General features: G+C 36.6%; 220 protein-coding genes, 22 tRNA genes, 3 rRNA genes and 1 riboswitch (2 of these 246 cut by a window edge). Of the genes, 221 read left to right on the plus strand and 24 right to left on the minus strand.

What is annotated here, in order from left to right; genetic code table 11:
* From ACSVI6_RS03065 to ACSVI6_RS03130, 14 genes are all read left to right on the plus strand, one after another.
* On the plus strand, positions 1 to 431 hold the 3' portion of the coding sequence (locus ACSVI6_RS03065) for an adenylate kinase (protein ID WP_491717285.1). The gene continues 226 nt to the left of window position 1, outside the view; 431 of the gene's 657 nt are visible here — the last part of the coding sequence; its start codon lies off the left edge, out of view; its stop codon occupies positions 429 to 431.
* 144 nt (positions 432 to 575) lie between these two features.
* Positions 576 to 794, plus strand: coding sequence for a translation initiation factor IF-1 (gene infA / locus ACSVI6_RS03070; protein ID WP_219054219.1), 219 nt, complete (start codon positions 576 to 578; stop codon positions 792 to 794).
* Positions 795 to 819: 25 nt separating this feature from the next.
* Positions 820 to 936, plus strand: coding sequence for a 50S ribosomal protein L36 (gene rpmJ, locus ACSVI6_RS03075; RefSeq protein ID WP_219054220.1), 117 nt, complete (start codon positions 820 to 822; stop codon positions 934 to 936).
* Positions 937 to 966: 30 nt separating this feature from the next.
* Positions 967 to 1317 (plus strand): 30S ribosomal protein S13, encoded by a 351-nt coding sequence (gene rpsM / locus ACSVI6_RS03080; RefSeq protein WP_491717240.1) that lies wholly within the window; start codon positions 967 to 969, stop codon positions 1315 to 1317.
* Between the two features lie 31 nt (positions 1318 to 1348).
* Positions 1349 to 1741 carry a 30S ribosomal protein S11 gene (gene rpsK, locus ACSVI6_RS03085; RefSeq protein ID WP_219054222.1) on the plus strand — a complete coding sequence of 131 codons (393 nt, stop codon included), beginning with the start codon at positions 1349 to 1351 and terminating at the stop codon, positions 1739 to 1741.
* 78 nt (positions 1742 to 1819) lie between these two features.
* Positions 1820 to 2770: a DNA-directed RNA polymerase subunit alpha gene (locus ACSVI6_RS03090; RefSeq protein WP_491720053.1), complete on the plus strand. Its 951-nt coding sequence runs from the start codon at positions 1820 to 1822 to the stop codon at positions 2768 to 2770.
* A 17-nt stretch (positions 2771 to 2787) separates the two neighbouring features.
* Positions 2788 to 3171: a 50S ribosomal protein L17 gene (gene rplQ, locus ACSVI6_RS03095; RefSeq protein WP_491717242.1), complete on the plus strand. Its 384-nt coding sequence runs from the start codon at positions 2788 to 2790 to the stop codon at positions 3169 to 3171.
* A gap of 173 nt (positions 3172 to 3344) precedes the next feature.
* Positions 3345 to 4184: an energy-coupling factor transporter ATPase gene (locus tag ACSVI6_RS03100; RefSeq protein ID WP_491720945.1), complete on the plus strand. Its 840-nt coding sequence runs from the start codon at positions 3345 to 3347 to the stop codon at positions 4182 to 4184.
* Positions 4154 to 5035 carry an energy-coupling factor transporter ATPase gene (locus ACSVI6_RS03105; protein ID WP_491717243.1) on the plus strand — a complete coding sequence of 294 codons (882 nt, stop codon included), beginning with the start codon at positions 4154 to 4156 and terminating at the stop codon, positions 5033 to 5035. The genes ACSVI6_RS03100 and ACSVI6_RS03105 overlap by 31 nt, the downstream gene beginning before the upstream one ends.
* On the plus strand, positions 5028 to 5822 hold the full coding sequence (locus ACSVI6_RS03110; RefSeq protein WP_491720929.1) for an energy-coupling factor transporter transmembrane component T family protein: 795 nt from the start codon (positions 5028 to 5030) through the stop codon (positions 5820 to 5822). Before ACSVI6_RS03105 ends, ACSVI6_RS03110 begins: the two co-directional genes overlap by 8 nt.
* Before the next feature lie 4 nt (positions 5823 to 5826).
* The gene (gene truA / locus ACSVI6_RS03115; RefSeq protein WP_491720930.1) at positions 5827 to 6624 is read left to right on the plus strand and encodes a tRNA pseudouridine(38-40) synthase TruA; all 798 of its coding nucleotides are present in this window, start codon (positions 5827 to 5829) and stop codon (positions 6622 to 6624) included.
* Between the two features lie 122 nt (positions 6625 to 6746).
* On the plus strand, positions 6747 to 7190 hold the full coding sequence (gene rplM, locus ACSVI6_RS03120) for a 50S ribosomal protein L13 (protein ID WP_491717246.1): 444 nt from the start codon (positions 6747 to 6749) through the stop codon (positions 7188 to 7190).
* Positions 7191 to 7203: 13 nt separating this feature from the next.
* Positions 7204 to 7596: a 30S ribosomal protein S9 gene (gene rpsI, locus ACSVI6_RS03125; RefSeq protein WP_491717247.1), complete on the plus strand. Its 393-nt coding sequence runs from the start codon at positions 7204 to 7206 to the stop codon at positions 7594 to 7596.
* 77 nt (positions 7597 to 7673) lie between these two features.
* Complete coding sequence (locus ACSVI6_RS03130) at positions 7674 to 8261, plus strand: ECF transporter S component (protein WP_491720931.1); 588 nt, start codon at positions 7674 to 7676, stop codon at positions 8259 to 8261.
* Between the two features lie 170 nt (positions 8262 to 8431).
* On the opposite strand, the gene ACSVI6_RS03135 is transcribed toward ACSVI6_RS03130, so the two are convergent.
* Positions 8432 to 8686: a DUF2187 domain-containing protein gene (locus ACSVI6_RS03135; protein WP_491717249.1), complete on the minus strand. Its 255-nt coding sequence runs from the start codon at positions 8684 to 8686 to the stop codon at positions 8432 to 8434.
* 168 nt (positions 8687 to 8854) lie between these two features.
* On the opposite strand from ACSVI6_RS03135, the gene ACSVI6_RS03140 reads away from it, so the two are divergent.
* The 13 genes from ACSVI6_RS03140 (at position 8855) to ACSVI6_RS03200 (ending at position 24867) form a co-directional block, all read left to right on the plus strand.
* Positions 8855 to 9427, plus strand: coding sequence for a xanthine phosphoribosyltransferase (locus tag ACSVI6_RS03140; protein WP_491717250.1), 573 nt, complete (start codon positions 8855 to 8857; stop codon positions 9425 to 9427).
* A gap of 23 nt (positions 9428 to 9450) precedes the next feature.
* The gene (locus ACSVI6_RS03145; RefSeq protein ID WP_491720932.1) at positions 9451 to 10569 is read left to right on the plus strand and encodes an ATP-grasp domain-containing protein; all 1119 of its coding nucleotides are present in this window, start codon (positions 9451 to 9453) and stop codon (positions 10567 to 10569) included.
* A gap of 106 nt (positions 10570 to 10675) precedes the next feature.
* A complete protein-coding gene (gene pcrA, locus ACSVI6_RS03150) occupies positions 10676 to 12937 on the plus strand; it encodes a DNA helicase PcrA (RefSeq protein ID WP_491720933.1) in 2262 nt (753 codons plus the stop codon).
* A gap of 21 nt (positions 12938 to 12958) precedes the next feature.
* On the plus strand, positions 12959 to 14971 hold the full coding sequence (gene ligA, locus ACSVI6_RS03155) for an NAD-dependent DNA ligase LigA (protein WP_491720934.1): 2013 nt from the start codon (positions 12959 to 12961) through the stop codon (positions 14969 to 14971).
* Positions 14972 to 14991: 20 nt separating this feature from the next.
* Positions 14992 to 16107, plus strand: a complete 1116-nt coding sequence (locus ACSVI6_RS03160; protein WP_491720935.1) for a CamS family sex pheromone protein — start codon at positions 14992 to 14994, stop codon at positions 16105 to 16107.
* Between the two features lie 61 nt (positions 16108 to 16168).
* Entirely contained in the window at positions 16169 to 16474 is a 306-nt protein-coding gene (gatC, locus tag ACSVI6_RS03165) for an Asp-tRNA(Asn)/Glu-tRNA(Gln) amidotransferase subunit GatC (protein WP_219054236.1), read from the plus strand.
* Positions 16475 to 16476: 2 nt separating this feature from the next.
* Positions 16477 to 17940 carry an Asp-tRNA(Asn)/Glu-tRNA(Gln) amidotransferase subunit GatA gene (gene gatA / locus ACSVI6_RS03170; RefSeq protein WP_491720936.1) on the plus strand — a complete coding sequence of 488 codons (1464 nt, stop codon included), beginning with the start codon at positions 16477 to 16479 and terminating at the stop codon, positions 17938 to 17940.
* Positions 17940 to 19361, plus strand: a complete 1422-nt coding sequence (gene gatB / locus ACSVI6_RS03175; protein ID WP_491717256.1) for an Asp-tRNA(Asn)/Glu-tRNA(Gln) amidotransferase subunit GatB — start codon at positions 17940 to 17942, stop codon at positions 19359 to 19361. Before gatA ends, gatB begins: the two co-directional genes overlap by 1 nt.
* A gap of 15 nt (positions 19362 to 19376) precedes the next feature.
* Positions 19377 to 20360: a diacylglycerol kinase gene (locus ACSVI6_RS03180; protein ID WP_491717257.1), complete on the plus strand. Its 984-nt coding sequence runs from the start codon at positions 19377 to 19379 to the stop codon at positions 20358 to 20360.
* 81 nt (positions 20361 to 20441) lie between these two features.
* Positions 20442 to 21803, plus strand: coding sequence for a 23S rRNA (uracil(1939)-C(5))-methyltransferase RlmD (rlmD, locus tag ACSVI6_RS03185; protein WP_491717258.1), 1362 nt, complete (start codon positions 20442 to 20444; stop codon positions 21801 to 21803).
* Between the two features lie 41 nt (positions 21804 to 21844).
* Positions 21845 to 22282: a TetR/AcrR family transcriptional regulator gene (locus tag ACSVI6_RS03190; RefSeq protein ID WP_491720937.1), complete on the plus strand. Its 438-nt coding sequence runs from the start codon at positions 21845 to 21847 to the stop codon at positions 22280 to 22282.
* Positions 22266 to 22628 (plus strand): hypothetical protein, encoded by a 363-nt coding sequence (locus tag ACSVI6_RS03195; RefSeq protein WP_491717260.1) that lies wholly within the window; start codon positions 22266 to 22268, stop codon positions 22626 to 22628. The genes ACSVI6_RS03190 and ACSVI6_RS03195 overlap by 17 nt, the downstream gene beginning before the upstream one ends.
* Positions 22629 to 22896: 268 nt before the next feature.
* On the plus strand, positions 22897 to 24867 hold the full coding sequence (locus tag ACSVI6_RS03200) for a DUF262 domain-containing protein (protein WP_491717261.1): 1971 nt from the start codon (positions 22897 to 22899) through the stop codon (positions 24865 to 24867).
* Between the two features lie 62 nt (positions 24868 to 24929).
* Here the strand turns inward: ACSVI6_RS03200 and ACSVI6_RS03205 are convergent, their stop codons facing one another.
* Complete coding sequence (locus ACSVI6_RS03205; protein WP_491720457.1) at positions 24930 to 26264, minus strand: APC family permease; 1335 nt, start codon at positions 26262 to 26264, stop codon at positions 24930 to 24932.
* A 99-nt stretch (positions 26265 to 26363) separates the two neighbouring features.
* Complete coding sequence (gene gntK / locus ACSVI6_RS03210) at positions 26364 to 27911, minus strand: gluconokinase (protein ID WP_491716059.1); 1548 nt, start codon at positions 27909 to 27911, stop codon at positions 26364 to 26366.
* A gap of 253 nt (positions 27912 to 28164) precedes the next feature.
* On the opposite strand from gntK, the gene ACSVI6_RS03215 reads away from it, so the two are divergent.
* From ACSVI6_RS03215 to ACSVI6_RS03260, 10 genes are all read left to right on the plus strand, one after another.
* Positions 28165 to 28857 (plus strand): GH25 family lysozyme, encoded by a 693-nt coding sequence (locus ACSVI6_RS03215; RefSeq protein ID WP_491720458.1) that lies wholly within the window; start codon positions 28165 to 28167, stop codon positions 28855 to 28857.
* Positions 28847 to 30199, plus strand: a complete 1353-nt coding sequence (locus ACSVI6_RS03220; protein ID WP_491720459.1) for a DEAD/DEAH box helicase — start codon at positions 28847 to 28849, stop codon at positions 30197 to 30199. The genes ACSVI6_RS03215 and ACSVI6_RS03220 overlap by 11 nt, the downstream gene beginning before the upstream one ends.
* 46 nt (positions 30200 to 30245) lie before the next feature.
* Positions 30246 to 30318, plus strand: a tRNA-Arg gene (locus ACSVI6_RS03225).
* A 129-nt stretch (positions 30319 to 30447) separates the two neighbouring features.
* A complete protein-coding gene (locus tag ACSVI6_RS03230; RefSeq protein WP_491717287.1) occupies positions 30448 to 31332 on the plus strand; it encodes a phosphate ABC transporter substrate-binding protein PstS family protein in 885 nt (294 codons plus the stop codon).
* A gap of 87 nt (positions 31333 to 31419) precedes the next feature.
* Complete coding sequence (gene pstC / locus ACSVI6_RS03235) at positions 31420 to 32343, plus strand: phosphate ABC transporter permease subunit PstC (RefSeq protein ID WP_491716062.1); 924 nt, start codon at positions 31420 to 31422, stop codon at positions 32341 to 32343.
* A complete protein-coding gene (gene pstA / locus ACSVI6_RS03240; protein WP_491716063.1) occupies positions 32343 to 33230 on the plus strand; it encodes a phosphate ABC transporter permease PstA in 888 nt (295 codons plus the stop codon). The genes pstC and pstA overlap by 1 nt, the downstream gene beginning before the upstream one ends.
* 20 nt (positions 33231 to 33250) lie before the next feature.
* Positions 33251 to 34051, plus strand: coding sequence for a phosphate ABC transporter ATP-binding protein PstB (gene pstB / locus ACSVI6_RS03245; RefSeq protein WP_491716064.1), 801 nt, complete (start codon positions 33251 to 33253; stop codon positions 34049 to 34051).
* A gap of 15 nt (positions 34052 to 34066) precedes the next feature.
* The gene (gene pstB, locus ACSVI6_RS03250; RefSeq protein ID WP_491716065.1) at positions 34067 to 34831 is read left to right on the plus strand and encodes a phosphate ABC transporter ATP-binding protein PstB; all 765 of its coding nucleotides are present in this window, start codon (positions 34067 to 34069) and stop codon (positions 34829 to 34831) included.
* Positions 34832 to 34843: 12 nt separating this feature from the next.
* Entirely contained in the window at positions 34844 to 35608 is a 765-nt protein-coding gene (gene phoU / locus ACSVI6_RS03255) for a phosphate signaling complex protein PhoU (protein WP_491716066.1), read from the plus strand.
* A 55-nt stretch (positions 35609 to 35663) separates the two neighbouring features.
* Positions 35664 to 36383 (plus strand): winged helix-turn-helix transcriptional regulator, encoded by a 720-nt coding sequence (locus tag ACSVI6_RS03260; protein ID WP_491719443.1) that lies wholly within the window; start codon positions 35664 to 35666, stop codon positions 36381 to 36383.
* A 220-nt stretch (positions 36384 to 36603) separates the two neighbouring features.
* On the opposite strand, the gene rbsU is transcribed toward ACSVI6_RS03260, so the two are convergent.
* The 3 genes from rbsU to ACSVI6_RS03275 form a co-directional block, all read right to left on the minus strand.
* Complete coding sequence (gene rbsU, locus ACSVI6_RS03265; RefSeq protein ID WP_491720460.1) at positions 36604 to 37482, minus strand: ribose/proton symporter RbsU; 879 nt, start codon at positions 37480 to 37482, stop codon at positions 36604 to 36606.
* A 64-nt stretch (positions 37483 to 37546) separates the two neighbouring features.
* Positions 37547 to 37981 (minus strand): GtrA family protein, encoded by a 435-nt coding sequence (locus ACSVI6_RS03270; RefSeq protein WP_491720461.1) that lies wholly within the window; start codon positions 37979 to 37981, stop codon positions 37547 to 37549.
* Between the two features lie 2 nt (positions 37982 to 37983).
* On the minus strand, positions 37984 to 38922 hold the full coding sequence (locus tag ACSVI6_RS03275; RefSeq protein WP_491716070.1) for a glycosyltransferase family 2 protein: 939 nt from the start codon (positions 38920 to 38922) through the stop codon (positions 37984 to 37986).
* A gap of 156 nt (positions 38923 to 39078) precedes the next feature.
* Here ACSVI6_RS03275 and wecB point away from each other — a divergent pair, with 156 nt between their 5' ends.
* Together wecB and ACSVI6_RS03285 are read left to right on the plus strand one after the other, a co-directional pair.
* Positions 39079 to 40212 (plus strand): non-hydrolyzing UDP-N-acetylglucosamine 2-epimerase, encoded by a 1134-nt coding sequence (gene wecB / locus ACSVI6_RS03280; protein WP_491716071.1) that lies wholly within the window; start codon positions 39079 to 39081, stop codon positions 40210 to 40212.
* Complete coding sequence (locus ACSVI6_RS03285; protein ID WP_491716072.1) at positions 40205 to 41077, plus strand: YihY/virulence factor BrkB family protein; 873 nt, start codon at positions 40205 to 40207, stop codon at positions 41075 to 41077. Before wecB ends, ACSVI6_RS03285 begins: the two co-directional genes overlap by 8 nt.
* A gap of 18 nt (positions 41078 to 41095) precedes the next feature.
* Here ACSVI6_RS03285 and ACSVI6_RS03290 read toward each other — a convergent pair whose 3' ends face one another.
* Positions 41096 to 41545, minus strand: coding sequence for a flavodoxin (locus tag ACSVI6_RS03290; RefSeq protein WP_491720946.1), 450 nt, complete (start codon positions 41543 to 41545; stop codon positions 41096 to 41098).
* A 77-nt stretch (positions 41546 to 41622) separates the two neighbouring features.
* Between ACSVI6_RS03290 and recX the strand changes: the two genes are divergently transcribed.
* The 4 genes from recX to ACSVI6_RS03310 all read left to right on the plus strand — a co-directional run bounded on the left by recX (position 41623) and on the right by ACSVI6_RS03310 (position 45733).
* On the plus strand, positions 41623 to 42420 hold the full coding sequence (gene recX, locus ACSVI6_RS03295) for a recombination regulator RecX (RefSeq protein ID WP_491720462.1): 798 nt from the start codon (positions 41623 to 41625) through the stop codon (positions 42418 to 42420).
* Between the two features lie 16 nt (positions 42421 to 42436).
* Positions 42437 to 43564 carry an AI-2E family transporter gene (locus ACSVI6_RS03300; protein WP_491716074.1) on the plus strand — a complete coding sequence of 376 codons (1128 nt, stop codon included), beginning with the start codon at positions 42437 to 42439 and terminating at the stop codon, positions 43562 to 43564.
* Between the two features lie 60 nt (positions 43565 to 43624).
* Entirely contained in the window at positions 43625 to 44035 is a 411-nt protein-coding gene (tagD, locus tag ACSVI6_RS03305; RefSeq protein ID WP_491716075.1) for a glycerol-3-phosphate cytidylyltransferase, read from the plus strand.
* A gap of 120 nt (positions 44036 to 44155) precedes the next feature.
* Positions 44156 to 45733, plus strand: coding sequence for a peptide chain release factor 3 (locus tag ACSVI6_RS03310; RefSeq protein ID WP_491720463.1), 1578 nt, complete (start codon positions 44156 to 44158; stop codon positions 45731 to 45733).
* A gap of 42 nt (positions 45734 to 45775) precedes the next feature.
* Here the strand turns inward: ACSVI6_RS03310 and ACSVI6_RS03315 are convergent, their stop codons facing one another.
* Positions 45776 to 47956, minus strand: a complete 2181-nt coding sequence (locus ACSVI6_RS03315; RefSeq protein ID WP_491720464.1) for an ATP-dependent Clp protease ATP-binding subunit — start codon at positions 47954 to 47956, stop codon at positions 45776 to 45778.
* Between the two features lie 184 nt (positions 47957 to 48140).
* Here ACSVI6_RS03315 and ykzS point away from each other — a divergent pair, with 184 nt between their 5' ends.
* From ykzS to ACSVI6_RS03465, 30 genes are all read left to right on the plus strand, one after another.
* Positions 48141 to 48326: a protein YkzS gene (gene ykzS / locus ACSVI6_RS03320; protein ID WP_491720465.1), complete on the plus strand. Its 186-nt coding sequence runs from the start codon at positions 48141 to 48143 to the stop codon at positions 48324 to 48326.
* Between the two features lie 114 nt (positions 48327 to 48440).
* The gene (locus ACSVI6_RS03325; protein ID WP_491716080.1) at positions 48441 to 48707 is read left to right on the plus strand and encodes a phosphocarrier protein HPr; all 267 of its coding nucleotides are present in this window, start codon (positions 48441 to 48443) and stop codon (positions 48705 to 48707) included.
* Positions 48708 to 48709: 2 nt separating this feature from the next.
* Entirely contained in the window at positions 48710 to 50443 is a 1734-nt protein-coding gene (gene ptsP, locus ACSVI6_RS03330) for a phosphoenolpyruvate--protein phosphotransferase (RefSeq protein WP_491716081.1), read from the plus strand.
* Between the two features lie 160 nt (positions 50444 to 50603).
* Positions 50604 to 51788, plus strand: a complete 1185-nt coding sequence (locus tag ACSVI6_RS03335; RefSeq protein WP_491720947.1) for a glycosyltransferase family 4 protein — start codon at positions 50604 to 50606, stop codon at positions 51786 to 51788.
* A gap of 12 nt (positions 51789 to 51800) precedes the next feature.
* On the plus strand, positions 51801 to 52823 hold the full coding sequence (locus ACSVI6_RS03340) for a glycosyltransferase family 4 protein (protein ID WP_491716082.1): 1023 nt from the start codon (positions 51801 to 51803) through the stop codon (positions 52821 to 52823).
* Between the two features lie 3 nt (positions 52824 to 52826).
* Positions 52827 to 53864 carry a lysylphosphatidylglycerol synthase transmembrane domain-containing protein gene (locus ACSVI6_RS03345; protein ID WP_491716083.1) on the plus strand — a complete coding sequence of 346 codons (1038 nt, stop codon included), beginning with the start codon at positions 52827 to 52829 and terminating at the stop codon, positions 53862 to 53864.
* A 34-nt stretch (positions 53865 to 53898) separates the two neighbouring features.
* Entirely contained in the window at positions 53899 to 55962 is a 2064-nt protein-coding gene (locus tag ACSVI6_RS03350; protein WP_491716084.1) for an LTA synthase family protein, read from the plus strand.
* Positions 55963 to 56395: 433 nt separating this feature from the next.
* Positions 56396 to 57971 (plus strand): 16S ribosomal RNA (locus ACSVI6_RS03355).
* Positions 57972 to 58057: 86 nt separating this feature from the next.
* Positions 58058 to 58131: transfer RNA gene (locus ACSVI6_RS03360), tRNA-Ile, on the plus strand.
* A 39-nt stretch (positions 58132 to 58170) separates the two neighbouring features.
* Positions 58171 to 58243, plus strand: a tRNA-Ala gene (locus tag ACSVI6_RS03365).
* Between the two features lie 177 nt (positions 58244 to 58420).
* Positions 58421 to 61336 (plus strand): 23S ribosomal RNA (locus ACSVI6_RS03370).
* Between the two features lie 71 nt (positions 61337 to 61407).
* Positions 61408 to 61524 (plus strand): 5S ribosomal RNA (rrf, locus tag ACSVI6_RS03375).
* Together the 16S, 23S and 5S rRNA genes with 20 tRNA genes alongside form the textbook arrangement of a ribosomal RNA operon.
* Positions 61525 to 61529: 5 nt before the next feature.
* Positions 61530 to 61602 (plus strand) — tRNA-Val (locus ACSVI6_RS03380).
* A 52-nt stretch (positions 61603 to 61654) separates the two neighbouring features.
* Positions 61655 to 61727: transfer RNA gene (locus ACSVI6_RS03385), tRNA-Thr, on the plus strand.
* A gap of 5 nt (positions 61728 to 61732) precedes the next feature.
* Positions 61733 to 61804 (plus strand) — tRNA-Gly (locus ACSVI6_RS03390).
* An 18-nt stretch (positions 61805 to 61822) separates the two neighbouring features.
* Positions 61823 to 61908, plus strand: a tRNA-Leu gene (locus ACSVI6_RS03395).
* Between the two features lie 5 nt (positions 61909 to 61913).
* A tRNA-Arg gene (locus ACSVI6_RS03400) sits at positions 61914 to 61987 on the plus strand.
* A 6-nt stretch (positions 61988 to 61993) separates the two neighbouring features.
* Positions 61994 to 62067, plus strand: a tRNA-Pro gene (locus ACSVI6_RS03405).
* 33 nt (positions 62068 to 62100) lie between these two features.
* Positions 62101 to 62174, plus strand: a tRNA-Met gene (locus ACSVI6_RS03410).
* Positions 62175 to 62183: 9 nt separating this feature from the next.
* Positions 62184 to 62257, plus strand: a tRNA-Ile gene (locus tag ACSVI6_RS03415).
* Positions 62258 to 62285: 28 nt separating this feature from the next.
* A tRNA-Ser gene (locus tag ACSVI6_RS03420) sits at positions 62286 to 62373 on the plus strand.
* Positions 62374 to 62383: 10 nt separating this feature from the next.
* Positions 62384 to 62457, plus strand: a tRNA-Met gene (locus ACSVI6_RS03425).
* A gap of 4 nt (positions 62458 to 62461) precedes the next feature.
* A tRNA-Asp gene (locus tag ACSVI6_RS03430) sits at positions 62462 to 62535 on the plus strand.
* Positions 62536 to 62543: 8 nt separating this feature from the next.
* A tRNA-Phe gene (locus tag ACSVI6_RS03435) sits at positions 62544 to 62616 on the plus strand.
* Between the two features lie 23 nt (positions 62617 to 62639).
* Positions 62640 to 62710, plus strand: a tRNA-Gly gene (locus tag ACSVI6_RS03440).
* 6 nt (positions 62711 to 62716) lie between these two features.
* Positions 62717 to 62790 (plus strand) — tRNA-Ile (locus ACSVI6_RS03445).
* Between the two features lie 3 nt (positions 62791 to 62793).
* A tRNA-Ser gene (locus tag ACSVI6_RS03450) sits at positions 62794 to 62881 on the plus strand.
* A gap of 8 nt (positions 62882 to 62889) precedes the next feature.
* A tRNA-Glu gene (locus tag ACSVI6_RS03455) sits at positions 62890 to 62961 on the plus strand.
* Positions 62962 to 62995: 34 nt separating this feature from the next.
* Positions 62996 to 63069, plus strand: a tRNA-Met gene (locus tag ACSVI6_RS03460).
* Positions 63070 to 63073: 4 nt separating this feature from the next.
* A tRNA-Asp gene (locus ACSVI6_RS03465) sits at positions 63074 to 63147 on the plus strand.
* Positions 63148 to 63185: 38 nt separating this feature from the next.
* Here ACSVI6_RS03465 and ACSVI6_RS03470 read toward each other — a convergent pair.
* Positions 63186 to 63677, minus strand: a complete 492-nt coding sequence (locus ACSVI6_RS03470; RefSeq protein ID WP_491716085.1) for a hypothetical protein — start codon at positions 63675 to 63677, stop codon at positions 63186 to 63188.
* Between the two features lie 67 nt (positions 63678 to 63744).
* On the opposite strand from ACSVI6_RS03470, the gene ACSVI6_RS03475 reads away from it, so the two are divergent.
* From ACSVI6_RS03475 to ACSVI6_RS03485, 3 genes are all read left to right on the plus strand, one after another.
* On the plus strand, positions 63745 to 64482 hold the full coding sequence (locus ACSVI6_RS03475; protein ID WP_491720466.1) for an MBL fold metallo-hydrolase: 738 nt from the start codon (positions 63745 to 63747) through the stop codon (positions 64480 to 64482).
* An 82-nt stretch (positions 64483 to 64564) separates the two neighbouring features.
* Positions 64565 to 65266, plus strand: a complete 702-nt coding sequence (locus tag ACSVI6_RS03480; RefSeq protein ID WP_491720467.1) for an adaptor protein MecA — start codon at positions 64565 to 64567, stop codon at positions 65264 to 65266.
* A 191-nt stretch (positions 65267 to 65457) separates the two neighbouring features.
* Entirely contained in the window at positions 65458 to 66558 is a 1101-nt protein-coding gene (locus ACSVI6_RS03485; RefSeq protein WP_491720468.1) for a competence protein CoiA, read from the plus strand.
* A 16-nt stretch (positions 66559 to 66574) separates the two neighbouring features.
* On the opposite strand, the gene ACSVI6_RS03490 is transcribed toward ACSVI6_RS03485, so the two are convergent.
* Positions 66575 to 67186 (minus strand): DsbA family protein, encoded by a 612-nt coding sequence (locus tag ACSVI6_RS03490; protein ID WP_491720469.1) that lies wholly within the window; start codon positions 67184 to 67186, stop codon positions 66575 to 66577.
* A 197-nt stretch (positions 67187 to 67383) separates the two neighbouring features.
* On the opposite strand from ACSVI6_RS03490, the gene ACSVI6_RS03495 reads away from it, so the two are divergent.
* From ACSVI6_RS03495 to ACSVI6_RS03510, 4 genes are read left to right on the plus strand one after another with little or no spacing between them, the layout of a single operon-like run.
* A complete protein-coding gene (locus tag ACSVI6_RS03495) occupies positions 67384 to 67992 on the plus strand; it encodes a GTP pyrophosphokinase (protein WP_491716089.1) in 609 nt (202 codons plus the stop codon).
* Position 67993: 1 nt separating this feature from the next.
* Positions 67994 to 68809 (plus strand): NAD kinase, encoded by an 816-nt coding sequence (locus tag ACSVI6_RS03500; protein WP_491716090.1) that lies wholly within the window; start codon positions 67994 to 67996, stop codon positions 68807 to 68809.
* The gene (locus ACSVI6_RS03505) at positions 68796 to 69686 is read left to right on the plus strand and encodes an RluA family pseudouridine synthase (RefSeq protein ID WP_491716091.1); all 891 of its coding nucleotides are present in this window, start codon (positions 68796 to 68798) and stop codon (positions 69684 to 69686) included. Before ACSVI6_RS03500 ends, ACSVI6_RS03505 begins: the two co-directional genes overlap by 14 nt.
* A gap of 32 nt (positions 69687 to 69718) precedes the next feature.
* Positions 69719 to 70234: a tRNA (cytidine(34)-2'-O)-methyltransferase gene (locus ACSVI6_RS03510; protein WP_491716092.1), complete on the plus strand. Its 516-nt coding sequence runs from the start codon at positions 69719 to 69721 to the stop codon at positions 70232 to 70234.
* Positions 70235 to 70283: 49 nt separating this feature from the next.
* Here ACSVI6_RS03510 and ACSVI6_RS03515 read toward each other — a convergent pair whose 3' ends face one another.
* Positions 70284 to 70403 (minus strand): DUF4044 domain-containing protein, encoded by a 120-nt coding sequence (locus tag ACSVI6_RS03515; protein WP_491716093.1) that lies wholly within the window; start codon positions 70401 to 70403, stop codon positions 70284 to 70286.
* A gap of 86 nt (positions 70404 to 70489) precedes the next feature.
* Between ACSVI6_RS03515 and ACSVI6_RS03520 the strand changes: the two genes are divergently transcribed.
* The 29 genes from ACSVI6_RS03520 to ACSVI6_RS03660 all read left to right on the plus strand — a co-directional run bounded on the left by ACSVI6_RS03520 (position 70490) and on the right by ACSVI6_RS03660 (position 99066).
* On the plus strand, positions 70490 to 70849 hold the full coding sequence (locus tag ACSVI6_RS03520; protein ID WP_491720470.1) for a DUF3397 family protein: 360 nt from the start codon (positions 70490 to 70492) through the stop codon (positions 70847 to 70849).
* Between the two features lie 174 nt (positions 70850 to 71023).
* Positions 71024 to 71968: a 16S rRNA (cytosine(1402)-N(4))-methyltransferase RsmH gene (rsmH, locus tag ACSVI6_RS03525; RefSeq protein WP_491716095.1), complete on the plus strand. Its 945-nt coding sequence runs from the start codon at positions 71024 to 71026 to the stop codon at positions 71966 to 71968.
* Positions 71969 to 71995: 27 nt separating this feature from the next.
* The gene (gene ftsL / locus ACSVI6_RS03530) at positions 71996 to 72379 is read left to right on the plus strand and encodes a cell division protein FtsL (protein ID WP_491716096.1); all 384 of its coding nucleotides are present in this window, start codon (positions 71996 to 71998) and stop codon (positions 72377 to 72379) included.
* A complete protein-coding gene (locus ACSVI6_RS03535; protein ID WP_491716097.1) occupies positions 72376 to 74541 on the plus strand; it encodes a penicillin-binding transpeptidase domain-containing protein in 2166 nt (721 codons plus the stop codon). Before ftsL ends, ACSVI6_RS03535 begins: the two co-directional genes overlap by 4 nt.
* 17 nt (positions 74542 to 74558) lie before the next feature.
* On the plus strand, positions 74559 to 75512 hold the full coding sequence (gene mraY / locus ACSVI6_RS03540) for a phospho-N-acetylmuramoyl-pentapeptide-transferase (RefSeq protein WP_491720471.1): 954 nt from the start codon (positions 74559 to 74561) through the stop codon (positions 75510 to 75512).
* A 29-nt stretch (positions 75513 to 75541) separates the two neighbouring features.
* Positions 75542 to 76918 carry a UDP-N-acetylmuramoyl-L-alanine--D-glutamate ligase gene (gene murD / locus ACSVI6_RS03545; RefSeq protein ID WP_491720472.1) on the plus strand — a complete coding sequence of 459 codons (1377 nt, stop codon included), beginning with the start codon at positions 75542 to 75544 and terminating at the stop codon, positions 76916 to 76918.
* Positions 76918 to 78012, plus strand: a complete 1095-nt coding sequence (gene murG / locus ACSVI6_RS03550; RefSeq protein WP_491716100.1) for an undecaprenyldiphospho-muramoylpentapeptide beta-N-acetylglucosaminyltransferase — start codon at positions 76918 to 76920, stop codon at positions 78010 to 78012. The genes murD and murG overlap by 1 nt, the downstream gene beginning before the upstream one ends.
* Positions 78013 to 78032: 20 nt before the next feature.
* Positions 78033 to 78860, plus strand: coding sequence for a cell division protein FtsQ/DivIB (locus ACSVI6_RS03555; protein WP_491716101.1), 828 nt, complete (start codon positions 78033 to 78035; stop codon positions 78858 to 78860).
* A 160-nt stretch (positions 78861 to 79020) separates the two neighbouring features.
* Positions 79021 to 80364 carry a cell division protein FtsA gene (gene ftsA / locus ACSVI6_RS03560; RefSeq protein WP_491716102.1) on the plus strand — a complete coding sequence of 448 codons (1344 nt, stop codon included), beginning with the start codon at positions 79021 to 79023 and terminating at the stop codon, positions 80362 to 80364.
* A gap of 19 nt (positions 80365 to 80383) precedes the next feature.
* Entirely contained in the window at positions 80384 to 81643 is a 1260-nt protein-coding gene (gene ftsZ, locus ACSVI6_RS03565) for a cell division protein FtsZ (RefSeq protein WP_491716103.1), read from the plus strand.
* A 26-nt stretch (positions 81644 to 81669) separates the two neighbouring features.
* A complete protein-coding gene (locus tag ACSVI6_RS03570) occupies positions 81670 to 82125 on the plus strand; it encodes a cell division protein SepF (protein ID WP_491720473.1) in 456 nt (151 codons plus the stop codon).
* 19 nt (positions 82126 to 82144) lie between these two features.
* A complete protein-coding gene (locus ACSVI6_RS03575; protein WP_491720474.1) occupies positions 82145 to 82426 on the plus strand; it encodes a YggT family protein in 282 nt (93 codons plus the stop codon).
* Entirely contained in the window at positions 82423 to 83205 is a 783-nt protein-coding gene (locus ACSVI6_RS03580; RefSeq protein ID WP_491716106.1) for a YlmH family RNA-binding protein, read from the plus strand. The genes ACSVI6_RS03575 and ACSVI6_RS03580 overlap by 4 nt, the downstream gene beginning before the upstream one ends.
* A gap of 15 nt (positions 83206 to 83220) precedes the next feature.
* Complete coding sequence (locus ACSVI6_RS03585) at positions 83221 to 83868, plus strand: DivIVA domain-containing protein (protein WP_491720075.1); 648 nt, start codon at positions 83221 to 83223, stop codon at positions 83866 to 83868.
* A 240-nt stretch (positions 83869 to 84108) separates the two neighbouring features.
* The gene (ileS, locus tag ACSVI6_RS03590; RefSeq protein WP_491716108.1) at positions 84109 to 86907 is read left to right on the plus strand and encodes an isoleucine--tRNA ligase; all 2799 of its coding nucleotides are present in this window, start codon (positions 84109 to 84111) and stop codon (positions 86905 to 86907) included.
* 52 nt (positions 86908 to 86959) lie between these two features.
* Positions 86960 to 87169 carry a cold-shock protein gene (locus ACSVI6_RS03595; protein ID WP_491716109.1) on the plus strand — a complete coding sequence of 70 codons (210 nt, stop codon included), beginning with the start codon at positions 86960 to 86962 and terminating at the stop codon, positions 87167 to 87169.
* A gap of 60 nt (positions 87170 to 87229) precedes the next feature.
* A complete protein-coding gene (locus ACSVI6_RS03600; RefSeq protein ID WP_491720475.1) occupies positions 87230 to 87775 on the plus strand; it encodes an NUDIX hydrolase in 546 nt (181 codons plus the stop codon).
* Positions 87776 to 88090 (plus strand): hypothetical protein, encoded by a 315-nt coding sequence (locus ACSVI6_RS03605; protein ID WP_491716111.1) that lies wholly within the window; start codon positions 87776 to 87778, stop codon positions 88088 to 88090.
* Positions 88091 to 88102: 12 nt separating this feature from the next.
* On the plus strand, positions 88103 to 88795 hold the full coding sequence (locus ACSVI6_RS03610; RefSeq protein ID WP_491716112.1) for a 5'-methylthioadenosine/adenosylhomocysteine nucleosidase: 693 nt from the start codon (positions 88103 to 88105) through the stop codon (positions 88793 to 88795).
* A 21-nt stretch (positions 88796 to 88816) separates the two neighbouring features.
* Entirely contained in the window at positions 88817 to 89971 is a 1155-nt protein-coding gene (locus ACSVI6_RS03615; protein WP_491720476.1) for a cysteine desulfurase family protein, read from the plus strand.
* Between the two features lie 12 nt (positions 89972 to 89983).
* Positions 89984 to 90325 (plus strand): hypothetical protein, encoded by a 342-nt coding sequence (locus ACSVI6_RS03620; protein WP_491716114.1) that lies wholly within the window; start codon positions 89984 to 89986, stop codon positions 90323 to 90325.
* 102 nt (positions 90326 to 90427) lie between these two features.
* Positions 90428 to 91555 (plus strand): tRNA 2-thiouridine(34) synthase MnmA, encoded by a 1128-nt coding sequence (gene mnmA / locus ACSVI6_RS03625; RefSeq protein ID WP_491716115.1) that lies wholly within the window; start codon positions 90428 to 90430, stop codon positions 91553 to 91555.
* A 113-nt stretch (positions 91556 to 91668) separates the two neighbouring features.
* On the plus strand, positions 91669 to 92328 hold the full coding sequence (locus ACSVI6_RS03630) for a histidine phosphatase family protein (RefSeq protein WP_491720477.1): 660 nt from the start codon (positions 91669 to 91671) through the stop codon (positions 92326 to 92328).
* 16 nt (positions 92329 to 92344) lie between these two features.
* Positions 92345 to 93067, plus strand: coding sequence for a tetratricopeptide repeat protein (locus ACSVI6_RS03635; RefSeq protein WP_491720478.1), 723 nt, complete (start codon positions 92345 to 92347; stop codon positions 93065 to 93067).
* Positions 93068 to 93076: 9 nt separating this feature from the next.
* A complete protein-coding gene (gene recD2 / locus ACSVI6_RS03640) occupies positions 93077 to 95488 on the plus strand; it encodes an SF1B family DNA helicase RecD2 (RefSeq protein WP_491720479.1) in 2412 nt (803 codons plus the stop codon).
* 195 nt (positions 95489 to 95683) lie between these two features.
* Positions 95684 to 96670 (plus strand): aldo/keto reductase, encoded by a 987-nt coding sequence (locus ACSVI6_RS03645; protein WP_491716119.1) that lies wholly within the window; start codon positions 95684 to 95686, stop codon positions 96668 to 96670.
* 157 nt (positions 96671 to 96827) lie between these two features.
* A complete protein-coding gene (gene arcD / locus ACSVI6_RS03650; protein WP_491716120.1) occupies positions 96828 to 98261 on the plus strand; it encodes an arginine-ornithine antiporter in 1434 nt (477 codons plus the stop codon).
* Between the two features lie 12 nt (positions 98262 to 98273).
* Complete coding sequence (locus ACSVI6_RS03655; RefSeq protein ID WP_491716121.1) at positions 98274 to 98732, plus strand: arginine repressor; 459 nt, start codon at positions 98274 to 98276, stop codon at positions 98730 to 98732.
* 118 nt (positions 98733 to 98850) lie between these two features.
* Positions 98851 to 99066, plus strand: a complete 216-nt coding sequence (locus ACSVI6_RS03660; RefSeq protein ID WP_491716122.1) for a hypothetical protein — start codon at positions 98851 to 98853, stop codon at positions 99064 to 99066.
* 77 nt (positions 99067 to 99143) lie between these two features.
* On the opposite strand, the gene ACSVI6_RS03665 is transcribed toward ACSVI6_RS03660, so the two are convergent.
* The 3 genes from ACSVI6_RS03665 to ACSVI6_RS03675 all read right to left on the minus strand — a co-directional run bounded on the left by ACSVI6_RS03665 (position 99144) and on the right by ACSVI6_RS03675 (position 102069).
* A complete protein-coding gene (locus ACSVI6_RS03665) occupies positions 99144 to 100097 on the minus strand; it encodes a diacylglycerol/lipid kinase family protein (protein WP_491716123.1) in 954 nt (317 codons plus the stop codon).
* Between the two features lie 71 nt (positions 100098 to 100168).
* Positions 100169 to 101851 (minus strand): ribonuclease J1, encoded by a 1683-nt coding sequence (gene rnjA / locus ACSVI6_RS03670; RefSeq protein ID WP_491716124.1) that lies wholly within the window; start codon positions 101849 to 101851, stop codon positions 100169 to 100171.
* Positions 101852 to 101853: 2 nt separating this feature from the next.
* Complete coding sequence (locus ACSVI6_RS03675) at positions 101854 to 102069, minus strand: DNA-directed RNA polymerase subunit epsilon (protein WP_491716125.1); 216 nt, start codon at positions 102067 to 102069, stop codon at positions 101854 to 101856.
* A gap of 173 nt (positions 102070 to 102242) precedes the next feature.
* Between ACSVI6_RS03675 and ACSVI6_RS03680 the strand changes: the two genes are divergently transcribed.
* Positions 102243 to 102701, plus strand: a complete 459-nt coding sequence (locus ACSVI6_RS03680) for a hypothetical protein (RefSeq protein ID WP_491720079.1) — start codon at positions 102243 to 102245, stop codon at positions 102699 to 102701.
* Positions 102702 to 102733: 32 nt separating this feature from the next.
* Here the strand turns inward: ACSVI6_RS03680 and def are convergent, their stop codons facing one another.
* Positions 102734 to 103294 (minus strand): peptide deformylase, encoded by a 561-nt coding sequence (gene def, locus ACSVI6_RS03685; protein ID WP_491716127.1) that lies wholly within the window; start codon positions 103292 to 103294, stop codon positions 102734 to 102736.
* An 80-nt stretch (positions 103295 to 103374) separates the two neighbouring features.
* Between def and ACSVI6_RS03690 the strand changes: the two genes are divergently transcribed.
* The 11 genes from ACSVI6_RS03690 (at position 103375) to holA (ending at position 113915) form a co-directional block, all read left to right on the plus strand.
* Positions 103375 to 103653 (plus strand): UPF0223 family protein, encoded by a 279-nt coding sequence (locus ACSVI6_RS03690; protein ID WP_491716128.1) that lies wholly within the window; start codon positions 103375 to 103377, stop codon positions 103651 to 103653.
* A 210-nt stretch (positions 103654 to 103863) separates the two neighbouring features.
* Positions 103864 to 105699, plus strand: a complete 1836-nt coding sequence (gene typA / locus ACSVI6_RS03695) for a translational GTPase TypA (protein ID WP_491716129.1) — start codon at positions 103864 to 103866, stop codon at positions 105697 to 105699.
* Between the two features lie 128 nt (positions 105700 to 105827).
* Entirely contained in the window at positions 105828 to 107018 is a 1191-nt protein-coding gene (locus tag ACSVI6_RS03700) for an FtsW/RodA/SpoVE family cell cycle protein (RefSeq protein WP_491716130.1), read from the plus strand.
* Between the two features lie 9 nt (positions 107019 to 107027).
* Positions 107028 to 107288: a YlbG family protein gene (locus tag ACSVI6_RS03705; RefSeq protein WP_491716131.1), complete on the plus strand. Its 261-nt coding sequence runs from the start codon at positions 107028 to 107030 to the stop codon at positions 107286 to 107288.
* A gap of 12 nt (positions 107289 to 107300) precedes the next feature.
* A complete protein-coding gene (gene rsmD, locus ACSVI6_RS03710; RefSeq protein WP_491716132.1) occupies positions 107301 to 107861 on the plus strand; it encodes a 16S rRNA (guanine(966)-N(2))-methyltransferase RsmD in 561 nt (186 codons plus the stop codon).
* Positions 107862 to 107863: 2 nt separating this feature from the next.
* On the plus strand, positions 107864 to 108352 hold the full coding sequence (coaD, locus tag ACSVI6_RS03715; protein WP_491720480.1) for a pantetheine-phosphate adenylyltransferase: 489 nt from the start codon (positions 107864 to 107866) through the stop codon (positions 108350 to 108352).
* Positions 108342 to 109379, plus strand: coding sequence for a SepM family pheromone-processing serine protease (locus ACSVI6_RS03720; protein ID WP_491720481.1), 1038 nt, complete (start codon positions 108342 to 108344; stop codon positions 109377 to 109379). The genes coaD and ACSVI6_RS03720 overlap by 11 nt, the downstream gene beginning before the upstream one ends.
* Before the next feature lie 71 nt (positions 109380 to 109450).
* On the plus strand, positions 109451 to 110155 hold the full coding sequence (locus ACSVI6_RS03725) for a helix-hairpin-helix domain-containing protein (protein ID WP_491716135.1): 705 nt from the start codon (positions 109451 to 109453) through the stop codon (positions 110153 to 110155).
* Between the two features lie 27 nt (positions 110156 to 110182).
* On the plus strand, positions 110183 to 110665 hold the full coding sequence (locus ACSVI6_RS03730; protein WP_491716136.1) for a ComE operon protein 2: 483 nt from the start codon (positions 110183 to 110185) through the stop codon (positions 110663 to 110665).
* Positions 110666 to 110683: 18 nt separating this feature from the next.
* Positions 110684 to 112897: a DNA internalization-related competence protein ComEC/Rec2 gene (locus ACSVI6_RS03735; protein WP_491720081.1), complete on the plus strand. Its 2214-nt coding sequence runs from the start codon at positions 110684 to 110686 to the stop codon at positions 112895 to 112897.
* 4 nt (positions 112898 to 112901) lie between these two features.
* On the plus strand, positions 112902 to 113915 hold the full coding sequence (gene holA / locus ACSVI6_RS03740; RefSeq protein WP_491720082.1) for a DNA polymerase III subunit delta: 1014 nt from the start codon (positions 112902 to 112904) through the stop codon (positions 113913 to 113915).
* 77 nt (positions 113916 to 113992) lie between these two features.
* Here holA and rpsT read toward each other — a convergent pair whose 3' ends face one another.
* Entirely contained in the window at positions 113993 to 114247 is a 255-nt protein-coding gene (gene rpsT, locus ACSVI6_RS03745; RefSeq protein WP_491716139.1) for a 30S ribosomal protein S20, read from the minus strand.
* A 255-nt stretch (positions 114248 to 114502) separates the two neighbouring features.
* Between rpsT and rpsO the strand changes: the two genes are divergently transcribed.
* The 7 genes from rpsO (at position 114503) to yihA (ending at position 122547) form a co-directional block, all read left to right on the plus strand.
* Positions 114503 to 114772, plus strand: a complete 270-nt coding sequence (gene rpsO, locus ACSVI6_RS03750; protein WP_491716140.1) for a 30S ribosomal protein S15 — start codon at positions 114503 to 114505, stop codon at positions 114770 to 114772.
* Positions 114773 to 114911: 139 nt separating this feature from the next.
* Positions 114912 to 116642: a ribonuclease J gene (locus tag ACSVI6_RS03755; protein WP_491716141.1), complete on the plus strand. Its 1731-nt coding sequence runs from the start codon at positions 114912 to 114914 to the stop codon at positions 116640 to 116642.
* A gap of 15 nt (positions 116643 to 116657) precedes the next feature.
* Positions 116658 to 117572: a hypothetical protein gene (locus ACSVI6_RS03760; protein WP_491716142.1), complete on the plus strand. Its 915-nt coding sequence runs from the start codon at positions 116658 to 116660 to the stop codon at positions 117570 to 117572.
* A gap of 217 nt (positions 117573 to 117789) precedes the next feature.
* On the plus strand, positions 117790 to 118977 hold the full coding sequence (tuf, locus tag ACSVI6_RS03765; RefSeq protein WP_491716143.1) for an elongation factor Tu: 1188 nt from the start codon (positions 117790 to 117792) through the stop codon (positions 118975 to 118977).
* Between the two features lie 246 nt (positions 118978 to 119223).
* Complete coding sequence (tig, locus tag ACSVI6_RS03770) at positions 119224 to 120540, plus strand: trigger factor (protein WP_491716144.1); 1317 nt, start codon at positions 119224 to 119226, stop codon at positions 120538 to 120540.
* A 136-nt stretch (positions 120541 to 120676) separates the two neighbouring features.
* Positions 120677 to 121921: an ATP-dependent Clp protease ATP-binding subunit ClpX gene (clpX, locus tag ACSVI6_RS03775; RefSeq protein ID WP_491716145.1), complete on the plus strand. Its 1245-nt coding sequence runs from the start codon at positions 120677 to 120679 to the stop codon at positions 121919 to 121921.
* A gap of 44 nt (positions 121922 to 121965) precedes the next feature.
* Positions 121966 to 122547, plus strand: coding sequence for a ribosome biogenesis GTP-binding protein YihA/YsxC (yihA, locus tag ACSVI6_RS03780; protein ID WP_491716146.1), 582 nt, complete (start codon positions 121966 to 121968; stop codon positions 122545 to 122547).
* 35 nt (positions 122548 to 122582) lie between these two features.
* Here yihA and ACSVI6_RS03785 read toward each other — a convergent pair whose 3' ends face one another.
* Positions 122583 to 122756 (minus strand): SPJ_0845 family protein, encoded by a 174-nt coding sequence (locus tag ACSVI6_RS03785; RefSeq protein WP_491716147.1) that lies wholly within the window; start codon positions 122754 to 122756, stop codon positions 122583 to 122585.
* A gap of 74 nt (positions 122757 to 122830) precedes the next feature.
* Between ACSVI6_RS03785 and uvrC the strand changes: the two genes are divergently transcribed.
* From uvrC to ACSVI6_RS03835, 10 genes are all read left to right on the plus strand, one after another.
* Positions 122831 to 124633 (plus strand): excinuclease ABC subunit UvrC, encoded by a 1803-nt coding sequence (gene uvrC, locus ACSVI6_RS03790; RefSeq protein WP_491720482.1) that lies wholly within the window; start codon positions 122831 to 122833, stop codon positions 124631 to 124633.
* Positions 124634 to 124694: 61 nt separating this feature from the next.
* Entirely contained in the window at positions 124695 to 125978 is a 1284-nt protein-coding gene (gene obgE / locus ACSVI6_RS03795; protein WP_491716149.1) for a GTPase ObgE, read from the plus strand.
* Between the two features lie 12 nt (positions 125979 to 125990).
* Positions 125991 to 127886 (plus strand): acyltransferase family protein, encoded by a 1896-nt coding sequence (locus tag ACSVI6_RS03800; RefSeq protein ID WP_491716150.1) that lies wholly within the window; start codon positions 125991 to 125993, stop codon positions 127884 to 127886.
* A gap of 109 nt (positions 127887 to 127995) precedes the next feature.
* Positions 127996 to 128937 carry a ribonuclease Z gene (rnz, locus tag ACSVI6_RS03805; protein WP_491716151.1) on the plus strand — a complete coding sequence of 314 codons (942 nt, stop codon included), beginning with the start codon at positions 127996 to 127998 and terminating at the stop codon, positions 128935 to 128937.
* Between the two features lie 14 nt (positions 128938 to 128951).
* The gene (locus tag ACSVI6_RS03810) at positions 128952 to 129287 is read left to right on the plus strand and encodes a LapA family protein (protein WP_491716152.1); all 336 of its coding nucleotides are present in this window, start codon (positions 128952 to 128954) and stop codon (positions 129285 to 129287) included.
* A gap of 18 nt (positions 129288 to 129305) precedes the next feature.
* Positions 129306 to 131627, plus strand: a complete 2322-nt coding sequence (gene recJ, locus ACSVI6_RS03815) for a single-stranded-DNA-specific exonuclease RecJ (RefSeq protein WP_491720483.1) — start codon at positions 129306 to 129308, stop codon at positions 131625 to 131627.
* Between the two features lie 24 nt (positions 131628 to 131651).
* A complete protein-coding gene (locus ACSVI6_RS03820; protein WP_491716154.1) occupies positions 131652 to 132170 on the plus strand; it encodes an adenine phosphoribosyltransferase in 519 nt (172 codons plus the stop codon).
* A 64-nt stretch (positions 132171 to 132234) separates the two neighbouring features.
* Positions 132235 to 132322, plus strand: a tRNA-Ser gene (locus tag ACSVI6_RS03825).
* Positions 132323 to 132401: 79 nt separating this feature from the next.
* Positions 132402 to 133571, plus strand: coding sequence for a hydroxymethylglutaryl-CoA synthase (locus tag ACSVI6_RS03830; protein ID WP_491720484.1), 1170 nt, complete (start codon positions 132402 to 132404; stop codon positions 133569 to 133571).
* A 10-nt stretch (positions 133572 to 133581) separates the two neighbouring features.
* Positions 133582 to 134022 carry a nucleoside 2-deoxyribosyltransferase gene (locus ACSVI6_RS03835; RefSeq protein ID WP_491716156.1) on the plus strand — a complete coding sequence of 147 codons (441 nt, stop codon included), beginning with the start codon at positions 133582 to 133584 and terminating at the stop codon, positions 134020 to 134022.
* Here the strand turns inward: ACSVI6_RS03835 and lexA are convergent.
* Positions 134019 to 134645, minus strand: coding sequence for a transcriptional repressor LexA (gene lexA, locus ACSVI6_RS03840; protein ID WP_491717291.1), 627 nt, complete (start codon positions 134643 to 134645; stop codon positions 134019 to 134021). The genes ACSVI6_RS03835 and lexA overlap by 4 nt on opposite strands.
* A 146-nt stretch (positions 134646 to 134791) precedes the next feature.
* Here lexA and ACSVI6_RS03845 point away from each other — a divergent pair, with 146 nt between their 5' ends.
* Both ACSVI6_RS03845 and ACSVI6_RS03850 read left to right on the plus strand, forming a co-directional pair.
* Entirely contained in the window at positions 134792 to 135043 is a 252-nt protein-coding gene (locus ACSVI6_RS03845; RefSeq protein ID WP_491716157.1) for a DUF896 domain-containing protein, read from the plus strand.
* Positions 135044 to 135118: 75 nt separating this feature from the next.
* Positions 135119 to 135334, plus strand: a complete 216-nt coding sequence (locus tag ACSVI6_RS03850; RefSeq protein WP_491716158.1) for a YneF family protein — start codon at positions 135119 to 135121, stop codon at positions 135332 to 135334.
* A gap of 42 nt (positions 135335 to 135376) precedes the next feature.
* Here the strand turns inward: ACSVI6_RS03850 and ACSVI6_RS03855 are convergent, their stop codons facing one another.
* Positions 135377 to 135997: a lysophospholipid acyltransferase family protein gene (locus tag ACSVI6_RS03855; RefSeq protein ID WP_491720485.1), complete on the minus strand. Its 621-nt coding sequence runs from the start codon at positions 135995 to 135997 to the stop codon at positions 135377 to 135379.
* A 91-nt stretch (positions 135998 to 136088) separates the two neighbouring features.
* On the opposite strand from ACSVI6_RS03855, the gene ACSVI6_RS03860 reads away from it, so the two are divergent.
* The 30 genes from ACSVI6_RS03860 (at position 136089) to ACSVI6_RS04005 (ending at position 170653) form a co-directional block, all read left to right on the plus strand.
* Positions 136089 to 136841, plus strand: coding sequence for a tRNA1(Val) (adenine(37)-N6)-methyltransferase (locus tag ACSVI6_RS03860; protein WP_491720486.1), 753 nt, complete (start codon positions 136089 to 136091; stop codon positions 136839 to 136841).
* On the plus strand, positions 136831 to 137106 hold the full coding sequence (locus tag ACSVI6_RS03865; RefSeq protein ID WP_491720487.1) for a GIY-YIG nuclease family protein: 276 nt from the start codon (positions 136831 to 136833) through the stop codon (positions 137104 to 137106). Before ACSVI6_RS03860 ends, ACSVI6_RS03865 begins: the two co-directional genes overlap by 11 nt.
* A gap of 64 nt (positions 137107 to 137170) precedes the next feature.
* Positions 137171 to 138169, plus strand: a complete 999-nt coding sequence (locus tag ACSVI6_RS03870) for a D-2-hydroxyacid dehydrogenase (protein ID WP_491720488.1) — start codon at positions 137171 to 137173, stop codon at positions 138167 to 138169.
* Between the two features lie 156 nt (positions 138170 to 138325).
* Entirely contained in the window at positions 138326 to 139084 is a 759-nt protein-coding gene (gene rpsB / locus ACSVI6_RS03875) for a 30S ribosomal protein S2 (RefSeq protein ID WP_491716163.1), read from the plus strand.
* Between the two features lie 88 nt (positions 139085 to 139172).
* Complete coding sequence (gene tsf / locus ACSVI6_RS03880) at positions 139173 to 140051, plus strand: translation elongation factor Ts (protein ID WP_491716164.1); 879 nt, start codon at positions 139173 to 139175, stop codon at positions 140049 to 140051.
* Between the two features lie 158 nt (positions 140052 to 140209).
* Positions 140210 to 140932 carry a UMP kinase gene (pyrH, locus tag ACSVI6_RS03885; protein ID WP_491716165.1) on the plus strand — a complete coding sequence of 241 codons (723 nt, stop codon included), beginning with the start codon at positions 140210 to 140212 and terminating at the stop codon, positions 140930 to 140932.
* 3 nt (positions 140933 to 140935) lie between these two features.
* The gene (gene frr, locus ACSVI6_RS03890) at positions 140936 to 141499 is read left to right on the plus strand and encodes a ribosome recycling factor (RefSeq protein ID WP_491716166.1); all 564 of its coding nucleotides are present in this window, start codon (positions 140936 to 140938) and stop codon (positions 141497 to 141499) included.
* A gap of 32 nt (positions 141500 to 141531) precedes the next feature.
* Positions 141532 to 141951, plus strand: coding sequence for a hypothetical protein (locus ACSVI6_RS03895; protein ID WP_491716167.1), 420 nt, complete (start codon positions 141532 to 141534; stop codon positions 141949 to 141951).
* Between the two features lie 108 nt (positions 141952 to 142059).
* The gene (gene uppS / locus ACSVI6_RS03900; protein ID WP_491716168.1) at positions 142060 to 142821 is read left to right on the plus strand and encodes an undecaprenyl pyrophosphate synthase; all 762 of its coding nucleotides are present in this window, start codon (positions 142060 to 142062) and stop codon (positions 142819 to 142821) included.
* 10 nt (positions 142822 to 142831) lie between these two features.
* On the plus strand, positions 142832 to 143620 hold the full coding sequence (locus ACSVI6_RS03905; RefSeq protein WP_491716169.1) for a phosphatidate cytidylyltransferase: 789 nt from the start codon (positions 142832 to 142834) through the stop codon (positions 143618 to 143620).
* An 18-nt stretch (positions 143621 to 143638) separates the two neighbouring features.
* A complete protein-coding gene (gene rseP / locus ACSVI6_RS03910; protein WP_491720094.1) occupies positions 143639 to 144913 on the plus strand; it encodes an RIP metalloprotease RseP in 1275 nt (424 codons plus the stop codon).
* Between the two features lie 22 nt (positions 144914 to 144935).
* Positions 144936 to 146645: a proline--tRNA ligase gene (locus ACSVI6_RS03915; protein WP_491716171.1), complete on the plus strand. Its 1710-nt coding sequence runs from the start codon at positions 144936 to 144938 to the stop codon at positions 146643 to 146645.
* A gap of 62 nt (positions 146646 to 146707) precedes the next feature.
* Entirely contained in the window at positions 146708 to 151033 is a 4326-nt protein-coding gene (locus tag ACSVI6_RS03920; protein ID WP_491720489.1) for a PolC-type DNA polymerase III, read from the plus strand.
* Between the two features lie 115 nt (positions 151034 to 151148).
* Positions 151149 to 151625 (plus strand): ribosome maturation factor RimP, encoded by a 477-nt coding sequence (gene rimP / locus ACSVI6_RS03925; RefSeq protein ID WP_491716173.1) that lies wholly within the window; start codon positions 151149 to 151151, stop codon positions 151623 to 151625.
* Between the two features lie 17 nt (positions 151626 to 151642).
* Complete coding sequence (gene nusA, locus ACSVI6_RS03930; RefSeq protein WP_491716174.1) at positions 151643 to 152740, plus strand: transcription termination factor NusA; 1098 nt, start codon at positions 151643 to 151645, stop codon at positions 152738 to 152740.
* A gap of 20 nt (positions 152741 to 152760) precedes the next feature.
* Positions 152761 to 153057 (plus strand): RNase P modulator RnpM, encoded by a 297-nt coding sequence (rnpM, locus tag ACSVI6_RS03935; RefSeq protein ID WP_491716175.1) that lies wholly within the window; start codon positions 152761 to 152763, stop codon positions 153055 to 153057.
* On the plus strand, positions 153050 to 153352 hold the full coding sequence (locus tag ACSVI6_RS03940) for a L7Ae/L30e/S12e/Gadd45 family ribosomal protein (protein ID WP_491716176.1): 303 nt from the start codon (positions 153050 to 153052) through the stop codon (positions 153350 to 153352). The genes rnpM and ACSVI6_RS03940 overlap by 8 nt, the downstream gene beginning before the upstream one ends.
* Positions 153353 to 153366: 14 nt before the next feature.
* Positions 153367 to 155673 (plus strand): translation initiation factor IF-2, encoded by a 2307-nt coding sequence (gene infB, locus ACSVI6_RS03945; RefSeq protein WP_491720490.1) that lies wholly within the window; start codon positions 153367 to 153369, stop codon positions 155671 to 155673.
* 19 nt (positions 155674 to 155692) lie between these two features.
* Positions 155693 to 156049 carry a 30S ribosome-binding factor RbfA gene (rbfA, locus tag ACSVI6_RS03950; protein WP_491716178.1) on the plus strand — a complete coding sequence of 119 codons (357 nt, stop codon included), beginning with the start codon at positions 155693 to 155695 and terminating at the stop codon, positions 156047 to 156049.
* A 90-nt stretch (positions 156050 to 156139) separates the two neighbouring features.
* A complete protein-coding gene (truB, locus tag ACSVI6_RS03955) occupies positions 156140 to 157051 on the plus strand; it encodes a tRNA pseudouridine(55) synthase TruB (protein ID WP_491720491.1) in 912 nt (303 codons plus the stop codon).
* Between the two features lie 9 nt (positions 157052 to 157060).
* The gene (ribF, locus tag ACSVI6_RS03960; RefSeq protein ID WP_491720492.1) at positions 157061 to 157996 is read left to right on the plus strand and encodes a riboflavin biosynthesis protein RibF; all 936 of its coding nucleotides are present in this window, start codon (positions 157061 to 157063) and stop codon (positions 157994 to 157996) included.
* Between the two features lie 93 nt (positions 157997 to 158089).
* A complete protein-coding gene (gene hrcA, locus ACSVI6_RS03965) occupies positions 158090 to 159127 on the plus strand; it encodes a heat-inducible transcriptional repressor HrcA (RefSeq protein WP_491720099.1) in 1038 nt (345 codons plus the stop codon).
* 19 nt (positions 159128 to 159146) lie between these two features.
* Positions 159147 to 159710 carry a nucleotide exchange factor GrpE gene (grpE, locus tag ACSVI6_RS03970; RefSeq protein WP_491716182.1) on the plus strand — a complete coding sequence of 188 codons (564 nt, stop codon included), beginning with the start codon at positions 159147 to 159149 and terminating at the stop codon, positions 159708 to 159710.
* Between the two features lie 46 nt (positions 159711 to 159756).
* Entirely contained in the window at positions 159757 to 161622 is a 1866-nt protein-coding gene (gene dnaK, locus ACSVI6_RS03975; RefSeq protein ID WP_491716183.1) for a molecular chaperone DnaK, read from the plus strand.
* Positions 161623 to 161743: 121 nt separating this feature from the next.
* Positions 161744 to 162931, plus strand: a complete 1188-nt coding sequence (gene dnaJ, locus ACSVI6_RS03980) for a molecular chaperone DnaJ (RefSeq protein WP_491716184.1) — start codon at positions 161744 to 161746, stop codon at positions 162929 to 162931.
* Positions 162932 to 163049: 118 nt separating this feature from the next.
* Positions 163050 to 164891, plus strand: coding sequence for a translation elongation factor 4 (gene lepA / locus ACSVI6_RS03985; protein ID WP_491720493.1), 1842 nt, complete (start codon positions 163050 to 163052; stop codon positions 164889 to 164891).
* Between the two features lie 153 nt (positions 164892 to 165044).
* Entirely contained in the window at positions 165045 to 166307 is a 1263-nt protein-coding gene (locus ACSVI6_RS03990; RefSeq protein ID WP_491716186.1) for a uracil-xanthine permease family protein, read from the plus strand.
* Between the two features lie 122 nt (positions 166308 to 166429).
* Positions 166430 to 167398 carry a hypothetical protein gene (locus tag ACSVI6_RS03995; protein WP_491720494.1) on the plus strand — a complete coding sequence of 323 codons (969 nt, stop codon included), beginning with the start codon at positions 166430 to 166432 and terminating at the stop codon, positions 167396 to 167398.
* 15 nt (positions 167399 to 167413) lie between these two features.
* A complete protein-coding gene (locus ACSVI6_RS04000) occupies positions 167414 to 169702 on the plus strand; it encodes a bifunctional glycosyltransferase/CDP-glycerol:glycerophosphate glycerophosphotransferase (protein WP_491720495.1) in 2289 nt (762 codons plus the stop codon).
* 192 nt (positions 169703 to 169894) lie between these two features.
* Positions 169895 to 170653, plus strand: a complete 759-nt coding sequence (locus tag ACSVI6_RS04005) for a DUF6198 family protein (protein WP_491716189.1) — start codon at positions 169895 to 169897, stop codon at positions 170651 to 170653.
* A 40-nt stretch (positions 170654 to 170693) separates the two neighbouring features.
* On the opposite strand, the gene ACSVI6_RS04010 is transcribed toward ACSVI6_RS04005, so the two are convergent.
* Entirely contained in the window at positions 170694 to 171677 is a 984-nt protein-coding gene (locus ACSVI6_RS04010) for a LacI family DNA-binding transcriptional regulator (RefSeq protein WP_491720496.1), read from the minus strand.
* Between the two features lie 212 nt (positions 171678 to 171889).
* On the opposite strand from ACSVI6_RS04010, the gene prmA reads away from it, so the two are divergent.
* The 5 genes from prmA to ACSVI6_RS04035 are packed head-to-tail and all read left to right on the plus strand — an operon-like array spanning position 171890 to position 176878.
* A complete protein-coding gene (gene prmA, locus ACSVI6_RS04015; protein ID WP_491716191.1) occupies positions 171890 to 172771 on the plus strand; it encodes a 50S ribosomal protein L11 methyltransferase in 882 nt (293 codons plus the stop codon).
* Between the two features lie 4 nt (positions 172772 to 172775).
* Positions 172776 to 173516 (plus strand): RsmE family RNA methyltransferase, encoded by a 741-nt coding sequence (locus ACSVI6_RS04020; protein WP_491720497.1) that lies wholly within the window; start codon positions 172776 to 172778, stop codon positions 173514 to 173516.
* Positions 173517 to 173530: 14 nt separating this feature from the next.
* Entirely contained in the window at positions 173531 to 175759 is a 2229-nt protein-coding gene (locus tag ACSVI6_RS04025) for a RelA/SpoT family protein (protein WP_491716193.1), read from the plus strand.
* Positions 175760 to 175780: 21 nt separating this feature from the next.
* Complete coding sequence (gene dtd / locus ACSVI6_RS04030; protein ID WP_491720498.1) at positions 175781 to 176227, plus strand: D-aminoacyl-tRNA deacylase; 447 nt, start codon at positions 175781 to 175783, stop codon at positions 176225 to 176227.
* 12 nt (positions 176228 to 176239) lie between these two features.
* Complete coding sequence (locus tag ACSVI6_RS04035) at positions 176240 to 176878, plus strand: HAD-IA family hydrolase (RefSeq protein WP_491716195.1); 639 nt, start codon at positions 176240 to 176242, stop codon at positions 176876 to 176878.
* Here ACSVI6_RS04035 and ACSVI6_RS04040 read toward each other — a convergent pair.
* Entirely contained in the window at positions 176864 to 177706 is an 843-nt protein-coding gene (locus tag ACSVI6_RS04040) for a fructosamine kinase family protein (protein WP_491720499.1), read from the minus strand. The two genes, ACSVI6_RS04035 and ACSVI6_RS04040, sit on opposite strands and share 15 nt — an antisense overlap.
* Positions 177707 to 178053: 347 nt before the next feature.
* Here ACSVI6_RS04040 and hisS point away from each other — a divergent pair, with 347 nt between their 5' ends.
* The 7 genes from hisS to ACSVI6_RS04075 all read left to right on the plus strand — a co-directional run bounded on the left by hisS (position 178054) and on the right by ACSVI6_RS04075 (position 186418).
* Positions 178054 to 179355: a histidine--tRNA ligase gene (hisS, locus tag ACSVI6_RS04045; RefSeq protein ID WP_491716197.1), complete on the plus strand. Its 1302-nt coding sequence runs from the start codon at positions 178054 to 178056 to the stop codon at positions 179353 to 179355.
* Positions 179356 to 179368: 13 nt separating this feature from the next.
* Complete coding sequence (aspS, locus tag ACSVI6_RS04050; protein WP_491720500.1) at positions 179369 to 181165, plus strand: aspartate--tRNA ligase; 1797 nt, start codon at positions 179369 to 179371, stop codon at positions 181163 to 181165.
* 111 nt (positions 181166 to 181276) lie between these two features.
* Positions 181277 to 182164, plus strand: a complete 888-nt coding sequence (locus ACSVI6_RS04055; RefSeq protein WP_491716199.1) for a YitT family protein — start codon at positions 181277 to 181279, stop codon at positions 182162 to 182164.
* Between the two features lie 127 nt (positions 182165 to 182291).
* Positions 182292 to 183446: a CDP-glycerol glycerophosphotransferase family protein gene (locus ACSVI6_RS04060; protein ID WP_491716200.1), complete on the plus strand. Its 1155-nt coding sequence runs from the start codon at positions 182292 to 182294 to the stop codon at positions 183444 to 183446.
* A 15-nt stretch (positions 183447 to 183461) separates the two neighbouring features.
* Positions 183462 to 184271, plus strand: coding sequence for an ABC transporter permease (locus tag ACSVI6_RS04065; protein ID WP_491716201.1), 810 nt, complete (start codon positions 183462 to 183464; stop codon positions 184269 to 184271).
* Between the two features lie 16 nt (positions 184272 to 184287).
* Positions 184288 to 185511 carry a CDP-glycerol glycerophosphotransferase family protein gene (locus tag ACSVI6_RS04070; RefSeq protein ID WP_491720501.1) on the plus strand — a complete coding sequence of 408 codons (1224 nt, stop codon included), beginning with the start codon at positions 184288 to 184290 and terminating at the stop codon, positions 185509 to 185511.
* On the plus strand, positions 185504 to 186418 hold the full coding sequence (locus tag ACSVI6_RS04075; RefSeq protein WP_491720502.1) for a deoxyribonuclease IV: 915 nt from the start codon (positions 185504 to 185506) through the stop codon (positions 186416 to 186418). The genes ACSVI6_RS04070 and ACSVI6_RS04075 overlap by 8 nt, the downstream gene beginning before the upstream one ends.
* 55 nt (positions 186419 to 186473) lie before the next feature.
* On the opposite strand, the gene ACSVI6_RS04080 is transcribed toward ACSVI6_RS04075, so the two are convergent.
* Positions 186474 to 187292, minus strand: a complete 819-nt coding sequence (locus ACSVI6_RS04080) for a pyruvate, water dikinase regulatory protein (RefSeq protein ID WP_491716204.1) — start codon at positions 187290 to 187292, stop codon at positions 186474 to 186476.
* A gap of 167 nt (positions 187293 to 187459) precedes the next feature.
* Between ACSVI6_RS04080 and rpsU the strand changes: the two genes are divergently transcribed.
* From rpsU to clpB, 16 genes are all read left to right on the plus strand, one after another.
* Positions 187460 to 187651: a 30S ribosomal protein S21 gene (gene rpsU / locus ACSVI6_RS04085; RefSeq protein ID WP_219054387.1), complete on the plus strand. Its 192-nt coding sequence runs from the start codon at positions 187460 to 187462 to the stop codon at positions 187649 to 187651.
* Positions 187652 to 187724: 73 nt separating this feature from the next.
* Positions 187725 to 188168 carry a GatB/YqeY domain-containing protein gene (locus tag ACSVI6_RS04090; RefSeq protein ID WP_491716205.1) on the plus strand — a complete coding sequence of 148 codons (444 nt, stop codon included), beginning with the start codon at positions 187725 to 187727 and terminating at the stop codon, positions 188166 to 188168.
* A 126-nt stretch (positions 188169 to 188294) separates the two neighbouring features.
* A complete protein-coding gene (locus tag ACSVI6_RS04095; RefSeq protein ID WP_491716206.1) occupies positions 188295 to 189272 on the plus strand; it encodes a PhoH family protein in 978 nt (325 codons plus the stop codon).
* Between the two features lie 12 nt (positions 189273 to 189284).
* The gene (gene ybeY / locus ACSVI6_RS04100; RefSeq protein WP_491716207.1) at positions 189285 to 189758 is read left to right on the plus strand and encodes an rRNA maturation RNase YbeY; all 474 of its coding nucleotides are present in this window, start codon (positions 189285 to 189287) and stop codon (positions 189756 to 189758) included.
* A complete protein-coding gene (locus ACSVI6_RS04105) occupies positions 189742 to 190143 on the plus strand; it encodes a diacylglycerol kinase family protein (protein WP_491716208.1) in 402 nt (133 codons plus the stop codon). Before ybeY ends, ACSVI6_RS04105 begins: the two co-directional genes overlap by 17 nt.
* Before the next feature lie 6 nt (positions 190144 to 190149).
* Complete coding sequence (gene era / locus ACSVI6_RS04110) at positions 190150 to 191055, plus strand: GTPase Era (protein WP_491716209.1); 906 nt, start codon at positions 190150 to 190152, stop codon at positions 191053 to 191055.
* Positions 191056 to 191073: 18 nt separating this feature from the next.
* Positions 191074 to 191835: a DNA repair protein RecO gene (gene recO, locus ACSVI6_RS04115; protein WP_491720503.1), complete on the plus strand. Its 762-nt coding sequence runs from the start codon at positions 191074 to 191076 to the stop codon at positions 191833 to 191835.
* Positions 191836 to 192123: 288 nt separating this feature from the next.
* Positions 192124 to 193050 (plus strand): glycine--tRNA ligase subunit alpha, encoded by a 927-nt coding sequence (glyQ, locus tag ACSVI6_RS04120; RefSeq protein ID WP_491716211.1) that lies wholly within the window; start codon positions 192124 to 192126, stop codon positions 193048 to 193050.
* Position 193051: 1 nt separating this feature from the next.
* Positions 193052 to 195130: a glycine--tRNA ligase subunit beta gene (glyS, locus tag ACSVI6_RS04125; protein ID WP_491720504.1), complete on the plus strand. Its 2079-nt coding sequence runs from the start codon at positions 193052 to 193054 to the stop codon at positions 195128 to 195130.
* Between the two features lie 139 nt (positions 195131 to 195269).
* A complete protein-coding gene (gene dnaG, locus ACSVI6_RS04130; RefSeq protein ID WP_491716213.1) occupies positions 195270 to 197123 on the plus strand; it encodes a DNA primase in 1854 nt (617 codons plus the stop codon).
* 17 nt (positions 197124 to 197140) lie between these two features.
* Complete coding sequence (gene rpoD, locus ACSVI6_RS04135) at positions 197141 to 198247, plus strand: RNA polymerase sigma factor RpoD (protein ID WP_491716214.1); 1107 nt, start codon at positions 197141 to 197143, stop codon at positions 198245 to 198247.
* Between the two features lie 63 nt (positions 198248 to 198310).
* Positions 198311 to 199636, plus strand: coding sequence for an IS3 family transposase (locus ACSVI6_RS04140; protein WP_491720505.1), 1326 nt, complete (start codon positions 198311 to 198313; stop codon positions 199634 to 199636).
* Between the two features lie 130 nt (positions 199637 to 199766).
* On the plus strand, positions 199767 to 200474 hold the full coding sequence (locus ACSVI6_RS04145) for a tRNA (adenine(22)-N(1))-methyltransferase (RefSeq protein WP_491716215.1): 708 nt from the start codon (positions 199767 to 199769) through the stop codon (positions 200472 to 200474).
* A complete protein-coding gene (locus ACSVI6_RS04150; protein ID WP_491716216.1) occupies positions 200461 to 201261 on the plus strand; it encodes a Nif3-like dinuclear metal center hexameric protein in 801 nt (266 codons plus the stop codon). Before ACSVI6_RS04145 ends, ACSVI6_RS04150 begins: the two co-directional genes overlap by 14 nt.
* 15 nt (positions 201262 to 201276) lie before the next feature.
* Entirely contained in the window at positions 201277 to 202521 is a 1245-nt protein-coding gene (gene pepT, locus ACSVI6_RS04155) for a peptidase T (RefSeq protein WP_491716217.1), read from the plus strand.
* A 107-nt stretch (positions 202522 to 202628) separates the two neighbouring features.
* Entirely contained in the window at positions 202629 to 205220 is a 2592-nt protein-coding gene (clpB, locus tag ACSVI6_RS04160) for an ATP-dependent chaperone ClpB (protein WP_491717292.1), read from the plus strand.
* 41 nt (positions 205221 to 205261) lie between these two features.
* Here the strand turns inward: clpB and ACSVI6_RS04165 are convergent, their stop codons facing one another.
* Positions 205262 to 205447 (minus strand): DUF2929 family protein, encoded by a 186-nt coding sequence (locus tag ACSVI6_RS04165; RefSeq protein WP_491716218.1) that lies wholly within the window; start codon positions 205445 to 205447, stop codon positions 205262 to 205264.
* A 125-nt stretch (positions 205448 to 205572) separates the two neighbouring features.
* Between ACSVI6_RS04165 and dnaE the strand changes: the two genes are divergently transcribed.
* The 17 genes from dnaE to ACSVI6_RS04250 all read left to right on the plus strand — a co-directional run bounded on the left by dnaE (position 205573) and on the right by ACSVI6_RS04250 (position 224381).
* On the plus strand, positions 205573 to 208953 hold the full coding sequence (dnaE, locus tag ACSVI6_RS04170) for a DNA polymerase III subunit alpha (RefSeq protein ID WP_491716219.1): 3381 nt from the start codon (positions 205573 to 205575) through the stop codon (positions 208951 to 208953).
* Between the two features lie 153 nt (positions 208954 to 209106).
* Positions 209107 to 210864 carry a pyruvate kinase gene (gene pyk / locus ACSVI6_RS04175; protein WP_491716220.1) on the plus strand — a complete coding sequence of 586 codons (1758 nt, stop codon included), beginning with the start codon at positions 209107 to 209109 and terminating at the stop codon, positions 210862 to 210864.
* 164 nt (positions 210865 to 211028) lie between these two features.
* Positions 211029 to 211913, plus strand: coding sequence for a CvfB family protein (locus ACSVI6_RS04180; protein ID WP_491716221.1), 885 nt, complete (start codon positions 211029 to 211031; stop codon positions 211911 to 211913).
* A gap of 4 nt (positions 211914 to 211917) precedes the next feature.
* The gene (gene xerD, locus ACSVI6_RS04185) at positions 211918 to 212805 is read left to right on the plus strand and encodes a site-specific tyrosine recombinase XerD (RefSeq protein WP_491716222.1); all 888 of its coding nucleotides are present in this window, start codon (positions 211918 to 211920) and stop codon (positions 212803 to 212805) included.
* A 24-nt stretch (positions 212806 to 212829) separates the two neighbouring features.
* Positions 212830 to 213192, plus strand: coding sequence for a hypothetical protein (locus tag ACSVI6_RS04190; RefSeq protein WP_491716223.1), 363 nt, complete (start codon positions 212830 to 212832; stop codon positions 213190 to 213192).
* Positions 213182 to 213898: a segregation and condensation protein A gene (locus tag ACSVI6_RS04195; RefSeq protein WP_491720506.1), complete on the plus strand. Its 717-nt coding sequence runs from the start codon at positions 213182 to 213184 to the stop codon at positions 213896 to 213898. The genes ACSVI6_RS04190 and ACSVI6_RS04195 overlap by 11 nt, the downstream gene beginning before the upstream one ends.
* 10 nt (positions 213899 to 213908) lie before the next feature.
* Positions 213909 to 214439 carry an SMC-Scp complex subunit ScpB gene (scpB, locus tag ACSVI6_RS04200; RefSeq protein WP_491720507.1) on the plus strand — a complete coding sequence of 177 codons (531 nt, stop codon included), beginning with the start codon at positions 213909 to 213911 and terminating at the stop codon, positions 214437 to 214439.
* Between the two features lie 2 nt (positions 214440 to 214441).
* Positions 214442 to 215170: a pseudouridine synthase gene (locus ACSVI6_RS04205; protein WP_491716226.1), complete on the plus strand. Its 729-nt coding sequence runs from the start codon at positions 214442 to 214444 to the stop codon at positions 215168 to 215170.
* Positions 215171 to 215226: 56 nt separating this feature from the next.
* Positions 215227 to 215346: riboswitch (FMN riboswitch) on the plus strand.
* Positions 215347 to 215423: 77 nt separating this feature from the next.
* Positions 215424 to 215999 (plus strand): ECF transporter S component, encoded by a 576-nt coding sequence (locus ACSVI6_RS04210; RefSeq protein WP_491720508.1) that lies wholly within the window; start codon positions 215424 to 215426, stop codon positions 215997 to 215999.
* A 21-nt stretch (positions 216000 to 216020) separates the two neighbouring features.
* Positions 216021 to 217064, plus strand: coding sequence for a helix-turn-helix domain-containing protein (locus tag ACSVI6_RS04215; RefSeq protein ID WP_491720509.1), 1044 nt, complete (start codon positions 216021 to 216023; stop codon positions 217062 to 217064).
* Positions 217057 to 218508: a RecQ family ATP-dependent DNA helicase gene (locus tag ACSVI6_RS04220; protein WP_491720510.1), complete on the plus strand. Its 1452-nt coding sequence runs from the start codon at positions 217057 to 217059 to the stop codon at positions 218506 to 218508. The genes ACSVI6_RS04215 and ACSVI6_RS04220 overlap by 8 nt, the downstream gene beginning before the upstream one ends.
* 52 nt (positions 218509 to 218560) lie before the next feature.
* Positions 218561 to 219139, plus strand: a complete 579-nt coding sequence (locus ACSVI6_RS04225; RefSeq protein WP_491716230.1) for a LysM peptidoglycan-binding domain-containing protein — start codon at positions 218561 to 218563, stop codon at positions 219137 to 219139.
* 24 nt (positions 219140 to 219163) lie between these two features.
* Positions 219164 to 219847, plus strand: a complete 684-nt coding sequence (gene cmk / locus ACSVI6_RS04230) for a (d)CMP kinase (RefSeq protein WP_491719488.1) — start codon at positions 219164 to 219166, stop codon at positions 219845 to 219847.
* A gap of 68 nt (positions 219848 to 219915) precedes the next feature.
* On the plus strand, positions 219916 to 221157 hold the full coding sequence (gene rpsA / locus ACSVI6_RS04235; protein ID WP_491716232.1) for a 30S ribosomal protein S1: 1242 nt from the start codon (positions 219916 to 219918) through the stop codon (positions 221155 to 221157).
* Positions 221158 to 221262: 105 nt separating this feature from the next.
* Complete coding sequence (der, locus tag ACSVI6_RS04240) at positions 221263 to 222573, plus strand: ribosome biogenesis GTPase Der (RefSeq protein ID WP_491716233.1); 1311 nt, start codon at positions 221263 to 221265, stop codon at positions 222571 to 222573.
* A gap of 196 nt (positions 222574 to 222769) precedes the next feature.
* A complete protein-coding gene (locus tag ACSVI6_RS04245; protein WP_491716234.1) occupies positions 222770 to 223045 on the plus strand; it encodes an HU family DNA-binding protein in 276 nt (91 codons plus the stop codon).
* Between the two features lie 76 nt (positions 223046 to 223121).
* Positions 223122 to 224381 carry a tetratricopeptide repeat protein gene (locus tag ACSVI6_RS04250; protein WP_491720511.1) on the plus strand — a complete coding sequence of 420 codons (1260 nt, stop codon included), beginning with the start codon at positions 223122 to 223124 and terminating at the stop codon, positions 224379 to 224381.
* Here the strand turns inward: ACSVI6_RS04250 and ACSVI6_RS04255 are convergent.
* Positions 224378 to 225205 (minus strand): phage integrase N-terminal SAM-like domain-containing protein, encoded by an 828-nt coding sequence (locus ACSVI6_RS04255; RefSeq protein WP_491716236.1) that lies wholly within the window; start codon positions 225203 to 225205, stop codon positions 224378 to 224380. The genes ACSVI6_RS04250 and ACSVI6_RS04255 overlap by 4 nt on opposite strands.
* A gap of 147 nt (positions 225206 to 225352) precedes the next feature.
* Here ACSVI6_RS04255 and ACSVI6_RS04260 point away from each other — a divergent pair, with 147 nt between their 5' ends.
* The 6 genes in view from ACSVI6_RS04260 to ylqF are tightly spaced (at most 18 nt apart) and all read left to right on the plus strand, a layout consistent with a single transcriptional unit that may run on beyond the window.
* Positions 225353 to 226561, plus strand: a complete 1209-nt coding sequence (locus ACSVI6_RS04260) for a CCA tRNA nucleotidyltransferase (RefSeq protein WP_491720512.1) — start codon at positions 225353 to 225355, stop codon at positions 226559 to 226561.
* Positions 226562 to 226579: 18 nt separating this feature from the next.
* Positions 226580 to 228475, plus strand: coding sequence for an ABC-F family ATP-binding cassette domain-containing protein (locus ACSVI6_RS04265; protein ID WP_491720513.1), 1896 nt, complete (start codon positions 226580 to 226582; stop codon positions 228473 to 228475).
* A gap of 10 nt (positions 228476 to 228485) precedes the next feature.
* Positions 228486 to 229436 carry a thymidylate synthase gene (locus ACSVI6_RS04270; protein WP_491720514.1) on the plus strand — a complete coding sequence of 317 codons (951 nt, stop codon included), beginning with the start codon at positions 228486 to 228488 and terminating at the stop codon, positions 229434 to 229436.
* Between the two features lie 14 nt (positions 229437 to 229450).
* Positions 229451 to 229942 (plus strand): dihydrofolate reductase, encoded by a 492-nt coding sequence (locus tag ACSVI6_RS04275; RefSeq protein ID WP_491720515.1) that lies wholly within the window; start codon positions 229451 to 229453, stop codon positions 229940 to 229942.
* A gap of 17 nt (positions 229943 to 229959) precedes the next feature.
* Complete coding sequence (locus ACSVI6_RS04280; RefSeq protein ID WP_491716240.1) at positions 229960 to 230181, plus strand: YozE family protein; 222 nt, start codon at positions 229960 to 229962, stop codon at positions 230179 to 230181.
* Positions 230182 to 230197: 16 nt separating this feature from the next.
* Positions 230198 to 230686 carry the 5' portion of a ribosome biogenesis GTPase YlqF gene (ylqF, locus tag ACSVI6_RS04285; protein ID WP_491716241.1) on the plus strand. Its footprint extends 375 nt past the window's final position, so only the first 489 of its 864 coding nucleotides appear in the window; its start codon is at positions 230198 to 230200; its stop codon lies beyond the right edge, outside the window.

The raw sequence follows: 230686 nt of genomic DNA on the forward strand, positions 1-230686 counted from the left end.
ACACTAATAAGGGTTATATGTTAGATGGTTTTCCTAGAACTTTACAACAATCAAATGATTTAGAAAAAATCACAAGTGAACTTAATAAACCAATTGATGCAGTGATTAATATTGATGTTGATCCTAATACATTAGTTGAAAGATTATCCGGCCGATTTATTTGTAAGAATTGTGGTGCTACTTATCACAAACTTTACAAAATGCCTAAGGTTAAGGATACTTGTGATGTTTGTGGCGGACATGAATTTTATCAACGAAGTGATGATAAGCCAGAAACAGTTAAGAATCGTTTAGATGTAAACATTAAGATGAATACACCTTTAATTGATTTTTACAAGAATAAAAATGTTTTATTCACTGTTGATGGTAATCAATCCATCGAAGATGTTACTAAGGCAATTACAAAAATTCTTGATCAATTTAAAGCATAATTTCTCTTAAATATCAATTTATTGTTGATATAATTGTTCAGCTGCGTTTTGTGTGCTAAACTATCCTATGTATGTAGGATTTTGAGAGATAAGTGGGCTTTTTGCTCATTAATAAAATCTATAAATTTTTAGGAGGATTTTTCTTTGTCTAAAGATAATGTCATTGAAGTTGAGGGTAAAGTTTTAGAAACTTTACCTAATGCAATGTTTCGTGTTGAATTAGAAAACGGACATGATATTTTGGCTCACGTGTCAGGTAAGATTCGGATGCACTACATTCGCATTTTGCCTGGTGATAAAGTTACTGTGGAACTATCTCCATATGACTTAACTAAGGGTCGCATCACATACCGTTTTAAGTAAAACTTTTGTTTAGGAGGCAATTAGAATGAAAGTACGTCCATCAGTAAAACCAATGTGTGAAAATTGTAAAGTTATTAGACGTAAGGGTCGGGTTATGGTTATTTGTACTAACCCTAAGCACAAACAACGTCAAGGTAAGTAATTAATTTATTAATATAGGAGGTGTAATTTAATGGCTCGTATCGCTGGAATTGATTTACCACGTGATAAGCGTATCGTAATCGGTTTAACTTACATTTTTGGTATCGGTAAGTCAAGATCACAAGAAATTCTTTCAAAAGCAAACGTTTCTGAAGATGTTCGTGTTCGTGACTTAACTCCTGACCAAGAAGATAAAATTCGTGAAGTTGTTGACAGTTACAAAATTGAAGGTGACTTACGTCGTGAAGTAAGTATGAACATCAAGTTACTACAAGAAATTGGTTCATACCGTGGAATGCGTCATCGTCGTGGTTTACCTGTTAGAGGTCAACACACTAAGAACAATGCTCGTACTCGTAAGGGTAAAAAGGGTAGTAAGTAAAAAATATTTATGAAGGAGGTAAATAATTCTCATGGCAACTAAAAAAAGAAATACACGTAAGCGTCGTGTAAAGAAAAATATTGAATCTGGTGTTGCTCATATTCACTCCACTTTCAATAATACTTTAGTAATGATCACTGATGTTCAAGGAAATGCTATTGCCTGGTCTTCTGCTGGTGCTTTAGGTTTCCGTGGTAGTCGTAAGTCAACTCCTTTTGCTGCTCAAATGGCTGCAGAAGCTGCTGCTAAGACTTCAATGGAACATGGTATGAAGACTGTTGAAGTAGCTGTTAAGGGTCCTGGTTCAGGTCGTGAATCTGCTATTCGTGCACTTCAATCTACTGGTTTAGAAGTTTCCGCTATTCGCGATGTAACTCCAGTTCCTCATAACGGATCTCGTCCTCCAAAGCGTCGTCGGGTTTAAGGTTATTTATCCGTTATTTGCTTAACGGTGATAAACTTTTATTGACTCGTAACGTTTTGAAAGGGGTAGAAGATAAGAATGATTGAATTTGAAAAGCCTGATATTCATAAAATTGATGAAACCGATAACTATGGTGAAGTTGTTGTAGAACCATTAGAACGTGGTTATGGAACAACCCTTGGTAATTCTTTAAGAAGAATTTTACTTTCATCTTTACCTGGTGCTGCGATTACTAGTGTTCAAATTGATGACGTCTTACATGAATTCTCTACTATTAAGGGTGTTGTGGAAGATGTTACTCAAATTATTCTTAATGTTAAGAAAATTGATTTGAAGATTGAAGGATCAGATGACGCTGAAAAATCTTTCGAGATTAATGTGACTGGTCCAGCTAATGTTACTGCTGGTGATATCGAAGCCGATGCAGATGTTACAATCTTGAATAAAGATTTACACATTGCAACGGTTGCAGAAGGGACTACTTTCCATATGCGCTTAACTGCAAATAAGGGTCGTGGTTACGTTTCTGCTGATGAAAATAAAGAACGTAATGAAGGAATGCCAATCGGTGTTTTACCAGTTGATTCCGTTTATACCCCAATCGAACGTGTAAATTACCAAGTTGAAAATGCACGGGTTGGTCATAAAGCTGATTATGATAAGCTTACGCTAGATGTTTGGACTAATGGTTCTATGACACCTAGTGAAGCTGTTAGTTTGGCTGCTAAGATTCTAACTGATCACCTTAATATGTTTGTTAACCTTACCGATGAAGCTAAGAACACAAAGGTAATGGTCGAAAAAGAAGAAACACATAAGGAAAAAATGTTAGAAATGACAATTGAGGAATTAGACCTTTCTGTTCGTTCTTACAATTGTTTAAAACGTGCTGGGATTAATACTGTTCAAGAACTTACTGATAAGAGTGAACCTGATATGATGAAGGTTCGTAATCTAGGTCGTAAGTCCCTTGATGAAGTAAAAATTAAGTTAAATAACTTAGGCTTGTCCCTACGTAAAGAAGATTAAAAGGAGGATATCCAGATATGAGTTACCGTAAATTACAACGCACTAGTGCTCATCGTCGTTCATTACTTCGTAATTTAACCACTGAATTATTAATCAATGGTCAAATTAAGACTACTGAAGCACGTGCTAAAGAAGTTCGCTCAACAACTGATAAGATGATTACGCTTGGTAAGCGTGGTGATCTTAGTGCTCGCCGTAAAGCAGCTGCATTCTTACAAAACGTAATTGCTGATGCTAAAGAAGATGGCGATACTGTAACCGTTCAAACTGCTTTACAAAAGCTTTTTGATGATGTTGCACCTAAGTATTCCGATCGTAACGGTGGATACACTCGTATGTACAAGACCATGCCTCGTCGTGGTGATGGTGCATCAATGGTTATTTTACAATTAGTTGACTAATTAATTGTTTATAATTTCATATTAAATGAAATCACTAGGGTTAGTAATATAGAACGTTATGATGATGGGAATCCCGAGTCTAGTTCGAATATAGATTTTTATCTATGCATTACTAACCTGTTAGTGATTTTTTTATACATAAATTTATATTAAAATAGAACCGAGGGATTATTATCAACGATTACATTATTAAAGTAAGCCATCTAAAATATAAATACGCAGATTCTGATCAATATTCAATAAATGATGTGTCTTTTAACGTTAAGCGGGGTGAATGGCTGTCTATTATTGGGCATAATGGTAGTGGAAAAAGCACTTTGATTAGTGCTTTAGATGGTTTAATTGAAATTGATAGTGGATCGATTGAGGTAGAATCAGTCCCATTAAGTCCTGATTCCGTTTGGGATATTAGAACTAAAATTGGATTAGTATTTCAAAATCCAGATGATCAATTTGTTGGAGCAACCGTTGAAGATGATATTGCATTTGGGTTACAGAATCGACAAATTGAATATAATAAAATGCATCAAATTGTTGATGATTCATTAAGGGCTGTTGATATGCTGGACTTTAAGCAAAAAGCACCTTCAGATTTATCTGGTGGGCAAAAACAAAGAATTGCATTAGCTGGCATCATAGCTTTAAAACCTAAGATAATTATTTTGGATGAAGCTACTAATATGTTAGACCCTGCTGGTAAATCAAATATTTTATCTGTAATTAATAAGTTGAAACAAGATTATGGATTAACAATTATTTCGATTACTCATGATGTAAATGAATTAAAGCTTGCAGATCGTATTCTAGTCTTAAATAATGGAACAGTAGTCGCTGAAAATCAACCTGACGAAATATTTAGCAATCCTGAAAAACTAGTTAACATGGGTTTAGAATTACCATATGCAGCTCAAATAAAGGAAAATTTAAAGCAGCACGGAGTCAGTGTCCCCAATTATTATTTAAATGAAGGAGCATTTATAGAATGGATCAAGCAGTTTCCTTTAAAGAAGTAAGTTACTTGTATCAGCCTAATACACCATTTGAATCTAAAGCTTTAAATAACATCAGTTTTAATATAAATAAGGGTGATTTTTGGGCCCTTGTTGGTCATACTGGAAGCGGAAAATCAACATTGATTCAACAAATTAATGGGTTATTGTTACCAACCTCTGGATCTGTTACTGTCAAAGATGCAATTTTAAATTCAAAAACGGCCATAAAGGAAATTTATCGAATTCGAAAAAAAGTTGGAATTGTTTTTCAACAACCGGAGAATCAACTATTTGAGGAGACCGTTGAAAAGGACATTTCGTTTGGACCGAAGAATTTTGGAATTGCAGAAGATAGGCTACACCAGTTAGCCTTAGACAGCGTTAAGCGAGTTGGACTCCCTAGTTCATTATTACAACGTTCACCATTTGAACTATCAGGAGGTCAGATGAGAAGGGTTGCAATTGCTGGAGTTTTAGCAACTAATCCAGATATATTAGTTTTAGATGAGCCAACAGCGGGATTAGATCCAAAGGGGCAATTTGATATTATGAATTTGGTATCAGATTTGAGAAATAAACATGGCATTACTGTAATCTTAGTTACTCATCAAATGGAAATGGTTGCTAAATATGCTGACTACGTAGCTGTTCTAAATCATGGAGCTCTTTGTTTTAAAGGAACGCCAAGAGAACTATTTCAGGATCAATCATTACTTTCTAAAATGAATCTAGCAGTGCCAGAAACCGTTAGATTTGCCAATGAGCTTAGTAAAATTGGAATTAAAATGTCATCTTTTCCTTTGACCCCTGATGAATTGACATCAGAACTGCTTGCCAAAATAAATTTTAAAATGAGTGATCAAAATGAATAAGTTATTATTAGGCCGTTACATTCCTGGCAATTCAATTATCCATAAAATGGATCCAGCATCTAAAATATTGTTATCGATATTTTTTGTTTTTATTATTTTTTTTGCAAATAACATCATTACCTATGGTCTAATGACTATTTTATCTTTAACGGCTGTTTTGGCTTCTAAAACGCCATTAAAATTCTTTTTACGTGGAATCAGGCCCTTAGTCTGGGTAATTATTTTTACTGTAATTATTCAAGTTTTGTTTGATAATACTGGACAGGTGTTATTTAAATTTAGTTTTATAACGATTACTGATGATGGATTAAAAACTGCTGGATTCATTTTTATCCGTTTCTTGTTAATTATTTTTTTCTCGACGGTGTTGACGCTCACTACTGATCCGCTTGCGATTGCTTCTGGAATTGAAAAAATTTTGATGCCATTGAAAAAAATTAAATTTCCTGTTTATACAATGTCTTTGATGATATCGATCTCATTACGATTTGTTCCAACATTGATGGATGAAACTGAAACAATTGTGAAGGCTCAGAGTTCACGTGGGGTTAATTTTAAAGAGGGAAATATATTGAATCGCGCCAAAAAAATGGTGCCAATTCTAATTCCATTATTTATAAGTTCCTTTAAGCATGCTGAGGGATTAGGCCGAGCAATGGAAGCTCGTGGTTATAAGGATGGCGATAATCGGAGTCGTTATCATATTTATAAAATGTCTAGAATTGATTTTTACACCTGGATGATTTTTATTCTAATTGCGATTTTAGTGATTTTATTTAGGAGGTGAGGAATTGGCACGCTTTAAAATCATATTAGCTTACGATGGCACTAATTTTGCGGGATTTCAAAAACAACCCCATCAACGAACGATTGAGGGAGTTTTAACTAGTGTTGTTAATAAAATGGCTAAAAACCCAGATCCTAAAATTCCTGTATTTGGATCGGGGCGCACTGATGCAGGTGTTCATGCTTTGGGCCAAGTAGTTCATTTTGATTTTCCGTATCAAATTAGTGAAGTTGGAATGTTAAAGGGGATTAACAGTATGCTGCCCCTTGATATGGAAGTTACAAACGTTCAAATAGTTGCTGATGATTTTCATGCTCGATATGATGTTTCTGGAAAACGTTATATGTATCGATTTGATTTAAGTGAATTTATTAATCCTTTTAAAAGATTCTATACGGGACATTGGCGTTTCCCAGTAGATATTGATAAAATAAAAAAAGCAATTATCGACTTGGTTGGTGAACATGACTTTTCGAGTTTTGTTGCTTCCGGATCGACGGCTAAGACAAATGTAAGAACAATTTACGAAGCCACTTGTTACCTTGATAAACAACAAAATGAAGTTGTTTTAGAATTTTATGGAAACGGGTTCTTATATAACATGGTAAGAATTATGGCTGGGGTTCTAATCGAAATCGGTGCTGGCAGAAGAGATGTTAACGATATTAAACGGCTCTTTAAAGTTAAAAATCGAAATCAGGCGCGCTTGACAGCGCCAGCTAGCGGACTATATTTAAAGCGGGTTTATTATGAGGGCGATGATCCTAAGCATCCAACTAAATTACCAGTCAAACAACGTTAATTTATTATTGACTTTATTGATAAATGTTTGTATTATGGTAGTTGGTATTGTTTGCCCCACAATAAAGCCCCGGAAACTTTTAGTTGGTGTCGAACAAACACAGAAACATGGAGGAATTCAAATTGCGTACAACATATATGGCAAAACCAGGTGAAGTAGAACGCAAATGGTACGTTATCGATGCAGATGGCATCGAATTAGGACGTTTATCAACTGTTGTTGCTTCAATCTTAAGAGGAAAAAATAAACCAACATTTACACCAAACGTTGATACTGGTGATAATGTTATTGTTATTAATGCATCAAAGATTGCATTATCAGGTCGTAAGGCTGCTAACAAGGTTTACTACCACCACTCCAGTTATATTGGTGGTTTGAAATCAAAGACTGCAGGCCAAATGCGTGAAAATACACCTGAAAAGCTTATCGAAACTTCAGTTAAGGGTATGTTACCTCATGGCACTTTGGGTCACCAAGTATTTTTGAAGTTACATGTATACGCTGGCGAAGATCATAAGCATGAAGCTCAAAACCCAGAAAAGTTAGACATTAGTAAATTAATTTAAGGAGGGGACTAATTTGGCTCAAGTACAATATCGCGGCACTGGTCGCCGTAAAGATTCAACTGCACGAGTACGCTTAGTACCCGGAACTGGTAAGGTTGTTATTAACGACAAGCCAGTTGAAGATTACATTCCATTTGCAAACTTACGAGAAGTAATTATGCAACCATTTAATGTTACTGAAACTCTTGGTAACTATGACGTTTTTGCTAACGTTAATGGTGGTGGTTACTCTGGTCAATCTGGAGCAACTCGTCATGGAATTGCACGTGCATTATTAGATGTAGACCCAGATTTCCGTGGTCCATTAAAGCGCGCTGGTTTATTAACTCGTGATCCTCGGATGAAGGAACGTAAGAAACCAGGTTTGAAGAAGGCTCGTAAGGCTGGTCAATTCTCAAAACGTTAAAATTTATTTTTATACATTTTGGCTCTGCTCCCGTTTGGAAGCAGAGTTTTTTTGTTCGATTTAAAAGGAGTTTAGTCATGAATAATACATCAAAATTAGTGATAAGGGCCATTTTTATTGCTTTGATAATCATTCAAACTACAGTACCAGGATTGGGATATATTCCAATTGGCCCGTTAAGTTTAACCATTATTCCAATCACAGTGGTTATTGCTACGGTTACATTAGGGACTAGTGATGGGGTATTAATTGGAACGATTTGGGGATTAATTACGTTTGTAAGAGCGTTCTTTTGGCCGACTAGCCCATTAGCTCAATATGTTTTTATTAATCCGCTTGTGTCTGTTTTACCGAGAATTTTAATCGGATTAGTAGCTGGAATAATCTATAACCGTATTTTTCATGCCAAAAATTCTAAATTAATTTTGGCACTTACTGGTATAATTGGATCTTTGACAAATACAGTTTTGTTATTGAGCATGATTTACGTTTTTTATCATGGATATGCTCAGCAACTATACAACATTAATGTGAAAGCACTTTTGCCTTATTTGTTAACTGTATTTACCACAAATGGAGTTTTGGAGGCGATAATAGCTGCTGTTATAACACCACTAGTCTCTATCCCATTAACTAAATTCATTAATAAGCAAAGAAGACTGTGACATACGTCTTCAAATATAAAAATGACGGACCCTATATTCATTAGGGGTTGGTCAAATAATTATGGATTCGTATTAACGATGATGAATAAAAAATGGTTCTTGGTATAAGAAATTTTTATTTCCTATATCAAGAACCATTTTATGGTCTTACGATCTATTCTCCGTTTTAACTAATCTTCTTTTTTAGGTTCTTCCTTTTTACGAGGAGCTGCTTTGATCATCTTTAACTTCTTATTATTGATAACGACCTTATTATGGTACTTATCAACGATTGCAGGATCATCAGAATTGAAGGAAATGAGAAATGAATTTGTATATCCCTTTTCGATAATTCCAGTAAATTTCTGTTTTTCTAATGTAAATGATACTTGGTCTCCAACGTTGTACTTTGCTTGTTCTGGACTAACCTCAGTATTTTTAGCCAAAATGCTCATCTCCTAAAACGTTTTATCCTTTGCAATATAACTAAAAAAAACTACAATGTCAATTTATTTTCTTAAAAATCTCTACATATCATCTAAATTAGATTGTTTTTAATTTTAAATCTCGTTAAAATGAATTATAAATATAGTTCACGGAATAGGAGAATATAAATGAAATTACTTGAAGAACGGATCAAAAAAGAGGGAACGGTACTACCAGGTAACATTCTAAAAGTTGATCGTTTTTTAAATCACCAAGTTGACCCACAGCTAATGGATGAGTTAGGGCAAGAATTTGCTAGACTGTTTAAAAATGATCATATCACTAGAATCTTAACTGTTGAATCTTCCGGTATTGCTCCTGCTGTTTTTGCAGGACTTCATTTAAACGTTCCAGTCGTTTTTGCACGTAAGAACAAGAGTTTGACGCATAATTCTAATATCTATTTTGCAGATGTTTATTCATATACTAAGCAAGTTACTAATCAAATTAGTATTGATAAGCGTTTTATTAATTCAAATGATAATGTTTTGATCATTGATGATTTTTTGGCTAATGGACAAGCTGTTTCTGGTTTATTAGATATTATTAAAGATGCTGGAGCTAAGATCGCAGGGGTTGGAATCGTGATCGAAAAGAGTTTCCAAGATGGTCATAAGTTAATCAATGAAAAGGGAATCAAACTAGAATCACTTGCTAGGGTGAAGTCCCTTGATGATAATCAAGTGACATTTGTAGAATAAAATAGTTGAAAGTAGTGATTTAATTGACTAATAATTTTATTTATCCCGGTGATACTATCGGAATTATTAATAATGATGTCAATTCATTTAATTTAATCACAGCAGCAAAAAGAAACGGACTAAAAGTGGGAATGTACACTGATAATGCTGATAATCAGTTTGATTCAATTGCTGACTTTGTGATCAATGCCTCTTTAAAGGATACCGATAAGCTAAAGGATTTCGCACAACGTTGCGATGTTATTACCTATAATTCAATTCGTACGAATTCAGACTTAATTAACTATCTGACTCAGTTTACGAGGGTCCCACAGGGAACTGATATTTTAGAAATTATGAATGATCGTCTGATTGAACAGGCATTTTTAAATGATTTGAATGTTAATACGTTGCCTTATGTTACGATCGTAGAATTAAATGATCTTTATAATTCAATTGATTCAATTGGCTATCCAGCAATTTTGAAGCCGATTCAAAAATCATTTTTCAATGATCAACAGTTAATTATTCATAATCAAGTTGATATTGCCAGGGCAGCGATTATGCTAGATCGGGGTACCTACATTTTAGAGCCATATATTGAACATGAATTTGAATATTCATTGAATATTATTAATGGGATGAAAGATGAACCCAAGTTGATTCCATTAGTTCAGTGTAGATATAAGGGAAAGCAGTTAATTAGCGCATCTAATATTACCGCCTTGAGTTCGGATGTTAAAACGGAAATGAATCGGATTGGAAATCTAGTTTCTGATAATTTAAAATATTTTGGAGCCTTTAAAATAAAATTCTTGGTTACTAATAATGATACGATCTACATTAAATCGATTGAACCAAGGCTAGATATAGAATCAATGATCTTCGACCGTTGTGTTGAAAGTATCACCGACGGTCATTTAAGATCGATTTGCGGATTACCTACTTATCCAAAGGTAGATGATGATACTTTTTACCTTAGAACGTTTACTCAAGATCAACTTGAAGATATAAAACGTCAATGGGCCCTAAAACCGAATTGGCAATTTGTATTTTATACCAAGGGTGAGAACGAACATGGTGCAATTGGTCATGTAATCGTTCCGACTAGTGATTTAGATAAAACTTTAGAGCAAGTGAATAACTCTGGAATTTGGGATTAATAAGTGTCGGTATATTAACTATATCGGCGCTTTTGTGTTATTAGTTATTAAAAAATTGCTATGCTATAATAATAATGATAAGAGATTGAGAGAGGATTGAATAACGTTGTCCAATAATGAACTTTTGGCAGGGATGAACGATAAGCAAAGTGAAGCCGTTTTACAAACTGAGGGCCCGCTATTAATTATGGCAGGTGCAGGTAGTGGTAAAACGCGTGTTTTAACTCATCGAATTGCACATCTAATTCAGGATAATAATGTTTTGCCCTGGAATATTTTGGCGATTACTTTTACTAATAAAGCTGCACGAGAAATGAAAGAACGGGTCATTAAACTATTGGGGCCTAGTGGAAATGAAGTTTGGGTTTCTACCTTCCATGCTCTTTGCGTTAGAATTTTAAGACGTTATATTGATATTTTAGGTTATGATAAATCATTTACGATTGCTGGGACTAGTGAACAACAAACTTTAATTAAGAATATTTTAAAGGATTTAGATTATGATCCAAAGATTTACAGCCCCCGTTCAATTTTATCGATGATTTCGAACGCCAAAAACGATTTACAAACGCCAAATGAGTTTGTATCGAATAATAATAATGCTGAAAATCCCTTTATTAAGGTGACTGGTGAAGTTTATAAACAATATCAAAAAGAACTTCATCGCAATCAATCGGTTGATTTTGATGACTTGATCATGATGACAATTCAATTGTTTGAAAAAGCCCCTGATGTTTTACATTATTACCAAGATAAGTTTAAGTATATCCACGTTGATGAATACCAAGATACGAACGAGGCACAATATAGACTCGTTCACATGCTAGGTGAAAAGTACGAAAACGTTTGTGTAGTTGGGGATGCTGACCAAAGTATCTATGGTTGGCGTGGCGCAAATATGAATAATATCTTAGACTTTCAAGATGATTATCCTAAGGCGCATGTGACATTATTGGAACAAAACTATCGTTCGACTAAAACAATTTTGAACGCTGCAAATGCAGTTATTCAAAATAACGAAGAACGTAAGGATAAAAATTTATGGACTGAAAATGCAGTCGGAGAAAAAATTACTTATTATCGTGCGCAGAGTGAATTTGATGAATCACGCTTTGTTGTTACAAATATTAAGAATGAAATGAGTAACAATCATTATTCATATGGTGATTTTGCGGTTTTATATCGAACTAATGCACAATCACGTGTAATTGAAGAAACCCTTTTAAAATCTAATATTCCATATACAATTGTTGGTGGTCATAAGTTTTACGATCGTAAGGAAATCCAAGATGTTTTAGCGTACTTAACATTGCTTGCTAATCCAAGTGATTCCATGAGTTTACAAAGAATCATTAATGAACCTAAACGTGGAATTGGCGCCGCTAGTATTGAAAAGCTAGTTAATTTTGCTAATGCTAACTCATGGAGTGTATTTGAAGCTTGTCAAAACATTGAATTAAATAATGATATTAGTAGTCGAGCTAGAAGGGCAATTGATAATTTTGGTGCGGTAATGACAGCCCTACAAGCCGATGTAAATAAATTATCATTAACTGACTTAACGAATGCCGTATTAGAAAAAACTGGTTATTTATCGACCTTAAAAGCTTCAAAGACATTGGAAGCAAATGCGCGTGTTGAAAATATTGAGGAATTTTTATCAGTTACAAAGCATTTCGATGACTCTCATCAAGATGGCTCAGATGATGGTACGTTAGTTGACTTTCTTTCTGATCTATCGTTAGTATCAGCACAGGATGATATTGCTGAAAATACCCCAGAAGTAACCCTAATGACTTTGCATGCAGCAAAGGGACTAGAATTTCCAGTCGTATTTATGATTGGGATGGAAGATAGTATTTTTCCACTTTCCAAAGCAATGGAGAATCCAAAGGAGCTAGAAGAAGAACGTCGATTGGCTTATGTTGGAATTACACGTGCGCAAAAGAAACTTTATTTAACAAATACATTTGCCAGAATGTTATATGGTCGAAGACAAACGAATCCAGCCTCCCAATTTATCGAAGAGATTAACCCCGATTTAATTAATGCAGTTAACTCGAATGGAAGGACTGCTTCTAGTGGGTCAGTTAAAACCCCATTTGATAGTCCAAATAATCGTAATGCTCGTTTTGCTAATTCTTCTCCTTATCGGGGACCAAGTAGTCATAAGTCAACGAAGCAAACAACTGGGGCTAGCAACCAGACTTGGAATGTTGGAGACAAGGTTTCTCATAAAGCTTGGGGAACTGGAACCGTTGTGAAAGTTGACGGAAACGGTGAAAGCATGGAATTAGATATTGCATTTCCAACTCCAACTGGTGTGAAAAAATTACTTGCAGCATTTGCACCAATTACTAAGGAATAAATCTTTTGAGGAGGAATGTTTGTGAGTACTAAAGGTTCTGAACAAGCTGCTGAGCAAAAGATAAATGAAATTAAGCCAAAACTAAAAAGATGGAGTCGTGAATACTACGTTCAAGATAAACCTAGTGTTGAAGATGCTGTCTATGATGCCACTTACCAGGAATTAGTTAACCTAGAAAAGAAGTATCCTAATTTAATTACCGCTGATTCACCAACTCAAAATGTGGGTGGACAAGTCCTACCACAATTTTCAAAAGTGAATCATAATATTCCCTTATTATCATTAGGGGATGTTTTTTCAAAAACTGAATTGGATGATTTTACCGTTAGAATTGAAAAAAATTACCCAGAAGTAGCGCAATTTAACTGTGAACTGAAAATTGATGGACTCTCGATATCATTACGTTATGAAAATGGATTGCTTGTTGAGGGATCGACTCGTGGTAATGGTCAAATTGGTGAAGATATTACTAGGAATTTAAAAACGATTCCCTCGATCCCGCAAAAATTAACCCGTCCAATCACGATTGAAGTTCGGGGAGAATGTTATATGCCTAAGGATTCATTTGCAAAATTAAATGAAGAGCGGGAACGGAATGGAGAAAACGTTTTTGCTAACCCCAGAAATGCAGCCGCGGGTAGTTTAAGACAGTTAAATCCACGCATTACTGCTAGTCGTCATTTAAGTACGTTTATGTACAATGTGGCTGATTATAATGATTTAAAAACGAATACCCAAAGTGGTTTGTTAGCTGAGTTAAAGGATTTAGGGTTTAAAATTAACCCTAGCTATCAAGTTGCTAATAATTTAGATCAAATTAATTCTTATATTGATGAATATCAAGCAAAACGTGATAGCTTAGAATATGGAATTGATGGAATCGTGGTTAAAGTGAACGAATTAAATCTACAAACCCAAATTGGTGCGACCGTTAAAGTTCCCAAGTGGGCGATTGCATATAAGTTCCCTCCCGAAGAAGAAGAGACCAAATTAACCGATATTGAATGGACGGTCGGTAGAACTGGTGTCGTAACTCCTACGGCTGTTATGGAACCAGTTAAGCTAGCTGGAACCATTGTTTCGAGAGCTTCTCTTCATAATCCTGACTATTTGAAAGAAAAGGGTGTTCGAATCGGTGATACCGTTAAGTTGCATAAAGCCGGGGATATTATTCCAGAAATATCCGAATATATTGCGACTAAGCGACCGAAAGATTCTAAACCATATTTAATTCCGACCGAATGTCCTTCTTGTAAGGCTAAATTGGTTCATTTAGATGACGAAGTCGCATTGAGATGTATTAATCCAGCTTGTCCTGCACAGCTTACTGAGCAAATGACTCATTTTGCTTCTCGAAATGCAATGGATATTACTGGGTTGGGCCCTAGAATCGTTCAACAACTTTTTGATCATAAGTTATTATCTGATGTTGCAGGACTTTATAGTTTGAAATTGGATGATCTATTAAATTTGGATAAGTTTGGTCCTAAATCTGCTGAAAACTTATTAAATTCTATTAATAATAGTCGAAATAATTCTATGGAACGCTTATTATTTGGGTTAGGAATTCGACATGTTGGTTCTAAAGCAGCTAGATTAATCTCTGAACACTTTAAAACGATCGACGCTTTAAAAGAAGCTGATGCAGATTCGATTGCTTCAATTAATTCAATGGGGACTGTGATTGCTGATAGTGTTACGACTTACTTTAGTAGTACTCCAGCACAAAGATTAATAAATCAACTAAAATCATTGGGGGTTAACATGCGTTATACCCGTTCAGATGAATCGAAGAATGATAATTCATTTTTTGATCAGAAAAAAGTTGTACTAACTGGTAAACTTGAGCAAATGACCAGGCCTGAAGCAACTGCCTGGCTGCAAGATCATGGTGCTAACGTTACCAGTAGTGTTTCTAAGAGTACTGATTTAGTGATTGCTGGCAAGGATGCCGGTAGTAAGCTGACTAAGGCGGAAAGCTTGGACATCACGGTTTGGGACGAACAACGTTTTATTTCAGAAATTAAAGGTTAGCGCATTTAGGAGGAATCATTTTGAAACGTTTAAGTGTTGTTATCGCTGCCTTGGCATCGATAGTTTTATTGGCTGCCTGTGGTAGTAGTAATAGTAGTAAAAATAGCAGTAAGACCAGTGATACTCAATTGACTGGCCAATCTGATACTAATTATTATCAAAGTGTAATTAAAAATGGACATTATTTGACTAGTAAGTCACGTGGAGTCAATGTTCAACAAAACGGAAATCAACTGAACTTAAAAAGTTTTGAAGCTGGTTTAATGAACATCTCAAAAAAGCAATTTTCAACTGGTAAATATGTATTCCAAGAGGGACAATACGTTTCCACTGATACGACTGAAAACTGGCTAGGGAGAAAGACTAAGAGTAATCCTGAGGGGTTGAACCCAGCTGGTAAGGATACCAAGGTACCACTATATTTGCAACAAATGGATGAGCAAGATTTCTTAACCCAAGATGGGAACTCACTTAAAATGAGTGGGATGACGATTGGATTAGGAATTAATTCCATTTACTATTACCAAAAGCAAGCTTATGGTGCGACTTATCAAATGAAGCTTAGTGATGCTGAAATCAAGTCACAAAGTAAGCGGATGGCGAATACAATTCTTGCTAGATTACGCAAAAATAAAGCGTTGAAAGATATTCCAATCGTAATTGCATTATATAAGCAAGCTCCAGATGACAGTTTAGTTGGTGGTAATTTCTTTGCTTATTCCGTTAATGATGGATCTTCGACCAGTGTTTCAAATTGGACTTCTATTAACCAACAAAACTATGTGTTCCCAGTTGCTTCTGGTCAAAAGGGGCCTTCTAATAACAGTGATGAAAATGATTTTTCTAACTTCAAGACCCAAATTCAAAACTTCTTCCCGAACTTAAGCGGAGTGACTGCACAAGCACAATATATGAATGGTTCATTAACTGGGATGAATATTAACATTACGACCCAATTTTATAGTCAAACTGAAATCATTAGTTTTACCCAATATCTTCAATCGACTGCTTCCAAGTACCTACCTACTGGGGTCCCGATTGATATTACCGTTGCTTCCACAACGGGAGTCCAAAGTTTCCTATCAAGAAGTACAAATTCAAAGAACTTTACATTCCATATATTTAACAGCTATTAATAATAAATAGTGTTAAAATATGAGATGAGATCAAAATTAAATTCAGAAAGAAGGACAATTGATGGCTGACAGAATTGACAAAGAAACGGTTAATCACGTTGCTGAATTAGCAAAGTTATCTTTAACCGAGGATCAATTACCTTACTTCACTGGTCAATTAGATAGTATTATGGATTTAGTTGATACATTAAGTGAGGTTGATACTGATGGAGTAGAACCTACTTACAGTGTTACCGACCAAATTAATGTAATGCGCGAAGACGTTGCTCAAAATTGGGGCGAACGTGATGCATTGCTAAACAATGCTCCCGAAGTAGCAGACGGCTTAATTCGGGTACCTACGATCATTGACGAAAGCGAGGATTAATGATGAATTATTTTGATAAAGATATTACCAGTATTCATCAAGCCTTAGTTAATGGTGACATTACCGCTGAAGAATTAACTAAGCAAACGCTTGATAATATCAAAGCTTCAGACTCAGACATCAATGCCTTCATTAATTTAGATGAAGATGGCGCAATTAAAGCGGCCCAAGCAATTGATAAAGCTGGAATTGACCCAGATAACGTCTTATCAGGGGTTCCAGTTGCCATTAAGGATAATATCCTAACCAATGGCTTTACCACCACTGCAGCATCTAAAATGCTTGAAAACTTCAAGCCTATTTTTGACGCAACGGTAATGAAAAAGTTAAATGCTAAGCAGACCATCACCGTTGGTAAAACGAATATGGATGAGTTTGCCATGGGTGGATCAACTGAAAACTCAGCGTTCAAAAAGACCCATAACCCTTGGAACTTAAGTAAGGTTCCTGGTGGTTCTTCTGGTGGTTCTGCTGCCTCAGTTGCCGCTGGTCAAATTATCTTTGCACTGGGTTCTGATACTGGTGGTTCAATTCGCCAACCAGCTGCTTATAATGGGATCGTTGGGTTAAAGCCCACTTACGGTCGGGTCTCTCGTTGGGGATTGATCGCTTTTGGTTCTAGTTTGGATCAAATCGGTCCATTGACCAGAAATGTGTTCGATAACGCAGTGGTATTGAACGCCATTGCAGGCCATGATGAACATGACTTGACCAGCTCAGACAAGGAAGTTCCTGACTATACCGCTACCATTAAGGACGGGGTCAAGGGCATGAAGATTGCATTGCCTAAGGAATACCTTGCTGAAGGAATTTCACAAGACGTTAAAGACGCTATCTTAAAGGCTGCCGAAACCTACAAGCAATTAGGCGCAACCGTTGAAGAAGTATCATTACCAAACACTAAGTACGGGGTTGCTGCTTACTATATTTTGGCTTCCTCAGAAGCTTCTTCTAACTTACAAAGATTTGATGGGATTCGTTACGGATACCGTTCTCCTGAAGCTAAGAACCTTGAAGAAGTTTATGTCAAGAGTCGTTCTGAAGGATTTGGGGACGAAGTTAAACGTCGGATCATGCTTGGAACCTTCTCGCTTTCAGCTGGGGCATTTGATGCCTATTTCCAAAAAGCTGCAAAGGTTAGAACTTTGATGATCAATGATTTCAAGAAGGTCTTCAAAGATTACGACTTGATTTTAGGACCAACTGCACCGACGACTGCTTTTGGAATTGGCGAAGATATTTCTGACCCAGTTACCATGTACTTGAACGATGCAATGACGATTCCAGTTAACCTAGCTGGTCTCCCTGCAATGTCACTTCCAGCAGGGTTTAGTGATGGGATGCCAATTGGGATGCAATTAATCGGCCGCCCATTTGATGAAGCTACCATCTACAAGGCTGGTTACGCATTCGAACAAAATACTGATTTCCATAAGGAAACGCCAGAAGTGGGAGGGGACAAATAATGAATTTTGAAACGACTATTGGTTTGGAAGTTCATATTGAATTAAAGACCAATTCTAAAATTTTTAGTCCTTCACCAGTTGACTATGGTGATGAGCCTAATGCTAATACCAACGTGATTGATTGGGGATATCCTGGGGTATTACCTAGCACTAATAAGCAGGTAGTTGCCAATGGGATTACTGCTGCGTTGGCATTAAACGCTGAAATTGAAAGACACCCACACTTTGATCGGAAGAACTATTTCTATCCAGATAATCCAAAGGCTTACCAAATCACCCAAAATGATAAACCAGATGCCCATGATGGTTGGTTGGAAATTGAAGTTGATGGTAAGAAGAAGAAAATTGGAATTGCAGAAATGCATATTGAAGAAGATGCTGGGAAAAACAGTCACGGGCGGAATTACTCCTACGTTGATTTGAATCGGCAGGGAACTCCTTTGATCGAAATTGTTTCAAAACCTGAAATCTCCACCCCAGATGAAGCGTACGCATACCTTGAAACATTAAGACAACGAATCCAATTTACTGGGATTTCTGATGTTAAGATGGAAGAAGGTTCGATGCGGGCAGATGTTAATATTTCAATCCGTCCAATTGGCCAAAAGGAATTTGGTCAAAAGGTTGAAATTAAGAACATGAACTCATTTAACTATGTGCGCAAGGCCTTGGCATACGAACAACAACGGCAAAGACAGGTCCTTATGTCTGGTGGCAAGATTCAACAAGAAACCCGTCGGTTCGACGAAAAGAATAATACTACAATTCTAATGCGGGTCAAGGAAGGTGCGGATGATTACCGTTACTTCCCAGAACCAGACCTACCAGCATTGGATATTTCAGATGAATGGATCAACGAACTGCGTGAATCCCTTCCAGAAATGCCAAACGAAAGAAAACAACGTTATGTTAATGATTTAGGCTTAACAGATTATGATGCGATGGTTCTGACCCAAACCAAGGAAATGTCTGATTTCTTTGATCAATTAGTTGCATTAGGAGCTGATCCTAAAATTGCTTCTAACTACTTGCAAGTAAACGTGAACGGATACTTGAATGAAGAACAGGTCGACCTAGCTGATACCAAGATCACTCCTGAAAACCTAGCATCCATGATTAAGCTAATTAGTGATGGTACGATTTCCAGTAAGATGGCTAAGAAGGTCTTTAAGGCGGTAACCGAAGGGGAAGAACCTAAGGAATTCGTCGAAAAGAAGGGCTTAGTTCAATTATCAGATCCTGCTAAGTTACAACCAATTATTGATGAAATCCTAGCTGCCAACCCACAATCAATTGAAGATTTCAATAATGGGAAGGATCGCGCTAAGGGATTCTTAGTTGGTCAAATCATGAAACAAACTCGTGGAAAAGCCAACCCACAAGTGGTTAACGAGTTGTTAATGAAAGCTTTAAACAAATAGGAGAGTTGTGTAAGAATGCGAAAGCGGGCAAGAATTATTTATAACCCGACCGCCGGACGTGAAGCTCTGAAGCAAAAAATGATTGACATTTTAAGTGTTTATGAAAAAGCTGGTTATGAAACCAGCGTTTTTGCAACTACTCCCCAACCTAATTCTGCTAAGAATGAGGCGATTAGAGTGGCTAAAGATGGGTTTGAATTAGTAGTTGCTGCTGGTGGTGACGGAACCTTAAATGAAGTAATTAACGGTTTAGCACCACTGCCGCATCGGCCTAAATTAGCAATTATTCCGGCCGGAACTACTAATGACTACGCACGGGCGCTTCATATTCCGCGTGAAGATCCAGTTGCGGCTGCTAAAGTTGTCTTAAAGAAGCAGTCTTTAAAAATGGATGTTGGTCAAGCTGGCGATAATTATTTTATTAATATTGCTGGTGGTGGTTTATTAACTGAATTAACTTATGATGTTCCTTCAGATTTAAAAACCATTTTCGGTTACCTGGCGTACTTAGTTAAGGGTGCCGAGATGCTACCCAGAATTAGACCAATTCAAATGGATCTTAAGTATGACGGTGGTCACTTTAAGGGCAAAGCTTCAATGTTTTTATTAGCAATGACTAATTCGATCGGTGGGTTAGAAAGAATTGTTCCTGACGCATCATTAGACGACGGTCAGTTTACTTTAATTATTGTTAAAACCAGTAATCTGGTTCAAATTGCTAGATTGTTAGCAAAAGTGATTAACGGTGGTCGACATATTGATGATCCTAAAATCATTTATAAGAAGACGACTAGGTTAACCGCAAAACCAGTAAATAATAAAATGCAGATTAATTTGGATGGTGAATATGGTGGAGACGCCCCAATGGTATTTACGAACCTAAAGCAACATATCGATACCATTGTGGACGTTGATAAATTACCGGATACTGCGTTTAGTGATACTGGGACAATTGAAGCCGAACAAAAATTTGTTCAAAAAGTTGATAAATTAAGTTAAAACAAGTTTTAAAAAAGAAAAATTTTGCTGTATGATTGAGATATAGCAAAATTTTTTTATTTATAGAATAGGGGACTAAATTTGAAAACGCCAGTACAAGCAGGCAAGACCTATAACGTTAAAATCGTTGATTTAACATACCAAGGACTCGGGGTTGCTAAAATCGAAGACTTTCCAGTCTTTGTTAACAATACCCTGCCTGGTGAAACCGCAGTAATTAAAGTGAAGGATATTAAAAAGAACTTTGCATTTGGATCACTTGTTGAACTGACCAGCAAGAGCGCCGATCGGGTTGAAAATGTCAATTGGGACTATCTCCAAACTGGAATTGCACCATTGCAACACTTGAGCTACGAAGCTCAATTACGCTTTAAGCAACACCAAATTGAAGAGTTATTTGATAAGCAAAAGATTAAGGTCGATGTCTTACCAACGATGGGAATGGAGCATCCTGATCACTATCGTAATAAGGCATTGATTCCAGTTAAGATGATCAATGGCGAGTTGACAACTGGTTTTTATAAAAATCATTCCCATGACTTAGTTCCGATTGAAGATTTCTATATTCAACAACCAGAAATTGACCATGCGATTCTAGTGGTTCGGGATGTTTTACGCAAGTACCATGTTCGTCCGTATGATGAAAAGAATCACAACGGAGTGATTAGAAACATTATGGTTCGCCGCGGTTACTACAGTCATGAAATGATGATTGGTTTGATCACGCGGACTAAAAAATTACAATTAGCTGATCAAATTGTAAATGAAATTGTGGATGCCCTGCCAGAAGTGAAGAGTATTGTGCAAAACGTTAATTTGAAGGACAATAACGTGTTGTTGGGCAAGAAGAATAATGTTTTATATGGGAAGCAATACATTACGGATGAATTGCTGGGCCTGAAGTTCGCAATTTCTTTGAATTCTTTCTACCAGGTCAACCCAGTGCAAACTGAAAAGCTGTATTCACTTGCGATTGACCATGCTGATTTAGGTCCTAATGATGTCGTGATCGATGCTTACTGTGGAATCGGAACGATTTCATTGGCTGTTGCGCAACACGTTAAGCAGGTCTACGGGGTGGAAATCATTCCCCAAGCAATCGAAGATGCCAAAATCAACGCCCAAAAGAACCACATTAACAACGTGAAGTTCGTGGCTGCTAAGGCTGAAGATCAAATGGCCAAGTGGCAAGCACAGGGCTTGAAACCTGACGCCATCATCGTTGATCCACCACGCAAGGGATTAGCATCATCATTCATCGACAGTGCGGTTGAAATGCAACCTAAGAAGCTAATCTACGTCTCATGTGGACCATCAACGTTGGTTCGTGATACAAAGCGCTTAATGGAAAAAGGCTACCATATTTCACGGCCCATCCAGCCAGTTGATCAATTCCCACAAACGGTGCATGTGGAAAGTGTAACCATTTTTGAAAGAGATTAGATAAATTAAGAGAGCTATTCCGTTAGGGATAGTTTTTTTATTTGGTTATTCTTGACTGTTTAGTCAAAAAAACATATAATGTAATTATGGGAAGAAGAAAAAGTTTTAATCAATCAGAAGTATTAAATAAAATTAGTATGGTGTTTATCCAATACGGTTTTGAAGGAACTTCACTAGATTTACTAGTTAATGCCACTGGACTGCTCAGAGGTAGTCTTTATGCTACATTCGGTAGCAAGTTAGGGATGTTCATTGCAGCTTTGAAAGAAAATATTAATCATGGGAAGGATTCGTTTGTAACAACTTATTTAATAATTATTGCAATGATGGAATTAATTGGTATCAATGTGGAGGTAAAGCAAATTGTTTTAAATTGGTATCATACTCAATCCCAAGGTGATATTGAATTAACCCTGGGAAGAGCGTTGTTACATAAAAGTGGACTTTTAGGAGGAATTGATGATGGAAAACAAAGTTGAAATTAATTCAAGAAACTTAGTTGTGATCCCACAAGGAATTGACAAGGTATTAAGTTTGAAAAAATCATTAACTTTTCAATTAAATCATATATTAGGGGCAACAATTGATAACGAAATTCTAAACGAATCAAAGGGAATTAAAGATGGCGGAACTAATATTCCAGGGTATTATGCCGGAACTTTTATTAAAAATAATCGTAAATCGTTTTTTAATATTAAGAGATCTAGCACTGCAGTTGTAATCGAATTAACTAATGAAGACTATAATCAGCTGGTAATTGGAGTTGATAATCCGAGAGAGTTGGTTGATCAAATTAACAATTTGGTTGCAATTAATAATAAATAGCTAGCTATTTACTATTAAAATTAAAATCAATTACCCATTGACGTTGGCTGAGATTCGAAACGCTTAATGGAAGGGGATTATAACATTACTCGGCCGATTAAATCGGTTAATCAATTACCACAAAAGGTGCATGTAGAAATGGTAACCATTTTTGATGAAAATTAGGTAAAAAGTATAACTACTTAAAAAAGAACGTTATTATTATATTAATAACGTTCTTTTTGTATGGTAAGATAGTACTAAATCTTTAATTTATGTGAGGAATTAAATGAAAGCAGACAGTACTACCTTAGTGGATTTTTTATCCCAAAATAAGACCCTTTTTAAAATTCCTGTATACCAGAGAAACTATGAATGGGGAGAAAACCAGTGTAAGCAACTTTTTAATGATTTGATCAAATCAATTGAAATAAATAGTGGACATTTTATTGGAACGGTAGTATATGTTCCTGAATCTGGTGAAAAGATGAGCCACATTGATATTATTATTGATGGTCAGCAGCGTTTAACAAGTTGTATGTTGTTATTATGTGCACTTGCTAAAAGTGATTCAAACATTAGCAATGAGATTACTGAGAATTTAATAATGAATAAGTTCGTTTCAATGAATGACCATATAAAATTGCAGTCCGTAGATAGTGATAAGTTGGCATTCAGGGCTGTTGTAAATGACTTAGAATATAGTCATCCTTCAAAAATAGTTCAAAACTACCAATTTTTCAAAAAGTTAATTTCAGAATCTAAATATACTCCACAACAATTGTTTGAAGGCTTGAATTTTTTAAATATGGTTTATATAGATTTAGATGGAAAGGGTGAAGCCGAAAACCCACAAATTATTTTTGAAAGCCTAAACTCAACCGGCTTATCATTATCATATTCTGATTTAATTCGAAACTTTTTATTAATGAGTTTAGATTCAAATGATCAAGAAAAATTATATAAGGATTACTGGCTAAGAATAGAAAGTTTAATTACAAATAAGGATTTTGATGGCTTTGTTCGAAATTATTTAATTATGAAAACTAATAGAATAGTTGCTATTAAGAATGTTTATTCCACTTATAAGCATTTTTATTCTGATAATGATTTTAATTCAGAGACGGCTTTAATTGATTTATATGAAAATGCTAAAAATTACGATAAAATTTTGAATGCTAATAGTGAGTCGAATGATTTTAATCGAATTATGAGACATATTAATATCTTAGACAAAAAAGTTGTTTATCCTTACTTCATGAAGTTATTAGATATGCAGTCTTCATCTAAAATCACTTGGAGTGAGATTAACGAGATTGCTCACGTAATTGAAAGCTTTTTATACAGAAGAATGGTGTGCAGTGTTCCTAGCAATGGACTAAATACAATCTTTATTGGTTTAACTGGGACTAGTAAGAATGATAGTGAATTGAGCATTCTACAAAAAAGATTTATAAATGTTAATTTTCCCGATGATAAGATGTTTAGGGATAACTTAATTGACTATCCCATTTATGATAGAAAGCCCAATTGGGCCAAGTTAAGCTTGGTGGTAATTGAAGAGCATAAGACAAAAGAGACAATTGACTTTGAAGATGCACAGGTAGAACATATAATGCCGCAAAAATTGTCTGATGATTGGAAAATAGACGTTCCCAATGCTGATTCGATTAATCGTGATTACGGTAATACAATTGGGAATTTAACGTTGACCAAGTATAATCAGGAATTAAGTAATAAAACTTTTGATGAAAAAAGGGCGTATTACTCACAATCTAACGTTCTTTTGACTAGGGAATTATCCAATAATTATGACGATTGGAATAAAAACAGCATTATTAGTAGAACTAATGAGTTAGCTCGTGAATTGATTCAAATTTTTCCTAAGTTAGGGATATTTAGTAAATTTACAATTGCAGATCTTAGCGGAGAACATTTAATTGATGAAAATATAGATGTTACTGGGACTAAACCAATTAGATTAACAATTCAGGGACACTCTATTAAGGTGAGTTCATGGAAATATTGTCTAGTTGAATTTTTAAATTATGTTTGGCAAAATGATACTTCCACTTATTATAATGTTAAAAATGATTATTCCGTGTCTAAGGCCTTATTAGGTAGCGCAAGGTCACCTAAGGTATTAAGTAATGGCGAAACGATAGATACTAATCATTCTGCAAAAACAATTGTGGCTTTGATATCTAAAATGTCTGAAATTTGTGGAATTAGTGATGAAGTTAGCTATACGCTTAGATAAAAATGGATTTTGAACATAAAAAGCTCGTGAATCGCACGAGCTTTTTTACGTATAAACATATTTTACTTATTAATTTGTTTTTGGTGGAAATAATAAACTGGCACTCCAATTGCGGTTAAAATCACACCAGCAATTACCAATCCAGTTTGCGTGAAGATCGTAATGATCAACACGAAGAGCGCACCGACCAACGCAATGATAGGGACGATTGGATAACCAGGCACTTTATATGGCCGATTCAAATCAGGGCGCTTTCTTCTCAGCATAATCACTTCGACGAATAATAGACAGAAGAATGACCACACGATGAACATCGACATATCAGTTAAAATATCAAAACTTCCTGAACACATCATCAATACGGCAACGATGAATTGGAAAATTGCTGCAACGTAAGGGGCCCCATTCTTGCTGACCTTAGCAAAGTGTTGACTGAATGGAATCATATTTTCGCTTCCTAGCACCCGTGGAATTTGAATTCCAGTAAAGAGGTAACCATTAATGGCTCCGTAAACTGACACTAAGATTCCAATCGTTACTAATTTACCACCGTATGCGCCAAAAATTTGGCTAGCAACTTGGGATGCCGTATTTTGATTCCCTGCAATTTCATTAATTGGCATGTTCTTTAAGAACACGAAGTTGATTAACGTGTAGATGATGGTAATTAAACTCAACCCAATGATAATCGCCTTTGGTAGGTCTGATTTAGGGTTTTTAAGTTCACCAGCAATGTTACTAATCCCAATCCATCCATCGTATGCGAACATCGTTGCAAGCAATCCTTGACCGAATGCCGACCATACGTTAGTGTGATTGATTGGCGTAAAAGGCCATAGTTGAACGTGAACTTGTCCGGGGATGAATAATCCAACTAAAGCAATGATTAAGATCGGAATCAACTTGATGATCAAAGCAATTGATTGGACCTGACCAGCTAATTGACTTCCCAGTAAGTTGATGATCAAAATCGTTAATCCACAAGCAATTGCCACCATTAGGCTCATGCTAGTCGAAAGGTGAAATAGGTTAACGAACTGGGTCCCAAATACTAAACATAATCCAGCTACGTTTCCAGGCGTGTAGACTAGTGATTGTGCCCAACCAAACAAGAATCCAGTTAACTTACCGTAACCTAATTCCAAAAACTTAACTGGACCACCAGTTTCGGGAAGGGCCGCTGCTAATTCTGAAACCGTTAGCCCTGCACAAATGGTCAAAATTCCAGAAACGATCCATACTAGAATCGTTAATCCAAACGAGTAGGTATTGGCTACGACGCTAGCGGTCTTGAAGAAGACTCCACCACCGATGACGGTTCCCATTACTGTCGCAAACGCGGCGAATGGACCAATCCCACTTTTTTTAATATCATTTTTCACTTTCAATTCCTCCATAAAAGTAATGAAACTATTTTAACACTTTTTTAAGAACTCGTCATTTTTACCCAAAAAAATAACCATCAATCTAAATTGATGGTTATTTAAAGGTTTATTTTAGTTACTTAGATCAACATCGTGGCGTCTTTGGAAATCAGCAATGTTTTTATATTCTGATTCAAATTCACGGGTTAATCGAATGAAAATTGGTAGTAATTCACGATAAATTTCGTAGTTTTCTTGGTTCGGTTCGAGGGCAAAACTCTTCCCAACAAAGTGCTTAACTTCTGCCAAGTCATCGATCATTCCTAAACTATACATTCCAAGGGTGGCAGCCCCTAATGCAGTTCCTTCGACGCTTTCTGGAATGTGAACCTCTTGTTCAAAAATATCAGAAATAATTTGTCGACAAATGGCAGATTGTGCAAATCCACCTGTTACTTGGATCGACTTAGGTTCACCGACGACTTCCTTTAATGCAAGTGAGACGGTATAGAGGTTATAAACAATTCCTTCCAATGCGGCTCTGATCATGTGTGCTCTGGTATGGATTCTAGTCAAACCAAAGAATGATCCCCGCGCGTTGGCGTTCCAGATTGGAGCTCTTTCCCCACCAAGGTAGGGGTGGAAGATCAAGCCATCTGAACCAGCATTAATCTTTGAAGCAATCTTAGTTAGGATTTCATATGCACTCACACCCATTTGTTCAGCAGTTACTTTTTCAGGGGCACAGAGTTGATCACGGACCCACTTGAAGACGCTTCCACCATTGTTAACGGGACCACCAATGACCCACATTCCCTTAGTGAGGTAGTAACAAAAGACCCGTCCCTTTTTATCCGTCTTAGGCTTGTCAGACATGATTCGAACAGCACCTGAGGTTCCAATCGTAACGGCTTCGACACCGGGTTGAATGGCGTTGACCCCGAGGTTTGCTAATGGACCATCAGATGATCCAATGACGAACGGCGTACTTGGATCTAGGTTAAGTAGTTTGGCAGTGGTTGGGTGTAAGCCCGTTAGTTGGTAAGTGGTATCAACTAGTTCTGGTAATTGGTCACGACTAACCCCAGTTAATTTAAGTGCGTCTTCATCCCAATCGAGGGTGTAGATGTTAAACATCCCAGTTGCATTGGCGATTGAGTAGTCTTCCTTTAAGACGCCAAAGAAACGATGCAAGATGTATTCCTTGATACCGATGTACCAGCGAGCTTGATTATAAATATCCTGATGGTCATGTTTGAGCCAAAGGATTTTAGATAGGGGCGTCATTGGATGGATTGGTGTCCCAGTAGCTTCGTATAGCTTTTGGCCCATATCGCTTTGCTTTAATTCTTGGGCGTATTTATAAGCACGGTTATCGCCCCAAGTGATGGCACGCGTCAATGGCTTGTATTCATCATCTAAGACGATCAAACTATGCATGGCACATGAGAAAGAAACGCCCTTGATAGTATCTTTTTCTTGATCGACCATTGCGGTTAACTTTCGAATTCCCCTGACGGTGGCACCTAGGATTTCATCTGGATCTTCTTCCGACATATCGGGCGTATCTTGGTACATTGGATAGCCGTTATTTTGGAGACCAGCAATTTGACCGTTTTCATCATATAAAATGACCTTTGCACTTGTGGTTCCAATATCTACACCAATAATATAGTTCATTTTGTTACCTCATCTCTTTATTTTTGTTTTATAAAAATAATGGTTAATGTCGTTTATATTATATGAAATCAATTATACACCTTCAAGCAATAGCCGTATTAAATTCGATTATCAGATATTTGTAATGTATAATTGATATATTAATGAAATTGGAATGATTATTTTGAATAATAATAGTAATTCTAGGGTGGCCCGATTTACTAAGTTACGGCGGATTAGCCGAATCCGCAGTTTTTTTAAATTGATAATTTCGATGGGGCTTATTTTTTTATCGTTGATGGGAATGAATTGGTATCAACATTATCAAAATCGCAAATTAAATAGCTACCCAATTCGTGGGGTGACCATTAGCCAACAGAATAGTCATGTTGATTTTATTTCATTGGCTAACATTGGTGAAAAATTTGTGTATATTCGTGCTAGTCAAGGTTCGATCTATACTGATGACGATTTTGCTGATAATTATCAACGTTCCCAAGGATCTGATTTAAAAGTGGGCGTTTATCATTCGTTTAGTTTTAGCAGTAGCGCTAAGAATCAGTTTGCTAATTTTAGTTCTGAAGTAGGAAATAATGTTGGAATCCTGCCAATTGCAATTCAAATCAACACGAATGAAGCGGAATTGAATCACCAGCAAATAACATCAGTGCGTAAATTTATTGGTTTAGTGCAAAAGCGTTATGATCGGCGCGTCGTAATTTGGACGACCAATAAGATCTATCAGCAAGTTAATTTTGGTAAACAGCTATGCTTATTCTGGTCGCTCAATAATAGCTTAGAACATAATCAGATCGCATTGAAAACATACAATGCGAATCAAACGTTAAAAAATGATGGGCAAAATCAACAATTCATTCAATCGGTATTTAGCGGGAATAAGCGACAATGGTTGAATTACATTCGGCCGCATTTATTAAAAAATGGGGGAATCACAATTGAAAACTAACTTTGCACAACATTTTAAACAACTCGGTTTTGATCATTTAACACCGATTCAAGATCAGGTATATCAACCAATCATAGATGGAAAATCAGTATTAGGACTATCCCCAACTGGATCGGGGAAAACAGTTGCCTTTACCATTCCGATCGTTGAAAAATTGACCCCAGGTGCTGGTACTCAAGTGTTGGTATTAGAACCATCACAAGAATTAGCAATGCAAACCACTTCTGTAATAAGGGATTGGGCAAAATTGAACGATGCGAAGGTATTAGCGCTAACTGGTGGCGCAAACGTAAAGCGACAAATTGAAAAATTAAAGAAGCGTCCTGAAATAGTAGTTGGTACGCCAGGAAGGGTCTTAAACTTACTGGATGAACATAAGCTAAAGCTACACCATTTACAAACTGTGGTAATAGACGAAGCTGATGATTTATTGCAAGACACGACTTTATCCTCGGTGAGGTCAATTATTAATCAGGGGCCATCCGACGTTCAATTAACGTTCTTTTCGGCAACTGATACCGAAATTTTGCATTCCCTAAAACAATGGTTCAACGTTGAACCAGAATTGATCGACGTTCGTTCGATCGACCATAGCTCAGGTGAAGTCAAACATCGGCTATTGAACGTTTCGCGTGGTAATCGCAACCAAATGTTGAATCGCTTACTTCATATTAATGGCTTCAAAGCACTGGTATTCTTCGATCAACTATTGGATTTAAACAGAGCTTACAGTTTTTTTAGACATAATCACATAACTAATGTTGCTTCTTTAACTAGTAATATGAATCAAATGCAACGACAAAAAGCGATTTCAGGATTTCGAAAGGGCCACTATAAATTATTGCTTACTACTGATGTTGCGGCGCGAGGGTTGGATATTGTTAAATTACCAGCCGTGGTGAATTTTGATCTGCCTAAGGAATCTAATCAATACGTCCATCGGGTCGGCAGAACCGGGCGGATGGGTGAACCCGGTCTAGTGGTTAATTTTGGGAATGATCATGATTTTAGAGATTTAAAAAGGTTGATCGTGGACAACGGCTATGATTTACGGCCAACGTTTTTCTATCAAAATAATCTAGTTGATAAAGTCAGCACTAAAAAGCCTCACTCTTCTGCACCAAAGATTGAACCGACAGCTGCAAAAACAGCTTCTAATGCTGAGCAATCCGCAGCAAGCATTCAAACTAATGAAGAAAAGCCACAAAGAAAGCCGCGTAAAAAGTCAGCCCCTAAGTCGGACAAACCATTAAAAGCAACTAAAAAGCAGCTCAAACATCGTAATAAAAAACATTTAAAGAATAAGGGCATGCGAAAAAAATGGCGTGATGCTGACAAATAACCCCCTTTACTTTACATTGTAAAGATGAGAGAATTAAGAGTGTTGTGGCCCCATAGCACAACAGGATAGGGCACCCGCCTCCTAAGCGGATGATCCCGGTTCGAGTCCGGGTGGGGTCATTTGTAACAAATCGACTAAAAAATTTACACAAAATTTACAAAAATCAGATATTATATTTACATTGCCTTGTTAGAATGAACTTGTTAAATAAATAAAGGACTTTCAGGGAGGCTCTTTTAATGCTTAGTATGAAAAAAGCGTTATCATTTGTAACAATTTTAGGTGTATCTGGTGTATTACTTGCAGGATGTGGAAGCAAGTCATCAAACAGTGGTTCTAGTTCATCAAGTTCAAGTACCAAAATTACTGCTGTTGGTTCAACTGCTTTACAACCACTTGTAGAACAAGCAGCTACTGATTTCCAAAGTGCTAATTCAGGTGCAAGTATCACCGTTCAAGGTGGTGGTTCAGGTACTGGTTTAAGCCAAGTACAACAAAAGGCTGTTCAAATTGGTAATTCTGATATTTTTGCTGAAAAGCAATCAGGTATTAAGGCTAGCGAATTAAAGGATCACCAAGTTGCAGTTGTTGGTATGGCTCCAGTTGTTAACAAGGATGCCGGCGTTAAGAACGTTACCATGGATCAATTAAAGCAAATCTTTACTGGTAAGATCACTAACTGGAAACAAGTTGGTGGTAAGGACGAAAAGATTAGCGTTGTTAACCGTGCTAAGGGTAGTGGTACTCGTGCTACATTCGAACAAGCTGTTCTAGGTGGCGCAACTGCTGTTAAGGCTCAAGAACAAGACTCAAATGGTACTGTTCAAAAGATCGTTTCAACAACTCCTGGTGCTGTTAGTTACCTTGCATTCTCATTCTTAAATGACAAGTTACAAGCACTTTCAATTGACAATGTTAAGCCAACTGATGAAAACGTTGAAACTAACAAGTGGAAGATCTGGTCATACGAACACATGTACACTCCAGCTACTCCAAACAAGGAAGCTGAAAAGTTCATCAAGTACATCCAATCTGACAAGGTTCAAAACGGATTAGTTAAGAAACTTGGTTACATCAGTATCTCAAACATGAAGGTTACTAAGGATGCTGACAACAAAGTTACTAACAAGTAATTAAAAACAATTTATTAATAGAGGGACTGGAGGAGTACGTTTAGTACCGCTATCCAGTTCTTTCTATTTTACGGGGGATTAGATTAAATGGATCAAATCAAAGCAAAGTTGATGAAGCCTTCTAAGGAAACGAAACAAGAAACGGTTGGTAAGGTCATCAGTTATACTTGTATTGTTGCAATTATGCTTTTAGTTTTATTGGTTTTGTATTTTATTATTTCATTCGGGATGTCTACTTTTACTAAAAACAATGTAAATTTATGGTCGTTTCTTTCAGGAACTAACTGGAGTCCAGGCCAAGTAGATGCCCATGGTAATCCTGAAGTAGGGGCTCTCCCAATGATTGTTACATCTTTTGCAGTTACGGTTTTATCAGCATTAGTTGCGACTCCATTTGCGATTGCGGTTTCGTTATTTATGACGATCATTGCTCCTAAACATGGAAAAGGGTTCCTACAAGCAATCATTGAATTATTGGTCGGAATTCCATCAGTTGTTTATGGTTACATTGGTTTAACCTTAGTCGTTCCTTTCATTCGTGGAATCTATGGCGGAACTGGTTTTGGGATTCTATCAGGAACCATTGTGTTATTTGTAATGGTATTACCAACCATTACTTCTCTGACTGTTGATAGCTTAAAGGCTGTGCCACGTTACTACCTTGAAGCATCACTTGCCTTAGGAGCAACTCGTTGGCAAACAATTTACAAAGTGATTTTAAGAGCTGCAACACCAGGAATCTTAACTGCGATTATTTTTGGGATGGCACGGGCGTTTGGTGAAGCCTTAGCCGTTCAAATGGTTATTGGTAATGCTACCTTAATGCCAAAGAGTTTGTTAACTCCAGCCGCAACTTTGACTAGTCAATTAACTACTGGAATTGGTAATACTGTTATGGGATCATTACCAAATAATGCCCTTTGGTCATTAGCATTAATCCTATTACTAATGTCACTTGTATTTAACATCGCCGTTAAATTCGTTGGTTCGAAGGGAGACTTGAATAAATAATGAATCCGAAAATTGCCAATAAAATTGCAGACGCTGTTATTTACTTATTAGTAGCAGTCGTTGTTGTCATCTTAGCTTTACTGATCGGTTTTATCTTGATTACTGGAGTGCCTCATATTTCATGGCATTTCTTAACCTCTGTTTCACAATCATTTTCTGCTGGTGGGGGAATTAGAGACCAATTATTTAATTCCATTTACCTATTGATCTTAACCTTGATTATTTCATTTCCAATTGCGTTAGGTTCAGGGATTTACTTAGCTGAATACGCACCTAAGAATTGGTTTACAAACTTGATTCAAACATCAATTGAAGTATTAAGTTCGCTACCTTCAATCATTGTTGGTTTATTCTGTTACTTGCTTTTTGTTATTGAATTCCAATTAGGTTTCTCAATTCTATCTGGTGCAATTGCATTAACGTTCTTCAATTTACCTTTATTAACTAGAAGTATCCAAGAATCATTAGAATCCGTTCCTGACTTACAAAGACAAGCTGGTGCATCACTAGGCCTTTCAAGATGGAAAACCATCACTGGAATTATTTTCCCAATTGCCATCCCTGGAATTATTACTGGGATCATTCTTAGTGCTGGACGGGTGTTTGGTGAAGCTGCTGCTTTAATTTATACCGCTGGTGAAAGTGCTCCAGTAATTAGCTATACAGATTTTAATCCATTTGATACTGCTAGTTTCTTAAATCCAATGCGGCCAGCTGAAACATTAGCTGTTCACATTTGGAAAGTTAATACAGAAGGGGTTACTCCTGATGCTGCTCAAATTTCAAGTGGCTCTTCTGCGGTCTTGATTATTGTTATCTTGATTTTTAACTTAGGTGCTCACTACATTGGTAAGCGACTCTATGATAAAATGACTGCTAGTAAGTAATCTGTGAAGGAGAAATAATTGTGGCTTTTAAAAACTATGATTTTAATGATACCTACTTCGCTTCTTTCGATGAGGAAAAAGCGTTAGTAACCAAAGATATTCAAGTTTATTATGGTGATAACCATGCTTTTCATGATGGGAATTTATCATTTTCTAGAAATAAAATTACCGCTTTGATCGGTGCTTCCGGTTCTGGGAAGTCCACTTATTTAAGGTGTTTAAATCGAATGAATGACGACGTTGCACGTGTGACTGGGCAAATCCTTTATCGGGGTATGGATATCAATACCTCAGATGTTAACGTTTATGAGGTTAGAAGCCATATTGGAATGGTATTCCAAAGACCAAACCCATTTGCTAAATCAATTCGTGAAAACATTACATTTGCTTTAAAACAACATGGTCTTAAGGATAAGTCCGAATTAGATAAGCGAGTCGAGGAAAGTTTAAAGGGCGCATCGCTTTGGGATGAAGTTAAGGATCGTCTTGATAAAAGTGCGCTTTCCCTTTCTGGTGGTCAAGCTCAAAGACTATGTATTGCAAGAGCGATTGCAATGAAGCCAGACATCTTGTTAATGGATGAACCTGCGAGTGCATTGGATCCAATTTCAACTAAAAATATTGAAAACACTTTGAATCAATTGAAGAAGGATTATACGATCATCATTGTGACTCACAATATGCAACAAGCTTCTCGGATCAGTGACTATACTTCATTCTTCCATTTAGGCCATGCGCTTGAATTCGATAAGACTGAAAGAATATTTACTAATCCACACGTTAAAGCAACTGAAGATTATATTTCTGGTAACTTCGGTTAAAATGGGGGTAGCACAATGACAGATAAAATTATCACATCAGAAAATGTTCGCCTCTATTACGGAGAAAAAGAGGCTTTGCATGGAGTAAATTTAGATTTTAAAAAGAATGAAATTACTGCTTTGATTGGACCATCTGGTTCTGGAAAATCAACTTATTTAAGATGTTTAAATCGAATTAACGATTTGCTTCCAGATGTAACCGTTACTGGTAGTATTAAGTTAGATACCAAAGACATCTATGCACCAGATGTTGATATTACCGAATTAAGAAAAAAAGTTGGAATGGTGTTTCAACAACCCAATCCTTTTCCATTTTCTGTTTACGAAAACGTTGCTTATGGTGTAAAATTAGCAGGACGGAGTAAAGTTTCTAAGGATGAAATGGACAAAATTGTAGAGGACAGCTTGAAAAAAGCTGCTGTTTGGGATGAAGTAAAGGATAATTTAAATGATAGTGCACTATCATTCTCTGGTGGTCAACAACAAAGAATTTGTATTGCACGGGTATTAGCTGTTAAACCTGAAATTATTCTTTTAGATGAACCAACCAGTGCGCTTGATCCTATCTCTAGTTATGCGATTGAAAATACTTTACTAAAGATTAAAGAGGACTATACTATTATTATTGTTACTCATAATATGCAGCAAGCATCTCGTATCTCGGATCAAACTGCATTCTTACTAGATGGAAATCTAGTTGAAGCTGGCCCTACTAAAGAAATTTTCATTAATCCAAAGGAAAAGGAAACCAATGATTACCTTAATGGTAAGTTTGGATAAGGGGGAAATATAATGCACGACGAATTTTTAGAAGAACTTAAAGAGTTACAAACTACTTTCATGAACATGGGGATTAACGTTAGTGAACAAATTTATCAAGCCTCAACTACTTTCATGAACCACGATAAGTCCAGAGCTAAGTTAATTGTTAACGATGATTCTCAAGTTAACACCGAAGAAGTAGATCTTGAAAAGGAAGCATTGAACTTAATTGCTTTACAACAACCGGTAGCGGCTTACTTTAGACAAATTATTTGTATTTTAAAGGCAAGTTCTGATTTGGAAAGAATTGGTGACCACGCTAGTTCAATTGCCCAAGAAACCCTTCGGATGAAGAAAAAACAAAAATTATCTGATGTTGACGATATTATTTCGAAGATGACTTTAAAGATTAGAGAAATGCTTGAAGCAACTCTTGATGCTTACCTTCATGAAAATGAATCAGCAGCTAAATTGATTGCTCAAGATGACCTAACAATTGATAAATATTTTGTTGAATCTCGTAATTTAATTATTGCTGAAATTGAAAAGGATACTAAGAAAATTCCTTCCGCAGCTAGTTATTTATTAGTTGTTCGTTTACTTGAAAGAATCGGAGATCACATTGTCAATCTTGACGAATGGGTTGTATATAATCATTCTGGTAAGCTAGTGGAATTAAATCCAGGAAAAATTGAACCTGATTTAATCAAAAATGAATTAAAGACCGAAAAAGAAGAGGTTGATAATTCTAATTTAAAAGAAGCAAAGGAATCAGAAGATAGTTCATCCAAGTAATGATTAAAAACGATTTAATATTCATTTTTAATTAATTTAACTTTGGGGTGGAAGAATGAACACGATTTTGTTAGTTACAAATCATTTGAAATTAGCGATGAAAATCAATGCGGCTGGTAATAGTCGTGGCTTTTTCATCAATAATTTTACGAATATTTCAGACATTGATAGCTATCTTAATAGCTCTAAAATTGTTGGAATTGTTTGGGATTTAGATTTGACAAAAACATTCAAGGATTCATTGCGAGCATTAAAATCAGTTCGTGAAAATTTTAATGGACCAATGATTACAATTGAGAAAAAGTATAGTGCTGAGCATGAGCAAGCAATTTTTGAGGCACATTTTGATGATTATATTGTCGACCCAGAAGAAGGGATTGGCATTATTTTAAGAATTGAACAGCGTAATTGGGTCTATAATCGTATTAACAATGATAGCGACAATTCTAAAACTAGTAAACACACTAATTTGATTAAGTACAAGCATTTCACTGTTGATTTAAAACATTTTCAAGTTCAGTATTATGATGATAATATGAAGCTAACCCCCAAAGAATTTTACTTAATGAACTATTTGATTCGCCATAGCGGAATGGTTTTAAGTCGAGAGAAAATATACAACGGAGTGTGGGGATCTGAGCAAGATGAATTTTCCTACATTTCGTCTAGAATTGTTGATATGCATATTAGCCATTTACGAGATAAGTTAAAAACGTTAGCTAATGATGAGGCTAAAATAAAGACCATTCGTGGTTTTGGATATCAATTTGAATAAAGATAAAAAAGAACGTCTTTCAGGCACTGAGAGACGTTCTTTTTTATTGAAAATTGAATGAATAAAGGGCATTGTTCTACCTCTAATATGCTGCCTTGTAAAATTGTTTATACGCATTTAACCATCGCTAAATCATTACAATTCTGTTATATTTCGCCAAAATAAAGCCCCCATATACTGAACATTTTCTGTTCAACGTATGGGGGGCTTTATTTTTGTTTTATATAAATGCGGTCACAGTAGCCGAGATTAGAATTAGAATTAAACCAATTACCGTAACGATCATTTCTTTATTAGTTTTCCTTTGGTTTAAGAAGAAGATTCCAGTAATCGTTGCTACGATCACCGAAGTTTGCGAAAGCACAAATCCAGTTGCTAAACCATTCATATCGGGTTGAGCAGATACTAAGTAAGTAAGTGCAGCGAATCCAAAGAAAAATCCCGCAAAGATTTGCATGTATGATACTTTTTCTTTGAATACATTTTCTTTTTTAATCGTAAATAGGTTGTAGATAACAGCACCAATAACCATTCCGATTGCTTGTGGTAAAAAGGCGTGGACCCCATCAATATGAGCGGCTTGGGGAGCTGCTGAATATGACCAATAACCGAACACCCCAATTATAAGTAGGATGGTTGCCTTACCTAATTGTGATGAACCAGCCTTATCATTTTTTTCCTGCCAAGAAGTCATAATTGCACCAATAATAATAACGATTAATGCGATAATACCAATTATTTTTTGATTTATGGTACTCCAATTGCCTAATGCAAAGACACCCCAAAGCGATGTTACGATTAATTGTAAAGCAGTAGTGATCGGCATCGTTCTTGATGAACCGATTAGTTGATACGACTTGAAAGCTAATACCTGACCAAAATCCCAACCAATCCCTGATAGCATTGCTAGAATAAAGGCACCACCTGTTGGAATTTGCAATTGTCTAACTACCGCAAATAGGATTGCTAAGCACAGGGTTCCAATCGTAGTTCCTAAAATTTGGTTATTTGGCTTCCCACCAATTTTAGATGCAATCGTCGGAAATAATCCCCACCCAAATAGTGGTCCCAATCCAATTAATAATGCAACTGTATTCACATTCATTCCTCCTAAGCAACAAATTATTTAACTAATCTATTTTACATTAATTTAAAAAAATATTCTATCTTTTTCTAAAAACGGCAAACTTAGACCAAACGTAGTTAAATACAATTACAAATACTTCTCCAATTACTTTCATGATTAGTGTGGAGACCCCTAAATAGACATGCCCAATTGAAATAATGACATCTTCCATGATAATCGATCCAAATCGACCTGGAACGAATATCCCTAGTTCTTTTAGGTAGTTTTTCATTCCAGAGTTTTTAGAGTGAAAAACGAACTTACGATTAGTAACAAAGGCAAAAATGGTACAAATGATTCCGACGAGGGTATTGTAAAAATTAAGCCAAAATTCAGAACCATTAATTTGTTCACCAGTAATCGGTGCTTTAGTTAGAATAAAAAAGAGAATGTAGTTTAAAACAGTTGTTAATACACCCCAAAATAAGTAGTCAATTGCTTCTTTATTTTTAATATATATTTTTTTGAACATAATTACTTCTTTTCTTTCACAATGTATTTTGGTCGATCCTTTGTTTCTAAATAGATCTTACCAATGTAGTTACCAACTAGACCGAGACAGAATAGTTGAATGCCGCCAATTAATAGGATCACGGATACCATTGATGGCCAACCAGCAACTGATCCGCCAAAAAATAGCGCTCTAATGATCACAAATAAAAGGCCCATAATTGAAACAAAACATGAAAACAATCCGATAAAGGTTGATAGCTTCAACGGTGCATCTGAAAAATCAACGATTCCTTCTAGTGAATAGTTAATTAGTTGATACATTGACCAATGGGTTTTACCAGCAGCTCTGGGGACGCCATCGTATTCCAGGTATTTAGTTTTAAAACCGACCCAACTAAAAATTCCCTTCGTAAAACGATTATATTCTGTTAATTTCAAGACGCTGTCGACATATTGACGGGTCATTAAACGATAGTCCCTTACGTTGGGCTTAATATTAACAGCAGAAATCCAATTGATTACCTTATAAAAGCTAGAGGATAAAAAGGCTCTAATTGGATTTTGTTTTCTTGATTTTTGAACACAGCCGATGCAATCGTAGTCCTCAGTATTAATTATTTTTAGCATTTTGGGTAATAAAGCAGGTGGATCTTGCAAATCAACATCCATAATCGCAATATATTTACCCTTTACATTTTGCAACCCCGCTGCCATTGCTGATTCCTTACCAAAATTCCTAGAAAAGGAAATATAATGAACGGTATCTGGATGGTTAATTTGGAGGTTTTTAATTTCATTTAACGTATTATCCGATGAGCCGTCATCAATAAATAAATAGTAGGGTTCGTATAGTTTGTTTTTTTGATTCATTTTTTGGAAAACCTGATCCGTTGTCTCAAAGAATAGTTTGATGGACTCTTCTTCGTTGTAACAAGGTACGATTAATCCGATTAATTCCATGTTGATTACTCCCTTAAGTGTATCAATTTACTGTTTTTCATTTTATCATACTAGGTAAATAAAAAATTGTAATCGGTTAATATTTTACAAAATCTACAATGATAAAATATTTTGTTATAATTAAGGTTAAGCATAAAATTTAGTGGAGGTTATATTATGAATACCCCGATCAAAGTAATGACGATTTTTGGGACTCGACCAGAAGCAATTAAAATGGCTCCCATTATCCTAGCGATGAAAAAACGACCAGCGCAATTTAAACCGATTACCGTTGTATCAGCCCAGCATCGTGAAATGTTAGACCAAGTCCTAAGCGTTTTTAAAATTAAACCTGATTATGATTTGAATGTAATGAAACCAAATCAAACCCTAAGTGGAATTACGACTTCTGTAATTAATGGGTTGGATTCAATCATTGATGATACTGCCCCTGATATTATTTTAGTTCATGGTGATACAACAACGACCTTTGCTGCAGCAGTCAGTAGTTTTTATCACCAAATTCCCCTTGGCCATGTTGAAGCAGGGCTACGCACATGGGATAAGTATTCTCCATATCCTGAGGAAATGAATCGTCAAATGACAGATGTATTAGCGGATTTATATTTTGCACCGACCCAGTTAAGTCGGGATAATCTATTAAGGGAACATCATGACGCACAAAATATTTTTGTTACTGGGAATACTGCAATTGATGCCTTAGAACAAACTGTAAGTGCTAATTATAAACATTCTGTATTATCTAAGATTGATACGAAACACCGTATTATTTTGTTAACGATGCATCGGCGTGAGAATCATGGTGAACCAATGCGGAGGACTTTTAATGCGATTAAGGATGAATTAGATCAGCATCCAGATGTCGAAGTTGTATACCCAGTGCACTTAAGTCCAGTGGTGCAAAAAGTGGCTCATGAGTGTTTTGATGGGGATCCACGAGTTCATTTAATTGAACCACTGGGGGTAGTTGACTTCCATAATATGGCTGCAAAAAGTTATTTTATTATGACTGACTCAGGTGGAGTCCAAGAAGAAGCACCATCATTAGGGAAACCCGTGTTAGTATTACGGGATGAAACTGAAAGACCAGAAGGCGTGGATGCTGGTACCCTTAAATTAGTGGGGACTAATACCAAGTTGATTAAACAGGGGATTGAATTATTATTAGATGATCCGATTGCATATCAAAAGATGGCTGATGCTAAGAACCCTTATGGGGATGGTAAGGCATCAACTAGGATTTTGGATGCAATTCAAGCTAATTTAGGGCGGGTGACACATCATGCTTAATCGTATACCAACTAAATTAAGAAGAATTGTAAGCGTATTTATTAATCACTATCAAGCAGCTAACGTTTCTGATTCTGCAGTTGTAATTGCCTATTATTTATTGTTATCAATTTTTCCATTATTATTTATTATTGGTAGTATTCTTAGTTTTTCTGGAATTGATAGTGGTTCAATTTTAAATTATCTCCATCCACTTCTGCCCCCTCAAGTAAATCAAACGCTGGGTCCCATTATAAGCACGGCCCTTAATGGTGGGGGCAAACAACTTTCGGTCGGAATTATCATTACGATTTGGTCCTCAAGTCGGGTAACCGCTGCTTTAAAACGGACGTTTGATAGTGCATATGGGGTTAAAAATAATCACGGAGCGTTAATCACCAGAATTTTTTCGTTTATGTGGATGATCTTAATGTTCGTTGCAATTACGGTAACGCTAGTATTCTTCAGTTTTGGTAATAAGTATATCTTATCGATTTTGAAGGTGCCGACAATCATCTATCAATTAATTGACGACGTTAGGATTCCAGTCTCGTTAGGAATTCTTTTCTTAATATTGATGTTTGTTTACTATGTCATTCCAGCGGCATCCACTAAGTTTAGGTACGTTTGGATTGGTTCATTGGTAGTTACGGTTGGGATTTTAGTTTTATCCCAAGGATTTTCAATTTACTTAACCTACTTTTCGAAGGGCTTTTCAACTTATAAGGCCTTAGGAACGTTTATTATTTTAATGTTTTGGTTATACTTCATTGGAATATTAATTTTATTTGGCGCCGTAGTAAATGCTTCAATTCAGGAACTAAAAGAGGGTAAAATCAAGGCTAAATCTATAAAAGAGCGAATAAAAAAAGTCACAGAACAATGATAGTTCAGTGACTTATGATTATTGATTAGCAGATTTGACTAGCTGGGCTGCAAAGTGATCAAGGATTTTGATATCATCACCCTCTGGTTCAAGATTGATTTTAACATTATCAGCCCCTTGTGTTGCATTTGCCTGTTTGAATGCATCACTAAATGAATCGACTGCGACGTTATAAAATTCCTCGTAGTATTCATCTCCTGATCCAGCGACTCCATAAACCTTGCCATTTAAGTCTAGTTCTTTTAAGTCGTCAAAAAAGTCGAGTCCTTCTTCTGGTAAGTGTCCTTCATCATAAGTATATGGGCAAACCACACAAATATCAGCTTTTAAAAATTCGGCAGCATCAGTTTGAGAAATTTCTGTTTCAATAACTTCAACCCCTAGGTCTTCAAGGCCCTCAGTGACGATGTCAGCAACATCTTCATTATTTCCGGTAATTGTAGCAAAAACAACGTGTGCTTTCATTATAATAATCTTTCCCTTCGTAAATTCTTAATTAAAATATTAGCGTATATTAGTATTAAAAACAATAGGAGGCCGCTTGAATGCAATCCAAAATTACTAAAATTACCGCCCAAAAAAGAAAGGGGCGTTTTAATGTTTTCATTGATGGTCACTATGCTTTTCCAGTTAGTGAAAATGTTTTAATTCAGTTTCAGCTGGTTAAGGATATGGAGATTGATGAGACGTTGGAAAAACGGCTCGTTGCAGCTGAACACGTTGATAAGATTTATCAAAAAGCAATTAATTATATTGCTAGTCAATTAAGGACAGAAAGTGAAGTTATCAATAAATTAGAGACTGAAACCGATGATTCAGATATAATAGAATTAGTTATTCAAAAATTAAAGGATAACTTACTTTTGAACGATCAAAACTATGCTAACAGCTATGTGCGCAGTGAGGTTCGGATTATGGATAAGGGGCCCGTTTCAATTATCCAACACCTAAAGCAAAAGGGGATTAGTGATGTTATCGCTCAAAGTGCGGTATCAAATTATTATTCATTTGAAGACCAATTAGCAAATGGCCTCCATCAAGCTCAAAAAATGTTTAAAAGATATCGAAACGATTCATTTAAACAGGCAATGATGAAACTAAAAAATGGTTTAGCTAGAAAGGGCTATTCATTTGATCTGATTAGTGAAATTATCCAAACTGCCAATTTTAAGCCTGATTTAGATAATCAATCTTTAGTATTAGAAAAACAATTTCAAAAGGTTTGTCATCGTTATCGAGGATTAAGTCCTCAAGATAAAAAATTTAAAATTAAGCAATTTTTATATCGAAAAGGATTTCAAATTGATGATATTGATAGATTAATTGATAATCAATTAAGTTAAAGGAGCACTATGAATTATGAATGACCACTTTAAAAGATCAAAAATATTATTTTGGTCATTAGAAATATTGATTGTAGTTGCAATTATTTATTTCTGTAATAAAATTAGCTTTATCTTTTCGCCAGTTGGAATTTTTATTTCCACTGTATTTGTTCCAATATTAGTTGCTGGTGCGCTATTCTACATGTTAAATCCAATTGTTGAACTATTAATGAAAATTCATTATAAACGGTTTAGGGTCAGTAGGACCATCGCAGTTTCAATTATTTTTATTGCCTTTTTAGGGGCTTTAATTTATATTGGAGTTTCCTTTATTCCACGAATTTTCACTCAGGTGACGACTTTATTTTATCATTTACCCGATGTAACTGACTCTACTGAAAAAACAATTGAAAATATTACTAACCATGGTTGGTTAAAGAATGTTGATGTAACCGATTATATTAATCAGTTCCAAAGTTATTTAACTAACTACACGCAAAATATTTTGGGTAGTGTTACAACCAGTTTAGGGAACGTCATTTCAATGGCTACTAGCGTAGTGATCGTGGTAATTACGGTTCCTGTAATCTTATTTTATATGTTAAAAGACGGTCATAAGCTAATGCCAACGATTAAAAAAATGATTCCAGAAGATCATCAAAAGCAAACGTTGGTGTTATTGGGGAAAATGAATGAAACGATTGCCCGTTATATTGGTGGTCAGATGATTGAATGTCTTTTTGTGGGCATTTTTACCTCATTAGGGTATGTATTTATTGGGCAAAAGTATGCTCTTTTATTAGGGGTATTTGCTGGGGTATGTAATATTATTCCATACGTTGGTCCCTATATTGGAATTTTACCATCCTTGTTAGTTGCCTTTTCATATGACGTTTCACAAGTTATTTATGTAATAATTGTCGTATTGATCGTCCAACAATTAGATGGGAACTTAGTTTATCCCAATGTAATTGGAAAGAGTTTACGAATTCATCCTCTTACAATTATTGTTATTTTATTGGCTGCTGGTAATATTTCTGGATTGGTCGGGATGATTTTAGCAATCCCACTATATGCGGTTGTTAAAGTAGTTGTCCAATATTTATATAATATTTGGTTAATTCAACACAATTATGAGGCTAAAAATGATTTAAAACCATAATATCAGTTATGAGTGTGATAGAATGAAATTATTAACATTAATTAGGAGAATAAGATTAATATGAAAAAAGTAATTACTTATGGAACCTTTGATTTATTACACAAGGGGCATGTTAGATTATTAAAACGAGCTCGTGAGCTAGGTGACTACTTAATGGTTGGCCTTTCTAGTGATGAATTCAATGCCGAAAAGGGAAAAAAGGCATATACGTCCTTTGAGGATCGTAAATATGTTTTAGAAGCAATTCGCTATGTCGATAAGGTAGTTCCTGAAAGTGGCTGGGATCAAAAAATCAAAGATGTTCAGGAAAACAACATCGATGTGTTTGTGATGGGTGATGACTGGAAGGGTAAATTTGATTTCTTGAAGGAATATTGTGAAGTTGTTTACCTACCAAGAACTGAAGGAATCTCAACATCAAAAATTAAAAAGGATCTTGGAATTAAAGATTCTGATAATTGGAAAGCTTAATGTCAAAAGTCTATCTTGATTATCTAGGTAGGCTTTTTATTTCTGATTGCTAATTATTTCTGATTGCTAAATTGAATTATGTTAAAATTAATTGATGATTAAACTAGAAGGGATAAATATATGGTTAATGCATTAAATAAGAATGTCTCAAAACGAAGAACATTCGCAATTATTTCTCATCCGGATGCCGGGAAGACGACGATTACTGAACAGCTTTTGTTATATGGTGGTATCGTTCGTGAAGCTGGAACGGTTAAAGGAAAGAAAAGTGGTAATTTTGCTAAGTCTGATTGGATGGAAATTGAACAAAAACGGGGAATTTCAGTTACTAGTTCAGTAATGCAATTTGATTATCAGGGAAAAAGAATTAATATCTTGGATACTCCTGGGCATGAGGATTTCTCTGAGGATACCTATCGGACCCTAATGGCTGTTGATTCAGCCGTCATGGTAATTGATGCTGCCAAGGGGATCGAAGCACAGACTAAGAAGCTATTTAAGATCTGTAAAATGCGGGGGATTCCTATTTTTACCTTTATGAATAAGATGGATCGTGATAGTCGCGATCCAATGGAATTGATCAGTCAACTAGAAGATGTATTGGGGATTGAAGGATACCCAATGAATTGGCCGATTGGTTCTGGAAAGGTACTAAGAGGATTATATGATCGTTATAACAAGCGGGTCGCTCTTTATCGGCCCGAAGAAGATTCTGAAAAGTATTTACCATTGAACGATGATGGTGATTTAATGGTTGATAGTGATTTGCCAGATGATGAAGTTTATCAAGATGCCAAGACGAATATGGATTTGATTCAAGAGGCTGGAAATCAATTTGATATTGATAAGATCAAAAATGGTGATCAAACACCAGTTTTCTTTGGTTCTGCATTGGCTAATTTTGGAGTTGAAACATTCTTAAATGCCTATCTAGATTTCGCTCCCAAACCTGGTGAACACGAAAACACTATTGATGATGAGGAAATTGAACCAGACAATAGTAATTTCTCTGGCTTTATTTTTAAAATTCAAGCTAATATGAATCCTAGACACCGAGATCGAATTGCATTTGTCCGTGTTTGTTCGGGAGAATTTGATCGGGGAATGGATGTTGTATTACAAAGGACCGATAAAAAACTACGGTTATCGAACGTGACCGAATTTGTAGCCAATACTCGTGAAAACGTTGATAAAGCGGTTGCTGGTGACATTATCGGCCTTTATGATACTGGTAACTTTCAAATTGGTGACACAATTTTTACTGGAAAACAAGCAATTAAATTTCCACCATTACCACAATTTACGCCAGAGCTATTCATGCGGGTTTCTGCCAAAAACGTGATGAAGCAAAAGTCATTTCATAAGGGGATTCATCAATTAGTCCAAGAAGGGGCGGTTCAGCTCTATACCACTTATTCAACTGGTGATTATATTCTAGGTGCGGTTGGACAACTTCAATTTGAAGTATTTCAATTTAGAATGCAAAATGAATATAATTCAGAAGTGGTTATGGAGCCACTTGGGCATAAAATAGCCCGTTGGATCAAGCCTGATCAATTAGATGAAAAAATGTCATCCTCAAGAAATATATTGGTAAGAGATACCCATGATCAGCCATTATTTTTATTTGAAAATAGTTTTGCTGAACGCTGGTTCCACGATAAATATCCTGATGTTGAATTAATGTCTAAATTATAATCAAAAAAATAGATGCTATCCCAAAGGAATAGCATCTATTTTTTATTTAGCAGGCTTTACAGTGATTTCTTGTTTTTTGTCCAACGTAGCTGTTAGGTCTCTTGCATCTTGATGATCAAGGTAAAAGTCTGCGACTTGATCTTCAATTTGTTCTTGGATTAATCTTCTAAGTGGCCTTGCCCCCATTGCAGGGTTATATGCTAAGTCGACAATTTTATCCCTTACGCCATCGCTTACGCTAATATGAATGTTTTGTTGGGCTAACATCTTATTCATATTATTAAGCATTAAGCTTACGATTTGCTTTAGGTCGTCTTTAGAAAGGGGATTAAATTCAACAATATCATCGAACCGATTTAGGAATTCAGGTTTAAAGTAGTCACCCAAGTGATTTAGTGCAGAGTGTGATTTTCCAGATGCGCTAGCACCGAAACCAACATTGGCCTCTACTTTACCAGTTCCAGCATTACTAGTCATAATGATTACGGTGTCCTTGAATGAAACGGTACGCCCTTGTGAATCAGTTAACCTTCCATCATCTAGGATTTGTAAAAATGCATGTAAAACATCTGGATGGGCCTTTTCAATTTCATCAAATAGAATTAAGCTATATGGATTCCTTCTAACTTTTTCAGTTAGTTGGCCGGATTCATTATAGCCCACATAACCAGGCGCAGAACCAATTAGTTTAGAAATTGAATATGGTTCTCGGTATTCAGACATGTCAAATCTAATCATTGAATCCTCAGAACCAAATAACTCTTTTGCAAGTTGCTTAGCTAATTCGGTTTTACCAACACCGGTCGTTCCAACGAATAGGAAGGAGCCAATTGGTCGACCAGTCCCATTAAATCCAATCCGATTTCTTTTAATTGCTTTAGCAACCGTTTCAACGGCTGCATCTTGACCAATAATGCCAGCCTTCAAATCAGCACCAAGGTTTTTTAATTGCTGTTGTTCTTTTGACTGAAGGTCGCCAACTGGGATATTTGTGATTTCTTCAACAATTTTTTGAATATCACGAACAGTGACCTCTGGACGTTCAGAATTGGTATTTTGATTATTATTCTTAGCCTCTTTAAATCTATTAGCTTCATCACGATAGTATGCAGCTTTTTCGTAGTCCTCTTGTTTTAGGGCCGCCTTTTTTTGTTCATCTGCATTTTTAATTTTCAGTTCAATTGTTTCTGGACTAGTAACATCAATTGTTAGATTCTTTCTTGATCCAGCTTCATCAATTAAATCGATGGCCTTATCAGGTAAGAATCTTCCTTGAATATATCGATCTGAGAGCTTTACAGCCGCCTTTAATGATTCTGCGGAATATTTAACGTGGTGATATGATTCATACTTATCCTTAATTCCCTCTAGGATTTTAACGGCTTCTTTTGGTTCGGGTTCTTGGACCATAACCGTTTGAAAACGTCTTGCCAATGCGGCATCTTTTTCAATGTTACGATATTCATTGAGCGTAGTTGCACCAATTAACTGAAATTCACCACGGGCTAATGCGGGCTTTAATACATTTCCTGCATCCATACCACCTTCGGCATTTCCTGCGCCCATAATTTCATGAATTTCATCAATGAATAAAATAATATTAGGGTTAGATTGGACTTCTTTAACTAGCGATTGCATCCGTTCTTCAAATTGTCCACGAAGGCTAGTTCCTTGGACGATTGAAACAATGTCTAAACTAATGATTTGCTTATCCTTTAATTTTTCAGGAACGTCGCCATTGGCAATCTTGATTGCTAAGCCCTCAACGACTGATGTTTTACCAACTCCAGCTTCCCCAATTAAAACGGGATTGTTCTTGGTTCTTCTATTAAGGATTTCAATGACACGCTTAGTTTCCTTGTCACGACCAATTGCAGGGTCATACTTGCCCTCTTTAGCTAGTTGGGTCATATTGATTCCAAATTTTGATAAAACGCCATCTTTATTTCCATTATTTCCATTATTACCGTTGTTACCATCATTACCATTGTTTTGTGGATTAGGATCAGGTTTATTGGCATCATTATTATTTTGCATTGAGCGGAAGATGTCGTTTAAATCTCCGAATCCAAATGGATCTTGTGCCATATTAGCGCCCCCATTTCCATCGTTTTGTAAAAGTTGATAGCAATTTTGACATAGGTCAACTTGCTGTCTATTGCCATTTCGATTTACATATAAGTGAATTGTTGCTTCATTTTTACGGCAGTTTTGACATAACATATTGCTACCCTCCATTGATTTGATTAGCCAGTTTGGTTTGACCTTTACTGACCATGTAGAGATATTATACAACTTAAACGGGACGATTCAAACAATTTGATTTTATAATAACTCATTTTTGAATTTTTGGAAATTCGGCTTTAGATTTAATATAATAGATGTATAAATTGAAGGGGTGGATAGGTTGACTAAGGATTACGGTGAATTGTTAAAGCAATTGAAAAATGGTGAAATTGATAAAATTGAAGTTGATTCAAAATCTTTTATGGCTTTTCAGTGTGCCTTTATGGATTTTGAGAGTCGTAAAAGGGTCGTTGGGACAGCCTCTTTAGATGGAAAAGTAGTTTATCGATTTGATTCTGACAAATGAAGTACTGGTTAGGGAACGTTTTAAGTTAAAGTACTTCAGATATGTTATAATGAAAAAAAGAGAATTACTTATTGTTTTTTAATCAAATAGTAATTTAAACAAGGAGGATGAATAATGGAACAACGTCAATTTAAAATTATTGCTGAAACTGGGATTCACGCCAGACCTGCGACATTATTGGTTCAAGCAGCAAGTAAATATGCTTCTGACATCAACTTAGAATATGATGGTAAAAAGGTAAATCTAAAATCTATCATGGGGGTAATGTCCCTTGGGGTTGGCCAAAATGCAGCAATTGTTATTACGGCTGATGGTGATGATGAAAAGGATGCTTTAGATGATATTGCTGCCACCCTTAAAAAAGAGGGTTTATCTGACTAAAAATGCACAAAATAGAAGGAATTTCTGCAAGCGAAGGAATCTCAATAGCGAAAGCCTATAAAATCGTTGAGCCTGATTTATCATTTCAAGACACTATCGTTAGTGATAAAAATGCGGAAATTAATAGACTGCATGATGCATTAAGAGCATCAATTAATGAATTATCAATCATTAAGGATGACATTGTTGATAACCTTGGTAAAAACGAAGGAATGGTATTTGAATCACATATTCAAATGCTTTCTGACCCAGAGTTCATTAGTTCAATCGAGCAATTGATTTTAGATCAGGGTATCTGTGCCGAAAAGGCATTGGATGTTACTGCTAATAATTTTATTCATTTATTCAAATCAAATGTTACGAATGTTTGGATGAAAGCCCAAATCAAGGAAAGAACTAGCGATGTGATTGATATTAAAAGGCGGGTTTTAAGTCATCTATTGAACGTTAAGCTTCCCGACCTATCATTGGTAGATCGTCCAGTGATTATCGTTGCAAAGGATATTACCCCAAGTGATATTGCACAGTTAAATGGAAAATATGTTAAGGGGATCGTTGCTGAATTTGGTGCTCAAACATCACATTCATCAATTATGGCACGAACGCTAAAATTGCCAATGATTTTAAGGGCTAAGGGTGCTATTAAGGAAATTCGTAATGATGATGAATTAATTGTAGATGGACTATCTGGAACCATTGTAATTAATCCCACCCGCTTGCAAATGATTGACTATCATGAACGGATCAAGGCTTTTAATATTGAGTTAAAAAAACTGCAAAACTTTAAAGCTAAAATCACCATGACAGAAGACGATCGACACCTAAGCATCGAAGCCAATGTTGGTAGTGATAAGGATTTAAAAGCGGTTACCGATTCATCAGCTGAAGGAATCGGCCTTTATCGAACTGAATTTCTGTTTTTAGGGCACGACAATGTTCCGACCGAAGAAGAGCAGTTTGAAAGCTATCGAAAAGCAGTTTTCCATATGAAGGGCTTACCGATTATTTTTCGGACCTTAGATATTGGAAACGATAAGCAAATCGGTGGTGTAGACTTAGATAAGGAAACTAATCCTGCTTTGGGTCTACGGGGGCTTAGAATTAGCCTAAGGTCTGAAAAAATGTTTCGGACCCAGTTGAGAGCCTTAATTCGGGCATCTGGTTATGGTGAGATATCAATTATTTTCCCAATGGTTTCAACCGTTGATGAGTATCGACGGGCGCGTGATATTTATGATGAAGAACGACTGGCAATGCAAAAAGACGGGCAGAATATGGGAGTTGTAAATTTAGGAGTAATGATTGAAGTCCCATCTGCCGCACTGCTTGCTGATGAGTTTGCTAAGGAAGTTGATGTAGTTAGCATTGGGACGAATGATTTAGTGCAGTATTTAATGGCTGCAGATCGACTCGATGAACGGGTTTCCAATCTATATCAACAGTTGAATCCCGCGGTTTTGAGAACGTTAAAATATGCAATTGATGCGTTTCATGCTGAGGGCAAATCAGTTTCCATCTGCGGAGAAATGGCATCAAGTCGATTAGCCATTCCATTGTTAGTAGGGATGGGGGTTGATAGTTTTTCAATGAATAGCGAATCAATTCTAAGGACTCGTAAACTAATTAGCCAAATTGATTCTAAATACGCTAAAAAAGTTGTAGATGACGTAATTAATAATGCTGCTACTTCTGAAGAAGTAATCGATAAGTTAAATCAATTCTTAGATAAAATTTAACAACGGCGATCATAAAACAGTGCTATTCCCTTTAATATGGGCAGTAGCGCTTTTTTATTAATCAATGGTTGTTTGCAAACTATCTGGCAAAACAATATAATACTAATGATATAGCGGTTTAGAAAAGCATACTCATTTTAATTGAAGGGAAGTGGATAAAATTAATATAGGGATATTTACTGATACCTATTTTCCACAAGTAAGTGGAGTAGCTACTTCTATCAAAACGCTTAAAAGTCAACTAGAAAAAGATGGACATCAGGTCTACATATTTACGACTACGGACCCACATGTTGATAAAAATACGTATGAACGGAATATATTTAGATTTTCTAGTATTCCTTTTATTTCTTTTTCTGATCGACGAATTGCAATTCGGGGGTTATTTCAAGCCTACCAAATTGCCAAAAAGCTAAATTTAGATATTATTCACACCCAAACTGAATTTTCAATGGGGGTTATTGGTAAGTTCGTTGCAAAAAATTTAAAAATCCCATGTCTTCATACCTATCACACGATGTATGAAGATTATTTACATTACGTTGCAAATGGAAAACTGTTGAAACCAATCCATGTTAAGGAAGCAACTTTAGCATTCTGTCATAAAATGACGGGGGTAGTTGCACCTAGTAAGCGGGTTTTGGATACCCTAACTGCTTATGGGGTTAAAAGTCCAATTAGAGTAATCCCAACTGGAATTGATGTTGCTAAATATGATCAACTTGACCACCAAAATCTGAGGGCTAAATTTGGTTTTACCAATTCAACCCCCGTCTTGTTATCAGTTAGTAGGTTGGCGTTCGAAAAAAACATTAACGAATTGATCGATTCAATGCCTAAAATCATTAAATTAAAACCAGATGTTAAGCTAGTAATTGTTGGTGATGGGCCTGCGAAAGAATCACTTGTAGAACAAGTAAACCAATTGAAGTTGAATGATAACGTTATTTTTGCTGGTGAAATTAATAACGATGACGTTAATCACTATTACCACATGGCCAATATATTTGTTTCGACATCTAACTCTGAATCGCAAGGACTAACTTACATTGAAGCAATGGCTGCTGGGGTAAAAGTAATTGTAGTTAAAAGTGCTTATACTGATGATCTATTAAATGATAAGTCATTGGGGATGACATTTTCTACAGAAGCTCAGTTCGTATCTGACGTTTATGAGTACCTAAGTCATCCTGATAAGTACAAGTTGGTATCGGATGAATTACGGAAACAAAAATTGAATAGCATTTCCGCTGAAAATTTTGAACATCAAATTGTGCAATTTTATCGTAACTCACAGTTAGAATATGAAGAAAATATCGACAATTCAGCTGAAATTGATTATTAAAGGATGAATAGAATGCTAAAAATTAATATGTTTTCAACTGCTGATAAAGTAAAAGGCCAAGGGGTTGGTAGTGCTTATGATGAACTAATCGCAATGCTTAAAACCTATTTTCCTAATGAATTTGATATTCGGATTAACCAATGGACACGTGCTGATATTAGCCACTACCATACTATTAATCCGACTTTTTATTTATCTACATTTTTATGGGGGCGCGGTCGTAAAATCGGTTATGTTCATTTTTTACCAGAAACCCTTGATGGAAGCCTTAAGATGCCAAAACCAATTAAATATTTATTCTATAAGTATGTAATTGCTTTTTATAAGCGGATGGACCATATTGTAGTTGTTAATCCAATGTTTATTGATAAATTAGCTAAATATGGAATTAGCAAGTCTAAAATTACTTATATTCCAAATTTTGTTAGTAAGGAAGAATTTTATCCGATTGAAAAGGAACAACAGTTAAAATTAAAAAAACAGTATGGGTTTGATCCAGATCAATTTATCGTTTTGGGAACCGGCCAGGTTCAAACAAGAAAGGGCATTCTAGATTTTGCTAAGTTGGCTGAAAAAAATCCACAAGTTCAATTTATTTGGGCTGGTGGCTTTTCATTCGGTCAAATTACTGATGGATACAAAGAATTGAAGCGAATTGTTGATAATCCACCACATAATTTAAAATTTCCTGGAATTGTTGATCGAAAAAAATTAGTTGATTTTTATAACTTATGTGACTTATTTTTATTACCTTCGTTTAATGAGCTTTTTCCAATGTCCGTTTTAGAAGCCTTCTCGTGTGGGAAACCAGTATTGTTGAGAAACCTGGATCTATATCGAGTGATTATTGATGGATACTATCAATCATTTAACGATTTTGATGAATTAAATCAACAGTTGAATCGATTGATTGGTAATGATACTGAGCTTATGAAAATGAGTGAACGCTCTTTGGAAGCATCTAAATATTATTCTGAAGATCACTTAGCTAAGATATGGGAATCATTTTATATTGAACAATCTAAAAGGGAGTAGTGTATGACAAGAAGAAATTTTTTATCACTAATGGGGATGTTTCTGATTGGAATCCTAATCTTTTGGTATTTTATAAGGGATGTTAACCTAAAATTATTAGTAGCTGATTTCTTTAACATCAATTGGTTTTGGATGGTAATTGCAACCCTCTGTATGTTCGCTTATTTCGGATTTGAATCATGGATTACGCATACCTTAGTCAAAGATCAAGGTGAAAGCCATTTTACGTTTAAAGATGCAGTTAGAATCCCTTTAGTAGAACAATTATTTAATGGGATTACACCATTTTCTTCTGGTGGTCAACCAGCCCAATTGGTTGTGATGATTCAAACTGGAATTGATGGTGGTAGAGCGAGTTCTGTTCTTTTGATGAAGTTTGTTGTCTATCAAGCAATGATTGTTGTTAATTTCATATTTAGTTTGTTGATCGGATTTCATTACATTGCTGAAAAATTACAATATTTATCGTTATTTGTATTGTTTGGGTTTATAATTCATTTGGTAGTAATCATTGTACTGCTAATGATAATGTATTGGCATGGCTTTACTAAGCGGTTTGTTAATACAATTATGAAACCGTTAAAGTTTTTTGTTAATTCTGAACGTTACGAAAAATGGCAATTAACGCTTAATCAGAAAATCGATAATTTTTATCAAGAAAGCGTTCGGATTGCTAAGCGGTGGAAATTATTATTTAAAATTGCATTGATTACATTTTTTCAATTATTACTTTACTATTTAGTTCCATATTTCATTATGCTTTCCTTGGGATATGATCAAGCGAATATTGTTATGATAGTTAGTTTACATGTTTTAATTGTTATGATTATTTCGCTATTTCCAATTCCAGGTGGTGCTGGTGGTGCCGAATATAGTTTTGAAATGCTGTTCAAAAGTTACATTGTTAACAGTAGTAAATTGGTATTAGCGTTAATTTTATGGCGCATTTTAACGTATTACCTTGGATTAATTTTGGGGGCAATTGCGTTATTTATTAAACCTGATAAGGTAAATGAAATTGGTTCCAAGAATGGTAAATAATATATTTATAACAATTTAGTGGGGGCACTATACAATGTCTAGTCATATGAAAAAAGGAAATCGATTCCTAAACTCTAGGTTGGGTTTCTTTATCCTAGTATTATTTTTATTTTGGGCGAAAACTTATTTCGCTTATCAAGCTGAATTCACTTTGGGAGCAAAGGGATCTCTTCAGCAATTTTTATTGGTTGTGAATCCTTTACCTGCAGGAATCTTACTTTTTGGGATTGCATTGTACTTTAGGGGCAGGTTAGCATATTGGTTAATGTTGATTATGGATTTGATCCAATCAATTTGGCTGTTTGCTAATATTGTTTATTATCGTGAATTTTCTGACTTTTTAACGTTTGGGATTATTAAGGGATCAGGAGATGTTCAAAATAACTTAGGGAAGAGTTTAGCTGAAATTATTCATCCAATTGATTTCGTTGTCTTTTTGGATGTAATTATTTTAGTGCTCTTACTTTCTTTTAAGATTATTCGAATTGATAAGCGGCCCTTTAAGATTCGTAATGCATTTGCAGTTACTGTATTGTCGCTAGTTTTGATGTTTGGTGAGTATAGCATTGCGAATGCAGACCGTTCTGGTTTATTAACTCGTTCTTTTGATAATAATTATATTGTTAAGTACTTAGGGATGAACGAGTATGCTGCATTTAATGCTTATCAGACGCATAAGGAGAGTCAAACTAGAGCAAAAGCTAAGCCTAGTGATTTAGATAGCGTCTTGAAATACCTTAAGCATAATCGAGCAAAGGCTAATATTGATTACTTTGGGAAGGAAAAGGGGAAAAATGTATTTATTATTCACCTAGAAAGTTTCCAACAGTTTTTAATTGACTATAAAGTCGATGGTAAGGAAGTTACTCCAAATTTAAACAAGTTCTATCATGGAGAACATACAATTTCATTTGATAACTTTTATCATCAAGTAGCTCAAGGAAAGACTTCAGATGCTGAAATGATGCTGGAAAACTCTTTATTTGGGTTACCACAAGGTTCAGCAATGGTTACCTATGGAACTCAAAATACATTCCAAGCAGCTCCTGCAATTTTAGATCAACATGGTTATACAACTGCCGCAATGCATGGGGATGTTCCAAGTTTTTGGAATCGTGAAAATACCTATAAGTCTTGGGGATACCAATATTTCTTTGATTCAAACTACTTTAAGGAAAAACCATCATACAGTGTTGGCTATGGTTTAAAGGATAAAATCTTCTTTAAGGATGCTGCTAACTATATTCAACAGTTACCGCAACCATTCTATGCTAAATTGATTACTTTAACTAATCACTATCCATATATCCTTGATAAGCAAAACCAGGACTTCCCAGCAACTAAGACTGGTGATAATACTGTTGACCCTTATGTTCAGACTGCTCACTATTTAGACCAAGCATTTGGTGAATTTATGAACTATTTAACAAAGACTGGCTTATTAAAGAATAGTATTGTTGTCGCATATGGTGATCACTATGGAATTTCAAATAATCATCGGCCTGCAATTGCTCAATTACTAAAGAAAAAGAGCGTCGATAGTTATGATCTTGCTCAATTCCAAAAGGTTCCATTTATGATTTATGGAGACAATTTAGAGGGTAAGATTGATCATACTTATGGTGGTGAAATTGATGTATTGCCAACAATCTTACATCTATTAGGTATTAAGGATAATAAGACGATTCAGTTTGGACAGGATTTGTTGTCTAAAAAGCGTAAGCAAATCGTTGCATTTAGGGATGGTGACTTCATTACTCCTAAATATACCGTTGTTAGTGGTAGTGTCTATCTTACTAAGACTGGTAAGAAAATTAATCCAGATACAAAGCAAAAGAAACGAATTCAAGCAGATCAAAACCATGTTAATACTGAATTATCCTTATCTGATAAGGTTATTTTAGGTGACTTATTACGTTTTTATGATCTGAAGGACTTTAAGAAAGTTAACAGAAGTGATTATAATTATAAACCGAGTGCTGGACTTGCTAGCCTTAAGGAACGCAATAGCAAAGAACACACTAGCTTAATGGATGAAAATGGCGGTAAATCAACTATGAATGACTATAAAACAGATGCTCCTGAATTAAAAAAGTAAATTAGTTTAAAAAAGTAGTTGTCAAATTTAATATATTAGTGTAATATAAGAATCATCGTTTTGATAAGTTATCAATTCGGTGATTCTTATTTGTTTAACGACTTAAAATAATAAAAAAAGTTGTTGACAAACATTTGATGGTTTGATAATATATTAAACGTTGTCAAATAAGCAACTGATGTAAGTTCTAATTATGACTTTCATCAGTTGAAAAATTCCTAAAAAAGTTCTTGACATTAATATTAGCATTATGATAATATTAAGAAGTTGCTTTATTGGAATCAACGAAAGTAGATCTTTGAAAACTGAACAAAATTATGACAAAAAATGTGTAAGGAACTTCATTTTAAATGAAGTACAAAAAACTTATGCGAAGTCAATTCGCTTTAAAAGTAACAAATATTAAGAAGAGCTAACGTTAAGCTTTTCATCATAAGATGAGAGTTTGATCCTGGCTCAGGACGAACGTTGGCGGCGTGCCTAATACATGCAAGTCGAACGAACTTCTGTTAATGATAGTTGATGCTTGCATTAACTTGACTTAACATCGAAGTGAGTGGCGAACTGGTGAGTAACACGTAGGTAACTTGCCCTAAAGCGGGGGATAACATTTGGAAACAAGTGCTAATACCGCATAACAACAAAAACCGCATGGTTTTTGTTTGAAAGATGCGTTTGCATCACTTTAGGATGGACCTGCGGCGTATTAGCTTGTTGGTAGGGTAATGGCCTACCAAGGCAATGATACGTAGCCGACCTGAGAGGGTAATCGGCCACAATGGGACTGAGACACGGCCCATACTCCTACGGGAGGCAGCAGTAGGGAATCTTCCACAATGGACGCAAGTCTGATGGAGCAACGCCGCGTGAGTGAAGAAGGGTTTCGGCTCGTAAAACTCTGTTGTTAAAGAAGAACAAGTTTGATAGGAAATGATCAAGCTTTGACGGTATTTAACCAGAAAGTCACGGCTAACTACGTGCCAGCAGCCGCGGTAATACGTAGGTGGCAAACGTTGTCCGGATTTATTGGGCGTAAAGCGAGCGCAGGCGGTTTTTTAAGTCTGATGTGAAAGCCTTCGGCTTAACCGGAGAAGTGCATCGGAAACTGAGAAACTTGAGTGCAGAAGAGGACAGTGGAACTCCATGTGTAGCGGTGAAATGCGTAGATATATGGAAGAACACCAGTGGCGAAGGCGGCTGTCTGGTCTGTAACTGACGCTGAGGCTCGAAAGCATGGGTAGCAAACAGGATTAGATACCCTGGTAGTCCATGCCGTAAACGATGAATGCTAGGTGTTAGAGGGTTTCCGCCCTTTAGTGCCGCAGCTAACGCATTAAGCATTCCGCCTGGGGAGTACGACCGCAAGGTTGAAACTCAAAGGAATTGACGGGGACCCGCACAAGTGGTGGAGCATGTGGTTTAATTCGATGCTACGCGAAGAACCTTACCAGGCCTTGACATCTCCTGCAAAGCTAAGAGATTAGCCGTTCCCTTCGGGGACAGGATGACAGGTGGTGCATGGTTGTCGTCAGCTCGTGTCGTGAGATGTTGGGTTAAGTCCCGCAACGAGCGCAACCCCTATTATTAGTTGCCAGCATTCAGTTGGGCACTCTAGTGAGACTGCCGGTGACAAACCGGAGGAAGGTGGGGACGACGTCAAATCATCATGCCCCTTATGGCCTGGGCTACACACGTGCTACAATGGACGGTACAACGAGTTGCGAAACCGCGAGGTCAAGCTAATCTCTTAAAGCCGTTCTCAGTTCGGATTGCAGGCTGCAACTCGCCTGCATGAAGTTGGAATCACTAGTAATCGTGGATCAGCATGCCACGGTGAATACGTTCCCGGGTCTTGTACACACCGCCCGTCACACCATGAGAGTTAGTAATACCCAAAGTCGGTGCAGTAACCTCTTTTGAGGAGCTAGCCGCCTAAGGTAGGACTGATGATTAGGGTGAAGTCGTAACAAGGTAGCCGTAGGAGAACCTGCGGCTGGATCACCTCCTTTCTAAGGAATAATTCGGAACTTTACACAGTCATAGTTTTGTTTAGTTTTGAGAGGTCTACTCTCAAACTATGGAACCACGCTTCTTTGGGCCTATAGCTCAGTTGGTGAGAGCGCACGCCTGATAAGCGTGAGGTCGATGGTTCGAGTCCATTTAGGCCCATTATTAATCACTTGTTGATTGATTTAATTTAAATGGTATGGGGAATTAGCTCAGCTGGGAGAGCACCTGCTTTGCAAGCAGGAGGTCAGCGGTTCGATCCCGCTATTCTCCATTGACACGTAAGTGTCATAATACTTGGTTCTTTGAAAACTAGATAATATTTTAATTTTTCCAAATTATTGAATTGTATTAAATACAATTTCAACCGAGAACACCGCGTTATTTTGAGTTTTTTAAATTAGTTTTATTCGTATTTACTCAATTAACCAAATACCACTAAGTGGTAATAGGTTAAGTTATTAAGGGCGCATGGTGGATGCCTTGGTACTAGGAGCCGATGAAGGACGGGACTAACGCCGATATGCTTCGGGGAGCTGTACGTAAGCTTTGATCCGGAGATTTCCGAATGGGGAAACCCAATAAATTTAATCGTTTATTATTCAATGACGAATTCATACTCATTGAAAGGCAGACGTGGGGAACTGAAACATCTAAGTACCCACAGGAAGAGAAAGAAAATTCGATTCCCTCAGTAGCGGCGAGCGAACGGGGAACAGCCCAAACCATCGAGTTTACTCGGTGGGGTTGTAGGACTGAACATTTGAGTTACCAAAGAATTAGATAGTCGAAAGATCTGGGAAGTTCTGCGACACAAGGTGATAGCCCTGTAGACGAAATCTAATTCCCTCAGTTCAGGATCCTGAGTACGGCAATACACGTGAAACATTGCCGGAATCCGGGAGGACCATCTCCCAAGGCTAAATACTCCCTAGTGACCGATAGTGAACCAGTACCGTGAGGGAAAGGTGAAAAGCACCCCGGAAGGGGAGTGAAATAGTTCCTGAAACCATGTGCCTACAAGCAGTTAGAGCCCGTTAATGGGTGATAGCGTGCCTCTTGCAGAATGAACCGGCGAGTTATGATAACATGCAAGGTTAAGATGAAAAGTCGGAGCCGTAGCGAAAGCGAGTCTGAATAGGGCGATATAGTATGTTGTGATAGACCCGAAACCAGGTGATCTACCCATGTCCAGGCTGAAAGTGTGGTAAAACACACCGGAGGGCCGAACCCGTGTACGTTGAAAAGTGCTGGGATGAGGTGTGGGTAGCGGTGAAATTCCAAACGAACTTGGAGATAGCTGGTTCTCTCCGAAATAGCTTTAGGGTTAGCCTTGGAGTCGAGAATCATGGAGGTAGAGCACTGTTTGGGTGAGGGGCCCGTCTTGGGTTACTAAATTCAGATAAACTCCGAATGCCATTGATTTATATCCAGGAGTCAGACGATGAGTGATAAGATCCACCGTCGAAAGGGGAACAGCCCAGACCACCAATTAAGGTCCCTAAATATATGCTGAGTGGAAAAGGATGTGGAGTTGCATAGACAACTAGGATGTTGGCTCAGAAGCAGCCACCATTTAAAGAGTGCGTAATAGCTCACTAGTCGAGTGATTCTGCGCCGAAAATTTACCGGGGCTAAGCATATTACCGAGATTGTGGACGCAACTTATGTTGCGTGATAGGAGAGCGTTCTAAGGGCAATGAAGCCAGACCGTAAGGACTGGTGGAGCGCTTAGAAGTGAGAATGTCGGTATGAGTAGCGAAAGATCAGTGAGAATCTGATCCACCGAATGACTAAGGTTTCCTGGGGAAGGCTCGTCCTCCCAGGGTTAGTCGGGACCTAAGCCGAGGCCGAGAGGCGTAGGCGATGGATAACAGGTTGAGATTCCTGTACTAGTTAACTATGTTTGACCGATGGAAGGACGTAGGAGGCTAAACGTAGCATCCTGTTGGATATGGATGTTCAAGCACTAAGTCAGGTATTGAGTCAAATGCTTAATACCGCGTTGACAAGGTGTGATGAGGACCGAAATTTAGTAGGGAAGTCGTTGATGTCACACTACCGAGAAAAGTTTCTAGTTAGTAGTTAACTACCCGTACCGCAAACCGACACAGGTAGTCGAGGAGAGAATCCTAAGGTGAGCGAGTGAACTCTCGTTAAGGAACTCGGCAAAATGACCCCGTAACTTCGGGAGAAGGGGTGCTGCACTATGTGCAGCCGCAGTGAAAAAGCTCAGGCGACTGTTTATCAAAAACACAGGTTTCTGCAAAATCGTAAGATGAAGTATAGGGGCTGACGCCTGCCCGGTGCTGGAAGGTTAAGTGGATGAGTTAGCTTCGGCGAAGCCCAGAAACGAAGCCCCAGTAAACGGCGGCCGTAACTATAACGGTCCTAAGGTAGCGAAATTCCTTGTCGGGTAAGTTCCGACCCGCACGAAAGGCGTAACGATCTGAGCACTGTCTCAACGAGAGACTCGGTGAAATTGAGATACCTGTGAAGAAGCAGGTTACCCGCGACAGGACGGAAAGACCCCATGGAGCTTTACTGTAACTTGATATTGGGTGTTTGTATAGCTTGTACAGGATAGGTAGGAGCCATAGAAGTCGGGACGCTAGTCTCGATGGAGGCATTGGTGGGATACTACCCTCGCTGTATGAACACTCTAACCCGCACCACTGATCGTGGTGGGAGACAGTGTCTGGTTGGCAGTTTGACTGGGGCGGTCGCCTCCTAAACAGTAACGGAGGCGCCCAAAGGTTCCCTCAGAATGGTTGGAAATCATTCGACGAGTGTAAAGGCAGAAGGGAGCTTGACTGCGAGACATACAGGTCGAGCAGGGACGAAAGTCGGGCTTAGTGATCCGGTGGTACCGTATGGAAGGGCCATCGCTCAACGGATAAAAGCTACCCTGGGGATAACAGGCTTATCTCCCCCAAGAGTTCACATCGACGGGGAGGTTTGGCACCTCGATGTCGGCTCATCGCATCCTGGGGCTGTAGTTGGTCCCAAGGGTTGGGCTGTTCGCCCATTAAAGCGGTACGCGAGCTGGGTTCAGAACGTCGTGAGACAGTTCGGTCCCTATCCGTCGCGGGCGTAGGAAATTTGAGAGGAGCTGCTCTTAGTACGAGAGGACCGGAGTGGACATACCGCTGGTGTACCAGTTGTGCCGCCAGGCGCATCGCTGGGTAGCTATGTATGGATGAGATAAACGCTGAAAGCATCTAAGTGTGAAACCCACCTCGAGATGAGATTTCCCATTCCTTTATGGAAGTAAGACCCCTGAAAGATGATCAGGTAGATAGGCTGGAAGTGGAAGTGCAGTGATGCATGGAGCGGACCAGTACTAATTGGTCGAGGACTTAACCAAGTAAGGTTGTTCTCATGGAAGAATAAGATATTATCTAGTTTTGAGAGAACGAAGTTCTCACAGATAAATAGTGTGGTGATGATGGCCAGAAGGATACACCTGTTCCCATGTCGAACACAGAAGTTAAGCTTTTGAACGCCAAAAGTAGTTGGGGGATCGCCCCCTGCAAGGATAGGACGTTGCCACGCTTTATGGAGGATTAGCTCAGTTGGGAGAGCATCTGCCTTACAAGCAGGAGGTCACAGGTTCGAGCCCTGTATCCTCCATTCATGAAAATAATCATGTTTGGATTTATAAATATTTTTTAAAGGCTTTTATGCCGACTTAGCTCAGTTGGCAGAGCATCTGTCTTGTAAACAGGGGGTCGGAGGTTCGAATCCTCTAGTCGGCATTGCTGCGGAAGTAGTTCAGTGGTAGAACATCACCTTGCCATGGTGGGGGTCGCGGGTTCGAATCCCGTCTTCCGCTTTGCCAATTCATTATTATGCCGGGGTGGCGGAATTGGCAGACGCACAGGACTTAAAATCCTGCGGTTAGTGATAACCGTACCGGTTCGATCCCGGTCCTCGGCACTTTTGCACCCATAGCGCAACTGGATAGAGTGTCTGACTACGAATCAGAAGGTTGTAGGTTCGACTCCTACTGGGTGCATATATTCGGGAAGTAGCTCAGCTTGGTAGAGCACTTGGTTTGGGACCAAGGGGTCGCAGGTTCGAATCCTGTCTTCCCGATTGAATAAAATTTCAATAGTTTTATTTATAGATCGCGGTGTAGCTCAGCTGGCTAGAGCGTCCGGTTCATACCCGGGAGGTCGAGGGTTCGATTCCCCCTGCCGCGATAGTGACTTGGACCTTTAGCTCAGTTGGTTAGAGCCGACGGCTCATAACCGTCTGGTCGTAGGTTCGAGTCCTACAAGGTCCATTAAGACCTTTAGTTTTAACTTCAATATGGAGGATTACCCAAGTGGCTGAAGGGGGCGGTCTTGAAAACCGCTAGGCGTGTCAAAGCGCGCGAGGGTTCGAATCCCTCATCCTCCTTTTTTATTATCGCGGGATGGAGCAGTTCGGTAGCTCGTCGGGCTCATAACCCGAAGGTCGTTGGTTCAAATCCAGCTCCCGCAATTATGGTCCGTTGGTCCAGTTGGTTATGACGCCGCCCTGTCACGGCGGAGATCACGAGTTCGAGTCTCGTACGGACCGTTCCATATGGCTCGGTAGCTCAGTTGGTAGAGCAACGGATTGAAGCTCCGTGTGTCGGCAGTTCGATTCTGTCCCGCGCCATTTAAAATTAAATACCATATTATGCGGGTATAGTTTAGTGGTAAAACCATAGCCTTCCAAGCTATTGTCGCGAGTTCGATTCTCGTTACCCGCTTTATATGGGCCTATAGCTCAGTTGGTGAGAGCGCACGCCTGATAAGCGTGAGGTCGATGGTTCGAGTCCATTTAGGCCCATATGGAGAAGTACTCAAGTGGCTGAAGAGGTGCCCCTGCTAAGGGTATAGGTCGCGCAAGCGGCGCGAGAGTTCGAATCTCTCCTTCTCCATTTTATATGACCCGTTGGTCAAGTGGTTAAGACACTGCCCTTTCACGGCAGTAACATGGGTTCGAATCCCGTACGGGTCATTTTATATGACGACTAAAAATAAAATAATATTATCGCGGGATGGAGCAGTTCGGTAGCTCGTCGGGCTCATAACCCGAAGGTCGTTGGTTCAAATCCAGCTCCCGCAATTATGGTCCGTTGGTCCAGTTGGTTATGACGCCGCCCTGTCACGGCGGAGATCACGAGTTCGAGTCTCGTACGGACCGTCATAAATAAAAGAGGATATCTTAGTTGATATCCTCTTTTATTTAACATAATGATAAATAGTTTCAAAGTAATTAGTATTAATTTCATCTTTGAAGTTAAATAAGTAATCAGCAGTTTTATTACGATACCAATTAGCAACTTTTTTATCATCATTCCATGTTGTTAAAATGACCCGTTTAGATAATTTATTATCTGTATATAAGGAATAAATTGAGCTCATTCCATCTGGTAATGAATTGTTATTAATAACATTATTAATTTTAGCATCCAAAATCTTTTGTTGATTTTCGTCTAGATCAACACTAATATAACTAATCGAATCATGCCAATTGTCATTTCCCATTTGACTAATTACGCTATAGTTAATGGGACTATTAAAAATAGTTTTTTGATTAGATAAATCAATTAGTTCAAAACTATCAAAATTACTAATTGAATTAAAAAGCAGTAGTTCATGACTTTTATTTTGATTCATGATGTTTTCTAAATAACTTTTACTACCAAAAGTGACATAAATGTTAGCTATCATTTTCACTCCTCCTTTACATATATTATACTAGTAACTGAATATATTAAAACAAAGGAGCATTATGATTATGAAAGTAAGGGTTCTTGGATTTTATGGGGGCTATCCTACCAATGGGATTGGAACTAGTAGCTATTTAGTTCAAAGTGGTGATTTTAACCTTTTATTGGACTGTGGAAGCAATGCATTAAACGAGCTACAAACCGTTATTGATCCACTAAAGTTAGATGCTGTAATTTTATCACATTATCATCATGATCATACTGCTGATATTGGTGTTTTACAGTACTATTGGCAATTGAACCCAGATGGTCGTAAAGAGCCAGTTTTACCCATTTACGGGCATACTGAAGATCCAATTAATTTTGCAACTTTAAATTGGGCAAATTCAACCGAAGGAATTGGATATAATGATATAAATCCAATAACAGTTGGGCCATTCACAATTTCATTTTTAAGAACCCATCATCCAGTTCCAGCATTTGCAATGAGAATTATTGATAAAGATGGAAAAGTTTTAGTTTTTACTGCTGATACTAGTTATTTTGACGGATTAATTCCATTTTCTCAAGATGCAGACTTATTAATTACCGATACAAATTTCTTTGCTGCCAAAAAGGGTTTAAAATGGCATATGACATCAAAAGAATCAGGGGATCTTGCTAAAAATGCGAATGTAAAGAAACTAATGCTTAGTCATTTACCACAAAAGGGGGACTTAAACCAGCTTGTAGAAGAAGCTAAGCTACAAACTGGATCTAATTGCGAAGTTTATAGAGCAATTCAAGATGAAACAATTATTTTATAAAAAAAGTGCTAATAGCTTTTATTTTAGTATGAATGTGAGATAATAGTAATAGTATTTTATTGTGCTAAGGAGGTGCTCATCTATGGAAATGGATAGAATTAATGACAATACCATCAGAGTTCTAATTAACAATGATGATTTAAGTGCTCATGGCATTACCGTACTAGATCTATTAGGTGACCATAAGCAAATTGAAGAATTCTTCTATAGCATTTTAGATGAAATTGATACTGATCATCAATTCCAAGGTGACAACGAAGCTTTGACTTTTCAGGTATTACCAAATAAAAATGGTCTTGAATTATTTATTAGCAAAGCTGACCCAGATGATCCGGATAAGACTCGTCGAACTAATGACACGGTTACTGATTATATTAAAAATCAACTTCAAAATCGTGATGTAAATGATTTATCAGATATTTTTGATGAAGATGATTCTTCAAAAGAAAATGAAAATGAGATTGAAAAACCACGTCGAAGAACTTCTTACGAAGATTTAATTGTTGTGTTTAATTCCTTTGAAGATTTTATAGCATTATCAAAGCGATTAAGAATTGAGAGTGGTTCTTCTAATTTATATCTTTATGATGGTAAATACTATTTAGAAATGATGTTTTTCCGTAATCTTGATGGTTCAGGTGATGAGGTTCTTGATAATCAAATTGCTTTATCACTTGAATTTGGAAATAAGACTAACGTTACTTCAGAAGTATTAAGTGAATATGGTAAAAGAATCATGGATACTAGTGCGTTAGAGCTAGCTAGATATTATTTTAAAGATTAATATTTAACTTATTGATAAGGACTGATTTCGATAATTTATCGAAACCAGTTCTTTTTTTATTTTATCCGATATGGTGTTGCTTTAATTGTTTCTTCATTAATAATAAGCAAAATGGTTAGCGCCGAATTTACGATGTTTTATTCATTATATTTGAGCTTTTTCCCGTACTTTTTAGTGGAGGGATCAATAAAATGTTAATTGCATATAATGAACTTGGTAAACTGATTTCAGCTGATGATGTTGATATCAATAATGAATCTTTTTATTGTGTTAGTTGTAAAGAACCATTGATTCTTAAAAGGGGTTCAATTAAAGTTAATCACTTTGCACATCAAAGAGGCAGTGATTGCTCTTCATTTAGCGAAGGAGAGACATCTGAACATTTAATTGGAAAAAAACAATTATTTAATTTTTTTAAATTCAGCAACCCAATTCTAGAACATTATTTTAATAATTTAAAACAACGTCCAGATATTTTATTAGAAAATAATTTAATAATTGAATTTCAATGTAGTCCAATAAGTAACAAGCGACTATTAGAAAGGTTGTCAGGCTATCATTCAATTAATCATCAATCAATTTGGATTCTTGGACTACCATATTTAAAGAGAAATAATAGTTATAAAAAGTTAAAACAGTTTTTAAGATATAATCGTAAATTAGGATTTTATCTTTTGTACTGGGACTTTAAACGGGAACAAATGGAAATTCATCATCATGTTCGATTAATAATTGGTAAACTTGATTATCAAATAAAATTTATATCAAATTTCCAAGAATTCAAAATATTTATCAACCAAGATATTAAAGGTAATATTGATATAAACTTTAAGATGTTGAATGATAGATTGGTTAATAGAATCAAGGCAATGCAAAATTCGTTAATTTATAATCAAAATCGGTTAGATCCGATTCAAAATTTATGTTATGAAAATGGATTTAATATTGTGGGATATCCAATATTATTAGATTTTCCAATTATTGAAGCACCGATTATGGGTAAAAAATTAATTCAATTTAAAATTGTAATGTTAATATATCTAAAGATTTATAGATCGGTCAAAATTAGTGATTTAATAAACAAGGTTAATGCTTTTATTGGGATTGATCAGCATTTTTGTATGATAGATAGTAGTATTATTAACTATTTTATATTAAGGATTTTAAATTTCTGGAATGAACAAGGAGTGGTTAATTTGAATCAACAATCTGTTATTCTAAAACAGATGCCAAATTGGTATGCTTCTTATGATTTAAAAATTGCTGCCCTGTTAGACAAAAAAGGGAATTAGCCCAATCGCTAATTCCCTAAATAATGTGTAAATTCGGAGTTATGTTATTTTTAACTATTTTTTGTTTTTCGTTGAATAATCCGTCTCTTTTACAAATATTAAACAAATCTTTATAATTAACTTGGTTCATTAAAATACCTGATTCAAAGGAATCACAGTCAAAGATAACTGCAGATGCTGGTTCTTTAATATTCATTTCATTAGCTAATTTTTGATCAGCCTTAAATGCATTAATTGCAAGTTCTGATCTACGATCCTCACTAAACATTTCTATATCTAATCCAGCATTCTCAGCAACTTTAAATGCAATTTCATCTGTATATTTATGATTTTTTTGAATCAACTCTTCTTGAAGTCCAATTAAAAATTTACGACCACATTTGCGTCCTTGAAATAGAGAAGCTTTATAGTCAAGAACGGTATCGTATTCAATTTTAAAATTTTTGCTTTCGTTCATTGGTCGCTTGTTATTGTTTAAATATCGATTTCGAATAATTTGCATATTCAACATTGGAATGAACTGAAATGAAAAATTTTTATCAAGGTCATCAGCTAATTTTAAAATAACATGCTCGGCTTTAAAGCAATCATTGCATAATGGATCCACAAATAAATAAGCTTCGAGCATAACAATTCCTCCTTTCAAAGATCGATAATAATAACAAGCGATTTTATTAATTCAATGTATAGAATAACAAATTTATAATAAAAAACAAAATATTTGCTTTAAAACACAAATATTATTTAAAAACACTTTCAAGTGCTTGTATTAATGTGATTGTGTTAAAATTAATAAGGTTACTATATTCAAAGGAGGGTGATTTAATGGAAGATTGGAAGGCATTCTTGTTCCCATATCAACAAATTGTTGATGAGCTAAAAACAAAACTTCGTGGAATAAGAGCTGAGTTTATTAATGAAAACCGTAGATCACCAATCGAATTTGTCACAGGGAGAGTTAAGCCTGTAGACAGCATTAAAGAAAAAATGCAACGCCGTTATATCGAAGAATCTAGATTAAGACAAGATATGGAAGATATTGCTGGATTAAGAATTATTTGTCCATTTATTGAAGATATTTACTATGTAGTTGATTTGCTTAGGCAAAGGTCAGATTTAAATATTTTAGAAGAACGCGATTACGTTCATAATGAAAAAGCAAGCGGTTATCGCTCATATCATATGGTTTTTGAATACACTGTTCAAAGTATTGATGGTCCTGAAGTGCTACTTGCAGAAATTCAAGTTCGAACACTTGCAATGAATTTCTGGGCAACGGTTGAGCATTCAATTAACTATAAGCATCAGGGAAATTTTCCTGAAGTACTTGAAAAAAGACTCCAAAACGTTGCAAATACAACGTATAAACTTGATGAAGAGATGTCATCAATTAGAAAAGAACTAGCAGAATATCAAGACAATAAGGAAGATTGAAATGAAAGTTGCAATTTTTAGTAACAATGGTGGGACTTCAAATGAAGTTGCTTTAAAATTAAAAAATAAAATTATTGATTCACCTAAATTAGAAATCGATGTATTAAATCCAGAAATCGTAATATCAGTTGGTGGTGATGGAACTTTATTATCTGCATTTCATCACTATAATGATGCTCTTGATCGAATTAGATTTGTTGGTATTCATACTGGTCATCTGGGATTTTATACAGATTGGCGTGATTATGAAGTTGAACAATTGATTCGTAGTTTGGAAGAGGATAATCGTCAGAGTGTTTCATATCCACTGTTGTCGATTAAAGTTAACTATGCTGATGGTGGGGCGTATGATGAACTTTTAGCTTTAAATGAATCAACATTTAAAAGGGTTAGTAGTACCATGGTAACTGATGTATATATCAAAGATGAATTTTTTGAAAAATTCAGAGGAGATGGATTATGTATTTCTACTCCTACTGGATCGACTGCATATAATAAGGCAGTTGGTGGGGCAATTATCAATCCCCAATTAAATGCGATTCAAGTTTCGGAAATGGCATCGATTAATAATCGGGTGTTCAGAACAATGGGTTCCCCAATTATTATTCCACCTAACGAATGGATTACGCTCATTCCAGATAATAAAGAAAATAATATTTTAACTTGTGATCAGATGCTAGTTAAGGACCGTCCAATTGAATCTATCAGTTATCAAATATCTGAACAAAGAATTGCGTTTGCTCAGTATCGACATACTCATTTCTGGAAACGAGTTGGGAATTCATTTATTGGTGTAAACAATAATGACAAAATTTAATTGGGCGTATGATGGGGATTCTCCCAAAAGGGTTCGGACGCTTTTAATTGAACATGGAGTAACTAGAACTTTGTTAAAGAAGGTCAAGTTTCATGGTGGTAAAATAATTGTAAATGGCGAAGAGCAGCGTGCTAATTACATGTTATCAGGTGGGGATGTCGTAACATTGGTTTTACCACCAGAATTAAATAATGACCATGTGCCAGCATCCTTTTTACCAATTGATATTGCATATGAGGATGAACATTTTTTAGTAGTTAATAAGCCGCCATTTTTATCCACTGTTCCTAACCATAATTATGCTGGAGATACTTTAGTTAATCGGGTAAAGGGATATTACTTAAATCAGCATTATTCTAATCTTAAAATTCATGTTGTTACCAGGTTAGATAAGGATACTAGTGGACTTGTGATTTTTGCAAAGCACCATCTTTCGCATTCTGTTTTGGATAAGCAGTTGAAGCAGCATTCAATTGTTAAAATGTATACCGCAATTGTTGAGGGTCGATTTGATTATCAACATGGTGAAATCGATTTACCGATTGGTAGGGATGATGATTCCTTTGTTAAAAGAATTGTTCGGGATGATGGAAAACCATCTAAAACCGAGTTTTGGCAACTTGATTATGGGAATGCTGATTCTTTGCTACGGATTCGTTTACATACAGGTCGAACGCACCAGATCAGAGTTCACTTTTCAAGTATTGGCCATCCGTTAATCGGTGATTGGCTCTATAACTCGGACAATCATTCGATGAAAAGACAGGCACTACACTGTTATTATATTAAATTTTTTAATCCATTTTCCCAACAGTTTATTGTGTGCCATGCTTCATTACCAGATGATATGCAAAACGCAATTTGGCAACAACTATAAATTAAATTATACTATTTTCGGGAGGAATCAAAATGGCTAATCATATTGTTTTATTTGAACCATTAATGCCAGCTAATACTGGTAATATCGCAAGAACTTGTGCTGGAACCGATACAATACTTGATTTGATTGAACCATTGGGTTTTTCAGTTGATGATAAGCATTTAAAAAGGGCTGGATTGGATTATTGGGATAAGGTTAATATCAATTATCATCCTAATTTACCTGCATTTATGGATAGTTTAAAACCAAATTCTAAATTATTCTTGGTTTCTAAGTTTTCCGAACAAGATTACACCCAGCCTGATTATTCAGAATCCATTGACGGTGATTTTTACTTTCTATTTGGAAAAGAAACCACTGGCTTGCCTGAAATGTTCATGCGTAAGAATGCAGAAAAAGCGATTCGGATTCCACAGGATGATACGCACATTAGAGCATTGAACTTATCAAATTCGTGTGCAATCGTCATTTATGAGGTTCTAAGACAACAGAACTTTAACTCACTTGAAAGAACTCACACCTATGAGCATGATAAGCTAAAATAAAAATGGAACCCATTACTGAGTTCCATTTTTGATATTATTTTAAGGTGTTTTAATTATTATATAATGAGCTAGCAACGGGTAGCAGAACACCTAATACTAAAAAGATAATCATTAACCAAACAACAGTGGTAACGATTTTTTGGAAGGTGCTCTTTTTCTTTTTTGCCAATTGTATCCCTCGCTTTCGGTATTTAGTAACTTAAATATAAGTTTACAGTTAGATAGACGGTTTTGCAACTGTTGCAATATTAATTTATGATAGGATCTGGTATTTTGTTAAGGATTATTTTTCAAATATTAATAATAATAATAACATCAATTTTGGCTGTAATAATTAAAAAGAATTTTAAATTTTCTTTTTTGAAGGGGATTAAACCAATTGATTTCTTATTACCCTTTTGGCTTTTTTATACTTATACTAACACCGTTAGTACATCCTTTTATGATTACTTAGCGTGGATTTTGATTCCATTTGTATTATTTGCAATTATTATTTTTTCGACAGAATTTTTTAAAAAGGGCGATGTAAACTGGAAAAAATCAATTAAATTAATTTGGCGGATAGGGGATATCCTTTTTCCATTTATTTGGATAGTTTCCATTTTTATAGTCTAAAAGATACCGAAAACATGTTCGGTATCTTTTTATATTTTATTAAATCTATGGAAGATGTAGTATAAAGCCCGTTATCGTGGTAAAATTTAAGCATACGATGGGGTAAATGGATAAAGCCAGTTTAAATTATCGTGTTTTAATGAATAAATTTGTTTTATTAAGGGGTATTTAGTATTGATTAAATTTGACCATCAAACTGTATTGTTAATGGAAGCTGTAAAAGAATTAAATATTCAACCAGATGGTGATTATGTTGATTGTACCCTAGGTGGCGGTGGACATAGTTCTAAAATATTACAGAATCTTTCTAATGGTCATTTGTATGCCTTTGACCAAGATCAAGTGGCAATTGACTATAATAGAACCCACCTTGCTAAATACCTTAAACAAAATGAATTGACGTTTATTCATGATAATTTCCGTAATTTGAAGCAAGACCTTAATAAAATGGGGATTTCTTCAGTGAACGGTATTTTATATGATCTGGGGGTCTCCTCACCTCAGTTTGACGATGCTGAACGAGGGTTTAGTTATCGAAAGAACGCCCGTCTTGATATGCGAATGGATCAAAGAAATCCATTGGATGCTTGGAAGGTTGTTAATGAATGGTCGTATGATCAATTAGTGCGGATTTTTTTCCGTTATGGTGAAGAAAAGTTTGCTAAACAAATTGCCAGAGTGATCGAAAGAAGACGCTTAGACCAAACAATTGATACAACTGATGATTTAGTTGAAGTTATTAAAGAAGGAATTCCAGCTGCGGCACGTCGCCATGGTGGTCATCCTGCTAAGAAGGTTTTTCAAGCAATTAGAATTGCTGTTAATGATGAATTAGGAGCATTAGAAGCATCTTTGGAACAAGCTATTGACATGATTAAGGTTGGTGGGCGAGTTAGTGTGATTACTTTCCAATCACTTGAAGATCGATTAGTAAAAAATATTTTTAAAGAAAAAACATCTATTCAAGATGTTCCCCAGGGATTACCAATAATTCCAGACAGCTTAAAACCAGATTTTAAATTAGTTAGTCGCAAGCCGATTTTACCTACTAGGGATGAAATTGAAGTCAATCATCGTTCCCATAGTGCTAAGTTAAGGGTAATTGAACGAATTAAATAAATTAATGGATAGGAGATGATGATGCTTATGATGGAAAAAAGTTTGTATATGCAAACCCCAGACGAGGGGTTATCTTCTGGTGGTGTTCAAGAAGGCAGACGCGTTCGCCATTCCAGAAGCCCCAAACCACATAAAAACGCAAAAATATCTGCGATTGAGAAGGTTTTTTATTTTCTTCTTTTATGTGCACTGCTAGCTATTACATTAATTTCAATTAGTGCTAAAGTTGGTCTTACTAATGCACAACAAAAGTTACAAAATGTAAACCAAAATGTTGAAAAATTACATAACGATAATGGAAATCTAAAGCAAGAAATTAGTGAACTACAAAGCAGTAGTAGGTTACAAAAAATTGCTCAAGAAAAAGGTTTATCGCTTTCTAATAATAATATAAGGAATGTTAGAAAATGAGTAAGAAGTCATTAATTGGAAAACGAACAATTAAAAGAAATCGGAAAATATATGGGGTAGGCCTCTTTGGTTTATCCCTTTTCGTTTTTGTATTATTAGCATTTAGATTCTCATACATTGGATTTTTTAAAAATGTGAGTGATGTTAATTTAATAAAACAGGCACAAAAACTTTATACCCAAACTAGTGTTTTAAAATCAAAACGAGGAACGATCTATGATGCTAATAACCAACCGATTGCGGAGGATACTAGCACCTATTCGATATACGCTGTTTTAGATAAGAGTCAAAAAAGTGTTAATGGTAAGCCGATTTACGTTGATAATAAAAAGAAGGTAGCGCGAGCGCTTTCTAAAATATTACCAATTTCATATAAGCGGGCACTAAAAGATTTAAACCCAGCAAATAAGAAGGCTTTTCAAGTTGAGTTCGGGAGTGCTGGGCAAAACATTTCACTTACGACTAAGCAAAAAATTGATGATCAGCATTTGCGCGGGATTAATTTCATTCAACAACAATCACGGCTCTATCCAAATGGAATCTTTGCTTCACATTTAATTGGAATTGCTTCTCCAGTTACCAATGAAAAGACTGATAATACTACTTTGGTTGGTCAAATGGGGATTGAAAAAGCTTTCAATAACTATTTAACTGGGACTGACGGAATTAAAAAAGTGCAAAACGATGTCTATGGTTATCAATTACCCAATGGTGTAAAGAAGGACAAGCCTGCTAAAAATGGTGACAACATTTACACAACGCTTGATTATCGATTACAAACACTTTTAGAAACTGAAATGTCGAACGTTTATGCACAAGTTCATCCTTCCTCTATGAATGCGGTCTTGATGAATGCTAAAACTGGTGAAATTCTTGCAGCAACGCAAAGACCGACTTTTAATGCGACTAATAAACAGGGGATTAGTAATATTTGGCGAGATACATTGGTCGAAGATCAATATGAACCAGGTTCAACAATGAAGATTTTCACGATGGCTGCTGCAATTAATAGTAATCATTATAATGGGAATGCATACTATCAATCTGGTAAGTACGATATTGATGGTAATATTGTCCCTGATTGGAATCCTAGTGGTTGGGGAACGATTACCTATAACAAGGGGTTTGCGTTGTCTAGTAACGTTGCAATGGCTCATTTGGAACAGAGCATGGGGGCTAGTACCTGGTTAAATTACATTAAGCGATTTGATTTCTTGAAGAGTGCCAATACTGGCCTTTATGGTGAACAAATTGGTAGTATTCAATTTAAATATCCAATTGAACGTGCTAATACCGCATTTGGTCAAGGGATACAAGTAACTGCAATGCAAGTAATGAGAGCGCTATCAGCAATTTCAAATGATGGGAAGATGCTTCAGCCACATATCATCTCGAAAATTGTAAATCCAAATAATGGTAAAGTTGTAAAATCATATCCAAAAAAGGTAGTTGGGAATCCAATTACTGCTAAAACAGCTAAAGAGGTTCGTGAACACATGGAAGACGTTGTTTATAAGCCTTATGGAATTGGTTCAGATTATAAAATTCCTGGATATCGAATTGCAGCTAAAACGGGAACTGCTCAAGTCAGTAACGGAAATGGTGGTTATGCATCAGGAGATGATAGTTACCTATATTCTGTTGCAGGAATGGCACCAGCTAATGATCCTAAATATGTGATGTACATTACAATGAAGCAGCCTAACTTAACTGGTAAATTAACCGCTTCACAATATTTAGCAGAAATTTTTAATCCAGTTATGAAACGAGCATTATCTGATGCAGATGAAAGTACAGCTAATAATAATAGTGCTTACGTAAAGATGCCCAATTTAACTGGCGATAGTATTTCAGATGCTAATGATAAACTAAAGGCTGCTGGACTGCAGGCAACGATCGTTGGAAGCGGTGATACAATCACTAAACAATCAATCGTTAGCGGTGAACGGGTTCTAAAAAACCGTAAGATTATTTTAATAACCAACGGACCACAAAGAATGATCAGTTTAAAGGGTTGGAGTGAATCAGATGTTGCTATTTACTGTCAGCTAACTGGTCTGAAACTAAAAGCCAGTGGTGAAGGCTCTTTACAAAAACAGAGTATTAATTCTGGTGATTTAATTGAGTCGAATGAGACGCTTAGTGTTAAATTTAATAAATAATAAGGATTGATAAAGTTATGGATTGGATTATACCAATACTAGTTAGTTTTTTAATTACATTGCTTGGAATGCCAAAATTAATTAATTATTTTAGATCTAAGCATGAGGGACAAATGATTAGAGAAGAAGGCCCCAAATGGCATGAAAAGAAGTCTGGGACTCCAACAATGGGTGGATTATGGTTTATTATTGCAATCATCATTACCAGTGTCTGCTATTCAATTTTGGTTGGCCAAATGAAGCCGACTTTACTGATCTTACTATTCATATTAGTTCTATATGGATTGTTGGGGATGTGGGATGATAGTATAAAATTGTTTAAGCGCCAAAACGAGGGGCTTAAAGCATGGCAAAAGTTTTTAGGCCAAATTATAGGTGGAATTGTATTTACATGGGTGTTTAGTGCCTATTTTCCATTAGCATTGAGAATCCCAGGAATTGGTGATATTCATTTGGGATGGTTATATGCAATTTTTATAATTATTTGGTTAACTGGGTTCTCTAACGCTGTTAATTTAACTGACGGATTAGACGGTTTAGTTTCGGGCTTATCTATTATTGCGTTTGCTGCTTATGGATTTATTGCTTATTTTCAGCATCAATTTGAGGTTGTGATTTTTTGTTCAGCAGTCGTTGGTGCAATGATTGCATTTATTATTTTTAATCATAAACCAGCTAAAATTTTTATGGGGGATATGGGTTCATTAGCATTGGGCGGTGCATTAGCTGCCGTTTCAATACTGGTTCATCATGAATTATCATTAATTTGGATTGGAATTATATTTGTAATTGAGACCCTAAGCGTTATCATGCAGGTAGCATCTTTTAAACTAACTGGGAAAAGAATCTTTAAAATGTCACCAATTCATCATCATTTTGAAATGAGTGGTTGGTCTGAATGGAAAGTTGATATTGTATTTTGGCTTGTGGGTTTATTCGCAGCAATTACTGGAGTCCTATTCATTATTTAATTATTTTTGATTAACTTGGAGGCAGTGAAATGAAATCAATTAGTGATTATCAAAATAAAAATGTTTTAGTATTAGGTGCTGGAAAAAGTGGTATCAATGCTGCGAATTTATTAATTCGACTAGGTGCTAAAGTTACCTTGAATGATTCACAACCAGAATCCAAACTAACCAGTTTAGATCAATTAAATCAAGCAGTGAGCTTAATAGTTGGTGGTCATCCTGATGACTTATTGGATGCACACTTTGATTTAATGGTTAAGAATCCAGGAATTAATTATGATAATGTAGTAGTAAGAAGAGCAATGGCACTAAAAATACCAATTATCACTGAAGTTGAACTAGCAAGTGAAATCAATGAGGGTGAATTGATTTGTGTGACCGGTAGTAATGGTAAAACAACCACTACTACCATGATTACTAAAATGTTAAATCAGGAACGTAACGCTGGTAAGGCATATTCTGTCGGAAACATCGGAATTTCTGCTTCTAAAGTTGCTGAACAAACAACGCCGACTGATACGGTAGTTATGGAAATTTCTAGTTTTATGTTGCTCGGTATTACTAAATTACATCCTCACATTGCCGTTCTAACTAATATTTTTGCTAATCACTTAGATTACCATAAAACACGTGAAAATTACGTTAAAGCTAAGATGCGCATTACAATGAATCAAAATGCTGATGATTTTTTTGTGGTTAATTTTGATTCAGAAGAATTACAAACGTTAAGTCAACAAAGTCATGCTCAAATTGTGCCGTTCTCTAGACTAGCAAAATCTAAGGATGGTGCATACGCAGAAGATGGGCGGCTATATTTTAAGCATGATTATATTATGGATGCTGATGAAATCAGGATTCCAGGTGAACAAAACGTTGAAAATGCACTAGCAGCAATTGCAGTGGCTAAAATTATGGGAAAATCAAATCAAGCAATTAAGCATGTTTTAACTACATTTGGAGGCGTTCGACATCGGGTTCAATATGTTTTAACCGCAGATGGCAGAAAGTTTTATAATGACTCAAAGGCAACTGATATTGAGGCTACCCAAATGGCTTTAAGAGGTTTTAATGATCCAATCGTGCTACTAGCTGGTGGGTTAGATCGGGGCTATACATTTGATAAGTTAATTCCTGATTTATCGAAACACGTTAAGGGCATTGTGTTATTTGGTGAAACTAAACATTTATTAGCTGATGCTGCTAAACAGGCTCAAGTTCCACAAATTAAATTGGTTGATACTTTAGATGATGCAGTGCCAGCCGCTTATGAAATGAGTAACCCCGGTGATATTGTCCTGCTTTCGCCAGCTAATGCTAGTTGGGATCAATTTAAGACGTTTGAGGTTCGTGGAGATGAATTTATAAGGGATGTTGAGAAACTAACTGGAAAACAGGAGGAAAAATAATGCGCTTGATTGTATCTGGTGGTGGAACTGGTGGTCATATTTATCCAGCACTAGCGTTAATTGAAGAAGTAAAAAAACAAGCCCCTGATTCTGAAATTCTTTATATCGGTTCTACGCGTGGACTTGAAAAAAATATTGTCCCACAAAAAGGGATTCCATTTAAGGAACTTAAGATTCAAGGCTTTAAAAGGTCATTGTCACTTGAAAACTTTAAAACAGTTGGTTTATTCTTGAAAAGTGTCCATGATTCGAAAAAAATTATTAAGCAATTCAAACCTGACATGGTCATTGGGACTGGTGGATATGTTTCTGGTGCCGTAGTCTATGCTGCTCATAAGATGCACATTAAAACTATGATTCACGAACAAAATAGCATTGTTGGGCTAACGAATCGTTTTTTGGCCAGGTATGTAGACAAAATTGGAATTGCCTTTCATGCTGCAGCAAAGGAATTTCCTAAGGACAAGGTCGTTTTTGTTGGTAATCCCAGAGCCCAACAAGCTGCTAGTGTGGTAAGTCATTTTAATTGGTCTGAATATGGATTAAAGGATAATGTACCAACTGTTTTAATTTTTGGTGGGAGCCAAGGAGCTTTGAAAATCAATGAATCAACAATTGGTGCAATGCAGGCATTTAGTCAAAGAAGTTATCAAGTACTGTTTGTTACTGGCCAGAATCGATATGAGACGGTTTCAGAAGAACTAGGTAAATATAAATTAGGAGCCAACATCGTTATTAAACCTTATATTTCTAACATGCCAGAAATGCTACCCAAGGTGGATTTGATCGTTGGTCGAGCTGGAGCAACTAGTCTTGCTGAAATTACTGCAATTGGGATTCCTGCAATTTTAATTCCTAGTCCTTACGTTACCGCTGATCATCAAACCAAAAATGCAAAGAGTTTAGTTGATAACGGTGCTGCTTTAATGATTACAGAGGATGATTTAAATGCTCAGACGTTGGTACAAAATATTGATAAATTAATGCATGATGATAAAAAAAGATTGGAAATGGCCCAGAAATCCAAAGAAATTGGGGTTCCTGATGCGGCCACTAAATTATATAAGGTAATGTGTACTGTTATTGATGCTTAATTTAGAGAGGAGTTTGTTAGATGGTTAAAAAAATAAAATTTGATCAAAATGATTCTGTTAAACAGACTCCTTGGGAACAATATCAGAAGCGTTATCAAAAGAGTCAAAAGATAAAGAAAAGTTATTTTAGCAATAATCCACTTAACTTTAAATTTAATTTAGTGTTATTTAAGTTTAGTCTTGCTATGAGCATCTTATTGTTATTGTTACTTTTTCTTATATACTTAGTTTCACCATTAAGTAGGATTGCTGGACGTTCAGTTGAAGGGGAAAAGAAACTAAATTCTAGTGATATCGTTACCTCAATGCCAATAAAAAATGGCGATTCAGTAATTTATGCTTTTAATCATCATCAACAAATTATTAATGATTTTTTAAAGCGAAATCCACAGGTTAAGACCGCTGACTTTAAAATTACGAACTTTAATCATGTTCGGTTTAAGATAGTGGAATATGGTACAGCTGGTTATTTGTACAGCAAGGGTAAATATTATATTGTCGTTGATAATGGCGAAATAATAAATCGGTATTTACTTTCACCATCAACTAATTTGCCAATTTTCGTTAATTTCAAACCAAATAATAATTTAAAATCAATTACAATTCAGTATAGTAAATTATCCAAATCAATTAAGAGTAACATTATTAAAATTCAAAAGGATCCGACTAGTTATAATCCAGAAAGGATTAAATTGACTATGCACGATAAAAACATTGTATATGCAAAAAGTGATACTTTTGGTTCGAAAATGAATTATTATCCTTCAATTGTTTCTAAAATAAAAAAACCATCCGTGGTTAACTTAGAAGTGGGGGCTTATTCATATCCAATCAAAAGTAAAAAATAATGTTAATTCTTATTAGTTAATCTTTTGTAATTAAGCTGTTTGTGTTAAAATTATCATGATTTTAAACGATTTATTATTACTATAAATATAAATAAAATGGAGTCAATTTTAATATCAATTATTAAAAATAATCTAATACATTGGAGGTTTCCCGGCTAATATGGATAATTCAGGATTATATGTTGGACTGGATATTGGAACGACCTCAATCAAGGTTATTGTTGCTGAAGAAGTTAAGGGACAAATGAATGTCTTAGGAGTTGGAAATTCTAATTCTGAGGGTGTTGATAGGGGAATCATCGTTGACATCGATAAAGCAGCTCAATCAATTAAAAACGCGGTAAATCAAGCTGAAGAAAAGGCTAGCATCCAAATTCAAGATGTTGTAGTTGGAATTCCCGCTAATTTGATTAAGATTGAACCTTGTAGCGGAATGGTTGCAATTTCTGATCAATCAAGAGAAATTAAAGATACGGATGTACAACAAGTTACGATTTCTGCAATGGTAAAGAACTTACCACCAGAGAGACAGGTTATTGATGCAATTCCTGATCAGTTTATCGTTGACGGGTTTGATGGAATTAAAGATCCACGTGGAATGGTTGGGGTCCGCTTAGAGATGCGTGGTCATATTATTACGGGACCTAAGACCATTATTCATAACGTTGAACGAGCAGTTCAAAAAGCAGGCTTAAACATTGAATCTACGATTGTAAGTCCACTAGCATTGGGAAAATACCTACTTGACGATGGTGAACAGGATTTTGGGACGATTTTAGTTGATTTAGGTGGTGGTCAATCTACTGCTTCAGTAATTCATGATCGCCAATTAAAGTACACTACCGTCGATAAAGAGGGTGGCGAGTTTATTACTAAGGACATTTCAGTAGTTTTAAACACTTCAATGGAGAGCGCTGAAAAGTTAAAACGAGACTACGGTTATGCTGATTCAATGGATGCTTCCGACGAAAGTAAGTTTCCAGTTGATGTTGTTGGCCAGAGTCAGTCTTCTCAAATATCAGAAAAAATTCTTTCTGAAATCATCCAGGCACGCCTTGAACAAATATTTGACCGTCTCAAGCAAGGTTTAAGTAGCGTTTCAGCTTTGGGATTACCAGGTGGGATTGTACTTACTGGTGGTGTTTCAGCACTTCCAGGGATTGATACTTTGGCAGCAGATACCTTTAATAATAATGTTAAGGTATTCGTTCCAAATCAAATGGGATTAAGACATCCTTCATATGCATTGTCATTAGCTTTGGTTTCATATCGAGCTAATATGAGTGAAATTGAAGTGCTAGTTCGTTCTGTCCTAAAAAGCGGTGCAACATTTAAAGCGAATAACATTGATAATAATGTTGATTCTAATGATCACGATAATGAATTAGAAGATGGGCAGTTTGATGAAAACGAATCTTATGATGAGCCCAAATCACGTTCTAAAAATAAAAAGAAGATTGGTAAATCAATTACTAATTTTTTTCGCAACTTACTTGACGACTAATTAAACGGAGGAATTTACAATGGAATTTTCACTAGATGCATCTGAAAATAAGGGTGCCAAAATAAAAGTAATTGGGATTGGTGGCGGAGGTAGTAATGCTGTTAATCGAATGATTGCGGATGATGTAAAGGGTGTTGAATTCATCGTTGCAAATACTGATGTTCAAGCATTAGATACCTCTCAAGCTGAAACCAAAATTCAATTAGGGCCTAAGTTAACACGTGGGCTAGGAGCCGGTTCTAACCCTGAAGTGGGAAGTAAGGCAGCTGAAGAAAGCGAAGAAGCAATTGGAGAAGCCCTTGAGGGTGCCGACATGGTTTTTGTTACTGCTGGAATGGGTGGTGGTACTGGTAATGGAGCTGCGCCAATTGCAGCCAAAATTGCTAAGGATCAAGGCGCCTTGACCGTTGGGGTTGTTACCCGTCCATTTAGTTTTGAAGGACCTAAGCGTTCTCGCTATGCTGCCGAGGGTGTTTCAGCCTTAAAGGAAAATGTCGATACCTTAATCGTGATTGCTAATAATCGCTTGTTAGAAATGGTTGATAAAAAGACCCCAATGATGGAAGCTTTTAAAGAAGCTGATAATGTTTTACGGCAAGGGGTCCAAGGAATTTCAGACTTAATTACAAACCCTGGTTACGTTAATTTGGATTTTGCTGACGTTAAGACAGTAATGCAAAATCAAGGTTCAGCTTTAATGGGAGTTGGCTCTGCTACTGGTGAAAATAGAACTGCTGAAGCAACTAAGAAAGCCATCTCTTCACCATTATTAGAAGCTTCAATCGATGGTGCACAACAAGTGCTTTTGAATATTACTGGTGGGCCTGACTTATCATTATTCGAAGCTCAAGATGCTTCTTCGATCGTTGCTCAATCAACTAGTAGTGATGTTAACATTATCTTTGGGACTTCAATTGATAAGGATTTAGGAGATGAAGTTCGAGTTACGGTTATTGCAACTGGAATCGACAAGGGAAATAGTGACCATCCACAAACGACTAGAAATATTAACGCTGGAAATGCTACGACCCCTAGAAGTAGTGACCTAAACAATAATAATGTGACTAAACCTCGCCACCAATCTCAGGTCGATCCTGTTGATAATTGGGATATTAATAATCAACCATCAAATGGTAATGATCAACGGAATTCAGAAAAAGAACATTCTAGTTTTGACCCATTTGACGCTAATAATATTGACACAAATTCGAACAACAATAATGATGATTCAGATGATGATTTACCACCATTCTTCAAGTTTCGTCGTCGTAATAAATAATTCATTACTTGAGGGGAGTGGCTCTTTTGTCTGATAAATTTAAATTTAGTAAATTTTTTGGCCTTGACGATGATGATGAGGATGAATTGCAACGGCCTAAAAAGGATAATATTAATCAATCAACACCTCAAATTCACCATGAGAAGCCAAAACCAAATCCTTCCTTTTCGCAAAATGATAAGAAAATTGTTTCAATTCAACAAAAGCAAACCCCAAATAGTAAAATTTCAATTTTTGAACCACGCATTTATTCAGATGCTAAAAAAATTGCCGGTAGTTTAATTGATAATAATGCCGCAATTGTTAACTTTTCGCATACAGATAGTAATTCTGTGACACGGATCATTGATTTTTTAAGCGGGACGGTTTTTACTCTAGATGGCAATGTTGAACGAATTGGCAGTCGGGTTTTTCTTTTCACTCCTCACAAATTTGAAATTGATGGAGATGAGAAGAAGGGTTTAGGTGATCGCTTTAGATAAGGAGCTGGACTAACAAAATATGCTAGTTACCACTATTGACCTGTTCTTTTTTATTTTAAATGGATTGATATCTATTTACATGTTAATGATTGCAGTTAGCTGTTTATTAACATGGTTACCAAACGCTTCGTTTTCAACGTTTGGTCAATTTATTGGTCGATTTGTAAATCCATTTTTACGGTTATTTAGTTTTGCAAGAATTGGAATGGTGGATATATCGCCATTAATTGCTTTAATCTTGCTCCAATTACTGCAGAGTGTTTTAGGAAGAATTGAATTCCTGGTATTAAGTTTATTATGAATGCAAATATAGAACAACATTTTAGAAAAGATGAAATTCCTTTTTTGGAGTTAATGGATGACTTGGTTAACCAGTCAATTAATGAATATCGTCCAATTTTAACTAGTTTTTTGAACCCCAGACAAGTTTATTTATTAACGATAATTGTTAATAGTCATGAAGATGTTAGTCTTTCTTGTTTCGGGGGATTACATAATTCTGAAATGAAACGGGCTTTAGTTTATCCTAGTTATTTTGAACCAACAACTGATGATTTTAGACTGTGTCTTTTTGAAATTAATTATCCAGTTAAATTTGCTAATTTACACCATAGTCAAATTTTAGGCACTTTAATTGGTTCCGGAATTGAAAGAAACGTGATTGGTGATATTCTATTTGATGGGACTCGCTGGCAGTTCGTAACTGAGGTTGAGATGGAAACGTACCTAAGAAATCAAATTGATCGAATTGGTAAGATTAAAGTCCATTTGAAGCCGTTACCCATTAATAAAATGATTGAACCATTAAATGAATGGAAAACAATCAATACAACGGCATCATCACTTAGAATTGATAATATTATTTCAAAAGGATTTAATATTTCGAGAAACATTGCCAAAGAGTTGGTTACACATGGTAAAATACATTTAAATTGGGGTGAATTTAATCGCCCTGATTATGAACTTGAAATTAATGATGTTTTATCAGTTCGTGGATATGGACGGCTTAAAGTTACGCAAATAACGGGTGTTAGTCGCCGTAATAAGTTGCGGATTAGTTTATCGATACTAAAAAAATGATCTGGGGGAATGAACATGGTATTAAGTCCACAGGATATTCATAACAAAGAATTTTCAGTTAAAATGCGCGGGTATAATATTGATCAGGTTAATGACTTTTTGGATCAAATTATCAAGGACTATCAAATTACAATTAAGCAAAATGATGATTTAAGGGCTGCTTTAAATGATACTCAAGCCAAGCTAAAACACTTTAATGATTTGCAAAATTCGCTTAATCAATCAATTTTAGTTGCTCAACAAGCCGCTGATCAAGTTAAAAATAGTGCCAATGGTGAAGCACAGGTGGTCGTTAATAATGCTAATCAACAAGCTAATAATATTATTAACGACGCTAATCAACGTGCTAATCAAATCATTTATGAAGCTACCCAACAGGCAAATTCTTTAAATTCGGAAATTAGTACATTAAAGCAATCTACTAAATCATTTAGAGAAAAAATCTTACATTTACTACAGGGTCAGCTAGACTTTATCCAAAGCAGTAATTGGGATGACGTTTTAAATACTGGTCAAGATAAATCTATTAATGATTTATTGCATAATCTTGACAACTCACAATCTAAGAGTGTAGAATCAAATCAAGATTCAAATATGGTTAGTGGACCAAATCAGTTTGGTGATCCAACCGTTGTCTACTATCCAGATGGATCTTCAAGATAAATTTAATAATAATTATTGAATGGGGTAGCGAAAGTGTAAAGTTCCTTAAGCGAGTCGGAGAATGGTGAGAGTTCGACAGGATCATTTTATTATTTTCCATCAACCCTGGCTATTATACATAGTCAATTCAATTATCAAATAAGAGAATTTATATATTCTAAAATTGGGTGGTACCACGGAAGATTTCGTCCCTTGGATGAGGTCTTTTTTTGTATATAAATTCAAAAGGAGTGGATTGGAATGCGAGTAAAGGATACATTGAATTTAGGTAAGACCAAATTTAAAATGCGCGGTAACTTACCAGTAAAAGAAGTTGAACGCCAAAATGTATGGGCAGAAAATAAAGTTTATGAACAACGCCAAAAGTTAAATGAAGGCAAGCCTTCTTTTGTACTTCATGATGGACCTCCATATGCTAATGGTGATATTCACATGGGACACGCAATGAACAAGATTTCAAAGGACTTTATCGTTCGTTACAAATCCATGAATGGCTTTAGATCACCATACGTTCCTGGTTGGGATACTCACGGTCTTCCAATTGAACAAAAGCTTACTCAAGCTGGTTATGATCGTAAAAAAATGAGTACCAATGATTTCAGAAAATTGTGTCATGACTATGCCTTAAAGCAAGTTGACCGTCAAAAAGCTGAATTTAAGCGTCTTGGGGTTGGTGGAGAATGGGATAACCCATACCTAACTTTAGCGCCAGAATTTGAAGCTGCTGAAATTAGAGTTTTTGGTAAGATGGCAGAAAGTGGTTTGATTTACCGCGGTTTGAAGCCCGTTATTTGGTCATGGTCATCTGAATCAGCATTGGCAGAAGCCGAAGTTGAATATCATGACGTTACTTCCCCATCCGCATTTTATGGTGAAAAAGTGGTTGATGGTAAGGGTGTCTTAGATGATAATACTTATTTAGCTGTTTGGACCACTACTCCTTGGACCATTCCAGCTTCAATGGGAATCACGGTTTCAGCTGATTTTGATTACTCAGTTGTTAAACCAGAGGGTGACGATCGGAAGTTTGTTGTTGCTACTGACCTATTAAGCAAGGATGCTGAATTGTTCGGCTGGGACAATTATGAAGTAGTGAAAACCCTTAAGGGTAAGGATTTGGAATATGTTGAAGCAGAACATCCATTTGATCCTAGTCGTCATTTATTAACGATGTTGGGTGATTTCGTTACTTTAGATGCAGGGACTGGGTTAGTGCATACCGCTCCTGGATTTGGGGACGATGACTACCAAGTTGGTAAGAAGTATGGCTTAGACGTTTTCGTTGATGTTGATTCCAAAGGATACTTAACTAAGGAAGCTGGTAAGGACTTCGAAGGAGTCTTCTACGAAGATGCGAACCAAATTTCATTAGATAAGTTAAAAGAATTAAACTTAATGCTTAAGTACATGCCAATTGAACATAGTTACCCATTTGATTGGCGGACTAAAAAACCAATCATTTATCGAGCAACGACCCAATGGTTTGCTTCCGTTGATAAAATTAAGGACAAGATTTTAGCAGCGATTGATGAAGTTAAATTTAAGCCTGACTGGGGTCAAAAGCGGCTTCACAATATGATTGCTAACCGTGGTGATTGGGTAATTTCCAGACAACGGGTTTGGGGAGTGCCACTTCCAATTTTCTATGGTGAAGATGGGACCCCAATCATTGAAAAAGAAACTGTTGACCATGTTGCCGATCTATTTGGCAAGTACGGTTCAGATGTTTGGTTTGAACGTGAAGCTAAGGATCTATTACCTGAAGGCTACACTAATGAACACTCACCAAATGGTAAGTTTACCAAGGAAAATGACATCATGGATGTTTGGTTCGATTCTGGTTCCTCTCACCAAGGGGTGCTTGCAGAACGTTCATACCTTACTTATCCATCTGATATGTACTTGGAAGGGTCTGACCAATACCGTGGTTGGTTCAACTCTAGTTTAATCACTAGTGTTGCTGTTTCTGGGCATGCGCCATACAAACAATTGGTCTCACAAGGATTTACACTTGATGGTGAAGGTCACAAGATGAGTAAGTCCCTTGGAAACACGATTGCACCTTCAGAAGTGATTGAGAAGATGGGGGCAGATATCGTTAGAACCTGGGTTACTTCAGTTGATACTTCTGCTGATGTACGGGTTTCAATGGCAAACTTTGTTAAGGTGTCTGACAGTTACAAGAAGATCAGAAATACGATTAGATACATGCTTGCTAATACTAGTGACTATGATCCAAAGACGAATGCGGTGCCATTTGAAAAAATGAGTGCTTTAGATCAATTTATGTCAGTAAAATTGAACCACTTTATTGCTGAAGTGAAGGGTTACTATGACAGCTATGATTTCTTGAGCATTTACAAGACCGTATTGAAGTTCGTGAATGCTGATCTATCAGCTTTCTACTTGGATATTGCCAAGGATATTTTATATATTGATGCTAAGGACAGTGCTTCTAGACGCTCAATGCAAACCGTTGTGTACAATGCAGTAGTTGCATTAACGAAGTTATTAACCCCTGTAATGCCACACACAACTGAAGAAGTTTGGCAATTCTTGAAGGAACCAGAAGAATTTGCACAATTATCAGAAATGCCAGTTCCAGAAAAATTTGCGAACGAAGATGCATTACTTACTAATTGGAATCAATTCATGAATGTTCGTGAGAACGTTTTGAAGTCGCTTGAAGAAGTTCGTGATCAAAAACTAATTGGGAAGGCTTCAGAAGCTAAGTTAACCCTTTACCTTAGTGAAAAAGATCAACAATTATTACAAGACTTAAATACCAATGTTAAACAAGTGCTATTGGTTTCTCAACTTGATGTTAAGGATTACCAAGAAGCTCCTGCTGATGCTGATAAGTACGGTGATGATGTTGCGATTACCGTTGAAAAGGCTGAAGGTAAGGTTTGTGAACGTTGTCGTTTAGTTACTCAAGATGTTGGGGCTGATCCTGACTATCCTGAATTCTGTCAACGTTGTGCCGCAATTGTTAAACAAGAATTCCCTGAAACTGCTACTGAAGGTTTCACTGAATAATCAAAAAGCTGGGAGTTTTCCCAGCTTTTTTAATTAGAAAGGAAATGATGAAATGTTACTTGGAACTGTTTTAGAATACGATAAAAATAAGGGGTTTGGGTACATTAGAGAAGCCGATAAAAATAAGTTATTTGTTCATTTTTCCGCAATTGTGGGGGATGGCTTTAAGACGCTTACGCCTGGTGAACAGGTGCAATACGTAGTTGTGAACGGTCAAAAAGGTCCTCAAGCAGCGAAGGTGCAACCAATTGAAACTAATTAAATTGCAAAGTGAATTAATTATCGCTAAAATTATAATAGTTAATGAAAATAGGTGATATTAATGAATTTAGAGGAAAAGGTAATCAAAAAAGAGCCTAAGTATCATGGTTCGATTATCGACGTTGAAAAACAAACGGTTTTATTACCTAATGGTCAAGAGGCTAGTCGTGATATTGTTTATCATTCTAAAGCGGTAGCTGCTCTTGTAATCACAGCGGATAATAAAATGTTGATGGAAACTCAATGGCGGGCACCAGTCCAGGAAGTAACATTGGAAATTCCCGCAGGTAAGGTCGATTCTAGAGATACTGGTTCTTCTGAGGAAGCGATGATAAGGGAGTTGAATGAAGAGGTTCGTTATCATGCTAAGACTCTAAAACATTTGACTGGTTTTTATACCTCGGTCGGTTTTTCGGATGAATATATGGACCTCTATTTAGCAACGGATTTACAACCAGTTAAAGACGAGTTGCCACGGGATAAGGGTGAATACTTGGGAATTAAAGAGTACTCACTAGCAGAGGCAAAGGCACTATTGAATAGTGGTAAAATAAAGGATGCTAAGACTTCAATGGCAATCCTCTATTGGGAATTACTAAGTAAGTAGGTGGTTTTAATTAGCGAGAATAACCATTTTGATTCTGATGATGATTCAAAATATCTAACCAGAGAACAGTATCGCAAACTCCGTAATCGTGAGAATAATGATACTGAAATTGGTGTAACTACTGATGATGAATTTGATGATCAAACGTTTAGTCGTCAAAAGAAACGTGAAAATCAAATTTGGGAAGATAAAGAAATGAAGCGCAATATCGCTGAGCAACGTTCTAAAAAGTTAGCTCATCGTTTAGATACGTTCATTTTATTATTTGCGTTAGGGATAATCGCCGTATTATTAGTGCTATTTTTTGTAAATTAAGGAGTGTTTTTGATGAAATACGGAATTTTATGTGCAATGGATGAAGAAATTAAGAGTCTTCATGATAATTTGGAAAATGAAACGAAAAAGAACATCAAGGGAATTGACTTTTTTGCTGGGACAATCAACGGTGAATCGGTAGTATTAGTAAAATCAGGAATTGGTAAAGTCGAAGCTGGAATTACATCTGTATTATTAGTGACTGAATTTGATGTTGACATTATTATTAACACTGGTTCTGCTGCTGGAATTGGTAAGGGATTATCGGTGGGTGACGTTGTAGTTTCAACTGAAACTGCTTATCACGATGCTGATGCAACAGCTGCCGGCTATGATTATGGTCAAGTCCCAGACCAACCAGCGCGTTTCAAAGCTGATCAATCGTTTGTTGACAAGGTAATGGCTGCAGCTGAATCAGTTGGGCTAGAAGCCAAAACCGGTTTAATTGTTTCTGGCGATCAGTTTATTGCTAGCCAAAAGCAAATTGATAATATTTTAAGTCACTTTCCAGATGCGCTTTCCAGTGAAATGGAAGGGGCCGCAGTTGGTCAAGTTGCCAATCAATTCCACATTCCATATGTTGTGATTAGAGCAATGTCCGATGTTGGTGATGAAAATGCTGATATGAGTTTTAATGAATTTGTGGTTGAAGCTGGTAAACGATCTGCTAAGATGATGTTGAACTTTTTACAGAACCAAAATTAATAAAGGGATAGGTGGCTAAATTTGAACGAAATTTATTTAGATAATGCAGCAACAACCCCAATTGCTGATGAAGTTTTAGCCGACATGAACGATAAATTTAAAAATGTTTTTGGGAACGCCTCAACGCTTTATGGTTTAGGGCGGCAATCCCATAGTATTTTAGAGGATAGTCGGCATGTAATCGCCAAAAGTATTAATGCTAATGATAATGAAATTGTGTTTACTAGTGGTGGCTCTGAAAGTGATAACACCGCTATTATCCAAACCGCTGAATCTAGACAGGCACTGGGAAAACACATTATTACAACTGCGATCGAACACGAAGCAGTATTAAAACCATTACAGTATCTAGAAACAAAGGGGTTTAGGGTAACTTATCTTCCCGTTGATGAAAATGGTAATATTTCAATTCAAGATTTAAAAGATGCTTTAGATGATGAAACCATTTTGGTTACAATCATGAGTGGTAATAATGAAGTCGGAAGTCGGATGCCAATTCATGAAATTGGTGAATTGCTAAAGGATCATCAAGCTTGGTTTCATACTGATGCCGTTCAAGCATACGGGTTAGTTGATATTGATGTTAAGGCTGACCATATTGATATGTTGTCAACTTCAGCGCATAAAATTAACGGTCCGAAGATGATGGGCTTTTTATATCGGCAAAGTCAGATCAGTTTCCCTAGTTTTATTAAGGGTGGTGATCAAGAAATGAAGCGTCGTGCTGGAACTGAAAATGTTCCTGGAATTTCTGGCTTTGCAACTGCAGTTGCTTTGGTGGACCCAGTTGAAAAGAAGCGTCGACAAGCAAAGTATTACCACTTCAAGGAAATGATCATTAACGGGTTGACCGATAACGGAATTGATTTTGAAGTAAATGGCCAGGTATCGCATGCAAACCTAAATCACGTGTTGAATCTCTGGTTCAAGGGAATTTCAACTTACGTTTTACAAACGAATCTTGATCTGGCTGGCATTGCAGTTTCAGGTGGTTCCGCATGTACGGCAGGTAGTATTGAACCTTCCCATGTTTTAGTTGCGATGTTCGGGAAACAAAGTCCACGGATTGGTGAATCAATTCGGGTCAGCTTTGGTAATTACACAACTGAGGAAGATATTAATGCATTCATTAGTGAAACTACTAAAATTATCCATCGATTAAAAAAAGATAAATAGGGGGGATGCTCAATGGCTTTTTCAGATGTTGATCAATTCACTGGGGATGACCGTAATTTTAAAGTCAGTCCTGAAATTAAGCAATTTACGTTGCTAGACTTGGGCTTTAAAAAATTAAATAATGGCAGTTTTGTTTTAAAACAGTTACTAAGTGGTGTGAACCCCAACATTGGATTTAATTTAAAAGTATCAATTAGTAAGGATTTAAAACAGTTGAAATTAGCTGTTACCGATGCTAAGGGATTACGCAAGGTAGACCTTTTTAAGGACGACAAGCATCCTGATGATGTTGAACAGCTAAATTATCAAATTCAAAACTTAATTTTAAGAAAGGTGCTTACATTAGCCAATTAATTTGCATTTCTTTCTTTTAGTTAGTAAGATATTAAATACTGGAAATTGCGACCTTCAAATCGTGGATTCTCAGAAATCTAAAGAAATGATGGTGATAAACAAATGACCGATAATAGTAAAATTCGGGTTGTTGTTGGAATGAGTGGTGGCGTGGATTCTTCCGTGACTGCTTACGTTCTAAAACAACAAGGATACGATGTGGTAGGAGTTTTCATGAAGAATTGGGATGACACCGATGAAAATGGTGTCTGTACCGCAACTGAAGACTACAAAGATGTTGCTAAAGTGGCTTCTCAAATTGGGATTCCCTACTACTCAGTTAACTTTGAAAAAGAATATTGGGATCGGGTCTTTACTTACTTTTTAGACGAGTATAAGAAAGGCCGAACTCCAGATCCCGATGTAATTTGTAATAAGGAAATTAAATTCAAGGCGTTTTTGGACTATGCCCTAGAATTAGGTGCTGATTACATTGCAACTGGCCATTATGCTCAATTATATCGTGATGAAGATGGCCATAATCATTTGTTGCGGGCAACCGATTCCAACAAAGATCAGACTTACTTTTTAAGTCAACTTTCTGCTGATCAATTAGATCGGGTCATGTTCCCATTGGGCGGGATGATCAAGCCACAAGTTCGTAAAATTGCGCGTGAAGCAAACTTAGCTGTTGCTGATAAGAAGGATTCAGTTGGGATTTGTTTCATCGGTGAAAAGAACTTCAAGAACTTTTTGGGTCAATACCTTCCCGCTACTCCTGGTAAGATGATGACCTTTGATGGTCAAGAAAAGGGCCACCATGACGGTTTAATGTACTATACGATTGGCCAACGTCGGGGCCTTGGAATTGGTGGCGATGGTAAAGATAATCGTCCATGGTTCGTAGTAGGGAAAGACCTCTCTAAGAACATCTTATACGTTGGTAAGGGGTATGAAAATGAGCATCTTTATGCTGATTATCTAGATGCTTCCGATGCCTTTTGGGTCAATGATATCTCAGAGCGGGGAAGTGAGTTTCACTGTACCGCTAAATTCAGATATCGCCAAAAAGATTGTGGCGTTACCGTGAAAGTTAGCGCTGATCAAAAACGGATTCGGGTCATTTTTGATGATCCAGCACGTGCTGTTACCCCTGGTCAAGCAGTTGTGTTATATGATGGTAAGGAGTGCTTAGGTTCCGCCATTATTGATGCAGCATATCAAAATGAAGAAGTTCTTCAGTATATTTAAATTTTAATCTGAAAATAAAAACACCTTGCAAACGTATGGTGTTTTTATTTTATCTAAATTCAGTTTATAATGAATATGAGATATTAATTTATTAGAAATTATGGGGTAAAAAAATGAAAATTTATTTTATTCGCCACGGAAAAACTGAATGGAACTTAGAAAGTCGTTACCAGGGGGCTGGTGGAGATTCGCCACTTTTAAAATCTAGTTATCAAGAAATGGATCAATTAGCGGCCTTTTTTAAATCGATTAAATTTGAGCACGTTTTTGCAAGCCCAATCAAGCGCGCTAGATACACAGCTGAGCGGATTAGAAATCAACTTGACTTTGTGCCAAAAATTAGTTTGTGGAATCGATTAGAAGAATTTCACTTAGGCAAAATGGAAGGCCAAAAGTTTGACGATGTAAAAAAAGCGTTTCCAGAACAATTTAATAACTTTAGAGAACATCCAGAAAAGTACGATAATAGTGAAATTGGTGGTGAAACCTTTCAAGAGGTAGTAGCACGGATGCTACCCGCCATTAAGTTGATTGTTAATGATTATCCGTTAGATAACCAAAATATAATGGTAGTGAGTCATGGAGCAGCCTTGAATGCACTGATTAATTCATTGTTAGGCGAAAAGTTAGCAGACTTACGTAAGCGCGGGGGATTATCAAATACTAGTACCACGATTTTGGAGACCAATGACAATGGAAAAACATTTAAATTGATTAAGTGGAACGATACAGAATACTTATCTAGAAAGTTAGATTCAACCGATACAATTTAATCAGGAAGTGATAATAATGACTGAAAATAATGATTTGAATCAAAATCAAGAACACCAAGAGGCGGTTGCCAAGCAACGAGAAGCGAAACAAAAGGCAGCGGATGCAACACTGCATAAATTAGTTCAAGATATTGATGATCATCCGCATGATTACAGAACTTATTATGATTTAGGGACCTTTTTAGTTCAACTACGTAATTATAATCAAGCAGAAGAATTATTGATGAAGGCGATGGGGTTGTTCGCTGATCGAAGTAAAAAAGCCCAAAATACCCTAATGTACGGATTAGGAAACGTTTATTATGCTGCTGGAGAGTATGACAAGGCAATTCAACAATTTAATCAAATTGATGACCAAAAATTGCAATTTGATTCGTATCTTATGGTAGCGCAAAGTTATATGTCTAAAAAGAATTATAAGCGGGCAGTTGTATTTGCATTGACAGCACAAGGGATGCGTCGCCAGGATCCATCCGTTAATCGGATTTTAGGAGATAGCTTATTGGCACTGGGGAATTTTGCTGAATCTGCACAGTTCTTTGATGTCATTTTAAAAAATAATCCGAATGATGGAAAGGCTAATTTTGATCGTGGGCTCGTATCCATGGTGCTTGGTGAACCGTTTGACGATTACTTTGCTAAAGCTGAGCAATATGATAAAACCTATTTTGATAAGGGTCAAAGTCGGTTAAGTGATATTGAAAAATTTATTCAAGTTCAAAAAAAGAAGCATAAATAATAATCTGTTATGGAGGAATTTATTTTGGATCAAACGAACGCTCCTCAAATTAATGAACCCTTTTTTATCGTTGGAACGATTAGGGCAATTATCTTTGAAGATTCAGAAAATCATTTTAAGTTAATATCAGTTAATATTCAAAAAAAGAACTTTAATTGGGATAGTGATAATATTGTTGTCCTGGGTACTTTTGGTGAAATGGAAAAAGGAACGGATTATCGTTTTGAGGGGAAATTAATAAATCACCCTAAGTATGGGAAAGAATTTAAAGTGAATAAGTATGAAATGCAGACGATTAATACAAATCGGGGACTAATTGCATATTTATCAAGTGATGAATTTCCTGGAATTGGTGAAAAAACTGCTGAAAGGGTTGTTGAATCGTTAGGAACGAATCTAATTAAAGATATTATTCATGATCCAAAGGTACTAAATTCTGTTGATTTAACCCAAGAGCAACGTGATTCAATCGTTGAGGGGGTGCAAAATAATAATGGATTTGAACAAATTATTATTGAGTTAAGTAACTATGGATTTGGAACGAGACTTTGCACTAAAATTTATGATGAATATGGGGAAAGTACCCTTTCAGTAATTCGGAAAAACCCATACCAGTTAGTTGAGGATATCAAGGGGATTAGTTTTTATAAGGCTGATCAACTTGCTAAAAAAGTTGGTGTGGATGATAGTAACGGTGGTAGGATTCGCGCTGGGATAATGAACGTTTTAGATGAGTTATTAATTAGTCAAGGGTGCACTTATACTGACGTTCAAACCGTAGTTGTTAATTCGATGTCACTGTTAAATGATAGTCGAAATGGTTCAGTTAATGTCGACGATGTTAGTGCTCAAATGATGGAGCTAGCCAATGATAATAAAATTGTTGGTGAGAATGGGCGAATTTATTTAAAGAGTATTTACGATGCTGAATGGCAAATTGCTGAAAATTTAAAAAGAATTATGGATAATGATGATTCTAAAACAAAAGATGAGAATTATATCAATAAGATGATTAAGGAAATTGAGTTTGATAATCAAATCAATTATGATCAATCCCAAGTTAATGCTTTGAAAAAAGCAATGCAATCTCAATTATTTTTGTTAACCGGTGGACCAGGAACTGGTAAAACTACAATTATTAAGGGGTTAATCACTTTATATGCAAAGATTCATGATTTATCACTATCAATTCGTGATTATAGTAGTAATTATCCATTTGTGTTAGCTGCACCTACTGGTAGGGCAGCTAGGAGAATGCGAGAAACGACTGGTGTGGAAGCTAGCACAATTCACAAACTATTGGGATTGAATATTGATGACGATAATGAAGACAAAGATTTTGATGGATATAATATTCATGGTGATATTTTAATTGTTGATGAGATGTCAATGGTAGATACTTATCTGTTTAGAAGGCTAATCTGTGCAATCCCTAATAATATGAAGGTAATTCTAGTTGGTGATAAGGATCAATTACCATCAGTTGGCCCCGGTCAAATTTTTAGTGATTTATTAGAATCAGGAGTCATTCCAAGTCTAGAATTAAATACTATTTATCGCCAAAATAATGATTCAACAATTATCGATTTAGCACACAATATTAAAAATGGTCAGTTACCATCTAACTTTAAGGATAAACAGTCTGATCGTTCTTTTATTTCATGTAATTCTCAGCAAGCGGAATCAGCGATTTCATTTGTCGTCAGTAAGGCACATGAAAGAGGATTTACCGCTACTGATATACAAGTATTAGCACCAATGTACAGGGGAATGATTGGAGTTGACAATTTAAATGCTGTTATTCAAGAAATTTTGAACCCTAAAACTAGTGCAGATCAAAAAGAAGTTAAGTATAAAGATTTTAAATATCGAATTGGCGATAAGGTTTTGCAATTGGTCAATAGTTCTGAAAATAATGTTTTTAATGGTGACATTGGAAAAATTGTAGGAATTGATATTAATAAAAATAGTAGTAAGGACAATTTAGTAATTGCTTTTGATGATGTTGAGGTAACTTATCAAAGAAAGAATTGGGATCAAATCTCATTAGCTTATTGTACGACCATTCATAAAGCACAGGGAAGCGAATTTAAAATGGTCATATTGCCAGCTTTCCCCCAATATGGAAGGATGTTGAAAAGAAATTTATTGTATACTGCGGTTACACGGGCAGCTAATTTATTGATAATGGTTGGGGATTTTGAATCGTTCGTTCGTTGTGTTCACGATAATCCAATTCGAAGAAGGACCAGTTTGGTTGAACGTATTAGAATGACGATGAATGGTAATAATAAAACTCAACCTCAACCTAAAAATGCAGATCAAAGTGGTTCAAAAGATAAAATTTTAACTGATGACCTGATTAAAAGTAACTCAATAGATCCAATGATTGGGATGGATGGGATTACGCCCTATAAATAGGGAATTAAAGTAAACGATAATGATGCTAATAAACGATTTATTCTTAGCTGAATGTTTTATTTAACTAATATTTTAATAAGTAAAATTAAGGGGCAAACCAATGAGTTTGCCTTTTTTGATTTCAATTTCTTGACTGGATTTATAAAGCAACTTATTATTTATTTATAGTTTTTAATAAGATTAGGAGTGAGTTTAATGTATAAAGCAAGCGATAATCGATATGATAATCAAAAAGTAAGGAGAGCTGGTAATTCGGGTCTTCAGCTGCCTGCACTTTCTTTTGGAATGTGGCATAGTTATGGTGATGACGCTAATTTTAAGGACAGTGAAGCAGCTATTTTAGCCGCTTTCGATCGGGGAATTTTTAGCTTTGATTTAGCCAATAATTATGGTCCTGGTTCTGGAGCTGCAGAAAGAATGTTCGGACAGGTGTATCGTGCTGACTTGAAGCCTTATCGGGATGAACTAATTATTACTACCAAGGCCGGTTATCATATGTGGCCTGGTGTTTACGGGTCATTTTCATCTAAGAAAACACTTGTTGCAGCATTAGATCGGAGCCTAAAACGAATGGGCTTAGACTATGTTGATATTTACTATAGTCACCGTTTTGACCCTAATACAAGTCTAGAAGAAACTGCGGAAGCACTTGACGGAATAGTTAGATCAGGCAAAGCTTTATACATCGGAATTTCTAATTATTATAGTAAAGAAGAACAGGAAATCATGAAGTACTTTAAGGAATTGCATACGCCATTCGTAGTCAATCAAATGTCATATAATTTGCTTAATCGTGAAATTGAAGATGATGGGACGATTGATGCCTTAACTAATGCTAATAAGGGACTAGTTGCTTATGGACCACTTGCAGAGGGATTACTTACTGATAAGTATTTGAACGGGATTCCTGATTCATTATATTTACACAGTACGAACAGATTCTTAGTTAATAATGGGACTGATTCTGCTGTAAAAAGAATCAATGCATTAAATGATTTGGCTAAGAATAGAAACCAGACCTTAGCTCAAATGAGTTTATCATGGTTATTGAATAATCCAGCAGTTACTAGTGTTATTACTGGGGCTTCAAAAGTTAATCATTTGGAATCTAATTTAAAGGCTTTGGACAACGTTTCATTTACTAGTGATGAATTAGAAGCAATTGACCGCATTACTAAATAATAGTTTGATTGATTGGAAAACGAGAACAGCTAATGCTGTTCTTTTTTTATAAAAAAAATCACCATTTTATAAAAAATTGCGTTATAATTGATAAATGTGTCTTATTATTCATTAAATCGTATAAATATTAAACATATAATTAAGGAGAGATGATATAATGCCTCATATAAGGCGTAAATTAAGCCTATTAGAACTAGTAGGACTAGTAATTGGTGCAATTATTGGTGGTGGTGTTTTTAACATTATGCATGATATTGCAACTGGAGCAGGTGCTGGTGCAGTCATTATTGGTTGGGCGATTACCGCCATCGGAATGTTATCCTTAGCATTTACATTTCAGAATTTAACTAGAAAACGGGCAGATCTAGATGCCGGAGTTTTTAGTTATGCAGAAGCTGGATTTGGTAAGTATATGGGATTTAATTCGGCTTGGGGATATTGGCTTTCTACCTTATTAGGAACTGTTGGGTATGCAACCTTATTAATGAGTGCCATTGCTTATTTTTTACCAATTTTTGGAAATGGTCAAAATATTTGGTCAATTCTAGTTGCGTCTTGTGTACTATGGGGCTGTCATTTTATGATTTTACATGGCATTGAATCAGCATCCTTTATAAATGTGATGATAACGATTGCAAAATTAATTCCAATTTTTCTTTTTATTGTGGTAATGATCATCGCTTTCAAGCTTAACGTTTTTACTACTGATTTTTGGTTTACCAAGACGGGTCATTTTGAATTTAGAGATGTTTTATCCCAGGTGAGAAGTACGATGTTAGTTACAGTCTGGGTATTTATTGGTATTGAAGGAGCTGTGGTTTTTTCTGGGCGGGCTAAGAATCGCAATGATGTTGGAAAAGCTACTATTCTAGGGTTAATTATTGTGATTTTAATTTATATGTTGATTACATTATTATCATTTGGAGTTATGAAGCAGGCAGGCCTATCTCATTTAGGACAACCTGCAATGGCAGCACTTTTAGAAAGGGTGGTTGGTAAATGGGGGGCCATGATCGTTAACTTAGGATTGATCATTTCGGTTGCTGGGGCATGGCTATCTTTTACGATGTTTGCTGGTCAGTTACCCTATGAGGCTTCTAAGGCAGGAACTTTTCCTAAGTTCTTTATTAATGAGAATGAAAACGGCGCCCCAGTTCATTCTTTAATAGTTACTAACACTATTGTTCAATTATTTATGTTTACCTTTTTATTCACTAATAGTGCTTATAATTTATTTTATTCGATTGCCAGTGCTGCAATTTTGATTCCATATTCTTTTTCTGCTTTCTATCAGTTAAAATATTCAATTCAATTCGATCAAAGCGCAGCTCGTAACAAGAATATCGTAATTGGACTAATTGCTAGTGTTTATACTTGCTGGCTTTTATATGCAGCTGGAATTCATTTTATATTATTAACAACGATTTTATTTATGTTTGGCATTCCTGTGTTTTACTACTTACAAAAATATGATAATCACCAAACGGTTATTTTTAAATGGTATGAAAAAATAATCGCAGTGTTTATTTTACTGTTCGGTGTCTACGCTTTACTTGGGTTATTTTTAGGGTATGATAGTTTTTCGTATTAAGGAGTGATTTTAATGAAAAAAGAAGTTCGTCAATCTGCAATTGAAAGAATTATTAACCAGTTTCCAATTTCTAAACAAGAACAATTAATGCATAAGCTAAAGGAAGCTGGAATTGATGCTACTCAAGCAACGATCTCTCGTGATATTCGGGAAATGAATATTATTAAACAACAGGATGGTAATAATTGGCGTTATACAGTTTATAAGAACGATAATCCGAATGAATTGACCCATCTATATGAAATGATTAATGGGGCGGTTACATCTGCTGAAAAGATTCAATTTATTAACGTTATTCATACCCTGCCTAGCTATGCAAATACGCTTGCTGCAGTTATTGATGACTTAAGTCTTGACTGTATTTCGGGAACGTTAGCAGGGCATGACACAATTGTAATTTTTTCATCTAGTAATGATTATGCTGAAACGGTAAATCAAATGTTTATTGAGCATTTAAACTCTGATCTTTAATAAAAATTAAGCAAAACTATTAACAAATTTATGAATTAGTGTTATATTACCCTTACGCTTTATTTTAAATAACGAACTAAATAACTATAATTCATATATATTGTTAGGAGTGGTTACAGTGAGTAATAGATTTGAACTTTTGGTAGAATATAGACAGGCGGCTAAGGAGTTAGAGAATTTAAAAATCAGTGAGGCAGCTAATTCTAGAATATTAGCCAAGGGGAATAGTACTATTACCATTGAACCAGAGTATGGCAATAAAATGAAAACACTTACTAAAAAATGTAATACATTAAAGATGATCTTAGAAGCAATGGATGCTTCCGAAGATTAAAAATGGGCTGTTACATAAGTCCCATCAAAAAAATAGTTAGTGATAAGAAATTTTTTCTTATCACTAACTATTTTTATTTACACAACTAATTTAAACTGAGTAACACCGAATTTAGCATTATAGAAATGTCCACCAAGTTCTTCATTATCAATATTGCCATATTCGATTGATGGGATACTAATTTTAATACTTTTACAATCAAAAGAATGAACGGATTTAAACTTAGGTTGTTTTCCCATAAACATCAAAAAAATCGACCAGGTTACTATTAATATATTTTTATTTTCCATTATTAAAATATTTAGCGAAGGTTTTTTGATACTTGCATTTGGCATGATTTTTTTATTATTGTCAAAATATGGACCATTATAAATACATACCCATACTACTTTTGAAAATTGCTCTCTATGGCCATTTAAATACATATACATGGGGAATTCCTTAATTGCATATAAATTAACTAAAATGCGCCAAAACCGTCTAATTTTTTTAAAATGTTTTTGAAGCCATTTCCAATGATAATTAGATTTACTATTTAATAAATTGGACTCAAAACCGATTCCCATGTTGTTTAAAAAATAATGGTACCGTTTATTAAAGTTGTTAAAGTAGTAACCTAAATTAATATCCAGTACTGTAGAAGCATTTAATACATTTTGTAGGGCAGTCTGCCAATTTTTATTAATACCCATTTCTAATGCAAAGTTGTTGTTTTTACCAGTTGGAATTAGTGCAATTGGAAACTCTTTTAATTGTTTATTCTTAAGGAGGGCGTTTTTTTGACCACTAATAACTTGATTAATTGTCCCATCGCCACCAATTACCAATAGAACGTTATATAAGCGATCATTATCATAATAATCCTTAGTATATTGTTCTGTAATCAACCTTGCATGGTTGTGATATTCAGTTATTCTATATTGATAATTAATTTTACTGGCATCCAATTGATTCTTAATCAGTTGCCAAGTATCCATACTTTTACCATTATTGGAAGTTGGATTGATAATTATCAGGTATCTGGCTTGCAATGGGGATTACACTCCTTTATAAGTTATTTAAAAAAGCGAATTCAATCATGAATTCGCTTTTTCATTAAAGATTAGTGTTTGTTCATAATTAGCATTGGCAAGATTAATGGATGACGTTCGGTCTTATTGAATAAAAATCTTTGTAAGTCATTAATAATCGCACTTCGAATAGTAGCTTCAGTAGCGTGCTTATTATGCATGGCTCTTCTAATGGTTCTAAATACTAATTTTCGACCTTCATCTAAAAGCTTACCAGATTCGCGCATATAAACAAATCCACGTGATAACAAGTCTGGACCAGATTGAATTTCTTGTTTATTTAAATTAATGGTAGCAACAACAACAACTAATCCTTCTTCAGAAAGAATTTGACGATCATGAAGAACGACGTTACCAATATCACCAATTCCATTTCCATCAATATAAACGTCTCCAGCAGTGAAATGACCGGCAATTCTAGCAGTATCCTTAGTTAAAGCTAATACATCTCCATTAGCCATGATAAAACTATTTTTAAGTGGAACTCCACATTGTTCAGCTAATTCAGTATGGATCTTTAACATTCTATATTCACCATGAATAGGCATAAAGAACTTTGGCTTCATTAAACGAAGCATTAATTTTTGTTCTTCTTGACCTCCGTGACCTGAAGTATGAATGTTGTTTACTTTCCCATGAATTACCTTTGCACCGGCTTCTTCTAACTCATTGATTACCTTATTAACACTAACCGTATTTCCAGGAATTGGATTACTTGAAAATACAACGGTATCATTTGGTTGGATAGAAATTTGTCGATGGGTACCATTGGCAATTCTTGAAAGAGCGGCCATTGGTTCACCTTGCGAACCAGTACATAGGATTAGCGTTTTATTGGCAGGGAGGGAAGAAAGGTCAGAAGCATCAACAAATGCATCGTCTGGAATATCTAGATAACCTAGTTCACGTCCATTTACAATGGCAGCTTCCATACTTCTTCCGAATACGGCAATTTTACGATTATGGGCCAATGCTGTGTCACAAGCAGTCTTAATTCTTGAAATATTAGAAGCAAAAGTAGCGAAAATAATCCGCCCTTGAACTTCATCAAAAATATGACGAACGGACTTACCGACCCATTTTTCAGACTTAGTCCAAACTGGCCGTTCGGCATTGGTACTATCTGACATTAAACAAAGAACGCCTTCTTCACCAAGGCGAGCCATTTCATGAAGACCAGGTGGCTGGTTAGTAACTGGCGTAAGATCAAATTTATAATCACCAGTTTGAACGATTACCCCAGATGGGGTATGCACAGCAATTCCTAAAGTATCAGGAATCGAGTGGGTAGTTCTGAAGAATGAAACACTAGTTTTTCTAAATTTAAGGACTGAATTTTCATCAATTCGATGCATTTCAGCACTTCTCAATAAACCATGTTCTTCCAACTTGTTTTTAATTAAAGCTAGCGCTAGTGGTCCAGCATAAATTGGAACATTAAGGTCTCTTAATAGGTATGGAACCCCACCAATATGATCTTCGTGTCCATGGGTAATAACCAAGGCTTTGATTTTATCGCGATTTTCGATTAAGTAATTATAATCTGGGATAACATAATCAACACCTAATAAATCATCTTCAGGAAACTTAATTCCGGCATCTATTAGGATAATTTCGTCTTGAAATTGAACTCCATAGGTATTCTTTCCAATTTCACCTAAACCACCAACGCCATAAATAGCTGTTTCGTTATTTTTGACGTTTAGTTTTTTCATAATTATTTAAACTCCGTAATTTTAAAATCAGGGCTCTTCTTTTCATATTCAAGATGGTTACCCTCTAGTGGTTCGACGTATTCGATGTTGTAATCTTTAATAGATTCAACCATTGATCTGGCTTCGACTTCAGTACCAGCCTCAACATACATACTCTTAGTAGTTTCTCTTCTAGGAGTACGTTTGATAGAGTCTTGATATAAAACTTTAAAAATCATACTTAATAATCTCCTTTTTAATTTTATGTAAACTTTTTTGTATCGTTCGCGTGCTATAAGCACTAAATTATCCTAATTTTAGCATATTCGAAATAATAAGTATAGTATAGCTACATATAATTGATTGCGTGTTAAAATAAATTAATAATTAAGTCAGAGGAGTTGATCAAGGATTGTTTTGGGAAGCTTTTTTAGGAATTATTATTGCGATCATTGTTTATAACTTAGTCCATTGGATTTTCGTTGTTAATCCAACCAAAAAAGCACAATTAAAATCCGAAAAACACTGTCAAAAAATTTTAACTGATTTTTTAACCCAGCTTGGTAATAATGAATATAATTTGAAAATCATTCATTCTAAGGTGTTATCTGATGTCTGGGGACGTGGCATTCAAGTTTTTGAATATAAACTGGATTCTGATAAACATAATGTTAACGATAAATTGTCATTTTTAAAGCAAGGATTAACGAGCCTATTTGAACGCAGAAATTTAAATACGGCCATTGATGATTCTCAAATTAAAATTACAGACTTATGGCAGTATGATAATTTTGTCCACATTGAGCTGGCATACATTGTTAACCAATCAACTAGCGAATATATTAATGATATCGAGCGCTTAACTGAATAAAAAAAGACGCTGCTAATGCAACGTCCAGTTTATTATCCAATGAAAATTTCATCGTCTGAGCGTGAAAATGGGTTCTCCCCGTCAATATGGTCATAGAATAAAGTTCCATGAAGATGGTCGATTTCATGTTGGCAAACAATGGCTGGATAGTTTTTGAGCCTAACTTGATGTTCAGTTCCGTTTACATCTTGGTATTTAAGTGTAATTCTAGCGGAGCGTGGAACGTAGCCAGGGATGTCCTTATCAACGGATAAGCAACCTTCGCCTTCAGTAAGCGCACATCTTTGAACAGCGTTTGAAACGATAATTGGATTAATGATAACATCCTTAAAAATAGGATGGTCTGGATCTTCTTCGTTTGGAACAAGAACCGATGCCATCATTTCACTAACGCCTACCTGAGGAGCTGCCAGGCCAACACCAGCTCGAAGATGATATTTCTTACAAAGTTCCTCGTTTTGACTGATCTCTAAGTATTCCATTAAATCCTTAGCTAATTGTTGATCAGAATCACTTAATGGAAATTTAACTTTTTGAGCTTGTTTTCTTAGGACGGGATCGCCGTCTCTTACAATATCTTTCATTAAGAACAAATTAATTCCCTCCAAATTCTTTACACTTAATTTTATCACATTTTCTTTTTTAGTAATAATATAAATAAGGGGTCTTAAAAATGAAACCAAATTACCAGTATCCAATGTTTGAAGACTGGAGTCGTGATGAATTAACCCAGGTATTTAAGCTATATCAACTAGTTGAAGATGCATATGAACTCAATCAAGGGGCCGATTGTCAAAAATTGCTCACTGCATATACTAATTTTCAAAAGATCGTTCCTGCTAAGGGTGAACAAAGAACGATTGAACGTGAATTTGAACATAACTCTGGTTACAACATCTTTAAATGCGTTAAGGCTGCTCGGGCTTCCGATAGAAAAATGTTTAAAATATAGGGCTATGCTTTGACTAGTTTATAATTTTAAGTTACTATAAATAATGATAATTTAAGATAATGCTATTCTGCTGTGACAAATTATGTTACAGCTTTTGTTATGGATTAATGCAAATTACCTTTTTTAAAAAGGGGTTTTGTATTATACTGAATAGGATTATGGATATCTTGTATAATACTAATTTTAATTAGTGTGAAGGGAAGGAATAACTTGAAAACAAGAGACAACATTCGCAATATCGCTATTATTGCCCACGTTGACCACGGTAAAACTACTTTAGTTAACGAATTGCTAAAACAATCCGATACATTGGACCAACACACAGAAATTGGCGATCGTGCCATGGATACTAATGATATTGAAAAGGAACGTGGAATCACGATCCTTTCTAAGAATACTGCCGTTAAATACGGTGATAAGCAAATTAATATCTTGGATACTCCAGGACATGCCGATTTCGGTGGTGAAGTTGAACGTATCATGCGAATGGTTGATGGTGTTCTTTTAGTTGTTGATGCATTTGAAGGAACTATGCCACAAACTCGTTTCGTTTTGAAAAAGGCACTTGAACAACATTTAACGCCAATCGTTGTTATTAACAAGGTTGACCGTGAAGGAGCTCGTCCTGCAGAAGTAGTTGACGAAGTGCTTGATTTATTTATTGAATTAGGTGCTGATGAAGATCAACTTGAATTCCCAGTTCTGTATGCTTCCGCTATGAATGGAACTTCAAGCTACAGTGATGATCTTGATTCCCAAGAACACACAATGAAGCCAGTCTTTGATACTATCATTAAGACGATTCCAGCGCCAATCGATAACTCAGATGAACCATTACAATTCCAAGTTGCCATGCTTGATTATGATGATTTCTTGGGTCGAATCGGAATTGGTCGGGTCTTCCGTGGTAAGATCAAGGTTGGGGATAACGTTACTGTTATGAAACTTGATGGAACTACGCAAAACTTCCGAGTTACTAAGTTAATGGGATTCCTTGGTTTAGCTAAGGTTGATATTGATGAAGCTGAAGCTGGTGACTTGATCGCTGTTTCAGGAATGGAAGATATTAATGTTGGTGAAACCGTTGTTGACCCATCTAACCAAGAACCACTTCCAGTATTGAGAATTGACGAACCAACCCTTCAAATGACATTTGGTTCTAACACTTCACCATTCGTTGGTAAGGATGGGGAATTTGTTACTGCTCGTCAATTATTTGAAAGACTTCAACGTGAATTGCATACTGATGTGTCACTTCGGGTTGAAGACACCGGTGAACCAGGTTCATGGACTGTTTCAGGTCGTGGTGAACTTCATTTATCAATTTTAGTTGAAACCCTTAGACGTGAAGGCTACGAATTACAAGTATCCCGTCCAAAGGTTATTCTTCGTGATATTGATGGTGAAAAGTGTGAACCATTTGAATCTGTTCAAATCGATACTCCAGAAGAATATTCTGGTTCAATTATCGATACCTTGTCACAACGGAAGGGAACCATGGAAAACATGGAAAACACTGGGAATGGTCAACAACGTTTGACATTCTTAGTACCTTCACGTGGATTAATCGGTTACCCAACTGAATTCTTATCAATTACTCGTGGTTATGGAATTATGAACCACAGTTTTGAAAAGTATCTTCCAGTAATTAAGAAATGGAACCCAGGTCGTAAGAACGGTGCGCTAGTTTCAATTAACCAAGGTAAGACTACTACTTACGCTATCATGGGGATTGAAAGTCGTGGTACGATTTTCACTAACCCAGGGGTTGAAGTATACGAAGGAATGATTGTTGGTAAAAACAGCCGTGATAATGACATTTCTGTTAATATCACTAAGGGTAAGAAGTTAACCAACGTTCGTGCTTCTGGATCTGACGATATGGCTAAGATTAAGGAACCAGAACACTTAACTCTTGAAGAATCATTGGAATTCTTAAATGATGATGAACTTTGTGAAGTAACACCTCACTTTGTCCGTCTTCGTAAGAAAACTTTGAATACTAAACAACGTGAAAAAGAAGCTAAGGTTGCTCGTCACGGATAAAAATTAATATAGCTATTCTTAAAAGAACGAAGAAATTATTTTCTTCGTTCTTTTTGTTCACGGTGAATGCAAATTATGATGTGTGATATAATTAAACCAATTATTGATACGGTGGAGTCTGATTTTAAATGAAGTTAAAAATTAAAAGAATACCTAAGAATTTAGATTATTTTTTACTAGTGCCATTTGCGATTTTAAGCGTACTAGGAATTATAATGGTTTATTCAGCAAGCTCAAATATTGGAATGCAAAATGGTGGAACTGCAACAAGTTATTTAATTAAGCAGATTGGCTATGTTTTATTTGGGATTTTAATGATTTATTTTGCCTTTTTTCAGAATCTTAAGATTTTAAGAGATCAAGGGTTGTTAAAATTAATTGGAATCGGTTTTATCTTTTTGTTTGCTGGTTTGCATTTTTTTGGAAAGGCAATTAATGGTTCTCCAGGGTGGCTAAATTTCTTTGGTTTTGGAATTCAACCGGCTGAATTTGTAAAACTATTTTTTATTCTACTATTTGCTGAGGTTTTAAGTAATGATCAAAATCGAATGTACGTTTTTAAAAATTGGTCAACGTTTGCGATGAATCATATAAAAACCTATATCATAACGGGTGCCAATTTATTTGCAATTCTATTTTTACCCGACTTAGGTGGAATGTTAATTAATGCTACAATTGTAATTGTGATGACTTATGCATCTGGGGTTAGTTATAAACGATCGTTTAGAAGTTTACTAATCCTTTTTACACTTGCGTTTACGGGATTGTATTTTGCGGCTTATGGGCCACTACAATCATCTGGGATAATGAAGAGTAATTACATGTTACAAAGAATCGTTGCTTTTGCCAACCCGTTCAAGCATGCCAATGGGGTTGGGCAACAGTTAGTTAATTCTTATTATGCAATTAGTAATGGTGGTATTTTTGGTAGAGGAATCGGGAATAGTATTCAAAAGACTGGTTATTTGCCTGAACCTAATACTGATTTTATCATGGCAATTATTTCCGAAGAGCTTGGCTTAATTGGTGTATTTATTATTATGAGTTTATTAGCATTTCTAATTTTAAGAATTATATTTATTGGAATTAAGGCTAGAAGTGGCTATGATACATTAATTTGCTATGGAGTCGCAGCTTATATGGTTGTGCAAACTTACTTTAACGTTGGTGGAGTATTAGGGATTTTACCAATTACAGGGGTTACCTTTCCATTTATTAGTTATGGAGGTTCCAGTATGATTACACTGTGCATTTGCTTGGGGCTAATTTTAAAAATTAGTTATAAAGAAAGTAATTTTAAAAATAAAATTGAAGGGTGATTATTAGGTTTGGAAATTAAGGATCGAATAGGATTAATTATCTATGTTTATTCTGTAAAACAATCTCGTTTCTTGAAAAAATACGGAATTTTAGACTATGTTTCAAAAAGAATGCATTATGCAATTGTTTATGTAGATGCAAGTGACGTTGATGAAAAAATTGCCCAGTTGGAAAAATTAAAAATCGTTAGAAGCGTTGAAAAGTCCCCATTGGTTAATTTATCAACCAGTTTTGCTAATAATCAAAGTTTAGATGATGATGATGAATAAGGATGGTTAATTGTGAGAGTAATTTCAGGTAAATATGGTAAACGGCCTTTAAAAGCAGTCCCAGGCCGTCTGACTCGCCCAACAACTGATAAGGTCAAAGAATCGTTATTTAACATAATCGGTCCATATTTTAATGGTGGTAGTTTTTTAGACTTATTTGCTGGTTCTGGTGGTGTTGCAATTGAGGCGGTATCACGTGGTTTTGATAATGCGACATTAGTTGATAAACAATATGCTGCAATTAAAACGATTAATGAAAACATTAAGATGACTAAGGAACCCAATCGTTTTACGGTGATAAAAAGTAGCGCTGAAAATGCTTTGAACCGTCTGGCATCGAGTGGTCAACAGTTTGACATTGTCTTTTTAGATCCGCCTTACAAAGAAGAACAGATGTTAAGTGATTTATCAACGCTTAATGAGCTAAAAATATTAGCTAAGGATGCATTTGTAATTTGTGAAACTGATAATCACACAAATTTAGTTGATGATGTTCAAAATTATCGTTTAGTTCGACAAAAAGAATACGGCTTGACCGTTATTTCAATCTATAAATATGAAATGGGTGATTAAATTTGACTAAGGCAGTTTTTCCTGGAAGCTTTGATCCGCTTACCAATGGACATTTAGATATTATTAGAAGGGCCAGTGCGCTCTTTGATAAATTAGTAGTTGTGATTGGCATTAATAGTAAGAAGCAACCCTGGTTATCAAATAATGATCGTCTTCATTTGATAGAACTATCCACAGCTGATTTAAGTAATGTTTCAGTATTGATTACCGATGGGTTGATTGTCGATTTAATGGATGAAATCAACGCGAATGTGATTATTAGGGGAGTTCGGAATTCAATTGATTTTGATGCAGAGAAATCATTGGCTGACTTTAATCATCGCTTAAATAATAAGGTTCAGACATTATTAATTCCCACTAATCCTGAGTTTGAAGCGTTATCTTCTTCAAGGGTAAGGGAATTATGTCATTTTAAAAAATCAGTTAATCGTTATGTTCCAAAACCAGTTGCAGATTTAATTAATGAAAAGTGGGAATTAAATGAAAAATAAACATCGTTATTTAAAATTCGGCTTACCGATATTAGGATTAATTATAGTCGCAATTTTCTTTTTACTACCATTGCCAAAATATATTGAAGGGCCAGGTGGTGCTGATAATTTAAAATCAATCGTGAATATAAAAAACCACCCAGATCATTATAGTGGAAAATTTATGTTGACCTCAGTTGGAATTGCGCAAGCTACTCCAGCTTCCTATGTTTATGCGAAGTTAAATCCTTACTATTCGATTGAGAGCGTCGAAGATGTAACTGGTGGTCAGGATAATGCTACATACGATCGATTACAAGATTTTTACATGAAAAGTGCTATTAATGAGGCCATTTATACTGCTTATCGTGCTGCCCACAAGAATGTAACTAAGGATTATCGAGGCATTTATATCATTGATGTCTTAAATACTTCTAAATTTAAGAACGTTATTCATGTTGGTGATACTATCGTTAGGGTCAACGGGCATCATTTTAATTCTGCACTAGGTTATCAAAATTATATTCGGAAGCAAAAAGTTGGTTCTAAATTAAAGATTGGCTTTTATCATAACTCTAAGTATAAAGAAGCAACGGCACCATTAACTAAGTTGCCAAACAGTAATCAACCAGGGATTGGGATTACATTAACTGATGACTTAAGGGTTAAAACCAAAATTCCGATTAAAGTTGATCCGGGACAAATTGGCGGACCTTCAGGGGGCTTAATGTTCTCACTGCAAATTTATAGTCAATTAACTGGTGAAAACATTAGAAAAGGACGTAAAATTGCTGGTACTGGAACGATCAATTCTGATGGGACCGTTGGTGAAATTGGGGGCATTGATAAAAAAATCATTGCTGCTAAAAGGGAAGGTGCAACTATTTTCTTGGCACCGTATGTAAAGCCAACCAAGGCAATTAGAGCGTTAGAACCTAATCATTTAACTAATTATGAACTGGCAGTTAAGACTGCTAAACGCTACGCACCAGATATGAAAGTTTTGCCAGTTACTTCATTTCAGAATGCACTGGATAAGCTTAAATAATAAAAAGATCCAATAAATCACGTATTTATTGGATCTTTTTACGTATTTATAGCTAGATAGGAGGGTAGCAGATGGATAGGATTAAGGAATTAATCGATACTTATCGTTATCAAATTATTTTATCTGGTTTAGTAATTTTGCTTATTTTAGCTTTTATGCTTTTAAGTGGTAATTATTTCAAAAATAGCAACGATAATATTAATCAAATCGGGCAATCAGAAATGATTAGTGGAAGTGCAATGAATAGTAGTTCTCAATTTAGTGGCAATTCAGTTACTAGTGAGTCTTCAATATCTCCAGGCGGTAAAATTATTGTTGATATAAAGGGAGCAATAAAACATCCAGGTATTTATAAGGTGGAGTCTGAGACCAGGGTATCTGAATTAGTTGATTTAGCAGGTGGTTTTAGTAAGTCGGCTGACCATCAAAACGTTAATTTGGCACAGCGCTTAAATGATCAACAGGTAGTTTATATTCCGTTAAAGGGTGAAATTAAGGGCAATGTCCATCTTGAAAAATCAAAATCATTAGCTAATGATCAGGTGAGTTCTACAGATTCAATTAGTAATTCGGGTAATAGTAATGGTAAAATTAATATTAATACTGCTGATAAGGTGCAACTACAAACAATAAGTGGTATTGGCGATAAAAAAGCCGAAAATATTATTAATTATCGTCAACAAAACGGTGGTTTTAAATCGATTGAAGATATTAAGAACGCCGATGGAATTGGTGATAAAATGTTTGAAAATATAAAAGAAAACATTACTGTTTAACTTCAACTAACAGGGGGATTAACTCGAATGACTGAAAATAGGATTCCATGGGACCAGTACTTTATGCTACAAGCCGTGTTAATGTCAACACGAAGTACTTGTAATCGTTTGTCTGTAGGGGCTAGCTTAGTTCGTGATAAACGCATTATTGCAGGTGGCTATAATGGCTCCGTTGCAGGTGATGCTCATTGTACTGATGAGGGATGTTACATGGTTGATGGGCACTGTCTTAGAACTATTCATGCTGAAATGAACGCCATTTTGCAGTGTGCTAAATTTGGTGAATCAACAGATGGTGCAGAAATTTATGTTACGGATTTTCCATGCCTTCAATGTACTAAAATGTTATTACAAGCGGGAATCGTAAAAATTAATTATTTAAGAAATTACAATAATGATCCATATGCAATGCATCTATTGAAACTAAAGCAGATTGGATTGCAGCAAGTGAAGATACCTAAGCAAACTTTAGAACAATTACCTTTTGATACCTATTTATCTGATAATTAAATTTTAAGAAATAACATTGTGTTTATTGCCATTCTATGGGTTGCGATTAGTGTTATTTTTTTTGGCAATCTATTTTTAGGACTGGCAATTTTAATCTTTATTTTAATCCGCATCTTTTTTTTAAAGAAGCCATTTTTCTTTGCCTTTGCTATAGTTACGGGGATTATTTTTACCTTACTCTGCGTTATTAACATCAAACAACTTGATAAAAATAGGCTTTTACCTGTCAATGAACAACAACTTATTTTGAAAGTGCAACCTGACGATTTCAATATATTACCAGATTATTATCATGGAAAAGCAGTCATTGTTGGTAGTAATCAACCGGTTTTATTTTCAGGAACATTAAGTTCAAATTCACCTATCCCGAGTTTAATCGAGATGGATAAACCATTATTGATGAATGTTAAAGCGGAGATCAAGGATCTCGATTCGGCAACGAATCAAAATCAATTTGATGCTAAACGCTATTATTCAGTTCAAGGAATCAGTAATTCAATTAAAATTAAGTCAATCATTGATATTCGTAAGTCTGATGGGTTTAGCTTAGTTGATACAGTTCATAGTTTTAGAGTAGGATTAATTAATTACGCTAATCAACTTCCCAAACCATTGAATCTATATGTATTAAGTTTGATTATTGGTGAAATGAATTCTGAGGTTTATGACGAGATAACTGGAATTAAGCAGCTAGGTTTGATACATTTATTTAGTATTTCAGGTTTACACGTCTATTATTTTATTAGCATGATTGAACGGATTTTGATTTATTTAAGGTTTCGTAGGGATCACTATCAACTACTGATTATGTTAGTGTTGCCGCTTTATTTTATATTTTCTGGTTCATCTGTGGGTTTATTAAGGGCAATTTTAATGGTAGAAGCAGGGCTGATCACTAAATTCTTTAGTTTTAAGCTGGGCGGATTAGATATTTGGAGCATTGCTCTTATCATTAACTTAATTTTAGCTCCTAGAATGCTAATCCAATTCGGTAGTCAATTGAGCTATGCATTGTCATTTGGATTGATTTTTACTAATAAATTTGGCTTTTTTAAACAAACTATTTTAATGAACATGCTGAGCATTCCATTTGTAATCTTTCATGTGTACGAGTGGCATTTTTTAACTTTCTTTGCTAACTTATTTATTTTGCCATTATTTTCAATAATCATTTTTCCAATCGTGATTATCGGGATGCTATGTTTTACGGTTGTCCCCATGGTTGCTTTTTGGATTGCTAATTTTTTGGCGCTGTTTGATGGCATTATTAATTGGATTGGTAATTTGCCTGGTAATATTTTATTCGGGAAGCCGCCAATTTTATTAGCAGCTTTATTATTTTTGTTTACAGTAGTATTATTGGGGAATGCTTCTCGTAAATGGTGGTCGATATTAATTGTTACTTATGGGGTATCTTTTTTATTAATTCATTTCCCAATTAATGGGGAAGTGGTTTATTTTGATGTGGGGCAGGGAGATAGTTTTTTGATTCGTAAACCATTTAATCGTTCTGTAGACTTAATTGATACTGGGGGACGATTGATGTTTGGTAAGCAAGCTGTACAAACTAAGTTTAATGCCGAAAAAACATCCATTAACTATCTAAAAAGTATTGGAATTGATAGGATTAATAATTTATTTATCACCCATCAAGATGCTGATCATAGTGGAGATTTACCCGCATTTTTAAGTAAAATGAAAATTGACAATCTAATTATTCCAATTGGGATGCAAAATAATAAAAATTTTATGGATAAACTGAATGGTAAAATGAATAACACTAACCTAATGCTGGCAAAGGATGGGGACACTTTTGATAATCATTCATTGCAGATCTACCATCCATTCACAAGTGGGATGGGAGCAAATGAGGATTCATTAGTTATTGGCAGCAGAATTAATAACTTAAACTGGTTATTTACTGGTGATTTAGACCAAGACGGTGAAAAAAAGATAATTAACAAGTATCCAAATCTAAGAGCAGATATCTTAAAGGCGGGCCATCATGGAAGTAAGACATCTACTGCAATTGAATTTTTAAATCAAATTCAGCCGAAATTGGTCATTATATCTGCAGGGAGAAAAAATCGCTATGGCCACCCCCATTCAGAGGTAGTTAATCAATTACAGCAAAGAAAAATTAAAATCTATAACACACAAACGGATGGGATGATTGCCTACCGCTTTGGTGGGTTTGATTATGGACATTTTGAAACGTACATGAAAAGGTGATTTGATGAATTTTTATGAAGCAAGTAATCAAATAAAGCAAGGAAATTTAGCCCCCATTTATTTAATTACTGGAAAACAAGAATATCTAATGGAGCAATTAAAAAAACAATTTATCAATTTGATTCCAAAGGATGATCGGACGATGAATCTCGCTATTTATGATATGGAGACGACACCGCTTGCTGATGCAATGAATGATGCAATGTCTGCGCCGTTCTTTGGTGAGAATAGAATGGTCATAATTAATAACCCTATTTTTTTAACGGGTGAGAAAAATAAAAATAAAATAGATCATGACACAGACGAATTGTTAAAATACATCAATGATCCACTTTCTTCAACCATTTTGGTATTTATTGCTCCTTATGAAAAACTAGATTCGCGAAAAAAAGTTGTCAAACAGTTGAAAAAACAGGCTGTTTGTGTTGACCTTCAAGCGATTAATGAATTTGAGACCAAAAGGTATGTTGGTAATTTTTTGCAACAACATGGATATCGAATCGATTCGCATGTAATGGATCAACTAATGCAAAGAACTGATGGTCAGTTATCTGCTATTATGATCGATATTTCAAAACTAATGATCTATTGTCAAAAAGATAAGTTGATTACTAGTCAAGCTGTTAAAAATTTGGTTACCAAGACTTTAAATCAAAACATATTTACATTGGTTGACATGGTTTTGAAGCGGCAGACTACTAATGCAGTTTCACTGTATCAAGAGTTATTAGTCGAAGGACAGTCTGCAATTCAAATTAATGCAGTCCTATTGAGTCAATTTCGATTATTACTTCAGATAATGATTCTTAAAAATTATGGTTATAGTCAAGGTAAATTGGCTAGTGAGTTAAAGGTTCATCCATATCGGGTTAAACTGGCTTTACAGATCATTAGGAACTATCAATTTAAAGATCTAAAACGGGCTTTTTTAGGATTAACTGATATTGAGAGACAATTAAAGAGTACCAGTGAGTCTCCAGAATTACTATTTGAAATGTTCATGCTTAAATTTGCATAAAAAAAGATTCCATTAGCAATTTACTAATGGAATCTTTTTGGTAATAAAAAAACCCAGTCATGAGCTGAGCTTTTTTATTACTTATTGAAAAGTCTAGTAAGACGTGACTTGTCACGGCTAGCTTTATTAGCTTTGATTAAACCTTTTGATTTAACGTGGTCAATCTTGCTAATGGCAGCCTTGAAAGTTTCTTCAAGATTATCAGAACCAGCTGCTTGAGCTTTTTCGAATTTCTTGATAGCATTTCTCATTGCACTTTTTTGTACAATGTTTTGTTTTTCTGCTTTTTCATTAGTCTTAACACGCTTGATAGCGGATTTGATTACTGGCATGATTTCACCTCCAAATACGAAGTAATGTCCATAATTCAACACTTTTTTATTATACAGACTCATTATCTTAATTGCAATAGTATTTGCTTAAATCAGTGTTACCATAAAAAAATGACTAAAATGGGGTTGTTTAATATTCAATTATCTAGTATGATTAATTAGTAAAAAGTTTTTAACCTAGACTTAGTTTTCCACTTTCTCACTAGTGATTACTCAGTTATAGGTGTTTATATACAATGAAAGGTGGGATTTTTTATGGCTCTTACACAAGCACATAAAAATGAAATTATCAAGAAGTACGCTCGTCACGAAGGTGACACTGGTTCAGCAGAAGTACAAATCGCTGTTTTAACTGCTGATATTAATGAAATTAACAACCACATGAAGGAACACAAGAAGGATTTTCATTCACAACGTGGATTAATGAAGAAAATTGGTCACCGTCGTAATCTTATTGCTTACTTACGTAACAAGGATGTACAACGTTATCGTGAACTAATTAACAGTCTTGGCCTACGTCGTTAATACTGTTAAAAAGGGTGGGCTGCTATTTGCAGCACACCCTTTTTTTGTACATAATAATACGTTCGGTTTTAAAGTATGATAAAATAATTCATAGATATTATGAACGTAAATAAAAGAAAATATTTTTGAGGTGAACTCTATGAAGGAAAAGGTTAAAATTATTCCACTTGGTGGAGTAAGGGAAGATGGCGAAAATTTATATGCCGTTGACATTAATGACGGTATTTATATTTTAGACTGTGGGCTTAAGTACCCAGAAAACGAAATGTTAGGGATCGACTTTGTGATTCCAGATATAACTTATTTAAGAGAAAACAAAGATCGAATCGTAGGGGTATTTTTAACCCACGGACATGCGGATGCAATTGGTGCACTTCCTTACTTTTTATCCGAATTTAATGTTCCTGTTTTTGGATCAGAACTAACAATTGAACTTGCTAAGTTATTAGTTAGTGATAATAAAGAAAGTAAGAAATTCAATAATTTTAACGTAGTTAATGAAGATAGTGAAATTCTATTTGATGACGTTACAGTTACATTTTTCAAGACTACCCATTCAATCCCTGAGTCAATGGGAATCGTATTAGATACGAAATATGGAAAAATTGTCTATACTGGTGATTTTAAGTTTGATCAAACCGCATCCAATGGTTACCAAACTGATTATGCAGCACTTGGTGATATTGGTAGAAGTGGTGTTTTAGCTTTATTGAGTGATTCTTCTAATGCTGAAAATCCTAATCCAGGAACGAATGAACGTAAGATCGCTAATTACATTGATGATGCCTTTGAATATCATGATAACCGTATCATCGTTGCTTGTGCAGCTTATAATATTTTACGAATTCAACAAGTATTTAACGCAGCGGCTAAAAGTGAACGCAAGGTATTTCTTACTAATCAAAATTTAGAAAAGATTGTTAATACTGCAATTAAATTAGATAAGTTAACACTCCCCAAAGATGATTTATTGATCTCTAAAGTTGCTGATTTAGAAAAATTAGATCCATCTGAAGTCGTTATTTTACAAACTGGAAAGATGGGCGAACCAATTAAGGCCCTTCAAAGAATGACTAGTAAGAATTCAGTTGATAATCCAATTAGTGTTAGGGAGGGCGATTTAGTATTAATCGCGACGACTCCAGCTCCAGCAATGGAAACAAATGTAGCTAGAACTCGTGACATGATCTATAGAGCAAACGCAGAGGTTAAAATGATTTCAGATGACATCAAATCGTCTGGGGATGCTAGTCAAGAGGATCTTCAATTCATGCTCAATATTTTGAAACCTAAATATCTAATTCCTGTTCAAGGAGAGTATCGGATGCTAGAAGCACATTCAATGGTTGCTGAAGAAGTTGGTTTTCCAAGTGATCATATTTTCATTCCTGCAAAGGGGGATGTTTTAGAATATGATGGCAATAAAATGCTACGTGCAAGCAGTGTTGATGCTGGTGATATCATGATTGATGGAATTGGTGTTGGAGACATTGGAAATATTGTTTTGCGAGATCGAAAAGTCCTATCTGAAGATGGAATTTTTGTGGTCGTAGTTACTATTAATCGGAAAAAGAAAACGGTGATTGCTCAACCTAAGATAACTTCTCGTGGATTTATCTATGTTAAAGCTAATAAGACCCTTATGAACGAGGCTTCTAAGATTGTTTATGATGCTGTTCAATATAATTTAGATAATAAGGAATTTGATTGGGGTCATCTAAAACAAGATGTTCGTGATAAATTAAGTTCGTTTTTATTTGATAAAACGAAGCGGCGTCCGGTTATTTTACCAGTGATCATGGAAGTTCATCAACACCATAAGGGACATAAGGGTGGTAAGAAGCCTAATAATTCAAAAGAGAAAAATTAGGAAGTGAATTAGACTTTGAACTACGATGAATTATGGCAAACAATCTATCAAAATTTAGATGCTCATCATTATTCGATTGCGGTTTCTGATTTAAAAAAAATTTATGAAAATGATCCATCTAAAAAGGCCAACCAATTGTTAGTGAATGCCTTAGTCGATGCTGGTGATTATTTACAAGCAAAAGAATATTTGTTAGAAAAAATTAATGATTATCAGGACTCACAAGCTGATTTTAAATTAATGATAAAGATTTTTGGCTTGAACCATAATTTTATTCAGGGACAGATATTAATTAATTCAGTAAAAGACTTTAATTTTAAGAAAGAATTACAAAATGACTTTGATAAGCTAGTAAACGATGCCTTAGTTAGTAATTCTGATGAAATTAATCAATTAGTAAGTGATTTATATCATATTGGTGCAAAAAAGATAGTTGATCAACAAAGAATAATTACTAATGCCATGAATTTACCCGTTAAAAAGTATATTGATGGGGGAATTGGGGCATTATCTGATCCGTTTTTATATCCAGCAATTCGTTTTGATTTGTTAGACGTGTTCCGTGAATTAGGCGTTTCAAGGCAGATTGAAATTAAATGGATTGATGGCCAAACTCACTTAGTAGACTGTCGAAATTTATTACCATTGATCAAGACTAAAAGTGCCATTGGCATTTTTAAAGTACTGGAAGACCGTTTTGGACAAACTGCGCCAACGGTTTATGAAAACATGATAAAGACCTTTAATTTATTCTTAGCTTATCTATACCCATTTAATGACGTTGTTATTAAAAATTATGCACTTTGGGTTGATGTTGCTTATCAACTTCAGTGTGGGAAGTTAATTGATCTTAATCAATGTGGCGAAGACACAAAAATAGCTTATAATTGGCAAATTAAGTTACTTAAAATAATTGATTCAATAAAATGACTTGACAATTAAATCAAAAGTTGATTTAATCTAAACTGTCGAAAATATTTATATTTAGGTGTTTACAAATAATAGAGCAATAGATATAATATTAGAGGATATTCTTCTTGAGAGCGATACAACTTTGTATTTTTGAGAAGATGTAGTATAATAATACTAAAAGATGTATCGCAATCTCGCGATACTAGTCTTTCGAAAATAACAGGAGGTTTCATTAATGGCAAAAGAACATTATGAAAGAACAAAACCCCATGTAAATATTGGTACTATTGGCCATATTGATCATGGTAAGACTACTTTAACTGCAGCTATCACTAAGGTTTTAGCTGATAGAGGTTTAGCAAAGGCTGAAGATTACGCTGATATCGATGCAGCCCCAGAAGAACGTGAACGTGGTATCACGATCAACACTGCCCACGTTGAATACGAAACTGAAAAGCGTCACTATGCTCACGTTGATGCTCCAGGACATGCTGATTACATCAAGAACATGATCACTGGTGCTGCTCAAATGGATGGTGCGATCTTAGTTGTTGCTGCAACTGATGGTCCTATGCCACAAACTCGTGAACACATCCTTCTTGCTCGCCAAGTTGGTGTTGAATACATCGTTGTATTCTTAAACAAGACTGATTTAGTTGATGATGACGAATTAGTTGACTTGGTTGAAATGGAAGTTCGTGAATTACTTTCAGAATACGATTACCCTGGTGACGATATTCCTGTTGTTCGTGGTTCAGCTCTTAAGGCTTTACAAGGTGACGAAGAACAAGAAAAAGTTATCTTGAAGTTAATGGACATCGTTGATGAATATGTTCCAACTCCAGAACGTGATGACAGCAAGCCATTCTTAATGCCTGTTGAAGACGTATTCTCAATCACTGGTCGTGGTACTGTTGCTTCTGGTCGTATCGACCGTGGTAAGATCGGTGTTGGTGACCCAGTTGAAATCGTTGGTCTTACTGACGAAGCATTGAAGTCTACTGTTACTGGACTTGAAATGTTCCGTAAGACTCTTGACGAAGGGGAAGCCGGAGATAACGTTGGGGTATTACTTCGTGGTGTTGACCGTGACCAAGTTGTTCGTGGACAAGTTCTTGCTGCTCCAGGTTCAATCAAGACTCACAAGAAGTTTACTGGTCAAGTTTACATCTTGAGTAAAGAAGAAGGTGGACGTCATACTCCATTCTTCTCAAACTACCGTCCACAATTCTACTTCCACACCACTGATGTTACTGGTGTTATCGAACTAGAAGACGGTGTTGAAATGGTTATGCCTGGTGATAACGTTACTTTCCACGTGGACTTAACTAAGCCAGTTGCCATTGAACAAGGTACTAAGTTTACCATCCGTGAAGGTGGTCACACTGTTGGTGCCGGTGTTGTTTCTGAAATTGATGACTAATTTTTAGATAATAACATTTAAAAGGTTTGAAGCTTTATGCTTCAAACCTTTTTTTTATTTAATAGAAAATCTTAATAATATCAATATCATTTAGATGCTTTGATTGCTTGATTTTGGCTAAGATGGTATAATTTCATATGTAGTTATTAAGGACTAGTTAATCTAATTGATTAGTAGTTTAACGAAGTTATTTGATTATGATCAAATAAATTAATAATAAATATTTTTCATGTCGGAGGGAAAAGAATGTCTGCAAAATGGGAAAAAAAAGGTACTAATGATGGTGAATTAACTTTCGAAATTGGTGCTGATAAAATCAAGGAAGGTTTGGATAAAGCTTTCCAAAAGAATAAAAAGAATATTAATATTCCTGGATTCCGTAAGGGAAAGGTTTCACGTCAAATCTTTAACGAAATGTACGGTGAAGAATCACTATATCAAGATGCTTTAAACATTTTACTTCCAGAAGCTTATAGTAATGCTGTTGAAGAAGCTGGCATCGAACCAGTTGCTCAACCAGAAGTGAACGTAGAATCACTTGAAAAGGGTAAGCCATGGGTCTTAAAGGCTGTTGTTACTGTAAAACCTGAAGTTAAGCTTGGTGAATACAAGGGCATTTCTGTTGAAAAACAAAATACTCGGGTATACAAAAAGGATATTGATGCAGCAATCGAAAAGAAGCGTCAATCACAAGCTGAATTGGTTCTTAAAGATGATAAGCCAGCTGCAGAAGGCGACACTGTAATTATTGATTTTGATGGTTACGTTGATGGTAAGCCATTTGATGGTGGTCAAGCTAACAACTACTCATTAGAATTAGGTTCACACTCATTTATTGATAACTTTGAAGATCAATTAGTTGGTCACAAAGCTGGTGATGAAATCGATGTTGATGTTACCTTCCCTGAAAATTACCAAGCAAAGGAACTAGAAGGCAAGAAGGCTACTTTCAAGGTTAAGATTCATGAAGTAAAGGAAAAGCAATTACCAAAACTTGATGATGAATTCGCCAAGGATGTTGATGAAGATGTTGATAGTCTTGATGAATTAAAGGATAAGGTAAAGGATCAACTTAAGGAAGAAAAGGAAACTGAAGCAAAGAACAACATTGAAGATGAAGCAATCAGTGGTGCTGTTGATAATGCTGAAGTTAAGGAAATTCCTCAAGCAATGATCGATGAAGACACTGAACGCCAAATGGATCAATACCTTGCAAATATGCAACAACAAGGAATTAATGCACAAATGTACTTCCAACTTACTGGGACAAGCAAGGAAGATCTTAAGAAGCAATTTGCTGATGGCGCTAGTCGTCGTGTAAAGACTAACCTTGTTCTTGAAGCAATTGTTGAATCTGAAAACATCAAACCAACAGATGACGAAGTTAAAGAAGAAATTGCTACTTTAGCTAAACAATACGGCATGAAGGAAGACGCAATTAAGAGTGCTTTATCAGAAGATATGCTCAAGCATGATATTGCAATTCAAAGTGCTGTTAAGTTAATTACTGATAGTGCAAAGCAAGATAAGCCTGCTAGCAAGAAAAGCGATAGCGAAGAATAATATTTCTTGATAAAAAACCAGTTGGCATCTAGGCTAGCTGGTTTTTTATTATAAGCTAATCGTTTTAACTACGATGTAATTTATGCTATAGTGTTGGAACTGAAGTTTATAAAACGAAAATGTGAGGTGCATACATTTGTTTGAAGATGATGATAAAGGACCAGTAATCTGTTCCTTCTGCGGGAAATCACAGGATCAAGTTCAAAAGATTGTTGCTGGACCTGGTGTTTATATTTGTAATGAATGTATTGATCTGTGTAAACAAATTGTTGATGAAGAATTAGCTCAAGAATCACGTGGCGGTGAAATTAAGTCACTGACCCCAGCTGAAATTGTTGATAAGCTTAACCAATATGTAATTGGCCAAAATGAAGCTAAAAAGACGCTGTCAGTGGCTGTTTACAACCATTATAAGCGGATTAAGAGCATGGCTACTAATAAGCCTGGCGATACTGAATTACAAAAGAGTAATATTGCAATGATTGGACCAACTGGTTCAGGGAAAACTTACTTAGCCCAAACCCTAGCTCGAATTTTGAACGTTCCATTTGCGATTGCAGATGCAACGACGTTAACTCAAGCTGGGTATGTAGGTGAAGACGTTGAAAATATCTTACTCAAGCTATTACAAAATGCTGATTTTGATGTGGAAAGAGCCCAAAAGGGAATTATCTACATTGATGAAATTGATAAGATTGCTAAGAAGTCTGAAAACGTTTCAATTACTCGTGATGTTTCAGGTGAAGGGGTTCAACAATCGCTATTGAAGATCCTAGAAGGAACCGTTGCTAACGTTCCACCTGAAGGCGGCCGCAAGAATCCACAACAAAAATTCATTCAAGTGGATACTACTAACATTTTGTTCATTGTTGGTGGGGCGTTTGATGGAATTGAAAATATCGTTAAAGATCGGTTAGGAAAGAAAACCATTGGGTTTGGAACTGATGATAATGAGTTAGCTGATATGGATGATAATGATATTATGCAACACGTTATTACAGAAGACCTACTTAAGTTTGGGTTAATTCCTGAATTTATTGGTCGTTTGCCAATTCTCACTGCCTTGAATAAATTGACTGAAGCTGATTTAGTTCGGGTACTTACTGAACCTAAGAACGCGCTTGTTAAGCAATATCAAAAATTGCTTGAATTAGATGGTGTGCAATTAGATTTCGAAGATGGTGCCTTGAAGGCAATGGCTAAGCTAGCAATTGATCGTGATACTGGTGCTCGTGGGTTACGCTCAATTATTGAAAGTGTAATGGAAAATATTATGTATGAAGTACCTAGTCGCGATGATGTTGATAAGGTCGTTGTTACAAAGGACTCAGTTACAGAACATGCTGATCCAAAGCTAGTTTTAAAAGCAGAATCTAAATAAATTAAAAAGCAGGTGCTTACCTGCTTTTTTTAAGGAGAAAAAACATGGATGTTCATAACGTTAATTTATTGATCAGTGCAGTTAGTCCAAGCCAATACCCAAAGACAGGGTATCCAGAAATTGCCTTGGTTGGCCGCTCAAACGTTGGTAAATCTTCACTAACGAATACCTTGATTAATCGCAAGAATTATGCACATACTTCTAATCAACCCGGTAAGACCCAAACTTTAAATTTTTATGAGGTTGAAGATGCGCTTTACTTTGTTGATGTCCCAGGATACGGCTATGCGCGAGTATCAAAATCTGAACGTGAAAAATGGGGAACGATGATTGAAACGTATTTAACTAAGCGCCCCCAACTAAAAGGAGTTATTTTACTAATTGATGGTCGGCATGATTTAACTCAAGATGATCGTCAAATGGCCGAATGGTTAGATTATTTTGATGTTCCAAGGCTAGTTGTTGCTACTAAAATGGATAAAATTGCTGGTGGTAAATGGAATAAGCAATCCAGTATGATTCATAAGGCGATTAACGTTGATGATCAGGAATTGATTATGTTTTCAGCCAAAACCAAACAAGGTAAGGATCAAATTTGGGACTGGATTGAAAAACAAGTTAACTAAAAAATAGCTCTCACTTGTGAGGGCTATTAATATACTTATTTATCAGTTTTATCTTGTGAAAGAATTTTGGTCTTATTATTACCCTTGTCTTGACTCTTCTTCTCAGCCTTTTTCATGAATTTATCTCTTTCATTGTCCTTAGGGTCAATTTGAGCAAATTTACCAAGCATTTTATCTAAGTCATTTTGTAAATTAATTTTTAATCCCATAATTACATCTCCTGCCTTTATTTTATTTCATAATAGCAGAAAATGATTTATTTGTCATCAAAGGAAGTGATAAGTTGGCAACTGAACATATTGAAAACAAATTAAAACTATTGCCTGATTTACCTGGATGTTATCTAATGAAGGATAAAAATGGTCATATTATTTATGTAGGAAAGGCTAAAAATTTAAAAAATCGAGTGCGTTCTTATTTTAAAAGTAGTCATACTGGAAAAACAGCCAAGTTAGTATCTACAATTCGTGATTTTGAGACGATTATTACTGCAACCGATAAAGAGGCTTTTCTTCTCGAAATTACCTTGATTCAAAAGCATCGGCCTTACTTTAATATTCAATTAAAGCAGGGAAATAACGGCTATCCATACATTAAGATTACGAATGAACGGGATCCACGATTAATGATCGTAAATGCAGTTAAAAACGACGGTGGATATTATTTTGGCCCTTATCCGAATGTCTATGCTGCTGATGAAACGTTGAACTTTTTGCAAAAAATGTATCCGTTAAGACGTTGTAATGGTTTTCAACATCGTCCCTGTCTTTACTATCATATGGGACAGTGCCTAGGTGCTTGCTTTAAGACGGTTCCTAAAGAAGAGTATGAAAAACAAATTAAAAAAATTAAATCATTTTTGAATGGCAACGTTACCGTTGCTAAGAAAGTATTAACTCAAAAAATGCATGAAGCGGCCGATAATCTAGAATTTGAGCGAGCAGCAGATTTAAGAGATCAACTTAAGTACATTGAAGTGACGGTTGAAAAGCAAAAGATTATTTCACAAGATACAACGCCACGGGATGTATTTAATTTTTACTTTAATAAGGGTTGGATTTCAATCCAAATCTTTTTTATTCGGCAAGCACGGTTAATGAAACGAGTAAAGCGGGTTTTTCCAGTGGTAAGTTCAGCCACTGAAGAAATGACCAGCTTTATTGTTCAATTTTATCAAAAGCGTGATCAGCCGCTACCAAAAGAAATCTTAGTCCCTACAGACTTACCAAAATCTGTTTTGAGTAAGGTGTTAGGGGTTCCCGTTAGAACTCCCCAACGCGGGCAAAAAAGAGCCCTGTTAGAAATGGCTGGTAAAAATTCTAAATTAGTACTAGATGAAAAATTTAGACTAATTGAATTAGATCAGTTGAAAACCACTGGTGCGATGAATGAGCTAACTGATGCGTTAGGCATTCCTAGGGGGCATAGAATTGAAGCTTTCGATCATTCTCACATTCAGGGGACCGATCTAGTTTCTGCAATGGTAGTATTTGAAGATGGGCAACCCAATCGTAAATTATATCGTAAATATAAATTAACAACTGTGGACCATGCTGATGAAACCGCAAGTACCAAGGAAGTAATTAGAAGACGTTATTCTAGATTATTAAAAGAGCATGCATCCCTTCCTGATTTAATATTGATGGATGGTGGTGAAATTCAGATGAACGCAGTTAAGGACGTGTTGGTAAATGAGTTGAATTTAAACATCCCGGTTGCAGGAATGGTAAAAAACACCAAGCATAAAACTGCCGATATTTTATTTGGGAATGCTGATCAACCATTAAATTTGAATCCCAAGAGTCAAGCTTTTTATTTAGTTCAAAGGGTGCAAGATGAGGTGCATCGGTTTGCAATTAGTTTCCACCGTCAGGTCCATACTAAGCACTCGTTAAGCTCACGCCTTGATGGAATCACGGGGGTTGGCCCTAAGACCAGAAATAAATTGCTGCGTCATTTTGGATCAATGAAAAATATCGAAACCGCTAGTGCTGATGAAATTGCAGCGTTAGGAATTTCGAGTACCGTTGCTCAAACAATTAAATTTAGTTTAAATAAGGCCCCATCAGAATCCAATAAAAATTAGCTATCATTAGGAACTTATAATATAATTAATAATATAATTAATAAGGATTAGGAGAATAAAATTGTTTGTAGATCAAGTTAAAATTAATGTCCAAGCCGGAAAGGGTGGCGACGGCGTTGTCGGGTGGCGACGTGAAAAATATGTACCCAATGGAGGACCTGCTGGAGGAGATGGTGGACATGGCGGTAACGTTGTGTTTAAAGTTGACAGTGGGATGAGCACACTCATGGATTTTCATTATAGCCAAAAGTTTAAGGCTGCTAATGGAAATAACGGTGGTAGCAAAAAAATGACTGGAAGAAGCGGAGATGACCTAGTAATCAATGTTCCTGAGGGAACTAGTATTTATAATGATGATACTAACCGCTTAATTTGCGATTTAGTTAATCCTGGGGATCAATTTATCGTTGCTAACGGTGGCCGTGGTGGTCGCGGAAACGTGCACTTTGCCTCTGCTAGAAATTCTGCTCCAGAAATTGCTGAAAACGGTGAACCAGGTGAGGGTTTTAGCGTTCGTTTAGAATTAAAATTACTTGCCGATGTTGGTTTGGTTGGTTTTCCATCCGTTGGAAAGTCGACTCTACTCTCTGCAATAACTAGTTCTAAACCCAAAGTAGCGGATTATCACTTTACGACGCTGGTTCCTAACTTAGGAATGGTAAGGTTAAATGATGGTCGGGACTTTGTAATTGCCGATTTACCTGGTTTGATTGAAGGGGCTTCTGCTGGTACGGGGCTCGGGTTTCAATTCTTACGGCACGTCGAACGGACGCGAGTTATCTTACACTTAGTTGATATGAGTGGTGTTGAAGGCCGTGACCCGTTTGTTGATTATCAAAAAATCAACCAAGAACTTGCCAAATACGATGAAAACTTACTTTTACGGCCTCAGATTATCGTTGCCACTAAGATGGATATGCCAGATGCAGAAGCAAACCTAAAGCAATTTACCAATCAAATTGATAGCGAAGGCAATCAAAGACGCATTATTGCAATTTCTTCTATTACGCATAGCGGTTTGAAGGAATTAATTGGTGCAACTGCTGACCTATTGGATGAGACCCCTAAGTTTCCAATTACAGATGTTGAAGAGGAAGTTTCAATCCAATCTGATCTTGATGATGCTCCGTTTACCATTACCCATGAAGAAGATGGTAGTTGGACGTTATCTGGTAACCGCTTAGAAAAACTATTCCAAATGACTGATACGACCCATGAACAATCAATGCTTAGATTTGCACGTCAACTACGCGGAATGGGCGTTGACGATGCATTAAGGGATAGTGGTGCCAAGAATGGCGATACTGTTAATATTTTAGATTTCTCATTTATTTATGAAGTTTAGGGGCACTCTAAAATGCAAAATAATAATCATTTAAAGCATAACCGACGTTATATTACAGGATTAGACGGAATTCGTGCGATAGCTGTATTTGCTGTCATTATATTTCATTTATTACCCTTTAGCATTAAGGGTGGGTATCTAGGGGTTTCAATCTTCTTTACGGTTTCTGGTTATCTAATTACCGATCTATTAATGCAGGAATGGGAGCAAAATGGCCAAATTAATCTATTTAATTTTTATTACAGAAGGTTAAGGCGACTATATCCAGCGCTATTTACAATGGTAATTGGAACTGGAGCTTACATTACTCTCTTTCAAAGAACGTTATTAAAGGACTTGGGAGTGACGATTTGGACCAATTTATTGTATCTATATAATTGGTGGGAAATTGGTCATGGACAGAGCTACTTTGATCGTTTTCAAGGTGAATCACCTTTTACACACCTGTGGTCTTTATCGATTGAGGCACAGTATTATTTAGTATGGCCAATTGCATTGGTAATTTTATTAATGTTGATTAGATCAAGAACGAAGATTGCCTTATTACTATTTTCGTTTTCATTTGGATCGGCAGTTTGGATGACCTACGTTTACCATAGCGTTAATAATATTAATCGGGTCTATTACGGGACTGACACTAGAATGTTTTCAATCTTATTCGGGGTTTCTTTGGCCATTATTTGGCCTTCTGCAAAGCTATCTAAGCAGCTCTCGCCGTTTTTAAAATTTTTACTGAACTTAATTGGTATTGGATCATTAATTGGTATCGTTTGGCTGTTGTTTACATTATCAGGGCAAAGTAGCGCTACTTATAATTGGGGAATGCTAGTCATTTCTATTCTAACGATGTTATTAGTTGCTACTTGTGTTCACCCGAGTGGAAATATCAATCAATTGCTAACTAACCGACTTTTTAGCTGGATTGGGACTAGAAGTTATGGAATTTATTTATATCAATTTCCAGTAATGATTTTTTATGAATCTCGCGTAATGAGTATTGGAGCGCATCCCGTTTTAAACGCTTTGATAGAGATCATAATCATATTTATTATCAGTGAGTTATCATATCGATTTATAGAAAGACCAATTCGGCATTTTGATTTTAAAATGTTGAAATCACACTTAGTTGAATTATTTAAAATTAAATCACGATTTGGATTTAAGCGTTTTATTGCATTTCCAGTATTGATATTAATGTTTATTTGTGGATATGGAGCATTTCACCCCAATTATAGTCAGGCGGATTCTGATAATTTAAAAAGGGATATTGTTGCTAATCAAAAAGCGTTTCAAAAGAAAAATCAAAAAATCATTAAGCAACAGGAAAAGAAAAAGGCATCAATGGCCTCAGAAACGATTAAAGTGGTTAAACTCAGCACTGCTGATAAAAACTTGGCAAAACAATTTAGCCTTACGCCTGAGCAGTTATTAAAGGCAAAACAATTTCCGATTACTGCAGTTGGTGATTCGATTATGGCTGATACTGCTAGTGATTTACAAAAGGTGTTCCCCAATGCTTATATTTCAGCTCAAGTGGGGCGTCAAATTTGGCAAACTCCAGATGTAATCAACCAATTGAAGAATAGTAATGCATTGTCACCCAATGTGTTGTTAAACCTGGGTACGAATAGTCCGATGACTCCTGCTCAACTGGATCAAGTTATTAATGACATTGGTCCCAATCATCAAATCTATTGGATTAACGTGCATGTTCCTACTCGTTATTGGGAAGGACAGGTTAATGATGTAATCGCGAAAGCGGCCACAAAATATAATAATTTCCATGTTATTGATTGGCATCAAGCAAGTGAAAATCAAAATCAATGGTTCTGGGATGATCATGTTCATCCTAATCCAGACGGAAATGTTAAATACGTTAGTTTAATCGCGAAAACAATTCTTAAATAAAAATGCTTAGGAGATTCCTAAGCATTTTTTGCCTTGATTATGAGATTCAACTCATAATGATATGCTACAATGTTAATATTGTAATTTTTAACAGATAAGAGGAAATAATATGCAAATTGAATTTTTGGGCACAGGTTCAGGTGTCCCTGGTAAGTTTCGCAATGTCTCTTGTACAGCGTTACGTTTACTTGATGAATGTAATTCGGTATGGCTTTTCGATGTTGGGGAAGGAACTCAGCAACAAATTTTACGCTCTAATTTGAAGCCTAGAAAAATTAATAAGATATTTATTACGCACCTCCATGGTGATCATATCTTTGGACTGCCTGGCCTACTTAGCAGTCGTTCTTTTCAAGGTGGAGATACGCCATTAACCATTTATGGTCCGAGGGGCATTAAAGAGTTTGTGCAAGTTAGCTTAAGGGTTTCCAAAACTAAATTGTCTTATAAGATTATTTATCAAGAACTTACAACGCCTGGTAAAATATTTGAAGATGATAAATTTACTGTTTACATGAATACATTGGATCATCAAATTGAATCCTTTGGATATCGCATTGAAGAACATGATCATCCTGGTGAGCTATTAGTTGATAAGTTAAAGGCTGCTAATATTCCTTCAGGCCCAATTTATGGTAATATTAAAGCGGGAAAAGATGTCAAATTGGATGACGGCAGAATCATTCATGGCAAGGACTACATTGGCAAAGCGCAAAAGGGACGGATTGTAACCATTTTAGGGGATACTAGGAAAAATCAAAATTCGTTACCATTAGCTAAAAATGCAGATGTCCTAGTTCATGAAAGCACTTTCTCTAAGGATGAAGCTGGATTAGCCCGTAATTATTACCATTCAACTAATGTTCAAGCTGCTATTTTAGCGAAGAATGCAAATGTACAAAAATTGTTACTGACCCATATTTCTTCACGCTATACGGGTAAAATGGCTAACATTTTGCAAAAACAGGCTAGAGCAATCTTTAAAAATACGGATGTTGTTAAAGATTTTGATGTTGTTGATGTTCCATTTGATAAAAACCAAACTATTTAAGGAAGATGATTATAATGAAAAAACAAGTGAAAATGATTTCAATAATCGTTCTAGCTTTAATAATTGTGATATTTGCTCTTTTAAACGTTCAATCGGTTGCAATCAACTTCGGTTTTGGAACACTAAAATTGCCTATGATCGTGATGTTAATCCTTTGGATTTTAATTGGAGCACTAGTTAGCTTCTTACTTACAACGACCTCTTCTGTTACCAAAAGTCGTGATATTAAAAAATTGAATCAAGAAAATGATGCAAAAGTTAATCAATTGAACAAACAATTAACTGAATTAAAAGCCAAATTGAAAAATGAGAATAAGCAAGAAAATTTAAATCGTAATAAGCCCGAATAATTAATAATGAGGTATTAAATGATTAATTCAAAATATAATTGGAAAGTTGCTAAATTTGATGCTACTAATATCGGTGATGTTGATAAAATTGCCAAGGAATTAAAATTAAGCCCCATCGTTGCTAAAATTCTTTTTGAACGTGGTTATAAGAACGTTGATGATGTTAAGCATTTTTTAAATCCAAGTGCTGAGGAACTTGGCGATCCATTTTTATTCCATGATATGGAAAAAGCGGTCGAACGGATTACTAAGGCCATTGAAGATGGTGAAAAAATTACCATCTATGGAGATTATGATGCTGATGGATTAACTAGTACCGCAATTATGTATGAAACATTATCTGAAATTGGAGCGGATGTTAACTACTATGTTCCCAATCGATTTAGCGATGGATATGGTCCTAATTTAGATGCATTTACTAAAATTATTGATGATGGGACCAAATTGATCATTACGGTTGATAATGGTGTAACTGGATTTGAACCCGTTGATTTTGCTAACCAACATGGCTGTGACGTTATTATTACAGATCATCATGAAATTCCGAAGCAAGGGGTTCCTGATGCCTATGCAGTTGTTCATGCTAGATATCCTGGTGCGCAGTACCCATTTGGTTATTTTTCTGGGGCAGGGGTTGCATTTAAGGTAGCTTCGGCTTTATTAGATGAAATTCCACAAGAGTTTTTAGATTTAGTAACCATTGGAACAATTGCCGATTTAGTTTCCTTAACCGGTGAAAATCGCGTTCTAACTAAGTTTGGCGTTAAAGCAATTCAAGATACACAACGCCCAGGACTACTAAAAATACTTGAAAATGCAAAATTACTTGATAAACCGATCAATGAACATAGTATTGGATTTGGAATTGCTCCGCGACTAAATGCATTGGGCAGAATGGATGATGCTAACGTTGGGGTGGAATTATTGACAACGTTAGATGACGATGTAGCCAATAAGCTAGCCCAACAAACAGAGCATTTGAATATTGAACGTCGCAAATTGGTGACCGACATTTTTAAAGCTGCTTGCGATCAACTTGATCAATCCGACAATCAGGATCGTAATACAATTGTTGTTGCCGGAGATGGTTGGCATGAGGGTGTTGTTGGAATCGTAGCCAGCAAATTAGTTGATAAGTATCATAAACCAACCTTGGTTTTAGGAATTGATTCTAAAACTGGGATTGCCAAGGGATCTGGAAGAAGCATTGAGGACTTTAATTTATTCGCGGCACTTGAGCCAGCAAAGGATTTGATGCTTAAATTTGGTGGGCATGATATGGCAGTGGGGCTATCCATAAAAAAAGATAATTTGTCCGAGCTTGCTGATGAATTTGAAAAAAACTTCAAACTGTCAGGGAATGAAAAAAATGAGAAACCAGGTTTGAAAGTCGATGCTAAAATTAGTGTTGACCAAGTGGATGATTTGCTTTATGAATCATTAAGTCAGCTTGCTCCATATGGAACCGATAATCCTCAACCCCTATTTGAAATTAGACCTAAACTAGTTAATAATTTGCAAACGATGGGCAACCAGAACGCTCATCTTAGGTTTTCAGCTAACGGGAATCAAAATCGGATCAAGGCAGTTGCATTTGGAATGGGCAGTAAAATGAACTCGATTCAATCTAACTCTAGTTCGATTGATGTCGTTGCAACTATCGAAATGAATACCTGGAACAACGTTAGTTCATTGCAATTAATGGTCAAGGATTTAAAGTCTAGCGGAGTCGAAATTATCGATCAACGTTCTAGAAACTTAAATCCAAAAATGTTAAAACTAAACGGAACCTATGTTTTGTTTAATAAGCGGTTTGTGAAGGAACTGGAACCATACATTAATGAAAAAAGTAATATCATTTGGTATAATGACTTGTCTAAAGAAAAGCTTGCTGATTTGATTATAATTGTTGATTTTCCTGATACGATTGATGAATTAAAACATGTTATTAAATACTTTGATAACAATCAAGTGGTATTATACTTATTTAAACAACATTTTGTTTATGAAAGTGGATTCCCAACTCGTGAATATTTTGGGGCATTATTTAAAATGTTAAGTGGTAGTCCTGCTTTTAATATTAACCAATCTTTAAATCAGATTGCTGCTCAACTGGGAATTGATCGAAACCTAGTTATTTTTATGATTAAAGTGTTCCAAGAACTTCAGTTTGTTTCCATTAACAATGGAATCTTATCAATGAATTCGAATTTACAAAAACAGGATTTAAAATCTACTGAAGCTTATCGTAATCGTGAGTTACAATTAGCACTAGAAAAACAATTATTATTACCTAATTCTGCAAACTTAATTGCAATGTTTAATGATTTAATGGGTTAGTAGTAGCAAGGAGGAGATTTTTGCATGGCGTTAAATTTAAATGACTATATCGCGTCTTATAACGATTTTCCAGAAAAGGGCATTGTATTTCGGGATATTTCACCACTGTTAGAAGATGGTCAGGCCTACAAGCAAGCCACCGATGAAATCGTTCAATATGCTCGCGATAAGAAGGTAGATATGGTTGTTGGACCTGAGGCGCGGGGCTTTATTGTTGGTTGTCCTGTTGCATATGATTTGGGAATTGGGTTTGCACCAGCTAGAAAGAAGGGCAAACTACCCGGTAAGACAGTTAAAGCTTCGTATGGCCTTGAATATGGTGAATCGTCACTATATCTTCATGAAGGGGCTATTAAGAAGGGTCAACGAGTCTTAGTCACTGATGATTTATTGGCAACTGGTGGCACCATTAGCGCAACGATTGAATTAGTTGAAGATCTAGGTGGAATTGTTGTTGGAACTGCCTTTTTAATTGAATTAGCTGATTTGCACGGTCGTGATAAAATCAAGGGCTATGACATGTTGAGTCTTATGAAGTATTAAAATTAAAGCAATAATGGTATTTACAATTTTTTTCGAAATTGATATAATATCATTATGCGCTTTTGGAGAGTTGGCAGAGCGGTAATGCATCGGACTCGAAATCCGACGAACCGATTAATCTCGGCGGGCAGGTTCGACTCCTGTACTCTCCTTATCAAAAAACATGTCTATTACAGGCATGTTTTTTTATTTGAAAAATATTAGTTTAGAAATATGGAATGAGGTTTTAAAGTGAAAGTCGGAATTGATGCGATTAATTTTTACACCCCTGGGATGTATTTATCGATGAGCAAACTAGCATTAGCACGCAACGAAGATCCTAATAAGTACCTAATTGGAATTGGACAACAGGAACAATCCGTGATTCCCAATACTCAAGACGTGGTTACGATGGCTGCGAACGCAGCTTTTGATATTATTAATGACGATGTTCGTTCTCAAATCGATTTAATTATTTTTGGGACTGAAACGGGGGTTGATAACTCTAAGTCAGCAGCAATCTACCTTCAAAATTTACTGAAATTAAACCCCAATGCGCGCGCTTTTGAGATTAAACAAGCTTGTTATGGAGCTACCGCTGGTCTTCAGATGGCACGTGATTATGTCGAATTGCATCCAGATAAAAAAGCATTAGTAATTGGTGCTGATATTGCTAGGTATGGATTAAATACCCCAGGAGAAGTTACCCAAGGTGGTGGAGCAGTTGCAATGATTATTGCAGCTAATCCACAAATTATTTCTTTTGATGGAGTAAGTACATTTTATTCCCAGGATATTATGGACTTTTGGCGGCCCCTTTACACTACCGAGGCGATCGTAGATGGTCATTATTCAAATGATGTTTATGTTGACTTTTTTAAGGAAACATGGCGTCAGTATAAAAACAAGACGGGGCTTAAAATTGATGATTTAACAGCGATGATTTTTCATTTGCCATATCCTAAAATAGGAATTAAGGGGCTTCGGGCAGTATTACCAGAAGCTACTAGCGCAAAGCAGGTCGCATTAAAATCAGCATTTGATTTTGGAAGCATGTATAATAAGCGTGTAGGGAATCTTTATACCGGCTCACTATACTTAAGTTTGTTATCTTTAATTGATAACGATAGTGATTTACAATCTGGTGATTTAATTGGATTGTTTAGCTATGGTTCGGGTGCTCAAGGTGAATTCTTTACTGGAAGATTAGAAGACGGTTTTTTTGATGCTAATCGGAAAGCTAAGATGGATCGTCTTATTGATGATCGCAGTGAACTATCAGTTCCTGAATATGAAGCTATTTTTGAATCCTGGCCAAAAATTAAGGCAGGAAACTTAAAATTAAATGGTAATGAAGATAGTGCTAAGTATGTATTTTTAGGGGTTAAGGATGACCAAAGACAGTATCAAATTAGAAGGTAGGTAGTTAGAAATGAAAAAAGTATATTTAGCTGGACCATTTTTTGATGATGAACAAATTGCTAGAATTGAACGGGTTGAAGAGGCGCTTACGAATAATCCAACCATTAGCAATTTTTTTAGTCCCCGCACAGCCAACTTTCCAGATGAAAAGGTGGGGAGCTTAAGTTGGGCGAAAAAAGTGTACCAAAAAGATATTGATGAATTGGAAGCTAGTGATGTTATCGTAGCAGTTTTAGATTTTAAAGATGGCTTCGTTGATAGCGGAACTGCATTTGAAATCGGTTATGCCACTAATATTGGTAAGGATATTATCGTTTTGCATGAAGGAAATGGAATTGTTAACCTGATGATTTCTAATAGTGTCATTGCATATGTCAAAAGTGCTGATGACATTTTACAATATGATTTTGACAAATTAAAAACGATCCCATATGAGGGACCGCTTACTTAGTTAATATTAGCACGATACAGACCAATTACCCTTCCAAGAATTGTAACTTGATCTAAAATAATTGGGCGCATGGTTTCGTTTTCTGGTTGGAGTCGATAATGACCTTTTTCCTTATAGAAGCGTTTGCAAGTAGCCTCATTATCTTCGGTCATTGCAATTACGATTTCACCATTTTCAGCAGTTGATTGTTTTTTAACAATGACTTGATCATGATTTAAAATCCCCGCGTTAATCATGCTAGTACCTTTGATCGTTAGCATGAATAAAGAATCTGAGATTGATTCAAATTCAGGTGGAATTGGGAAATATTCGGTTGCATTTTCAAATGCTAAAATTGGTTCACCAGCAGCAACTTGTCCTAATAAGGGCATTTCATTTGTTCGAACGTTAACATTTAGTTCCCGAAGCCCCAGATCGGTAATTTCCAATGCTCTGGTTTTGGTGGGATTCTTTTTTAGGAATCCCTTTTTTTGTAATCTAGTGATATGACCATATACTGTTGATGTGGAAGAAAGATTGACCCCTTCACAGATTTCACGAACAGTAGGAGGATACCCTTGGTTTCGAATTGATTTCCAAATAAACCTTAGAATTGTAATTTGTTTTGATTCTATTTTTGCGATTACCCATCACCTCCTAATTTCGCTAATTATAACGATATCTTAGCATAAAAAATATCGGGTGTAAAACAAATGTTCGGTTGCTTTTGTTTGAATATCGTGTTAAAAACGAGTAATCTATAATAAATGATTTACGGGAGGAATATAAAATGGCTGAAGATAAAGAATTAATGAAAATTATTCCCAGAATTAATGAATTAGCTCACAAAGCGAAAGCAAAGGGTTTAACCGAGTTAGAAAAGGTTGAACAGGGAAAATTAAGAAAACAATATTTAAAACGATTCAAGGAAAACTTTAGATCACAAGTTGAAATGATGAAAGTTTATAATAAAGAGGGCAAAGAAGTAACGCCTAAAAAAGTGCGTGATATTCAAAGAGGCAAGGGACTTCGTGACGATTAATGATTAACCTCTTTTAAAATGATTATTAATTGTGTAAAATTAATATGATTAGATTTTTATCGGGAGGTGTAATTAATGGGAACTGGAATTTGGATATTGATTGTAATTATTGCCTTAATAGCAGGAGTTGCAATTGGCTTCTTTGGTGCTCGTAAGTATATGGAATCTTATTTAAAAAGTAATCCACCAATTAGTGAAGATCAATTAAGTGCCATGATGCAACAAATGGGTCAAAAACCTTCACAAAAGAAGTTACGACAAATGATGAACACGATGAAAAACCGTGGATAAAAATAAGCAATAACAGTCGAATAGCTGTTATTGCTTATTTTTTTATTTCTTGGAAATATCAACATACTTAAAGTTTGGATCGATTTTACAATCAAGTTGATCAAAACTGGCTTGCATTTGGTTTTCAAACTGGGTTTGTTGTTCATCATTGATCTTTACTTTGCGATCAATTTTAATTGGATCACCGAACGCAATCGTAATCGGTTTACGAGTAAATAAACGTTTGAAAGATAGCGGCCCTTGGTAGACAACTGGGACTAGGGGAACGCTCGCAAGCTTAGCAATTAAAACTGCCCCCGCCTTTAAATCTTCAGAATGACGACTACCGGATGGAAAAATAACGATCGATAAATCAGTATTCTTTAATATTTTAACTGGTTTCTTGATTACTGATGGCCCTGGATTTTCTCGATCAACTGGGACCGCGTTTACTTTATTTAAAATATATCCTAAAATGAAATTATTGAATAATTCTTTCTTAGCTAAAAATGTAAACTTTTTGGGACTAGCTGCTAATGCAAAAATAATCATATCGAACCAAGCTCTGTGGGGGCCGACAAGAATGTAGTTGCCGTCAGGGAGTTTGTCTTTATCGATGATGTTGATGTTTCCATTAACTATTTTAATAATGATTTTGGTTATGAACCTTAAAAATGAATACATGAAGCGTGAACCTCCTAAAACGTTTATCATTTCAATATTATTCTATAATGATATTTAATTGCAAGAAAATTTTAAAGCGGAGTTGAAAAAATTGGAAGTTGAACTAAAAGCTGATGAACGAATTGATTATTTGGACAGTCAGAATATAAAAATAATTCAAAACCCGAATGTATTTGCATTTTCTCTTGATGCAATTTTACTTGCAAATTTTGCAATGATTCCAAAGTCGATTAACACTAAGGTTGTTGATCTGTGTGCTGGAAATGGTGCGGTCGGTCTATTTGCTGCGCATAAAACCCGTGGCCAGTTTTTAGAAGTGGAGATTCAGCCTAAGTTAGCTGATATGGCTAAAAGAAGTGTGACCTTAAATAACTTGGACGCTCGTTTCACAGTTTATAATGCGGATTTAAAAGCAATCGATCAGCAAATTGCCAAAGATTCAACTGATGTGGTTTTATGCAACCCACCTTACTTTGCTGATCTTGATACTAGTCATAAAAATCCGAATCAATACTTAGCGATTGCCAGACACGAAATCAAAACGGATTTAAATACGATTTTAAAAGTGACCAGTGGGCTCTTGAAGACCAATGGGCGTTGTTATTTTGTTCATCGTCCAGACCGTATGGTAGAACTAATGGATAAGATGCAGGCAAATCGCATCGTCCCTAAGGAAATCCAATTCGTTTATCCTCGGGTCGGACGTGATTCGAATATGATTTTAGTTTCTGGCATTAAGGATGGTAAACCAGGCGGACTCAAGGTTAAACCGCCAATCATAGTTTATGATGGTACTTCTAATAATTACACTAAAATGATAAACCAGGTGTTATATGGCGAATAGTCCCGAACGATTTTATATGTATGTTTTAAGGTGTGGGGATGGCTCTTTTTATGGTGGCTATACGACCAACTTAAAACATCGATTGGCTCAACACCAAAGTGGCAAGGGAGCTAAATATACCAAGTCACATCAGCCAGTTGAATTGATCTACCATGAATCGTTTCCGACCAAAAGTGAAGCATTAAAAGCAGAGTATGCCTTTAAGCATCAAAGTCGAAAGGCCAAGGAACAATATTTAAAAAAACACAACGTTAGAATGATTTAATATAATGGCGATTGATTGAATGGTATAATAATTAAGATAACAAACTTAGGAGGTTTCTTTGATAATGAAGATTATTGTTTATGGAGTACGTAACGATGAAAAACCGTTTATTAGTGAATGGGAATCCAATCATTCAGACGTTGATGTCCAAATTGAAAGTGGAAATTTGGATGCTGAATCTGTGAAGAAGGCTCAAGGTTTTAGTGGTGTGGTTGCATTTCAACAAGCACCTTATACTGCTGAAGTATTAGATCAATTAGGTTCGTTTGGCATCAAGGCATTATCGCTTCGCAACGTGGGGGTCGATAACGTTGACTTTGAAGCTGCTAACCGCAATCAAATTAAGGTAACCAATGTCCCTGCTTATTCTCCACAAGCAATTGCTGAGTTTACAGTTACGCAGTTAATGCAATTGTTAAGGAACACGAAGGTATTTAATAATAAAATTGCCCACGGGAATTTAAAATGGGCTCCAAATATTGCAACTGAATTAAACCAATTGACCGTTGGAGTCTTTGCAACTGGTCGAATTGGTCGTGCTGCTATTCAAATCTATAAGGGATTTGGTGCGAAAGTAATTGCTTATGACATCTTCAAAAACCCAGAATTAGATAAAGAGGGAATCTATGTTGACACACCAGAGGAACTCTATCGTCAATCAGACGTTATTTCATTGCATGCACCAGCTGTCAAGGAAAATGAACACATGTTAAATGATAAAACGTTTGCGAAAATGAAGGATGGCGTCATTATTTTAAATCCTGCGCGGGGGACGTTGATCGATACTGATGCTTTGATCAGAGCACTTGATAGTGGCAAGGTCGGCGGCGCTGCGTTGGATGTTTATGAAAATGAAGTGGGTGTATTTAACGCTGATTTTGGAAGCTTCGATGCGATTCCAGACGAACGGGTTAAGGAACTTTTAAAACGGGATAATGTTTTAGTTACCCCCCACATTGCTTTTTACACGAAGACGGCTGTTAATAGCATGGTCAACACATCGCTTGATGCGAACTTAGCTTTAATTACCACTGGTAATTCAGACAAAGTCGTAAAAAAATAAAATAGGTGATTGCATTCTATAATTATATTTTGTATAATTATATAGTTAATATTTCACACCTAATGTGATGACTTTGCCAGTGCTCATTTTAAATGGGTTGTAAAGTTAGTTGATCATTGGGGAGGAAAAAACTTATTTATTTATGGAGGAAATATCATGGCTGTTATTTCAATGAAACAATTATTAGAAGCCGGTGTTCATTTTGGACACCAAACTCGTCGCTGGAACCCTAAGATGAAAGAATACATCTTTACTGAAAGAAATGGAATTTACATTATTGACTTACAAAAAACTGTTAAGTTAGTAGATTCTGCTTACAATTTCATGAAGGATGAAGCTGCTAAGGGTGCTACTGTACTTTTTGTTGGGACTAAGAAGCAAGCTCAAAACTCAATCGAAGAAGAAGCTACTCGTGCTGGCCAATACTTCGTTAACCACCGTTGGTTAGGTGGAACTTTAACTAACTGGGATACGATCCAAAAGCGGATTGCTTACCTTAAGAAGTTAAAGAAGATGTCTACTGATGGTACTTTTGACTTACTTCCTAAGAAGGAAGTTTCACTTCTTAACAAGAAGATGGCTAAGTTAGAATACTTCTTAGGCGGAATCGAAGATATGCCTAAGATTCCTGATGTTTTATTTGTTGTTGATCCTCGTAAGGAAGCAATTGCTGTTCACGAAGCTCACATCTTAAACATCCCAATCGTTGCAATGGTTGATACTAACTCAGATCCAGACGTTGTTGACGTTGTAATCCCTTCAAATGATGATGCTATTCGTGCCGTTCGTTTGATTACTTCTAAGATGGCTGATGCTATCATTGAAGGTAACCAAGGTGAAGAAGGCGTTAGCGAAAATGATTTTGAAGCTACTTCCGCTGACAATGCTGAAGAATCAAAAGAAGATAATGAATAATTAATAAGCACTTGGGCTGACTCAATTTTGGACCGCTAAGGCCTAGGTTTGGGTCAGCTTTTATTATGAACTAAAAGGAGAAATAAATATGGCTGCTAAGATTACTGCTGCTCAAGTTAAACAATTACGTGAAAAGACTAGTGTTGGAATGATGGATGCTAAGAAGGCATTAGTTGCTTCAGATGGTGATGAAAAGAAGGCCCTTGATTACTTACGTGAAAAGGGAATTGCTAAGGCTGAAAAGAAGAGTGGCAATGTTGCTGCTAACGGTTTAGCACAAATCGCTGTTGATGGTGATACTGCTGCTATCGTTGAAGTTAATGCTGAAACTGACTTCGTTGCAACTAATGATGATTTCAAGAAATTAGTTGATTTAATTGCAAACACGATTGCTGCTAACAAGCCAGCTAATATGGATGATGCATTAGCATTATCTACTCCAGATGGTAGTATCAAAGAAAGCATTATTCATACTACTCAAATTACTGGTGAAAAAGTTTCTCTTCGTCGTTTCCAAGTATTTGAAAAAGATGCTAACGGACACTTTGGTGCTTACCTTCACAATGGTGGCTTAATTGCTGCTTTAGTTTTACTTGAAGGTAGTGATGATGCTACTGCTAAGCAAGTTGCAATGCACGTTGCTGCTGCTAACCCAGAATTTATGAGTAGAAACGATGTTCCTAAGGATCGTTTGGATCACGAACGTGAAGTTCTTAAGAAGGAAGCCTTAAATGAAGGCAAGCCAGAAAACATTGTTGAAAAAATGGTTGAAGGTCGTTTGAACAAGTTCCTTGCTGGAATTAGTTTAGCTGACCAAGAATTTATCATGGATAGTGATCAAACTGTTGGTAAATTTGTTGAAAGCAAGGGTGCTCAATTAAAGGGCTTTGCTAGATACGAAGTTGGTGAAGGAATCGAAGTTGAAGAAACTAACTTTGCTGACGAAGTAAATGGTCAAATCAAATAATTAGATTATTTAATAAAAATTGCGCTCTTTTGAGCGCTTTTTTTGTGAAAAATGTTATATTCAGTTTAAGAACCACTTTTGATAGGTGATATACGCTATCACAATTTTAAATATTATGATAGAATTATCATGATATAAAAGTTTGGGGAGGAAAAATAATGGCAGACCTAAAATATAAGCGAATAATCTTAAAGCTTAGTGGTGAGGCCCTTGCAGGTGAACAGGGCTTTGGCATCAATTTACCAGTAATGCGGTCAATGGCTAAGGAAATTAAACAAATTTATGATTTGGGAATTCAAATCGCGATTGTTGTCGGTGGCGGTAATATGTGGCGTGGAGAAGCTGGATCAAAAATGGGTATGGAAAGAGCACAGGCTGATTATATCGGGATGCTTGCTACCATTATGAATGGACTATCTTTACAAGATAACCTAGAAGCAGTTGGAGTGCCTACACGCGTCCAAACTGCAATTGAAATGAGACAAATTGCTGAACCATACATTAGAAGAAAAGCAGTTCGTCACTTAGAAAAAAATCGCGTCGTTATCTTTGCTGGAGGAACTGGAAATCCATACTTCTCAACTGACACAACTTCTGTTTTACGAGCTGCAGAAATTCATGCAGATGCTATCTTAATGGCTAAAAACGGTGTTGATGGAATTTATTCTGACGATCCAAATATTAATCCAGATGCAGTTAAGTATGATACACTTACCTATATGGACATCATCAACGAGGGGCTTAGCGTAATGGATACTACCGCAAGCTCGTTGGCGATGGATAATCAAATTCCATTGGTTGTATTTAATTTAAATAAACCAGGAAATATTAAAAAAGTTGTACTAGGTCAACAAATTGGTACAACGGTAAAGGAGAATTAATTAATGGCTAATTCGAATGACATTTTAAATAGTGCAAAGGCCAAGATGAAGAAGGCTCAAGAAGTACTTGAACGAGAATTATCAAGTATTAGAGCAGGGCGTGCGAATGCTAGTATTTTAAACCGAGTGAAGGTTAGTTATTATGGAAGTGAAGTGCCAGTGAACCAAGTGGCCTCAATCTCAATTCCAGAACCTCGGGTAATTATGGTCACTCCATATGATAAAAGCGCCCTTGATGACATTGAAAAGGGAATTTTTGAAGCTGATTTAGGACTAAACCCAGCTAATGATGGAAGTGTGATTAGATTAGTAATTCCTCAATTAACAGAGGAAAGAAGACAGGAACTGGCTAAACAAGTTAAGGCTGTTGGTGAAGAAAGTAAGGTTGCCGTTCGAAACGTTCGTCGTGAAGCGATGGATGCGGTGAAGAAGGGGAACAAGAATGATGACTTCACTGATGATGAAGCTCACAGCTTGGAAGATAAAGTTCAAAAAATTACCGATGACTCAATCAGTGGTGTTGAAAAGATTGTTAGTGATAAGGAAAAAGAAATCACTAATAATTAATACTAAATTAATTAATAAGGGAGAAATGCTTTATGGCTGAAGATAGCGTAGAAATTACACCAGGAACAAAAGAATTTAATAACATGGTTTTTAGATTGAACCAACCAATCGTAAATGGAAACACTGAATTTTTGAACTATGCTGGAAATCCATTGGAACCATTACAAGATGATATTTATGTAATGCCTGCATACGTTGAAGATGGTTTTAACTTATTCATCGTTGTTTCAAAATTAATTGCAGACGATTGGATCATTGCATTTTCAAAGGCAACCATTGAAAATGGAAATGAAATCACTGATTTATCAGAACCAATTCCTACTGGTGAAGGACTTAATATGCTTGGTGAACGCAAAGCAGAAGAAGCTAATAAGTTACTTCAATACTTCAATACTTTAATTGAAAGTAACCGTGGTGAATGGAGATTAATTCAACGGCCAGACGAAAACTAATTAAATTAGCTGAATTTAATTCGGTGGTTAATTTTAATTAAATAATGTATTATATAAAGGATGGGTATCTACTCATCCTTTATTTTGATTTTAGATGGAGTAATAATTATGTTCAGAAAAAAAGAAAGTATTACTAATGATGAACTTGATATGAATCGTATTCCTAATCATATTGCGATTATAATGGATGGGAACGGCCGTTGGGCTCAAAAGCGGCACCTGCCTAGAATTGCAGGTCATAAAAGGGGAATGGAAACTGTTAAAACAATTACTAAGACTGCTAGTCGATTAGGGGTAAAAGTGCTGAGTCTATACGCCTTTTCTACTGAAAATTGGAAACGGCCCGATGAAGAGGTCAGTTATTTAATGAGTCTTCCTGGTAAATTTTTTAGTAGTTTTGTTCCTGAATTAATCGATAATAATGTTCGAGTTCAAGTGATGGGGGAATTAGATCAATTGCCACAATCGACCCAAGAAGTTGTCCAAAAGGCAATTGCTGATACCGCTGATTGTAATGGAATGATTTTGAACTTTGCACTTAATTATGGATCAAGGGACGAAATCCTTTTAGCTACTCGTAAAATTGCAAAAGCAGTGCAAAGTGGTAAAGTAGAAATTGATGAAATTGATTCTGAATTCTTTTCTCAGAAATTAATGACTAGCTCGTTAGGTGAATATGCTGATCCTGATTTATTGATTCGTACCAGTGGTGAACAAAGAATTTCAAATTTCTTGCTTTGGCAAATTGCTTATAGCGAACTAATTTTTACGAATGATTTATGGCCAGATTATAATGCTGATTCATTAAAAAATGCTATTTTAAATTTCCAGGGTCGTGATCGACGATTTGGAGGAATTAAAAATAAATAAGGAGTTAGTGATGAAACAAAGAGTTATTACTGCAGTGGTTGCGTTATGCATTTTTATTCCACTACTATTAATTGGTGGAATTCCATTTGATATCTTAGTTTTTGCGATGGGATTAGTTGCAATTAGTGAGATATTATTAATGAAAAAGATGATTTTGGTTTCACCTGAATCAACGATTGCCTTTTTAGGGGGACTATTCATATTAGCCCCTAGTAAAATGATGGATATAATGCCAAGCTACTTAACACCTACATTTATTATTTACATATTTGTAATGTTGTTATTATTAAGAATGGTATTTACTAAAAATCGGTTCAATTTTGATGATGTAGGAATTGCTGCTTTGTCATTTATATATGTTGGAATTGGTTTCCATTACTTAATCGTTGCAAGGGCTACGGGATTAAACGTAGTCTTGTATGCATTACTAATTGTATGGACTACTGATAGTGGGGCTTATATTTTTGGAAAACAATTTGGTAAGCATAAGCTTGCTCCGCACATTAGTCCGAATAAAACCTGGGAAGGTTCAATTGGGGGTTCGTTGCTTGCAACGATCGTATGTACGTTGATCGTATTTTTCTTCCCCCAAAATTTTTACTCGCTATTGCCAATGATTGCAATTACGATCATTGCTTCTATTGGCGGTCAATTTGGTGATTTAGTGGAATCTGCACTTAAACGTCATTATGGGGTTAAGGATTCAGGTAAAATTCTTCCGGGACATGGTGGAATCTTAGACCGTTTTGATAGCTTGTTGTTTGTTCTACCAATCCTGCATTTGTTTAATATTTTTTAGAAGAAAAGGAGAACAACGATGTTTACAACTATAATTGCATTCATTATTGTTTTTGGGATCTTAGTTTCTGTTCATGAATTTGGCCACTTTATTGTTGCAAAAAAGTGTGGAATTATGGTTCGTGAATTTTCAATTGGAATGGGTCCTAAAATATTTGCTCACCGTTACAACGGGACTACCTACACGCTTAGAATTTTGCCGTTAGGTGGTTACGTTCGAATGGCTGGGGGATACGATGATGAAGAAAGTCTACGCCCTGGGATGACGGTTACTTTGCAACTAAATGATCAGGGAATTGTAGAAAAAATTAATACTAGTAATAAAAATTCATTGTTCAATGGAATTCCATTGGTAGTTACCGAAGCCGATTTAGAAAAGGAATTGTGGATTCAAGGTTATGAAAATGGAAATGAATCAGAGGTAAAACGTTATTCTGTTGATCACGATGCTGTTGTTATCGAAGAAGACGGGACGGAGTTACAGATTGCACCACTTGACGTTCAAGTCCAATCCGCAACCGTTTGGCGTCGCATGGCAACTAACTTCGCAGGGGTTATTTGTAATATCTTATTAGCAATCGTTGCTTATACGATTTTTTCTTTTGTACAAGGTGGCGTTTTAAATAATTCCAATCAAATTAAATTAGCTGATAACGTTAATGTTGCTCGTGATGCTGGAATTAAGAATGGCGATGAAATCACAAAGGTTAACGGTGTCAGCACTAATAACTGGCAATCGTTAGCATCGACAATTGCTAGTAAGGCAAATGGAGATGATTTAAACTTAACCATTGAACGGGGCAATCAAACCAAGAATATCACTTTAAAGCCTAAGGTGGTTTCACAAAATGGCAAGAAAACTGCTGAAATTGGGATTCAAAGAAGTTCAAATTCTAATTTTTCTGCAATGCTGTTATCAGGATTTACCCAAACTTACGATACTGCTAAATCTTTATTATCTTCAATTTGGACAATGATCACAGGCCACTTTTCGTTAAATGACTTGGGTGGTCCGGTCGCAATTTTTGCTAATACCTCTCAGGCTGCTCAACTAGGAATTGGGGGAATCATTTATTTTATTGCTTTTCTATCAATTAATTTAGCAATTATGAATTTATTGCCAATTCCTGCCTTAGATGGTGGTAAAATTGTTATGAATATTGTTGAGGTAATTCGTCGAAAACCACTTTCAGAAAAAGTTGAAACAACGATTACACTTATTGGTTTTGCGTTTATGATTATTTTAATGATTCTAGTTACATGGAATGATATTGAAAGATTCTTTATCCATTAAATCTTATTTAGAGGTGTTTTAAATGAAACAATCTGCGATGCTGATTCCAACCCTGAAGGAAGTTCCCAATGGTGCGGAAGCACTTAGTCATCAAATGATGCTTAGAGCAGGGTACATTAGACAGGTATCTGCTGGAATGTATGCGTATTTACCACTTGCTTATCGAGTAATCACTAAAATTGAAGCAATCATTCGTAAGCATATGGATGCTACTAATGCTAATGAAATGTTAATGCCGGATGTTTTACCAGCTAAACTATGGAAGGATTCCGGTCGTTATGATACCTACGGGCCAGAATTATTTAAGTTTAAGAATCGTCATGATACTGACTTTATCTTGGGCCCTACTCACGAGGAAACGTTCACCGAGCTATTAAAGAACTCGGTCGATTCTTATAAAAAATTACCACTGGTCCTTTATCAAATTCAGTCTAAATATCGGGATGAAGATCGTCCTAGATATGGATTACTTCGTGGTCGTGAATTCATTATGAAGGATGCTTATTCCTTTACTGTTGACGATGAAGGATTAGATAAGGTTTATCATGATATGGAAAAAGCTTACTGCCAAATTTTCGACGAAATTGGTCTTGATTATCGAATGATCATTGGTGATGGTGGTGCAATGGGTGGCTCAGATTCAATTGAATTTTCTGCCCCAGCTGCCGTTGGTGAAGATACGATCGTATATTCAGATAATGGTGACTATGCTGCTAATATTGAAATGGCAAAGTGTGCATATATCCCTAGTAAGTCTGATGAACAACCACTTGAATTAGAAAAAAAGGCGACTCCAGACACTAAGACGATTGAAAAGTTAGCCACTTTCTTATCCGTAAAGCCAAGTCAAATCATTAAGAGCGTATTATTCATCGCTGATGAAAGTCCCGTATTAGTAATGGTTAGAGGCGATCATGAAGTAAATGATGTTAAGCTCAAGAACTATCTAGGTGCTGATTTCTTAGACGTTGCTAATGAGGAACAAGTTCTGAAATTTATGGGAGCGCCTGCTGGTTATGTAGGGCCAATTGGGGTTTCTGACGATGTGAAAGTGTTAGCTGATCAATATGTTAAGGACATGGTTAATACCGTTGTCGGTGCGAATGAAGATGGCTATGATTACGTTAACGTTAATCCTGATCGTGATTTTAAGGTCAGTGCTTATGATGACTTTAGGGTCGTTCAAAAGGGTGATTTATCCCCTGATGGTTCAGAAAAATTACAATTTACAAAGGGAATTGAAATTGGACATGTTTTCAAGTTAGGGACGCGATATTCTAAAATTTTAGGAGCAGATGTTTTAGATGCAAATGGCCGTAAAAAACCAATTATTATGGGTTCTTACGGAATTGGGGTCAGCCGTTTATTATCAGCTGTTTCTGAACAACAAGCCGATGAAGATGGACTAGTGTGGCCAACTTCAATTGCACCATTTGATATTCATGTTATTCCAGTTAACGCCAAAAAAGCTGATCAAATGGACCTTGCTAATGAAATTGAAACTGATTTAACCACTGCTGGTTATGATGTATTAAACGACGATCGTAAGGAACGCGCTGGTGTTAAGTTTGCTGATTCAGATTTGATTGGGATCCCAATTAGAGTAACCGTCGGTAAGAAAGCTAGTGATGGAATCGTTGAAATTAAGATTAGAAAAACTGGTGAAACCCTAGAGGTTAAAAAAGCCGAACTTATTAGTACAATTGGAATTTTACAAAAAGAATTGAATTAAATTATTAAGAGAGGGCTGTTTTGCAGTCCTTTTTTAATCTTAATAGAAGGGAGTTCAATCAATTGAATAATCATGAATTATTTAATCAATTACTAAGTCAGCTAGAAATGAATGCCCATAGAGATGATGAATGTTTTAAAAATGCTGAAATTACCCAATTAGTGGTTCATAAAAAGAGTAGGGAATGGCATTTTAAATTTCATTTCTTAGAACAATTACCATTTCAAGTTTTTAATGACTTTATCCATCGCCTTTTTACGACCTTTGAATCATTAGTGAACGTTAGTTTTGAGATTCAAGTTGATAGACCAAAATTAGATAACCATTTAGTTAAGGAATACTGGAATTGGGTCGTTAATAATAGCAACTTGAATTCCATGATGGCAAAACAAATTTGTGATACTAGTGTGCCAAGCGTTAATGATGATCGTGTCAATTTGGTTGTAGAAAATGAAGAACTCAAAACCTTTTTGATTGACCATGCATTGGGTAAAATTGAAGAATGTTATACGATGTGTGGATTTCCTAAGTTTACGATCAATACTTTCGTTAATCAAAGTGAGACGCAATCTAAAATTAGAGAAATCAAAAATATAAGGGAAAAACGGGATGCCGAGATTACTAAAAAGGCTATTGCTGCCATAAAAAAAGCGAATGCAAATCGTGAAAGCAAAGCTAAAAATGCTCCCATTACAAACGGCCCCGTTATTTTTGGTAAATTAATTAGTGATGATGCTGATGTCACTAAGTTAATTGATATTGTTCAAGAGGAACGATCGGTTGTCTTGAATGGTTTTGTTTTTGATAAAGAAGTTCGTTCACTACGTTCTGGTCGGCAGTTATTGATTTTTAAGGTGACCGACTTCAGTTCATCAATCGTAGTTAAGAAATTCTCCCGTAACGAACAAGATGAAGCTCAATTTGAAGCAATTCAAAAGGGTGGCTGGCTAAAACTCCGTGGTAGCGTTCAAGAGGATAATTATACGCATGAATTAACCATGAATCCGTACGATATTAATACGACGACCCATCAAGAAAGACAAGATACTGCTAAGGATAAGCGGGTTGAATTGCATCTACACACCAATATGAGTCAAATGGATGCCATCGATGGGATCGATGCATTTGCCAAACGGGCTAAACAATGGGGTCACAAGGCATTGGCAATTACGGACCATTCTGCATTACAAGGCTTTCCATCAGCATATAGTGCTGGTGAAAATAACGATTTGAAAATGATTTACGGTGTAGAAGCTAACGTTGTTGATGATGGAATGGAAATCGGGTTTAATAACGACCATCGCGATTTAAAGACCGCAACTTATGTTGTGTTTGATATTGAAACGACAGGATTATCAGCAATTTATGATAAGATTATTGAAGTTTCTGCTGTTAAAATGGTTCATAATAACGTTACTGCTCAATTTGAAGAGTTTATTGATCCAGGGTTCCATTTAAGTGAATTTACAACTAATTTAACATCCATTACTGATGACATGGTAAAGGGTTCCAAAAGTGAAGAAACGGTTTTAAAGATGTTTCGGGAATTCTGCGGAGATGCAATTGTAGTTGGGCATAACGTAACCTTCGATGTGGGCTTTATGAATGCTGGATACGAACGCTATGGAATGAGTAAAATTACTAATCCAATTATTGATACGTTGCCGTTAGCACGTTTTTTGTATCCTAACTTAAAGAGTTACCGTTTAAATACCCTTGCGAAAAAATTTGATGTTAGCTTGGAACATCATCATCGTGCGGTATACGATGCGGAAAGTACAGGCCATTTAAATTATATTTTCTTAAAGACGGCTGAAGATCGATATGGAATTAAATATCAAGATCAATTAAATGATCATATGACAGAGCATAGTGCTTATAAACACGCTCGACCGTTTCATGTCACCCTGCTGGCTAAAACCCAATCCGGATTGAAAAACCTCTTCAAACTAGTTTCGTTATCTAACGTAGAATATTTTTATCGGGTTCCACGGATTCCGCGTAGCGTATTAGTTAAATATCGGGAGGGTATTTTAGTTGGTTCAGCATGTGCTTCTGGTGAAGTTTTTACCGCCATGGTCCAAAAGGGAATGGAAGAAGCACGTCAAAAGGCTCAATTTTATGATTACTTGGAGGTTCAACCACAAGCTAATTATCAACCATTGATTGATTCTCAATTTATTCATGATCAAGCGCATTTACATGAAATCATCAACAATATGGTTACCTTAGGACAAGAATTGGATAAACCAGTGGTTGCAACTGGTGATGCCCATTACGTAGACCCTCACGAATACATCTATCGTAAAATTTTGATTCATTCTCAAGGTGGAGCCAACCCACTTAGTAGGCAAAAGCTTCCTGAAGTCCATTTCTTATCAACTGATGAAATGTTGAATGACTTTAGCTATCTTGGCGATGAAGTAGCCAATCAAATTGTGGTTAAAAATTCCAATTTAATTGCTGATATGATCGATGATGATATCAAGCCTGTTAAGGATAAGTTATATACCCCACATATTGATGGGGCGGAAGATGAGATAAAAAAACTTACCTACAACAGAGCCTTTGATTATTATGGCGACCCGCTTCCTGATTTAGTTAAAAAGCGGGTTGATCGAGAATTAGATAGTATCATTAGCCATGGATTTTCAGTCATTTATTTAATTGCTCAAAAACTAGTGTTCAAAAGTAATAAGGATGGTTATTTAGTTGGTTCTCGTGGGTCCGTTGGATCTAGTTTGGTTGCTACAATGGCTGGGATTACTGAAGTGAACCCACTGCCACCACATTACCGTTGCCCTAAATGTAGATATTCTCATTTCTATACGAAGGGTGAATATGCTTCTGGATACGATTTACCACGTAAAAATTGTCCGAAGTGTGGAACTGAAATGATCGGTGATGGGCAAAACATTCCATTTGAAACGTTCCTAGGGTTTAAGGGAAACAAGGTTCCAGATATTGATTTGAACTTCTCAGGTGATTATCAACCAATCGCTCATAACTACATGAAGGTGTTGTTCGGTGAAGACAATGTTTACCGTGCTGGAACGATTGGAACGGTTGCTGATAAGACAGCCTATGGTTACGTAAAGGCTTATGAACGCGATACTGAACAAAATATTCGTTCTGCTGAAATCGATCGACTGGCCCAAGGCGATGTCGGTGTGAAAAGGACTACTGGTCAACATCCAGCTGGAATCATTATTGTGCCGAGCGATATGGATATTTATGACTTTACTCCCATCCAATATCCCGCCAATGATCAAAAAGCCGAATGGGAAACGACGCACTTTGATTTCCATTCCATTCATGATAACATCCTCAAAATGGATATTTTGGGACATGATGATCCGACCATGATCAGAGCACTTCAAGACCTTTCTGGAATTGATCCACAAACGATCCCAATGGATGATCAAGGAGTTATGTCAATTTTTTCAGGAACGGACGTATTAGGTGTGACCCCAGAACAAATTCAATCCAAAACGGGGACATTAGGGGTGCCTGAATTTGGGACGAAGTTCGTACGGGGTATGTTAGAACAGACCCACCCGCAAAACTATTCGCAACTTCTGCAAATTTCTGGTTTATCCCATGGGACCGATGTTTGGCTAGGAAATGCTGATGAGATTATTAAGGACGGGACTGCAACGATCGCTAACGTAATTGGTTGTCGTGATAATATTATGACTGATTTAATTAACTGGGGTCTTGATTCTGAAACGGCTTTCCAAATCATGGAATCAGTTCGGAAGGGTCGTGGAATTAAGGATGAATGGCGTAAAGAGATGAACGCAGCCAAAATTCCAGAATGGTACATTCAATCTTGTTTAAAAATTAAGTATATGTTCCCACGTGCCCATGCCGCAGCTTACGTTCTAATGGCCCTGCGGGTAGCATACTTTAAGGTGTACTTCCCAATCGTTTACTATGCTGCTTATTTCTCGATTCGAGCTGATGATTTTGATGTAGTTGCCATGGCAAGCGGAAAAGAGTCTGTCAAAGAAGCGATGAAAACGATTCAAGATCAAGGCAACGAAGCATCTGCTAAGGATAAGAACTTGTTAACGGTCTTAGAATTAGCCAACGAAATGTTAGAACGTGGGTTTGAGTTTGAAATGATCGATTTAAAGCGTTCTGATGCTGAAAAATGGATTATTGAAGGAAATAAGCTATTAGCACCATTTCGGGCGATTCCAGGGCTTGGGTTGAACGTTGCAAAACAAATCGTGGCTGCTAGAGAAGACAAATCGTTCTTATCCAAGGAAGACCTGGCTAAACGTGGCAAGGTTTCTAAAAAGATCATTGAATTTATGGATGAAAATGGAGTGTTGAAAGGATTGCCAGATGAAAATCAGTTGAGCCTATTCGACATGCTATGATTTGAGTTTAATCCTAACTTATGGTATATTACTACTAGTAATTAATACTCGTTTAAAGGAGTGAGCAGGGATGCTCACTCTTTTTATTGGATTTAATAGGAGGTATGCATACAAATTGAGTAACGTTCCTGAGATTGTGAAAGATATCTTAACACCGATTTTAAATGAACATCATTTTGAATTGTTCGATATTGAATACGTTAAAGAAAGCCAAAAGTGGTATTTACGGGTTTATATTGATAAACCTAACGGTATTACGATTGAAGATTGTGCAATCATTAGCGATCAATTAGGTGAAGAATTAGATGCAATGGATCCTGATCCAATCCCACAAGCTTATTATTTAGAAGTATCATCTCCCGGCGCAGAACGCCCCTTGAGAAATGCAAAAGAGATTGAAGAAGCAATTGGTAGCTATATTAACGTTTCATTGTATTATCCAATTAAGCAAAATAAGGTATACGAAGGGACTTTAAAGGGAGTTACAGAAGAAAACGATTTAGTAATTGAATATAACGACATGAGTGTCTTTAGGGAGTTAACAATTCCTGCAAAAGCAATTGCTAAAGTTAGACTCGCAATTAAGTTTTAATTTAAAGGAGAATCGGAATGAGTAAAGAATTATTGGGTGCTTTTGATGCTTTAGAAAAAGAAAAGGGCATTAAGAAGGAAACCATTATCGACGCTTTAGAGGCAGCTTTGACTTCTGCTTATAAGCGTAATTATGGTCAATCACAAAATGTAGATGTAGAATTTGATAATAAGAAGGGTGATATTCACGTCTATGCTGTTAAAAAGATTGTTGACGTGGTTGAAGATGCCCAGACTGAATATAGTATTAAAGATGCCCTTTTAATTAGCCATGGTTATGAAGTTGGTGATGACATCAAGATCGAAGTTACTCCTAAGAATTTTGGTCGCATCGCTGCCCAAACTGCAAAGCAGGTAATTATGCAACGGGTTCGAGAAGCTGAACGGGAAATGGTTTATAATCAATTTAGTCAATACCAAGATGAGTTAATTACTGGAGAAGTAGAACGTTCAGATAGTCGTTTTGTTTACATTAATCTTGGCAAGGTCGAAGCTGTAATGCCTGTTAGTAACCAGATGCCAAATGAAGAATATCGACCACAAGATAAAATCAAGGTATATGTTACTAAGGTTGAAAACGCTTCTAAGGGCCCTCAAGTATTTGTTAGCAGAACGGCACCTGGACTATTAAAGCGTTTATTTGAACAAGAAGTTCCTGAAATCTACGATGGAACTGTTGAAATTGTCTCAATTGCTAGGGAAGCTGGGGACCGCTCAAAAGTAGCGGTTCGCTCTAATAACCCTGATATAGATCCTGTTGGAACCACTGTTGGTCCTAAGGGACAACGGGTTCAAACAATCGTAAATGAACTTGGTGGCGAAAACATGGATATTGTTGAATGGACTGACGATAAGGCGAAGTTCATTGCCAACGCTTTGAATCCGTCTGAAGTAGTCGATGTTATTTTCGACCCTGAAAACGATCAAGCTTGTACGGTGATTGTACCTGATTATCAATTATCATTAGCAATTGGGAAGCGTGGACAAAACGCTCGATTAGCTGCTAAGTTAACTGGATTTAAAATTGATATTAAGTCAGAATCAGAAGCAGATGAAAATATTTATGAAAATCACACTGCTGCTGAAGATCCTGATAATGATGAAAACGCTGATTAGTTATCAGTAGGGAGGTTCAAATGCGACGTCGAAAGGTTCCAATGCGTAAAGATATTGTCACGGGTGAAATGGCTCCTAAAAAAGAGTTGATTAGAATCGTCCGTGATAAAGAAGGCAACGTAAGCATTGATAAAACTGGTAAAAAAGCCGGGCGCGGTGCTTATATCTCAATGGATGTAGAAATTGCAAAGCAAGCTAAGGCTAAAAAAACATTTAACAAGGTTTTTGACACTAATGTTGATGATCAATTTTACGATGATTTAATTGCTTATACTGATCATGAACAAGCAAGAAAAAAATTATTTGAAAATGAATAATCAAAAATATTTAAATTTAATCGGAATCGCCAAAAGAGCTGGTAAGGTAGTTACTGGCGAGGCAATTATTTTAAATGCAATTAAAAAGCATCAAGTTGCTCTTTTGATTATTGCAAGCGATACCGGACAATCATCTACCAAGAAGTTTATTGACAAAGCGGGTTCGTATCAGGTTGAATACCATCACTTTATTTCTAAACAGGAATTAAGCGATGCAATCGGTGCTCCCCGAACAATGATTGGAATTACTGATCGTGGCTTTGCCAGAAAGCTTTCTGAAATAAAAAATAGTTAAAGGATAGTGATTATATGGGTAAAAAGCGTATTTATGAATTAGCTAAAGAGCTCAATGTTACCAGCAAGCAACTAATTAACAGTGCTAATAGTAAGGGTATCTCGGTTCATAACCATATGTCTACGATTGATGATAACCAAGAAAAGCAAATTAGAGCTGCATTAAAGAGTAATTCAGCTAAATCAACGACACGAACTAATTCTAAACCACAAAATAATCAACAACATGGTGGCAATCAAAACCGAAACCAAAATAGCCATGCTGACAAAAGACAGGGGGGCCACCAAATTAATAATAAACCTAGTCATAGTAATGCTAGTCAGTCAAATAATAACCATCGGTCTAATAATTCGAATGGGCAAAGAAATAACGTTCAATCTGGTTCTGGTCGAAATACTAATAATTCTAGTAATAATTCGAACGGTTTTAACAAAAATAATCGGAAGAACAAGAAGAAGTTTAACAAGCGGAATAACAATTTCAATAGTAAATACACTAAGAATCAACGAATTCGCCAAATTCATAAGCATAACGATGCTCCTAAACGGAAGGATCATCCACTTCCAAAGGTATTAGAATATACTGATGGGATGAATGCACAAGAAATTGGGAAGGTCCTTCACAGAGAACCTGCTGAAATTGTTAAAAAGTTATTCATGCTTGGGGTTATGGTTAACCAAAACAAATCATTGGATAATGAAACCATTGAATTGCTAGCCACTGACTACGGAATTGAAGCCAAGGAAAAAGAAGAAGTTAACGTTTCTGATCTTGATAAGTTATTTGATGAAGAAGAACACAACACGGCTTATCAAGAAAACAGACCACCAGTGGTTACGATCATGGGACACGTTGATCATGGTAAAACCACCCTATTGGATTACTTGAGACATTCTCACATTACTTCTGGTGAAGCTGGTGGGATTACCCAAGGAATTGGTGCTTATCAAGTTAAGCATGATAAAAAGACAATTACTTTCTTGGATACTCCTGGTCATGCTGCTTTTACTGCCATGCGGGCACGTGGAGCTGATATTACTGATATTACGATTTTAGTGGTTGCTGCTGATGATGGAGTAATGCCACAAACCATCGAAGCCATCAACCATGCTAAGGCTGCAAAGACCCCAATTATCGTTGCAATCAATAAGATTGATAAGCCAGGGGCCAACCCAGATCACGTTACTGAACAACTTAGTAACTACGGATTAATTCCTGAAGACTGGGGTGGCGATACCATCTTTGTAAAAATTTCAGCTAAATTCGGGACCAACGTTGATGAATTATTGGACATGATCCTATTGCAAGCTGAAGTGATGGAATTAAAGGCTAATCCACGGCAAAATGCTGCTGGTTCAGTAATCGAAGCTCGTCTTGATCGTGGAAAGGGAACCGTTGCAACGCTGTTAGTTCAACAAGGGACCATGCACGTTGGAGATCCGATTGTAGTTGGGGATACCTTTGGTCGAGTGCGGACTATGGTTAATGAACATAACCAAGAAATGAAGGAAGCCACCCCATCAACTCCTGTTGGAATTACTGGATTGAACGACGTTCCAGAAGCAGGGGATCGGTTTATTGTCTTTGATGATGAAAAGACCGCCCGTGCTGCTGGAGAAAAACGGGCTCAAGCAGCTCAAGAAAATGATCGTCGTCAAACGAACCATGTTACATTGGATAACTTGTTCGATTCACTTAAAGAAGGTGAAATGAAGCAAGTTGATATTATTATTAAAGCTGATGTTCAAGGTTCAGTCGAAGCACTTTCTTCTAGTCTTCAAAAGATTGAAGTAGAAGGAGTGCGTGTTAATATCATTCATACCGGAGTTGGAGCCATTAATGAAAGTGATGTTGCCTTAGCAGAGGCAAGTAACGCAATCATTATTGGATTTAGTGTTCGTCCCACCCCACAAGCTAAGGCCCAAGCTGAAAGCGATAACGTTGATATTCGTTTACATCAAGTGATTTACGATGCAATCGATGAAGTGGAATCCGCTATGAAGGGAATGCTAGAACCCACATATAAGGAAGAAGTTACTGGTCAAGTTGAAGTGAGAGAAATTTATAAAGCTTCTAAGATCGGAACAATTGCTGGGGGGATGGTAATCTCAGGTTATATTAACCGTGATAGTAAGGTACGGTTAATTAGGGACAATGTTGTGATTTTTGATGGCGAACTTGGCAGTTTAAAACGCTTTAAAGATGACGCTAAGAGCGTTAAACAAGGTTTTGAATGTGGGCTTACAATTGAAAATTATAATGATATTAAGGTCAATGATGTTATTGAAGCCTACATTATGAAAGAAGTTCCAATCGAATAATTCGATTAAGGAGGATACTATGGCACAATATCGTGTAGGGCGACTACAACAAGAAATTCAAAGAGAAGTTAATGATTTGTTATTGAAGGAAGTACGTGACCCCAGAGTTAAGGGCGTTACAATTACCGGAGTGGAAGTCACTGGTGATCTTCAACAAGCAACGATCTTTTACAGCATTCTCTCTGATAAAAAGAGTGATGAAGAAAATACCCAAAAGGGATTGGATAAGGCAACCGGAATGATTAGAAGTGCATTAGGCGCTCGGTTAAGAAACGTCTATAAGACACCAGAAATTCATTTTGAATTAGATGATTCAATTCAATACGGGAGTAAGATTGATCAATTGATCAATAAATTACAACGCGAAGATAAATAATTTTAAAAGAGTAGGTAATAATCATTTGTTATCTACTCTTTTTATGTTTCAATTAATATTAATTAGAGAAAAGATAGGGAGTCGTTAATTATGGATGGAATCATCCCATTGAACAAACAACGTGGAATGACTAGTTTCGATTGCGTCAGAAAACTACGTGGAATTTTGCAAACTAAAAAAATTGGACATAGTGGAACGCTCGATCCAAACGTTGACGGTGTTTTACCAATTTGTATCGGTAGTGCAACTAAGGTGGTTGATTTTTTGATGAATTCTGGAAAAGTTTATCGAGGAGAGATCACCCTTGGGATGTCAACGACCACCGAGGATTTAGATGGCGATGTTGTTGAACGGAAGGCAATTACGGATCCGTTTTCAGAAGCATCAATTAATCAGGCGATGCAACAGTTGGTTCAACCAGAACTGTTACAAATTCCACCAATGTATTCAGCTGTAAAAGTCAATGGTCGCCGTTTATACGAATATGCACGGGCGGGTGAAACTGTAACACGGCCCCAGCGGCACGTTCGCATTGACTACTTTAAAATTATTGCTCCCATTGAATATGATAAAGAAGAACAAGTTCAGCGAATCAAGTTCGAAGTAGGTTGTGGAAAGGGAACCTATGTCCGCACTTTATCGTTTATGGTTGGCCAAATCTTAGGGGTACCAGCTGTAATGTCTGATCTTACTAGGATTAAGAGTGGCGGCTTTACGATTGATGAATCGGTTACGCTAAGTCAAGTGAAAGTAGCGATGGAAGATGGCAACATTAGTAATGTTTTGTATCCAATTGATCATGCACTGGGTGGATATCCAAGTATTGAATTGAGCCCGAACCAGTGGAAAACGGTGCAAAATGGTGGATTTTTAAGTCCCCAAGATATTAATATGGATAATGATGAAATTGCTGTAAGGTTTAATCAGCAAATTAAGGCGTTGTACTATTACAATCATGCACAGGGATTTTATAAACCATTAAAAATGTTTAGTGTCAATTAGGAGTTTACAATGAAAATTTTAAAGATTCACCATCCAATGAAAGATTTAAATTTGAATGAACCGGTTGTGCTTGCAATGGGTTTTTTTGATGGGCTCCATTTGGGTCATCAGCAAATAATCAATCGAGCAAAATCAATTGCTGAAAGACGCGGAGTTAAATTAGCAGTTTTAACTTATGATCATCATCCATCAATCGTATATCAACAATTAAACGCGCATGATAAGCGTTACTTAACGCTGATGGATTATAAAATGGAACTCTTTGAGCGCTTAGGCGTTGACATCGTATTCCAGATTAGTTATACAAATGCATTCCAAGCGCAAAGTCCACAGGAATTCGTCGATAATTATCTTTGTCGCTTTAATGCAGTGGAGGTAGTTGCTGGTTTTGATCATACTTATGGAAAAAAGAATGCTGATATGAATTTATTACCTCAATATGTAAAGAATCGTTTTGAAGTGGTTGATGTTGCATCCTTTGATATTGACAATAAAAAAGTGAGTTCTACTCGGATTCGCCAAAACCTAGATGATGGTCATATTGATACCGTTAATCGGTTGTTAGGCAGGCCCTTCGTTACTACGGGAACTATTGTGCATGGATTTGCTCGCGGGCGTGAGTTGGGCTTTCCAACCGCTAACGTGGAGCATAGCGAATATCAATGGTTGCCAGCAATTGGAATCTACATTGTAAGGATGCAAATTGGTGATCAATGGTACGATGGGATGGCTTCGATTGGCCGTAACGTGACGTTTGGTGATTCACATCCCATTACCGTTGAAATTAATTTATTTAACTTTGATCAAAATATTTATGGTGAAGTAGTAAATATCGAATGGCTCCATTGGACGCGCGGTGAGGTTAAGTTCAACGGGGTAGAAGCCCTGATCGATCAGCTGCATCAAGATCAAAAAACGGCTCAAAAGTTTTTAAGTGATTTGTGAGTGTCTTTCTTGACTTATAATCGCTCCTTTGGTAAATTATATATGTAGCTTAGCACTTGAAGGATATGAGTGCTAAAAAAGGAGTGATTATTAATGCTAACAGAACGTCAAGAATTGATTCTTTCTGGAATCGTTCAGGATTATACTCAATCGGGAACGCCTGTTGGTTCTAAAGCATTAGTTAATCAACTTCCGTTTCACGTTAGTTCTGCTACGATCAGAAATGAAATGGTGGTTTTGGAAAATATGGGGTTAATTGAAAAAACCCACTTATCTTCCGGACGGATTCCATCGATTAATGGTTATCGTTATTACGTCGATCATTTGACATTGTCAAAGGTCAATACGATGAGTGATCTGGAAATCATTCATAAGGCGTTAGATTCAAATTACCATAAGATCGATGAGCTAGTTCAAAAATCTGCTAATATCCTATCTGATTTAACTAACTATACTGCTTTGACTTTGCAGCCAGAGCAGGCTCAAAGTAGGCATCTAAAAGGATTTAGATTGGTTGCATTAGGTGATCAACGTGTTATGGCGATTCTGGTAACTGATAATGGGGATGCGGAAACTGAATTGTTCCGCATTTCCGATGGTGTTACCGGTGAACAACTAGAGTCAGTCGTTAATTTGATTAATGATCGACTTGTTGGTCAGCCATTATCGGTGGTATTAGAGCAACTAAAATCTGTAATTCCAATGGAAGTTAATAAGTACTTGCATTCTCCGAATGGCTTTATTGACATCTTGGATGAGGTCCTTATGAGAGCAACTAGAGATCGCCTTTACGTTGGTGGTGAAATGAACCTATTGAGTTTTACCAATCAAAGCGATGTTAGTTATCTCAAACCGCTGTATTCGATGTTGAATCAATCTGGTGAAATTTCTAAATTTTTAGGAAATTCAGAAGATGGTGTTTCGGTTCAGATCGGTTCTGAAATGAGTAATGAATTATTGAAAAATTATAGTGTCATTACAGGGACCTATGATGTTGGCCAATACGGTAAGGGAATGATTGCTGTGTTGGGGCCTACTCGAATGCCTTATTCAAAGGTAATTACCTTGGTCAGTGCATTTAGAGAAGAGCTTACCAAGCGTTTGTTAGGTTACTATGGAGAAAACAAATAAATCTAGAGGAGGGTTTTGTTTGGCATCTAAGAAAAAGCAAGATGAAGAAAAGCAAAATTCTGCGGAAGCTACTGAAACAGAGAAGTTAAAGGCTGCAGATGAGCAAGCTAATGCTGAAGACAAACAAGCTGATAAAGCAATTATTGATTTAAAACGGCAGTTGGATGATATGGAAAATAAGTATCTACGGACTGCAGCTGAGTTGCAAAACGTTCAAAATCGGGCTAAAAAAGACCAAGCAACCATCTTGAAGTATGATGGCCAAAAGCTTGCAACTAATATTTTACCGATCGTTGATAATTTAAACCGAGCCCTTGAAGTTAAGGTGGATGATAAAGCTGGTCAACAACTTAAACAAGGGGTTGAAATGGTTTCGAACCACCTAACTAAGGCTTTGAGTGATAGCAACATTAAAAAAATTGATGCGGAAGGCAAGAAGTTTGATCCGAATTTCTGTCAAGCCGTTCAAACGGTCCCAGCAGATGATGCTCATCCAACTGATCACGTTGTGAAAGTATTACAAGATGGCTATCAATTAGCTGATCGTGTGATTCGTCCAGCGATGGTCGTTGTTGCAAAATAAACAAACAATTAATAAATAAAAAATAAAAAGTGAGGTAAATTAAATTATGGCTAGTAACAAAATTATTGGAATTGATTTAGGAACTACTAATTCAGCAGTTGCCGTTCTTGAAGGTAACGAACCAAAGATTATTCCTAATCCAGAAGGTTCAAGAACGACTCCTTCAGTCGTTGCATTTAAAGATGGTGAAATTCAAGTTGGGGAAGTTGCAAAGCGTCAAATGATCACTAACCCGAACACGATTTCATCAATCAAGAGCCACATGGGTGACAGCAATTACAAGGTTGATGTTGATGGTAAGAGCTACACTCCACAACAAATTTCTGCAATGATCTTACAATACATCAAGAAGTTTGCTGAAGACTACATTGGTGACACTGTGGACAAGGCAGTTATCACTGTTCCTGCATACTTTGATGATGCCCAAAGACAAGCAACTAAGGATGCTGGTAAGATTGCTGGATTAGATGTTAAGCGGATTATCAACGAACCTACTGCTGCTGCGTTAGCTTATGGTTTGAACAAGAAGGATAACGACCAAAAGGTATTGGTATATGACCTTGGTGGTGGGACCTTTGATGTTTCCGTTCTTGAATTAGGTGACGGTGTGTTCCAAGTCCTTTCTACTAATGGTGATACTCACTTAGGTGGGGATGACTTCGATAAGAAGATCATGGACTGGTTGATCGAAGGCTTCAAGAGCGAACACGGAGTTGACTTATCCAATGATAAGATGGCATTACAACGGTTAAAGGATGCTGCTGAAAAGGCTAAAAAGGACCTTTCAGGAGTTTCTGAAACTGAAATCAGCCTTCCATTTATCGCTTCTGGTGATGAAGGGCCACTTCACTTGACTGCTAAGTTAAGTCGTTCTAAGTTCAATGAATTAACTGCTGACTTAGTTGAAAAGACTAAGGCTCCATTCGATAATGCATTGAAGGATGCTGGTTTATCAACTTCTGACATTGATAACGTTATCTTAAATGGTGGTTCTACTAGAATTCCAGCCGTTCAAGAAGCTGTTAAGCAATGGACTGGCAAGGAACCAAACCACTCTATTAACCCTGATGAAGCCGTTGCCGATGGTGCTGCTGTTCAAGGTGGGGTGCTAACTGGTGATGTTAAGGATGTTGTGCTACTTGATGTTACGCCACTTTCCCTTGGTATTGAAACCATGGGTGGGGTCTTCACTAAGTTGATCGACAGAAACACGACCATTCCAACTTCAAAGAGTCAAGTCTTCTCAACTGCCGCTGATAACCAACCAGCTGTTGATATCCACGTCTTACAAGGTGAACGGCCAATGGCTGCTGACGACAAGACGCTTGGTCAATTCCAATTAACTGATATTCCTGCTGCTCCTCGTGGAATTCCTCAAATCGAAGTTACTTTCGATATCGATAAGAACGGAATCGTTAACGTTTCCGCTAAGGATAAGGGAACAGGTAAGTCCCAAAAGATTACCATCAAGGATTCCAATGGCCTTTCTGATGACGAAATCAACAAGATGATGGATGAAGCAAAGGCTAATGCCGATGCTGATGAAAAGCGCAAGGAAGAAGTCGACTTAAAGAATGAAGTTGACCAATTGATCTTCCAAACTGATAAGACTTTGAAGGATGTTGAAGGTAAGGTATCCGAAGACGAAATTAAGGCTACTAAGGATGCTGAAGCTGCTTTGAAGAAGGCCAAGGAAGAAAACAACCTTGATGACATGAAGGCTAAGAAGGATGAACTACAAAAGCAAGTTCAAGAATTAGCTACTAAGTTATATCAACAAAATCAACAAGCTCAAGGTGGCGCTGATGCTGGTGCAAATGCTGGTTCAGATTCTGCTAAGGGTGATGACAACACAGTTAACGGTGACTTCCATGAAGTTAACGATGATGATAAGAAGGACAATAACAAATAATAATTGTTATTAATTCGTTGTCATAAAAAGTCAAAGTCGCTGAATTAGACTTTGGCTTTTTATTGTCTTAGGGGTTTGAATCCTTTAAAATAAAAATAGATATGAACTTAGGAGGAAAATAATGGCTGGAGAAGATTATTACAAGGTGTTAGGCCTGGATCATGATGCCAGTGAAAGCGATATTAAACGTGCATATCGGAAGCTAGCAGCAAAGTACCATCCAGATGTTAACAAGGCACCCGATGCGGAAGCTAAATTCAAGCAAATCACTGAAGCATATGAAGTATTGAGTGATAAGAATAAAAAGGCGAACTACGATCAATACGGATCAGCAGATGGGCCTCAAGGCTTCGGCGGCGGTGGCGCCGGCGGTGCTGGTGGTTTCGGCGGCTTCGGTGGCGGCGCTGGTGGCTTCGGTGGCGGTGGCTTCGAAGACATCTTTAGCCAATTCTTTGGTGGGGGTGGCCAACAAGCGCATAACCCGAATGCACCAACGCAGGGACGTGATCTTCAATACCAAATGGGGCTTAATTTTGATGAAGCCGTGTTCGGTAAGAAGACAACGATCAAGTATAATCGTGAAGCGACCTGTCAGACCTGTGGTGGAAATGGTGCGAAACCAGGGACCAAGCCACAAACCTGTCAACACTGTCATGGAAATGGCTATGTGACCGTTGAACAAAATACGCCGCTCGGTCGGATTAGAAGTCAACAGGAATGTCCAGTTTGTCACGGGACTGGGAAGGAAATCAAGGAAAAGTGTCCTACTTGTCATGGTGCTGGTAAGACTGAACAAGCCCATGAAATTGCTGTTACGGTGCCAGCTGGTGTAGATGACGGCCAACAGATGCGTTTACAACAACAAGGGGATGCAGGAAGTAATGGAGGTCCTTACGGGGACTTATACATCCTATTCTCAGTAAAACCAAGCAAGCACTTTCAACGTGAAGGAACTCGGATCACCTATAAGCAAACGATTTCATTTGCCCAAGCCGCACTGGGGTGTGAAATTAAAGTGCGGGCTTTAAATGATGATCAAAAGACCGAAGATGGCGAAGTCAGCCTAAAGATTCCGGCAGGGACCCAAACAGGCACGAACTTCCGTCTGAGAGGCAAAGGAATTCCAAACGTCAACGGGGCCGGTCGTGGTGACGAAGTGGTTAACGTTAATATCGTTACGCCACGGAACTTGAATAAACGGCAACGAGAAACTTTGAAAGAATTCGCCGATGCTAGTGGTGAAGACATCAATGTAACGCAAAATCAATCATTTTTCGATAAAATGCGCGACAAGTTTGATAAGAAATAGTTAATAATGGCCAGCCAATCGCTGGCTTTTATTGTATCTAATTTGTTATCAGTGTCAGTGGTTGTTATAATTAAGAGAAATAATTACCGTAACGAAAAAGAAAAAGGCAGGACAAAAAATGGATCTTAATGAAATGAAGGAACACCAAAAATACATTCGGAACTTTTCCATTGTCGCACATATTGATCACGGAAAATCAACGCTGGCTGATCGAATTCTAGAATTGACCGATACGGTCGCTAAGCGGGATATGCGGAATCAACTATTGGACAATATGGAATTGGAACGGGAACGTGGAATCACGATTAAATTGAATGCTGTTAAATTGACCTATCATGCTAAGGACGGTCATGACTATGAGTTTCATTTAATTGATACACCTGGGCACGTCGATTTTTCTTACGAGGTTTCAAGAAGTCTGGCAGCTTGTGAGGGGGCATTGTTAGTTGTTGATGCTACCCAAGGGGTAGAAGCTCAAACCCTAGCGAATGTTTATTTAGCCCTTGATGATGACTTAGAAATTATCCCAGTCATCAATAAGGTCGATTTGCCATCTGCACAAGTAGACGAAGTGAAGGCTGAAATCGAAAACATGATTGGCCTAGATACTTCTGATGCAGCGTTGACCAGTGCCAAAACAGGGTTGGGCGTTCCAGATTTACTTGAAAAAATTGTGAATGATATTCCTGCACCAAGCGGTGATATCGATGCCCCACTAAAAGCGTTAGTATTCGATTCCGTTTATGATGATTATCGCGGAGTCGTATTGAGTGTTCGTTTGGAAGATGGGGTTGTAAAGACCGGCGATAAAATCCTATTAATGAATAGTGGGACTCAATATGAAGTCACTGAAGTAGGGGTCAACTCTCCGCATCCAGTTAAGCGCGATTATTTAATGGCAGGAGACGTGGGCTACATTACCGCTAGTATTAAGGATATTAATCAAACCCGAGTTGGTGATACCGTTACATTGGTCAATAATCCAGCTGATAAGGCCCTTCCTGGTTATCGAGAAATGAATCCGATGGTGTATGCAGGGCTATATCCTACTGATAACGCAAAGTTTCAGGATCTGCGTGAAGCCCTTGAAAAGCTAAAGTTAAACGATGCTTCACTAGAATTTGAACCAGAAAATTCGCAAGCGTTAGGATTTGGATTCCGTTGTGGATTTTTAGGGTTATTGCATATGGATGTAGTTCAAGAACGGCTAGAACGTGAATTTAACCTTGATTTGATCACGACTGCGCCTTCCGTTACCTACCACGCATTTACAAATGATGGCAATGAAGTAGATGTTCACAATCCCTTCGAAATGCCAGATGCTTCTGCCATTAAGAAGATTGAAGAACCGTTTGTGAAAGCAACGATTATGGTCCCCAACGACTACGTGGGGGCGGTAATGGAGCTTTGTCAAAAACGACGGGGGCAATTTGAAACGATGGATTACCTTGATGACACGCGGGTCAATGTGATTTACCATATGCCCCTTTCGGAAATTATTTTTGATTTCTTTGATAAATTAAAATCAGGAACCCATGGATATGCATCATTGGATTACGAAGTTGATGATTACCAACCAAGTGATTTAGTTAAAATTGATATTTTGCTGAATGGTGATCAAGTCGACGCCTTAAGTTTTATTTCACATCGATCGTTTGCTGCTAGTCGGGCGCGTGAAATCGTTGGGAAACTTAAGACAATCATTCCACGCCAAAACTTTGAAATTCCAATTCAAGCCGCGATTGGTGCGAAGGTGATTGCTAGAACGAACGTTAAGGCATACCGTAAAGACGTGACCGCTAAACTATATGGTGGTGATCGGACTAGACGGATGAAATTACTGGAAAAGCAAAAGGCCGGTAAGAAGCGGATGAAAGCGGTTGGAAAGGTCGATATCCCACAAGAAGCCTTCATGGCGGTGTTAAAGACCGATGAAGATGAATCCGATGGTTCGAACTAGATTGACATTTATGATTAACTACAGTAATCTATTATTAATATAATATCTTTAATTAGTCCAGAGAGACTAGAAGATGGTACGAATATCAAGCGCTGATTTAAAGCCCCCATTAACTAGTCTGTTAGTGGGGGCTTTTTTGAAAGGAGTTTTAGAATGAAGAATAATTTTCATGATGATGATGCAGTATTAGATGTAAATGATAAGCCAAAGTTAATCCCATGGGTTGGGCTATCCTTACAACACATGTTTTCAATGTTTGGAAGTACGGTAATCGTACCGTTACTAGTGGGGTTAAGTCCGAGCATTGCACTATTTTCATCCGGGGTGGGGACCCTGCTTCACATCTTAATCACCAAACGCCAGATTCCCGCGTATATGGGATCGAGTTTTGCATTTATCGTTCCTATGGCTTCATTGATGAAAACGACAGGCTATCCTGGAATTGCGCAAGGGGTGGTAACGGTTGGAATCGTGTATCTGATTGTTGCAGCTATGATTGCAATGATTGGTAAAGATTGGGTCGATCATTTATTGCCGCCGATTGTAGTCGGTCCGATCATTATGGTGATTGGGCTTTCTTTGGCGGGTAGTGCAGCTAATGATGCGATGATGAATAATAATCATTATGATATTAAATTCTTCGGGATTGCTCTTCTTACCCTTGCACTAGCAGTGTTCTTTAACATGTATTTAAAGGGATTCTTAGGCCTGATTCCCGTATTACTAGCCATTGTTTGTGGTTATATAGTTTCGATTTTTTTGGGACTAGTTAATATTAGTGTAATTGCCGATGCCCCGTGGTTCAAAATGCCACCGTTTGAATTGCCATTTATTAACTATTCTTTTCATCTAAACGTTGGAGCCATTATTGCAATTGCACCGATTGCATTCGTGACAATGACAGAACATATTGGACATCTGATGGTATTAGATGAATTGACCCACCGCGATTATTTCAGATCACCTGGATTGAACCGCACCTTAGCCGGTGATGGAGCGGCATCGATTGCAGCGGGGCTTTTAGGAGGACCTGCTGTAACTAGCTATGGTGAAAACATTGGGGTAATGGCCATCACTAAGGTTCATAGTGTGTATGTTTTGATGGGGGCCGCCGTCTTTGCTATTTTATTTGCGTTCGTTAACAAGCTGAACGTGTTAATTATGCAGATGCCAAAACCAGTTATTGGGGGAATTAGTTTCTTATTATTCGGGACCATTGCAGCTAGTGGGATTAAGCTCATGGTTGAAAAACAAGTCGATTTAAATCTCAAGCGTAACCTTATGATCGCATCGATCATTTTGGTAATTGGGGTGGGGAATGCTTATTTACAAATCGGTAATCAATTTCAATTTACTGGATTAGGGTTAGCAACTGTAATCGGAATTATCTTAAATTTAATCCTTCCTAAAGAATAATAGTTAATATAGCTAGGGCTGCTAAGGTAAGCCCTTTTTATTTTCTTGAATTGCGGTTGGATTTATATTCCTTTATAATTAATGTTAATCAACTAAATTTCATAGTACTTAGGAGGGTTTTTATGAAATTTATCATTAACCTGTTGCCTAATGACCAATTAGACGAACAGAATTTAGTTAGTTTTGTGAATAATATAACTAATCAATACCATAGAAGTGAATTAGCAATTGTAATTAAAAATGATGGCCAGTTAAATACTGGCTTATTTGAATTTATTAATAATCTGCCAGTCATCGTTTATGATGATCCAGCTGATATCGAATTAGCGACTCAGGGGGAAACCTATTGGCTTAATTTGCATGTTGATGATGCATTATTACCAGATGCAATAATGCAATGGGAGAACACGTTAGACCAACACCCAATTAACCTATTATTTTTAAGCACTGTTGATAACGAAAGCTCGATTGGTGAACAATTGGACCCGTTTTTGGAATCGACTAGTGATGTTAAGATTAATACGATTAGGCATATCTTTGATGTGGACGTAAATACTGAATTATTGAGCCTTCCGCTGCGAAAGAAATTGAACCTTTTATTGGGACTACAAAGTTATTACATTAATGACCGCAATTATCGATATCGGACATTTTTTAATAATGTTGACCTTAGTGGTCGAAACGTTCTATATCGGATTGATAGTGATAAGTTAGCAAGCAAAAAACCACTTTTGGCTAAATTATTATACGATTTGATCGAAGATGATGAATACCTTAAGTTAAACATGCCAACTTTAGTTCTTAGTGCTAATTCAGTTAATACGGAATTGAATGCCGTTTTACAAATGATCGATAATCTAGCGCTTATTTTTGATGAAAAAATTAAACATTACTATTCCACAGCATTGGTTAATCGATTAAGTGCGCTTTATAGTTCAATTGTTTTAAATCATGCTAATTTAGGTGATAGTAAAACGCTAATGGCAAAGCTAAAGTCAGCAGTTAACGAGCTGCCTTATGATTTAAAAAAACAGATTAAATTAAAAGTATCGCATAACGGGCTCTTAGGTTCGATTCAAAAATTATTTTAGAAGGGAAATGACACTATGAAATTTAGCATCATCACACCGTGTAAACCCGAAGATTTAGATAAATTAGATGAATTAAGGTTAAACTTGGAATCCCAGACTTTCAGTCAATTTGAATGGATTATTGCATGTAATGATTTTGATAATCGTTTTCAAGAGAGTCATTTCCCGATTCAGGTGGTGTCTTTCAAACCCGAAACAATTGGGGCAGCCCGCAATGCTGCACTAGATGTTGCGATTGGTGATTACGTTGTTTTTGTTGATGCCGATGACTTTTTAATGCCCAATGCATTTAAGAACTTGAATCATATGACACCACGAAATAGCGATACTTTGATTGATTTGAATCATTATAAAACTTATGAAACGCAGGCAGCGTTTTTTAAGGACTTAAAAATCAACCATCGTCCAAATGATTTCCTTCCTGATTGGGGTGGCAAAAACAATCGTAAGCCCAGAACGCGCAGCCTTAATTTAAACTCAGCTAATCTAAAGCACTTAGGATTATCTAAAAAGGCTGATCATTGGTTAACTAATAAGTATAAAATTTTTGCACATGACAATCGTTATGATAAATTAGGGTCTCAGCTCGTATTAGTTGGAAAGGTGATCAGTCGTCAATTTATAATTGATCATCATTTAAAATTTAATGATAATAATGAATTATATTCTGATGTTCAATTTATGATGAACGTTTTGAATTATACTAAGCGTACGGTTGAAATTTCGGAACCACAATACGTGATGGTCTATCATAACGATCCGATTAATGACCCATCAAACGCCCAATTAGTTAGTAATAATCGTTGGCAGTCGTTATTTAAAACATGGCGAGATGGTTATCAACAACTCACTAGTAAACGTTTTCAATTAGCTTTTGCTGTTTATACGATTGGCAGGATAAATAGTCGCTTTTATAAGGCTTTGTTAACTGAAAATGATTCAATCGGGGATGTTTTAGGGACATTAAATTCAGCTAGCGATTACTTAAAATCAATTGATCGGCGTGCCATAAATACTGTTAACGTCCTTAGCAGAAGGATTATTTTGGCAATTATTAATGAAAATTATAAATTGGCACGAAGCCTAATGATTTCGATTGTCTTTGGTAGAAACGCACACCGTCTTTTGAAAAAACGGGGACGTGGGATTACTAAGTTGTTATATCAAAATGTTTTTACACGGATGCCAATTAAAACGAATGTCATTTTTTATGAATCGTTTTTAGGACGAAACTACTCAGATAATCCGAAGTATATCTATGAATATATTCAAAAACATTATCCTGGTAAGTATCAACATGTTTGGAGTGCATCAACACCACAGGTTAAAGCTGCAATTGCAAATCAGCCAGATACGTTGGTCGTAAAGCGATTCGGATTTAAGTATATGTATTATTTAGCAACTTCTAAATTTCAGGTCTTCAATTTAAGACAACCCCGTTGGTTCGTAAAAAGAAGTGGCACGAAATTATTATCGACTTGGCATGGTACACCACTAAAAAGGTTGGTTTTCGATATTGATAACGTGGTGAACGCCACACCAATGTATAAACGAAATTTCTATGAACAATCGCGTCAGTGGGATTATTTAATCGCACCGAACCAATTTTCTGCCGATGTATTTAGTCATGCCTTCATGTACCCACAAAGTCAGATGATTAAATCAGGATATCCCCGCAATGATATTTTAAATGCTCCAGATCGTGATCAAAAAGCACTAGCAATTAAGCAGCGCCTTGGGATTCCACTTGATAAGAAGGTTATTTTATACGCACCAACATGGCGGGATGACGAACGAGCCAGTGGAAATGAATATAAGTTCCAGCTTAAGTTGAACGTTGCTAAATTACGCGAGAACTTTGGTGATGACTATGTAATGATTCTAAGGACCCATTACTTCATCACAGATCGCATCGATACGACTACGTTTGGTGATTTTGTCTACAATGAGTCTAATTATCAAGATGTCTCAGAATTGTATTTAGTATCTGATATTTTAATCACTGATTATTCAAGTGTATTCTTTGATTATTCGATTTTGAAGCGACCAATTTTATATTTTGTGTATGATTATGATAACTATGCGAAAGTTCTTCATGGCTTTTACCTTAATATGCAAAAAGATTTACCTGGTCCATTGCTTAAGACTAATGATGAAGTAATTGATGCAATTCAAAATATCGATCAAATTCAGCAACGATATGCACAAAGGTATCAATCATTTGTGCAACGCTTTGATGCTTGGGAAACTGGGCATGCTGCTGAAAAAGTCGTAGAAGTCCTATTGAATGATTCTAAACAATAAATAATGAAAACGGTTACTTAATTCAAAAAAGTCATGAAAAAGGCTTGCTTTTTTGAGCAAATGTTATATAATTTATTTTGTTATGAATTTCACAATGATTGTTGTAATTCCATATTTACATTTAATTAATTAAGTAAATATGTATTTAATAGTTAGATTAAATATTCACAAATTAGGATGGGTGATTAAATTATGGCTTCTGGACGTTCGACTAGAACGATTTCAATGACTAGCGCAATTATTTATTTCGTTATCTCATTGATCATTAACTCAGCTGGAAATGTTCTAACCCTGGTTTCAAGTGCAAAGGTTAGTCCATCATTCTTAGGTTCAGCTTATTGGACCGCTGCTGAAAGTAACTTAGGAAAGGCTCTTTTGGGACCTGATAACCCAACTGCTTTATTTTGGGCATTCTTTGGATTAGGTTTGATTATTACTTTCTTGAACATGATATTAGTTGGAAAGTGGAGTTGGAACCGTCTAATTGGAAATATTTGTTTCTTAGGACCATTCTCGCTTTTGATTCAATTATTCTCAAACATCTTTACTAAGATTTTCCCCGTTGCGCATGGAATCGGAATGACGATTTTCTACATTTTCCTTAACTTCCTAGGGGTTGCATTTATTGGATTAGCAATTTCAATCTATCAACGAGTTAATATTGCTTTACATCCGGCTGATGATTTAATGCAAATCTTACGTTTTAAATATTGTAATGGTAGCGCTACTAAGGCGATGTGGGTATCTTACATCCCACCTACTATCATGGCAATTATCGCTGCATTGATTACCCCAGGGCCACTTTTGGTTAAGTTTGCTAACTTTGGATTGGGAACTGTCTTTGCATTCTTGTTCCAAGGTAGTATTACTGGAATTTCAGATAAGAAGGTCTTTCCATCTCTTAAGCACCAAGCCATTGATGTTGGTACTGTTGGTGAATCAGAAAAATAATTGATTAAATAAAAAGAACATCCAATTTGGATGTTCTTTTTTAAATGTAATTTTTAATGCTAGTTTTGAGTTTAATATGGTGAACTTGATGTTGATCTTGATGGTTGATTTGGTCCATTAGCATTTGATATGCAGTGAATCCCATTTTAGAAGCTGGTTGGTGGTTTGCCACAATTGGAATATTAAGCAATGACAAGTACGGATTGTCATCAAATGTACCGACTTGAATATTTGTAACGTTATGGACTGCAATTTGTTTTAAAACCGCCCTTAAGATGGTGTTATCCGTTGCAAAAATGCCATCACATGCTTGGTTGACCAATAATTGACTTGCTAGTTGGGCAATGTCATTTCCATCTTGTTGGCCATATTTAATAATATCGGCATCCAATTTGATTTGATGATCTAAAAGCGCTCTTTGATAGCCAATAATGCGATTTGATTTGTTTTTGAATAGGGCATTCCCAATGATACCAATTCGTTCTGCACCATTTTGCAGCATTTGTTGAACAATGTTATAACTACCGTTAATATTGTCCACTAATACATTATCAAAATACTGATTTTCGGATTGATTTGCAATGCGATCGACAAATACAATTGGGGTATCGCCGATTAACTTTCGATAGTTATTAACCATTCCGGTACTAGCGACTATAATTCCATCAACCATCTGATCAAGCATTCCCTTAACGGCATTGATTTCATTTTCTGGTTGTTCGTTTGTGGTATTGATCATTAAATGATATTGATCCGCTTCAGCAGATAATTGAATGGTATTTAAGATCCTAGAAAAGAATTGATTGTCAAAGGTTGGAACAATAATCCCAATTATTTTGGTATGGTGAGTTTTAATACTTTTGGCTACTAGGTTGGGATGGTAATTGTTGCGCTTGGCAATTTTTTGGATGAGCCTGCTAGTTTGTTGTGAAATTTTGGGATCATGGTTGAGTGCTCTTGAGACAGTCGACTTGGAAAATCCTGTTAAATCAGCAATGTTTTGAAGTGTAGTACGTTTTGGCATGCTCGGAAATTCCCCCTTTAATTAATATTATAATCTTATCATATTCGATTATCCGTTTGCCTTTTATTTAAAATTTGATTATTATTAATAACAAATATAAACGGTTATTAAAATGATTATACTTAGACTTTAAATTGTTATTGATTAAACAATGGATTGCTTTATAAGGTTGTGATTTAAGGAATTGACCGTAATGGAAATGAGGAGTTTCAATGGAATGGCAAGAATTAACGGTAAAGACTAATAATGAAGCTGTTGAAGCGATTAACAATATGTTAATGGAATCTGGGGCAAGCGGAATTCAAGTTGATGATAATAATAAAGTCGTTATCATTAATGCTTATTTTAATGAACGCATTAAAATTAATGAGTTGATTCCAGAACTACAGTTACGTATCAATCAGCTAACTGATTTTGGATTAGATCCAAAACCAGCAGAAATTGGTCTAAAGCCAGTTAATGATGATTCATGGGCATTGACTTGGGAAAAATATTACCATCCCACTAGGCTAACTCGTTTTTTAACCGTCGTTCCAGATTGGGAGGACTATCAACCGCAAAGCGCCAATGAATTGATCATTAGGCTAAACCCAGGGCGCGCATTTGGAACCGGTACGCATCCTACCACGATTTTAACTTTACAGGGATTAGAGACTGTCATTCGTGGTGGAGAATCCATGCTAGACGTTGGAACTGGTTCTGGGGTCTTAAGCATTGCCGCTAAGTTAATGGGGGTCGGTAGCGTTAAGGCTTTCGATCTTGATGATATTGCAGTTCAGTCTGCATTAGAAAACATTCGCTTGAATCCGATTGCAAGGGATGTATCCGTTAGTGCTAACGATATGTTGAACGGTGTTAATGATGTTGTCGACATTATCGCTGCAAACATGCTTAGCGATGTTATTGTTCCCTTGATTCCCCAGGCAATCAATTGCTTAAAACCAGGTGGTAAAATGGTGATATCTGGAATCATTAACGATAAGCTATCATTAATCTTAACTACTCTGACTAATAATGGATTTGTGATTAGTGAGACGATGTCAATTGATGATTGGCGTGGAATCATTGCTATGAAACCATTAGAAGAGGAGTAATTTAATGCAACATTATTTTTTAGAGCAACCAATCACAGTTGGTCAAACGATCGAACTGCCAGCAACAATCAAAAAGCACTGGTTAAAGGTAATGCGGGCGGTGGATGGAACGCAAGCAGAATTTGTGGATAATTCTCAAAAAGTATTTATTGGGGAATTATTTCAATCTGCAGATCAACCAATGATTAAGGTGATTAGTCAAAAGAATTTTAATGCGGAATTACCGTTTTCCGTTACGATCGCTTGTGGAGTTGCCAAAAATGACAAAGCCGATTGGATGGTGCGCAAAGCCACTGAACTAGGGGTTGATCGGGTAATATTTTTTGCTGGCGATTGGTCGATCGCTAAGTGGCAGGGAAATCGAATCGATAAAAAATTAGCACGCTTGAACACGATTGCGCTTAGTGCTGCTGAACAATCACATCGTAATAAAGTCCCAATCGTTGAATATCAGGATAGCTTAAGCGATATCATTGCTGGTCAATATGATCAAAAAATCGTTGCTTATGAAGAATCTGCCAAATCTGGTGAGGGCTCAATGCTTCGTCGTACGATCGATCAAATGGAAAGTGGGAATTCCATTATTGCTGTATTTGGCCCTGAAGGTGGGATTTCACCACAAGAGATCGAATTATTAAAAACTGCTAATGTAAAACAAGTTGGGTTAGGCCCTAGAATATTAAGAACTGAAACTGCACCGTTATATTTGCTATCAGCAATTTCAGCATTTTCTGAATTAAGTTAAAGGGGGGAACTTAGATGTCGCAATTTAAAGTTCTAGAAGCAAATGATGTAATCAATAAAGTTAATACTTATATGCAACCAAAAGACGTTGAAATGGTAAAAAAGGCACTTAAATTTGCTACGATTGCTCATGCGGGGCAAAAGCGGCAATCAGGAGAGGCATACATTGTGCACCCCGTTCAAGTAGCTGGCATCCTGGCTGATTTGAACATGGATGCTGAAACGGTCAGCGCTGGATTCTTGCATGATGTCGTAGAGGATACAGGTGTCGAACTAAGTGATATTCAAGAACTATTTGGTAAAGATGTGGCTTTAATTGTTGATGGCGTAACCAAGCTCAGTAAAATCAAGTACAAGTCACATCGGGAACAACTAGCCGAAAACCATCGGAAACTATTACTTGCGATGTGTAAGGATATTCGGGTAATGATCGTGAAGCTGGCTGATCGGTTGCATAATATGCGGACCTTGAACCACTTAAAACCAGAAAAACAGCGTCGGATTGCAGACGAAACGATTGAAATCTATGCGCCACTGGCTGATCGGTTGGGGATTGGGACGATTAAGTGGGAACTAGAAGATCTTTCGTTGCGCTACATTAATCCTGGTCAATACTATCAGATTGTGAACTCGATGAATTCTAAACGCAAAGAACGAGTTGACTATATCAATAAGGCGTTACAAGAGGTTAAAGACTCATTGAAGGGGATGGATATTAAGGTTGATGCAATTTATGGTCGCCCTAAGCATCTCTACTCAATTTATAAAAAGATGCATAATAAGCATAAAAAGTTTGAAGAGATTTATGATCTTTTTGCGATTCGGGTAATTGTTGAATCAGTTAAGGATTGTTATGCGGTTTTAGGAGCGGTCCATACGAAGTGGAAACCAATGCCAGGGCGTTTTAAAGACTACATTGCAATGCCAAAGGCCAATATGTATCAATCTTTGCATACGACTTTGATTGGTCCCGAGGGGAAGTTGCTTGAAATTCAAATCCGTACTGCTGAAATGCATCGGGTTGCTGAATATGGGGTTGCTGCTCACTGGGCTTACAAGGAAGGAATTAAAAGCGAAGTTAAAAGTAGTGCCGATAATACTAAGTTAAATTGGTTCAAAAAGATCATTGAGCTTCAAGAAGATACTGACGACGCATCTGACTTTATGCAAAGCGTCAAGGGAGAATTGTTTGGTGATCATGTCTATGCATTTACCCCGAATGGTGATGTTTTAGAGCTGCCTAAGGGTGCTGGGCCACTTGATATGGCGTATACGATCCATACCGATATTGGTAACCACACGACTGGTGCGCGGGTAAATGGTAAAATCGTGCCCCTTGATTATCGAATCAAAAATAGTGACCTGGTTGAAATTATGACCTCGCCAACTTCTGCGGGACCTAGTCGGGACTGGATTAAATTAGTATCGACTAGTAAGGCGCGGCATAAAATCAAACAGTACTTTAGAAAGCGTGACCATGATAAGATGGTGGAAGCCGGTCGCGAAATGCTAGCTAATAATATTAAAGAAGCTGGATTTAATGTAAATCAGGTCTTGGAAGCTAGTAATGTTATCAAGGCGGCTAAACGACTTGATTACAAAAACGCTGATGATTTGTACGCTGCAGTTGGGTTTGGTGATCTGCAGGTCAATACCATTTCACATCGTTTGACCAGTCACATCAGAGAAGCCCAGGAATTAGAACGCCAAGAAGCAGAACAACGTGGCATCTTAGAAGATCATCAGACGATTCAAAATGAGGATAAGAAACCAAAGAAAAAGACCACTTCAATTGATGGAATTGTCGTAGAGGGGGTTTCTAACCTACTGGTGCGGCTCAGCCATTGTTGTTCGCCAGTTCCTGGGGATGATATTGTTGGTTATATTACTCAGGGAAATGGGATTTCTGTTCATCGCTCTGATTGCCCAAATGTTAAAGATTATCTATCAACTGGTGAACGTTTAATTAGTGTTCACTGGGCTGATGAATTGAATCAACGTGAGGAATACACCGCTAATATCAGTATTGAGGGTTATAATCGAAACGGATTATTGAATGATATCATTAGAATGATTAACAGCATCTCAAAGCGGTTAACTTCTGTTCAAGGTAAAATTCACAATGAAAAAAACGTCACGGTTTCAGTTAGTATTGGGGTCAAAAACCTTAATCAACTTAATTTGATAATTGATCACATTAAAAACATTCGTGACGTGTATGTAGTAAAAAGACCATTTAAGTAGGATAAATAAGGGGGGCTGAACATGAAAGTGGTTTTACAACGGGTCACTAAGGGAAGTGTATCCATTGATGGTAAAGTGAAGGGGGCCATTGAAACGGGCTTCGTTCTTTTAGTAGGGGTTTCTGATACTGATTCAGAAGCTGAAGTTGAATACTTAGCAAATAAAATTGCTAAGATCCGTCTCTTTACAGATTCTGATGGCAAAATGAATTTAAACTTAGCTGCGGTTAACGGATCGATTTTGTCCATTTCACAATTTACCCTCTATGCCAATACTGCTAAGGGCAATCGACCATCTTTTTTTGATGCTGGTAAACCTGAACATGCTAATCAAGTTTATCAACAATTCAATGCTAAATTGGCTAGTTTAGGGTTTAATGTTCAAACGGGTGTATTTGGTGCCGACATGCAGGTTGAAATTGAAAATGATGGCCCAGTAACGATTTTATTTGATACTGATCATAAATAGGAGGCGTGCAAATTGCGAAGTTTATTTTGGGATTTTGATGGCACCCTTTTTAACACTTATCCAATGATGGTTAAGGCATTTGATGAAGCGTTACAATCGCTTGGTATTGATGAGGTTGAAATGGATGACTATGCTTATTATGAAGAAATGCGTCGTCGCTCTGCCGGTAGTGCGATTAGTCGGTTTGCAGCAGAGTTCAATCTTTCGCAAACAGCAATCATTCCTCCATTTAAAAAGTTACAAGATGAGTTAGTAATGGGTAGTAAACCCTTTGATGGGGCGGTTGCGATTTTGAAGTGGAACGTTGAAACGGGGGGCCAAAATTTTTTGTTAACCCATCGTGATGGAATCGCGCTTTCGATTCTAGATCATTTTAAAATCAAAAAATTGTTCACCGATTTTGTTACCAGTGAACAATCTTTTCCAAGGAAACCTGACCCAACCTCTTTAAATTATTTAATTGATAAACATGCTGTTGATCGCAGCCATGCGGCAATGATTGGAGATCGAAAACTAGATATTGAGGCTGCGCATAATGCCAATATTGATGGCTTTTTATTTGATCCCGATGGAATTATTACCGCTACAGGAAATCCAGAACAACGGGTTGCACAACTGACGGAATTAAAGCCGACATTAGAACGACTCTAATACTTTGTCTACTGCGGGTCCGTAGGTTTCTCCAAATAATACTAAGTGAACCATTAAATAATAACAGCGATACCAAGGAAGGCGTTTTTCAACGCCTTTTTTTAGTGGATAAATAGAATTATAGCCATCATAAAAATCCTGATTGAACCCACCAAAAACGGTACTAACGCCAATGTCGAACTCGCGATCGCCAAAGAAAACATCTGGGTCGATCAAGTATGGTTTGTTATTTACGAACGTAAAGTTACCAGCCCAAAAGTCACCGTGTAATAGACTGGGTGTTGTTTTATTTGTAGAGAAGTAGTCGTTAATCTGTTCGATCATTTTAGCTAAGTGTTGTTCCCTACTGCGATTCCAGCGGCCCGTTTGTTTAGCAAGCATTTCTAATGGTTTTAATCGTTGTTCAACGTAAAAGGTTTGCCAATTTTGTTGCCATTTATTATTTTTGGGGATTTTACCAGCCGTAAAATTATGATCTAAGCCGAATTGTTCAGCGTGAATCTGGTGAACATTGGCGACCATTTGACCGAGTTCGTATTGACTACCACTACTTTCATTGATCCAGTTCAGAATTAAAAAACCATCCCCGTTGATTTCACCATAGTTAACAACGGTGGGCACGTTTGCAGCTTGGCTTAGTAGCTTTAATCCCTCAACTTCGTGGGTGAAAAAATTTTTACCACGGTTAGGTTGGACCTTCATGAAGTATTGGTCATGGCCATTTGAAATTTGATATGATTCATTGATATCACCACCACTGACTGGTCGATAATCAGTAATGTTTTTAATTGGTAATTGAGCGAGCCAATCTGGAGTTAATTTATACATATAATGACCTCCCTAAAAGTTTAATTTTATTATAGATGATTTGAATTTGAAGGTGAATTACCTTGACTTTTTAGTTTAATTCGATTAATCTTAACTTGAATTAAAAATTAGACCGCAGAAAAAGAAGAGTATGTTTCAATAATGCTTAGAGAGTATCAATTTGGTGTAATGGTACGTTTATTGAAATTGAAGGACACTTTTGAGGTTAATAGCTTATGGCTATTCGTTGCATAGACGTTATCTATTAGCAATAAAAAAGGTGGTACCGCGCTCTTTGCGCCCTTGTCAATTTATTTTTGACAGGGGCTTTTTTATTGGCCTAATTTATTTATGTAGGAGGACTCCTTATGAGATACCAAAAACCAAAAGGAACTGCGGACATTTTACCTGGGGAATCATATAAATGGCAGTTTATTGAAGATACAGCACGCTCGTTATTTAATGATTATCGCTATCGTGAAATCAGAACGCCAATGTTTGAAAATTACGAAGTATTTTCTAGAACTTCAGGAGATACTTCAGATATTGTTACTAAGGAAATGTATGATTTTGATGATAAGGGTGATCGTCACATTGCTTTGCGTCCAGAAGGAACCGCTGGAGTAGTCAGAGCGTTTATCGAGAACAAGCTATATGGTCCTGAATATCAAAAGCCAGTCAAAGTATTTTACATGGGACCAATGTTTCGTTATGAAAGACCTCAATCGGGTCGACAACGTGAATTTCATCAAATCGGAGTCGAAGCATTTGGGAGTGATTCTCCCAGTTTAGATGCAGAAGTGATCGCAATGGCAGTTAATCTATTACAAAACTATGGCATTGAAGATGTAAGGGTAGCGATTAATACGTTAGGTGATAAGGAGAGTCGTGATGCTTATCGGAAAGCGTTGATCGACTACTTGGAACCACACTTCGATGAACTTAGTAGCGATTCGCAAACACGGCTTCACAAAAATCCATTGCGGGTCTTAGATAGTAAGGATGCTAATGATCAAAAAATCGTAGCGAATGCCCCACGGATCACAGATTACCTAACTGCTGATGCTAATGAACATTTCGAACACGTTAAGAGATTATTAGACGGGTTACACATTGACTATGTCGTTGATACGGATATTGTTCGGGGACTAGATTATTATAACCACACCATTTTTGAAATTATGGTTAATTCTAAAGCGTTGGGAAGTGGTTATACGACGATCTGTGCTGGTGGTCGCTACAATGGATTGGTCGAAGAACTAGGGGGCCCAGAAGTTTCTGGAATTGGGTTCGGTTTAGGAGTTGAAAGACTATTGCTACTGATGGAATCAAGGGGCGTTCAATTCCCTGAATTAAGTCCATTGGATGCATACGTAGTTGGTATCGGGGCCGAATCTGATTTAGTTACGCTCCAATTAGTTCAATCCCTGCGGAAAAATGGTTATACGGCTGAAAGAGACTACTTGGATCGTAAACCAAAGGGCCAATTCAAGACTGCTGATAAGTTAGGGGCTAAGTTTACAATCACGATTGGTGAACAAGAAATCCTTAATCATACGGTTAAAGTTAAACAGATGGCGACTGGTCATGAACTGAATTTACCAGTTCAAGATGTGCAAAATAGTTTCGGTTCGGTAGTTGATGATAACTTCGGACCACAATATTTATAGGATGGTGGATAAAATGAAAGATAGAACAACTTATGCTGGGCTAGTGAATGAAGATTTATTAGGCCAAAAAGTAGTATTAGACGGTTGGGTACAAAAACGACGGGACCTTGGTAAATTAATCTTTATCGATTTAAGGGATCGCGAAGGAATCGTTCAACTAGTGTTTAGTGAAGACAACAGCAAAGAAGCGCTTGCAGTTGCCGAAGACTTAAGAAGTGAATACGTAATTCAAGTTGAAGGAACTGTTGTTGCCCGTTCTGAAAACGAAATTAACCCAGATATGAAGACTGGAAAGGTTGAAGTCGAAGTTCAATCAGTGACCCTCTTTAACAAGGCTAAGACCCCACCATTTTACATTCAAGATGACATTAACGTTTCAGAAGAATTGAAATTGAAGTACCGTTATCTTGATTTGAGAAGACCCGAGATGTTAAAGGGGATGTTAGTGCGGAATCGGATTTTACAATCCGTACACAGCTATTTTGATAGTCAAGGATTCTTGAATATTGAAACGCCAGATCTTACGATTTCAACGCCTGAAGGAGCTCGTGATTACTTGGTTCCTTCACGGGTCCACAAGGGCGCATTCTATGCGCTTCCTCAATCACCACAATTGTTCAAACAATTATTGATGGGTGCTGGGATGGACAAGTATTACCAAATCGCTCGTTGTTTCCGTGATGAAGACTTACGTGGTGATCGTCAACCAGAATTTACCCAAATCGATATGGAAACTTCATTCCAATCAGCAGAAGAAATTCAAGCTACCACTGAAGGTTTGATCAAAAAGGTAATGAAGGATACTTTAGACATCGATGTGAAGACACCGTTCAAGCGAATCACTTGGCAAGAATCAATGGATCGTTTTGGGACTGACCAACCAGACGTTCGTTTTGGAATGGAACTAAAGGATCTTTCTGATGTTATGAAGGATTCAGAATTTAAGGTCTTTGCAAACGTTGTTAAAAATGGTGATCAAGTGAAGGCGATTGCCGTTCCAGGCGGTGCTGATGCTTACTCTAGAAAAGACATCGACAAATACACTGACTATGTTAAACGTTTTGGCGCTCAAGGTTTAGCTTGGTTAAAGGTAACTGATGATGGCTTTAGTGGTCCAATTGCTAAATTCTTTAAGGATGAAGTGATTTATAAGCAAATCCTAGCTGCTACTGATGCCAAGGCTGGTGATCTATTATTGTTCGCTGCTGATCGCAGCAAGGTGGTTGCTGATACCTTAGGATACTTGAGAACTGCAATTGCCGAAGAACAAAACATGATTCCAAAGGATGTCTTTGACTACTTATGGGTCGTTGATTGGCCATTGTTCGAATACGATGAAGGAATTAGTCGCTGGGTCCCTGCTCACCACCCATTCACGATGCCAAATGAAGGTGATGAACACTACTTAAACGAGGGTGAAGATCCTCATAAGGCCCATGCCCAAAGTTATGATATCATCTTAAACGGACTTGAATTAGGTGGGGGTTCGATTCGGATTCATAACCGTGATTTACAAGAAAAAATGTTGGCTGCATTAGGCTTTAGTAAGGAACGAGCTCAAGCACGGTTCGGCTACTTCTTAGATGCCCTTGAATACGGTTTTCCACCTCATGGTGGGTTAGCAATTGGGCTAGATCGTTTCACTAGATTACTAGCTCAACGTGGTAATATTCGTGACGTGATTGCATTCCCTAAGAATTCTAAAGCAGTGGAACCATTGACTGGTGCTCCTGCAGAAGTTGCTCCTAAACAACTATTAGATTTAGGAATCGAAGTTACCGAACATGAAGACGGTGGCAATCGAGAATAACTAAATATTAAAAAGGAAGAATCGACTGATTCTTCCTTTTTTGTTGCTTTAAAATAAATTTTTGGTGTTATACTTATTGCATGTTTTTTTATTAAGGGGGAACATTTAAAAATGTTAGGAACTGATGATGTAAGACTAATGTTTGAAAGGCATCAATTTTTAGCGAAGGCATCCATGGCCTTTTTTTATGCAATAACAGTCTCTGTAGCCATGAATTTCTTCTGGACACCAGGACATATTTATTCATCCGGATATACGGGGATTTCACAATTGATCGACACGCTTTCTAGTCGCTACCTGCCAATTACGATTCCTACTGCAGTTGGTTTATTTTTACTCAATATTCCAACATTTATTTTAGCTTGGAAACAAATTGGCCATCAATTTACGATTTTTACCGTGATTGCCGTTTTTTTAGCCAGTTTTATGATTAAAACCTTGCATCCAGTATATTTGACCAACGATCCAATTATTTGTGCGATTTTCGGGGGGATCGTAAATGGTTTTGGAACGGGACTATCCCTTAAAAACGGGATTTCGACCGGTGGACTTGATATCTTAGGGATCGTAATTCGCAGAAAAACGGGAAGAACGATTGGGAATGTTAATATCCTTTTTAATGTTTTCATTGTGATTGCAGCAGGATTAGCATATGGATGGCCATATGCTTTTTACTCCGCAATTGGTTTAGTGATTAATGCGAAAATGATTGATTTAACCTATACTAGACAGCAACTACTGCAGGTTATGATCGTAACGGAACGGCCTAAGAGCGTTACAGATAGTGTGCAAAATCATTTACGTCGTGGAATTACGATTGTTCATGGAGCTGAAGGAGCATATAACCATGACCAAAAGACAGTTTTATTTACCGTTATTTCGCGTTATGAAATGAATGAATTTGAAGAGGCGGTCGATGAGTCTGATTCCGATGCATTTACAACCATTTCGCCAATTGTAAAGATTATTGGTCGTTTCTGGGAACCTAAAATAAAATAAATTCAGTCAATTTGATTAAGCCCATAATTTCCGTAAATTTTAATGTTTGTTAAATTTAATTATGTTATAATATCCAATTGTATTGTCTTGCGCTTTTTATTTTTAAGGGAATGACGGTGACCTTGTGTTGAAAGTATTGTATTTATGGTTAATTCGATTAGTTTCATTATGTTTTTATTTTAAAAAGAAGAACAATGTTATTTACATAATGAGCTTTGATAATAACCTGCGATTAATTAAGCGAATGGCATCGGAGTTGCCTAGTGATCAGACGTTGATCGTTTTTTATGCACCTGATAATGAAGCTGGTGCAACCGACTTGGAGGCTTTTGGAATCGATACCTATCCATTTCGGAATGGTTTATCTTTTGTTTTTCGCTTACTTCCTATAATTATGGGTGCTAAGTTGATCTTTTGTGATAATTACTATCCGTTCTTAGGCGGATTGATTCATTCACCTAAGATGAAAATCATTCAATTGTGGCATGCGAATGGAGCAATTAAACAATTTGGTTGGGAAGATCCTAAAACAAGTCGTCGTAGTAAGTCTGATAAGAAAAGGTTTCAAGAGGTTTATAATCAATTTGATGAATACGTTGTTGCCTCTCAGACGATGGGGAGGGTATTCGAAGCCAGTTATCGAGTCCCATTTGAACGGATGAAAATGCTTGGCTATCCTCGATCGGATCGGTTGTTTAAATCAGATTGGCAAGAACAAGCACAAAGCCGCGTTTATTCTGTAGCACCAGAGTTAAGGGGTAAGCGAGTCATTTTATATGCACCTACCTATCGAGACGGAGTTGCATTTAATCCACCACAAGATTTAGCAGAGGCAATCACTGCTGACCCCCAAGCAGAGGTCGTAGTTAGGCTGCATCCACTCTTGAGGGCTACGGAAAAATTGTTTGCAGATACCAATAATCGCTCGGGAAATAATAGGATTCATTTTTATAATCAACTTTCGACGACCGATTTATTATCGGTCACCGATACCTTAGTTACTGATTATTCATCGGTGGCATTTGATTATAGTTTATTACCGAATGCCCATTCGATGTTATTCTTTATGTTTGACTTAGAAGAATATAAACAAAACCCGGGCCTCCAACCAGATCTTTTGAACTGGTTACCGAATGAACCAATTTTAACATCAGCTGACTTAGCAATTGCCATTAAACAAAATCGTAAGACCGATTTTACTAAGTTTAATCAACACTGGAATACTTATAATGATGGATTTGCAACTAAGCGTGTTTTAGAAAGATATATTGAAAATAGATAAGGAAGTGTCAACGTTTTGAAAGAAGTTGGAACGTTAATTAAGGAACAGCTTGGTAATATTGGAATTATGTTTAGAATTTCACGTTATCAAGATAAGTCTGACTACCAAAGTCATTATTTGGGACTAGTATGGGAATATCTCTATCCATTGATTCAAATTGCTATTTATTGGATGGTTTTTGGAATTGGTCTTAAGAAGGGAGCTTCTGAGGGCGTGGATTACCTTTCTTGGATGGTAATTGGAATCACCCCCTGGTTCTTTATGAACAGTGTGACCTTAGATGCCTCTAAAAGCATTTACCAACAAGTAGGAATGGTTTCTAAAATGAAGTTTCCCGTTAGTATCCTGCCATCAATTAAGATCATTAGTAATTTAAGTTCATTTTGGACGATGTTAGTTTTTTCTATCGTAATCGGTTTCTTTAAGGGTGGAATTACCCCTAATATCTATTGGTTCCAATGGATTTACTATTTCTTTGCAATGATTATGTGGTTAGTTGCTTTTGGAATCTTTAATTCGACCGTTTCGATTTTGGTTCGTGATTATCGAATTTTACTTCAATCCGTAATGAGAATGTTATTTTACATGTCTGGAGTGTTATTTAATTTCCAAACTAACGCTTTCCCACCAGCCTTCGTAAGGGTATTACAATTGAACCCATTCTTTTACATTGTTAATGGCTTTAGGGAATCAATGTTTTCAGAAGCATGGTTTTGGCAACACTCTACTTTAACGATTATTTTTTGGTTGTTCGTGGCCTTCTTCTTATTAGTTGGTTCCCATCTCCACTACAAGTTTAGATCCCACTTCGTTGACTTAATTTAATTATAGGAGGAATCAGATGCTTAATTCATTCATCAACAAAATGATTAAAATGGTTAAGGTCGTGATTCGTTATGGACTCATCGTTATTAACGATGGGTTTATTTGTTTGCCGATCAAAAAAGGCGTTGTTATTTTTGATAGCTTTAATGGTCGCGATATTAATGATAATCCAGCTGCGATTTATCAACAGTTGATTAGAGACGACACTAGCTTAATTCAGACGGCCTTTTTTGCCGTAAAACCAGCCAAATATGATGAATTGCATGCTCAATATCCAGAGATAAAACTACTGAAACGCTTTATGCCAAAGTGGATCTGGTATATGGCACGGGCTGAGTTTTGGGTTTTTAACTCCAGAATGCCTGCCTGGTGGCGCAAAAATAAACACACGATCTACATCCAAACTTGGCACGGGACGCCACTTAAAAAGTTGGGGGTGGATATTGATAATGTTGAGATGCCTGGAACAAACACTAAAAAGTATCACCAGCGTTTTGTTGCAGAAACGAAGCGTTGGGATTATCTGATTGCACCGAATCAATATTCTAAAGATATTTTTAAGCGGGCATTTCAATTTAAGAACCACTTTTTAGATATCGGTTATCCCCGTAATGACGTTTTATACTATGATAATAAGCAAACCGTAATCAACGAATTGAAAAAGACTTTGATTGGTGATGCTAATGCTCATGTAATCACCTATGCCCCAACTTGGCGTGATGATCAATACATCGCTCGGGGGCAGTATAAATTTGAGTTACCGTTTGATCTAAAACGCTTTTTTGCAACCGTTGATCAAAATACTATTTTGGTTATTCGCCCCCATTATTTAGTTAAGGACCATATTAATATTAAGGGGTTTGAGGATCGCGTTAGGATTTTAGCAGATTCGGATATTAGTTCAATCTACTTAATGACTGATTTATTGATTACGGATTATTCTTCGGTAATGTTTGATTTTGCGAACTTAAATAGACCAATGTTATTTTATAGTTATGATTTAAAACACTATCGAGATCAACTGCGCGGTTTTTATTTTGATTACCAAAGTGAATTGCCAGGGCCGTTAGTTACTGATCAAGATCAATTTTTTACTCGGTTGCAACAGTATGCAGAATGCGGTACGTTTAAAAATGAGTATGATAAAATGAAAGCGTTTAGGAAAAAATTTTGTAGCTGGGAATCAGCAGATTCTGCTGAAAAAGTTGTAAAAATAATAAGGGGCGAAATTTATGAATGATCAATTTTTAATTGGTTCACACGTTAGTATGAAGAGTCCAAAAATGTTTTTGGGTTCCGCTGAGGAAGCATTTGGTTATGGGGAAAATACGTTCATGGTATATACCGGGGCTCCCCAAAACACTAAAAGAAAACCAATCAGTGAGTTAAAGGCTGATGAGGGGAAGCAATATATGCAATCACATGGGATTGTTTCGGATGTGGTTCATGCACCATATATTATTAACCTAGCTAACACCGCTAAGATGCATAATTTTGAATTTGCGATTCAATTTTTGAAGCAAGAAATTAAGCGTTCAGAAGCAATTGGTGCTGAACAAATTGTTTTACATCCGGGCTCACATGTTGGTGCGGGAGCAGAAGTTGGAATTCAAAATATCATTAAGGGATTAAATGAAGTAATCGAACCCGATCAAAAGGCTCAAATTGCCCTTGAAACAATGGCCGGTAAGGGAACCGAAGTTGGTCGGACATTTGAAGAACTTGCCCAAATTATTGACGGGGTTCAATTAAATGAAAAATTATCAGTCACATTTGATACTTGTCATACTAACGATGCTGGATATGATGTTAAAAATGATTTTGATGGAGTTTTAAACCAGTTTGATAAGGTGATTGGAATAGACCGACTAAAAGTGGTTCATTTGAATGACTCTAAGAATGAAATGGGTAGTCACAAGGATCGTCATGAGGTGATTGGTCTTGGTACGATTGGCTTTGATGCCCTTGATTATATTGCTCACCATCCACAATTAACTAACGTTCCTAAAATTATGGAAACGCCAATGGTTAAGTCAGAAGATGGGACCCAAAAGTTCTCCCCCCATGGATATGAAGTTAAAATGCTTACTGAACATAAGTTTGATTCCAATTTAGTGGATGATATTTTAAATCAGAAGCCATTTTAAATTAAAAGTCGCAAATCAATGTTGATTTGCGACTTTTATTGATAACTAAGAAGCATTAATGTCGATTATTAGTATCTAGGTTGAGGCTCTCCATGATAATAGTAGCGGTCTCTTCAATCGATTTATTAAAAACGTTAATAATTAAACAGCCCAGCTTTTGGTATAAATCCTTAGCATATTGAAGTTCTGCCTTGATATTTTCAGGATCAGAATATGGAGTGTCAGGATTCAGTCCGTATGCAATCATTCTTGCTCGCCGAATTTTTTTAAGGGCCTTCGGGGTATTGGTCAGTCCAAAAATGCGATTGGGATCCACTTCCCAAATTTCTTTAGGCAGTTGTGTGTTCGGTGCGATGGGGACGTTAGCGACCTTTAAATTTTTATTTGCTAAGTAAAGGGAGAGCGGGGTCTTAGAAGTTCTTGATACTCCTAAAATTACTATGTCGGCCTTGGTTAGGTCACTAGGGTTTTTACCATCATCGTTAGCAACCGCAAATTCCATAGCGGCAATTCGATCGAAATATTTATCATTTAAATCGTGGACTAGTCCAGGCACTCGTACGGGAGTATCACCTGTTTTAGCACTAATGACGTTTAAAGAATTTTGTAAGCAATCGGAATTAAACAGGTCATTTTCAGCTGAAAAAGTTCTAATCATTCCACTAAGTTCATTGTTAACTAGTGTATGAAAAATAACGGCATTGTTTTCTAAAGCCATTTTAAGAATTCCTGCTAAAATAGATTTAGTCTGGATAAATGGGAATCTTTGGTAGTTAACCTCTACATCTGGAAATTGCGAAACGGTGATTCTAGCAACTGAAAAAGCAGTTTCACCGCTTGAATCTGAGATGATAAAAACGTTTATTTTTTTCATTGGAAACCTCCTATTAATATAAATTTATTCTAGCATATTTATCTTTTTTTTCAGAGTTATTGACTGTAAATTAATAGTTAGGTATAATTATTAAGAACTGCTACATTAGGAAATGATTTCATGATAGTAAGTAGTTGTATTTTGAGCTCGGAGGGAGGGATTTTCATATGTCAAAAACAGTCGTTCGTAAAAACGAATCTCTTGATGATGCTCTTCGTCGTTTCAAGCGTACCGTTTCAAAGAGTGGTACATTGCGTGAATACCGTAAGCGTGAATTCTACGAAAAACCTAGCGTAAAACGTAAATTAAAATCCGAAGCAGCAAGAAAACGCAATAGCAAAAAGCGTCGTAGCTTCTAATCTATAAAAACGTTCCTGTTGTTTCAGGAACGTTTTTTATTGCTTAAATATATTAATCAAAGGGATGAAAAATATGAGTTTGAATGATGAATTAACTACTGACTTAAAGAATGCAATGAAGGCTCACGATAAGGAAAGCCTCGGTGTAATTAGATTATTAAAGTCTGCTTTAACTAATGAAAAGGTTAAGTTAGGTCATGATCTAAATTCAGATGAAGAAACTGCCGTTGTAATGAAAGAATATAAACAACGGAAGGAATCAATCGAAGAATTTAAAAAGGGTAATCGTGATGACCTCGTTGCTGAACAAGAATCACAACTAAAGGTTTTGGATAAGTACGTTCCAGAACAAATGTCAGAAGACGAAATCAACCAAGTTGTTAAGGACACTATCGCAGCTGTTGGTGCGACTGGCAAGGGTGATTTTGGTAAGGTAATGGGCGCTGTAATGCCAAAGGTAAAGGGTAAGGCCGATGGTTCATTAGTTAACAAAGCCGTAAAAGAATTACTACAATAATTAATTAAAATTAATAGAGTGATAAATATTGCTCTATTGTACATACTTCAGGGGTATCTTCTTTTTTAATTGCATTTTTTATGCTAATATTTGGTTATTAAATCGTAACATAAGGGAGTTTATAATTTGATTGACAATAATGTTATAACTGATAGTTTCGTTTTAAGTAATTTAGACGATGAACCTGCATTATTAGGATCACAAAATAAATTTGTCACTTTATTAGAAGAGGGAATGGATGTCTCCATTAATGCTTTTGGGACTAAAATTAAAGTTTCTGGAGATTCCGAAAAAGTAAGAAATACATTAGCAATTTTAAAAAACATGGTTGATTTAATTCATGGTGGGATTGGATTAAATGATAGCGACTTTGTTAGTGCAATGAAAATGGCTAATAATGGCACGTTAGAGTACTTTAAGGATCTTTATAATCAAGTGTTGATTAAGGATATTAAAGGCAATCCAGTTCGCATTAAGAATTTTGGCCAAAGACAATATGTCCAATCGGTTCAGAGAAATGACGTTACGTTTGGGATTGGTCCAGCTGGAACGGGGAAGACATACTTAGCAGTTGTGATGGCTGTGGCTGCCCTAAAGAAGGGGACCGTTGAAAAAATTGTTTTGACGCGTCCAGCTGTTGAAGCTGGGGAGAGTTTAGGATTCTTACCTGGGGACTTAAAAGAAAAAGTGGACCCATACTTAAGGCCTATTTACGATGCTCTGTATTCAATTTTAGGGGCTGAGCATACTAATCGAATGCTTGAAAAGGGAATCATTGAAGTAGCTCCCCTTGCATACATGCGTGGTCGGACCCTCGATAATTCATTTGTTATTTTAGATGAAGCTCAAAATACGACCAGTGCACAAATGAAGATGTTTTTGACGCGGCTCGGCTTCGAATCTAAAATGATTGTTAATGGTGATATTTCACAAATTGATTTACCTAGACACACCACTAGTGGATTAGTGGAAGCCCAAAAAATATTACAGAACGTAAAGAGCATTAGATTCGTTGCTTTTTCTGCTGATGATGTTGTTAGACACCCTGTAGTTGCAAGAATTATTAACGCATATGAAAGTTTTGACAATACCAATAATAAATAGAGGACTGGATAGATGGATTTAGAAATTTATGATGATACCAAAGATGGTGCTAAGGATAAAGACATTCAATTAATTAAAGATGTTTTAGAATATGCGGGCAAATATTTAAAGCTTCGTGAAGATACTGAAATGTCAGTTACCTTGGTTAACAACGATCGGATTAGGGAAATTAATCGTGACTATCGGGGTGTAGATCGGGCGACTGATGTAATTAGTTTTGCGATTGAAGATGGTGATGAGACAATCAAGATGAGTCCCGAGATGGCTGCTGAAATTCCCGAAAATCTTGGCGATATCTTTGTTTCAGTCGATAAAGTAGCGGAACAAGCCGAATTTTTGGAACATTCCTATGATCGTGAACTAGGCTTTTTAGTGGTGCATGGATTTTTACACTTGAATGGATACGATCATATGCAGCCAGAAGACGAAGCGGTAATGTTTCCACTACAAAGAAAGATTATGGATTCATATGGGCTTAAAAGATAGTAAACAAGTTGGCAAAAACCACCATTTTTATCAATCTTTGTTTCATGCGTTAGCTGGTCTAAAGGTATTGGTAATTGCTGAGCGTAATTTTAGGGTTCATTTAATAAGTGCGGGTTTGGTTCTAATAGTTGCCAGACTTTTAAGGGCTTCTTTAAATGATTACCTATGGCTGTTTTTAGCAATTTTTACAGTATTGATCGCCGAGACAGTCAATTCAATCGTGGAGCGGATTATTGATTTATTAGTGGGTGATCACTACCATCAATTAGCGAAGGAAGCAAAAGATATTGCTGCTGGTGGAGTGTTATTAACTACGATATTAGCAATGATAATTGGAATAATGATTTTAATGCCGTTAGTAATTAAAATAATGCCATGGAGGTAATTATAAATGGATAATCCTAACTTTAAATCAGGATTCGTTGCAATCGTTGGCCGCCCAAATGTTGGTAAGTCAACTTTTTTAAATCGAGTAATTGGGCAAAAAATTGCAATCATGAGTGATAAGGCCCAAACAACTAGAAATAAAATTCAGGGTGTTTACACGACTGCGGATTCACAAATCGTATTTTTGGATACTCCTGGGGTTCAAAAGCCTAAGAGTCAATTAGGAAGCTTTATGGAAGATTCTGCAATGTCCGCCTTAAAGGATATTGATGCTGTTTTATTCATGGTCAGTGCTGTTGAAAAACGCGGTGCAGGTGATAATTTTATTATTAATCGCTTAAAAGATGTTAAAAAACCTATCTATTTAGTGATTAATAAGATTGATAGGGTAAATCCTAATGATTTACTACCGATAATGGATACTTATAAACGGGCTTTAGATTGGGCAGGGGTGTTTCCAATTTCTGCTTTACAGGGGAATAACGTTGATGAATTATTAACAGATTTAACCCAAAAGCTTCCCCAGGGACCACAATATTATCCTGCTGATCAAGTTACTGATCATCCTGAAAGATTTATCGTTGCTGAATTGATTCGTGAGAAAATTTTTCAATTAACACGGCAAGAAATTCCATATTCAGTTGCAATTGATGTTGAAAAAATTAGGGCAAATGAAGATGGCAAGGTTACGATTCAAGCTTCGATCATTTTAGATCATGATAGCCAAAAGGGAATTGTAATTGGTAAAAAGGGCTCAATGCTGAAAAAAATTGGGACTCTTGCCCGTAAAGATATCGAAGATCTATTGGGAAGTAAGGTTTATTTGGAACTTTGGGTTAAGATTCAACCAGGCTGGCGCGATAAAAGCTCTGTTCTAAAGGAATTAGGATATAAAAAGAAGGATTATTAATTATAGGGTGTGAGGCGAGTGCCAACTAAAAAGAATGTCGTGTTTAACGGAATATTACTTTATCGTAAGAATTATCGCGAAAATGATATGCTGGTTAAATTTTTTACTTATGAGTATGGCTTAAAAATGTTTCTAATTCGAAGGGGTCGGAAACAGGGGTTTAAAATGAGTGCGGATATTTTACCGTTTACTTATGGTCGTTATCAAGGCACAATTTCAGAGAACGGCTTATCATACATCAAGGAGCCATTAAAAACACACCACTATAATCAAATTAGTAGCGATATTGTTTTAAATGCTTATGCTACTTACAATATGAATTTAATTGATACCGCATTGCCAGAGGGGGATGTAAATCATTACTGGTTTCACCAGTTGTTTAATGCCTTAAGTTTAATTAACATGAAGATCGATCCCGCAATTGTTACCAATATTATTGAAATCCAATTGCTTGAATTATTTGGAGTACAGCCATGGTTAAAAGACTGCGTACTTTGTCATCGGAATGATTTACCATTGGATTATTCAGCTGCTTATAATGGTTTGCTATGTCAGCAACACTGGCATTTGGATCCTAGACGCTTTGGCTTATCTAGGCAAGCCATTTATTTGTTAAGCCAATTTGCCACCGTTGATTTAAATCAAGTCAAATCAATCGAAATTAAGCAGCCCATTAAGGACGAGTTAAGAAGATTATTAGATAGTATTTATGAAGATACGGTCGGCATTAAATTAAAGAGTAAGAAATTTTTAGATGAAATGATTCGAAGTGGGTTCTAAAAGATTGACTTTTTAATAGTTGTAAATTATTATAAAGTTAAATATATATCGGTGATGAAAAAAGAGGGTTATGGTTAATTCCGTTACAGTGAGGCTAGGGTTAGTGAGAGCTAGTCATGGATGATCATAATTTGGCGCTTTTGGAACTGAGCGAATATCAAGCAGCTAATCGACATTGATTAGAAGTAGGGTGGAACCGCGAACAAATCGTCCCTATGTAAATAACGAACTGTTATTTACATAGGCTTTTTTTATGCCATTTTTATTTTTATATAGGAGGAGTATTCAATGACTAAGAAATTGTCAATGCAAGAAATTATTTTAAAGCTTCAGCAATATTGGTCCAACCAAGGTTGTTTATTAATGCAGGCATATGATACCGAAAAAGGTGCTGGGACCATGAGTCCATACACTTTCTTACGGGCAATTGGACCAGAACCATGGAATGCTGCATACGTTGAACCATCTAGAAGACCAGCTGATGGACGGTATGGTGAAAATCCAAACCGATTATACCAACACCACCAATTTCAAGTATTAATGAAGCCATCTCCTGAAAATATTCAAGAATTATACTTAGATAGTTTAAAGGAACTCGGTATCAACCCCGTTGAACATGATATTCGATTCGTTGAAGATAACTGGGAAAACCCATCCATGGGATGTGCCGGTGTTGGTTGGGAAATCTGGCTCGACGGAATGGAAGTAACCCAATTTACTTACTTCCAAGTGGTTGGGGGTCAAGAAATGGATCCAGTTGCCGCTGAAATTACTTACGGGCTTGAAAGATTAGCTTCATACATCCAAGATGTGAACAACGTCTTTGAATTGGAATGGGGTTATGGCGTTAAGTATGGTGATATTTTCAAGGAACCAGAATTTGAACACTCCAAATATAGCTTTGAAGAAAGCAACCAAGAAATGTTATTGAACTTATTTAATACCTACGAAGAAGAAGCCCATAAACAAATTGCCAATGGCTTGGTGCATCCTGCCTATGATTACATTTTGAAGTGTAGCCATACCTTCAACCTTTTGGATGCTCGCGGGGCGGTTTCCGTTACTGAACGGGCTGGGTATCTCTCTAGAATTAGAAAAATGGCGCGTTCCGTTGCCAAAGCATTCATTGAAGAACGCCGTAAACTTGGTTTCCCATTGATCAAGGACGAAAAGAAACGACAAGAACTATTAAAAGATGACAAGGAGGACAAATAAGATGGCACACACTTATTTATTAGAAATTGGACTAGAAGAAATGCCTGCCCATGTCGTTACGCCTAGCATTAAACAATTGGTAAAACGGACTAGCGACTTTTTAGCAGAACAACGATTAAGTTATGATCAAATCAAACCATTTTCTACTCCCCGTCGCTTAACGCTCGAAATTACGGGCTTAGCAGATAAGCAAACTGATATTGATGAATCCGTAAAGGGCCCTGCTAAAAAAATTGCCCAAGATGCTGATGGTAATTGGACGAAGGCTGCGATCGGTTTTTCTAAGGGGCAAGGGGCTAATCCTGATGATATTGAATTCAAGGAAATCAAGGGTACTGAATATGTATTCATTGAAAAGCACATTGCTGGAAAGCCAGTTGCTGAAATTTTGCCCGCAATCAAATCCGTTATCACGAGCATGACTTTTCCAACGCGGATGAAGTGGAACGTTTATAATTTAGAATACATTCGTCCAATTCGGTGGTTAGTTTCCATTCTGGACAGCGAAATCGTCCCATTCTCAATCTTAGACGTTGCAGCTGGACGGACTAGTCGTGGGCATCGGTTCTTAGGTCATGATGTCGAATTAGCAAATGCTACTGATTACGAGGCAGCCCTTGAAAAGGAATTTGTGATCGTTGATGCTGCTAAGCGGAAGGCTAAGATTCAAGATCAAATTAAAGACCTTGCTGCCGACAAGGATTGGGACGTTAAGGTCAGCCCATCCCTACTAGAAGAGGTTAATAACTTGGTTGAATGGCCAACGACATTCGCTGGGAACTTTGACCGAAAGTATCTGACCATCCCAGATGAAGTCTTAATTACTTCAATGCGTGATAACCAACGGTTCTTCTACGTTGTCGATAACGCTGGTAAATTACTACCACACTTCGTTGCCGTGCGGAACGGAAACGATGTTGACATTCAAAACGTGATCAGTGGAAATGAAAAGGTATTGACGGCGCGGCTTGAAGATGCGATGTTCTTCTACCAAGAAGATCAAAAACATTCGATTGAATTTTTTGTTGACCGTCTTAAGCGGGTTAGTTTCCATGATAAGATTTCTACGATGTACGAAAAGATGGAAAGAGTGGCAATTATCGTTGCCCAAATTGCTAAATCGGTTGGGTTGAGTGACGAACAAACTGCTGATGCCAAGCGGGCAGCCCAAATCTACAAGTTTGACCTAGTGACCGAAATGGTTGGTGAATTCTCTGAACTACAAGGGGTAATGGGTGAAAAGTACGCATTGCTTAAGGGTGAAAAGCCTGCAGTTGCAACTGCGATTAGAGAACACTACATGCCAATTTCTTCTAACGGGGCCCTTCCACAAACTGCAGTGGGGGCGGCATTAGCGCTAGCTGATAAGTTCGATAGTATTATGACGTTCTTTGCTGCTGGGATGATTCCATCTGGTTCAAATGACCCATATGCATTGCGGAGACAAGCAATCGGGATCGTAAGAATCTTGAACGAATTTGGCTGGTCACTACCACTAGCAGACTCAATGGAATCATTCATTATTGACGAACAAAGAGCTGATAAGGCACCAGACCTCGATCAAAATGCTCAGATCAATGCGGTTGTTGACTTCATTAAGGATCGGACCATTAATTTACTTCAATCACAAGATTACCGTCATGACATCATTGATGCCGTTGTGAATGCCACTAATAATGACGTAATCTACATGCTTGATAGTGCTAAGGTGCTTGCTGAAAAATCCAAGGGTGAACACTTTAAGCAAATTGTAGAAGCACTTGGTCGGGTCGTTAAAATTTCTGCTAAGGCTAGCTTTAGTGATGAGGAAATTTCAATTGATCCGAAGTTATTCAGTAATGATTCTGAAAGCGCCCTTTTTGATGTTGTAAATAAGATTAAGGATCACTTCTTTGAACAAAAGCCATTGGCTGCTTATGAACAATTAGCTAGTTTAGCGGCTCCAATTGATGATTACTTTGAACAAACGATGGTCATGGATAAGGATGAAGCAGTTAAGAACAATCATTTGAAGCAAATGGTATTGATTTCTAATTTAATTAATTGGTTCAGCGCCGTTGATCAACTAATTGTAAAATAAATATCAATATGCTTTGGTTTTAAAATTAAATATGATAGTATAAACATAAGTGTTTATTGTATCGGATTAAAAGTCGCATCTTTATTTACGGAGGGTGCGACTTTTAAAACTTATATTGATTTTAAATGGGGTGATTAATATGGTAAAGATCCCAAAAGAAGTGATTGATAACGTAAAAAATAGCGTTAATATTGCTGACGTGGTAAGTCAATATGTTCAATTAAAAAAATCTGGGCAAAATCTTTGGGCACGTTGCCCATTTCATGATGAACGGACGCCATCTTTTTCAGTTTCTGAAGATAGGCAAAGCTTCAAATGTTTTAGTTGCGGGCGTGGCGGAAATGTTTTTACATTTTTAATGGAAATAAAAAATATTTCCTTTCCAGAGGCTGTAATTGAAGTAGCTAATATGCAGAATATTGAAATTCCTGATTATTATAAAAATAATGCGGGCGGGGCAAATCAAGTAGATGATTTCCAAAAGCAGTTGATTGATGTTTATGATCAAGTCGCTGATCTTTATCATTACATCTTAATCAGTACTAAAGCAGGCCAACATGCTTTACGTTATCTTCATGAGCGTGGATTAACTGATGAAACGATTAATGAGTTTAATTTGGGCTTTGCCCCGCAAAAAAACGTTTTGTCTGCTTTTTTGAAGCAAAAAAAGGTTGATCAAAAATTAATCTTGCATTCAGGGTTATTTATCGAGCGTGATGATGGAACGCTTAATGATCGTTTCTTTAGCCGAGTAATGTATCCAATTCGGAATCAATCTGGTAAGACGATCGCCTTTTCTGGGCGGGTGTTAGATAAGGAAGCTAGTCAAGCTAAATACTTGAACAGTCCTGAAACTAAAATCTTTAGTAAGCGTGATGTTTTATTTAACTTAGATAAAGCTAGATCAACTGTTAGGATTGCAAAGGATGTAATTTTGTTCGAAGGGTTCATGGATGTTATCTCTGCCTTTCAAGCGGGAGTTAAAAATGGAATTGCATCTATGGGGACTAGTTTTACGGAACAGCAAATTCATCAAATTGAGCGGATCACTGATCATTTATACGTTTGTTACGATGGGGATGCTCCTGGGCAAAAGGCAATTAACAGAGCGATTGATGCTTTATCTAACTCCCGTTTGAAATTGGGAGTTATTCAAATGCCTGATGGCGTTGATCCCGATGAGTATCGGAAACAAAATGGTGATGAGCAATTTAGAAATGCGATCAAGGCTGCTCGGGAAAGCCCAGTGACCTTTAAATTGCGTTTTTTGAGAATGCATCGTGATTTAAGTCGTGATGAAAACCGAGTGGCGTATTTAAATGATGCGCTATCGGTAATTGCTACTGTCGATACGCCAGTTGGTCGCGATGTTTATATTAATCAACTAGTGAGTGAATTTAATGTGGATAAACAGGCATTGGTCGATCAATTAGATGGTGTTATTAAAAATCAACAACACCAAAAGCGGTACAATCGTCAACATCATCAACAAATTGATGATAATCAATTATCAATGATTCCAGAGCAGCCTCCCCAACCAAAGCTATCCAAAATCGAAAGTGCTGAACAATTTTTGCTTTTTCGCATGCTTCATGATCATGATATTTGGTTGCGGATATCAGGGATCAAGGGATTTTGCTTTGCTACGGAGTCGTATCAAACTTTATATATGTTAGCTGAAGATTACTTTAATAAGCATATTAGTTATAACTATGTTGAGTTTGTTAATATGATCAAAGAAGCTGACTTAAAACGAATTGTAATGCACTTAGAATCTTTGCCTATTTCTGAGCAAAGTTTTGATGGTGAAATTGAGGATTATGTTAATATAATCATGCATGAAGCACCACTTAAAAATCAGATTAAAGCCAAGCAAGAACAACTACTTGAATCGACAAGAACAGGGAATGTTCAAGAACAAATCAAACTTGGTGTTGAACTAATTGAACTTGAACAACAACGCCAAAAACAATTTGGTAATGATCAATCTTAATTTAGGGGGCTTTTTAAATGGCTGATAGTAAAAAGACAGAAGAATACAAAGAATCATTAAAATCATTAGTTAGAAAGTATAAGAAAGTAGGACATATTACCTACGATGAATTAAATGATACGATTATCGTTCCATTTAAATTAACCGAGGCATCTTCAAATAAGCTACTAGAAAAAATTGAAGATGTAGGAATTAGTGTTGTTGATAAAAATGGGGATCCAGATCCTAGAGCGTTAAAAGCAGCAAAGGATGTTACTAAAAAAGAACTAAGCAATAGTGCATCTGCACCCACTGGTGTTAAGATTAATGATCCCGTTAGGATGTACTTGAAGGAAATTGGTCGAGTACCCCTCTTAAAGGGCGAACAAGAAATTCAACTAGCAAAGCGGATCGAAGACGGTGACGAAGAAGCTAAGCAAGAATTAGCTGAAGCTAACCTTCGATTGGTGGTCTCGATTGCTAAGCGTTACGTTGGTCGTGGCATGCAATTTCTTGATTTGATTCAAGAAGGAAACATGGGGCTAATGAAGGCGGTTGAAAAATTTGATTACCGTAAGGGATTTAAGTTTTCCACCTATGCAACATGGTGGATTAGACAAGCAATTACCCGTGCGATCGCTGATCAAGCTCGGACAATTAGAATTCCAGTCCACATGGTGGAAACGATTAATAAGTTAATTCGAATTCAAAGACAATTACTCCAAGACCTTGGCAGAGAACCAACCCCTGAAGAGATTGGTGCTGAAATGGATATGCCAACTTCCAAGGTTCGTGGAATCTTGAAAATTTCGCAAGAACCAGTTTCGCTTGAAACGCCAATCGGTGAAGAAGATGACTCTCATTTAGGGGACTTCATTAAGGATCAAGATGCCACTAGTCCCGCTGATCATGCAGCCTATGAACTACTAAAGGAACAACTAGAGGGCGTTTTGGACACCCTTACTGATCGGGAAGAAAACGTTTTAAGATTACGGTTTGGATTAGATGATGGCCGAACTAGAACCCTAGAAGAAGTCGGTAAAGTCTTTGGTGTTACTAGGGAAAGAATTCGTCAAATCGAAGCTAAAGCCCTTCGAAAGCTAAGACATCCATCTAGAAGTAAGCAACTAAAAGATTTCTTATAATATAAATATGAAGAGACCCCCGTATGTTGGACAGAAAATGTTCAGCATACGGGGGTCTTTATTTTGGCAAAATATAGTTATGAATTTAGATTGAAAGTTGTTTTAGAATACCTTTCTGGAGTTGGATCAACTACGTTGAACCATAAATATGGCATTAAGGGTGTTGCAACAATCTACTCGTGGGTAAAGACGTATAAAAAATTTGGTAAAAAAGCGCTTATTGCAAAACATTATAATCAAGAATATTCTTATATGTATAAATTAAAAGTGCTGAAATGGATGCACCTCTACCACAAGTCGTATCCAGAAACAGCACTTCATTTTAATATTGCATCTCCGTCGAGCATCTTTACATGGCAACGGAGATTAGAGAATGGAAGCCTATATTTAATGAATAAACGTAAGTCCCATCAAAAGAATGTTCTCACAAATAGCGCTGTAAAGCAAATTAAACTGTTAAAAAAGCAAAATTTAGCTTTATCGATTAAACTATCCTATGAAAAATTACTAAGCACTAATAATCAATACGAAAGTATTGATTTATTAGTGAAAAAATTTAGTGATGTTGCAATTTCTAGAATATTATCATCAATTTCATTCCCTAAAAGTAGTTATTATCATCATAGAAAAGCTTCGCTTTCGAAAATAAATGATGAGTTTGATACTGAGGTGAAAAAGGCTGTTAAGGATCATCCTGCTTATGGTTATAGAAGAATAACAGCATTATTTAACAATAATGGATACCATGTTAATCACAAAAGAGTCCAGAGAATTATGCAAAAATACAGTTTACAGTGCCAACTATTTGGAAAAAGAAAACGTAAATATAACTCTTACCATGGCCAAGTAGGCCATGTTGCTGATAATGTTTTAAATGGTGATTTTTCATCTAATAGTTTTGGAGAGAAGATAACGACAGATGTAAGTGAATTTAGATATGGAAATGAAGATATAAACCATCGGGTTTATCTTTCTCCAGTGATGGATTTATATTCTGATAAAATCATTTCATATGGAATTAGCAGCCATCCAACAGTTGAACTAACATTAAAGCCGTTGAACCAGGCACTAAAAAGAATCCAGAACACTGTTAAGCATTCAATTGTGCATAGTGATCAAGGAATTCAATACCAGAGTCATAGTTGGGTTCAAACACTAAACAAATATGAAGCTATTCAGTCCATGTCCCGTAAGGGGACATGTTTAGATAATGCTCAAATGGAATCATTTTTCCATATCATGAAAATTGAAATGATGAATACGCATTATGATACCAAAAAATCCTTAATCAATGCGATGAAAACATGGATTAAGGATTACAATAACAATAGATTAAAAGAAAAACTAGGATACCAATCACCAAATCAATATTTGGAATTGATATCCTAGCAAAAAGTATTAGTCCAACCTATAGGGGTCAGATCAATACGAAAAGAAGGCCATTTTGGTTCTTCTTTTTTATTTTATTGTTTATTTTGCTATAATTTAAATATTAAATAATTGTAACGGGGTAATCATTTTGGACGGAAATAATTTATCGCAACGGTTAATGAACGTTGCACAGTATGTAAAAAACGGGAGTCGATTAGCTGATATTGGCTCCGATCATGGGTATTTACCAATTTACCTAGCAAAGGCGGGAAAAATATCATTTGGAATTGCTGGTGAAGTTGCAATGGGGCCATTAAGTAATGCTGAACATGAAATTAAAATTGCAGGGTTAAGTAATGTGATTATGCCCCGATTGGCGGATGGACTCGCAGCAATTAAAGATTCTGATCAAATTGATACGATTACGATTGCTGGGATGGGCGGTTCGTTGATTGCTAAAATTTTAGAACAAGGGAAGGCTAAATTAGTTAATTTTCCTGAATTAATTTTACAGCCTAATGTTGATGCAATTGATGTGCGCAAGTGGTTGGCCGATAATCAATACCAAATCGTTCATGAGAACATATTAAAGGAAGATCATCACATCTATGAAATTATTAATGCGGTCAAGGCTGTAAAAAAAATTGATTACACACCGAGGGAGTTAATGTTTGGCCCCTTTTTGATCAACATGCAAAATGAAGCATTTACTGAAAAATGGCGGGATAAAATCATGCGCTTACAACGGGCACTTCAACAAATGCAATTAGCAAAGGTGCCGCCATTGGATCGGATTGAACGATTAAAAGTTGAAATTAATGAAATCCAGGAGGTTTTAAAAGATGCGCGGAATTGATTTAGTAAGACGATTTGAACAGTTTGCTCCTCAGAGCATTGCGGTTGCTCATGATCCAATTGGATTACAGATTGGTGATTTAAATCGGCCGGTGAAAAGGGTAATGACAACGCTAGATGTAAGGCCTGAAGTAGTGGCAGAAGCCATCGCCCAAGATGTTAATTTTATATTTGCACACCATCCCGTAATGTTTCGGCCTGCTAAGAACTTAGACCTTACAAATCCCCAAAATGAAATGTATGCACAAATTATTAAGCATGATATCACAGTTTATGCAGCTCACACTAATTTAGATGATGCCAAAGGCGGGATGAACGATTGGCTAGCAACGGCGATCGGTTTAAATGAAACGATTGGATTAGTTGAACTCGGCACCCCTTCGAATCAGTTTAGCATGGGCCGCATTGGTAATTTGTCCAATCCAATGCGGGTGATTGATTTTGCGAAACGTTGTAAACAAATTTTTGATATTAGCGGACTGCGATTAGTATCTAACCACCCAGATAAAATGATTCAAAGGGTTGCAATCCTTGGTGGTGACGGTGGTAAATTTTATTTAAATGCGTTGGATAAGGGCGCAGATGTTTATGTTACTGGGGATGTTTACTATCATACAGGCCATGACATGCTATCTTCTGGACTGAGCGTAGTTGATCCAGGACATAATATTGAAAAAATCTGCATTCCGAAATTAGCAGCACTGTTTGAAGATTGGGCTGCTCAAAATAACTGGGAAGTTGATGTAATTCAATCGCAAGTGAATACAGATCCATATACTTTTATTTAATTTAAGGAGAATATAATGACAGAAAATCAGTACCATTCATTAATCCCTCGTTTTTTAAGATACGTTCAGATTAACACTCGTTCCGATGAAAATTCGACTACTTCACCTTCAACCCAACGGCAAGTCGACTTTTTGAACCAAATCAAGCAAGAATTAGTCACAATTGGGTTGAGCAACGTCAGAACGAATTCAAAAAGTAGCTATGTTTTTGCAACATTGCCATCCAATCTTGATTACCCAACGACTAAGGTCGGCTTTATCTCACATGTTGATACTGCTGATTTTAATTCGGAAAATGTTAAGCCTCAAATTGTAGCGAACTATGATGGCCATTCAGTAATCAAGCTTGATCCAGAAGGAAAATACACTTTAGACCCAGCTGTTTTTTCCAGTTTAAAAAAGTATGCAGGCCAAACACTAATTACTACTGATGGTAATACATTGTTAGGGGCAGATGATAAATCAGGGGTTAGTGAAATTATGACTGCCATGGAATACTTGATTGCCCATCCAGAAATTAAACACGGTGAGATCGAGGTGGCATTTGGTCCAGATGAAGAAATTGGGACTGGAGCTGATCACTTTGATGTTGATGACTTTGGAGCTGAAATTGCGTATACAGTTGATGGTGGTCAATTAGGCGACTTGCAATATGAAACATTTAATGCTGCGACTGGTTCCGTATCAATTTCTGGAACCGATGTACACCCAGGTGAAGCTAAGGGGGTAATGGTGAATGCATTATTATTAGGAATCGAGTTTCAAGATGCCCTCCCAAAACATGATCGACCAGAATTAACTGATGGTCGTGAAGGATTTTTCTTCCTTCTTAAAATGAGTGGGACGCCTGATTCTGCAAGGTTAGATTACATTATTCGTGATCATGATCATGATCGTTTTGAACAACGCAAGCATTTATTTGAACAGATTGCTGCTAATATTAATGAACGATTTGACACGCCACGAGTAAAAGCGGTTGTTAAGGATCAATATTATAATATGGCTGATGTTTTAAAGAACGACATGACAGCAGTTGATATTGCTAAAAAAGCAATGGAAAATCAAGATATTAAACCATTGATCTTTCCTGTCCGTGGGGGGACTGATGGTTCTAAGATTTCTTTTATGGGATTGCCGACGCCGAACCTTTTTGCGGGTGGCGAAAATATGCATGGTAGATTTGAGTATATTTCTGAGCAAACAATGGAACGCGCTGTCGATGTGATCTTGGAAATTGCATCATTAGTTGCTAAACAATAATTGGTCAAAATTGGTCAAATTATTTCAAATTTAAAATTAATTCTGATATGATAATTATGAACTCTAGATGAGTTCATAATTATTTTAGTATGGAAATGAGTGATATTTTGAATCCAGATAATTTAACTGAAGCAGTTTCACAAGCTTTGGCACAAGCACAAAAAATTACAATTACTAGAAAACAACAACAGATTGGGATTCCCCAATTATTTAAATTTTTAATTCAACCTGGTGAATTAGGACGGCAAATTTATGCCGATTTAGGGTTGGATGTTAAGCAACTGGAACAAGAAATCGATTCAGAAATTGATCAAATTGCGACCGTTGAGGGTGACGTTAAATATGGTCAAGGACTAAGTAGTGAGTTATATGATTTATTGCAAAAAGCCGACCAAGTTAAAACTGAACTAGGTGATGAATACGTTGCAATTGATACTTTAACGATTGCTTTGATGCAGCTAAATGGAGAAAAGCTATCTGATTATTTAAAGCAACATTCCATTACCGAACAAAAGGTTAGAAATGAAGTTGAAAAAATTCGGGGAGGCGAAAAAGTGACGTCTAAGGATCAAGAAGATAATTTTCAAGCGTTAAAGAAATACGGAGTAGATTTAGTTGCCGAAGCGAGAGCTGGTAAATTAGGTCCTGTTATTGGTCGGGATGGAGAAATTCTAGATGTTATCAGAATCCTTTCCAGAATGACTAAGAACAATCCGATCCTAATTGGAGATCCTGGGGTAGGTAAAACAGCAATCGTAGAAGGATTAGCTAAACGAATCGCAGTGAACGATGTTCCCGAAAACCTTAAAAATAAGACGGTTTTTGAGCTTGATATGAGTTCTTTAATTGCTGGGGCTAAATATAGGGGACAATTTGAAGAACGGCTCAAAGCAGTCTTAAAAGAGGTCAAAAAATCAGAAGGTCAAATCATCATGTTCATTGATGAAATTCATAACATCGTGGGGGCTGGAAAGTCCGAGGGAAGTATGGATGCTGGAAACATCTTAAAGCCAATGCTCGCACGTGGTGAATTACATTTAATTGGTGCTACCACCCTAGATGAATACCGTCAATACATGGAGAAGGATAAGGCGCTTGAACGGCGTTTTCAACGCGTATTAGTTAAAGAGCCTAGCGTGGATGATACCATCACCATTCTTCGTGGAATTAAGGAACGTCTTGAAATTCACCATGGTGTTCGCATCCATGATAATGCACTAGTTGCTGCTGCTAAACTCTCAGATCGCTACATTACGGATCGCTTTTTACCTGATAAGGCGATCGATCTAGTTGATGAAGCTTCATCAAAAATTGAGGTCGAAATGAATTCGAGCCCAACTGAATTAGATCAATCTAATCGTCAGTTAATGCGAGAAGAAGTCGAATTAGCTGCCCTTAAAAATGAAACTGATGAGGCCTCTAAAAAGCGACTTGCTGAATTAAAGCCCCAGCTTGAAAATACTCGTGAACGAGTGAATGGATTGAACGCACGTTGGCAACGTGAAAAAGACTCGATTAATAAGCTGGGTGAAAAGAAACGGCAATTAGATCAAGCTCGAAATGAGTTAAAACAAGCTGAAAGCAATTATGATTATAGTAAAAGTGCCGAATTAAAGAATGGTAAAATCCCGCAATTGGAATCGGAACTTAATCAAATGGAATCCGAAGATCATTCTAAGGACTGGTTGGTCGAAGAGTCAGTTACTAGTAATGAAATTGCGGATGTCGTTAGTCGCCAAACTGGCATTCCAGTTAATAAATTGGTGCAGGGTGAACGTGAAAAGCTGTTACACTTAGCTGATAATTTACACAAGCGGGTGATTGGCCAAGATGCAGCTGTAAACGCGGTCGCAGATGCGGTCATTCGTTCAAGAGCGGGGTTACAAGACCCAAGCAAGCCATTGGGTTCATTTCTATTTTTAGGACCAACTGGGGTCGGTAAAACTGAATTAGCTAAGGCGCTTGCTGAAGACCTCTTTGATTCCGAAGACCATATGGTCAGAATTGATATGTCTGAATACATGGAAAAGGAATCAGTTTCTAGACTGGTCGGTGCTGCTCCTGGATATGTAGGGTATGAAGAAGGAGGCCAACTAACCGAAGCGGTTAGGAGAAATCCATATACGATCGTATTGTTTGATGAGATTGAAAAAGCTCATCCAGATGTATTTAATATCTTATTACAGGTCTTAGATGATGGTCGGTTAACTGATAGTCAAGGGCGGACCGTTGACTTTAAAAACACCATCTTGATCATGACTTCTAATCTTGGATCCGATATTTTATTAAGTGGAACTGATAAGGATGGTCATATTAATGCTGATGCTAAACAACAAGTTCAATCACTATTGAAGAGTCGGTTTAGACCTGAATTCTTGAATCGTATTGATGCTGAAATCATGTTTACGCCACTTTCTTTAAACGATGTCGAACAAATTGTTGTGAAAATCGTTAACGGATTATCTAAACGATTAGCTGAACAATCGATTCAACTATCGATTACCCAAAATGCAAAGCGATGGATTGCAAAGCAAGGCTATGAACCACAGTATGGTGCACGCCCATTACAAAGATTTATTACAAATAATGTTGAAACTCCCCTTGCTAAACAAATTATTGGAAACCAAATTAAGCCGAATAGCAAGGTGCAAATTGACTTAGCTGATAACCAACTTAGTTTTAAGTCAACTGCAGAATAAAATAAAAGCTGCTGACCATTTAGTCAGCAGCTTTTATTTTATTAAATTTTTTTATCTGATAGTAAATTAATTCCATTAACGGCAATTATAGCTACTACGGCAGCAACGATTCCAACACCAACGTAGTTAACAGTAACGCCTGATAATGCTGAATTAATGTATCCTAGGACATCCCCAAAAATGAATGCCCAGAAAATAACAGTAAGATTTGCAATTAAAGAACGCATATTATCCACCTCGCATTAACTAGCATTCTATCACAATTTAAGAAAAAAACAATTTAAAACCAATGCTATTTGTTGAAAACTTGCCCGTTCCCAATTAAGATAATTGAAGAGAAAGGATGTTTGCCATGGGATTTGTACCACTTCAAGTAGTCAGTAGCTATAGTTTATTAAAAAGTACGATTTCAATTGATCGTTTGGTTAACGTTGCTAAACAACGGGGTTATCGAACGTTAGCACTTACCGATAATAATGTGATGTATGGGGCGGTTGAATTTTATAATGCATGTCGCAATGCCGAGATGAAGGCGATCATCGGAATGAACGTTTCGCTTGCGGGAATTGTGCAACCGCTAAATTCATTTCCGGTGACGCTGTTAGCTCAAAATCAAAACGGTTATCAAAACCTAATGCGGATATCAACGTTGATTCAAACGGCAAAGACCAATAACTTGATTTCAGTTAATCAAATTGGGGCTTTTTTGAAAGATTTGTTTGTTATTTTACCCAATAATGGTGAGTTAATTAATTTACTGGGGAATAATGATGCGGTGGCAAATGAAATTAATATCTGGTGTCAATACGTTGATTTGAACAATTTAAAATTAGCAATCACCTCCACTTTACCATCAGAAATAGTTAGCCAAATTAGATCCGTTGGTGCTCAATATCACCTTAATTTAGTTGGAATCGACCCAGTTGAATATATTGACTCTGAGGATTACTTTGCAAAACAAGTACTCGGTGCGATTGGGGATAGCAACAGCGTTAACTTTTCACCTGCCAAGCAGAATCAAACCGGTAAAAATTGGTTAAAACCACTTGAAATGGTTGAACGGGAGTATCATCTAAGGGGCTTAGAATCTGAAATGGAGCAGACCCAATTAATTGCTGATCACTGTGAAGTTAAAATTGAAAAAAAGCCCACCCAATTACCAACCTTTCCGACCCCAGAGGGGCAATCATCTAAACAATATCTTGAACTTCTTTGTCAATCAGGGCTCAAGAGTCGATTTGATGCAGGGCATATTGATAAAGAGCGCTTTAAAGACTATCAACAAAGACTAGACCATGAGTTATCAGTCATTATTAGAATGGGGTTTGCTGATTATTTTTTGATCGTTTGGGATGTAATTAATTATGCCCATTCAGTTGGCATTACTACTGGACCAGGTCGAGGATCTGCAGCGGGTTCGTTGGTATCTTATGTACTTTCAATTACCGATGTAGATCCAATTCAGTATGATTTATTATTTGAACGGTTTTTAAATGAAGAACGGGCCCAAATGCCTGATATCGATTTGGACATTCCGGATGACCGTCGAGATGAGATCCTTAACTATGTTCATGATAAGTATGGTAACGATCGAGTCGCTCAGATCATTACGTTCGATACTTTTGGTGCGAAGCAAGTTTTAAAAGACATCAATCGGACTTTTGGTGTTAGCAACGACCATGCGAGCCAATGGAGTAAGGCAATTCCAAGTGAAGTTCATATTAGCTTACGAAGTGCCTATGAGAAATCACAAGGATTAAGAAATATTGTGAATACGAGTTCTTTGAACCGCTTGATTTATGAAACAGCTTTAAAATTAGAGGGATTGCCTCGTCATTTTTCAACCCATGCGGCTGGGGTCATCTTAAGTAATCAACCTTTGGTGAACACTACGCCCCTGCAGAACGGAAAAAATAATATTTTAATGACTCAATATTCAAAGAACTATGCTGAAGAAGTCGGGTTATTGAAAATTGATTTTCTTGGATTGCGGAATTTATCGTTTTTGGCATCGATCATCGACTTGATCCATCGAACGACAGATCCTAATTTTGATATTCATCAAATTAATATTAACGATGCTAAAACACTGCAACTGTTTCAAAACGGTGATACAAATGGTATTTTTCAATTTGAATCCAGTGGGATTAAAAATGTTTTGAGGCAGGTTAAACCAACTGATTTTAACCTAGTTGCCGTCGTCAATGCATTATATCGGCCTGGACCAATGCAAAATATTAATGAATTTGTGGCACGTAAAAATGGCAAAAAAACAGTTGCTTACCCTGATCGTGCATTGGCGCCGATTTTAGGGCCGACGTATGGAATTATTGTTTATCAAGAGCAAGTAATGCAGGTCGCTTCCGTGATGGGGGGCTTTACCCTTGGTCAATCAGATGTTTTAAGGCGTGCGATGAGTAAAAAGAAACAGTCCGTAATGGATTCGATGCGGGTCAAATTTATATCTGGTGCTAAGCAACGGGGTTTTACACCAGAAGTTGCAAACATTACGTTCGACTATATTGATCGTTTCGCTAGTTATGGTTTTAATAAATCGCATGCGGTCGCCTATAGTAAGATGGCGTTTCAGTTAGCTTACCTTAAGGTGCATTATCCATTACAGTTTTTTACGACGATTTTTAATGCTGAAATGGGAAACAAAGCAAAGACCAGGACGTTTTTACTTGAGGCCAAAAGTCATCAAATTGAAATCCTAGCACCAAATATCAACCTTAGTAATCGGGAGTTCAGTTTACAAGATGGCAAGATTGTTTTTGGGTTGGCAGCGGTGAGAACCGTACGTAGTGATTTAATTACTAATATTGTTTCAAATCGCGAACAGGGTGGCATCTTTACGAACCTTCATAATTTCTTATCCCGTTTAGACAGCAAGTTTTTGAAACCAGCTCTAATTGAACCGCTGATTTATGCAGGGGCATTAGACTGTTTTAACTTGAATCGTTCTGAATTAATTGCTTCTTTAAATGAATTTATTCAGTACTTAAAACTAAGTGGAGGTAGTACTAACCTGTTGGACACGCTTGCACCGATCATGAAACATCGCGATGAGTTTTCAATGGGAGAGCTCTTGGAGAATGAACAAAAATATTTGGGTGTCTATTTATCAAGTTTTCCAACTGAACAGTTCGCAGCGGTTAGTAATCAATTCCAAACCAAGCATGTAAATGACCTGCCCCAATATATTAATCAATCGGTCAATATATTGGTGTTCGTTAACCAAGTGAGGACGATTCGGACGAAAAAAGGCGATCCAATGGCCTTTGTTAACGGTAGTGATCCAATTGGTGAAGTGGATATCGTGGTGTTCCCTAAGGTCTATAGGCAGGTTAAAGCACATCTCGTGGCACAACGGGTCCTATTGATTAATGGACGAGTTGACTTGCGCAATGGTGAGCAACTACAGTTGATCGCAAATCAAATTCAATCAGCTGCAAATGTGCAAAGCGACTTAAACCATCGACCTAATAATAATAAACCAGCTGGAATTTGTTTTTTAAGAATTAATTCTGAGAATAATCAAATGAACACTTTGAATCAGTTGAATCAACTGATTAAATCAAATCCTGGTCCATATCGAGTGGTGCTATATTGGGCAGAACAAAATAAACGGCAGTTATTAAATCCACAGTTTTCACTTAGTGATGACGGTGTAATTCAGTCGCATCTTCGAAATTTATTGGGAAACCAAAACGTAGTCTACCAAAAACGTTAAAAATAATGTAAAGCCAATAAAAAACAAAGTTAAAAGCAGACATAAATCATTAAAAGTGATACAATACTTGTGTAATCCAATATGTGGAAATTAGTTCACTAGTTTTTGATTAGTTAGTTAATTTGCGCAAAATCAAAGGAGAGAGTTTAACTTATGAAGAAGACTAAAATCGTAAGTACATTAGGTCCAGCTAGTACTGATCTTGATACTATTATTAAGTTGATGAAGGCCGGAGCTAACGTTTTCCGTTTTAACTTTTCACATGGTGACCACGAAGAACATTTAGGTCGGATGAACATCGTGCACGAAGCTGAAAAGCAAACTGGAAAGACAATGGGAATCATGCTTGATACTAAGGGTGCTGAAATCCGTACCACTGTTCAACAAGGTGGCAAGCTTGACTTCCATACAGGTGATCAATTTAGAATCTCAATGGATGCTTCTATTGAAGGGACTAAGGATAAGATCGCTGTTACTTACCCTGGTTTATTTGATGATGTTCACGAAGGTGGACACGTTTTATTTGATGATGGTATCTTAGATGCTGTTGTTGATGAAAAGGATGCAGCTAATAAAGAATTAGTTGTTACTGCACAAAACAATGCTGTGTTAGGTTCACGTAAGACCGTTGATGCACCTGGTGTATCAATCAACTTACCTGGTATTACTGACAAGGATACTAGTGACATTCGTTTTGGTTGTCAACACGGAATTAACTTCATTGCTGCTTCATTTGTTCGTAAGCCTGAAGATGTTCTTGACATCCGTAAGTTACTCGAAGAAGAAAACATGGAAGATGTTCAAATCTTCCCTAAGATTGAATCACAAGAAGGTATCGACAACTTTGAAGATATCATGAAGGTTTCAGATGGTTTAATGATTGCTCGTGGTGACATGGCCGTTGAAATTCCATTTGAAAACGTTCCTTTGGTTCAAAAGCACTTAATTGACAGATGTAACGAAATGGGTAAGCCAGTGATCACTGCTACTCAAATGTTAGACTCCATGCAAGAAAACCCACGTCCATCACGGGCTGAAGTTTCTGATGTTGCTAACGCTGTTTGGGATGGTACTGATGCTACTATGCTTTCAGGTGAAAGTGCTAATGGTGACTACCCAGTTAAGTCTGTTCAAGCAATGAGCAAGATCAACGTTAAGGCTGAAAACGTATTTAACCTATACGGTCGTAAGCGCCCAGACTTTAAGAACGGTGACGTTACTGAAGCCTTAGGTCACACCGTTGCTCAAATGGTTAAGGATCTTGGTATCAAGACTGTTGTTGCCACTACTTCTACTGGTTACACTGCTCGCATGATTTCCAAGTACCACCCAGATGCTAACATTCTTGCATTAACTTTCGATGACCGTACTCGTCGTGGTTTAACTGTTAACTGGGGTGTTCACCCAATCGTAGTTGAACAACCATCAAGTACTGATGCAATGTTCGACTTAGCAGCTAACAAGGCTGTTGAAACTGGTTTAGCTAAGGAAGGCGACTTGATCTTAATCACTGCTGGAGTTCCAGTTGGTGATCGTGGTACTACTAACTTAATGAAGGTTCAATTAATCGGATCTAAGTTAACCCAAGGTCAAGGTGTTGGTGACAAGACTGTTATCGGTAAGGCTTTTGTTGCTAACAATGCTGATGAAGCAAATAGCAAGGCTACTGATGGTGGTGTCTTAGTTGCTAAGAACACTAACAAAGATTACATGCCAGCTATTAACAAGGCTAGTGCAATCATCGTTGAAAACGGTGGATTAACTTCACACGCTGCGGTTGTAGGAATCTCAATGGGAATTCCTGTTATCGTTGGTGCTGGAAATGCTACTGAAAAGATTTCCGATGGTGAATTAATTACTGTTGATGCTCGTCGTGGTATCGTTTACCATGGTGCTTCAAGCTCAATTTAATAATTAATTAATCTGAATTTAAAAAGTCCGTTCCGAATGGAGCGGACTTTTTTTGTTTCTTTTGACCATTTAGGGTGCAAAAAGCTATAATTAAATTAGAGTGAAATGATTATTTAAAGAGTGTATAATCTGTTAGATAACGTAAAAAAGAAGTGAGGTTCGCTATGAATCAAATTATTGGAAGGGTTGCTTCTGGGAAAGTAACTGATGAAAACGACAAATTTTATTTTGTTCAAATTGAAGGAGCCACTTTTCAATTAGATAAACAAGAAATTAACAAACCACTTAAACTGGGGAGTAATTTTAAGGGGTTTACCTATGAAAATGAATCCCATAAAATGCAAATTACCAGAACGGTCCCGAAGACGCAAATTGATCATTATGCGTTTGGAGAAGTGGTCGGTTTTAAGCATGACTTAGGGATTTTCGTTAATATTGGATTATCCAATAAGGATGTTGCCGTTTCGTTAGACGATTTACCGACGATTCGTTCTATCTGGCCCAGCGTTGGTGATCATTTGATGATTGCCTTAAAAGTGGATAAAAAGGGTCGAATTTGGGGGCAATTAGCTGATGAAGAGATATTTAACGCAATCGCTAAGCCAGCAAGTAATAAGATGATGAATAAAAACGTAAAGGCAACGGTTTATCGTGATAAGCTAGCTGGGACTAAAGTAATTACTGATGACTATCATCTTGGTTTTGTTCATCCGAATGAACGAGAAGTCGAACCCAGATTGGGCCAACACGTATCAGGACGCGTAATTGGTGTTCATCCTGATGGCTCTTTGAACTTATCATTGAAGCCGCGTGCTTATGAAGCCATCAGTGGTGACGCTGCAATGATCTTTGCGGTTTTAAAGCGTAATGAGGATGGGCAGTTGCCTTATACTGATAAGAGTGATCCTAAAGCAATCAAGCAATTTTTTGGCATTAGTAAGGGACAGTTCAAACGTGCGATTGGGTCGCTATTAAAGCAACGGCTAGTAACTGAAGATGAACAATACTTGAAGTTAACAGAATTAGGTATCAATAAAGACGTGGAGTGATCTAATGGATCAGCTAGTGAGTGAGTATGTAAGATACATGTTAGTTGAACGTGGGTTGGCGAACAACACTATTAATAGTTATAAACAAGATATTGTAGAATTGGTTGCTTTTTTAAGGCAACATAATATTTTGGATTGGCGTTCTGTAGACCAAAATGTGATTTTGGAATACATTGCTCATTTACAAAAATTGGGGAAAGCTAAAAGTTCTGTGACCCGCTTTATTTCCGCAATGCGTGAGTTTTATCAATTTTTAATGCAGTTTCACTACGTCGATGTTAATCCAATGTTAAAAATAGATATGCCTAAGCCTGATTATCACCTTCCCGATGTTTTAACCGAGATGGAAATCAATCAATTGTTACAACAGCCTGATACCACGAATAAATATGGAATTCGTGATCGGACGATCTTAGAAGTAATGTATGCTACTGGTTTGCGGGTCAGTGAATTGGTGGGGCTAAAGTTAGCGGATCTTCATTTGGATATGCAATTGATTCAAACCCTGGGGAAGGGAGATAAAGAACGCATTATTCCGATTGGAACCGTTGCGATCGAGTGGATTCAACGATATTTACAGACTAGTCGGCCCCAACTATTGGGCAAGCAAGCTTCGAATTACTTGTTTTTGAACGCACGCGGTGGCGGGCTCAGTCGGCAAAGCATCTGGCAAAAGATTAAACAATACGTTGCCCAAACAGATATTAAAAAGAATGTGACCCCGCATACCCTTCGCCATTCTTTTGCGACTCATATTTTAGAAAACGGGGCTGATTTACGAATCATCCAAGAGTTGCTGGGGCATTCAGATATTTCAACGACGCAGTTCTATACCCATATTTCTCATAGTCACCTTAGTGAAGTTTATGAAAAATATCACCCCAGAAAGTAATTTAATAAAGAGGATTTATTTAAAATGTTATTGAAGTACAAAGATGATTATCAAAAAATTGTTTATGATCTACTATCACTCGCTCCAAATATGAATAAAATGGAACGGATTTCTGAAGAAATCGAATGGTATGATGATTCAGATGATCGTAATTTTTATTTATGGAAGGACCAAAATGATAATTGGTCGGGCCTTTTAGGAGTCGAAGATAAAAAACAAAATGTGTTAGTGAGAAGAATTGTATTGGTTCCAGAGTTATTTACAATGGATAATTGCTTTAAGATGTTAAATGAACTTGAAAAAATTTATTTAGATAAAAAAATCGTTGGATCATTGGATACTGCAAAAATTTGTGAAGCTTGGGAGCAGGCTAGAGATGAACAATGATCAAGAGCAATTTGCGATCCATGTGAATGAGTTTGATGGGCCATTAGAACTATTATTGCACCTTATTAAGCAATCTAAGATGAGTATTTACGATATTCAAATTGAATCTATTACGGCCCAATACGTTGAATATTTAAATCAAATGAAGGGATTTAATATTGATTTAGTTAGTGAGTATTTTGTAATGGCTTCAAATTTGATGGCGATTAAGTCTAAAATGTTACTGCCGATAAATAGTGATTTACAAGCAGAAGATGATCCCAGGGATGATTTGGTCAATCAATTGATCGTCTATCAAGCTTATAAGCAACGTGCTGGTGACTTAAAGCATCGCTACAATGATCGTGCCAAGCTGCATTCTCGCGCAGAGGTCGTCCCTAATTACGTTAATGGGTTAATTGAAACGCATGATCCACTTGATCTGCAAATTTTGAAAAATGCATTTCAAAGGGTCATCAGTAATCACTTTGATGCTGAAGATGCAATCGTTGAAGTTAGTGAATGGCAATACTCAGTTGAAGAACAAATTCAATGGGTTAACGATAGTCTAAATAATCACGAGGCTTTGGATTTAGACTGGGTTTTTAAACACCAGTCGAATTTAAAGGCTTTAATTACAACGTTTTTAGCAATTTTGGAACTGATTAAACAACACCAGGTGAAGGTCTTTCAATTGAACCATCAATCTAAAATTTCCAAACGGTGAGGTGATGTGAATGAGCAGTAAATTAGCACGCGTGGAGGCTTTGATTTATGTAACGGGTGATACAGGAATTTCAGTAGCTCAACTTAGTAAGTACCTGTCGATCGATCGCACGGAAGTTCAGCAGTTGATCGAAAAATTGACCTTTAAGTATCAAAGTGACTCTGATTGTGGGTTACAAGTAATTCATTTTGATCAAAAATACCAAATTACGACTAAAGCGGCTCTCAATGATGATTTAAAACGATTTTATGGTGATAGTGACCGAACGGGGCTGACCCAAGCTAGCTTAGAGGGATTAACGATTATTGCCTATAATCAACCGATCACTAGGGTTGAAGTTGATGATATTAGAGGGGTTAACAGTTCAGCAATTATCCAAAAATTATTAAAACAGGGATTAGTTGAGGTGGCTGGCAAAAAAGATGTTCCTGGAGGACCGCCACTATATAGAACTACTGGTTTATTTTTAAATTTATTTGGGTTGGACAGTCTAGATAAACTCCCCCCGATGGATTTGGATACTGATTTAAAAGGAGATTAAAAATGGCAGAACGATTGCAAAAAGTAATGGCTAAGGCAGGGATTGCTTCAAGACGTAAATCTGAAGAAATCATTAAAGCTGGTCGGGTCAAAGTAAATGGTAAGGTTGTAACTGAATTAGGAACTAAGGTTAAAAATAGTGATGAAGTTCAAGTAGATGAAGTTCCAATTAGTCGTGAACAACCAGTTTATTATTTGCTATATAAGCCACGCCAAGTTGTTTCAACGGTTAGTGATGAAAAAAATCGCAAAACGGTTATGGATTATTTCCCTGAAGTTAGTGAACGAATCTATCCAGTTGGACGGCTCGATTATGATACTGCTGGGTTATTGTTGATGACCAATGATGGTGATTTAGATAATCGTTTGACCCACCCCAAATATGAAATTAATAAAGTTTATGTTGCAAAGGTAACTGGGATGCCCACTAATGAAGGGTTAAAGAAGCTTCGTTTAGGGGTCATGATTGATGGTAAAAAGACTGCTCCAGCTAAGACTAAGGTCTTAGAAGCAGTAAATGGATACCAGGTTAAGAATGCGGTCATTCAATTGACGATTCATGAGGGACGCAACCACGAAGTTAAAAAAATGTTTGCAGCAATTGGGAATCCAGTCAAGAAGTTGAGTCGGGTTCAATACGGCTTTTTGACCCTTGGCAACTTAAAGCCAGGTGAATATCGAGCCCTTAAGAAGGTCGAAGTGGATCGACTTTTTGAAATGACCGAAAAATAATATATTTGACTTTTGGGTTTTAAATTATGTAAAATAGTCTCGTAAATAAAATTTTGGTTTATCTTCAGGGCAGGGTGTGATTCCCAACCGGCGGTATAGCCCGCTACCTATCTTTTGATAGTTGATTTGGTTAAATTCCAAAGCCGACAGTATAGTCTGGTATAAAGAAGATTGCTTTTTAAGTGCCGTTTTGAAACGGTTCTTTTTGGATTTTAAATCCTGTGAAGATGGCCTATTAAAGGGGCTTTTTTTTATGGAAACAAGTAGTAAGCGTTTTAGTGTTGTTCAGTTAGTGCAGATGTCATTATTGGCGGCGTTGTCGTATATTTTGATGATTTTTCCGACCATTCCAATGTTTGCATTCTTCAAGCTTGATTTTGGTGATATTCCGATTTTGATCGGGACGATGTTATTTGGACCAGCTGGGGGCATCATTATTGCGGTAATTAAGTCGCTCTTGTATTGGATAACTGGTGGGGCATCGATTGCCAGTTTGATTGGGATCATTGCGTCACTGACCGCTTCGATCGTTATTTTATTATCGATCGTAGGGGCCCAAAAGTTATTTAAGAACCGTGATCGCTTAGTTGACAAACTGGCAACGGTTGGAATTGAAACGATTAGTCTAGTGGTAGTATTATCGGTATTGAATTGGTTGGTAATTACCCCACTTTACGCTAGTCTAGTTGGTTTTAAGATTCCTGACATGGCTAAGTACATTTTAGTTCAAGTGATTCCATTTAATTTGATCAAGGGGATCGTGATTGGTGGATTATTCATGTTAGTAAAAGATCGGCTTGCTAAGTGGATCGATTCACATAAACAATAATAAAATGAAGGGATGTTCTTTATGAATCGTGATTTAATAATGTTTTTCCTATCTGCTGATCAGCCGCGGCGAATTAAAGTGATTGAAAATACTTTGATTCAAAGGAGAACGGTTTCGATTTTGTTTTGGGGGATGCGTTATGGAATTAATGATTTTATGGGATGTCTGCCAAAGGTTGATTCACAATACACACTTAGTGAATTACAAAAATTAATTAATGCTGGGCTAGTCAAGCAACCTGATGATAAGCATTACTTATTAACGGAAGCTGGGGTAGCCTGGGTACATAATCATTTTGCAAATTATAATTCCCAAGCGGGCTTAAAAATGAATTTGCGGTTTGATTTAAATCGATTTCGGCGACGTTTTTTGTTAGCGACCCAAGTTGTTTCAGAATATAGCTATCATAATAATCAGTATTATCCAATGTTGATTGGGCACTATGATGATCAGTTTATCAAACGTTGGTTTAACTATTTCAAAGATCGTGATTTAGTGAAAAATTTTTCAAAGGCGCTTATTAATTTTTTATCACAACTATCAGATCAGCGTGCATGGCAATTTACTAAAATTTTAAATGGTCATTCCATAATTGGGATGACCATTTTTCAACAAGCAAATGAGCTGAATTTAAATCCAGGGGTCGTTTGGATTAATGAACTTCAATTATTTAACGAACTAATTGAATTTTTGATTAAAAATAGTGACCGCTACCAAGCTCCGTATCTTTTATTAGGTGAGGATAAGCGTTCCTTAGTAAGTAATAGTGCTAAAAGTACTTACCAAATGTTGCTATCAGGAAATAGTTTTGATCAAATTGCTCAAATAAGACACATTAAGGCTTCGACAGTTAAGGAGCACTTATTGGAAGTCGCAATTTTGGAACCGCAGACAAGTGAGCTGTTCAAAAAACTTTTTAATGAATTGACATGGCAAAGATTAGAAGCTACTTATCATGGCAACATAGATCAATGGCAGTTTAATGATATAAAAAAACAGGATCCGACCCTTGATTATTTTTATTTTCGACTATATCAAATATTAAGGGGGCATTTGAATGGATAAAACGCAGTTGAAACAAATCCTAAAGGATCACTTCGGTTTTGATGATTTTAGACCGGGGCAATCGGAAGTCTTAATGGCATTGCTCGACCATCAAAACACATTAGCCGTTTTACCAACGGGGGCGGGTAAGACACTGATCTATCAAATGTTTGGATTATTGAATCCCCAGCCGATCATAATTATTTCTCCGTTATTATCATTGATGCAAGATCAAGCTGATCGTCTAAAATATTTAGGCATCAAAAAAGTAGTGGCACTAAATTCCACGCTTGATTGGCAACAAAAACAGTTCGTATTGAATCATTTAAATCAATATCAATATATCTATGTTTCACCAGAAACAATCTCGCAATCAGAAGTAATGCGCTTTATGAAAAACATTCATCCTGGATTGGTTGTGATCGATGAAGCCCATTGTTTATCACAGTGGGGACCTGATTTTCGTCCTGAATATTTGAACTTAAAGACGATTTTAAATGGCTGGGGGCATCCCCTTACGTTAATGCTCACTGCAACTGCTTCTAAGGAAATTCAAGCTGATATTATAAATAAATTAGGGTTGATGGATTCGGTCCATCGGGTTATTGAATCGATCGACCGTCCTAATATTTACCTATCAGTTCGGAGGGTTTTAAATGCGGATGATAAAATTACGGCTTTAGTATCAATGGTTAATCAAATTCAACCACCTGGGATAATCTATTTCTTAAGCCGCAAGTTAGCTAATCAAGTTGCATTAACGTTAAATCATGAGTGTAATTTAAGGGTGGCTGCTTATCATTCTGGGCTGTTAGACGAAGAGCGATTTAAAATTCAGCATCAGTTTATGAATGATCAATTAGATGTAATCTGTGCGACTAGTGCGTTTGGGATGGGAGTTGACAAAAATAACGTTCGGTTTGTGATTCATTATCACTTACCCGTCGATTTGGAGTCCTATATGCAAGAAATTGGGCGAGCTGGTCGTGATAACAAACAAAGCATTGCAATCTTATTGTATCAAAATGGGGATGAGTCACTTCCAGCAAGTTTTATAGATAATAATATTCCGAACCAACAAACGATCAATTCATTTTTTAACGATCCGCAACGCATTATCAATCTGGCACCAAATGATGAACAGGTGCGAATACTTAGTTTTTATTGGCAGCATGGGTATTCACGGGATTTGGTGAATAACATCTTTAGCGCTAGGTATAAACAACAAAAAAATAATTTGAATGCATTGATGCGTTATGTTACTTTCGATGGTTGTCGACGTCAATTTTTACTAAATTATTTTAATCAGATCGCGCCCCCTCACAGTCGAAAATGTTGTGACTACTTAGCACCACAAAATCCGATTGCTGAATTAGGGCTTAAAAGAACTTCATCAAACGGGGAGAAAGCTAATGATTTGGATTGGCGATTGATTATCGAAAAATTATTTAAAAATGATGATTAAAATCAATAAGTAAATGTTACAATAATAAATGATTATTTTAGAGGAGGTCGCTATGAAGGATAAAAACCAAAATGATAAGGAACCCTGGAACCAAACGTTCGATGATGCAACGGATGATGAAGGAAACCTATCAAGAACGAAATTGCGCAAGCAAAACAAAAGTAATAGTTTAATCTCAATTATTTTAATTAGTGCAATTGTTTTAATTATGGCATTTGCATTGCTTTTTGGGGTCATGAAGAGTACAGGTGGAACTGACAGTAGCAGTTCCAGTATTGCAAGCACTAAGGTTCAATCAGTAAGTACTAGCAAGGAAAAAAGCGCTACAAAGGAAAATAGCTCTAAAAAAGCTAGTACAAGGACTGAAAAAGCAAGTTCTGAAAGTGCTAAATCTAGTAGCATTGAAAAGGCAAAACAATCTTCTGAGTCTAAATCCAAACAAAGTAGCAAAACGGATAGTAGTAGTTCATCAAATAGTAGCGCTAGTGGTGATTATGTGACTGTTCAAGCAGGTCAAGGGTTATATCGGGTTGCTACTAATGCTGGAATTTCTGAACAGCAACTTTTGGAGCTGAACGGATTGAGTAGTGCTTCGCAAATTCATCCTGGCCAAAAGCTACGGGTTAAATAATATTGATTGGGGAATTGATTTACTTTGAGTATAAAAAAGTTACAAGTTGCAATTGATGGACCAGCTTCTGCTGGTAAAAGCACCGTTGCTAAGTTGATTGCTAAACAATTTGGATATGTTTACTGCGATACCGGGGCGATGTATCGATCGATTACATTGAAGGTCATTCAAGAGGGGATTGCATTAGATGATGAACCTAAGATCGTAGCGGTTTTAAACGATACAACAATTGATTTTAAACCAGGGCATCCGCAGCAAATTGTTTTTTTAGACCATCAAGATGTGACCAATGAAATTCGTTCTGAAAAGGTTACTAATTCTGTTTCCACAGTAGCTGCTTTACCTGGCGTTCGTAAAAACTTAGTCGATCAGCAACGTAATATCGCTAGTAACGGTGGGGTTGTGATGGATGGCCGTGATATCGGAACCACGGTATTACCGGACGCAGATTTAAAAATATTTTTAGTTGCGAGTGTGGCCGAACGTGCTGAACGAAGGTTTAAGGACAATGCTGAAAAGGGAATTCACACCCCTTTAAAAGAGCTAGAGGCTGAAATTGAGACCCGTGACTATAAGGATTCACATCGGAAAGTATCGCCCTTAGTAAAGGCTGCCGATGCAATTGAAATTAATACCACTAGCATGTCGATTCAAGATGTGGTAGCTGAAATTAGTAAATTAATGAAAAATATGTTGAATAATAACTAATTACTAGCAATTATTTATAAATTAGGTTAAACTACAGTTAGTTGTTGTCGCAAGGAGGAAGTATTTTTATGAGTGAAACTAACGAAAATACAAATAAGGATTTATTAAACGCTTTGAATAGCGTACAAGAAGTAAAAGTTGGAGACGTTGTTAATGGTGAAGTTTTAGATATTGACGAAAGCGGTCAAGTTTTTGTCGGAATCGAGAACTCTGGTGTTGAAGGGGTTATCCCACGTCGCGAACTTTCTGCAAAACCAATCGAAAATGTTAAAGATGAATTTAAAGTTGGAGACAAGGTTAAGGTAGTTGTAATTTCTAAAATTGGTGATGATAAGGAAGGCGGAAGTTACTTATTATCAATCAAGAAATTGGAAAGTCTCAAGGTTTGGGATGAAATCAAGGAAAAAGCTGACAAGGGCGAAACTGTTAACGTTACCGTTAGCCGAGTTGTCCGTGGTGGTTTAGTTGTTGACGCTGATGGCGTTCGTGGCTTTATTCCTGCTTCAATGATTACTGATCACTTTGTTGAAAAATTGAACCAATTTAAGGGTCAAGAATTCGAATGTAAAGTAGTTGAAGTTATTCCAGCTGAAAACCGTTTAATTCTTTCTCACCGTGAAATTGTTGAAGCGGAAAGAAAAGAAGCCCGTGAAAAAGTTATGGATAAGCTTACCGTCGGTGAAGTTGTTGAAGGTAAAGTTGCTCGTTTAACTGATTTTGGTGCCTTTGTTGACTTAGGTGGCATTGATGGACTTGTTCACGTTTCTGAAATTTCATACGAACGGGTTGCAAAGCCAAGCGATGTTCTTAAAGTCGGTGAAGAAGTTAAGGTGAAGGTTCTTTCTGTTGATGAAGATCGGAACAGAATTGCACTTTCAATCAAGCAAACTCAACCACAACCATGGGATGATATCGAAAGCAAGGCTCCAAAGGGCAGTGTACTTGAAGGAACTGTTAAGCGCTTAGTTGAATTCGGTGCATTTGTTGAAGTATTCCCAGGTGTTGAAGGGTTAGTTCACATTTCACAAATTTCACACAAGCACGTTGCTACTCCAGGTGATGTTTTGAAGGTTGGCCAAAAGGTTGAAGTTAAGGTCTTAGACGTTCAACCAGAAAACCACCGTCTTGCATTGTCAATGCGTGCTCTTGAACCAGAACCTGAACATGCTGAAGGTGAAGGTAACAAGCGTCGTCCAAGCAGAAAGCCAGTTAATGATAATTCTATCAAGGATGCACCAGAAGAAGAAAGTGGTTTCACTTTAGGTGATATCGTTGGTAAGGCTTTAAACAAAGATGAAGACGATAAATAATTAGTACCAGATAATATTTCATGACAATATTATTAAAATTATCCTTCAATTTATTTGAAGGATAATTTTTTGTTTATAATGATTAGCTCAAAGGAGGCTTAAAATATGGCACAACAACCAACAGTAGCAATTGTGGGTCGGCCGAACGTCGGGAAATCAACCATTTTTAATCGAATTGCTGGGGATCGGATCTCAATCGTTGAAGATACCCCTGGTGTTACTAGGGATCGAATTTATGCCCATGCAGAATGGTTAAATCAATACTTTAATATTATTGATACCGGTGGAATCGACATTGGTGATGAACCATTCCTAAAGCAAATTACCGCACAAGCTGAAGTGGCGATCGACGAAGCTGACGTAATTATATTTATGGTCAATGGTAAAGAAGGGGTCACTAGTGCTGATGAACGGGTTGCAAAAATTTTATACCGTTCTAAAAAACCAGTCGTATTAGCAGTCAACAAGGTCGATAATCAAGAACTACGGATGAATATCTATGATTTTTATTCACTAGGGTTTGGTGAACCATACGCTATTTCTGGCGCCCATGGAATTGGCTTAGGTGATTTATTAGATGAAGTGGCTAAACACTTCCCATCAGAAAGCGATACGGAGGATATCGATTCAATTCGCTTTAGTTTGATTGGTCGGCCTAACGTTGGGAAATCATCGCTAGTCAACTCTATTTTAGGAGAAAATCGGGTGATTGTTTCAGACGTTGCAGGGACTACTCGTGATGCGATCAACACCACTTTTGAATATCAAGATCAGCTATTTACGATGGTTGATACAGCTGGATTGCGTAAGCGTGGTAAGGTGTATGAAAATACTGAACGCTATAGTGTAATGCGGGCAATGAAAGCAATTGATGATAGCGATGTTGTTTTAATGGTGATCAATGCAGAAGAGGGGATTCGGGAGCAAGACAAACGGATTGCTGGATATGCCCATGATGCTGGTCGAGCAATCATAGTAGTTGTTAATAAGTGGGATACGATCAAGAAGAACACCCATAGTCAACACGATTTTGAAATTGCATTCAGAACTGAATTTCGATACCTTAGCTACGCACCCATTATTTTTGTGTCAGCATTGACCCATCAGCGATTGAACCAAATCCCTGCTTTGATTGAAAAGGTTAATACTAATCATAAACAGCGAATTAGTTCTTCTGCTTTGAACCAGGTTATTTCTGATGCAATTGCAATGACTCCAACACCGACGGTCAAATCGCGGCGGTTACGGATTTATTATGCTACTCAAGTAGCAGTTGCACCACCGACCATTGTTGTTTTTGTCAATGATCCAGAGTTGATGCATTTTTCATACCAAAGATATTTAGAGAACCAAATTCGGGCTCATTTTGATTTTACGGGGACTCCGATCAAGATTTTGAGTCGCCATCGAAAGTAAAACTGAATAATGGGCGCAAAGCCAGTATTTATATGTATAAAATGATTGCACTTAAGATTGGTTTGTGATATTTTGGATAAAGTAAAGGTGCCCCTTGGTGTGCCTAGAACTTTGGGTCGTTTTCATGGTATAATGATTAAGTTCAGTATCATGGTACTGATCAAAAAGTTCCTAATTATTTAGGAGGTGAATCTCAATGGCAAACAAGGCAGAATTAGTTAGCGATGTCGCAGAAAAGACTGGTTTAACTAAAAAGGATGCTACTGCAGCTGTAGATGCAGTATTCAACTCAATTGAAAGCCACCTATCAGATGGTGAAAAAGTTCAATTGATCGGTTTTGGTAACTTTGAAGTTCGTGAACGTGCAGCTCGTAAGGGTCGTAACCCACAAACTGGTGCAGAAATTCAAATTCCTGCAAGCAAGGTTCCAGCTTTCAAACCAGGTAAGGCTTTAAAGGATGCAGTTAAATAATTGTATTTTTTAAAAAAGCCAGTGCGACGAATGTCGGACTGGCTTTTTTTATTGAATCATTTTAGGAGGAAGCAACATGAATAGCTACTCACAAAAGGCATTGGATTTTTTAGAAGCTGGCAAGTTAGATGAGTTTGATGAACAATTCCAGTTAGCTTTAAAAAAAGACGATGATGACCTGTTATTCTCATTAGCAGAGGAATTATACTCACTCGGTTTTTTGAGTCAAGCTAAGCAAATTTATCATCAACTGCTAAACAAATACCCAGATGCTGATGAATTACGCGCTAACTTAGCAGAAATTGCAATTAGCGAAGATCAAAATGACCTAGCTCTTTCATACTTAAGTGAAATTAATCCCAATTCGGATAGCTATGTGCAATCACTAATGATCGCAGCAGATTTATATCAGACCCAAGGCTTATTTGAGGTCAGTAAGCAAAAATTATTGATGGCTAAACAAATCGCTCCTGATGAGGACATAATTAATTTTGCATTAGCCGAACTATACTTTTCAACTCGCGAGTTCGATAAGGCAATCCCCCTTTATTTGCATTTAATTAAAAAGGGGATTACTGAACTATCTTCTGTGAACTTAGTGGAACGAATTGGATTGGCATATGCCAATGCGGGTAGGTTTGGGCATGCAATTGGCTATTTAAAACAGATCAAGTTAATTAATATGACCTCAGATGTTAAATTTGAAACCGCCTTTACCTATTTACAGCTAAAAGATTACCGCCAAGCAGTAGCGATTTTTGAGGACCTTCGTGATAGTGACCATGATTATCAGACGCTTTATCCATACTTAGGAGAAGCATTGGAAAAAATGCATAAAGAAAAAGATGCTTTAAAGGTCTTTCAAGAAGGTTTAGGAGTCGATGAGTATAATGAATCACTGTGGACTAAGACGGGTGATTTAGCCCTGAAATTAGGTGAAATCGAGCAAGCTGAGCATTATTATCGTCGTGGTCATGAGATTGCCCCGGATGATTTGAATCTCACGATCAAATTATCAAACCTATTAGTTCAAGAAGAAGAATATGAAGCCAATATTTCGTTTTTAAAACAGTATTTAGAAACCCATGCTATTGATCCTCAATTAGCATGGAATTTGGCAACTTCGTATTCTGAAATAGACGAGCTTGCTCAAGCAACTAATTTTTATGAACTGGCCGCTAAATCGTTTTCTGATAACCCTGACTTTTTAAAGGAAGCAGCATTATTCTATCGTTCAATTGGTAAAAACGATACGATGTTGCCGCTCTTGAAAAAATATTTAGAATTAGAACCCACTGATGATGAAATGGATCAAATATTGAATGAATATCATTAGTCTAAATTATGAATCAACTTGCGATAGTATAGGATCGAGACCATGTCTAGTCGTAGCTTTTCTGACAAGTCGGGATCTGATAATCGGGGATGCTTTAAAATATAATCAACAACATAACTTTGGAACAATTGGGATGGCTTTAATTGCATCCCAATTTTTTGTTCATCTGGTTTTAAATACTTATGAATTCCCTGAAGTGTAATGTGGGGGTCCCCAGCAAAACGCTGTTTTAAAAAAATATCAGGACTGGATTGGCGCAATTGGATTGGTTGAATAAAATTATTAAATTTATCAATGAACTGTTGTTCGTTAGGTTGCCATTTGATTTGTTCAAATTCACGGTAAAAATTAGGTTGCAGGAACTCTTTTAAGTTATAACCCTTACTGATCAGTAATAATACTAAACGAGTGTAGATATGGATGCTGTCATCTGCAATGATATTAGGCAGTTCTTTTAGCCACTTAACTGAAACTGATGCAGGCGTCTTGCGTTCCTTTCCCTTTAGGTTCAGTGTCGGTAATTTTTGGGTGAGTTCTTGCGTAAAGAGGTACTTAAAATAGATATTTAAGTGCGATAGAACTTTATTGTAGGTCGTGTTAGTAATATTTCTTTCAGTCAATAACATGTTCATATACTGTTGAATATCACGATCGAATAGTTGACTAACCCGATGATCTTTTTGGTACCCATGGTTAAAATTAGACAGGTATTCAAATAGGTCGATTAAAGTCGATGAGTATTCATCGATCGTAATCTGGGCTAGTGGAATTTGATGTAAGTATGTTTCAAAATTATTTTGGTAGGGGTAATTATTAACGGTCATGAAGGGGTCTCCTCACTTGTACATTTTTACATTAACTTATCTTAAATAAATAATACCATAATTAAATCCAAAATCAACCAAATTGCTAACAAATAACTGATGAAATTTGGTAACATTAATAGTAGTAATTTAGAATGGGGCGTAAAAATGAAAATTCAAAACTTACCGCATGAATTTGAAAAAGCAAGACCGATTTTACAGACGATCGAAGCTGCAGGATATGAAGCCTATTTTGTTGGAGGGAGCGTTCGTGATACCATTTTAGGGTTACCAATTCACGATGTTGATATTGCTTCCAGTGCTTATCCAGCCGAAATCAAGGCCCTATTTAAACGGACTGTTGATACTGGCATTGAGCATGGTACTGTGATGGTATTGGACCATGGAAATGGATACGAAGTAACCACCTTTCGGACAGAATCTGGCTATCAAGATTATCGAAGACCCGATAAAGTTACCTTCATCCGCTCGCTATCCGAAGATCTAAAGCGACGTGATTTTACAATCAATGCACTTGCAATGAAGGAAGATGGAACGGTGATTGATTTGTTCAACGGTTTAACTGACTTGAAGAATCATTTGATTCGGGCAGTTGGGGATGCTAACACGCGTTTTAACGAAGATGCCCTGAGAATGATGCGAGCAGTCCGCTTTGCCAGTAAGCTAGACTTTAGTATTGATCATGGGACGATGCAGGCAATTACAAAGCATAGTTACTTGCTTTCAAAAATTGCAATTGAGCGTATTTATACTGAATTCGTCAAGATGATGATGGGTTACAAGCCACAACTAGGATTAAGTGACATGGTTAATACGAAAATGATCGACTATGTTCCTGTATTTAACGAATACTTACCAGCTTTCAAACGAATAATCGAATTACCGCCCTTTAAGCTTTCGAACGAGAATCAAGTTTGGGGACTATTGGGGGTGGCATTTAAATTAAACCACTCACAGATTAGTACAATCTTAAAAAAGTGGAAGGCTTCGAACCAAGTGATTGAAGCGACCCAAAAAATTGTCATGGCGACAAATGCAATTCAAAGGAATCAACTAGATGCGATGGCTTTATTTCATACGGGACGCACATTGTTAATGGACGTGGTCGTTGTTGTTCGTGCCTTTGGAACCCCAGTGGATGCAACTGAGTTATTTTATCGCTTTGATGAACTACCAATTAAAGATGTCCATGAACTAGCAATTAACGGCGGTCAATTAATTAAAGCAGGGGTCGTTAAACCTGGCCCAGCATTAGGGAAGCTTTTAAAACAGCTCCAAACATCGGTGATCAATGGTGAATTACCAAATGATGGTCCAACGTTGTTAGAGCATGCACGATTACTTTTAAAAAAATAATGAAGGGGTGTTTATCAAATGCAAACGCTAAGAGCAGAAAACCTAACTAAAACATATGGCGAAAAGACCCTTTTTAAGTCGCTTGATTTTATCATTAACGAACATGATCGAATTGGTTTAATTGGAACGAACGGAAGTGGTAAAACTTCTTTATTGAACGTATTATCAGGAGTTGATACTGATTCTAGTGGAACGATCATTACTTCTAAATCCTATACAATTGGGTATTTAAGACAACATCCGGAATTAGATGATGATCTAACGGTTTTGGATGCAGTTTTTAGTGGGACCCAGGCGGTCTTTGAAACGATCCGTCACTATGAAGAAGTTTTGGATCGTTATTCATTTAATCCCGAAGATCCTAAGGTCCAAAAGCAATATTTAGATGCGGAAGCTAAAATGAATGAAGAAGATGCTTGGAATGCCGAAAGTGATGTAAAAACGATTTTGACTCAATTAAAAATTACTGACATGCAACAAAAGGTGGCTAGCCTTTCAGGAGGGCAAAAGCGTCGGGTTGCATTGGCCCAGGTATTGATTCAATCACCAGATTTATTGTTAATGGATGAACCTACCAACCACTTAGATTTTGATTCGATCGAATGGCTTCAAGAATACCTTGCTAAGTACAAGGGGTCGTTGTTATTAGTAACTCATGATCGTTACTTCTTGGACCGCGTTGTAAATAATATTTGGGAGCTTTCATTTGGTGAGCTATATGCATATCAGGGTAATTATCAAGATTATGTTCAACAAAAAGCAGCACGGGTCGATCGAGCTGTAAGTGCCGAACATAAGCAACAACGACTCTACAAACAGGAACTAGCGTGGATGAAGAAGGGCGCTAAAGCACGTTCTACTAAACAACAGGCACGAATCAATCGATTTAATGACATTAAGGATAATATTAATCATTTACAATTGGATCAAGATGTCGATATTTCATTGGGACAAAAACGGCTTGGTAAAAAAGTCATTAACATTGAACATGCCGATTTGAAATTGGGCGGCAAGGTGATTTTGAATGATTTTAATATGTTAGTACAAGGCAACGAGCGAATTGGGATCAGTGGTGAAAATGGAGCAGGTAAGTCTTCATTGCTAAATGTAATTGCTGGTCGCATCCCATTAGATTCAGGAGTCGTTACGATTGGTGAAACGGTTAAGATGGCCTATTATACTCAACAAACCGAACCGATTCCAGGCGATAAGCGGGTTATTAACTACCTGAGCGATGTTGGGCAACACGTTACTGATAATCAGGGAAATGAACTTAGCATTACCGAATTATTGGAACAGTTCTTATTTCCACGGTTCATGCACGGCACCTTGATTCGAAAGCTATCTGGTGGTGAAAAGCGGCGCTTATACCTTTTAAAATTATTGATGCAACAGCCCAATGTTTTGTTATTAGACGAACCAACTAATGATTTAGATATAAGTACTTTGACGGTATTGGAAGACTATATTGAACACTTTAGTGGGACCGTGATTACGGTATCGCATGACCGTTATTTCTTAGATAAGACCGCTAATCGACTTTTATTCTTTGATGGCAATGGTAAAATCGAAGAACACTTTGGTCAATTTACCGATTATCTTTCACAACGGGTTACGGATGCTAAGACGCTCAATAAGCAAACTGATAAAAATAATAAACAGCCATCAGCAGATAAACCAGCTAAAAAAGAGAAGGTTAAGTTGACCTATGCTGAAAAAATCGAATACGATCAAATTGAAGCTGAGATCGATGATTTAGATGAACAACAATCCAATATTGAACAAGCAATGGTTGACAATAGTGATAACTTTGAAAAATTAGCAAAGCTACAAAAGCAACTCAATGCAGTTCAAAAAGAATCAGAAGAAAAAATGCAGCGCTGGGAGTATCTTAGCCAGTATGCTGATGAATAGGAGAATTTGAATGCTAGAAGATGCATATTTGAACTTAGAACGCTATGTATTAGAACATGGTCATCACAAGGGTGATCGAACTGGGACTGGAACGCTCAGTACCTTTGGATACCAAATGCGTTTCGACTTAGGAGCTGGCTTTCCCCTGTTGACGACCAAACGGGTCCCATTTGGATTGATTAAGAGCGAGTTACTTTGGTTCTTGCATGGTGACACCAATATTAAATTTTTATTAGCGCACAATAATCATATTTGGGATGAGTGGGCATTTGCTAAATATGTTCAATCTGATGACTATGATGGTCCTGACATGACTGATTTTGGACGGCGGCATTTATCTGATGAACGATTTAATCAGGATTATCAAGAACAAAAGAAACTTTTTTGTGATCGGATATTGTCAGATGATCAATTTGCTCAAAAATATGGTAATTTGGGGGATGTTTACGGCAGCCAATGGCGACACTGGAAAACCCGTCGGGGAGAAACAATCGATCAAATTAAAAACGTAATTGAAATGATCAAGACGCACCCTGACTCAAGGCGCATGATCGTATCGGCTTGGAATCCTGAAGACATTCCTACAATGGCCTTACCGCCCTGTCATACAATGTTTCAGTTTTATGTTAACGATGGGAAACTTAGTTGTCAGCTGTACCAACGCAGTGGGGATATTTTCTTAGGCGTTCCATTTAACATTGCTAGTTATGCATTGTTGACATGTTTGATCGCAAAAGAAACGGGGTTAGAGCCTGGTGAATTTATCCATACGCTTGGGGATGCTCACATTTATTCTAACCATGTTGACCAGGTTAAAGAGCAATTGACGAGAAGTCCTAAACCAGCACCTAAATTATGGCTGAACCCAGCTAAAAAAAGTATATTTGATTATGGGATGGATGATATCAAGGTGATTGACTATGATAGTTATCCAGCAATTAAAGCTCCCGTAGCTGTTTGATTAGGAGAATGATAATGATTGCATTTGTATGGGCAGAAACAAAGAATGGAACGATTGGACAAAACGGTGGATTACCTTGGCAAATGCCAGCGGACATGCATCATTTTAAGACGTTAACGACTGGTCATAAAATTTTGGCAGGGAAGAAGACCTTTTTATCATTTGGACGCCCCTTGCCCAACCGAACTAACATGGTTTTAACTAGTCATCATGCAAGTGAATTGCCAGATGGTGTGGTCGTATTTAATGATGTTGAATCATTTTTGGCTGATTACTCGCAACATAATGATGACGTATATGTTGTTGGGGGAGCGATGATCTTTAAGGCACTAATTAACGAAGTTGACGTATTGTACCGAACGGTAATTGAAGCAGATATTAATGGGGATACCAAGATGCCGACCATTGATTATTCGCGATTTGAAATGATTCAGCATACCAATTTTCCAGCTGATGAACGTAATCAATATCCATACCGTTTTGAAACGTACCGCAAAAAGAAATAATGCGAGGATGACTATTAATGGGACAAAGCTTTTATCAATATTTAATGACCGAACGGAATCCAAAAAGTTATGAACCGATTGCAGAGTTCGCTAATAACGCTTTTCATGATCACTCTTTTCCGAAAAATACTGCTGATTTTGATGAAATCTCTAAGTACTTAGAGGAAAATGGTTCGTATCTGCCATCGATGACAATTTTCGATGAAGCATGGAGTCGCTTTTTGGATTATAGGGATTAGAAACCGAGGTGCAAAAATGGGAGTAAATATTCAATGGTTTCCAGGACATATGGCAAAGGCAATTCGCCAATTTGAAGAAAATGTGCACTTAGTCGATATTATTTTTGAATTAGTCGATGCAAGGGCCCCTTTTAGTTCAATGAATCCAGAAGTAGCTAGGATTGGGGTTGATAAGCCACACCTATTGATTTTGACGAAGGCTGATTTAGCAGACCATAACCTTACTGATCAATGGATTAAATATTTTGATACACATGGTTATACTGCAATTGCTGTGGATTCCAAACAAAATGGTGCTAATAAATTAGTAACTCAAACGGCACTAAAAATCTTACGGCCTAAATTAGATTCAGAAATAAAACGAGGAATGAAGGAGCGTCCAATTAAAGCAATTTGTGTCGGAGTACCAAACGTTGGGAAGTCGACCTTGTTGAACCGCTTAGTAAAAAAACGGGCAGCTCAAGTAGGAAACCGACCAGGGGTCACAAAGGGGCAACAATGGCTT

The sequence above is a fragment of the Nicoliella sp. ESL1106 genome, from assembly GCF_058509965.1.

What these genes read in the sequence shown, in the direction of transcription:
- murD (WP_491720472.1), top strand. Translation starts at nt 75,542, where the DNA reads ATGAAATCAATTAGTGATTATCAAAATAAAAATGTTTTAGTATTAGGT.
- ACSVI6_RS03345 (WP_491716083.1), top strand. Translation starts at nt 52,827, where the DNA reads ATGACAAGAAGAAATTTTTTATCACTAATGGGGATGTTTCTGATTGGA.
- ACSVI6_RS03285 (WP_491716072.1), top strand. Translation starts at nt 40,205, where the DNA reads ATGCTTAATCGTATACCAACTAAATTAAGAAGAATTGTAAGCGTATTT.
- ACSVI6_RS03755 (WP_491716141.1), top strand. Translation starts at nt 114,912, where the DNA reads ATGAAGGAAAAGGTTAAAATTATTCCACTTGGTGGAGTAAGGGAAGAT.
- ACSVI6_RS03260 (WP_491719443.1), top strand. Translation starts at nt 35,664, where the DNA reads ATGAACACGATTTTGTTAGTTACAAATCATTTGAAATTAGCGATGAAA.
- ACSVI6_RS03575 (WP_491720474.1), top strand. Translation starts at nt 82,145, where the DNA reads ATGCTAGTTACCACTATTGACCTGTTCTTTTTTATTTTAAATGGATTG.
- ACSVI6_RS04225 (WP_491716230.1), top strand. Translation starts at nt 218,561, where the DNA reads ATGAAGGATAAAAACCAAAATGATAAGGAACCCTGGAACCAAACGTTC.
- xerD (WP_491716222.1), top strand. Translation starts at nt 211,918, where the DNA reads ATGGATCAGCTAGTGAGTGAGTATGTAAGATACATGTTAGTTGAACGT.
- ACSVI6_RS04270 (WP_491720514.1), top strand. Translation starts at nt 228,486, where the DNA reads ATGCTAGAAGATGCATATTTGAACTTAGAACGCTATGTATTAGAACAT.
- rnjA (WP_491716124.1), bottom strand. Translation starts at nt 101,851, where the DNA reads ATGAAAAAACTAAACGTCAAAAATAACGAAACAGCTATTTATGGCGTT.
- holA (WP_491720082.1), top strand. Translation starts at nt 112,902, where the DNA reads ATGAATTTTTATGAAGCAAGTAATCAAATAAAGCAAGGAAATTTAGCC.
- ACSVI6_RS03940 (WP_491716176.1), top strand. Translation starts at nt 153,050, where the DNA reads ATGAATAATCAAAAATATTTAAATTTAATCGGAATCGCCAAAAGAGCT.
- ACSVI6_RS03595 (WP_491716109.1), top strand. Translation starts at nt 86,960, where the DNA reads ATGTTACTTGGAACTGTTTTAGAATACGATAAAAATAAGGGGTTTGGG.
- rnpM (WP_491716175.1), top strand. Translation starts at nt 152,761, where the DNA reads ATGCGACGTCGAAAGGTTCCAATGCGTAAAGATATTGTCACGGGTGAA.
- tig (WP_491716144.1), top strand. Translation starts at nt 119,224, where the DNA reads ATGTCTGCAAAATGGGAAAAAAAAGGTACTAATGATGGTGAATTAACT.
- ACSVI6_RS04250 (WP_491720511.1), top strand. Translation starts at nt 223,122, where the DNA reads ATGAATAGCTACTCACAAAAGGCATTGGATTTTTTAGAAGCTGGCAAG.
- gatB (WP_491717256.1), top strand. Translation starts at nt 17,940, where the DNA reads ATGAATTTTGAAACGACTATTGGTTTGGAAGTTCATATTGAATTAAAG.
- gatC (WP_219054236.1), top strand. Translation starts at nt 16,169, where the DNA reads ATGGCTGACAGAATTGACAAAGAAACGGTTAATCACGTTGCTGAATTA.
- ACSVI6_RS04005 (WP_491716189.1), top strand. Translation starts at nt 169,895, where the DNA reads ATGGCTTCTGGACGTTCGACTAGAACGATTTCAATGACTAGCGCAATT.
- recD2 (WP_491720479.1), top strand. Translation starts at nt 93,077, where the DNA reads ATGGAGGAATTTATTTTGGATCAAACGAACGCTCCTCAAATTAATGAA.
- ACSVI6_RS04265 (WP_491720513.1), top strand. Translation starts at nt 226,580, where the DNA reads ATGCAAACGCTAAGAGCAGAAAACCTAACTAAAACATATGGCGAAAAG.
- hrcA (WP_491720099.1), top strand. Translation starts at nt 158,090, where the DNA reads ATGCTAACAGAACGTCAAGAATTGATTCTTTCTGGAATCGTTCAGGAT.
- ACSVI6_RS03480 (WP_491720467.1), top strand. Translation starts at nt 64,565, where the DNA reads ATGGAAATGGATAGAATTAATGACAATACCATCAGAGTTCTAATTAAC.
- ACSVI6_RS03200 (WP_491717261.1), top strand. Translation starts at nt 22,897, where the DNA reads ATGAAAGCAGACAGTACTACCTTAGTGGATTTTTTATCCCAAAATAAG.
- ACSVI6_RS03730 (WP_491716136.1), top strand. Translation starts at nt 110,183, where the DNA reads ATGACTGAAAATAGGATTCCATGGGACCAGTACTTTATGCTACAAGCC.
- rseP (WP_491720094.1), top strand. Translation starts at nt 143,639, where the DNA reads ATGTTTACAACTATAATTGCATTCATTATTGTTTTTGGGATCTTAGTT.
- frr (WP_491716166.1), top strand. Translation starts at nt 140,936, where the DNA reads ATGGCTAATTCGAATGACATTTTAAATAGTGCAAAGGCCAAGATGAAG.
- phoU (WP_491716066.1), top strand. Translation starts at nt 34,844, where the DNA reads ATGCACGACGAATTTTTAGAAGAACTTAAAGAGTTACAAACTACTTTC.
- tagD (WP_491716075.1), top strand. Translation starts at nt 43,625, where the DNA reads ATGAAAAAAGTAATTACTTATGGAACCTTTGATTTATTACACAAGGGG.
- ACSVI6_RS04220 (WP_491720510.1), top strand. Translation starts at nt 217,057, where the DNA reads ATGGATAAAACGCAGTTGAAACAAATCCTAAAGGATCACTTCGGTTTT.
- ACSVI6_RS03915 (WP_491716171.1), top strand. Translation starts at nt 144,936, where the DNA reads ATGAAACAATCTGCGATGCTGATTCCAACCCTGAAGGAAGTTCCCAAT.
- ACSVI6_RS03610 (WP_491716112.1), top strand. Translation starts at nt 88,103, where the DNA reads ATGAAATACGGAATTTTATGTGCAATGGATGAAGAAATTAAGAGTCTT.
- pepT (WP_491716217.1), top strand. Translation starts at nt 201,277, where the DNA reads ATGACAGAAAATCAGTACCATTCATTAATCCCTCGTTTTTTAAGATAC.
- tsf (WP_491716164.1), top strand. Translation starts at nt 139,173, where the DNA reads ATGGCTGCTAAGATTACTGCTGCTCAAGTTAAACAATTACGTGAAAAG.
- pyk (WP_491716220.1), top strand. Translation starts at nt 209,107, where the DNA reads ATGAAGAAGACTAAAATCGTAAGTACATTAGGTCCAGCTAGTACTGAT.
- ACSVI6_RS04190 (WP_491716223.1), top strand. Translation starts at nt 212,830, where the DNA reads ATGTTATTGAAGTACAAAGATGATTATCAAAAAATTGTTTATGATCTA.
- ACSVI6_RS03205 (WP_491720457.1), bottom strand. Translation starts at nt 26,264, where the DNA reads ATGGAGGAATTGAAAGTGAAAAATGATATTAAAAAAAGTGGGATTGGT.
- ACSVI6_RS03470 (WP_491716085.1), bottom strand. Translation starts at nt 63,677, where the DNA reads ATGATAGCTAACATTTATGTCACTTTTGGTAGTAAAAGTTATTTAGAA.
- ACSVI6_RS04280 (WP_491716240.1), top strand. Translation starts at nt 229,960, where the DNA reads ATGGGACAAAGCTTTTATCAATATTTAATGACCGAACGGAATCCAAAA.
- ACSVI6_RS03905 (WP_491716169.1), top strand. Translation starts at nt 142,832, where the DNA reads ATGAAACAAAGAGTTATTACTGCAGTGGTTGCGTTATGCATTTTTATT.
- ACSVI6_RS03700 (WP_491716130.1), top strand. Translation starts at nt 105,828, where the DNA reads ATGAAGTTAAAAATTAAAAGAATACCTAAGAATTTAGATTATTTTTTA.
- dnaK (WP_491716183.1), top strand. Translation starts at nt 159,757, where the DNA reads ATGGCTAGTAACAAAATTATTGGAATTGATTTAGGAACTACTAATTCA.
- ACSVI6_RS04150 (WP_491716216.1), top strand. Translation starts at nt 200,461, where the DNA reads ATGCGCGGAATTGATTTAGTAAGACGATTTGAACAGTTTGCTCCTCAG.
- ACSVI6_RS03215 (WP_491720458.1), top strand. Translation starts at nt 28,165, where the DNA reads ATGGGGCTTATTTTTTTATCGTTGATGGGAATGAATTGGTATCAACAT.
- ACSVI6_RS03635 (WP_491720478.1), top strand. Translation starts at nt 92,345, where the DNA reads ATGACTGAAAATAATGATTTGAATCAAAATCAAGAACACCAAGAGGCG.
- ACSVI6_RS04070 (WP_491720501.1), top strand. Translation starts at nt 184,288, where the DNA reads ATGCTTAATTCATTCATCAACAAAATGATTAAAATGGTTAAGGTCGTG.
- rpsM (WP_491717240.1), top strand. Translation starts at nt 967, where the DNA reads ATGGCTCGTATCGCTGGAATTGATTTACCACGTGATAAGCGTATCGTA.
- ftsL (WP_491716096.1), top strand. Translation starts at nt 71,996, where the DNA reads ATGATGGAAAAAAGTTTGTATATGCAAACCCCAGACGAGGGGTTATCT.
- ACSVI6_RS04255 (WP_491716236.1), bottom strand. Translation starts at nt 225,205, where the DNA reads ATGACCGTTAATAATTACCCCTACCAAAATAATTTTGAAACATACTTA.
- ACSVI6_RS03800 (WP_491716150.1), top strand. Translation starts at nt 125,991, where the DNA reads ATGCAAAATAATAATCATTTAAAGCATAACCGACGTTATATTACAGGA.
- ACSVI6_RS04075 (WP_491720502.1), top strand. Translation starts at nt 185,504, where the DNA reads ATGAATGATCAATTTTTAATTGGTTCACACGTTAGTATGAAGAGTCCA.
- ACSVI6_RS03725 (WP_491716135.1), top strand. Translation starts at nt 109,451, where the DNA reads ATGGATAGGATTAAGGAATTAATCGATACTTATCGTTATCAAATTATT.
- ftsZ (WP_491716103.1), top strand. Translation starts at nt 80,384, where the DNA reads ATGGAATTTTCACTAGATGCATCTGAAAATAAGGGTGCCAAAATAAAA.
- ACSVI6_RS04010 (WP_491720496.1), bottom strand. Translation starts at nt 171,677, where the DNA reads ATGCCAAAACGTACTACACTTCAAAACATTGCTGATTTAACAGGATTT.
- ACSVI6_RS03495 (WP_491716089.1), top strand. Translation starts at nt 67,384, where the DNA reads ATGGAAGATTGGAAGGCATTCTTGTTCCCATATCAACAAATTGTTGAT.
- ACSVI6_RS04165 (WP_491716218.1), bottom strand. Translation starts at nt 205,447, where the DNA reads ATGCGTTCTTTAATTGCAAATCTTACTGTTATTTTCTGGGCATTCATT.
- pstB (WP_491716065.1), top strand. Translation starts at nt 34,067, where the DNA reads ATGACAGATAAAATTATCACATCAGAAAATGTTCGCCTCTATTACGGA.
- mnmA (WP_491716115.1), top strand. Translation starts at nt 90,428, where the DNA reads ATGACCGATAATAGTAAAATTCGGGTTGTTGTTGGAATGAGTGGTGGC.
- ACSVI6_RS03340 (WP_491716082.1), top strand. Translation starts at nt 51,801, where the DNA reads ATGCTAAAAATTAATATGTTTTCAACTGCTGATAAAGTAAAAGGCCAA.
- ACSVI6_RS03990 (WP_491716186.1), top strand. Translation starts at nt 165,045, where the DNA reads ATGAAGAATAATTTTCATGATGATGATGCAGTATTAGATGTAAATGAT.
- dnaE (WP_491716219.1), top strand. Translation starts at nt 205,573, where the DNA reads ATGGGATTTGTACCACTTCAAGTAGTCAGTAGCTATAGTTTATTAAAA.
- gatA (WP_491720936.1), top strand. Translation starts at nt 16,477, where the DNA reads ATGAATTATTTTGATAAAGATATTACCAGTATTCATCAAGCCTTAGTT.
- rpsK (WP_219054222.1), top strand. Translation starts at nt 1,349, where the DNA reads ATGGCAACTAAAAAAAGAAATACACGTAAGCGTCGTGTAAAGAAAAAT.
- glyS (WP_491720504.1), top strand. Translation starts at nt 193,052, where the DNA reads ATGGCACACACTTATTTATTAGAAATTGGACTAGAAGAAATGCCTGCC.
- ACSVI6_RS04080 (WP_491716204.1), bottom strand. Translation starts at nt 187,292, where the DNA reads ATGAAAAAAATAAACGTTTTTATCATCTCAGATTCAAGCGGTGAAACT.
- der (WP_491716233.1), top strand. Translation starts at nt 221,263, where the DNA reads ATGGCACAACAACCAACAGTAGCAATTGTGGGTCGGCCGAACGTCGGG.
- yihA (WP_491716146.1), top strand. Translation starts at nt 121,966, where the DNA reads ATGGATGTTCATAACGTTAATTTATTGATCAGTGCAGTTAGTCCAAGC.
- era (WP_491716209.1), top strand. Translation starts at nt 190,150, where the DNA reads ATGGATAATCCTAACTTTAAATCAGGATTCGTTGCAATCGTTGGCCGC.
- rpmJ (WP_219054220.1), top strand. Translation starts at nt 820, where the DNA reads ATGAAAGTACGTCCATCAGTAAAACCAATGTGTGAAAATTGTAAAGTT.
- dnaJ (WP_491716184.1), top strand. Translation starts at nt 161,744, where the DNA reads ATGGCTGGAGAAGATTATTACAAGGTGTTAGGCCTGGATCATGATGCC.
- ACSVI6_RS04245 (WP_491716234.1), top strand. Translation starts at nt 222,770, where the DNA reads ATGGCAAACAAGGCAGAATTAGTTAGCGATGTCGCAGAAAAGACTGGT.
- rpoD (WP_491716214.1), top strand. Translation starts at nt 197,141, where the DNA reads ATGGCTGATAGTAAAAAGACAGAAGAATACAAAGAATCATTAAAATCA.
- ACSVI6_RS04210 (WP_491720508.1), top strand. Translation starts at nt 215,424, where the DNA reads ATGGAAACAAGTAGTAAGCGTTTTAGTGTTGTTCAGTTAGTGCAGATG.
- ACSVI6_RS04000 (WP_491720495.1), top strand. Translation starts at nt 167,414, where the DNA reads ATGAAATTTAGCATCATCACACCGTGTAAACCCGAAGATTTAGATAAA.
- ACSVI6_RS04260 (WP_491720512.1), top strand. Translation starts at nt 225,353, where the DNA reads ATGAAAATTCAAAACTTACCGCATGAATTTGAAAAAGCAAGACCGATT.
- ACSVI6_RS03895 (WP_491716167.1), top strand. Translation starts at nt 141,532, where the DNA reads ATGGCTGAAGATAGCGTAGAAATTACACCAGGAACAAAAGAATTTAAT.
- hisS (WP_491716197.1), top strand. Translation starts at nt 178,054, where the DNA reads ATGAGATACCAAAAACCAAAAGGAACTGCGGACATTTTACCTGGGGAA.
- ACSVI6_RS03105 (WP_491717243.1), top strand. Translation starts at nt 4,154, where the DNA reads ATGGATCAAGCAGTTTCCTTTAAAGAAGTAAGTTACTTGTATCAGCCT.
- ACSVI6_RS03275 (WP_491716070.1), bottom strand. Translation starts at nt 38,922, where the DNA reads ATGGAATTAATCGGATTAATCGTACCTTGTTACAACGAAGAAGAGTCC.
- ACSVI6_RS03690 (WP_491716128.1), top strand. Translation starts at nt 103,375, where the DNA reads ATGAAACCAAATTACCAGTATCCAATGTTTGAAGACTGGAGTCGTGAT.
- truB (WP_491720491.1), top strand. Translation starts at nt 156,140, where the DNA reads ATGGATGGAATCATCCCATTGAACAAACAACGTGGAATGACTAGTTTC.
- ACSVI6_RS04020 (WP_491720497.1), top strand. Translation starts at nt 172,776, where the DNA reads ATGCAACATTATTTTTTAGAGCAACCAATCACAGTTGGTCAAACGATC.
- lepA (WP_491720493.1), top strand. Translation starts at nt 163,050, where the DNA reads ATGGATCTTAATGAAATGAAGGAACACCAAAAATACATTCGGAACTTT.
- ACSVI6_RS04105 (WP_491716208.1), top strand. Translation starts at nt 189,742, where the DNA reads ATGGGCTTAAAAGATAGTAAACAAGTTGGCAAAAACCACCATTTTTAT.
- prmA (WP_491716191.1), top strand. Translation starts at nt 171,890, where the DNA reads ATGGAATGGCAAGAATTAACGGTAAAGACTAATAATGAAGCTGTTGAA.
- rpsU (WP_219054387.1), top strand. Translation starts at nt 187,460, where the DNA reads ATGTCAAAAACAGTCGTTCGTAAAAACGAATCTCTTGATGATGCTCTT.
- rplQ (WP_491717242.1), top strand. Translation starts at nt 2,788, where the DNA reads ATGAGTTACCGTAAATTACAACGCACTAGTGCTCATCGTCGTTCATTA.
- ACSVI6_RS03720 (WP_491720481.1), top strand. Translation starts at nt 108,342, where the DNA reads ATGAAAAATAAACATCGTTATTTAAAATTCGGCTTACCGATATTAGGA.
- ACSVI6_RS03585 (WP_491720075.1), top strand. Translation starts at nt 83,221, where the DNA reads ATGGTATTAAGTCCACAGGATATTCATAACAAAGAATTTTCAGTTAAA.
- recJ (WP_491720483.1), top strand. Translation starts at nt 129,306, where the DNA reads ATGATTAATTCAAAATATAATTGGAAAGTTGCTAAATTTGATGCTACT.
- ACSVI6_RS04215 (WP_491720509.1), top strand. Translation starts at nt 216,021, where the DNA reads ATGAATCGTGATTTAATAATGTTTTTCCTATCTGCTGATCAGCCGCGG.
- ACSVI6_RS04055 (WP_491716199.1), top strand. Translation starts at nt 181,277, where the DNA reads ATGTTAGGAACTGATGATGTAAGACTAATGTTTGAAAGGCATCAATTT.
- ACSVI6_RS03995 (WP_491720494.1), top strand. Translation starts at nt 166,430, where the DNA reads ATGAAATTTATCATTAACCTGTTGCCTAATGACCAATTAGACGAACAG.
- ftsA (WP_491716102.1), top strand. Translation starts at nt 79,021, where the DNA reads ATGGATAATTCAGGATTATATGTTGGACTGGATATTGGAACGACCTCA.
- ACSVI6_RS03315 (WP_491720464.1), bottom strand. Translation starts at nt 47,956, where the DNA reads ATGTTATGTCAAAACTGCCGTAAAAATGAAGCAACAATTCACTTATAT.
- ACSVI6_RS03865 (WP_491720487.1), top strand. Translation starts at nt 136,831, where the DNA reads ATGGCGAATAGTCCCGAACGATTTTATATGTATGTTTTAAGGTGTGGG.
- rnz (WP_491716151.1), top strand. Translation starts at nt 127,996, where the DNA reads ATGCAAATTGAATTTTTGGGCACAGGTTCAGGTGTCCCTGGTAAGTTT.
- ACSVI6_RS03580 (WP_491716106.1), top strand. Translation starts at nt 82,423, where the DNA reads ATGAATGCAAATATAGAACAACATTTTAGAAAAGATGAAATTCCTTTT.
- ptsP (WP_491716081.1), top strand. Translation starts at nt 48,710, where the DNA reads ATGCACAAAATAGAAGGAATTTCTGCAAGCGAAGGAATCTCAATAGCG.
- pyrH (WP_491716165.1), top strand. Translation starts at nt 140,210, where the DNA reads ATGGCAGACCTAAAATATAAGCGAATAATCTTAAAGCTTAGTGGTGAG.
- rpsO (WP_491716140.1), top strand. Translation starts at nt 114,503, where the DNA reads ATGGCTCTTACACAAGCACATAAAAATGAAATTATCAAGAAGTACGCT.
- ACSVI6_RS03485 (WP_491720468.1), top strand. Translation starts at nt 65,458, where the DNA reads ATGTTAATTGCATATAATGAACTTGGTAAACTGATTTCAGCTGATGAT.
- ACSVI6_RS04195 (WP_491720506.1), top strand. Translation starts at nt 213,182, where the DNA reads ATGAACAATGATCAAGAGCAATTTGCGATCCATGTGAATGAGTTTGAT.
- ACSVI6_RS04090 (WP_491716205.1), top strand. Translation starts at nt 187,725, where the DNA reads ATGAGTTTGAATGATGAATTAACTACTGACTTAAAGAATGCAATGAAG.
- ACSVI6_RS03620 (WP_491716114.1), top strand. Translation starts at nt 89,984, where the DNA reads ATGGCTTTTTCAGATGTTGATCAATTCACTGGGGATGACCGTAATTTT.
- ACSVI6_RS03230 (WP_491717287.1), top strand. Translation starts at nt 30,448, where the DNA reads ATGAAAAAAGCGTTATCATTTGTAACAATTTTAGGTGTATCTGGTGTA.
- murG (WP_491716100.1), top strand. Translation starts at nt 76,918, where the DNA reads ATGCGCTTGATTGTATCTGGTGGTGGAACTGGTGGTCATATTTATCCA.
- ACSVI6_RS03785 (WP_491716147.1), bottom strand. Translation starts at nt 122,756, where the DNA reads ATGGGATTAAAAATTAATTTACAAAATGACTTAGATAAAATGCTTGGT.
- ACSVI6_RS03310 (WP_491720463.1), top strand. Translation starts at nt 44,156, where the DNA reads ATGGTTAATGCATTAAATAAGAATGTCTCAAAACGAAGAACATTCGCA.
- ACSVI6_RS03350 (WP_491716084.1), top strand. Translation starts at nt 53,899, where the DNA reads ATGTCTAGTCATATGAAAAAAGGAAATCGATTCCTAAACTCTAGGTTG.
- ACSVI6_RS03855 (WP_491720485.1), bottom strand. Translation starts at nt 135,997, where the DNA reads ATGTATTCATTTTTAAGGTTCATAACCAAAATCATTATTAAAATAGTT.
- glyQ (WP_491716211.1), top strand. Translation starts at nt 192,124, where the DNA reads ATGACTAAGAAATTGTCAATGCAAGAAATTATTTTAAAGCTTCAGCAA.
- ACSVI6_RS04180 (WP_491716221.1), top strand. Translation starts at nt 211,029, where the DNA reads ATGAATCAAATTATTGGAAGGGTTGCTTCTGGGAAAGTAACTGATGAA.
- ACSVI6_RS03325 (WP_491716080.1), top strand. Translation starts at nt 48,441, where the DNA reads ATGGAACAACGTCAATTTAAAATTATTGCTGAAACTGGGATTCACGCC.
- ACSVI6_RS03140 (WP_491717250.1), top strand. Translation starts at nt 8,855, where the DNA reads ATGAAATTACTTGAAGAACGGATCAAAAAAGAGGGAACGGTACTACCA.
- ACSVI6_RS04040 (WP_491720499.1), bottom strand. Translation starts at nt 177,706, where the DNA reads ATGTATAAATTAACTCCAGATTGGCTCGCTCAATTACCAATTAAAAAC.
- ACSVI6_RS03850 (WP_491716158.1), top strand. Translation starts at nt 135,119, where the DNA reads ATGGGAACTGGAATTTGGATATTGATTGTAATTATTGCCTTAATAGCA.
- rpsB (WP_491716163.1), top strand. Translation starts at nt 138,326, where the DNA reads ATGGCTGTTATTTCAATGAAACAATTATTAGAAGCCGGTGTTCATTTT.
- infB (WP_491720490.1), top strand. Translation starts at nt 153,367, where the DNA reads ATGGGTAAAAAGCGTATTTATGAATTAGCTAAAGAGCTCAATGTTACC.
- pstA (WP_491716063.1), top strand. Translation starts at nt 32,343, where the DNA reads ATGAATCCGAAAATTGCCAATAAAATTGCAGACGCTGTTATTTACTTA.
- scpB (WP_491720507.1), top strand. Translation starts at nt 213,909, where the DNA reads ATGAGCAGTAAATTAGCACGCGTGGAGGCTTTGATTTATGTAACGGGT.
- rbfA (WP_491716178.1), top strand. Translation starts at nt 155,693, where the DNA reads ATGGCACAATATCGTGTAGGGCGACTACAACAAGAAATTCAAAGAGAA.
- ACSVI6_RS03490 (WP_491720469.1), bottom strand. Translation starts at nt 67,186, where the DNA reads ATGCTCGAAGCTTATTTATTTGTGGATCCATTATGCAATGATTGCTTT.
- ACSVI6_RS03110 (WP_491720929.1), top strand. Translation starts at nt 5,028, where the DNA reads ATGAATAAGTTATTATTAGGCCGTTACATTCCTGGCAATTCAATTATC.
- rpsT (WP_491716139.1), bottom strand. Translation starts at nt 114,247, where the DNA reads ATGCCAGTAATCAAATCCGCTATCAAGCGTGTTAAGACTAATGAAAAA.
- ACSVI6_RS03270 (WP_491720461.1), bottom strand. Translation starts at nt 37,981, where the DNA reads ATGTTCAAAAAAATATATATTAAAAATAAAGAAGCAATTGACTACTTA.
- ACSVI6_RS03820 (WP_491716154.1), top strand. Translation starts at nt 131,652, where the DNA reads ATGGCGTTAAATTTAAATGACTATATCGCGTCTTATAACGATTTTCCA.
- ACSVI6_RS03500 (WP_491716090.1), top strand. Translation starts at nt 67,994, where the DNA reads ATGAAAGTTGCAATTTTTAGTAACAATGGTGGGACTTCAAATGAAGTT.
- ACSVI6_RS03510 (WP_491716092.1), top strand. Translation starts at nt 69,719, where the DNA reads ATGGCTAATCATATTGTTTTATTTGAACCATTAATGCCAGCTAATACT.
- ileS (WP_491716108.1), top strand. Translation starts at nt 84,109, where the DNA reads ATGCGAGTAAAGGATACATTGAATTTAGGTAAGACCAAATTTAAAATG.
- ACSVI6_RS03810 (WP_491716152.1), top strand. Translation starts at nt 128,952, where the DNA reads ATGAAAAAACAAGTGAAAATGATTTCAATAATCGTTCTAGCTTTAATA.
- nusA (WP_491716174.1), top strand. Translation starts at nt 151,643, where the DNA reads ATGAGTAAAGAATTATTGGGTGCTTTTGATGCTTTAGAAAAAGAAAAG.
- ribF (WP_491720492.1), top strand. Translation starts at nt 157,061, where the DNA reads ATGAAAATTTTAAAGATTCACCATCCAATGAAAGATTTAAATTTGAAT.
- arcD (WP_491716120.1), top strand. Translation starts at nt 96,828, where the DNA reads ATGCCTCATATAAGGCGTAAATTAAGCCTATTAGAACTAGTAGGACTA.
- ACSVI6_RS03090 (WP_491720053.1), top strand. Translation starts at nt 1,820, where the DNA reads ATGATTGAATTTGAAAAGCCTGATATTCATAAAATTGATGAAACCGAT.
- ACSVI6_RS04205 (WP_491716226.1), top strand. Translation starts at nt 214,442, where the DNA reads ATGGCAGAACGATTGCAAAAAGTAATGGCTAAGGCAGGGATTGCTTCA.
- ACSVI6_RS03195 (WP_491717260.1), top strand. Translation starts at nt 22,266, where the DNA reads ATGGAAAACAAAGTTGAAATTAATTCAAGAAACTTAGTTGTGATCCCA.
- pstC (WP_491716062.1), top strand. Translation starts at nt 31,420, where the DNA reads ATGGATCAAATCAAAGCAAAGTTGATGAAGCCTTCTAAGGAAACGAAA.
- ACSVI6_RS03300 (WP_491716074.1), top strand. Translation starts at nt 42,437, where the DNA reads ATGAATGACCACTTTAAAAGATCAAAAATATTATTTTGGTCATTAGAA.
- wecB (WP_491716071.1), top strand. Translation starts at nt 39,079, where the DNA reads ATGAATACCCCGATCAAAGTAATGACGATTTTTGGGACTCGACCAGAA.
- ACSVI6_RS03870 (WP_491720488.1), top strand. Translation starts at nt 137,171, where the DNA reads ATGAAGATTATTGTTTATGGAGTACGTAACGATGAAAAACCGTTTATT.
- ACSVI6_RS03630 (WP_491720477.1), top strand. Translation starts at nt 91,669, where the DNA reads ATGAAAATTTATTTTATTCGCCACGGAAAAACTGAATGGAACTTAGAA.
- ACSVI6_RS04275 (WP_491720515.1), top strand. Translation starts at nt 229,451, where the DNA reads ATGATTGCATTTGTATGGGCAGAAACAAAGAATGGAACGATTGGACAA.
- ACSVI6_RS03130 (WP_491720931.1), top strand. Translation starts at nt 7,674, where the DNA reads ATGAATAATACATCAAAATTAGTGATAAGGGCCATTTTTATTGCTTTG.
- ACSVI6_RS03835 (WP_491716156.1), top strand. Translation starts at nt 133,582, where the DNA reads ATGAAAAAAGTATATTTAGCTGGACCATTTTTTGATGATGAACAAATT.
- tuf (WP_491716143.1), top strand. Translation starts at nt 117,790, where the DNA reads ATGGCAAAAGAACATTATGAAAGAACAAAACCCCATGTAAATATTGGT.
- ACSVI6_RS03555 (WP_491716101.1), top strand. Translation starts at nt 78,033, where the DNA reads ATGGTTAAAAAAATAAAATTTGATCAAAATGATTCTGTTAAACAGACT.
- ACSVI6_RS03655 (WP_491716121.1), top strand. Translation starts at nt 98,274, where the DNA reads ATGAAAAAAGAAGTTCGTCAATCTGCAATTGAAAGAATTATTAACCAG.
- recX (WP_491720462.1), top strand. Translation starts at nt 41,623, where the DNA reads ATGCAATCCAAAATTACTAAAATTACCGCCCAAAAAAGAAAGGGGCGT.
- aspS (WP_491720500.1), top strand. Translation starts at nt 179,369, where the DNA reads ATGAAAGATAGAACAACTTATGCTGGGCTAGTGAATGAAGATTTATTA.
- mraY (WP_491720471.1), top strand. Translation starts at nt 74,559, where the DNA reads ATGGATTGGATTATACCAATACTAGTTAGTTTTTTAATTACATTGCTT.
- ACSVI6_RS03600 (WP_491720475.1), top strand. Translation starts at nt 87,230, where the DNA reads ATGAATTTAGAGGAAAAGGTAATCAAAAAAGAGCCTAAGTATCATGGT.
- dtd (WP_491720498.1), top strand. Translation starts at nt 175,781, where the DNA reads ATGAAAGTGGTTTTACAACGGGTCACTAAGGGAAGTGTATCCATTGAT.
- ACSVI6_RS03475 (WP_491720466.1), top strand. Translation starts at nt 63,745, where the DNA reads ATGAAAGTAAGGGTTCTTGGATTTTATGGGGGCTATCCTACCAATGGG.
- ACSVI6_RS03180 (WP_491717257.1), top strand. Translation starts at nt 19,377, where the DNA reads ATGCGAAAGCGGGCAAGAATTATTTATAACCCGACCGCCGGACGTGAA.
- ACSVI6_RS03645 (WP_491716119.1), top strand. Translation starts at nt 95,684, where the DNA reads ATGTATAAAGCAAGCGATAATCGATATGATAATCAAAAAGTAAGGAGA.
- ACSVI6_RS03675 (WP_491716125.1), bottom strand. Translation starts at nt 102,069, where the DNA reads ATGATTTTTAAAGTTTTATATCAAGACTCTATCAAACGTACTCCTAGA.
- ACSVI6_RS03535 (WP_491716097.1), top strand. Translation starts at nt 72,376, where the DNA reads ATGAGTAAGAAGTCATTAATTGGAAAACGAACAATTAAAAGAAATCGG.
- rpsA (WP_491716232.1), top strand. Translation starts at nt 219,916, where the DNA reads ATGAGTGAAACTAACGAAAATACAAATAAGGATTTATTAAACGCTTTG.
- ACSVI6_RS04025 (WP_491716193.1), top strand. Translation starts at nt 173,531, where the DNA reads ATGTCGCAATTTAAAGTTCTAGAAGCAAATGATGTAATCAATAAAGTT.
- ybeY (WP_491716207.1), top strand. Translation starts at nt 189,285, where the DNA reads ATGGATTTAGAAATTTATGATGATACCAAAGATGGTGCTAAGGATAAA.
- uppS (WP_491716168.1), top strand. Translation starts at nt 142,060, where the DNA reads ATGTTCAGAAAAAAAGAAAGTATTACTAATGATGAACTTGATATGAAT.
- ACSVI6_RS03520 (WP_491720470.1), top strand. Translation starts at nt 70,490, where the DNA reads ATGATAGGATCTGGTATTTTGTTAAGGATTATTTTTCAAATATTAATA.
- ACSVI6_RS03845 (WP_491716157.1), top strand. Translation starts at nt 134,792, where the DNA reads ATGGCTGAAGATAAAGAATTAATGAAAATTATTCCCAGAATTAATGAA.
- gntK (WP_491716059.1), bottom strand. Translation starts at nt 27,911, where the DNA reads ATGAACTATATTATTGGTGTAGATATTGGAACCACAAGTGCAAAGGTC.
- ACSVI6_RS03505 (WP_491716091.1), top strand. Translation starts at nt 68,796, where the DNA reads ATGACAAAATTTAATTGGGCGTATGATGGGGATTCTCCCAAAAGGGTT.
- dnaG (WP_491716213.1), top strand. Translation starts at nt 195,270, where the DNA reads ATGGTAAAGATCCCAAAAGAAGTGATTGATAACGTAAAAAATAGCGTT.